Source organism: Rhizobacter sp. Root404 (assembly GCF_001425865.1).
Lineage (GTDB): Bacteria > Pseudomonadota > Gammaproteobacteria > Burkholderiales > Burkholderiaceae_C > LMDS01.
Window position 1 is genome coordinate 110,442 of the sequence record NZ_LMDS01000005.1, and the last position, 222,486, is coordinate 332,927.

General features: G+C 70.0%; 206 protein-coding genes, 1 tRNA gene, 1 other RNA gene and 2 pseudogenes (2 of these 210 running past the window's edge). 100 read left to right on the forward strand and 110 right to left on the reverse strand.

Going from position 1 to position 222,486, the window contains the following annotated elements; genetic code table 11:
- Nucleotides 1–503: the 5' end (the start) of a single-stranded-DNA-specific exonuclease RecJ gene (recJ, locus tag ASC76_RS14675; protein WP_235580474.1), read on the reverse strand. Its footprint begins 1,279 nt before the window's first position; only the first 503 of its 1,782 coding nucleotides appear in the window; it begins with the start codon at nt 501–503; its stop codon lies beyond the left edge, outside the window.
- A complete protein-coding gene (locus ASC76_RS14680) occupies nt 500–1,441 on the reverse strand; it encodes a hypothetical protein (RefSeq protein WP_200947167.1) in 942 nt (313 codons plus the stop codon). The genes recJ and ASC76_RS14680 overlap by 4 nt, the downstream gene beginning before the upstream one ends.
- Before the next feature lie 45 nt (nt 1,442–1,486).
- Between ASC76_RS14680 and ASC76_RS14685 the strand changes: the two genes are divergently transcribed.
- Entirely contained in the window at nt 1,487–2,758 is a 1,272-nt protein-coding gene (locus ASC76_RS14685; protein ID WP_056467742.1) for a lipoprotein-releasing ABC transporter permease subunit, read from the forward strand.
- On the forward strand, nt 2,751–3,449 hold the full coding sequence (locus tag ASC76_RS14690; protein WP_056467745.1) for an ABC transporter ATP-binding protein: 699 nt from the start codon (nt 2,751–2,753) through the stop codon (nt 3,447–3,449). Before ASC76_RS14685 ends, ASC76_RS14690 begins: the two co-directional genes overlap by 8 nt.
- Nucleotides 3,450–3,461: 12 nt before the next feature.
- Here ASC76_RS14690 and ASC76_RS14695 read toward each other — a convergent pair whose 3' ends face one another.
- The 4 genes from ASC76_RS14695 to ASC76_RS14710 all read right to left on the reverse strand — a co-directional run bounded on the left by ASC76_RS14695 (nt 3,462) and on the right by ASC76_RS14710 (nt 8,127).
- The gene (locus tag ASC76_RS14695) at nt 3,462–4,484 is read right to left on the reverse strand and encodes a GGDEF domain-containing protein (protein WP_056467748.1); all 1,023 of its coding nucleotides are present in this window, start codon (nt 4,482–4,484) and stop codon (nt 3,462–3,464) included.
- A 57-nt stretch (nt 4,485–4,541) separates the two neighbouring features.
- Nucleotides 4,542–7,208: a DUF924 family protein gene (locus ASC76_RS14700; protein ID WP_082549200.1), complete on the reverse strand. Its 2,667-nt coding sequence runs from the start codon at nt 7,206–7,208 to the stop codon at nt 4,542–4,544.
- Between the two features lies 1 nt (nt 7,209).
- Nucleotides 7,210–7,488: a GNAT family N-acetyltransferase gene (locus ASC76_RS14705; RefSeq protein ID WP_056467751.1), complete on the reverse strand. Its 279-nt coding sequence runs from the start codon at nt 7,486–7,488 to the stop codon at nt 7,210–7,212.
- Nucleotides 7,489–7,572: 84 nt separating this feature from the next.
- On the reverse strand, nt 7,573–8,127 hold the full coding sequence (locus tag ASC76_RS14710) for a YaeQ family protein (RefSeq protein ID WP_056467754.1): 555 nt from the start codon (nt 8,125–8,127) through the stop codon (nt 7,573–7,575).
- Nucleotides 8,128–8,232: 105 nt separating this feature from the next.
- Between ASC76_RS14710 and ASC76_RS14715 the strand changes: the two genes are divergently transcribed.
- The 4 genes from ASC76_RS14715 to ASC76_RS14730 are packed head-to-tail and all read left to right on the forward strand — an operon-like array spanning nt 8,233 to nt 12,557.
- Nucleotides 8,233–8,499, forward strand: coding sequence for a hypothetical protein (locus tag ASC76_RS14715; RefSeq protein ID WP_371262135.1), 267 nt, complete (start codon nt 8,233–8,235; stop codon nt 8,497–8,499).
- Between the two features lie 45 nt (nt 8,500–8,544).
- Nucleotides 8,545–9,903: a glutathione-disulfide reductase gene (gene gorA, locus ASC76_RS14720; RefSeq protein WP_056467760.1), complete on the forward strand. Its 1,359-nt coding sequence runs from the start codon at nt 8,545–8,547 to the stop codon at nt 9,901–9,903.
- The gene (locus ASC76_RS14725) at nt 9,900–10,421 is read left to right on the forward strand and encodes a hypothetical protein (RefSeq protein ID WP_056467764.1); all 522 of its coding nucleotides are present in this window, start codon (nt 9,900–9,902) and stop codon (nt 10,419–10,421) included. The genes gorA and ASC76_RS14725 overlap by 4 nt, the downstream gene beginning before the upstream one ends.
- A 42-nt stretch (nt 10,422–10,463) precedes the next feature.
- Nucleotides 10,464–12,557, forward strand: a complete 2,094-nt coding sequence (locus ASC76_RS14730; protein WP_056467767.1) for a M3 family metallopeptidase — start codon at nt 10,464–10,466, stop codon at nt 12,555–12,557.
- A 6-nt stretch (nt 12,558–12,563) separates the two neighbouring features.
- Here ASC76_RS14730 and ASC76_RS14735 read toward each other — a convergent pair whose 3' ends face one another.
- The 3 genes from ASC76_RS14735 to ASC76_RS14745 all read right to left on the reverse strand — a co-directional run bounded on the left by ASC76_RS14735 (nt 12,564) and on the right by ASC76_RS14745 (nt 17,161).
- Complete coding sequence (locus ASC76_RS14735) at nt 12,564–15,635, reverse strand: PAS domain-containing protein (RefSeq protein WP_056467769.1); 3,072 nt, start codon at nt 15,633–15,635, stop codon at nt 12,564–12,566.
- 143 nt (nt 15,636–15,778) lie between these two features.
- Complete coding sequence (locus tag ASC76_RS14740) at nt 15,779–16,810, reverse strand: NADP-dependent oxidoreductase (protein WP_056467772.1); 1,032 nt, start codon at nt 16,808–16,810, stop codon at nt 15,779–15,781.
- 141 nt (nt 16,811–16,951) lie between these two features.
- Nucleotides 16,952–17,161: a cold-shock protein gene (locus ASC76_RS14745; protein WP_056467777.1), complete on the reverse strand. Its 210-nt coding sequence runs from the start codon at nt 17,159–17,161 to the stop codon at nt 16,952–16,954.
- A gap of 271 nt (nt 17,162–17,432) precedes the next feature.
- Here ASC76_RS14745 and ASC76_RS14750 point away from each other — a divergent pair, with 271 nt between their 5' ends.
- Genes ASC76_RS14750 through ASC76_RS14760 form a run of 3 tightly spaced genes read left to right on the forward strand, consistent with a single transcriptional unit; the run spans nt 17,433 to nt 19,113 of the window.
- Nucleotides 17,433–17,888, forward strand: coding sequence for a cupin domain-containing protein (locus ASC76_RS14750; RefSeq protein WP_235580475.1), 456 nt, complete (start codon nt 17,433–17,435; stop codon nt 17,886–17,888).
- Nucleotides 17,889–17,893: 5 nt separating this feature from the next.
- Nucleotides 17,894–18,892 (forward strand): LLM class flavin-dependent oxidoreductase, encoded by a 999-nt coding sequence (locus tag ASC76_RS14755; RefSeq protein WP_056470853.1) that lies wholly within the window; start codon nt 17,894–17,896, stop codon nt 18,890–18,892.
- Nucleotides 18,889–19,113, forward strand: a complete 225-nt coding sequence (locus tag ASC76_RS14760) for an RNA-binding S4 domain-containing protein (protein ID WP_056467784.1) — start codon at nt 18,889–18,891, stop codon at nt 19,111–19,113. The genes ASC76_RS14755 and ASC76_RS14760 overlap by 4 nt, the downstream gene beginning before the upstream one ends.
- Nucleotides 19,114–19,125: 12 nt before the next feature.
- Here ASC76_RS14760 and ASC76_RS14765 read toward each other — a convergent pair whose 3' ends face one another.
- Entirely contained in the window at nt 19,126–21,951 is a 2,826-nt protein-coding gene (locus ASC76_RS14765; protein ID WP_056467787.1) for a DUF3857 domain-containing protein, read from the reverse strand.
- Nucleotides 21,952–22,078: 127 nt separating this feature from the next.
- Between ASC76_RS14765 and ASC76_RS14770 the strand changes: the two genes are divergently transcribed.
- Complete coding sequence (locus ASC76_RS14770; RefSeq protein WP_371262136.1) at nt 22,079–22,816, forward strand: 2OG-Fe dioxygenase family protein; 738 nt, start codon at nt 22,079–22,081, stop codon at nt 22,814–22,816.
- Here ASC76_RS14770 and ASC76_RS14775 read toward each other — a convergent pair.
- The 3 genes from ASC76_RS14775 to ASC76_RS14785 are packed head-to-tail and all read right to left on the reverse strand — an operon-like array spanning nt 22,809 to nt 26,495.
- Nucleotides 22,809–24,821, reverse strand: coding sequence for a prolyl oligopeptidase family serine peptidase (locus ASC76_RS14775; protein ID WP_082549201.1), 2,013 nt, complete (start codon nt 24,819–24,821; stop codon nt 22,809–22,811). The two genes, ASC76_RS14770 and ASC76_RS14775, sit on opposite strands and share 8 nt — an antisense overlap.
- Before the next feature lie 13 nt (nt 24,822–24,834).
- Nucleotides 24,835–25,596, reverse strand: a complete 762-nt coding sequence (locus ASC76_RS14780; RefSeq protein WP_082549202.1) for an SDR family NAD(P)-dependent oxidoreductase — start codon at nt 25,594–25,596, stop codon at nt 24,835–24,837.
- Complete coding sequence (locus ASC76_RS14785; protein ID WP_056467789.1) at nt 25,593–26,495, reverse strand: Tim44 domain-containing protein; 903 nt, start codon at nt 26,493–26,495, stop codon at nt 25,593–25,595. The genes ASC76_RS14780 and ASC76_RS14785 overlap by 4 nt, the downstream gene beginning before the upstream one ends.
- Before the next feature lie 479 nt (nt 26,496–26,974).
- Here ASC76_RS14785 and rsgA (ASC76_RS14790) point away from each other — a divergent pair, with 479 nt between their 5' ends.
- Nucleotides 26,975–28,099, forward strand: coding sequence for a ribosome small subunit-dependent GTPase A (gene rsgA / locus ASC76_RS14790; RefSeq protein WP_056467792.1), 1,125 nt, complete (start codon nt 26,975–26,977; stop codon nt 28,097–28,099).
- A 19-nt stretch (nt 28,100–28,118) separates the two neighbouring features.
- Here the strand turns inward: rsgA (ASC76_RS14790) and ASC76_RS14795 are convergent, their stop codons facing one another.
- From ASC76_RS14795 to ASC76_RS14815, 5 genes are all read right to left on the reverse strand, one after another.
- Nucleotides 28,119–28,751: an RluA family pseudouridine synthase gene (locus tag ASC76_RS14795; RefSeq protein ID WP_056467795.1), complete on the reverse strand. Its 633-nt coding sequence runs from the start codon at nt 28,749–28,751 to the stop codon at nt 28,119–28,121.
- Complete coding sequence (locus ASC76_RS14800) at nt 28,748–29,929, reverse strand: MFS transporter (RefSeq protein ID WP_056467798.1); 1,182 nt, start codon at nt 29,927–29,929, stop codon at nt 28,748–28,750. Before ASC76_RS14800 ends, ASC76_RS14795 begins: the two co-directional genes overlap by 4 nt.
- A 53-nt stretch (nt 29,930–29,982) precedes the next feature.
- Nucleotides 29,983–30,666 (reverse strand): NAD(P)H-binding protein, encoded by a 684-nt coding sequence (locus tag ASC76_RS14805; RefSeq protein WP_056470864.1) that lies wholly within the window; start codon nt 30,664–30,666, stop codon nt 29,983–29,985.
- A gap of 7 nt (nt 30,667–30,673) precedes the next feature.
- Nucleotides 30,674–32,086 carry a DEAD/DEAH box helicase gene (locus tag ASC76_RS14810; protein WP_056467801.1) on the reverse strand — a complete coding sequence of 471 codons (1,413 nt, stop codon included), beginning with the start codon at nt 32,084–32,086 and terminating at the stop codon, nt 30,674–30,676.
- A gap of 151 nt (nt 32,087–32,237) precedes the next feature.
- Nucleotides 32,238–34,838, reverse strand: a complete 2,601-nt coding sequence (locus tag ASC76_RS14815) for a serine/threonine-protein kinase (RefSeq protein WP_056467805.1) — start codon at nt 34,836–34,838, stop codon at nt 32,238–32,240.
- An 84-nt stretch (nt 34,839–34,922) separates the two neighbouring features.
- On the opposite strand from ASC76_RS14815, the gene ASC76_RS14820 reads away from it, so the two are divergent.
- From ASC76_RS14820 to ASC76_RS14845, 6 genes are all read left to right on the forward strand, one after another.
- Nucleotides 34,923–35,921, forward strand: a complete 999-nt coding sequence (locus ASC76_RS14820) for a bile acid:sodium symporter family protein (RefSeq protein ID WP_056467808.1) — start codon at nt 34,923–34,925, stop codon at nt 35,919–35,921.
- Nucleotides 35,921–36,385 carry a nuclear transport factor 2 family protein gene (locus ASC76_RS14825; protein WP_056470867.1) on the forward strand — a complete coding sequence of 155 codons (465 nt, stop codon included), beginning with the start codon at nt 35,921–35,923 and terminating at the stop codon, nt 36,383–36,385. The genes ASC76_RS14820 and ASC76_RS14825 overlap by 1 nt, the downstream gene beginning before the upstream one ends.
- 97 nt (nt 36,386–36,482) lie before the next feature.
- A complete protein-coding gene (gene ettA / locus ASC76_RS14830) occupies nt 36,483–38,147 on the forward strand; it encodes an energy-dependent translational throttle protein EttA (RefSeq protein WP_056467812.1) in 1,665 nt (554 codons plus the stop codon).
- A gap of 105 nt (nt 38,148–38,252) precedes the next feature.
- Nucleotides 38,253–40,979 carry a zinc-dependent metalloprotease gene (locus ASC76_RS14835; protein WP_157615728.1) on the forward strand — a complete coding sequence of 909 codons (2,727 nt, stop codon included), beginning with the start codon at nt 38,253–38,255 and terminating at the stop codon, nt 40,977–40,979.
- Nucleotides 40,980–41,097: 118 nt separating this feature from the next.
- On the forward strand, nt 41,098–42,171 hold the full coding sequence (locus tag ASC76_RS14840) for a sensor histidine kinase (protein WP_157615730.1): 1,074 nt from the start codon (nt 41,098–41,100) through the stop codon (nt 42,169–42,171).
- Complete coding sequence (locus ASC76_RS14845; protein ID WP_056467821.1) at nt 42,171–42,959, forward strand: LytTR family DNA-binding domain-containing protein; 789 nt, start codon at nt 42,171–42,173, stop codon at nt 42,957–42,959. The genes ASC76_RS14840 and ASC76_RS14845 overlap by 1 nt, the downstream gene beginning before the upstream one ends.
- Nucleotides 42,960–42,966: 7 nt before the next feature.
- On the opposite strand, the gene ASC76_RS14850 is transcribed toward ASC76_RS14845, so the two are convergent.
- From ASC76_RS14850 to ASC76_RS14865, 4 genes are all read right to left on the reverse strand, one after another.
- On the reverse strand, nt 42,967–43,197 hold the full coding sequence (locus ASC76_RS14850) for a hypothetical protein (protein ID WP_056467823.1): 231 nt from the start codon (nt 43,195–43,197) through the stop codon (nt 42,967–42,969).
- A 153-nt stretch (nt 43,198–43,350) separates the two neighbouring features.
- Nucleotides 43,351–44,286 carry an ROK family protein gene (locus tag ASC76_RS14855; protein WP_056467826.1) on the reverse strand — a complete coding sequence of 312 codons (936 nt, stop codon included), beginning with the start codon at nt 44,284–44,286 and terminating at the stop codon, nt 43,351–43,353.
- Between the two features lie 135 nt (nt 44,287–44,421).
- Nucleotides 44,422–44,604, reverse strand: a complete 183-nt coding sequence (locus ASC76_RS14860) for a hypothetical protein (RefSeq protein WP_056467830.1) — start codon at nt 44,602–44,604, stop codon at nt 44,422–44,424.
- Nucleotides 44,605–44,762: 158 nt separating this feature from the next.
- Nucleotides 44,763–46,568: an aminopeptidase P family protein gene (locus ASC76_RS14865; RefSeq protein ID WP_056467833.1), complete on the reverse strand. Its 1,806-nt coding sequence runs from the start codon at nt 46,566–46,568 to the stop codon at nt 44,763–44,765.
- Nucleotides 46,569–46,767: 199 nt separating this feature from the next.
- On the opposite strand from ASC76_RS14865, the gene ASC76_RS14870 reads away from it, so the two are divergent.
- A complete protein-coding gene (locus ASC76_RS14870) occupies nt 46,768–47,832 on the forward strand; it encodes a hypothetical protein (protein ID WP_056467837.1) in 1,065 nt (354 codons plus the stop codon).
- A gap of 12 nt (nt 47,833–47,844) precedes the next feature.
- On the opposite strand, the gene ASC76_RS14875 is transcribed toward ASC76_RS14870, so the two are convergent.
- Together ASC76_RS14875 and ASC76_RS14880 are read right to left on the reverse strand one after the other, a co-directional pair.
- The gene (locus ASC76_RS14875; protein ID WP_056467840.1) at nt 47,845–49,209 is read right to left on the reverse strand and encodes an NAD(P)/FAD-dependent oxidoreductase; all 1,365 of its coding nucleotides are present in this window, start codon (nt 49,207–49,209) and stop codon (nt 47,845–47,847) included.
- On the reverse strand, nt 49,206–50,588 hold the full coding sequence (locus tag ASC76_RS14880) for a TAXI family TRAP transporter solute-binding subunit (RefSeq protein WP_056467843.1): 1,383 nt from the start codon (nt 50,586–50,588) through the stop codon (nt 49,206–49,208). The genes ASC76_RS14875 and ASC76_RS14880 overlap by 4 nt, the downstream gene beginning before the upstream one ends.
- Nucleotides 50,589–50,615: 27 nt before the next feature.
- On the opposite strand from ASC76_RS14880, the gene ASC76_RS14885 reads away from it, so the two are divergent.
- The 3 genes from ASC76_RS14885 to ASC76_RS14895 are packed head-to-tail and all read left to right on the forward strand — an operon-like array spanning nt 50,616 to nt 53,133.
- Nucleotides 50,616–51,305 carry a response regulator transcription factor gene (locus tag ASC76_RS14885; protein ID WP_056467846.1) on the forward strand — a complete coding sequence of 230 codons (690 nt, stop codon included), beginning with the start codon at nt 50,616–50,618 and terminating at the stop codon, nt 51,303–51,305.
- On the forward strand, nt 51,302–52,705 hold the full coding sequence (locus ASC76_RS14890; protein ID WP_082549203.1) for an ATP-binding protein: 1,404 nt from the start codon (nt 51,302–51,304) through the stop codon (nt 52,703–52,705). The genes ASC76_RS14885 and ASC76_RS14890 overlap by 4 nt, the downstream gene beginning before the upstream one ends.
- Nucleotides 52,702–53,133, forward strand: coding sequence for a hypothetical protein (locus tag ASC76_RS14895; protein ID WP_056467848.1), 432 nt, complete (start codon nt 52,702–52,704; stop codon nt 53,131–53,133). The genes ASC76_RS14890 and ASC76_RS14895 overlap by 4 nt, the downstream gene beginning before the upstream one ends.
- Here ASC76_RS14895 and ASC76_RS14900 read toward each other — a convergent pair.
- Nucleotides 53,100–53,825 carry a Crp/Fnr family transcriptional regulator gene (locus tag ASC76_RS14900; RefSeq protein ID WP_157615732.1) on the reverse strand — a complete coding sequence of 242 codons (726 nt, stop codon included), beginning with the start codon at nt 53,823–53,825 and terminating at the stop codon, nt 53,100–53,102. The genes ASC76_RS14895 and ASC76_RS14900 overlap by 34 nt on opposite strands.
- 173 nt (nt 53,826–53,998) lie before the next feature.
- On the opposite strand from ASC76_RS14900, the gene ASC76_RS14905 reads away from it, so the two are divergent.
- Nucleotides 53,999–54,724 (forward strand): DUF3047 domain-containing protein, encoded by a 726-nt coding sequence (locus tag ASC76_RS14905; RefSeq protein WP_082549204.1) that lies wholly within the window; start codon nt 53,999–54,001, stop codon nt 54,722–54,724.
- Nucleotides 54,725–54,839: 115 nt separating this feature from the next.
- Complete coding sequence (locus tag ASC76_RS14910; protein WP_056467853.1) at nt 54,840–56,354, forward strand: Do family serine endopeptidase; 1,515 nt, start codon at nt 54,840–54,842, stop codon at nt 56,352–56,354.
- Between the two features lie 23 nt (nt 56,355–56,377).
- On the opposite strand, the gene kynA is transcribed toward ASC76_RS14910, so the two are convergent.
- The 5 genes from kynA to ASC76_RS14935 are packed head-to-tail and all read right to left on the reverse strand — an operon-like array spanning nt 56,378 to nt 61,315.
- Complete coding sequence (gene kynA / locus ASC76_RS14915; protein WP_056467856.1) at nt 56,378–57,220, reverse strand: tryptophan 2,3-dioxygenase; 843 nt, start codon at nt 57,218–57,220, stop codon at nt 56,378–56,380.
- On the reverse strand, nt 57,220–58,494 hold the full coding sequence (kynU, locus tag ASC76_RS14920; RefSeq protein WP_056467859.1) for a kynureninase: 1,275 nt from the start codon (nt 58,492–58,494) through the stop codon (nt 57,220–57,222). Before kynU ends, kynA begins: the two co-directional genes overlap by 1 nt.
- The gene (gene kynB / locus ASC76_RS14925; RefSeq protein WP_056467863.1) at nt 58,494–59,117 is read right to left on the reverse strand and encodes an arylformamidase; all 624 of its coding nucleotides are present in this window, start codon (nt 59,115–59,117) and stop codon (nt 58,494–58,496) included. Before kynB ends, kynU begins: the two co-directional genes overlap by 1 nt.
- A gap of 54 nt (nt 59,118–59,171) precedes the next feature.
- Nucleotides 59,172–60,104, reverse strand: a complete 933-nt coding sequence (gene argF / locus ASC76_RS14930) for an ornithine carbamoyltransferase (protein ID WP_056467867.1) — start codon at nt 60,102–60,104, stop codon at nt 59,172–59,174.
- Nucleotides 60,101–61,315 carry an aspartate aminotransferase family protein gene (locus ASC76_RS14935; protein ID WP_056467869.1) on the reverse strand — a complete coding sequence of 405 codons (1,215 nt, stop codon included), beginning with the start codon at nt 61,313–61,315 and terminating at the stop codon, nt 60,101–60,103. Before ASC76_RS14935 ends, argF begins: the two co-directional genes overlap by 4 nt.
- Before the next feature lie 140 nt (nt 61,316–61,455).
- On the opposite strand from ASC76_RS14935, the gene ASC76_RS14940 reads away from it, so the two are divergent.
- Complete coding sequence (locus ASC76_RS14940) at nt 61,456–61,785, forward strand: DUF3579 domain-containing protein (protein ID WP_056467872.1); 330 nt, start codon at nt 61,456–61,458, stop codon at nt 61,783–61,785.
- Nucleotides 61,786–61,851: 66 nt separating this feature from the next.
- Here the strand turns inward: ASC76_RS14940 and rpsT are convergent, their stop codons facing one another.
- Entirely contained in the window at nt 61,852–62,157 is a 306-nt protein-coding gene (rpsT, locus tag ASC76_RS14945) for a 30S ribosomal protein S20 (RefSeq protein WP_056467875.1), read from the reverse strand.
- 108 nt (nt 62,158–62,265) lie between these two features.
- On the opposite strand from rpsT, the gene murJ reads away from it, so the two are divergent.
- The 12 genes from murJ to ASC76_RS15005 all read left to right on the forward strand — a co-directional run bounded on the left by murJ (nt 62,266) and on the right by ASC76_RS15005 (nt 73,258).
- The gene (gene murJ, locus ASC76_RS14950; protein ID WP_056467878.1) at nt 62,266–63,822 is read left to right on the forward strand and encodes a murein biosynthesis integral membrane protein MurJ; all 1,557 of its coding nucleotides are present in this window, start codon (nt 62,266–62,268) and stop codon (nt 63,820–63,822) included.
- A 10-nt stretch (nt 63,823–63,832) separates the two neighbouring features.
- Nucleotides 63,833–64,717, forward strand: coding sequence for a SirB1 family protein (locus tag ASC76_RS14955; protein WP_056467881.1), 885 nt, complete (start codon nt 63,833–63,835; stop codon nt 64,715–64,717).
- Between the two features lie 89 nt (nt 64,718–64,806).
- Nucleotides 64,807–65,868 (forward strand): AI-2E family transporter, encoded by a 1,062-nt coding sequence (locus ASC76_RS14960; protein ID WP_056470874.1) that lies wholly within the window; start codon nt 64,807–64,809, stop codon nt 65,866–65,868.
- A complete protein-coding gene (gene hda, locus ASC76_RS14965; protein WP_056467884.1) occupies nt 65,865–66,536 on the forward strand; it encodes a DnaA regulatory inactivator Hda in 672 nt (223 codons plus the stop codon). Before ASC76_RS14960 ends, hda begins: the two co-directional genes overlap by 4 nt.
- Nucleotides 66,533–67,204 (forward strand): HAD family phosphatase, encoded by a 672-nt coding sequence (locus ASC76_RS14970; RefSeq protein ID WP_056467888.1) that lies wholly within the window; start codon nt 66,533–66,535, stop codon nt 67,202–67,204. The genes hda and ASC76_RS14970 overlap by 4 nt, the downstream gene beginning before the upstream one ends.
- 7 nt (nt 67,205–67,211) lie before the next feature.
- Nucleotides 67,212–68,828 carry a polynucleotide adenylyltransferase PcnB gene (gene pcnB, locus ASC76_RS14975; protein WP_056467890.1) on the forward strand — a complete coding sequence of 539 codons (1,617 nt, stop codon included), beginning with the start codon at nt 67,212–67,214 and terminating at the stop codon, nt 68,826–68,828.
- Between the two features lie 10 nt (nt 68,829–68,838).
- Nucleotides 68,839–69,984, forward strand: a complete 1,146-nt coding sequence (locus tag ASC76_RS14980) for a serine hydrolase (protein WP_082549205.1) — start codon at nt 68,839–68,841, stop codon at nt 69,982–69,984.
- Nucleotides 69,968–70,486: a 2-amino-4-hydroxy-6-hydroxymethyldihydropteridine diphosphokinase gene (gene folK / locus ASC76_RS14985; protein ID WP_056467893.1), complete on the forward strand. Its 519-nt coding sequence runs from the start codon at nt 69,968–69,970 to the stop codon at nt 70,484–70,486. Before ASC76_RS14980 ends, folK begins: the two co-directional genes overlap by 17 nt.
- Nucleotides 70,480–70,836, forward strand: a complete 357-nt coding sequence (locus tag ASC76_RS14990; RefSeq protein ID WP_056467895.1) for a DMT family protein — start codon at nt 70,480–70,482, stop codon at nt 70,834–70,836. Before folK ends, ASC76_RS14990 begins: the two co-directional genes overlap by 7 nt.
- Nucleotides 70,836–71,504 carry a deoxynucleoside kinase gene (locus tag ASC76_RS14995; RefSeq protein WP_056467898.1) on the forward strand — a complete coding sequence of 223 codons (669 nt, stop codon included), beginning with the start codon at nt 70,836–70,838 and terminating at the stop codon, nt 71,502–71,504. The genes ASC76_RS14990 and ASC76_RS14995 overlap by 1 nt, the downstream gene beginning before the upstream one ends.
- An 89-nt stretch (nt 71,505–71,593) precedes the next feature.
- A complete protein-coding gene (locus ASC76_RS15000) occupies nt 71,594–72,241 on the forward strand; it encodes a DUF47 domain-containing protein (protein ID WP_056467902.1) in 648 nt (215 codons plus the stop codon).
- Between the two features lie 3 nt (nt 72,242–72,244).
- Nucleotides 72,245–73,258, forward strand: coding sequence for an inorganic phosphate transporter (locus tag ASC76_RS15005; RefSeq protein WP_056467905.1), 1,014 nt, complete (start codon nt 72,245–72,247; stop codon nt 73,256–73,258).
- On the opposite strand, the gene ASC76_RS15010 is transcribed toward ASC76_RS15005, so the two are convergent.
- A complete protein-coding gene (locus ASC76_RS15010; RefSeq protein WP_056467907.1) occupies nt 73,228–73,695 on the reverse strand; it encodes a TM2 domain-containing protein in 468 nt (155 codons plus the stop codon). The genes ASC76_RS15005 and ASC76_RS15010 overlap by 31 nt on opposite strands.
- Nucleotides 73,692–74,234 (reverse strand): GNAT family N-acetyltransferase, encoded by a 543-nt coding sequence (locus tag ASC76_RS15015; RefSeq protein ID WP_056467910.1) that lies wholly within the window; start codon nt 74,232–74,234, stop codon nt 73,692–73,694. Before ASC76_RS15015 ends, ASC76_RS15010 begins: the two co-directional genes overlap by 4 nt.
- 202 nt (nt 74,235–74,436) lie before the next feature.
- Between ASC76_RS15015 and rpsP the strand changes: the two genes are divergently transcribed.
- The 6 genes from rpsP (at nt 74,437) to ASC76_RS15045 (ending at nt 78,317) form a co-directional block, all read left to right on the forward strand.
- The gene (gene rpsP, locus ASC76_RS15020; protein WP_056467912.1) at nt 74,437–74,685 is read left to right on the forward strand and encodes a 30S ribosomal protein S16; all 249 of its coding nucleotides are present in this window, start codon (nt 74,437–74,439) and stop codon (nt 74,683–74,685) included.
- Between the two features lie 23 nt (nt 74,686–74,708).
- Nucleotides 74,709–75,314 carry a ribosome maturation factor RimM gene (rimM, locus tag ASC76_RS15025; protein ID WP_056467915.1) on the forward strand — a complete coding sequence of 202 codons (606 nt, stop codon included), beginning with the start codon at nt 74,709–74,711 and terminating at the stop codon, nt 75,312–75,314.
- A 10-nt stretch (nt 75,315–75,324) separates the two neighbouring features.
- Nucleotides 75,325–76,083: a tRNA (guanosine(37)-N1)-methyltransferase TrmD gene (trmD, locus tag ASC76_RS15030; RefSeq protein ID WP_056467918.1), complete on the forward strand. Its 759-nt coding sequence runs from the start codon at nt 75,325–75,327 to the stop codon at nt 76,081–76,083.
- A 111-nt stretch (nt 76,084–76,194) separates the two neighbouring features.
- Nucleotides 76,195–76,548, forward strand: coding sequence for a 50S ribosomal protein L19 (gene rplS / locus ASC76_RS15035; protein ID WP_056467921.1), 354 nt, complete (start codon nt 76,195–76,197; stop codon nt 76,546–76,548).
- Between the two features lie 64 nt (nt 76,549–76,612).
- On the forward strand, nt 76,613–77,296 hold the full coding sequence (locus tag ASC76_RS15040; RefSeq protein ID WP_056467924.1) for a CoA pyrophosphatase: 684 nt from the start codon (nt 76,613–76,615) through the stop codon (nt 77,294–77,296).
- 31 nt (nt 77,297–77,327) lie between these two features.
- The gene (locus tag ASC76_RS15045; protein ID WP_056467926.1) at nt 77,328–78,317 is read left to right on the forward strand and encodes a CobD/CbiB family protein; all 990 of its coding nucleotides are present in this window, start codon (nt 77,328–77,330) and stop codon (nt 78,315–78,317) included.
- A 9-nt stretch (nt 78,318–78,326) separates the two neighbouring features.
- Here the strand turns inward: ASC76_RS15045 and rsgA (ASC76_RS15050) are convergent, their stop codons facing one another.
- Both rsgA (ASC76_RS15050) and ASC76_RS15055 read right to left on the reverse strand, forming a co-directional pair.
- Entirely contained in the window at nt 78,327–79,232 is a 906-nt protein-coding gene (gene rsgA, locus ASC76_RS15050) for a ribosome small subunit-dependent GTPase A (RefSeq protein WP_056467933.1), read from the reverse strand.
- Complete coding sequence (locus ASC76_RS15055; RefSeq protein WP_056467934.1) at nt 79,229–80,512, reverse strand: M48 family metallopeptidase; 1,284 nt, start codon at nt 80,510–80,512, stop codon at nt 79,229–79,231. Before ASC76_RS15055 ends, rsgA (ASC76_RS15050) begins: the two co-directional genes overlap by 4 nt.
- Nucleotides 80,513–80,556: 44 nt before the next feature.
- On the opposite strand from ASC76_RS15055, the gene orn reads away from it, so the two are divergent.
- Complete coding sequence (gene orn, locus ASC76_RS15060; protein ID WP_056467937.1) at nt 80,557–81,117, forward strand: oligoribonuclease; 561 nt, start codon at nt 80,557–80,559, stop codon at nt 81,115–81,117.
- Between the two features lie 364 nt (nt 81,118–81,481).
- On the forward strand, nt 81,482–83,017 hold the full coding sequence (locus ASC76_RS15065; protein WP_056467940.1) for a DEAD/DEAH box helicase: 1,536 nt from the start codon (nt 81,482–81,484) through the stop codon (nt 83,015–83,017).
- A 66-nt stretch (nt 83,018–83,083) separates the two neighbouring features.
- Here ASC76_RS15065 and ASC76_RS15070 read toward each other — a convergent pair whose 3' ends face one another.
- The 4 genes from ASC76_RS15070 to ASC76_RS15085 form a co-directional block, all read right to left on the reverse strand.
- Nucleotides 83,084–83,965, reverse strand: coding sequence for a transglutaminase family protein (locus ASC76_RS15070; RefSeq protein ID WP_056467941.1), 882 nt, complete (start codon nt 83,963–83,965; stop codon nt 83,084–83,086).
- Between the two features lie 23 nt (nt 83,966–83,988).
- A complete protein-coding gene (locus ASC76_RS15075) occupies nt 83,989–84,336 on the reverse strand; it encodes an FKBP-type peptidyl-prolyl cis-trans isomerase (protein WP_056467944.1) in 348 nt (115 codons plus the stop codon).
- 85 nt (nt 84,337–84,421) lie between these two features.
- Nucleotides 84,422–85,324, reverse strand: a complete 903-nt coding sequence (gene gluQRS / locus ASC76_RS15080) for a tRNA glutamyl-Q(34) synthetase GluQRS (protein ID WP_056470878.1) — start codon at nt 85,322–85,324, stop codon at nt 84,422–84,424.
- A 2-nt stretch (nt 85,325–85,326) separates the two neighbouring features.
- A complete protein-coding gene (locus ASC76_RS15085) occupies nt 85,327–86,382 on the reverse strand; it encodes a LysR substrate-binding domain-containing protein (RefSeq protein ID WP_056467947.1) in 1,056 nt (351 codons plus the stop codon).
- Nucleotides 86,383–86,497: 115 nt separating this feature from the next.
- Between ASC76_RS15085 and ASC76_RS15090 the strand changes: the two genes are divergently transcribed.
- The 3 genes from ASC76_RS15090 to ASC76_RS15100 are packed head-to-tail and all read left to right on the forward strand — an operon-like array spanning nt 86,498 to nt 88,455.
- Entirely contained in the window at nt 86,498–87,235 is a 738-nt protein-coding gene (locus tag ASC76_RS15090) for a pirin family protein (protein ID WP_056467949.1), read from the forward strand.
- A 49-nt stretch (nt 87,236–87,284) separates the two neighbouring features.
- Nucleotides 87,285–87,695, forward strand: a complete 411-nt coding sequence (locus ASC76_RS15095; protein ID WP_056467951.1) for a DoxX family protein — start codon at nt 87,285–87,287, stop codon at nt 87,693–87,695.
- Between the two features lie 55 nt (nt 87,696–87,750).
- On the forward strand, nt 87,751–88,455 hold the full coding sequence (locus tag ASC76_RS15100) for a DUF599 domain-containing protein (protein WP_056467952.1): 705 nt from the start codon (nt 87,751–87,753) through the stop codon (nt 88,453–88,455).
- 10 nt (nt 88,456–88,465) lie between these two features.
- Here the strand turns inward: ASC76_RS15100 and egtB are convergent, their stop codons facing one another.
- Both egtB and ASC76_RS15110 read right to left on the reverse strand, forming a co-directional pair.
- Nucleotides 88,466–89,761: an ergothioneine biosynthesis protein EgtB gene (gene egtB / locus ASC76_RS15105; RefSeq protein ID WP_056467955.1), complete on the reverse strand. Its 1,296-nt coding sequence runs from the start codon at nt 89,759–89,761 to the stop codon at nt 88,466–88,468.
- Between the two features lie 51 nt (nt 89,762–89,812).
- Nucleotides 89,813–90,553: a sulfurtransferase gene (locus ASC76_RS15110; protein WP_056467958.1), complete on the reverse strand. Its 741-nt coding sequence runs from the start codon at nt 90,551–90,553 to the stop codon at nt 89,813–89,815.
- Nucleotides 90,554–90,594: 41 nt separating this feature from the next.
- Here ASC76_RS15110 and dnaE point away from each other — a divergent pair, with 41 nt between their 5' ends.
- Both dnaE and ASC76_RS15120 read left to right on the forward strand, forming a co-directional pair.
- Nucleotides 90,595–94,101, forward strand: a complete 3,507-nt coding sequence (dnaE, locus tag ASC76_RS15115) for a DNA polymerase III subunit alpha (RefSeq protein ID WP_056467960.1) — start codon at nt 90,595–90,597, stop codon at nt 94,099–94,101.
- Nucleotides 94,098–95,291: a patatin-like phospholipase family protein gene (locus ASC76_RS15120; protein ID WP_056467963.1), complete on the forward strand. Its 1,194-nt coding sequence runs from the start codon at nt 94,098–94,100 to the stop codon at nt 95,289–95,291. Before dnaE ends, ASC76_RS15120 begins: the two co-directional genes overlap by 4 nt.
- A 3-nt stretch (nt 95,292–95,294) precedes the next feature.
- Here ASC76_RS15120 and ASC76_RS15125 read toward each other — a convergent pair whose 3' ends face one another.
- From ASC76_RS15125 to gyrA, 13 genes are all read right to left on the reverse strand, one after another.
- Entirely contained in the window at nt 95,295–95,606 is a 312-nt protein-coding gene (locus ASC76_RS15125; protein WP_056467965.1) for a helix-hairpin-helix domain-containing protein, read from the reverse strand.
- Nucleotides 95,607–95,798: 192 nt separating this feature from the next.
- Nucleotides 95,799–96,395: a helix-hairpin-helix domain-containing protein gene (locus tag ASC76_RS15130; RefSeq protein WP_056467968.1), complete on the reverse strand. Its 597-nt coding sequence runs from the start codon at nt 96,393–96,395 to the stop codon at nt 95,799–95,801.
- Nucleotides 96,396–96,498: 103 nt separating this feature from the next.
- A complete protein-coding gene (gene rfaD / locus ASC76_RS15135) occupies nt 96,499–97,494 on the reverse strand; it encodes an ADP-glyceromanno-heptose 6-epimerase (protein ID WP_056467971.1) in 996 nt (331 codons plus the stop codon).
- Nucleotides 97,491–98,426: a D-glycero-beta-D-manno-heptose-7-phosphate kinase gene (rfaE1, locus tag ASC76_RS15140; RefSeq protein ID WP_082549207.1), complete on the reverse strand. Its 936-nt coding sequence runs from the start codon at nt 98,424–98,426 to the stop codon at nt 97,491–97,493. The genes rfaD and rfaE1 overlap by 4 nt, the downstream gene beginning before the upstream one ends.
- The gene (gene lapB, locus ASC76_RS15145; protein WP_056467980.1) at nt 98,426–99,577 is read right to left on the reverse strand and encodes a lipopolysaccharide assembly protein LapB; all 1,152 of its coding nucleotides are present in this window, start codon (nt 99,575–99,577) and stop codon (nt 98,426–98,428) included. The genes rfaE1 and lapB overlap by 1 nt, the downstream gene beginning before the upstream one ends.
- Nucleotides 99,567–99,878, reverse strand: a complete 312-nt coding sequence (locus ASC76_RS15150) for a lipopolysaccharide assembly LapA domain-containing protein (RefSeq protein ID WP_056467981.1) — start codon at nt 99,876–99,878, stop codon at nt 99,567–99,569. Before ASC76_RS15150 ends, lapB begins: the two co-directional genes overlap by 11 nt.
- A 75-nt stretch (nt 99,879–99,953) precedes the next feature.
- Nucleotides 99,954–100,286, reverse strand: coding sequence for an integration host factor subunit beta (locus ASC76_RS15155; RefSeq protein WP_056470881.1), 333 nt, complete (start codon nt 100,284–100,286; stop codon nt 99,954–99,956).
- A 17-nt stretch (nt 100,287–100,303) separates the two neighbouring features.
- A complete protein-coding gene (gene rpsA / locus ASC76_RS15160) occupies nt 100,304–102,022 on the reverse strand; it encodes a 30S ribosomal protein S1 (protein ID WP_082549208.1) in 1,719 nt (572 codons plus the stop codon).
- 115 nt (nt 102,023–102,137) lie between these two features.
- A complete protein-coding gene (locus ASC76_RS15165; RefSeq protein WP_056467983.1) occupies nt 102,138–104,147 on the reverse strand; it encodes a bifunctional 3-phosphoshikimate 1-carboxyvinyltransferase/cytidylate kinase in 2,010 nt (669 codons plus the stop codon).
- A 31-nt stretch (nt 104,148–104,178) separates the two neighbouring features.
- A complete protein-coding gene (locus ASC76_RS15170; protein ID WP_056467986.1) occupies nt 104,179–105,063 on the reverse strand; it encodes a prephenate dehydrogenase/arogenate dehydrogenase family protein in 885 nt (294 codons plus the stop codon).
- A 13-nt stretch (nt 105,064–105,076) separates the two neighbouring features.
- A complete protein-coding gene (pheA, locus tag ASC76_RS15175; protein ID WP_056467987.1) occupies nt 105,077–106,189 on the reverse strand; it encodes a prephenate dehydratase in 1,113 nt (370 codons plus the stop codon).
- 85 nt (nt 106,190–106,274) lie between these two features.
- On the reverse strand, nt 106,275–106,886 hold the full coding sequence (locus ASC76_RS15180) for a hypothetical protein (protein WP_056467990.1): 612 nt from the start codon (nt 106,884–106,886) through the stop codon (nt 106,275–106,277).
- Entirely contained in the window at nt 106,886–109,552 is a 2,667-nt protein-coding gene (gyrA, locus tag ASC76_RS15185; protein WP_056467993.1) for a DNA gyrase subunit A, read from the reverse strand. The genes ASC76_RS15180 and gyrA overlap by 1 nt, the downstream gene beginning before the upstream one ends.
- A gap of 282 nt (nt 109,553–109,834) precedes the next feature.
- On the opposite strand from gyrA, the gene ompA reads away from it, so the two are divergent.
- From ompA to ASC76_RS15205, 5 genes are all read left to right on the forward strand, one after another.
- Nucleotides 109,835–110,494 (forward strand): outer membrane protein OmpA, encoded by a 660-nt coding sequence (gene ompA, locus ASC76_RS15190; protein ID WP_056467995.1) that lies wholly within the window; start codon nt 109,835–109,837, stop codon nt 110,492–110,494.
- A gap of 89 nt (nt 110,495–110,583) precedes the next feature.
- Complete coding sequence (ubiG, locus tag ASC76_RS15195) at nt 110,584–111,285, forward strand: bifunctional 2-polyprenyl-6-hydroxyphenol methylase/3-demethylubiquinol 3-O-methyltransferase UbiG (protein WP_056468000.1); 702 nt, start codon at nt 110,584–110,586, stop codon at nt 111,283–111,285.
- On the forward strand, nt 111,282–111,950 hold the full coding sequence (gph, locus tag ASC76_RS15200; RefSeq protein ID WP_056468003.1) for a phosphoglycolate phosphatase: 669 nt from the start codon (nt 111,282–111,284) through the stop codon (nt 111,948–111,950). Before ubiG ends, gph begins: the two co-directional genes overlap by 4 nt.
- A 12-nt stretch (nt 111,951–111,962) precedes the next feature.
- Nucleotides 111,963–112,333, forward strand: a transfer-messenger RNA (tmRNA) gene (gene ssrA / locus ASC76_RS24765).
- Nucleotides 112,334–112,439: 106 nt separating this feature from the next.
- Nucleotides 112,440–113,393, forward strand: a complete 954-nt coding sequence (locus ASC76_RS15205; RefSeq protein WP_157615734.1) for a hypothetical protein — start codon at nt 112,440–112,442, stop codon at nt 113,391–113,393.
- A gap of 16 nt (nt 113,394–113,409) precedes the next feature.
- Here ASC76_RS15205 and ASC76_RS15210 read toward each other — a convergent pair whose 3' ends face one another.
- From ASC76_RS15210 to ASC76_RS15225, 4 genes are all read right to left on the reverse strand, one after another.
- Nucleotides 113,410–113,658, reverse strand: coding sequence for a hypothetical protein (locus ASC76_RS15210; RefSeq protein WP_056468009.1), 249 nt, complete (start codon nt 113,656–113,658; stop codon nt 113,410–113,412).
- A 74-nt stretch (nt 113,659–113,732) separates the two neighbouring features.
- Nucleotides 113,733–114,551: a thymidylate synthase gene (locus ASC76_RS15215; RefSeq protein WP_056468011.1), complete on the reverse strand. Its 819-nt coding sequence runs from the start codon at nt 114,549–114,551 to the stop codon at nt 113,733–113,735.
- Between the two features lie 73 nt (nt 114,552–114,624).
- Nucleotides 114,625–115,302: an OmpA family protein gene (locus ASC76_RS15220; RefSeq protein ID WP_235580477.1), complete on the reverse strand. Its 678-nt coding sequence runs from the start codon at nt 115,300–115,302 to the stop codon at nt 114,625–114,627.
- Nucleotides 115,303–115,441: 139 nt separating this feature from the next.
- The gene (locus ASC76_RS15225; protein ID WP_056468014.1) at nt 115,442–117,253 is read right to left on the reverse strand and encodes an ABC transporter transmembrane domain-containing protein; all 1,812 of its coding nucleotides are present in this window, start codon (nt 117,251–117,253) and stop codon (nt 115,442–115,444) included.
- A 121-nt stretch (nt 117,254–117,374) separates the two neighbouring features.
- On the opposite strand from ASC76_RS15225, the gene ASC76_RS15230 reads away from it, so the two are divergent.
- The 4 genes from ASC76_RS15230 (at nt 117,375) to ASC76_RS15245 (ending at nt 122,467) form a co-directional block, all read left to right on the forward strand.
- Complete coding sequence (locus ASC76_RS15230) at nt 117,375–117,857, forward strand: MarR family winged helix-turn-helix transcriptional regulator (RefSeq protein WP_056468017.1); 483 nt, start codon at nt 117,375–117,377, stop codon at nt 117,855–117,857.
- Between the two features lie 137 nt (nt 117,858–117,994).
- Nucleotides 117,995–119,437: an efflux transporter outer membrane subunit gene (locus ASC76_RS15235; RefSeq protein ID WP_056470886.1), complete on the forward strand. Its 1,443-nt coding sequence runs from the start codon at nt 117,995–117,997 to the stop codon at nt 119,435–119,437.
- Between the two features lie 53 nt (nt 119,438–119,490).
- Entirely contained in the window at nt 119,491–120,840 is a 1,350-nt protein-coding gene (locus ASC76_RS15240) for an efflux RND transporter periplasmic adaptor subunit (protein ID WP_056468020.1), read from the forward strand.
- 19 nt (nt 120,841–120,859) lie between these two features.
- Complete coding sequence (locus ASC76_RS15245) at nt 120,860–122,467, forward strand: DHA2 family efflux MFS transporter permease subunit (protein ID WP_056468023.1); 1,608 nt, start codon at nt 120,860–120,862, stop codon at nt 122,465–122,467.
- A gap of 14 nt (nt 122,468–122,481) precedes the next feature.
- On the opposite strand, the gene ASC76_RS15250 is transcribed toward ASC76_RS15245, so the two are convergent.
- Nucleotides 122,482–123,552 (reverse strand): lipocalin-like domain-containing protein, encoded by a 1,071-nt coding sequence (locus ASC76_RS15250; RefSeq protein ID WP_056468027.1) that lies wholly within the window; start codon nt 123,550–123,552, stop codon nt 122,482–122,484.
- Nucleotides 123,553–123,591: 39 nt separating this feature from the next.
- On the opposite strand from ASC76_RS15250, the gene ASC76_RS15255 reads away from it, so the two are divergent.
- Together ASC76_RS15255 and ASC76_RS15260 are read left to right on the forward strand one after the other, a co-directional pair.
- Nucleotides 123,592–123,786, forward strand: coding sequence for a DUF2805 domain-containing protein (locus tag ASC76_RS15255; protein ID WP_162247128.1), 195 nt, complete (start codon nt 123,592–123,594; stop codon nt 123,784–123,786).
- 122 nt (nt 123,787–123,908) lie between these two features.
- The gene (locus ASC76_RS15260; RefSeq protein ID WP_056468029.1) at nt 123,909–124,586 is read left to right on the forward strand and encodes a hypothetical protein; all 678 of its coding nucleotides are present in this window, start codon (nt 123,909–123,911) and stop codon (nt 124,584–124,586) included.
- Here the strand turns inward: ASC76_RS15260 and ASC76_RS15265 are convergent.
- Nucleotides 124,565–125,563 carry a PHB depolymerase family esterase gene (locus tag ASC76_RS15265; RefSeq protein WP_235580478.1) on the reverse strand — a complete coding sequence of 333 codons (999 nt, stop codon included), beginning with the start codon at nt 125,561–125,563 and terminating at the stop codon, nt 124,565–124,567. The genes ASC76_RS15260 and ASC76_RS15265 overlap by 22 nt on opposite strands.
- Before the next feature lie 71 nt (nt 125,564–125,634).
- Nucleotides 125,635–125,988: a DUF1304 domain-containing protein gene (locus tag ASC76_RS15270; protein ID WP_056470889.1), complete on the reverse strand. Its 354-nt coding sequence runs from the start codon at nt 125,986–125,988 to the stop codon at nt 125,635–125,637.
- A gap of 63 nt (nt 125,989–126,051) precedes the next feature.
- Here ASC76_RS15270 and ASC76_RS15275 point away from each other — a divergent pair, with 63 nt between their 5' ends.
- On the forward strand, nt 126,052–126,627 hold the full coding sequence (locus ASC76_RS15275) for a M48 family metallopeptidase (RefSeq protein ID WP_056468035.1): 576 nt from the start codon (nt 126,052–126,054) through the stop codon (nt 126,625–126,627).
- On the opposite strand, the gene ASC76_RS15280 is transcribed toward ASC76_RS15275, so the two are convergent.
- From ASC76_RS15280 to miaA, 4 genes are read right to left on the reverse strand one after another with little or no spacing between them, the layout of a single operon-like run.
- Complete coding sequence (locus ASC76_RS15280; RefSeq protein WP_056468038.1) at nt 126,552–127,130, reverse strand: cysteine hydrolase family protein; 579 nt, start codon at nt 127,128–127,130, stop codon at nt 126,552–126,554. The genes ASC76_RS15275 and ASC76_RS15280 overlap by 76 nt on opposite strands.
- A gap of 55 nt (nt 127,131–127,185) precedes the next feature.
- Nucleotides 127,186–129,708 carry an FtsX-like permease family protein gene (locus ASC76_RS15285; protein WP_056468040.1) on the reverse strand — a complete coding sequence of 841 codons (2,523 nt, stop codon included), beginning with the start codon at nt 129,706–129,708 and terminating at the stop codon, nt 127,186–127,188.
- A gap of 11 nt (nt 129,709–129,719) precedes the next feature.
- Nucleotides 129,720–130,379, reverse strand: a complete 660-nt coding sequence (locus ASC76_RS15290; RefSeq protein ID WP_056468043.1) for an ABC transporter ATP-binding protein — start codon at nt 130,377–130,379, stop codon at nt 129,720–129,722.
- Entirely contained in the window at nt 130,376–131,323 is a 948-nt protein-coding gene (gene miaA / locus ASC76_RS15295; protein ID WP_056468045.1) for a tRNA (adenosine(37)-N6)-dimethylallyltransferase MiaA, read from the reverse strand. The genes ASC76_RS15290 and miaA overlap by 4 nt, the downstream gene beginning before the upstream one ends.
- A 94-nt stretch (nt 131,324–131,417) precedes the next feature.
- Here miaA and ASC76_RS15300 point away from each other — a divergent pair, with 94 nt between their 5' ends.
- Nucleotides 131,418–132,002 (forward strand): hypothetical protein, encoded by a 585-nt coding sequence (locus ASC76_RS15300; RefSeq protein WP_056468049.1) that lies wholly within the window; start codon nt 131,418–131,420, stop codon nt 132,000–132,002.
- A 12-nt stretch (nt 132,003–132,014) separates the two neighbouring features.
- On the opposite strand, the gene ASC76_RS15305 is transcribed toward ASC76_RS15300, so the two are convergent.
- The 5 genes from ASC76_RS15305 to ASC76_RS24770 all read right to left on the reverse strand — a co-directional run bounded on the left by ASC76_RS15305 (nt 132,015) and on the right by ASC76_RS24770 (nt 135,845).
- A complete protein-coding gene (locus ASC76_RS15305) occupies nt 132,015–132,608 on the reverse strand; it encodes a GNAT family N-acetyltransferase (protein WP_056468051.1) in 594 nt (197 codons plus the stop codon).
- Nucleotides 132,605–133,693 carry an alpha/beta hydrolase gene (locus ASC76_RS15310; protein ID WP_056468054.1) on the reverse strand — a complete coding sequence of 363 codons (1,089 nt, stop codon included), beginning with the start codon at nt 133,691–133,693 and terminating at the stop codon, nt 132,605–132,607. Before ASC76_RS15310 ends, ASC76_RS15305 begins: the two co-directional genes overlap by 4 nt.
- On the reverse strand, nt 133,690–134,052 hold the full coding sequence (locus tag ASC76_RS15315) for a hypothetical protein (RefSeq protein WP_056468056.1): 363 nt from the start codon (nt 134,050–134,052) through the stop codon (nt 133,690–133,692). Before ASC76_RS15315 ends, ASC76_RS15310 begins: the two co-directional genes overlap by 4 nt.
- A 63-nt stretch (nt 134,053–134,115) precedes the next feature.
- On the reverse strand, nt 134,116–134,607 hold the full coding sequence (locus tag ASC76_RS15320; RefSeq protein WP_056468059.1) for a TspO/MBR family protein: 492 nt from the start codon (nt 134,605–134,607) through the stop codon (nt 134,116–134,118).
- Nucleotides 134,604–135,845, reverse strand: a complete 1,242-nt coding sequence (locus tag ASC76_RS24770) for a pseudouridine synthase (protein WP_082549211.1) — start codon at nt 135,843–135,845, stop codon at nt 134,604–134,606. The genes ASC76_RS15320 and ASC76_RS24770 overlap by 4 nt, the downstream gene beginning before the upstream one ends.
- A 64-nt stretch (nt 135,846–135,909) precedes the next feature.
- Here ASC76_RS24770 and ASC76_RS15330 point away from each other — a divergent pair, with 64 nt between their 5' ends.
- From ASC76_RS15330 to ASC76_RS15365, 8 genes are all read left to right on the forward strand, one after another.
- Nucleotides 135,910–136,293: a GFA family protein gene (locus ASC76_RS15330; protein ID WP_056468062.1), complete on the forward strand. Its 384-nt coding sequence runs from the start codon at nt 135,910–135,912 to the stop codon at nt 136,291–136,293.
- A 3-nt stretch (nt 136,294–136,296) separates the two neighbouring features.
- Nucleotides 136,297–136,860, forward strand: coding sequence for a GNAT family N-acetyltransferase (locus tag ASC76_RS15335; protein ID WP_056468065.1), 564 nt, complete (start codon nt 136,297–136,299; stop codon nt 136,858–136,860).
- Between the two features lie 193 nt (nt 136,861–137,053).
- Nucleotides 137,054–137,629 carry a GspH/FimT family pseudopilin gene (locus ASC76_RS26225; RefSeq protein ID WP_082549212.1) on the forward strand — a complete coding sequence of 192 codons (576 nt, stop codon included), beginning with the start codon at nt 137,054–137,056 and terminating at the stop codon, nt 137,627–137,629.
- Nucleotides 137,620–138,177, forward strand: a complete 558-nt coding sequence (gene pilV, locus ASC76_RS15345) for a type IV pilus modification protein PilV (protein WP_371262137.1) — start codon at nt 137,620–137,622, stop codon at nt 138,175–138,177. The genes ASC76_RS26225 and pilV overlap by 10 nt, the downstream gene beginning before the upstream one ends.
- Entirely contained in the window at nt 138,174–138,908 is a 735-nt protein-coding gene (locus ASC76_RS15350; RefSeq protein ID WP_056468071.1) for a PilW family protein, read from the forward strand. The genes pilV and ASC76_RS15350 overlap by 4 nt, the downstream gene beginning before the upstream one ends.
- Nucleotides 138,905–139,489: a PilX N-terminal domain-containing pilus assembly protein gene (locus ASC76_RS15355; RefSeq protein WP_056468074.1), complete on the forward strand. Its 585-nt coding sequence runs from the start codon at nt 138,905–138,907 to the stop codon at nt 139,487–139,489. The genes ASC76_RS15350 and ASC76_RS15355 overlap by 4 nt, the downstream gene beginning before the upstream one ends.
- Before the next feature lie 29 nt (nt 139,490–139,518).
- Nucleotides 139,519–142,854 (forward strand): pilus assembly protein, encoded by a 3,336-nt coding sequence (locus tag ASC76_RS15360; RefSeq protein ID WP_056470895.1) that lies wholly within the window; start codon nt 139,519–139,521, stop codon nt 142,852–142,854.
- Between the two features lie 14 nt (nt 142,855–142,868).
- Nucleotides 142,869–143,309, forward strand: a complete 441-nt coding sequence (locus ASC76_RS15365) for a type IV pilin protein (RefSeq protein ID WP_056468076.1) — start codon at nt 142,869–142,871, stop codon at nt 143,307–143,309.
- 18 nt (nt 143,310–143,327) lie between these two features.
- Here the strand turns inward: ASC76_RS15365 and ASC76_RS15370 are convergent, their stop codons facing one another.
- Nucleotides 143,328–144,188 carry an alpha/beta hydrolase gene (locus ASC76_RS15370; RefSeq protein WP_056468079.1) on the reverse strand — a complete coding sequence of 287 codons (861 nt, stop codon included), beginning with the start codon at nt 144,186–144,188 and terminating at the stop codon, nt 143,328–143,330.
- A gap of 31 nt (nt 144,189–144,219) precedes the next feature.
- A complete protein-coding gene (mutL, locus tag ASC76_RS15375; RefSeq protein WP_056468080.1) occupies nt 144,220–146,052 on the reverse strand; it encodes a DNA mismatch repair endonuclease MutL in 1,833 nt (610 codons plus the stop codon).
- 226 nt (nt 146,053–146,278) lie between these two features.
- Between mutL and ASC76_RS15380 the strand changes: the two genes are divergently transcribed.
- A complete protein-coding gene (locus tag ASC76_RS15380; RefSeq protein ID WP_162247129.1) occupies nt 146,279–147,499 on the forward strand; it encodes an HD-GYP domain-containing protein in 1,221 nt (406 codons plus the stop codon).
- Between the two features lie 47 nt (nt 147,500–147,546).
- Nucleotides 147,547–148,200, forward strand: a complete 654-nt coding sequence (locus ASC76_RS15385; RefSeq protein ID WP_056468084.1) for a DedA family protein — start codon at nt 147,547–147,549, stop codon at nt 148,198–148,200.
- Here the strand turns inward: ASC76_RS15385 and ASC76_RS15390 are convergent.
- The 16 genes and pseudogenes from ASC76_RS15390 to ASC76_RS26630 all read right to left on the reverse strand — a co-directional run bounded on the left by ASC76_RS15390 (nt 148,190) and on the right by ASC76_RS26630 (nt 164,762).
- Entirely contained in the window at nt 148,190–149,131 is a 942-nt protein-coding gene (locus tag ASC76_RS15390; RefSeq protein ID WP_056468086.1) for an alpha/beta hydrolase, read from the reverse strand. The genes ASC76_RS15385 and ASC76_RS15390 overlap by 11 nt on opposite strands.
- Before the next feature lie 17 nt (nt 149,132–149,148).
- Nucleotides 149,149–149,514 (reverse strand): VOC family protein, encoded by a 366-nt coding sequence (locus ASC76_RS15395; protein WP_200947169.1) that lies wholly within the window; start codon nt 149,512–149,514, stop codon nt 149,149–149,151.
- Nucleotides 149,515–149,538: 24 nt separating this feature from the next.
- A complete protein-coding gene (locus tag ASC76_RS15400) occupies nt 149,539–151,002 on the reverse strand; it encodes an SRPBCC family protein (protein WP_056468093.1) in 1,464 nt (487 codons plus the stop codon).
- A complete protein-coding gene (locus ASC76_RS15405; protein WP_056468096.1) occupies nt 151,002–151,442 on the reverse strand; it encodes an SRPBCC family protein in 441 nt (146 codons plus the stop codon). Before ASC76_RS15405 ends, ASC76_RS15400 begins: the two co-directional genes overlap by 1 nt.
- Nucleotides 151,443–151,445: 3 nt before the next feature.
- On the reverse strand, nt 151,446–153,140 hold the full coding sequence (locus ASC76_RS15410) for a flotillin family protein (RefSeq protein ID WP_056468100.1): 1,695 nt from the start codon (nt 153,138–153,140) through the stop codon (nt 151,446–151,448).
- 12 nt (nt 153,141–153,152) lie between these two features.
- Nucleotides 153,153–153,983, reverse strand: a complete 831-nt coding sequence (locus ASC76_RS15415; protein ID WP_056468103.1) for a phosphoenolpyruvate hydrolase family protein — start codon at nt 153,981–153,983, stop codon at nt 153,153–153,155.
- A gap of 12 nt (nt 153,984–153,995) precedes the next feature.
- Nucleotides 153,996–155,210 carry a Tm-1-like ATP-binding domain-containing protein gene (locus tag ASC76_RS25895; RefSeq protein WP_235580529.1) on the reverse strand — a complete coding sequence of 405 codons (1,215 nt, stop codon included), beginning with the start codon at nt 155,208–155,210 and terminating at the stop codon, nt 153,996–153,998.
- A 516-nt stretch (nt 155,211–155,726) separates the two neighbouring features.
- A pseudogene (locus tag ASC76_RS26380) lies at nt 155,727–156,224 on the reverse strand (ABC transporter ATP-binding protein); the annotation flags it as partial.
- Between the two features lie 73 nt (nt 156,225–156,297).
- Entirely contained in the window at nt 156,298–157,125 is an 828-nt protein-coding gene (locus tag ASC76_RS15425) for an ABC transporter ATP-binding protein (protein ID WP_082549213.1), read from the reverse strand.
- 20 nt (nt 157,126–157,145) lie between these two features.
- Nucleotides 157,146–158,399 carry an ABC transporter substrate-binding protein gene (locus ASC76_RS15430; protein WP_056468106.1) on the reverse strand — a complete coding sequence of 418 codons (1,254 nt, stop codon included), beginning with the start codon at nt 158,397–158,399 and terminating at the stop codon, nt 157,146–157,148.
- Nucleotides 158,396–159,541 (reverse strand): branched-chain amino acid ABC transporter permease, encoded by a 1,146-nt coding sequence (locus tag ASC76_RS15435; protein WP_082549331.1) that lies wholly within the window; start codon nt 159,539–159,541, stop codon nt 158,396–158,398. Before ASC76_RS15435 ends, ASC76_RS15430 begins: the two co-directional genes overlap by 4 nt.
- Nucleotides 159,542–159,564: 23 nt before the next feature.
- Nucleotides 159,565–160,512, reverse strand: coding sequence for a branched-chain amino acid ABC transporter permease (locus tag ASC76_RS15440; RefSeq protein ID WP_056468113.1), 948 nt, complete (start codon nt 160,510–160,512; stop codon nt 159,565–159,567).
- Entirely contained in the window at nt 160,509–161,792 is a 1,284-nt protein-coding gene (locus tag ASC76_RS15445; protein WP_056468114.1) for an amidohydrolase family protein, read from the reverse strand. The genes ASC76_RS15440 and ASC76_RS15445 overlap by 4 nt, the downstream gene beginning before the upstream one ends.
- A gap of 11 nt (nt 161,793–161,803) precedes the next feature.
- Nucleotides 161,804–163,099, reverse strand: a complete 1,296-nt coding sequence (locus ASC76_RS15450; protein ID WP_056468116.1) for an amidohydrolase family protein — start codon at nt 163,097–163,099, stop codon at nt 161,804–161,806.
- A 2-nt stretch (nt 163,100–163,101) separates the two neighbouring features.
- Nucleotides 163,102–163,899: an alpha/beta fold hydrolase gene (locus tag ASC76_RS15455; protein ID WP_056468117.1), complete on the reverse strand. Its 798-nt coding sequence runs from the start codon at nt 163,897–163,899 to the stop codon at nt 163,102–163,104.
- A gap of 3 nt (nt 163,900–163,902) precedes the next feature.
- Nucleotides 163,903–164,762: pseudogene (locus ASC76_RS26630) on the reverse strand (fumarylacetoacetate hydrolase family protein).
- A gap of 163 nt (nt 164,763–164,925) precedes the next feature.
- On the opposite strand from ASC76_RS26630, the gene ASC76_RS15465 reads away from it, so the two are divergent.
- On the forward strand, nt 164,926–165,633 hold the full coding sequence (locus ASC76_RS15465) for a TetR/AcrR family transcriptional regulator (RefSeq protein ID WP_056468123.1): 708 nt from the start codon (nt 164,926–164,928) through the stop codon (nt 165,631–165,633).
- On the forward strand, nt 165,633–166,493 hold the full coding sequence (locus ASC76_RS15470; RefSeq protein ID WP_056468126.1) for an alpha/beta hydrolase: 861 nt from the start codon (nt 165,633–165,635) through the stop codon (nt 166,491–166,493). Before ASC76_RS15465 ends, ASC76_RS15470 begins: the two co-directional genes overlap by 1 nt.
- On the opposite strand, the gene ASC76_RS15475 is transcribed toward ASC76_RS15470, so the two are convergent.
- The gene (locus tag ASC76_RS15475; protein WP_056470904.1) at nt 166,490–167,836 is read right to left on the reverse strand and encodes an N-acetylmuramoyl-L-alanine amidase; all 1,347 of its coding nucleotides are present in this window, start codon (nt 167,834–167,836) and stop codon (nt 166,490–166,492) included. The two genes, ASC76_RS15470 and ASC76_RS15475, sit on opposite strands and share 4 nt — an antisense overlap.
- A 29-nt stretch (nt 167,837–167,865) precedes the next feature.
- Nucleotides 167,866–168,342 carry a tRNA (adenosine(37)-N6)-threonylcarbamoyltransferase complex ATPase subunit type 1 TsaE gene (gene tsaE, locus ASC76_RS15480; protein WP_235580481.1) on the reverse strand — a complete coding sequence of 159 codons (477 nt, stop codon included), beginning with the start codon at nt 168,340–168,342 and terminating at the stop codon, nt 167,866–167,868.
- On the opposite strand from tsaE, the gene queG reads away from it, so the two are divergent.
- The 3 genes from queG (at nt 168,343) to ASC76_RS15495 (ending at nt 172,692) form a co-directional block, all read left to right on the forward strand.
- On the forward strand, nt 168,343–169,461 hold the full coding sequence (gene queG / locus ASC76_RS15485; protein ID WP_056468129.1) for a tRNA epoxyqueuosine(34) reductase QueG: 1,119 nt from the start codon (nt 168,343–168,345) through the stop codon (nt 169,459–169,461).
- Nucleotides 169,458–170,336 carry a phytanoyl-CoA dioxygenase family protein gene (locus tag ASC76_RS15490; RefSeq protein WP_056468131.1) on the forward strand — a complete coding sequence of 293 codons (879 nt, stop codon included), beginning with the start codon at nt 169,458–169,460 and terminating at the stop codon, nt 170,334–170,336. The genes queG and ASC76_RS15490 overlap by 4 nt, the downstream gene beginning before the upstream one ends.
- Before the next feature lie 88 nt (nt 170,337–170,424).
- The gene (locus ASC76_RS15495) at nt 170,425–172,692 is read left to right on the forward strand and encodes a TonB-dependent receptor (protein WP_082549214.1); all 2,268 of its coding nucleotides are present in this window, start codon (nt 170,425–170,427) and stop codon (nt 172,690–172,692) included.
- Here the strand turns inward: ASC76_RS15495 and ASC76_RS15500 are convergent.
- Nucleotides 172,676–173,578, reverse strand: coding sequence for an AEC family transporter (locus ASC76_RS15500; protein WP_056468138.1), 903 nt, complete (start codon nt 173,576–173,578; stop codon nt 172,676–172,678). The two genes, ASC76_RS15495 and ASC76_RS15500, sit on opposite strands and share 17 nt — an antisense overlap.
- A 112-nt stretch (nt 173,579–173,690) precedes the next feature.
- Here ASC76_RS15500 and ASC76_RS15505 point away from each other — a divergent pair, with 112 nt between their 5' ends.
- The 7 genes from ASC76_RS15505 (at nt 173,691) to ASC76_RS15535 (ending at nt 180,441) form a co-directional block, all read left to right on the forward strand.
- A complete protein-coding gene (locus tag ASC76_RS15505; RefSeq protein WP_056468141.1) occupies nt 173,691–174,662 on the forward strand; it encodes a tripartite tricarboxylate transporter substrate binding protein BugE in 972 nt (323 codons plus the stop codon).
- Nucleotides 174,659–175,561 (forward strand): site-specific tyrosine recombinase XerD, encoded by a 903-nt coding sequence (gene xerD, locus ASC76_RS15510; protein WP_056468144.1) that lies wholly within the window; start codon nt 174,659–174,661, stop codon nt 175,559–175,561. Before ASC76_RS15505 ends, xerD begins: the two co-directional genes overlap by 4 nt.
- Before the next feature lie 86 nt (nt 175,562–175,647).
- Nucleotides 175,648–175,965 (forward strand): hypothetical protein, encoded by a 318-nt coding sequence (locus ASC76_RS15515; protein ID WP_056468147.1) that lies wholly within the window; start codon nt 175,648–175,650, stop codon nt 175,963–175,965.
- A gap of 155 nt (nt 175,966–176,120) precedes the next feature.
- Nucleotides 176,121–176,390 (forward strand): GlsB/YeaQ/YmgE family stress response membrane protein, encoded by a 270-nt coding sequence (locus ASC76_RS15520; RefSeq protein WP_056468150.1) that lies wholly within the window; start codon nt 176,121–176,123, stop codon nt 176,388–176,390.
- A gap of 243 nt (nt 176,391–176,633) precedes the next feature.
- Nucleotides 176,634–177,545, forward strand: coding sequence for an alpha/beta fold hydrolase (locus ASC76_RS15525; protein WP_056468153.1), 912 nt, complete (start codon nt 176,634–176,636; stop codon nt 177,543–177,545).
- Nucleotides 177,546–177,556: 11 nt separating this feature from the next.
- A complete protein-coding gene (locus ASC76_RS15530; RefSeq protein WP_082549215.1) occupies nt 177,557–179,167 on the forward strand; it encodes a wax ester/triacylglycerol synthase family O-acyltransferase in 1,611 nt (536 codons plus the stop codon).
- A gap of 23 nt (nt 179,168–179,190) precedes the next feature.
- Nucleotides 179,191–180,441, forward strand: coding sequence for a glutamate carboxypeptidase (locus ASC76_RS15535; protein ID WP_056468156.1), 1,251 nt, complete (start codon nt 179,191–179,193; stop codon nt 180,439–180,441).
- Between the two features lie 57 nt (nt 180,442–180,498).
- On the opposite strand, the gene ASC76_RS15540 is transcribed toward ASC76_RS15535, so the two are convergent.
- Together ASC76_RS15540 and ASC76_RS15545 are read right to left on the reverse strand one after the other, a co-directional pair.
- On the reverse strand, nt 180,499–181,005 hold the full coding sequence (locus ASC76_RS15540) for a GNAT family N-acetyltransferase (RefSeq protein ID WP_056468160.1): 507 nt from the start codon (nt 181,003–181,005) through the stop codon (nt 180,499–180,501).
- Nucleotides 181,006–181,021: 16 nt separating this feature from the next.
- Entirely contained in the window at nt 181,022–182,560 is a 1,539-nt protein-coding gene (locus ASC76_RS15545) for a fumarate hydratase (protein WP_056468163.1), read from the reverse strand.
- Nucleotides 182,561–182,614: 54 nt separating this feature from the next.
- On the opposite strand from ASC76_RS15545, the gene nhaA reads away from it, so the two are divergent.
- Nucleotides 182,615–183,784, forward strand: a complete 1,170-nt coding sequence (gene nhaA, locus ASC76_RS15550) for a Na+/H+ antiporter NhaA (protein WP_056468167.1) — start codon at nt 182,615–182,617, stop codon at nt 183,782–183,784.
- A 46-nt stretch (nt 183,785–183,830) separates the two neighbouring features.
- A complete protein-coding gene (locus ASC76_RS15555) occupies nt 183,831–186,830 on the forward strand; it encodes a PAS-domain containing protein (protein ID WP_162247130.1) in 3,000 nt (999 codons plus the stop codon).
- Here ASC76_RS15555 and ASC76_RS15560 read toward each other — a convergent pair.
- A complete protein-coding gene (locus tag ASC76_RS15560) occupies nt 186,802–187,419 on the reverse strand; it encodes a TIGR00645 family protein (RefSeq protein WP_056468173.1) in 618 nt (205 codons plus the stop codon). The genes ASC76_RS15555 and ASC76_RS15560 overlap by 29 nt on opposite strands.
- Nucleotides 187,420–187,569: 150 nt before the next feature.
- Between ASC76_RS15560 and acs the strand changes: the two genes are divergently transcribed.
- From acs to ASC76_RS15585, 5 genes are all read left to right on the forward strand, one after another.
- A complete protein-coding gene (gene acs, locus ASC76_RS15565; RefSeq protein WP_056468176.1) occupies nt 187,570–189,540 on the forward strand; it encodes an acetate--CoA ligase in 1,971 nt (656 codons plus the stop codon).
- 71 nt (nt 189,541–189,611) lie between these two features.
- The gene (locus ASC76_RS15570; protein ID WP_056468178.1) at nt 189,612–191,012 is read left to right on the forward strand and encodes a phosphomannomutase/phosphoglucomutase; all 1,401 of its coding nucleotides are present in this window, start codon (nt 189,612–189,614) and stop codon (nt 191,010–191,012) included.
- Nucleotides 191,013–191,118: 106 nt separating this feature from the next.
- Nucleotides 191,119–192,105 (forward strand): lipopolysaccharide heptosyltransferase I, encoded by a 987-nt coding sequence (waaC, locus tag ASC76_RS15575; protein WP_056468182.1) that lies wholly within the window; start codon nt 191,119–191,121, stop codon nt 192,103–192,105.
- A complete protein-coding gene (locus tag ASC76_RS15580; protein ID WP_082549216.1) occupies nt 192,102–193,406 on the forward strand; it encodes a 3-deoxy-D-manno-octulosonic acid transferase in 1,305 nt (434 codons plus the stop codon). Before waaC ends, ASC76_RS15580 begins: the two co-directional genes overlap by 4 nt.
- Nucleotides 193,407–193,458: 52 nt before the next feature.
- Nucleotides 193,459–193,905: an SRPBCC family protein gene (locus ASC76_RS15585; RefSeq protein WP_056468185.1), complete on the forward strand. Its 447-nt coding sequence runs from the start codon at nt 193,459–193,461 to the stop codon at nt 193,903–193,905.
- A gap of 20 nt (nt 193,906–193,925) precedes the next feature.
- Here ASC76_RS15585 and ASC76_RS15590 read toward each other — a convergent pair whose 3' ends face one another.
- The 8 genes from ASC76_RS15590 to ASC76_RS15625 form a co-directional block, all read right to left on the reverse strand.
- Nucleotides 193,926–195,125, reverse strand: a complete 1,200-nt coding sequence (locus ASC76_RS15590; RefSeq protein ID WP_056468188.1) for a DUF1501 domain-containing protein — start codon at nt 195,123–195,125, stop codon at nt 193,926–193,928.
- 21 nt (nt 195,126–195,146) lie between these two features.
- The gene (locus tag ASC76_RS15595) at nt 195,147–196,562 is read right to left on the reverse strand and encodes a DUF1800 family protein (RefSeq protein WP_056468191.1); all 1,416 of its coding nucleotides are present in this window, start codon (nt 196,560–196,562) and stop codon (nt 195,147–195,149) included.
- Nucleotides 196,563–196,685: 123 nt separating this feature from the next.
- Nucleotides 196,686–198,092 carry a TolC family outer membrane protein gene (locus tag ASC76_RS15600; protein WP_056468195.1) on the reverse strand — a complete coding sequence of 469 codons (1,407 nt, stop codon included), beginning with the start codon at nt 198,090–198,092 and terminating at the stop codon, nt 196,686–196,688.
- Between the two features lie 46 nt (nt 198,093–198,138).
- Complete coding sequence (locus tag ASC76_RS15605; protein WP_056468198.1) at nt 198,139–198,474, reverse strand: rhodanese-like domain-containing protein; 336 nt, start codon at nt 198,472–198,474, stop codon at nt 198,139–198,141.
- Nucleotides 198,474–199,127 (reverse strand): protein-L-isoaspartate O-methyltransferase, encoded by a 654-nt coding sequence (locus ASC76_RS15610; RefSeq protein WP_056468202.1) that lies wholly within the window; start codon nt 199,125–199,127, stop codon nt 198,474–198,476. Before ASC76_RS15610 ends, ASC76_RS15605 begins: the two co-directional genes overlap by 1 nt.
- Nucleotides 199,128–199,162: 35 nt before the next feature.
- A complete protein-coding gene (locus ASC76_RS15615; RefSeq protein WP_056468206.1) occupies nt 199,163–202,333 on the reverse strand; it encodes an efflux RND transporter permease subunit in 3,171 nt (1,056 codons plus the stop codon).
- A gap of 4 nt (nt 202,334–202,337) precedes the next feature.
- On the reverse strand, nt 202,338–203,516 hold the full coding sequence (locus ASC76_RS15620; protein ID WP_056468209.1) for an efflux RND transporter periplasmic adaptor subunit: 1,179 nt from the start codon (nt 203,514–203,516) through the stop codon (nt 202,338–202,340).
- On the reverse strand, nt 203,513–204,175 hold the full coding sequence (locus ASC76_RS15625) for a TetR/AcrR family transcriptional regulator (protein ID WP_235580482.1): 663 nt from the start codon (nt 204,173–204,175) through the stop codon (nt 203,513–203,515). The genes ASC76_RS15620 and ASC76_RS15625 overlap by 4 nt, the downstream gene beginning before the upstream one ends.
- Nucleotides 204,176–204,345: 170 nt before the next feature.
- On the opposite strand from ASC76_RS15625, the gene ASC76_RS15630 reads away from it, so the two are divergent.
- The gene (locus ASC76_RS15630; RefSeq protein ID WP_056468215.1) at nt 204,346–205,170 is read left to right on the forward strand and encodes an undecaprenyl-diphosphate phosphatase; all 825 of its coding nucleotides are present in this window, start codon (nt 204,346–204,348) and stop codon (nt 205,168–205,170) included.
- Here ASC76_RS15630 and trmB read toward each other — a convergent pair.
- Nucleotides 205,167–205,865 carry a tRNA (guanosine(46)-N7)-methyltransferase TrmB gene (gene trmB, locus ASC76_RS15635; protein WP_082549217.1) on the reverse strand — a complete coding sequence of 233 codons (699 nt, stop codon included), beginning with the start codon at nt 205,863–205,865 and terminating at the stop codon, nt 205,167–205,169. The genes ASC76_RS15630 and trmB overlap by 4 nt on opposite strands.
- Before the next feature lie 126 nt (nt 205,866–205,991).
- Between trmB and dacB the strand changes: the two genes are divergently transcribed.
- From dacB to ASC76_RS15660, 5 genes are all read left to right on the forward strand, one after another.
- Nucleotides 205,992–207,476, forward strand: a complete 1,485-nt coding sequence (gene dacB, locus ASC76_RS15640) for a D-alanyl-D-alanine carboxypeptidase/D-alanyl-D-alanine-endopeptidase (RefSeq protein WP_056468218.1) — start codon at nt 205,992–205,994, stop codon at nt 207,474–207,476.
- Nucleotides 207,477–207,542: 66 nt separating this feature from the next.
- Nucleotides 207,543–208,679, forward strand: a complete 1,137-nt coding sequence (locus tag ASC76_RS15645; protein ID WP_056468221.1) for a glycosyltransferase family 4 protein — start codon at nt 207,543–207,545, stop codon at nt 208,677–208,679.
- 31 nt (nt 208,680–208,710) lie between these two features.
- Nucleotides 208,711–208,784: transfer RNA gene (locus ASC76_RS15650), tRNA-Gly, on the forward strand.
- 264 nt (nt 208,785–209,048) lie between these two features.
- A complete protein-coding gene (locus ASC76_RS15655) occupies nt 209,049–210,461 on the forward strand; it encodes a DUF1996 domain-containing protein (protein ID WP_056468224.1) in 1,413 nt (470 codons plus the stop codon).
- 40 nt (nt 210,462–210,501) lie between these two features.
- Nucleotides 210,502–211,425 carry a GGDEF domain-containing protein gene (locus ASC76_RS15660; protein WP_056468227.1) on the forward strand — a complete coding sequence of 308 codons (924 nt, stop codon included), beginning with the start codon at nt 210,502–210,504 and terminating at the stop codon, nt 211,423–211,425.
- A 15-nt stretch (nt 211,426–211,440) separates the two neighbouring features.
- Here ASC76_RS15660 and speB read toward each other — a convergent pair whose 3' ends face one another.
- The 6 genes from speB to ASC76_RS25410 are packed head-to-tail and all read right to left on the reverse strand — an operon-like array spanning nt 211,441 to nt 216,921.
- Nucleotides 211,441–212,391, reverse strand: coding sequence for an agmatinase (gene speB / locus ASC76_RS15665; RefSeq protein WP_056470916.1), 951 nt, complete (start codon nt 212,389–212,391; stop codon nt 211,441–211,443).
- A gap of 11 nt (nt 212,392–212,402) precedes the next feature.
- Nucleotides 212,403–213,230 (reverse strand): ABC transporter permease, encoded by an 828-nt coding sequence (locus tag ASC76_RS15670; protein WP_056468230.1) that lies wholly within the window; start codon nt 213,228–213,230, stop codon nt 212,403–212,405.
- A gap of 3 nt (nt 213,231–213,233) precedes the next feature.
- Entirely contained in the window at nt 213,234–214,502 is a 1,269-nt protein-coding gene (locus tag ASC76_RS15675) for an ABC transporter permease (protein WP_056468233.1), read from the reverse strand.
- A gap of 24 nt (nt 214,503–214,526) precedes the next feature.
- Nucleotides 214,527–215,555 carry an ABC transporter substrate-binding protein gene (locus tag ASC76_RS15680; protein ID WP_056468236.1) on the reverse strand — a complete coding sequence of 343 codons (1,029 nt, stop codon included), beginning with the start codon at nt 215,553–215,555 and terminating at the stop codon, nt 214,527–214,529.
- A 56-nt stretch (nt 215,556–215,611) separates the two neighbouring features.
- Nucleotides 215,612–216,757, reverse strand: coding sequence for an ABC transporter ATP-binding protein (locus ASC76_RS15685; RefSeq protein WP_082549219.1), 1,146 nt, complete (start codon nt 216,755–216,757; stop codon nt 215,612–215,614).
- Between the two features lie 26 nt (nt 216,758–216,783).
- On the reverse strand, nt 216,784–216,921 hold the full coding sequence (locus ASC76_RS25410; RefSeq protein ID WP_157615740.1) for a hypothetical protein: 138 nt from the start codon (nt 216,919–216,921) through the stop codon (nt 216,784–216,786).
- Here ASC76_RS25410 and ASC76_RS15690 point away from each other — a divergent pair.
- The 3 genes from ASC76_RS15690 (at nt 216,920) to ASC76_RS15700 (ending at nt 221,565) form a co-directional block, all read left to right on the forward strand.
- Complete coding sequence (locus ASC76_RS15690) at nt 216,920–218,335, forward strand: PLP-dependent aminotransferase family protein (RefSeq protein WP_056468239.1); 1,416 nt, start codon at nt 216,920–216,922, stop codon at nt 218,333–218,335. The genes ASC76_RS25410 and ASC76_RS15690 overlap by 2 nt on opposite strands.
- A 61-nt stretch (nt 218,336–218,396) precedes the next feature.
- Nucleotides 218,397–221,036: an alanine--tRNA ligase gene (gene alaS, locus ASC76_RS15695; protein WP_056468243.1), complete on the forward strand. Its 2,640-nt coding sequence runs from the start codon at nt 218,397–218,399 to the stop codon at nt 221,034–221,036.
- Nucleotides 221,037–221,046: 10 nt separating this feature from the next.
- On the forward strand, nt 221,047–221,565 hold the full coding sequence (locus ASC76_RS15700) for a GNAT family N-acetyltransferase (protein WP_200947170.1): 519 nt from the start codon (nt 221,047–221,049) through the stop codon (nt 221,563–221,565).
- 4 nt (nt 221,566–221,569) lie between these two features.
- Here ASC76_RS15700 and egtD read toward each other — a convergent pair whose 3' ends face one another.
- Nucleotides 221,570–222,486: the 3' portion of an L-histidine N(alpha)-methyltransferase gene (gene egtD / locus ASC76_RS15705; protein ID WP_056468247.1), read on the reverse strand. The gene runs 46 nt beyond the window's last position; 917 of the gene's 963 nt are visible here — the last part of the coding sequence; its start codon lies off the right edge, out of view; it ends in the stop codon at nt 221,570–221,572.

Here is a 222,486-nt window from a genome sequence, read left to right on the forward strand (position 1 = left end):
TCGGTGACGAGCACGTCGATGCCGAGTGCACGCGCGTGGGCCACGCCCTGCAGGCTCGCGATGCCGTTGTCGACCGTCACCAGCAGGTCGGGCCGCTGCGCCTGCGCCAGATCGACGATCGCCGGCGTCAGCCCGTAGCCGTGCACCGCGCGGTCGGGGACGACGTAGTGCAGCGTGCCCTCGGCGGCGCCGAGCAGCCGCAGGCCGCGGATCGCCACCGCGCAGGCGGTCGCGCCGTCGCAGTCGTAGTCGGCGACCACGCAGATGCGGCGCTGCTGCGCGAGTGCATCGGCGAGCAGCGTCGCGGCGGCCTGCACGCCGCGCAGCGCCGCGGGCGGCAGCAGTCGCGCCAGGCCGTCGTCGAGTTCGTCGGCCGCGCGCACGCCGCGGCCCGCGTACAGGCGCGCGAGCAGCGGCGGCACGCCGGCCTGTTCGAGCGCCCAGACCGCGCGCGGCGGAGCGTCGCGCAGGCGGATCGTCGGCGACACCGGGGCGCTGCTCACAGCGCCTCCAGCACGGCGTGCGCTTCCACGCGGTCGAAGCGCGCGCGCAGCGCCTGCCAGGCCGAGCGCGGCGCGGCCGCGAAGCGATGCGCGTTGCGCTCGCCGCAGAGCGTCAGCGTGACCGGGAGCGCGTCGCGCGCAGTGACGAGCAGCTGGGCCAGCGGTCCCGCATCGAGTGCGCGCCAGGCCTCGGCCCACGCGACCCAGTCCTCGGCGAGCAGCGGCGCGCGCAGGCGATCGTCGACCGTGGGGGCGTCGGCCGCGTCGGCCTGAGGCCGGCCACAGCCGCTGAGCCAGAACGAGTTCAGCGTCGGCACGCCACGCTGTTCGCGCGCGTCGTTCAACGCATGCGGGTACAGCAGCAGCTGCAGCTCGCTCTGCAGTCGCCGCACCAGGTTCAACGGCGCAGCGCGGGCCGCGTCGCCGCGCAGCCAGAGCTCGACGTTGCGGCCGATCGCGCGGTCGAGCGAGGCGGTGTGCAGATCGGCGAAGCTGTCGTGCGCCGCGTACCAGCGCGTCGCGCCGCCCCACTCGACGCGGAAGCCTTCGCTCTCGAACAGGCCGCGGACCGCCTCGAACGCGGCGCGCGACTCGGCCTCGTCGAGCAACAGCGCCGCCGGGTCGAGCAGCGTGATGTGGTCGCGTCCGACCAGCCAGTGACACGGCGTGACGAATGCCCAGGCCGCGTCGCCGACCGCAAGCCCATCGCGTGCCGCGGCCTGTGCCGCGAACGGATACAGGCCGTCCTCCCCACGCCAGCCGTGCGCGGCGGCGAGCGCACGTTCGTGCGGCGGCGACATGGAATACGCGTCGCCATCGTCGCGCTGCGCGAGGGTCAGGCGGCCGAGCAGCTGCGTCAGGTTCGGCAGCGCAAGGTCGCGCAGCACGTGCGCGGCGGCTTCGGACTCGCCCGACGCGAAGGGGATCAACAGGTGCATCGCGTGATTATCCGGGCGCGGGGGCTCCTGTAGCATCGCCTCCCCATGAACTGGCCCTACGAACTGCAGATCGGCTGGCGCTATACCCGCGCCGGCCGCGCCGGGCGCCGCAACGCATTCATCTCCTTCATCTCGGGCGTGTCGATGCTCGGCATCGGGCTCGGCGTGGCCGCGCTGATCATCGTGCTGTCGGTGATGAACGGCTTCCGCCAGGAGGTGCAGGACCGCATGCTGGCGGTGATCCCGCACGTCGAGGTGCTGAGTGCCGACGGCAACGCGCTCGCCGACTGGCAGGCCACCGCGGCGCAGATTCGCGCGGTGCCCGAGGTCGGCGCCGAGGTCGTCGGCGCGGCACCCTACATCGCCGCGCAGACGCTGATGGTCAACGGCAGCGACAACATCCGCGGCGTGATCGTGCGCGGCATCTCGCCGGCCGACGAGGCGACCGTGACCGACATCGCCGCGCAGCTGAAGGACACGGTGCTCAAGCGCCTCGTGCCCGGCGAATGGGACGTCGTCCTCGGCATCGACCTGGCGCGTTCGCTCGGAGTGCGCGAGGGCGACAAGGTGACGGTGGTGCTGCCCGAGCCGCAGTTCACGCCGGCGGGCTCGATCCCGCGCACCAAGCGGCTGAACGTGGTCGGCGTGTTCAATGCCGGCCACTACGAGTACGACAGCACGCTCGCGATGGTGCAGCTGGACGACGCGGCCAAACTATTCCGCACCGGCGGGCCGACCGGTGTGCAGCTGCGGCTGAAGAACCAGAACGACGCGCGTCGCGTCGGTGCCGCGCTGCAGGCGGCGCTCGGGCCGCAATTCGCGGTGCGCGACTGGACCCGCACCAACAACAACTGGTTCCAGGCGGTCGAGCTCGAGAAGCGGCTGATGTTCATCATCCTGACCCTGATCGTGGCGGTGGCGGCGTTCAACCTGGTCTCGACGCTGGTGATGACGGTGACCGACAAGCAGTCCGACATCGCGATCCTGCGCACGCTGGGCGCGACGCCGCGCTCGGTGATGGGCATCTTCATGGTGCAGGGCGCGCTGTCGGGCGTGATCGGCACCTTCGCCGGCGTGCTGTTCGGGCTGCTGGTCGCGTTCAACGTCGGCTGGCTGGTCGCGGGGCTCGAGCGCCTGTTCCACGTCGCGTTCCTGCCGTCCAGCGTCTACCTGATCAGCCGCATGCCGAGCGACCCGCAGGCCGGCGACATCGTGCCGATCGTCGTGATCTCGCTGCTGCTGTCGTTCGTCGCGACGCTGTACCCGAGCTGGCGCGCCAGCCGCGTGCAACCTGCCGAAGCACTTCGCTATGAATAAGCCCGCGGATGCGGTGATCCAGGCCAGCGGCCTGCAGATGCGCTTCACCGAAGGCAGCGGCGACGCCGCGCTCGACGTGCATGTGCTGCAGGGCGTGGACCTGACGGTGCGGCGCGGCGAGACGGTCGCGATCGTCGGCGCATCCGGCTCGGGCAAGAGCACGCTGCTGCACCTGCTGGGCGGGCTGGAGGCGCCGAGCGCCGGCCGCATCGAGCTCGCAGGCCGCGACTGGACGACGATGGGCGCGGCCGAGCAGGGCGCCTGGCGCAACCGGCAGCTCGGCTTCATCTACCAGTTCCATCACCTGCTGCCCGAGTTCAGCGCGCTCGACAACGTCGCGATGCCGCTGCGCATCCGGCGCGAGCTGAAACCGCAGGCGCGCGAACGCGCCGCCGCGGTGCTGGCGCAGGTCGGCTTGGCGGAACGCCTGCGGCACCGGCCATCCCAGTTGTCGGGCGGCGAGCGCCAGCGCGTCGCGATCGCGCGCGCGCTGGCCGGCGGCCCGGCCTGCGTGCTGGCCGACGAGCCGACCGGCAACCTCGACCGCGAGACCGCCGACGGTGTGTTCGAGCTGATGCTGAGCCTGGCGCGTGGCCAGGGCATGGCGTTCGTCGTCGTCACCCACGACGAGACGCTCGCCGCGCGCTGCGGCCGCGTGCTGCGGCTGAAGCACGGGCGGCTGGCCGGCTGATCCGCGCGTCGGTCAGCCGCAGCTGACCCGATCGCGCCCGCCGTGCTTCGACTGGTACAGCGCGCCGTCCGCGCGAGCGATCAGCGCCTGCGCATCGTCGCCGGGCTGCAGCGCCGCGACGCCGCCGGAGATCGTCACGGTGAACAGCACTTCCTGGGTGCTGCGGTTGCGGATGCGCATCGCCTTGGCGCGCTCGCGCACCTGCTCGGCCAGGCGGGTCGCGTCGGCAAGGGTGCTGTGCGGCAGCACGATCGCGAATTCCTCGCCGCCGTAGCGGGCGGCCACCGCGTCGCCCGGGTCGGGCAGGCTGACGCGCAGGATCTCGCCGAGGCCGCGGATCACCCGGTCGCCCATCACGTGGCCGTGGGCGTCGTTGACCTTCTTGAAGTGGTCGATGTCGAACATCACCAGGCAGTGCGACTGCCCTTCGGCCGGCGACGCCGCGAGCAGGGCGGCCATCTTCTCGTCGAACCCCTTGCGGTTCAGGATGCCGGTCAGCGGGTCCAGCAGGGCCTCGCCGCGGGCACGGTCGAGGTCGGTGCGCAGCCGCGCGATCTCGCTCTGGCTCGCGCTGACCTGCTGCTGGAGCGCGTCGGCCGAACTCTTCATCTGGGCCGTGCCCTCGAGCGCCTGATCGACCTGGGGCGTCAGCGCCGCCACGTCGTTGGCGCGCAAGGCGGCCGACAGGCCGTCGAGCTGCGCCCCGAACAGGCCCGCGCGCGTGCCGGTCTGGGAGGCGCTGGTGACGATGCCGGTCATCACGCGCTGCAGGTCGACGCCGATGCGCTGCACGGCCGCGGCATCGGGCGGCGCGATGTGGTCCTGGAACAGGCGCGCCACGGTGTCGTCGCCGAGCGCTGCGCCGCTGTTCAGCAGTGCATCGACCGCCGCCTGCAGCGGCGGGTTGATGCCGGCGGCGTACTCGTACCACAGCGTGAAGGTGGTCGGATTGAAAGCTGCTTCATGCCGGCCCATGTGGCCGAGCGCAACGCGCAACAGCTCGGCGCTGCGGTCCTTGGGTTCGGTATAGCGCATAGGTACGGACGCCCCTGACAACTTCGCAACGGTGACGCGCCGCATGAGCGGCGCCGGTCAGAAACGCGAACCGGGTTCGCGGAGAAAGGCCACTTCCTCGGGAGTGGATTGTCGGCCCAATATCACGTTGCGGTGCGGGAACCGACCGAAGCGCTGCACGACAAGCCGATGCTTGTGGGCGTAGTCCAACATGTCGCTCACCTCGGGCGCGCCTTCGGCCAGCCGCGTGAACAGGCGGACGGCCTCGTCCTGCATCGCCACGCCCTCGGCGTGCTCGAAGGGCAGGTAGACGAAGCTGCGCCAGACCGGTGGCAGGGCTCCGTCCTGCCGCTGGCCGACCATCGCGTTGGCGGCGCGCAGCGCGCGCGCGTCGCCGGCGAACGCGCGCGGCGTGTCGCGGAAGACGTTGCGGGTGAACTGGTCGAGCAGCAGGATCTGCGCGAGCGCACTCTTCGGCCGGGCTGCCCAGTCGGCGAGTTCGCCGCGCAGCGCGCGCTCGATCAGCGGGCCGAAGCGCTCGGCGATGGTGCGGTCGGTCGCCGAGTCCTTGACGAACCAGAACCTGCGGACGGCGGTGGCGTCCGGATCGTCCGGCGGGCCGAACCAGAAGTCGAGCACGGCCTGGGCGTCGGCCGGCAGCTCGGCCTCGTCGCCAAGGCGCCGCCACAGGTAGCTCAGCTGCAGTGCCAGCACATGGGCGCGCTGGCCGTTGTCGGCCGCGCCGCCGTGGCCCCCTTCGATGTTCTCGTGGTACAGCACCGCATGGCCCTGGTCGATCAGCCGGGCGGCCATCTTGCGGGCGTGGCCGGGGTGGACGCGGTCGTCGCGGGTCGAGGTGGTGATCAGCAGCTCGGGGTAGGGCGCCTGCGGCCGCGCGTTCTGGTAAGGGCTGTAGCGCCCGATGAAGGCCCAGTCCTCCGGCACGTCGGGGTCGCCGTACTCGGCCATCCACGAGGCGCCGGCGAGCAGCCGGTGGTAGCGGCGCATGTCGAGCAAGGGCACCTTGCAGACGACCGCGTTGAAGAGCTCCGGTCGCTGCACGAGCACGGCGCCGACCAGCAGCCCGCCGTTGCTGCCGCCTTCGATCCCGAGCCGCGCCGGGCTGGTGATGCGGCGCGCGATCAGGTCTTCGGCGACGGCGATGAAGTCGTCGTAGCTGCGCTGCTTGTGCTCGCGCAGGGCGGCGCGGTGCCAGCCTGGCCCGTACTCGCCGCCGCCGCGGATGTTCGCGAACACCACTGCGCCGCCGCGGGCCAGCCAGGCCCGGCCGTACACCGGGCGGTAGCCGGGCTGGATCGAGACCTCGAAGCCGCCGTAGCCGTAGAGCAGCGTCGGCGTGCTGCCGTCGGCCGGCGTCGCCGCACTGACGCCGACCGGCCAGACCACGAAGTACGGCACGCGCGTGCCGTCGGCGCTGGTCGCGAACAACTGCTCGACGCGCATCCCTCGCGCATCGAAACAGGCGGGCAGCGTCTTCAGCGTCTCGCGCCGGTCGTCGCCGGTCTGTCCGAGCCAGAGCGTGTCGGGCGTCAGGAAATCGCTGTAGCTCAGCACGTAGCGCTCGGCGAGCAGGTCGTCGGCGAGCGCCGGGTCGTGCAGCGCGGCGACCGACAGGGTGCCGGGAAAGGGCGCCTCGATCTCGCGGCGGACGAACTCACCGGCTGTGCGCTGCCACTCGAACAGGCGCGTTGCGACGTTGTCGAGGACGGCAACGACGATGTGGCGGCGCGTCGTCGCGAAGCCGGCGAGAGCGCGGGTCGCGCTCGGTTCGAAAAGCAGATCGAAGCGGCGCGCGCCGGCCAGGTACGCATCGGTGGCGGCCGCCAGCAGCGCGCCGGCCGGGTAGCGTCGGCCGGCGACATCCCAGTCGCTGCGCAGTTCGATCAGCAACGTGTCGGCGTCCTCCCCGGCGCTGTTCCAGAAGTGGATCGACGCGTCCTCGGGGACGTCGAGCGCACGCAACGCCGCGCCGTCGAGCAGGAAGCGTTGCTGGTGATAGAAGTCGACCAGCCGCGCGAACACGGTGCGCTCGTGGCCCGGCGTGGGGTCGACCGACACGGTCGCGAGCATGTCGGTCTCGCCGACCTCGAACACGATCGGCGCCTCGGCCAGCGCGGTGCCGCGCGCCCAGCGCCGGATCGTGCGCGGGTAGCCCGAGCGTGTCATCGATCCGGGCCCGACGTCGGTCCCGACGTAGAGGTGGTCCGCATCGATCCACTCGACCTGCGACTTCGCCTCCGGCAGGGCGAAGCCGTCCGGCACGAACGCCTTGGAGACGGTGTCGAACTCGCGCACGACGGCCGCGTCCGCACCGCCGCGCGACAGGGAGATCAGTACGCGCTCGTGGCGCGGTGCCAGGCCGACGGCGCCGCCCCAGACCCAGTTCTCGCCCTCGGCGGCGCCGAGCGCGTCGAGGTCGAGCACGGTTTCCCAGGCGGGGGCCGGCTGCCGGTAATCGGCCAGCGTCGTGCGGCGCCACAGGCCGCGCGGATGCGCCGCGTCCTGCCACAGGTTGTACAGGTGGTCGCCGCGACGCGAGACCTGCGGGATGCGCGCCTGCGAGTCGAGCAGCTCGCGCACCGCGTCACGCGTCGGCGCATAGTCGGGCCGCGCCTGCAGGACCTGCTCGGTGACGGCGTTGCGCTCGCGCACCCAGGCGAGCGCGCGCTCGCCGAGCACGTCTTCGAGCCAGAGGTACGGGTCGACCGGGTCGGCGTCACCCATGTCAGGCGAGCAGCGCGGCCGACTCGGGATGGCGGCGCACGTAGGCCCGTGCGTAAGAGCAGAGCGGCCGCACCTTCAGGCCGTTGGCGCCCGCGTGGTCGAGCAGTGCCTGGACCAGCGCGCCGGCGATGCCGCGACCCTGAAGTGCGGGCGGCACCTCGGTGTGGGTGACGGCCATCACGCCGTCGGCGAGGCGGTAGTCGGCGACGCAGAGCTGGCCCTCGACGCGGGTCTGGAAGCGCCCGCGGTCGGGCAGGTGTTCGATCTGGAGCGGATTCATCGTGGCGCGTGTCGTGAGGACGCAGCCATTGTGCGGCGGCTCGCCCGGCTGCGTCCGCGCACGGTTATCGGGGTCTGGTCCGACTCAGATCGGATTCAGGCGCTGCGGCGTGAGCTCGACCGAGCGCTCGCCGTCGCCCACCCAGACCGTGCCGTCCTGCACGCTGAGCTGCAGCTGCATGCCGCGCTGCGCGAACGCCGCGAGCGCCTGGCTCTGGGCCGAGTCGACCTGCCACACGGCGATGTTCGACGCGCGGGTGATCTTGTTCGCCAGCCCGGCCCACCAGACCGGCGTGCTGTGGCTGAAGCTGTAGACGCTGACGCGGTCGGCGCGGCCGCTCGCCTTCATCAGGCGCTTGTCGTCGGGCTGGCCGACCTCGACCCAGTGCTTGATCTCGCCGGTCAGGTCCTTGTGCCAGAGCGCGGGCTCGTCGACGTCCCACAGGTCCTTGGCGAGTTCGAGCGTGCCGTGGTCGGCATCGGCCGGCAGGTTGAGCGCCAGCGCCAGCAGTCGGATCAGCATGCGCTCGTCCGTCTCCGACGGGTGGCGCGCGATCGTCACCGCGTGGTCGACGTAGACGTTGCGGTCCATGTCGGCGATCTGCAGCTGGGCCTTGTGGATGATCGCCTTGAGCGCCATGGAGTCGAATCGGGTGGGTAGCGAGCCGCCGATTAGACCAGAGCGCCCCGCGCGACAATCGACGCATCGCCGGACCGTCTCCGGCCAGAGAGTCCCCCCATGAGCATGAAGAAGACCGACCTCGTCAAGAACCTCGCCAAGAAGCTGGACGGCCGCATGAAGGCCGCAGGCGTGCCCGACCGCTTCGCCCAAGGCGCGGCCGAGGCGGTGGACAAGCGCGAACAGCGCCGCCGCGACGCCGCCGCCGGCCTGGTGCCGTTTGCCTGCAAATTGCCCGGCGACCTGCTGAAGCGCCTGCACGAGCGGGCGGCGGGGCATGCGGGCGGCATCAATGCGCTCGTCGCCGAGGCGCTCGAGCAGGCACTGCGTTAAGGCCTGTCCGCAGCGCCGTCGCTGCGGCCCGCGTACAGTTGGGCGATGACAAGCGAAGCCTTCGACCTGTTCGTGATCGGCGCCGGCAGCGGCGGGGTGCGCGCGGCGCGCATGGCCGCGCAGCGCGGCGCCCGCGTCGCGGTGGCGGACGACAAGCCGCTCGGCGGCACCTGCGTCAACCTCGGCTGCATCCCGAAGAAGCTCTACAGCTTCGCGGCCCACTACGCGGAGGCGTTCGAGGAGGCGCACGGCTACGGCTGGAGCGCCAGCACACCGGTGCTCGACTGGGCGCAGCTCAAGGCGAATCGCGCGCGCGAGATCTCGCGCCTCAACGGCATCTACGAATCGCTGCTGGACGGCGCCGGCGTGCAGGTGCTGCGCGGCCGCGCGCGCGTCGTCGGCCCCGGCGAAGTCGAGATCGCCGGGCAGCGGATCCGAGCGCGGCACATCCTCGTCGCCACCGGGGGCCACCCGGTCGTGCCGCCCGTGTCGGGCGCCGAGCTGGCCATCACCTCGAACGAGATCTTCGACCTGCCGACGTTCCCCCAGCATCTGCTCGTAGTCGGCGGCGGCTACATCGCGTGCGAGTTCGCGTCGATCTTCCGTGGTCTGGGCGCGCAGGTGACGCAGCTCTATCGGGGCACGCAGGTACTGCGCGGCTTCGACGCGGACATCAGCGCGTTCGTCGCCGACGAGATGCGCAAGAAGGGCATCGACCTGCGCACCGGCAGCGACGTCGAAGGCATCGCGCGCGATGCCGCCACCGGGCGACTGCGCGTGGCGCTGCGCGACGGCAGCGTGCAGCTGGCGGACCAGGTGCTGTACGCGACCGGCCGCGTGCCCAACACGCGCGGGCTGGGGCTGGCGGAGGCCGGCGTCGCGCTAGCGCCGAACGGTGCGGTGCTGGTCGACGACCAGTACGCGACCAACGTGGCGGGCCTGCACGCGGTTGGCGACGTGATCGACCGGATCCACCTGACGCCGGTTGCGTTGGCCGAGGCGATGGCGCTGGTCGATCACCTGTTCGGCGCGAAGCAGCGCGCGGTCGACTACGCGATGATCCCGACCGCGGTGTTCACGCATCCCAGCGTCGGCGCGGTCGGCTTGACCGAAGCGCAGGCGCGCGCGCAGGGCCGCGCGGTGCGCATCTTCCGCAGCGAGTTCAAGGCGCTCAAGCACACGCTGTCGGGGAACACCGAGCGCACGTTGATGAAGCTGGTGGTCGATGCCGACACCGACCGCGTGGTCGGCCTGCACATGGTGGGCGCCGATGCGGGCGAGACGATCCAGGGCTTCGCGGTCGCGCTCAAGGCCGGCGCGACCAAGGCCGTGTTCGACGCCACCATCGGCATCCACCCGACCGCCGCCGAGGAGTTCGTGACGATGCGCGAGCCGGTGGCATGATGACGCGCTTCGCCAATCCACGCACCGACTTCCCGACCGATGCCATGCGCCATTTCACCCGCACGTTGATGATCCTGCCGCTGCTCGCGGCGTCCCTCGCGATGGCCGCCGACAAGCCGGCGAAGAAGGAAGGCGGCTTCGGCGGCGCCAAGGGCGCGTACCTGACCAGGGATGAATTGCGGGTCTGCCTGAACCGTCAGAACAAGGTCAAGACCGAAGACGCCGAGATGCTGAAGGAGAAGGCCGAGATCACCGGTGTGAAGGACGAACTCGTTCGCAGCGGCGACGAGCTGAAGCAGCGTCTCGAGACGGTCGACCGGACCGTCCCCGAGGCCGTCAGCGCCTACAACGAAGCGCTGGCGGCCCGCGACGCGCGCGTCGACGCGTATCAGAAGCGGGTTGACGCCTTCAACGCACGCGTGCTTGCGAACCAGGCCGAGCGCGAAGCCTTCGGCACCGCTTGCAACAATCGCCGCTACTTCGACGAGGACGAGCAGGCGATTCGCAGGGGCAAGTGACCGGCACGTAAAATTGGCGCCTCTCCCACCCCGAGACGCGCCATGTCAATTGCTGCGAGCAATTCCCCCAGCAGCTTCACGAGCAATCCGCTGCTGCAACCCTGGACCACGCCCCACGGGTTGCCGCCATTCGAGGCGATCCGCGCCGAGCATTTCGAGCCGGCGTTCGAGCAGGCGGTGCGGGCGCACCGGGCCGAGGTCGACGCGATCGGCGCGAATCCGGCGCCGCCGACCTTCGAGAACACGATCGCGGCGATGGACCGCAGCGGCGCCGCGCTGCGCCGGATCGAGAACCTGTTCTACAACCTCGCCTCGAGCGAGACCTCGCCCGCATTGCAGGCCGCCGAGATGCGGCTGGCGCCGGTGCTCGCCGCGCACGACAGCGCGATCTCGATGCACCAGCCGCTGTTCGCACGCATCGACGCGCTGTACCGCGAGCGGGACAGCCTGGCGCTGACGCCGGAGCAGCGTCGCGTGCTGGAGCGCTTCCACCTCGGCTTCGTGCGGGCCGGTGCGACGCTCGGCGCCGCCGAGCAGCAACGCTACGCCCAGATCATGGGACGCTTGGCGGAGTTGACGACGCAGTTCGGCCAGAACGTGCTGGCCGACGAGGCGGGCTTCCGCCTCGAGTTGCATGGCGAGGCCGACGCGGCCGGCCTGCCCGAGTTCGTGCGCGCCGCGCTGCGCCAGGCGGCGCTGGACCGCGGCCTGCCGGACGCGCTGCTGGTCACGCTGTCGCGCTCGCACATCGTGCCGTTCCTGACCTTCTCCGAGCGTCGCGACCTGCGCGAACAGGCCTGGCGCGCCTGGACGACCCGCGGCGAACACCCGGGCGCGCACGACAACCGGCCGATCGCGCGCGAAATCCTGTCGCTGCGCAACGAGCAGGCCCGCCTGCACGGCTATGCGAGCTACGCCGACTACGCGCTCAGCGACACGATGGCGGGTCAGCGGGCGGCGGTCACCGGGCTGCTGACCCAGGTGTGGGAGCCGGCCAAGGCGCGCGCGGCGGCCGAACTCGAGGCGCTGCAGGCGCTGGCGCTGTCCCGCGGCGAGACGGTGCAGATCCAGCCGTGGGACTGGCGCTTCTACGCCGAGAAGGTGCGCCAGGTGCGCTACGACCTCGACGAGGCGACGGTCAAGCCGTACTTCCCGCTCGATCGCATGGTCGAGGCGCTGTTCGATTGCGCGCAACGTCTGTTCGGCATCCGCTTCGTCGCGCGGCCGGAACTGCGCGCGTACCACCCCGACGTGAAGGTCTACGAGGTGCGCGGCGCGGACGACGCCGCCATCGGCGTGTTCCTGCACGACAACTTCGCGCGCCCGACCAAGCGCAGCGGTGCGTGGATGAGCTCGTTCCGCAAGCAGTCGCGAAACGGCGCGGCCGGCGAGCGCACGCTGCCGATCGTGATCAACAACAACAATTTCGCGAAGGGCGCGCCCGGCGAGCCGACGCTGCTGAGCTTCGACGACGCCAGCACGCTGTTCCACGAGTTCGGCCACGGGCTGCACGGGCTGCTGTCGAACGTGACCTACGAGCGCGTCTCGGGCACCAGCGTGCTGCGCGACTTCGTCGAGCTGCCGTCGCAGATCTTCGAGCACTGGCTGACCGAGCCCGAGGTGCTCAAGCGCCACGCGCGCCACTACCGTACCGGCGAGCCGATTCCCGACGCGCTCATCGCCAAACTGCATGACGCGCGGTTCTTCAACCAGGGCTACGAGACGGTGCGTTACACCGCTTCCGCACTGGTCGACATGGCCGCGCATGCGCTGACCGATGCGCAGGCGCCGGACATCGTCGAGTTCGAGCGCGCCGAGCTCGCGCGCATCGGCGCGCCGGCGGTGGTCGGCCTGAACCACCGGCTCACGCATTTCCAGCACCTGTTCTCGGGTTCGGGCTACGCCGCCGGCTACTACGTCTACCTGTGGGCCGAGGTGCTCGACGCCGACGGCTACGACGCGTTCAAGGAAGCGGGCAACCCGTTCGACCCCGCGGTCGCGCAGCGCCTGCGCGAGTTCATCTACTCGACCGGCAACTCGATCGAACCGGCGGCGGCGTACCGGGCCTTTCGCGGTCGCGCGCCGACGGTCGAGCCGATGCTGAAACAGCGCGGCCTCGTGCCGCAGGCGCAGTAGCGTGGCTCAGCGGGTCGTCTCGGCGCCGGGCGGGAAGATCCGGTCGAGTGCGTCGAGGAACGGCTTGAACTTGATCGGCTTGGTCCAGTAGTCGTCGAAGCCGGCGGCCAGGCCGCGCTCGATGTCCTCGGGCATCGCGTTGGCCGAGAGGGCAATGCAGGAGATGCCGGCGGTCTCGGGGTACTGCCGCAACTGGCGCAGCACCTCGAAACCGTCGAAGTCGGGAAGCTGCATGTCGATCAGGATCAGATCCGGCCGCAGCGTGCGCGCGCGCGCGACGCCGTTCGCACCGGTGGCCTCGGCGGCCAGGCGCAGGCCGGACAGGCTGGTCACGAGTTCTTCGACGAGCAGCACGTTGACCGCGTTGTCCTCAATGTAGAGCAGCTGGCCCGAGCGCGCGCGCGGTGCGCTCGGCTCCGGCGCTTCCGGCGGCTTCGGCGCCGCGGCATCCTGGTCGGTCGTCACCAGCGGCAGCGTGACCTCGAACACCGAGCCGCGGCCCGGCACGCTGGAGACGGCGATCTGCCCGTGCATCCCTTCGACCAGTGCCTTCACGATCGTCAGGCCGATCCCGGACCCTTCGATGCCGTCGTTCTCGGCGCCGAGCCGGTTGAACGGCTCGAACAGGTGTTCGAGCTGGTCGGCTCGCATCCCGCGGCCGGTGTCGCGCACGTTCAGGCGCACGACGGCGCCGTCGACCTCGCCATCGACGATCACCTGCCCGCCCGGGCGGTTGTACTGGATCGCGTTCGACAGCAGGTTGACCAGGATCTGCTGCAGCCGTGCCGGATCGGCGCGGACCGTGGCGACCGGTGCGGCGCTGTGCAGCGCGACCTCGTGCCTGGCCGCGAGTTCGGTCATCAACGGCAGCGTCTGAGCGATCGCGCAGGCGATCGGCACCGACTGCAGGTCGAGCGTGAGGGTGCCGCTCTGCAGGCTCGACAGATCGAGGGCGTTGTCGATCAGGCGCAGCAGGTGTTCGCCGGCGGAACGGATGTGGTCCAGGCGCGCCGCCTGGCCGCCGTTGCGACTCTGCCGCGCCTCGAGCTGCAGCAGCTGCGTGAAACCCAGCACCGCGTTCAGCGGCGTGCGCAGCTCGTGGCTCATGCGCGAGAGGAACTGCGACTTGGCTTCGCTCTCGCGTTCGGCCAGCATCGCCTGCTGGCGGGCCAGTTCGGCGTTCTTCGCCTCGGTGATGTCCCAGTTGACGCCGACGCGGCGCAGCACCTGACCGTTCGCGTCGCGCAGCACCGCCGACCGCGAGGCCAGCCAGCGGCAACGGCCGTCGGGCAGCACGATCCGGAATTCGTAGGCGGTCGTCGCGTCGTCGAGGTTATCGCCGGCCGCGCCGTCGAGGTTGGCCTCCCGGTCGTCCGGATGCACCAGCGCCAGTCGCGTCTCGCGGTCGGGCGCCGTGGGTGCCGGCTCCAGTCCGCGCAGGCGGAACATCTGTTCGTCCCACAGACCCGGGCCGTTGGCACCTTCGATCTCCCAGGTACCGATGCCGGCGTGGCGGGCGATCAGCGCCGAGCGCTCGCTGACGGCGTGCAGCGCGGCCTGCGCCGCGTGTCGGTCGGTGACGTCCATCGCGATGCCGAACACGCGCAGCGCCTGCGGGTCGCTGCGGTCGATGTCGCCACGCAGCACGACCCAGCGGATCGACTCGTCGCGGCGCACGGCGCGGAACTCGATCTCGAGCACGCCACGCGCGTCCTTGAGGTAACCCTGCGCCGCTCTGCCGACGCGCGCCATGTCGTCCGGGTGCACGCATTGGCGCAGCCACTCGGCCAGCGTCGGCGGCGGGCGGCCGGGGTCGATGCGGTCGAACAGCTCGTACATCTGCTCGTTCCATTCGGTCTGGATGGTGCCGATGTGGGTGGTCCAGACGCCGACGTGTGCGGCGCGTGCGGCGGACTCGAGCCGGCGCGTCATCTGCTCGGCGTGGCGGGTGCGCTCGACCTGGTCCGTCACGTCGAGCGAGATCCCGACGAACGCCACCGGCTTGCCGCTCGCATCGCGCTCGACGACGCGCCGCACGAGCATGTGGCGCCACGTGCCGTCCGGCCAGCGGTGGCGGGTCTCGACGTCGACCGGTCCGTCGGTGTGCAGCGAGTGCACGGCCGAGCCGGCGAGCTTGTGCACATCGTCGGGGTGCGTGTACGAGCGCGCCTCGGCCAACGAGAGGCCGCCTTCGCGGTACGGGATGCGCAGCACCTTGAAGCCGTGGTCGTTGTAGTGGAGCCGGTCGGTCTGCAGGTCGTGGCGCCAGATCACGATGTCGGCCAGTTCGGCGGCGAGCCGCAGCTGCGATGAGGCGTGATCGAGGGAGCGGGCCAGCTCGTAGACGGCCGTGTCGTCCATCATGATGCCGAGGGTCCGATCGGGCTGGCCCTGCGGCGAATTCTTCACTTCCCATTGCGAGTGCAACCAGCGCAGCTTGCCGTCGGGCTGCACCACCCGGTAGCGCGCGTTGTAGCGCCCGGCGGTGCGCGTGGACTCCTCGTAGCGTCCGTCGAGCCGGTCATCGGGGTGGACACGCGCGGCCGCCAGCGCGAAGTCGGGCGTGCCGTCCGATGGCGTCATTCCCCAGAAGCCGAACACGTGGCGGTCCCAGCGACCCTTGCCCGACGGGATCTCGCGTTCCCAGACGCCCAGGCGACCGAACTCCTGCGCCATGTCGAGCAGCTCCGAGAGATGCTGCGCGCGGGCCGCGAGCTCGTGCTGCCGGGTGGTGTCGCACAAGGTCCAGAGACGCTCGCTGCCGAGCGCGGCCACGCGTGCGTCGACCCAGAGCGCTGCGCCGCCGACGGCGTGCAGCGCGAGCTCGAACGTGCCGTCGCGGCCGCGCTGCAGCGCGTCGTCCAGGGTCGAGCGGGTCGGCGCGTCGTCGGCCGCGAGGTCGAGGAGGCTGCCGCCGAATGCCAGGCCGGTCGCGGTGGCGAACGCCGGATTGCACCAGCGCAGTGCGCCGGCCGCATCGGTGAGCGCGAGCAGGTCGTGCGATTGACCGCACCACGCGGCGAGCAGCGCTGCGGACGGGGCCGTGTCGGCTTCGAGAGGGGCGCGGCGTTCGGTCATGGAGGGCAGCGGCAGCCGCTGCGTCGCCCGCTGCGACGCTGGTCTGCCGGGACGCCAGTCTAGTCCGGCCGCCGCCCGGCCAGGCGCCGATCAGCGCCGGGAAAACGCCACTGGCGCGCGATTTGCCGCCCGCGCGCGGGCGCTCAGGCGAACTGCAGCACCAGCTTGCCGAAGTTCTCGCCGTTGAACAGCTTCAGCAGCGTTTCGGGAAAGGTGTTCAGGCCGACGACCACGTCTTCCTTGCTCTTCATGCGGCCGTCCTTCAGATAGCCGGCGAGTTCGGCCACCGCGATCGGGAAGCGGTCGGTGTAGTCGAACACCACCATGCCCTCCATGCGCGCGCGGTTCACCAGCAGCGACAGGTAGTTGGCCGGACCCTTGACCGGCGTGGTGTTGTTGTACTGGCTGATCGCACCGCAGATCACGATGCGGGCCTTGCGCGCCAGGCGCGTCATCACGGTGTCGAGGATGTCGCCGCCGACGTTGTCGAAGTACACGTCCACGCCCTTCGGGCAGGCATCGCGCAGCGCGCTCTTGAGATCGCCGGCCTTGTAGTCGATGCAGGCGTCGAAGCCCAGCTCCTTGACGACCCACTCGCACTTCTTGGGTCCGCCGGCGATGCCGACGACGCGGCAGCCCTTGATCTTGGCGAGCTGGCCCACCGTCTGGCCGACCGCGCCGGCCGCGCCGGAGACGACGACCGTCTCGCCCGGCTGCGGCATGCCGACGTCGAGCAGGCCGAAGTACGCCGTCATGCCCGGCATGCCGAGCACGTTCAGCCACTGCGTCGGCGTGCCCAGGCGGGTGTCGATCTTGAACAGGCCATTGCGCTTGATCTGGTCGGCCGGGATCAGGATGTACTCCTGCACGCCCGGCGTGCAGCTGACCACGTCGCCCACCTTGAACGCGTCGTTCTTCGACGCGATCACCTCGCCGATGCCGCCGGCGCGCATCACCTCGCCGATCGCGACCGGCGGGATGTAGCTCTTGCCTTCGTTCATCCAGCCGCGCATCGCCGGGTCGAGCGAGATCGCCAGCGTCTTGACCAGCACGCCGCCCTCGGCGGGTTCGTTGACCGGTTCGGTCGTGAAGTCCCATCCGTCGCGGGTGGGCAGGCCGTTCGGGCGGGCCTTCAGGCGAATCTGGTGATTGGTCAGCGCGGCGAGGGTGCTCATGTCTTGTCTCCGTGGAATGGGCTGCGCATCTTAGATCGCCCGATGCATGCGCCAAGTCACCCACGCGACGGACGCGGCAGGCGTAAAAAAACCGCGGGAGACCGCGGTTTTCTTGGTGCGGGGCTCGCGCCCTGCGGGGGTTTACAGCACGCGAATGTTCGCGGCTTGCAGGCCCTTCTGGCCTTGCTTGACTTCGAATTCGACGCGCTGGTTTTCCAGCAGGGTCTTGAAGCCATTGCCCTGGATGTCACGGAAGTGGGCGAACAGGTCAGCGCCGCCCGCGTCTTGAGCGATGAAGCCGAAGCCCTTGCTCTCGTTGAACCACTTCACGGTACCGGTTTGGGTCGTCATGGAAAACTATCCTATCTATTTTCAAATAATGCGCGGCACATGCAGCGCATGCAGCAACACTCAAGAAACGATCAGGGGGGATTTCTAACGACGCCCACCGCGGAACCGCGACAGGTAGGGGGAAGAATCTCGTACAACCACTGTCTTGCGTATAACTGTGGGGCGAATGTACACGAAAAGAACGGCGGCCGCGCCATCCCCGTGGATGCCCATGCGCTGCAAGCGTGCGGTCTGTGGTCCAGAATCGACAACGATGCCACAGGAGAACCGCTTGACACACCACTGGAAGCACGATGGCGTGCGCGTGATCGGCGCCGATTCGCTCGACCCCAACACCGCGCAGACGCCCGGCATGGACCGCAAGGCGGCGATCAACTTCGCGCGCGTCGGTGCCAACAAGCTTTGGGCGGGCACCGTCCACATCCACCCCGATGCCAAGACCGGCGCGCACCACCACGGCCCGCTCGAGAGCGTGATCTACGTCGTGAAGGGCCGCGCGCGGATGCGCTGGGGCGACGCGCTCGAGTTCACCGCCGAAGCCGGGCCGGGCGACTTCATCTACGTGCCGCCGTTCGTGCCGCACCAGGAGATCAACGCCAGCGCGACCGAGGTGCTCGAATGCGTGCTGGTCCGCAGCGATGGCGAGGCCGTCGCGGTGAACCTGGACATCGCGCCGGTCGAGAAGCCCGAGTCCGTCAAGTGGATCGACCCGACGCATCCGGCATGAGGACACTGACACTGTCGGTGCTGGACCAGTCCGTCTCGGTCGCCGGCAGCACCGAGGACGCCGCGATCCGCGACACGCTGGACCTGGCGCAGCACTGCGAGCGTCTCGGCTATGCGCGCTTCTGGGTCAGCGAGCATCACGGCCTGCCGACCATCATCGGCAGCGCGCCCGAGATCCTGATGGCGGCGATCGCCGCACGCACGACCCGCATCCGGATCGGCAGTGCCGGCGTGATGCTGCCGCACTACAGCGCGCTGAAAGTGGCCGAGCAGTTCCGCGTGCTGGAGGCGCTCGCACCGGGACGGATCGACCTCGGCGTCGGCCGCGCGCCGGGCGGCGACATGCGCACCGCGCGCGCGCTGAACCCGAACGCGCACGCCGCGGCCGATCAGTTCCCCGAGCAGGTGCGCGACCTGCAGGCGTGGACGTCTCTGCCCGCGCACCAGGGCATCGCGGCGCACCCGCACGGGCCGCATGCGCCCGCGGTCTGGATCCTCGGCAGCTCGAACTACGGTGCCCAACTCGCCGCGCACTTCGGCCTGCCATATGCCTACGCGTATTTCTTCATCGACGGGCAGGGGGCGGACGAGGCACTCGCGCTGTACCGACGCCTGTACCGGCCGAGCGAACGCCACCCGGAGCCGCAGGCCACCGTGTGCGTCTGGGCGCTCGCCGCGGACACGCACGAGGCGGCCGCACACCACGCGCTCGGCCGCGAGCGCTGGCGCGTCGACCGCGCGCGCGGCGTGCTCGGCCCGCTGCAGGCGCCCGAGGCGATCGCGCGCCGCGGCTTCACGCCCGACGAGTGGCCGACGGTCGAGGCGATGCGCGCGAAGGCGTTCGTCGGCACCGGCGCCGAGGTCGGTGCGCAGCTGCGTGACCTGGCGGACGAACTGCAACTCGACGAGATCGTGATCAACACCTGGGCGCACGACCCGGCGGTTCGCCGCACGTCCTATGCGCTGCTCGCGCACGAGTTCGGGCTCGAAGGGTCGTCGCGATGAACCTGATCGACTTTCCCCTGCGCGGCGAGCACATCACGCTCGACGCGCTGCTCAAGGCCACCGGCCTCGCGCCCAGCGGCGGTATCGCGAAGATGATGGTGGCCGACGGCCTCGTGCAGGTCGACGGGCGCGACGAGCTGCGCAAGACCTGCAAGATCCGCGCGGGCCAGGTCGTCAGCCTGGCCGGCGCGCGGATCAAGGTGCTGTCGGCGCCAGGCTGAGCGGCCGGTGCGTCACGGCTTGGCGCCGAGGCGCTCGAGCTCGAAGCCGGCCGCGGCGTGCTCGACCGCGCGCGTGATGCCTTGCGCCCGCGCCTTGGCGAAGGACTCACGCGCCTTGTCGGGCTGGTTCGACCCGAGTTGCGCCTCGCCGATGTAGAACCAACCCTCGGCCAGCGCCAGTTCGCGGTCGTCGCCGTCCTTGCGTGCCATCACCTCGAGCAATTGCTCCGGCCCCAGCCGATCGGCGACCAGCGCGATCGCCGGCCGCGGCCAGGCGCCTGTCGGATCGGCCACGGCGGCAAGGGACGCGGGAAGCGCCTGGCCGGCGCGCTGCAGCGAGAGCGCTTGCCAGAGCCGCGCATAGGCCTGGTCGTTCGCGTCGGCGCGGTCGGTCGCGGCTTTGGCGAAATCCTGCGCCGCGGCATCGAAGCGGCCCTCGAAGAAGCGCGCGTGCCCGCGGCGGTAGTAGGCGTCGGCGGCACTGTGGCCGAGCGCGAGCGCCTTGCCGTAGTCGGTGGCGGCGGCGGCGAACTCGCCGCGGGCCCAGTTGGCGTTGCCCTGGCAGAACCACACGGCGCCGGCCGCGGGTGCCTGGCGCACCGCTTCCTGCGCGTCCTTGTAAGCCTCGGCCGGTTGGCCGAGTTCGGCCTGCGCGTCGGCACGCAGGCACAGCGCCTGGGCCAGGTCCTCGCCACCGAGCTGGCCGCCGGCGATCGCCTTGCTGCTGCGCTCGATGCTGGCCTGCGCTCGCGTGCGTAGGTTGTCCTGCAGCGTCTTGCGACCGATGCCAAGGAAGCCGCCGTCCTTGACCTGGTTGCGCGCGACGACCATCGCGCCGCCGATCGCGCTCTCCATCGCCCGCGCGTCCGTCATCATCGCCGGCACGTCCTTCGCCGGCACCGCCGGGCTCGAGGTCTCGAAACGCAGATGGGCGCGCGCGACATTGCCGCGGAAGCTGCGTGTCACGTCGGCGTTGAAGCCCGCATTGCTCAGCCGCAGCGTGGTCGGCTCGACGATCGCGCCGACGCTGGCCGGCCATTGCATCTCGGCGCTGTACAACACCGTCAACGGGAAGCCCGGCAGCGCCAGCGGGAAGTTGCGGGTGGTCGACGGGGGCGCCGCGATCGTGCCCTGCATGTTGGCCGGCAAGAAGCGCATCACCCAATTGCCGTCGGTCGCAGTCGCGAGCTTCGGTACCTTGAAGCGGGCGAGGATCGTCACGCGGTTCTGCTCGGGCTCGTCGCGCAATTCCGGCGTGCCGACGATCGTGATGCCGGGGTAGCGTCGCTCCAGGCCGGTCAACAGCACGCGCTGCATGCGCTGCGCATCCACGCGCGCGAGCCCGAGCCGCAGCGATTCGGCGGCCAGGCCGTTGAACTGCTGCTGCATCTCGAGTTCGCCGTCCTCGCCGAACGCGTCGAGCTTGAAGCGCTCGGTCAGCTCGCTTCTGAAGATGTCGCGCCGGTTCGGCGAGCGCACGGTCGACAACGCGGTGGTCTCGCGCGGATCGATCACCAGCACGCTCGCTTCCTCGAGGCCCTGGCCCATGCGGTCGAGCGCGCCGCGCTGGCCGAGCCGCGTCGGATCGAGGTAGTAGTCGCGCCCGTCCAGGCGCGCCTGCACGACCACGTGGTCGAACGCGGTCGCCGAGGCGAGCACCTTGCTCGGCCCTTGCGGCGCGCCCAGCGACGCCAGCACGGCCCGCGCCGGAATACCCAGCGACTGCAGGACGCGCATCAGCAGGAACGACTTGTCCTTGCAATCGCCGTAGCGGTTGCGCAGCACTTCCGCCGGGGTGTGTGGCCGGTGCGAACTCTCGCCGAGCGACACGGAGTAGTAGCGGATCTCCGATTGCACCCACTGCAGCGCCTGCGACGCCTGGTCGGCGCGCGAGGGCAGGCGCTGCAGGCGTTGCAGCAGCGGCGTCAACTCGGGCGGCAGCACGGCATCGGTGGCGAAGAGGCCGTCGGCCCAGCGCGCCACCTCGGCCCAGTCGGCAAATTCGCTGAATTGAAGCCAGCGCAGCGGCACCGTGCCGCGTGGCAACAGCGGCTCAAGCTCGACGCCGGCCATCTCGCGCTCCTCGAAGCGCAGTCGCCGCATGCCGCCACGCGTCGTGATCTCCGGGGCGATGGTCGAGACAGCGCCGTCGCCGATCCACTTCCATTGCACCGTGCGCGCTTCGGGCAGGTTGAGCGTGACGCGGCGCGTCTGCACCGGTACCGTGCGCTGCCACGGCACGCCTTGGGCATAGCGCCCGCCGAAGATCGGGTTGGCGCCCTCGATCGAGTACTGCAACAGCAGCGTGTCGCCGACGCGCACGTCGGGCAGCAGCAGGCTCGCTGTGATCACGCCGCTGTAGATGCCCTGCTCGAGCCCGGCCTCGCGCTGCAGGAAGCGCACCGGCGCCGTTGCGGTGTGGTCGATGAGTTGGTCGCCGCGCTGCAGCGCGACCTTGTGCAGCACCAGCCGCTGGTATTGCGGAATGAACTGGATCGAGGCCTGGCCGATCTGCCCGAGCACGCTGGCGTCGTTGGCCTGCTGGGCGATGTTGACCAGCGTGACGGGCGTCTCGGCGACCATCAGGTGCGTGTCGTCGAGGCGCAGCGTCAACGCGCGGCGCGGCCCGCTCGGCTGTGCGGGCAGCGGCAGCAGGTCGGCCCACGCCGGTACCGGCAGGCCGCGCGCGAACGACGCGGCGGTGACCGAGACCTCCTTCAGCGGCGTCTCGGCCGGAGCGGACGCGGGCGATGCCGGCGCCTGCGCGCCGGCATGCAGCGCCAGCAGCAAGGCGATCGCGCCGGCGGCGCAACGCAGAAACGGACGGATCGATGGCAAGGTGCGGGCCCCGGCAGCGGTGGTCGTCGATTGAAGCACAGGGCCCGCGCGGCCGGTCTCGGCGCGTGCCTGCCGGGCCCGACGCGACGGCCGCGCATGCCACCAAAGTCACGGCATCATTCGGGTCATGACGATGCTGCTGAGCCCTCCGCTGACCCCGCCCACCGAACTCGACAACGCGCTGCGCGACACGGGCCGGGCCGTGCTCGACGCGACCTCGCTGCGGGCGCTGCTGCCGGCGCGCGCGGATGAACTCGACGCGCTGCGTCCCTCGTGGGACGACCTGCCGCCCGACGGTCACCTGCGCGACGGTGGCCGCTACCGGCGGCGGCGGCACTCGTGCTTTGTCGTCGAGGGCATGGCCGTCACCCCCGTGCCGCATCGCGCGCACTGGCAGCCGGTCGAGTACAACGCGCTGCACGGCGGGCTCGAGCGCTGGTTCGAGCCGATGGCGCCCGAGGTCGTCGCGCAGCCGGTCTGGGGGCGCCTGCTGGTCGCGTTGAGCGCGCGCTGCAGCGCACTGAAAGGCAACCAGCCGTGGTACGTCGAGGCACACCAGTTCCGCATCGACACCACCGACGGCATCGGCCGCCCGACGCCGGAGGGCGCGCACCGCGACGGCGTCGACCTGGTCGCGGTGCTGCTGGTCGATCGCGAGGGCATCAAGGGCGGCGAGACGCGGGTGTTCGATTCCGACGGCCCGGCCGGCCTGCGCTTCACGATGAGCGAGCCGTGGACGACGCTGCTGCTCGACGACACGCGCGTCATCCACGAGAGCACGCCGATCCAGCCGCTCGCCACAGGCGGCCACCGCGACACCCTGGTGCTGACGTTCCGCGCCGGCGGCTTCCAGGGGCCTACTTGAGGCCCAGCGTCTCGCGCATGAACAGCACGGTCGCGTAGAACTGGAAGTCGGCGTTCTCCTTGCGCTGGAAGCCGTGGCCTTCGTTCTCGCCGCGCAGGTACCAGACCGGTGAACCGTTCGCGCGCACCTGCGCGACGATCTGCTCGGCCTCCGTGACCGGCACGCGCGGATCGTTCCTGCCCTGCACGACGAACAGCGGCTTGCGGATCTTCGCGGCGTTGGTCAGCGGCGAGATCTTCTCGAGGTGGGCACGCATCGGCGGATCGCGCTCGTCGCCGTATTCGACACGCCGCAGGTCGCGCCGATAGCTCTCGGTGTTCTTCAGGAAGCTCAGGAAGTTCGAGATGCCGACCACGTCGATCGAGCCGGCGATGCGGTCCGAATACGTGGTCGCGACGGCCAGGCTCATGTAGCCGCCGTAGCTGCCGCCGGTGACGATCACGCGCGAGGCGTCCAGCGTCGGCTGGGTCGCTATCCAGTCGAGCAGCGCACCGATGTCCTTCACGGAGTCCTCGCGCCTGAAGCCATCGTCGAGCGCGAGGAAGGTCTTGCCGTAGCCGCTCGAGCCGCGCACGTTCGGCTGGATCAGCGCGATGCCGAGTTCGTTGACGAGGTAGTTCGAGCGGGCGATGAAGCCGAGCTTGGCCTGGCCTTCGGGCCCGCCGTGGATCGCGATCAGCACCGGCCGTTTGCCGGTGAAGCGGGCCGGCGGCGAATTGAGGACACCCGAGATCGTGCGGCCGTCGAAGCTCGGCCAGCGCACGATGCGCTGCTCCGGGAGACTTCGCAGGTCGAGGCCGGCGGGCGACTCGGCGCGTGTCCACGGCTCGACCGCGCCGCTGGCCGGGTTCATCGACCACACCTGGCTGGGTGCCTGCGCACTGTTCAACGCGAACGCCAGATCGGGCCGTCGCGGATGGAAGCTGACGGCGACCACCCCGCCGGGCGGCAGGCGCGGCGGCGGCAGCTGTTGCAGCGTGCGCGCGTCGTACAGGCGCAATTCGTCGCGACCGTCGACGTTGGCGCGCGCGGCGATCAACGCACCGTTCTCGCTGGCGCTGGCGCCGCTGATGTCCCACGGGATGTCGCGCGTGACGGGCGTGACGCGACGCTGCACGAAATCGTAGACCGCCAGCTGGCGGAACTCGCTGCCCTGGTCGCTGAGCACGAACAGCCCCCGGCCATCGCGGCTGAACTCGCCGGCGAACCAGCTGCCCTTGCCGCCGCCGCTGGCGGGCAGCAGCTGCGTCAGTTGGCGGCTGGTGAGGTCGAGCAACCAGACTTGCGACTCGCCGGCCGAGAGGTAGCGCGTCAGTGCCACCTGCCGGTCGTCCCACGAGACACTGCCGACGCCCCAGCCGCCGCCCGGCAAGTCGACGAGCTTCTCGGCGGCACGCGGTTGCAGCGGGTCCATCAAGGACAGGGTCTGGGTGACCTGGGTGCGCGTGCCGCCGGCCGCGGTGCGGTCCAGCGGCGTGGCCAGCGTGAGCAGGCGGCCGCCGGCGTGCAGCCAGCCTTCCATGCTGTGGCGCTCGTCGGTGTCGGTCAGCAGCGTCACCTGCTTGCCCGGCAGGTCGAGGCGGTAGAGCTTGTCCTGCTCGTTGCCGCCGGTGCCGCGGGCGAACACGATGTAGCGCCCCTCGCGCGGCTCGTAGCGCGCACGGCGTACCGGATCGGTCGATTCGGTCAGCGGCTCGGGCGTGGCCAGCGGTGTGGCGATGCGGAACAGCTGCGGCACGCTCGCGCCCTGGGGGCGGTGCGATACGAGCAACTCGCGGCGCGTCGGGTGCCAGTCGACGAAGGCGTAGGCGCTGAACTCGGTGTAGCGCGCGACGTCGTCGGCGATGCTGGCCGGGATCGGCGGGATGCCTTGGGCCACGAGGTTGGCGTTCGGCGCGATCGTCGTCCCGGCCGCCGACGTGGCGGGCTGCAGGTTGCCGCAGCCGCCGAGTGCGGCGACAGCGAACGCCGCAAGGGCGGAGACGGCGACGCGCCGGATCGCCATTCGCACCGGCGCCTCAGGCGTCGCGCACGTCGGCCACCGGGTTGGCGCCGAAGTCGGGCCGGGCCAGGTAGGCCAGCAGCCGCGCGGCCGCGTCGGCCGGCGAGCTGAGCTGACCGCGCTCCTTCAGCCCGACGAAGTTGGCCTTCTCGGGGAAGCCGGCCGCTTCGCCGCTGCGCAGTTGCACCTGCATGTCGGTGTCGATCACGCCGGGCGCCAGCGAGACCAGCCTGGCACCGTTCGGGCGATTGGCCTCGTCCAGCGCCATCGCGCGGGTCAGGTGATCCATGCCGGCCTTGGCGGCGCAGTAGGAGGCCTGCCCGGCCATCGCGCGCCGACCCAGGCCGGAGGAAATGTTCAGGATGCGCTTGTCGCCGGTCCAGGAGCGCGTCGCGCGCAGGAAGGCGGCGCTCAGCAGCAGCGGCGCTTCGAGCCCGACGCGCATCGCCGCCGACAGATCGACGTCGCTGCATTCGTCGACCGGGCCGATGCGGGTCAAGGCGGCGGCGTTGTTGACCAGCGTCGCGGCGCCGAACGAGGCGCCGTCGAGCGCGCCGAGCCAGCCCTGCAGTCGCGCGGCTGCCCCGACCGGCTCCGCCAGATCGAGTGCCCACTGCTCGCAGCGGACGCCGGCGGCCTCGGCTTGCGCCGCCAGTCCGTCGTTGTGGCGCCGGGCGATGCACAGCAGCACGTGGTCGGGCGCGATCAGTTGCTCGGCCAGCGCGGCACCCATGCCGCGCGAGGCGCCGGTCAGGACGAAGAGCTTCCTGCCGCTCACGCGGCTTGCGCTTGCTGGATGCCCGCGATGGCCCACTCGCGGCTGCCGTCCGCCGGCTTCACCAGGTGCCAGACTTCATCGAACGGCGCAGCGACGCCGTCCTTCTCCTCGCGCAGCAGGCCGTGGAAGCGCACGCTGACGATCTGGCGGTCGGTTTCGGTCGCGACGTCCAGCACTTCGGCGTCGATGCGCACGACGTCGGTCGTCTGCGGCGCGTTGCCGCGCTCCTGCAGATCGAGCTTGACGGCAGCGAACATCTCGGGCGTCGTGAACGCGCGCAGGTCGTTCAGGTCACCGGTGTCGTTCGCGGCCTGCATGCGGATGAAGATCATCTTCGCGATGCGTTCGAAGCCGGCCGCATCGAAGCCCGCGGGCAGTCCGGATGCCGCTGCGAGCGGCGCGACCGACGCGGACCCCGATCCGGGTTGCGCCCAGGCAGGCGCGTTGCCGGCTGGCGGCGTCGCCGTGTCGAAGCGCATGCCGTTCGGCGTGGCCATCGCCGGCGCGTTGCCGCGCGCGAAGCGGTTCATCAGGAAGCGGATGGCAACGAACGCCAGGCCCGCCAGCAGCACCATCGTCAGGATGTTGCCGAACGCCTCGCCCATGCCGAGGTGGCTCATCAGCGCGGCGATGCCCAGGCCGGCCGCGAGACCCGCGATCGGGCCCATCCACGAGCGCTTCGGCGCAGCGGCAGCCGCGGTGGCGCCGGCCGTTGCCGGGGCGGTGGGCGCAGCTTGCGCCGGCTGGGCCGGCGCGGCGTTCGCAGGGGTGCGCGCAGGCATGCTGCGTTGCATGCCGGCCGACGAGCCGCCGCCCAGGCGTTTCGCTTCCACATCGAACGGGGCCGCGAGGCCCGCGGACATCACGGCAACGGACAGGGCGAGGATCAATGACTTCATCGGGGCGTTCCTTCGGTAAGTGCCGTCTGCACGGCGAGAGCGGCACGATCATACGAGGCGGGCATGACCCTTCTTGCAACCGGGGCCGACGCCGGCATCGATGCGTCCCACCTGCGGGCGCGTTGCGAAAACACAAGCCCGGGGCGCGGCGCGGATTGACGCATCGTCGGCTGCCGGGCAGACTCCGCCGTTCGCGACGCGCCCCGCTCGCGAACCGCCCGGACCCTCGGTCCGTCAACCGCGCAGGAGGTGCCCCATGGACAAGCCAACCGCCATTGCCCCCTCGTCGGCCGCCGCCTGACCTGCGCTTCGCCGTTTCCGGGACGCCGCTTCTCCGCCCCCTCCCGGGTCTGACCCACGCGCCTTTGGCGCGACCGACGTTTCCACTCCGCTGACTGGCATGCCTTCGGGCCCGCCGGCCGATCCGCGCATGGCCCTTCGTGCCGTGCGCTGCGAGAAACGAAAGTTCAGACCCCACCATGATCGACATCGATTTCGAGCGCCTGCGCACCCTGGGCCTGTCGCCCGCGCTGGCGCAACGCGCGGTGGCCGTCGCATTGAGCGACGTCGCCGCCGGCACCGACACACCGCCTCTCGAACTGCTGCGCCTGACCGAGGTGCACCGCGACGCCGTGCGCCTGCACGACGGCGCGGACGAACTGACCGCCCGGGTGCTGCCGCGCCTGAACCGCGCGCTGACCGACGACGCGACGGCGCTCGCCGTCGGCGACTGGGTGCTGGCCGCGACCGACCCCCACGGCCAGGTCTGGGTGCAGGCGCGCGTGCCGCCGCTCAGCCACATCAACCGGCGCGACGCCGACGGCCGCCGCCATCCGGTGGTCAGCAACGTCGACACCGCGTTGCTGGTGATGGGCCTGGACGACGACTTCAACCCGCGCCGGCTCGAGCGCTACCTCGCGCTGGTGCATGCCGGCGGCGGCAGCGAGCCGGGCGGCATCACGCCCGCGATCGTGTTGACCAAGGCCGACGTGATCGCGAACGTGCCCGGCCTGCTGGCGGAGCGCATCGAGGCGCTGCGCGGCCGCGTGCCGGCACGCATCGACCTGTTCGCGATCGACGGCACCGATCCGTACACCGTGCAGCAGCTGCAGGCGTATCTCGGCGCCGGGCAGACGCTGGTCGTGCTCGGCTCGTCGGGTGCCGGCAAGTCGACGCTGACCAACACGCTGCTGGGCCGCGCGGTGCAGGACACCGGCGCCGTGCGCGAGCACGACAGCCGCGGCAAGCACACGACCACGTCGCGCTCGCTGCACCGCCTGCCGGGCGGCGCCTGCGTGATTGACACGCCGGGGCTGCGGGCGCTGCGGCCGGATGTCGACGAGACCACGCTCGCCGCGGCGTTCGAGGACATCGAATCGCTGGCGCTGCAATGCCGCTTCCGCGATTGCAGGCATGTCGACGAGCCGGGCTGCGCGGTGCGCGAGGGCGTTCCGCCTGACCGCGTCAAGAACTACCACAAGCTGTTGCGCGAGGCGCGCCGCGACACGATGAGCGTGCTCGAACGGCAGCAGCAGCTGGCGATGTGGAAGGCGCGTGGCCGGGCCGGGCGCGATCGGCTGAAACAGAAGCGCGACGAGGCGTGACGGCGATGCGGCGGGCCGGTCAGAACGGCGGGGCGGACTCGATCGCGATCGGCTCGCCCGTCGCCGGATGCGCGAAGCGCAGCGCGCTCGCGTGCAGCAGCAAGCGGTCCGACTGCGCGCACACGTCGGCCGGCGCGTACAGCGCGTCGCCAAGGATCGGGTGCCCGATCGCGAGCAGGTGCACGCGCAGCTGGTGGGCGCGGCCGGTGACGGGTTCGAGCGCGACGCGGGTCGCGTTTCGCGCCATGTCGTTCGAGAGCACGCGCCAGCGCGTCAGCGACGGCTTGCCGGTCGCCTGATCGACCTTCTGCTTCGGCCGGTTCGGCCAGTCGGCGATCAGCGGCAGATCGATCTCGCCGTGCGATGCCACCACCTGGCCGTGCACGACTGCGACATAGCCCTTGTGCACCGCACGGGCCGCGAACGCGGCGCTGAGCGCGCGCTGCGCCGCTGCGCCGCGCGCGAACAGCGTCAGGCCCGAGGTCGCCATGTCGAGCCGGTGCACGACAAGCGCATCGCCGTAAGCGGCTTGCACGTGCGCGGCGAGGCAGTCCTGCCCGTTCGGCCCGAGGCCGGGCACCGACAGCAGGCCGCTCCGCTTCAGCGCGACGATGCACTGCGCATCGACATGCAGTATTTCGACCGGGCTCATGGGCGCCGAGCCACCAGGGCGTCGCGTTGCGCAAGGGGCGGAAAGAGCCGGAACCACAGCCCCGCAATCAGCAGCGTGCCGATGCCGCCGAGCACGACCGAGCCGACCGGCCCGAGCGCCGCCGCGGTGACGCCCGACTCGAATTCGCCGAGCTGGTTGGACGCGCCGATGAACACCGAGTTGACCGCGCTGACCCGGCCGCGCATCTCGTTCGGCGTGTCCAGCTGCACCAGCGACTGGCGGATCACGACGCTGACCATGTCGCCCGCGCCGGCCACCACCAGCGCGACCATCGAGACGACGAACGAACTCGACAGCCCGAACACGATCGTCGCCAGTCCATAGACGGCCACGGCGCCGAGCAGCACGCGCCCCGCATGCCGCGTGACGGGCCAGCGCGCCAGCAGCAGCGACAGCGCGAACGCGCCGATCGCCGGCGAGGCGCGCAGCAGTCCGAGACCCCATGGCCCGGTGTGCAGGATGTCCTTCGCGAAGATCGGCAGCAGCGCGGTGGCGCCGCCGAGCAGCACCGCGAACAGATCGAGCGAGATGGCGCCGAGCACGACCGGCCGCTGGCGCACGAAGCGCACGCCGGCGAGCAGGGTGTCGAAGCCCATGTTGCGCGCGACGACCTTGACGTGCCCGTAGTTCACACCGGCCACCAGCGCGCCCGAGCATGCGAACAGCAGCGCGCACGTGCCATACACCGCCTGCGCGCCGGCCACGTAGATGAAGCCGCCGAGCGCCGGCCCGGCGACGATCGCGCCCTGCGAGCCCATCGAACTGAAGGCCAGGGCGCGCGGCAGCACCTCGGCCGGCACGAGCAGCGGCGTCAGCGCCTGCTGCGCCGGCATCTGGAAGGCCTTGACGGTGCCGAGCAGCACCGAGGTCAGCAGCAGCAGATCGCGGCTGGCCCAGTGACGGTGCGCCGCGACGGCGAGCAGCAGCGCGATGCCGGTCTGCGCGACCATGCACAGCGCGACGATGCGCGCGCGGTTGAAGTGGTCGACGACGTGGCCGGCGACCAGCACCAGAAGGAGAGCCGGCAGGAACTGCAGCAGCCCGACCAGCCCCAGGTCCCACGCGCTGCCGGTCAGGTCGTACATCTGCCAGCCGATCGCGACCATCAGCATCTGGCTCGCACTGGTGCTCGCCAGGCGCGAGTACCACAGGCGCATGTAGGCGCGAAAGCTCGACAGCGACGCTGACGGCACGCTTGCCGCCGACCGGCTCATCCCTGCATCTGCCCCGAACTCAGCACGTGCACGCCGGGTGCGCCGGTGAGTGTGGCGGCGAGCATCGCGGCGGCCACCCTCTGCGCGGCGATCGGCCGCACGCCGCGTGGCACGAGTCCCATCGCCGGTGCGAGCAGGCGCGCGGCCCAGACCTCGCCACGGCGCACCGGCTGGCCGATCGCGGCGCGGTCGCCCAACAGCAGCGACGGCTGCGCGATGACGACCGACTCGAAGCCGAGCGCACCGATCGCGTCCTGCATCTCGCCCTTGACGCGGTTGTAGAAGACGGCGGAGCGCGGGTCCGCACCCAGCGCCGAGACGACCGCGAGGCGCGTCGCGCCGGCGGCCTTCGCCGCGCGTGCGGTGTTCACCACGCCGTCGAAATCGACCGCGCGGAACGCGGCCTGCGAACCGGCGACCTTGATCGTGGTGCCGAGCGCCACGTAGACATCGTCGACCGCCGGCAGTGCCGGCAGTTGCGCGAAATCGACGAGGTGGATGGTGGTGTGCTCATCCGGGGCCGCATCGGCCATCGGTCGGCGCACCAGCACGTGCGTGTGACGGTACGACGGACTGGCCTGCAGCAGCGGCAGCAGTGCGCGACCGATCAGGCCGGTCGCACCGGCCAGCAGCGCGGTGCGCACCGCGCCTGCGGAACGAGTACCGCCCTGGCGCGCCATCGATGCCTCAGCGCTTCGGCGGGCCCGAGCGTGCCGGCGGCCGACCGCCGCCACCGCCGCCGGCAGGGCGCGAACCCTGCGGGCGAGCCGCACCGCCGCCGCTGCGCGCACCGCCGCCGCTGCCGCCACGGCCACCGCCGCCGCCACCACCGTGACCGCCACGGCCACCGCTGCCACCGCCACCGCCGTTACCGGCGTGATGGCGATGACCGCCGCGGCCGGCGCCTTCGCCGATCACCATGCGGCCGAGCACGATCGGCTCGGCCTTCTCGCCGGCCGGCGGCTCGAAGCCGGGCACGATCTCCTTCGGGATCTCGCGCTTGATCAGGCGCTCGATGTCGCGCAGGAAGCCGTTCTCGTCGACGCAGACCAGCGACACGGCCTCGCCCTTCGCGCCCGCGCGGCCGGTGCGGCCGATGCGGTGCACGTAGTCTTCCGGCACGTTCGGCAGCTCGTAGTTGACGACGTGCGGCAGCATGTCGATGTCGATGCCGCGCGCGGCGATGTCGGTCGCGACCAGCACCGTCAGGTCACCGGTCTTGAACTCGGCCAGCGCCTTGGTGCGCGCGGTCTGGCTCTTGTTGCCGTGGATCGCCATCGCGCTGATGTCGGCCTTCAGCAGGTGCTCGACCAGGCGGTTCGCGCCGTGCTTCATGCGCGTGAACACCAGCACCTGGTCCCAGTCGTTGGCCTTGATGAGATGGATCAGCAGGTCCTTCTTCATCTCGCGGCCGACCGGGTGCACCTTCTGGGCGATCTGGTCGTTGGTCTGGTTCCGGCGCGCCACCTCGATCAGCACCGGCGCATTCAGCAGGCGGTCGGCCAGGGCCTTGATCTCGTCGCTGAAGGTCGCGCTGAACAGCAGGCTCTGCTTCTTCGGCGGCAGGACCGCGAGCACTTTCTTGATGTCGTGGATGAAGCCCATGTCGAGCATGCGGTCGGCTTCGTCGAGCACGAAGATCTGCACGTGCGACAGGTCGAGCGTGCGCTGCTGGTGGTGGTCGAGCAGGCGGCCCGGCGTGGCGACGAGGATGTCGACGCCACGCTTCAACTTGTCGATCTGCGGCTGCATGCCGACACCGCCGAACATGACCATGCTGGAAAGCTTGCTGTGCTTGCCGTAGGTGCGAACGCTTTCCTCGACCTGCGCCGCGAGTTCGCGGGTGGGGGTGAGGATCAGCGCGCGGATCGGCAGCTTGCCTTTGGCATCGCGCACGGCGGGCGTGGCCATCAGGCGGTGCAGCATCGGCAACACGAAGCCGGCGGTCTTGCCGGTGCCGGTCTGGGCGCCGCCCATCACGTCACCGCCGGAGAGCACGGCAGGAATGGCCTGCGCCTGGATCGGCGTGGGCGTGGTGTAGCCGTATTCGTGAACGGCGCGCAGGAGGGGCTCGGCGAGGCCGAGATCGTCAAAGGACATGGGTTTCCAAACGGACAGAGAGGTCGGCCTGTCGCTCGTACTTCGAAGCGCCAGTCGCAGGCAGAGGGGTGTGGCGAGCGGTGGCGTCGCGGACGACGTGGGCTCAGTCAGAAGTGACGTCGGCGCAGTGACTGGTGACTGCGACGGTGGGTCATTGTAACCGCTGCGCGTCGGCGCGTGCCTCGAGCGCGCGGGCCTGGGCTTGCACCTGACGCTCGCGAAGCGCGCCGGTTTTCACGAGTGCCTGCGCCTCGCGCGCCAGCCGCAGCGCGGTGGCGGGGTCGGTCGACAGTGCGAGACGACCCTGGCCGAGCAGGGCGCGGGCGCGCAGCCAGTCGCCCGTCGGCGACGCCGCGCTGCCGGCGGCGAGTGCGCTCGCGAACGCCAGGCGCGCGTCGTCGGCAGCGCGCGCGTCGCTCTCGAGCGCTTCGCCGAGTGCGACCTGCGCCTGGCGGGTCGCCAGTGCGTTGGGGCCGAGTTGCGTGTCGAGGATCGGCAGAGCCTGGCGCAGGACCTCCCGGGCCACGGCGACGTTGCCGTCACGCGTCTCGGCCTCGCCCTGAGCGACCAGGGTGGCCGCCCAGTGGGCGCCGCCCTGGGCTTCCCAGCGCTTCGCGGCCGCGGCCGTCCGGGTCAGCGCCTCGTCGGGGCGCTGCTCGTCGGCAGCGACTTGCGCCAGCGCGATGTTGACGCGGTCCATCGCGTTGCCGATCTGGCGCGAGGTGTCGCTGCCGGCGATGTCGAGTGCGGCCGCGAGCATCGCCCGCGACTCGGCGGCGCGACCGAGTTGATGCAGCACGACGCCGAGTTCGCAGCGCACCAGCGCGGTGGTGCGGTGGCGTGGCCCCATCGTGCGCTCGAAGATCGCCAGCGCCTGCGTCAGCTCGCTCTGCGCGTCGGCGAAGCGACCCGCGCGGGCGAACAACTGGCCGAGCGCGTAGTGGCCCGCGCCGGTGCCGAAGTCCCGCAGGTCGACCTGGTTGGCACTGAGCTCGATCGAGCGCCGCAGCTCGCGCTCGGCGGCGCCGAAGTCGTCGAGCTGGGCCAGGCCGTTGCCGAGCCAGCGGTGCGCGATCGAGCGCATCGCATGGCGCGGCTGGTACTTCTCGAACGCGGCGGTCGCGCGCGACAGGTCGGCGATGCCCTTGCGCAGCTCCCCGGCCTGTACCGCATTGGCGCCGACGCGGTAGAGCGCGATCGCGTAGCCCTCCAGCGACTGCTGGCCGGTGCGCTCGACGATCGCGATCGCCTCGCGCGCCAGCGCTTCCGATTCCTGTGCGCGCCCGAGCTGCGTCAGCGACAGCGCGCGGCCGACCAGCGCGTAGATGTACTGCTCGCTCTGCGGCCCGTGGACCGAGCGGGCCAGCGCGAGCGCCCGCTGCTCGAGCGGGTCGGCGCTGTCGAACATGCCCAGGTTGTTCTGCAGCTCGCCGACGACGGTGAGCAGCTCCAGGCGCACGCCGGGTTCGAGCTTGGCGTCGTCGAGCAGGCGCTTGCCGCCGGCCTGCAGCAGCTCGCGCGCGGTCGTGTCCTGCGTGGTCTTGCCGGCGCCGATCGTGCTGGTGCGGAACACGCCGAGCAGGAAGTCCTTGATCGCGGTGGCATTGCGGGCCTCCGCGGTGGCGCGCGCCGCCTGCTCGCGCGCGACGCTGGCCTGCCACAGCGTCGCGGCCACGCCGCCGGCGATCGCCAGGGCGACCAGACCTGCCGCCGCGACCCCGAGCGTGTGCCGCTCGATGAACTTGCGCGTCACGTAGAACCAGGTCGGCGCCTGGGCGCTGACCGACTCGTGCTTGAGGAAGTGCCGCAGGTCGTCGGCCAGCGCCTGCGCGGAGGCGTAGCGTTCGGCGGGTCGCTTGCGCAGCGCCTTCGCGACGATGTGTTCGAGATCGCCGCGCAGCGCCTGGCGCAGGCGCTGCGGCGTGGTCGAGCGCGCCGCGGCGATCTCGCTCGCGTCACCGCCGAACGTGCTCGTGAGCTCGGCGGCGCCGAGGCGGCGCGGTTCGGCCTCGGCGATCGCGCGCGCCAGTTGCGCCGCGTTGCCGCGCGGCGCGTCGTAGGGGCGCTGGCCGGACAGCAGCACGAACATCAGCGCGCCCAGCGCGTAGACGTCGGTCGCGACCGTCACCGCGCCGCCGGTGATCTGCTCGGGCGCGGCATATTCCGGCGTCAGCCCCGCGCTGCCCTGGCGCGTCAGGTCCAGTTCGTCGGGCGCATCGCCCAGCAGCTTGGCGACGCCGAAGTCCAGCAGCTTGACGTGGCCGCCGTCGGTCACCAGCACGTTGGCCGGCTTCAGGTCGCGGTGCACGACCAGGTTGGCATGCGCGAACGCGACCGCGTCGCACAGCTGCAGCAGCAGGTTCAGGCGGCTCGGGAGATCGAGCCGGCGCGCGTCGCACCAATGGTCGATCCGCTCGCCCTGCACGTATTCGAGCACCAGGTAGCGGGTGCCGTCCGGCGCGATGCCGGCGTCGAGCAGCTGGGCGATGTGCGGGTGGGTGAGGCGCGCCAGCAGTTCGCCTTCGCGGGCGAAGCGGGCACTGAGCAGGGCCGCGGCGGCCGGGTCGGGTGACGCCGCGCGCAGCAGCTTCACCGCGGCACGGCCGGCGTGCAGCCCGTCGCTGCGGGTCGCGGCCCAGACCTCGCCCATGCCGCCGCTGCCGAGCGGCTCGCGCAACTGCCATGCACCAAAGCGGGCGCCCGGGCGGGGTCCCGCGGTCGGCGGGTCGGTCGGGGCGAGGCTGTCGTTCATGGGTCGGCGCGGTGGATTCTATGCAGCGCGTGGCCGAGGCACCGCTTGCCGTAAGCTCGTGGCCCGGCTCCTGCAACGACCCCGATGACCCGCTCACGCTTCATTCCGGACAATTTCACGCTCACGCTGATCGCGGTGGTGATCGCGGCCAGCCTGCTGCCCTGCAGCGGCACCTGGGCGATCGCCTTCAATGCGATCACCAACGTCGCGATCGGCCTGTTGTTCTTCATGCACGGCGCCAAGCTGTCGCGCGAGGCGATCGTGGCCGGCATCACGCACTGGCGGCTGCACCTGCTGGTGTTCGCGTGCACCTTCGTGATGTTCCCGGTGCTCGGCGTCGCGCTGCGGCCGCTGCTGCAGCCGCTGGTCACGCCGGACCTGTACGTCGGCATCCTGTTCCTGTGCGCGCTGCCGGCCACGGTGCAATCGGCGATCGCGTTCACGTCGATGGCGCGCGGCAACGTGCCGGCGGCGGTGTGCAGCGCGTCGGCGTCGAGCCTGCTCGGCATCTTCCTGACGCCGGTGCTGGTCGGGCTGCTGCTGTCGCAGCATGGCGCGGCGGCCTCGCTCGACGCGGTCAAGGCCATCGTGCTGCAGCTGCTGCTGCCCTTCGTCGCCGGGCAGGTGGCGCGGCGCTGGATCGGCGCGTGGGTGCATCGCCACAAGGCGGTGCTCGGAAACATCGACCGCAGCTCGATCCTGCTGGTCGTCTACACCGCGTTCAGCGAGGCGGTGATCCAGGGGCTGTGGCAGCAGATGCCGCTGACGGCGCTGCTGGGGCTGACGCTGGTCTGCGCGATCCTGCTCGGCCTGGCGCTGACGATCACCACGTTCGCGGCCCGCCGGCTGGGCTTCGACAAGGCCGACGAGATCACGATCGTGTTCTGCGGCTCGAAGAAGAGCCTGGCGAGCGGCATCCCGATGGCGCGGGTGCTGTTCGCGGGCCACGCGGTCGGTGCCGTCGTGCTGCCGCTGATGCTGTTCCACCAGATGCAGTTGATGGTCTGCGCGGTCCTCGCACAGCGTTATGCGGCTCGTGCGTTACGGGGCGACACCGCCGAGCGGGCGGTGGGGGAGGCGTGATGAACAGGAGCACCATCGTGGGCGCCCTGGCGGCGTCCTTGCTCGCGAGCGGCGCGACAGCGGCGCCGCCCGACCTCGACGCGCTGGCCCGCCAGGTGGCGGACACCGAACGCGCGTTCGCGCGCAGCATGGCCGAACGCGACCACGCGGCCTTCGTGCGGCACCTGTCGGACCAGGCGGTGTTCTTCTCCGGTCCCGGCAAGGTGCTGCAGGGCAAGGCGGCCGTCGCGGCCGGCTGGAAGCGGTTCTACGAGGGCAAGGACGCGCCGTTCTCGTGGGCGCCCGACCACGTCGTCGTGCTCGGCGACGGCACGCTCGCGCATTCGACCGGCCCGGTGCTCGACCCGACCGGCAAGCCGATCGCCCGCTTCAATTCCGTCTGGCGGCTCGAGGCGCCGGACACCTGGCGCATCGTCTTCGACAAGGGCGAGGCGTGGCAGGAACCGGTGCCGGCCAAGCCCTGACGGCGCGCCGCGGCGCCGGAGCGGCGACAATACGCGGTTGAACTGCTGCCGCCCGGCAGCACGCTTTGCTTCCCAGGAACCGTTTCACAGGAACCCCATGGCCCAGTACGTCTACACCATGAACCGCGTCGGCAAGATCGTGCCGCCGAAGCGGCAGATCCTCAAGGACATCTCGCTCAGCTTCTTCCCTGGCGCCAAGATCGGCGTGCTCGGCACCAACGGCTCGGGCAAGTCGACGCTGCTGAAGATCATGGCCGGCCTCGACAAGGACATCGAGGGCGAAGCCACGCCGATGCCGAACCTGAAGATCGGCTACCTGCCGCAGGAGCCGGTGATGAACCCGGACCAGACCGTGCGCGAGGCGGTCGAGGAGGGCATCGGCGGCGCGCTGGCCGCCAAGAAGCGGCTCGACGAGGTCTATGCCGAATACGGCGAGCCGGACGCCGATTTCGACAAGCTTGCCGCCGAACAGGCCGAGCTCGAGGCGATCATCGCCGCCAGCGGCAGCGAGAACACCGACCTGCAGCTCGAGATTGCCGCCGACGCGCTGCGCCTGGCCCCGTGGGACGCGCAGATCGGCGTGCTCTCCGGCGGCGAGAAGCGCCGCGTCGCGCTCTGCCGGCTGCTGCTGTCCAAGCCCGACATGCTGCTGCTCGACGAGCCGACCAACCACCTGGACGCCGAATCGGTCGACTGGCTGGAGCAGTTCCTGCAGCGCTACCCGGGCACGGTCGTCGCGATCACCCACGATCGCTACTTCCTGGACAACGCGGCCGAGTGGATCCTCGAACTCGACCGCGGCCGCGGCATCCCTTACAAGGGCAACTATTCGACCTGGCTCGAGCAGAAGGAACAGCGCCTCGAGCAGGAACAGAAGACCGAGGACGCGCGCACCAAGGCGATGAAGCTCGAGCTCGAGTGGGTGCGCAAGAACGCCAAGGGCCGCCAGGCCAAGAGCAAGGCGCGGCTGGCGCGCTTCGAGGAGTTGTCGGACACCGACTACCAGAAGCGCAACGAGACGAATGAAATCTTCATCCCGGTCGGCGAGCGCCTCGGCCACGAAGTGCTGGAGTTCGAGAACGTCAGCAAGAGCTTCGGTGACCGGGTGCTGATCGACGACCTGTCGTTCAAGGTGCCGGCCGGCGCGATCGTCGGCATCATCGGGCCGAACGGCGCCGGCAAGTCGACGCTGTTCCGCATGATCGCCGGCAAGGAGCAGCCGACCAGCGGCACCGTCAAGATCGGCCCGACCGCGCGCATGGCGTTCGTCGAGCAGGGCCGCGAGACGCTGGAGGACGACAAGACGGTCTGGCAGGACGTCTCGGGTGGCCTCGACAACATCGTCGTCGGCAAGTTCGTGATGCCGAGCCGCGCCTACATCGGCCGCTTCAACTTCAAGGGCAACGACCAGCAGAAGCTGGTGGGCAGCCTGTCCGGCGGCGAACGCGGCCGGCTGCACCTGGCCAAGACGCTGGCGCAGGGCGGCAACGTGCTGATGCTCGACGAGCCGTCGAACGACCTCGACGTGGAAACGCTGCGTGCGCTCGAAGACGCGCTGCTCGAGTTCGCCGGCAGCGTGATGGTGATCAGCCACGACCGCTGGTTCCTGGACCGCATCGCCACCCACATCCTGGCCTGCGAGGGCGACTCGAAGTGGGTCTTCTTCGACGGCAACTACCAGGAATACGAGGCCGACAAGAAGCGCCGCCTCGGCGAGGAGGGCGCGCGCCCGCACCGCTTGCGCTTCAAGGCCCTGAAGTGAAGTGACCTTGGCGCCGGCGCCGCTTTACACGGCGCTGGCAGAATGTTTTTTTCTGTACCGGGTTGCACGATGAACCACCCCGCCGCGCGGTCTGTCCGCCCTCTCATGGCCGCCCTGACGATCGCCCTGCTGGGCGGCTGCGCGGCGCTGCGGTCGCCCGCCACCCCCACGGCAACGGGTGGCGTAGCCGCCGGCCCGACGACGCCGCCGCGCGTCGCGACCGGGCCTGGCCCGAGCGCCTCGGGCGTGCCGCCCGGCACGCCGCAGCCGGCCGCGCCGCCGCCGGGCAGTCCGCAACCCTTCGCGACGGTGATCCGCGACGCCAGGAAGAGCGACGGCCTGCTCACGACCTACCAGAAGGACGAAAAGGTCTGGATCGAACTGCGCCCGCAGGACTTCAACAAGCCGTTCTTCCTGTCCGCCAAGCTTGCGTCGGGCATCGGCGAGGGTGGGATCTTCGGCGGCCTGATGGACGACCAGCGCGTGGTCGAGTTCCGGCGCGTCTACAACCAGGTGCAGATGATCGCGCGCAACACCGAGTTCACCGCGCGCGCCGGCACGCCCGAGGGCCGCGCGGTGGCGGCGGCGTTCTCGCCGAGCCTGCTGGCCAGCACGCCGGTGGCGAGCCAGCCGCACCCGGAACGCAAGTCGGTGCTGGTCGACGGCAATGCGCTGTTCATCAACGACATGCTCGCGGTCGGCGGGCAGTTGCAGCGCACGTTCCGCCAGGGCTACGGCTTCGACGCGCGCAACTCGGCGATCACCGCGCTGCGCGTACGCCCGGAAGGCCTGTCGCTCGAGGTGATGCAGCACTTCGCGACCGGCTCGATCGCGGTGCGCCAGCCGAACACGCCGCCCGGCGCGCCGGTGCCGACGGTGCCGATCGCGGTCCCGGACCCGCGCAGCCTGTTCGTGACCGCGAACTACACCTTCACCGCGCTGCCTGATGCGCCGATGCGTCCGCGCGCCGCGGATTCGCGCATCGGTTACTTCACGCAGTCGCAGTGGGACTTCAGCGACGACCTCGCGCGCACGCCGGTCGTGCGCCACGTGGACCGCTGGCGGCTCGAGAAGAAGGACCCGGCGGCGGCGCTGTCCGAGCCGGTCAAGCCGATCGTGTTCTGGCTCGACCGCACGATCCCGGTCAAGTACCGCGCGACGATCACCGCCGGCATCCTGGAATGGAACAAGGCCTTCGAGCGCATCGGCTTCAAGGACGCGGTGCAGGCCAGGGTGCAGCCCGACGACGCCGATTTCGACACGCTCGACGGCGGCGCCTCGGTGCGCTGGATGACCAACGCCGCGCCGCGCTTCGGCGCGATCGGGCCGAGCCATGTCGACCCGCGCAGCGGCGAGATCCTGGCGGCCAACATCGGCATCGAGAGCCTGTCGTCGCGCAACGTGCGCGCCTCGCGCGCGCAGATCCTGAACGGCAGCAGCCCGGCCGAGCTGGCGCGGCTGATGCAGTTCGGCGGCGCCGCCGATGGCGAGGCCTTCGACGCGCGCGCCTGCCGCAACGCCGACCAGGCCGCCGATCAGCTCGGCTACGCGCTCGACGTGCTCGAAGCGCGTGGCGATCTCGATCCGGACAGCCCCGAGGCCGAGGCCTACGTGCTCGCCTACCTGAAGGACACGACGATGCACGAGGTCGGGCACACGCTCGGCCTGCGGCACAACTTCCGCGCGTCGCGTGCGTACACCGACGCGCAGCTGTCCGACCCCGAGTTCACGCGCACCCACGCGCTGACCGGCTCGGTGATGGAGTACGCGCCGGTCAACCTGCCGAGCCCCGGCGCACGGCCGGTCGCGCCGTACCAGACCACGCTCGGTCCGTACGACTACTGGGCGATCGAATACGCCTATCGACCGCTGGCCGAAGGCGACGAGAAGGCCGCGCTCGAACGCATCGCGGCGCGCAGCAACGAGCCCGAGCTGGCCTTCGGCACCGACGAGGACAACTACCTCGGCATCGACCCCGATGCACTGCAGTTCGACCTGGGCTCCGATTCCGTCGCATTCGCGAAGAAGCGCCTGGCGATCGCCCGCGACCTGTTCAAGCGCCAGGAGACCCGAGCGCTCGCGCCCGACCGCGACTATGCGGTGCTGCGCCGTTCGCTGAACTACGCGGTCAACGACGTCGCGCGCTCGGTGGGCCTGCTGGCGCGCCAGGTCGGCGGGGTCCGCACGCTGCGCGACTTCCCGGGCTCGGGCCGCGATCCGCTGGAGCCGGTGCCGGTCGCCGCACAGCGCGACGCGATCGACCAGATCTCGCGCAGCCTGTTCGCGGCCGACAGCCTGCCGGTCTCGCCGTCGCTGCAACGCCGCCTCGCGCCGGACTTCCAGGAGCGCACCGATGCGCTCGAGCGCGGTGCCGCGCCGGTCGCGACCGAATTCTCGGTGCCCGATCGCCTGCTGGCCGTCCAGCGCGCGCTGCTGAACCAGCTGATGGGCGACGATGTCGCGGCGCGCATCCTCGACAACCAGGGCAAGGCGACCGCGCGCGGCGGTGCGCTGCAGCTGTCGGAGCTGTACGGCCGGCTCGGCCGCGACATCTGGAGCGAGCTCGACACCGGAGCCGACATCCCCGCGCCGCGCCGCGCGTTGCAGCGCGAGCACCTGAACCGGATCAGCGCGAGCCTGCTGCGCCCGGGCAGCGCCGGCCGCGCCGATGCGCGCAGCCTGATGCGCGTGCAGGCGCAGGCGCTGCTCGCGCGGCTGAACAGCGCCGCGCAGCGTGGCAGCCTGAGCGCCGACGCGCGCGCGCACCTGCAGGACAGCGCGGACATGCTCTCGCAGTCGCTCGCCGCGCGCATCGCCCGCCCGGGCGCCTGACGCGGCGGCGGCCCGGCGTTCGCGCCGGGTCGCGGCTCGCGCCCCGAATCCGGTCGTTCATCGCCGGCGGGGCTTGCCGGATGCGCCGCCGGGCGGCCTGCGCGGTACGCTTGCGGCCATGTCCTCGATGCCCGCTCCGGCCGCCACGCTGCGCCAGTTCATCGCGGCGCTGACGCCGCGCCGGCTGCTGCTGATGGTGGCGCTGGTCGTCGTGATCTCGGCGCTGATCAGCCCGATCTTCTTGACTTCGTACGTCGGCCTGGTGTGGCGGCTACTGCTGATCGCGACGCTGGTGCTGATGGCGTTCACGGCGGCCGGGCTGTGGCCGGTGCCCGGCGTGCCGCGCTGGGTGAGCCAGATCGTCGCCGTGGTGCTCGCGGTACCGCTGGCCACGCTGCTGCTGTACATGGGCCTGGTGGGCGGCGAGTGGGCCCGATTCACGGGCAACCCGGGGCTGGTGCGCGGCTTCATCGTCATCACGATGCTGGTCCTCGCGATCGCGCCGCTGCTCGCGCTCGGCGTGCTCTACCGCGAGCGCGACGCGCAGGCCCGTCACCAGCAGCTCGAGTTCGCGCTCGAGAAGAGCCAGCTCGAGCGCCAGGCGCTCGATGCGCAGCTGAAGCTGCTGCACGCGCAGATCGAGCCGCACTTCCTGTTCAACACGCTCGCCAACGTGCAGGCGCTGGTCGAGTCCGGCTCGCCGCAGGCCGCGCCGGTGCTGCGCAGCCTGATCGCGTACCTGCGCGCCGCCATGCCGCGCCTCGACGATGCGCAAGCCACGCTCGGCCACGAAGCCGCGCTCGCGCGCGCCTACCTCGAGCTGATGCACATGCGCATGCCGGACCGCCTGCGCTTCACGATCGACATCGCGCCCGAGCTCGCGGCGCTGCGCTTCCCGGCGATGGCGCTGTTGACGCTGGTCGAGAACGCGGTCCGCCACGGCATCGACCCGGCCGAGCAGGGCGGGACGATCGAGGTGCGCGCGTGGCTGGCGCAGGGCCGCGCGAATGCCAGCGTCAGCGACACCGGCGCCGGGCTGCGCGAGACCGCCGAACCCGGTACGGGCCTGGCGAACCTGCGTGCCCGGCTGCAGGCGTTCTACGGGGCGGGTGCGCAACTCGAGCTCAGCGAGGTGCGTCCGCATGGCGTCTGCGCGACGATCCGCTTCGATCCGCCCGGGCCCGTCGCGTGATGAACCCGACCGCGTTGATCGCCGACGACGAGCCGCTGCTGCGCGAGCGCCTGCGGTTGCACCTGGCGCGGCTGTGGCCCGAGCTGGTGGTCGTCGCGGAAGCGCGCAACGGCCGCGAGGCGGTCGAGCTGTTCGAGGCGCACGCACCGCGCATCGTGTTCCTCGACGTGCACATGCCCGGGCTGAGCGGCATCGAGGCGGCGCGCGCGGTATCCCGTCGCGCGCACGTCGTGTTCGTGACGGCGCACGAGCGCTACGCGGTGCAGGCGTTCGCGCAGGGCGCGGTCGATTACCTGGTCAAGCCGTTCGACGAGATGCGCCTGGCCGACACGGTCGCGCGCTTGCGCGAGCGCCTGGCGCAGCCGGCGCCGTCAGCGGCCGATGCGGGCGCGCTCGATGCGGTGCTGGACCGCCTGGCCGCCGAACTGGCGCGGCGCGGGCCGACCGGCGCGCCGGCGCCACCGCACCTGCAATGGATACGGGCCTCGGTCGGTGCCAGCGTGCGGCTGATCCCGGTCGAGCAGGTCATCTACCTGCGCGCCGACGAGAAGTACACGCTGGTGGTGTGGGAGGGCGGCGAGGCGCTGATCCGCCGCACGATCCGCGAATTGGCGGAGGAACTCGATTCCGAGCGCTTCGCGCAGATCCATCGCTCGGTGATCGTCAACCTGCATCGCGTGGCGCAGGTCCAGCGGGGCCTGAACGAGACCGCCGAGGTGCACCTGAAAGGTCGTGCCGAGGTGCTGCCGGTGAGCCGCAGCTTCGTGCACGTGTTTCGTCAGATGTGAGCCGTGCTCACTGGACGCGCGGGGCGGTCTCGCTGTCCGACTGCGCGACTTCGGTCGTCGGCGAGAGCCGCTTGCCGACGATCACGACGCGCTCGAGCTGGACGACCTGTGCCGGCGCGGAGGCGGCTCTCGGGGCGGCAACCGGCTGGTCGGTGCCGAGCATCGCCGAGCCGATCGCGAGCGTGCCGCCGATCAGCAGGCAGAAGGTCAGCGTGGCGGTGAAGAGGCGGTCGATCATGGTGGAACTCCTGGTTCGATGACGCGGTGTGTTCGTGCCGCGTTGGAATGAACTTTAGGAGTCCGCCTCGCGCTCACCAAGGCACTTGCGACAGGCTGCAGATTGCCGCTGTCGAACGGCCATGCAGCGCGATGGACGCCGCCGGCGCCGCCTTCAGCGCTCGCGCCAGAGCCAGGCGGCGCCGCGCACGCCGGAGGAGTCACCATGGCGACTGCGCACCAGCCGCGTGCGCACGGCGTCCTGCAAGCCGCCGCTGAAGACGTGCTCGCCCCACAGCCGCGGCACGATGTCGGTCAGGCCGTCGAGCTGCGACACCCCGCCGGCCAGCACGATGACGTGCGGGTCGAGCAGGTCGATCACCAGCGCCAGGCTGCGCGCCAGGCGCGATTCGTGCCGTCGAAGCGTTTGCGCGCAGGCCGCATCGCCTCGTGCCGCGCGCTCGCCGATGTCGCGCGCGGTCAGCGAGGGACCGCCGTGCGCTGCGTGATCCCGCGCGATACCGGGGCCACTGAGCCAGGTCTCGATGCAGCCGCGCCGCCCGCAGAAGCACGCCGGTGCGGCGAGCTCGCCGGCGTCGGGCCAGGGCAGCGGCATGTGGCCCCACTCGCCGGCCAGGCCGTTCGGCCCGTCGAGCAGCCGCCCGTCGACGACGATGCCGCCGCCGACGCCGGTGCCCAGGATCACCGAGAACGACACCGGCGCACCCGCAGCGGCGCCGTCCGTGGCCTCCGACAGCGCCAGGCAGTTGGCGTCGTTGGCCAGGCGCACCGGGCGCTGCAGCGTGTCGGCCAGGTCGCGCTGCAGCGGCTGGCCGTTCAGGCAGGTGGAGTTGGCGTTCTTGATCAACCCGGCAGCCGTCGCGTTGCCGGGGGTGCCGACGCCGACGCTGCAGCCGTTCACGCCCAGATCACGTTCGGCGCGGGCGACGAGTGCCGCGACCGTCGCCAGGATCGCGCGGTAGTCGCCGGCCGGTGTCGGGACGCGCTCGCGCCACAGCGTGGCGCCTCGCGTGTCGAGCGCGATCGCCTCGATCTTGGTGCCGCCCAGGTCGACGCCGAGGGCCGGCGTCACGGTGGTGTTCGTCGTCATGCGGCGAGGGTAGCAGCGCCTCGCCGGCACGCTTTCCGGGCGCCATGAAAAAAGCGCCCGAGGCCCGGAGTCCGGAGGGCCTCAGGCGCATGACACCTGGAGAGCGGTGCGCGGCGCGTGCCGCGCCGGAGAGGGTCAGCGCACTTCGGGCGCGAGGCGCTTGGCGACGACGACGACGCGTTCGAGTTGCACCACGCGCACCTGCTTGGCGGCGGCGGGCGCATCGACGGGCGGGTGACGCACTGTTGCGGCGAAGGCCAGCGAGGTGGTGCCGATGATGGCGAAGATGACGGCGCTGAGGGTGAGGCGGCTGATCATGGTGGGGCTCCTGGTTCGGTTCGTTTGCGGGATGCGATGGAGTGAACTCTAGGAGCCGGACCGGCGCGCGCCAACCGGTGTGCGATGAACCGCGCCCGGTGCGGGATGGACTGCAGGCTGCCGCGACAGGCGTCGACCGCCTGTCGCCGGCCGCCCCGTCAGATCGGCTCGGTGCGCGTGGTCAGCCAGGCCAGCGCGGCCCCGTCCACCAGTGGCGCGAGGCGTTCGCGCACGGTCGCGTGGTACGCGTTGAGCCAGTCGATCTCGTCGGCACGCAGCAGCGTGCGATCGATGCAGCGGGTGTCGATCGGGCACAGCGTGAGCGTCTCGAATTCGAGGAACTCGCCGAACTCGGTCGTCACGGCCGGCACGTTCAGCACCAGGTTCTCGATCCGGATGCCCCAGCGGCCGGGCCGGTACAGGCCGGGCTCGATGCTGGTGATCATGCCGGGCTCCATCGCCATCGTCGCATCGGGGATCGCCTTCGAGATGCTTTGCGGGCCCTCGTGCACGTTGAGGAAGTAGCCGACGCCGTGGCCGGTGCCGTGGCCGTACTCGAGCCCCTCGGCCCACAGCGGCGCGCGTGCGATCGCGTCGAGCATCGGCGACAGCGTGCCGCGCGGGAAGCGGGTGCGGCTCAAGGCCAGCGTCCCCTTGAGCACCAGCGTGTAGTCGCGGCGGTGCTCGGCGGTGATCGTGCCGATCGGCCAGACCCGCGTGATGTCGGTCGTGCCGCCCAGGTACTGGCCGCCGGAGTCGATCAGCAGCAGGCCATGGCCTTCGATCGTGGCGTGCGATTCGGGCGTCGCATGGTAGTGCGGCATCGCGCCGTTGGGGTTGAACGCGGCGATCGTGTTGAAGCTCAGGCCGACGAACCCAGGGCGCCTGGCGCGCGCCGCGCTGAGCTGCTCGTCGATCGTCAGCTCGGTGATCGGCTCGCTGCGGGTGCCGTCGGCCAGCGCGGCCTCGAACCACGCATAGAACTCGCACATCGCGGCGCCGTCCTGCGCCATCGCGGCGCGGACGTGGGCGGCCTCGGCGTCGGTCTTGCGGCTTTTCGCCAGCGTGCTCGGGTTGATCGCCTCGACCACGCGCACCTTGACGGCGCTGCGCGCGCCGAAGGTCACGCGCTTCGGGTCGATCAGCAGCACCGCCTCGCCGGGCAGCGCCGCCAGGGCGGTTGTCGCGGCCGCGTAGGGCGCGACGCGCACGCCATCGCCGGCGAGGGCGGCCTGCAGCGCCGGTGCGACCTTGCCGTCGGCGACGAACAGGGTCACGCCGCGCGCATCCACAAGCGCGTGGGCCAGGAAGACCGGGTTGAAGCTGACGTCGGCGCCGCGCAGGTTGAACAACCACGCGATGTCGTCCACGGTGGAAATGAAGTGATGGGTCGCGCCGTGTTGCGCCATCGCCGCGCGCACCTGCGCGAGCTTGGCTGCGCGCGGCAGGGGTGCCTCGGGTGCCCGGTGTTCGTACACGGCGGCATCCGGCAGGCCGGGACGCTCGGGCCAGACCTCGGCCAGCGCATCGAAATCGGTCCGCAAGTTGACGCGTGCGGCGGTCAACGCGGTCTGCAGCTGCTGCGCGGCGGCCAGGCCGAGCACGCTGCCATCGACGCCGACCGTCGCGCCGGCCGGCACGTGCCGCGCGAGCCACTCGACGTGCGCCATCGAATTGCCGGTCGGGATCTTGACCAGCTCGGTGCCGGTCCCGGCGAGCTCGGCCTCGGCCTGCACCCAGTAGCGGCTGTCGGCGAACACCGCGGCGGTGTCGAGCGTGACGACAAGCGTCCCCATCGATCCGGTAAAGCCCGACAGCCACTGCCGGCCCTGCCAGCGCGCGGGCAGGTATTCGCTGAGGTGCGGGTCGCTCGACGGCACCAGCACGGCGGCCAGGCCGTGGCGGCGCAGCGCATCACGGACCTTTTCGATGCGCAGGCGATAGGGGGAGGTGCGGGTGTCCATGCGGTGTGTCCTGAGGGCGGCCGGGAAGGCGCGTGTCGGGATTCTAGAAGTCTGGTGGGCCGGCGTAGGAACGAGGCTACGGCGCCCCGGCGCCGTGTCCGGTGGCGCGGGCATCGTGCTTCGCCGACACTGGCGGCGGCCGCCCGCTTGTCCGGTGGACGTGCGCGTCGCCGATTTCGGCGCGTCAACAGGAGCCCCCATGAAGAACAACAACCGTTCCATTCACCTCGCTGCCCCGCTGGTGCTGGCGCTGCCGCTGCTGTTCGGCGCGCTGCCCGCAGCGCAGGCACAGGTCAGTGTCGGCGTGGGCATCTCGCTGCCCGGCGTGAACATCGGCATCAACCTGCCGTTGTATCCGCAGCTGGTGCGGGTGCCGGGCTACCCGGTCTACTACGCACCCAGCGCCAGCACCAACTATTTCTTCTACGACGGCCTGTATTGGGTCTACGCAGACGACAACTGGTATTCGAGCGATTGGTACAACGGCCCGTGGTACCTGGTCGAGCCGGCCTACGTGCCGGTATTCGTGCTGCGGGTGCCGGTGCGCTACTACCGCCGGCCGCCGGTCTACTTCCGCTCGTGGCGCGCGGACGCACCGCCGCGCTGGGGCGACCACTGGGGTCGCGACTGGGAGAACCGCCACCGCGGCTGGGACCGCTGGGATCGTCGCGCCGTGCCCGCGCCGGCACCGCTGCCGGTCTACCAGCGCAACTACACCGGCGACCGCTACCCGCGTGCGCCCGAGCAGCAGCGCGACCTGCGCGCGCAGAACTACCGCTACCAGCCGCGCGAGGCGGTGTCGAAGCAGCAGTTCCAGCGCCCGGTCGCACCGTCCAGCGCGGTGGCGCCACCGCCGCGCGACGCGCGGCCGGACCGCGCCGACCGGCGCCCGGATCGGCCGGTGCCGCCACCGCCGCGCGACGCGCAGCGCCCGCAGCCGACCGAGGGGTCGCAGGCGCGTCCGCAGGTGCAGCCGCCGCGTCCGCAAGTGCAGCCGCCGCGGCCGCAGGTGGAGCGCCCGAACGGGCCGCCGGAGCGTCCGCAGGGTCGGCCCGAACGGACGCGCGAGCAGCCCGCCCAGGCACAGCCGCGTCCGCAGGCCGAGCGCGTGCAGCCACCGCCGCAGCGTTCGCCCGAGCAGCGCGGTCCGCAGGGCGGTGGCCCGGGGCGCGAGGCCCAGCCGGGCCAGCGGGGCGGCGAGGCGCAGCAGGACCGCGGCCGCGGCGGCCCGCCGGAAGGCCGGGGGCGCGACAAGGACAAGTGACCTGCGCGCCGCTCAGGACCCCGGGTCACGCCGCGGCGAGGGCGGCTCCGCCACCACGCGAGCCGAGCGCTCGTAGGTCCAGTACGCCCAGCCCCAGTCCAGCATCACGATCAGCCGGTTGCGAAAGCCGATCAGGAACCAGATGTGGGCGAACAGCCAGAACAGCCACGCGAAGTAGCCCGAGAAACGCAGCGCGCCGAAGCGCGGCACGGTCAGGTCGACGACGGCCGCCTTGCGGCCGACGGTCGCGAGGTTGCCGTAGTCGATGTAGCGGAACGCCTGCGTCGCCTGGCCCTTCAGACGCCGCATCACGTTCAGGGCTGCGGCGCGCCCCATCTGCTTGGCGCCGGGGCTGACCCCGGGCACCGGCGTCGGCTTGCCCTTCGACGGATCGGCGGGCGTGCTGAGCGCGGACGCCAGATCGCCGATCACGAGGATCTCGGGGTGGTCGGGCAGGCTCAGGTCGGGCTTCACGATCACGCGGCCCGCGCGGTCGAGCACGGCGCCCGCGCTGGCGGCGAGTGCGCGGCCGAGCGGTGAGCCGGCGACCCCCGCGGCCCAGATCACCGTTCTGCTCGGCAGCCGCCACGTCTTGGCATGGTCGCCGTCCCGCGCCTCGTAGGTGACGCCTTCGGCATCGATGCCGATGACCTTGCACCCGGTGCGCACGTCGACGCCCAGCCGCTCGAGCTGCTCGCGGGCGCGCTGCGAAAGCTGCGGGACGAACGAGCCGAGCACGCGGTCCGAGCCTTCGAGCAGGACGACATGGGCGCGGGTCGAGTCGATGCGGCGGAACTCCTGCGGCAGCGTGTGGTGCGCGATCTCGGTCATCGTGCCGGCCATCTCGACGCCGGTCGGTCCGGCGCCGATCACGACGAAGGTCATCCACGCCTCGCGCTCGGCATCGCGTTCGGTGCCGGCGGCGCAGCGCTCCGCGCGCTCGAACGCACCGATCACGCGGGCGCGGATCTTGAACGCGTCGTCGAGCGTCTTCAGGCCCGGCGCGAACTCCGCCCAGTCGTCGTGGCCGAAGTAGCTGTGGGTGGCGCCCGCCGCGACGATCAGGTGGTCGTACGGCAGCGCGGCGCCGTCGTCGAGCAGCACGCGCCGGTTCGCGGCATCGATGTCGGTGACCTCGGCCTGCAGGATCGTCAGGTTGCCGCGCTTCATCTCGCGCCGCAGCGTGTGGCGGATCGGCGCGCTGATCGCCGGTGCGGAAAGCCCGGCCGTCGCGACCTGGTACAGCAGCGGCTGGAACAGGTGGTGGTTGGTGCGGTCGACCAGCGTGATCTCGACCGGCGCCTTCGACAGCGAGCGTACCGCCTCGATGCCGCCGAAGCCGCAGCCGACGATGACCACGCGGGCCTTGTCGTTCACGCGGCCTCTCCCACCGGGCTGTCGGCCATGCGCAGGCGGTTGCCGACCATCTGGATGTGGCTGCGCAGCGAGTACAGCTCGTCGGCGTAGCTGAGCGGCACGTGCACCTCCTCGACGCGCGACTCGATCTCGCCCAGTTCAGCGAGCAGTTGGTCGGCCGGCCGCTTGCCCACGGCCTCCTCGACCTCGCGCAGCTGCGCATACCAGCGGAAGATCCGCGAGCGGATGCGGAACTGGTAGAGCGGCGGCAGCATCCGCGAGAGCGGGATCAGGATCGCGATGATCGAGACCAGCACCGGCCACATCCGGTCGACCAGGTTCGCGAGCCAGAACGGCAGGTAGCGCTGCAGCACCGGAATGCCGTTGGCGTAGAAGCGCTGCGCTTCCTTGGCGAGCGGCTGCTCGGTGCCGCCCGCCTTCGGGAAGTCGCCCTTGTGCTGGAACCAGCCGGCGCCGCCGTGGATCTGCTGCGCCGCCTGCATGAACAGCTGCAGCAGGGCCGGATGGGTGGTGGCGCGGGCGAGCAGCGTGGCGGTCGGCGCGAGCAGGCGCACGTCGCGCGGCGGCAGGTCGCCGGCCAGGTCGACCACGCCACGCGGCAGCGTCACCGGCGTCAGGAACGGAAAGCGGCGCGAGTAGGCATCGGCCTGCGCGAAGTCGTACAGCCCGATGCCCGGCGTCTGCAGCAGCATCTGCACCATCAGCGACTCGGGCGCCGAGGCGAAGACCAGTGCGTCCACGTCGCCACCGATCAGGTCGACCGCGGCCGGCGTCTGCGACTTGCGCACCAGCGTCAGCGCCTTCGGGTCGATCCGGTTGGCCTCGAACAGCTTGTTCATCAGGTTCGGCGCGCCGCTGCCGTTGGCGCCGACATTCAGGCGCCAGCCCGGCAGCTGCGACAGGCTGGACAGCGCCGGCGCCTTCAGTAGGCGCGCGGCCGCGTCGGTGCGGTAGAACAGCCAGACCGGTTCGTAGAACAGGCTGCCGAGCGAGACCAGCGTCGGGTCGTCGTCGCCTTCGTCGGCCGGCGCGAGCGAATCGGCCTCCTTGCGCAGGTGCTCGCCGGCGCCCCCCTGCATGAACGCGATGTCGACGCCGCTGGCCGGGTCCTGCAGCAGGCGCAGGTTCTCGGCGGCGCCCTGGGTCGGCCGCAGCTCGACGGTGATGCCGTAGGTCTTGAGGATCTGCGCATAGCGCTTGCCGAACTCGGCATACGCGCCCTGCTCGGTGCCGGTGGCCAGGACCACCTTGCGCGGGGGCGTCGGGTCGAGGATCCAGTAGGCCAGCACCAGCAGCGCCGCCGCCAGCACGATGAACGGCCCGAACGTCGCGAGCAGGTCGCGGAACGAGAGCAGGGTGTGTCGCAAGGTCGCCGGCATGCCGGCACGATACCGTATGCTTTTCCAATGAGACTGCTGCTGGTGGAAGACGACCGGATGATCGGCGACAGCCTGCGCGGCGCGCTGCGCCTCGAGGGCTACGCGGTCGACTGGGTGCGCGACGCGGCGTCGGCGCATTCCACGCTGGCCAGCGAGCGCTTCGACCTGGTGCTGCTGGACCTCGGCCTGCCCGACAGCGCGGCGCGCGGCGCGAACGCGACGCCGGACGGCGGTCTCGCCGTGCTGCGCGCACTTCGGGCGCGCCAGGACGCCACGCCGGTGATCGTCCTGACCGCGCGCGACGGCCCCGGCGACAAGGTCGCCGGGCTCGATGCCGGTGCCGACGACTACCTCGTCAAGCCCTTCGATCTCGACGAACTCGCCGCGCGGATCCGCGCGGTGCTGCGTCGGCACAGCGGCCGGGCCCAGCCGGCGCTCGCATTCGGCGGCGTCACGCTCGACCCGGCCACGCGGCAGGTGACCCGCGACGGCGTGCCGGTGCTGCTGTCGGCCCGCGAATTCGCCGTGCTGGAGGCGCTGCTGCAGCGGCCCGGCGCGCTGCTGTCCCGCGCGCAACTCGAGGACCGGCTGTACGGCTGGGGCGAGGAGATCGAGAGCAACGCGGTCTCGGTCTACATCCACCAGCTGCGGCGCAAGCTCGGTGCGGACTTCATCCACAACATCCGCGGCGTCGGCTACTTCGTCGGCAAGCCATGAATTCGATCCGCGTCCGCGTGCTGCTTGCGCTGCTGGGCATGCTCGTCGTCACCGCCGCGCTGCTGGGGGTGCTGACCTACCGCAACGTGCTGGCCGAGACCGAGGCGCTGTTCGACTACCAGCTGCGGCAGATGGCGTTCTCGCTGCGCGACCAGGGCGAGATCGCGCCCGCGCAGGCGAGCACGCTGGCCGACGAGGAACTCGATTTCGTCGTGCAGATCTGGACCGCGGACGGCCGCGTGATCTACCCGCCGCGCCTGCGCGACGACCTGCCGACCCGCGCGCTGCTCGGCCTGGCCGACGTGACGGTGCGCGGCAGCACCTGGCGCACCTTCAGCGTCGCGTCGCGCGACCGGGTGATCCAGGTTGCGCAGCCGCTGCAGACGCGGCGCCGGCTCGCCGCGGGCGCGGCGCTGCGCAGCGTCGCGCCGCTGCTGGTGGTCGCGCCGGCGATGGCGCTGCTGGTGTGGTGGCTGGCGGCACGCACGCTCGCACCGCTGCGGCGCGTGGCCGAAGGCGTTCGCGCACGGGACGAGCAGTCGCTGCAACCGCTGCCGACCGCCGGGCTGCCGGACGAGGTCGCGCCGCTCGTCGCGGCGCTGAACGGGCTGCTGCAGCGGCTCGGCACGTCGCTCGGCGCGCAGCGGGCCTTCGTCGCCGACGCCGCGCACGAACTGCGCTCGCCGCTGACCGCGCTGAAGCTCCAGATGCAGCTGCTGCGGCGTGCGCCCGACGACGCCGCCCGGGCGGCCGCCGTCGACGCGCTGAACGACGGCATCGACCGCGCGGCGCGGCTGGTCGAGCAGTTGCTCACGCTGGCCCGTGCCGAGCCCGGCGCGCCACTGGCGGCCTTTGCGCCGGTCGATCTGGGCGAGGTCGCACGCACGGCGTTGGCCGAGACGGTACCTTTCGCGCAGACGCGCGGCACGGCGCTGGCGCTGCATGCCGAGGCACCGGTTCGCGTCCAGGGCGACGCGGCGGCGCTGACGATCATGGTCCGCAACCTCGTCGACAACGCCGTGCGCTATGCGCCCGCCGGCGCGCGCGTCGACGTGAACGTGGGCGAGGAGGGCGGTGCGGCCTGGCTGCGCGTCGACGACAGCGGCCCGGGCATCCCGGCCGACGAGCGGGCGCGGGTGTTCGACCGCTTCTACCGCCACGCGCCGGGCAACGAGGCGGGCACTGGCCTGGGCCTGGCGATCGTGCGCAGCATGGCCGACCGGCATCACGCGAGTGTCGCGCTCGCCGACTCGCCGCTCGGCGGCTTGCGGGTCGAGCTGCGGTTCCCGGCGGCCATCCCCGACATAATGCCGCCGGCGTCGCCGGCTCTGCCTACACTACCGGGCGCAGCGCCGGCGGGCGCCCTTCTTCTTTCCAAACCTTCGCAAGGCGAACCATGAAATCTGTCGTTTCGATCCTGGCCGTGACCTTGACCCTGGCGACCCAGGCCTTCGCCGCGCCGCCCAAGCCGATGAGCCTGGACGACTCGGCGAGCTTCCTGATCGACGCGCCGACGGCCGAGAAGATCTGGAAGGAGACGACGCCGGCCCGCGTCACCAAGCTGTACCCGATCCGCAAGTTCCGCTTCGTCAGCGAGATCACCGGCGGCTTCACCGAGAACAAGACCTGCGTGGTCACCGCGCGCGCGATGCTGCTGCCGGTCGTGCTGCTGCCGGTGCAGGGCACCAAGGTGGTCTATGCGCCGATCAAGTCGGCGACCGCGTTCGACGCGGTGCCGAGCCTGAGCCGTGAGCAGTGCCAGGGCGTCGCCCGCACCAAGCTGAAAGAGGCGATTCAGTCGCTCTCGGCGAGCTTGGCAGCGAGCTGATCGCGCTCCGCGCGAACCTTCGCCAGGTCGGCGTTGACGCGGTCGACGTCGGCCGCGAAGCGTGAGGCCACCAGCTCGATCATCTTGAAGCCGAACGCCGGGTTCTGGTAGTACAGCTGCTTGACGGTGCTCTCGTCGATCGACAGCACCGTGCAGGGTTCGGCGCAGCGGGCCGTCAGGCGGCGGCGCCGGTCGGGCGAGAAGAACGCGATCTCGCCGAAGATCTGCCCCGGCGCCAGGCTTCCGCCGGTCTCCACCAGCTCGATCCGGCCATCGGCCAGCATGTAGAGCCGGTCGCCGATGTCGCCCTGGTGGAACAGCACCGCGCCCTTGCGCATCTTGGCCGCCCGCATATAGGGCCGCAGCCACACCGACGAGAGCTCGCCCTCGGCGCGCACCGCCTCGACGCGGCGCGTGAGCCGCTTCATCTCGGCGAGCCGGAAGAAATTGAGCGGCAGCAGCGTCGCGTGCAGCAGCAGCATCGGGTAGGACGGGTGCAGCGCGCCGTAGGCAACGAAGCCGACATTGCTGCCGATGGCCAGCCAGCGCAGCGGGATCATCGTCTTGACGAAGCTGCTGACCAGCACGAAGGCGGCGGCGACCACGACCGACAGGATCGCGAACAGCTCCGACGGCGATTCGAGCGCCGCCTGCATATAGCGTTGAAGCTCGGCAAGCAGGTTCGCAAACAAGGCACGGCCTTTCGTTGAGGCGGCCGGCAGGGGCCGGACATGTCGGTATCCAGGTCGGGATTCTGGCCCATGAACAAGGGCTGCGTGAACGCGTCTTCTCTGGTACAACGCAGCCGCGCGCCGGTCCGGCGCGCGCCCGATCAGCCCTGTCGACTCACCCGGAGACTGACCCGATGCGATTCCTCCCTGTGCTCCTGCTCGGCCTGTGCATCGCGGCGCCCACCCGGGCGGCCGACGACGCGTCGATTGCGGCCTTCTCCTCCGCGGCCGCCGGCGACCCGCCCGCCGCCTGGAAATTCACCACGCTGCCGAACAAGACGCCGACCAAGTTCTCGGTCGTCGAACTGGGCGGCGCGAAGGTGCTGAAGGTCACCGCCGAAGATTCGTACGGCAACCTGGTCCACGCGATGAAGGTCAAGGTCTCCGATCAGGCCACGCTGTCGTGGCGCTGGCGGGTCGACAAGCTGATCGACGAGGCCGACCTGAAGGTGCGGTCGGGCGAGGACGCGGCCGCCAAGGTCTGCGTCTCGTTCGGCTTCGATGGCAGCAAGCTGCCGTTCGGCGAGCGCGCCAAGCTGTCGCTCGCCCGCTCCAGCACCGGCGAGGACGTGCCGACCGAGACGCTGTGCTACGTGTGGGACAACAAGCTGCCTGCGAACACCGACCTCGTCAGCGCCTTCACCAAGCGCATCCGCTTCATGGTGCTGCAAAGCGGCAGCGCGAAGCTCGGGCAATGGGTCAGCGAGAAGCGCAACCTCGCCGCTGACCACCAGCGCATGTTCAAGGACGAGTCCGAGGGCAACGTGCCGGACGTGGTGGCGGTGGCGGTCGGCGCCGACGCCGACAACACCCATGGCAAGGGGCTGGCCTACGTCGGCGACCTGGCGCTGAAGCCCTGAAGCGGGCGGTGACTTAACGCCCGCTTAACCGGGCGCTAACCGTGCCCTAACCGGGCGCTCCTATCTTTGGGCCATGCGGAATATCCCGCGATCGGCCACGAGCCAAGGAGCGAACATGTCACCACTCAAACCCCTCAGCGCGGCGCTCGTCGCCGCGGGCGTGCTGGCGGTGGGAACCGCGGGCGCGATCGATCTGCCCGGCTGGCTCAAGAGCAAGCCCGCAGTCACGCAGCCGGCTGCACCGTCGGCCTACCAGGCCGTCTCGGACATCACCGCGCCGGCCCCGGTGGCGATGCTGCCGGCACAGAACGCGCCGAACTACCGCGCGATCGTCAAGACCTTCGGCCCGGCCGTGGTCGGCGTCACCGTCGCCGGCATGCACAAGACCTCGGCCGAGGAGCAGGGCCTGCCCCCGGGAATGGAGAACGACCCGTTCTTCAAGTTCTTCCGCGGCATGCCGGGGTTCCAGCAGCGCGGCCCGCAGGGCGGCGGCAACGTGCCGTTCCGCGGCATGGGCTCGGGCTTCATCATCAGCGCGGACGGACTGATCCTGACCAACGCGCACGTCGTGCGCGAGGCGAAGGACGTGACCGTCAAGCTCAGCGACCGGCGCGAGTTCACCGCCAAGGTGCTGGGCTCCGACCCGACCACCGACATCGCGGTGCTGCGCATCGACGCCAAGGACCTGCCCACGGTGCGGATCGGCGATGCGCGCAACCTCGAGGTCGGCGACCCGGTGCTCGCGATCGGCGCGCCCTACGGCCTGGAGCAGACGGCAACGCAAGGCATCGTCAGCGCCAAGGGCCGCTCGCTGCCGGGCGACAACACGGTCGTGCCGTTCATCCAGACCGACGCCGCGGTGAACCCCGGCAACTCCGGCGGGCCGCTGTTCGACGGCACCGGCACGGTGGTCGGCATCAACGCGCAGATCTACTCGCAGAGCGGCGGCTTCCAGGGGCTGAGCTTCTCGATTCCGATCAACGTCGCGATGAAGGTCAAGGACCAGATCGTCGCGACCGGCAAGGCGAGCCATGCGCGCCTGGGCGTCACGATCCAGGACCTGAACCAGGCGCTGGCCGATTCGTTCGGGTTGAAGCGGCCGGACGGCGCGCTCGTCGCCAACGTCGCGCCGAACAGCGCGGCCGCGGCGGCAGGCCTGAAGTCGGGTGACGTGATCACCGAGGTCAACGGCCAGCCGGTGGTGCGCTCGGGCGAGCTGTCGAGCCTGATCGGGCTGTCGGCCCCGGGCGAAAAGGTCAAGCTGACGGTGTGGCGTGACCGTTCGCCGCGCGACATCGAGGCCAAGCTCGGCGGCGCCGATCCGGAGGCCACGCAGGTGGCCGACGCCAGCGGCGCGGTGCAGCGCGGCCAGCTCGGTCTGAGCATGCGCCCGCTGACGCGCGACGAGCGCCGCGAGTCGAAGATCGACGAGGGTCTGGTGATCGAGAACGTCGCCGGCCCGGCCGAGAAGGCCGGCATCCAGCCGGGCGACGTGCTGCTCGCGATCAACGGCCGACCGGTGCAGTCGGTCGACACCGTGAAGCAGGTGCTGAGCGCCAAGCCGAAGAGCGTCGCGCTGCTGGTGCAGCGCGACGGCGACAAGATCTTCGTGCCGGTGAACCTGGGCTGAGCCCGGGCGGGTCTGCGCGCGGATCAGAGGTCCGTGCGCAGCTTCCAGATCTCGGGGAACAGCACCACGTCGAGCATCTTGCGCAGGTAGCCCACGCCGGAGGTGCCGCCGGTGCCGCGCTTGAAGCCGATGATGCGTTCCACCGTCGTCACGTGACGGAAGCGCCAGAGTCGGAACGCGTCTTCGAGGTCGGTGAGTTCCTCGCCGAGCTGGTACAGGTCCCAGTGCGCCTTCGGGTCGCGGTACGCGACCAGCCAGGCCTGCTCGACGGCGTCGCTGGCCTGGTACGGCTGGGTCCAGTCGCGCTCGGTGTGCGAGGCCGGCACGGCCAGACCGCGCCGCGCCAGCAGGCGCAGCGACTCGTCGTACAGCGACGGCGCGCGCCACGCCGCCTCGACGCGCGCGAGCAGCTCGGGCCGGTGTGCGTGGGGCTTGAGCATCGCGGCGTTCTTGTTGCCGAGCATGAATTCGATGCAGCGGTACTGCGCGCTCTGGAAGCCGCTGCTGGCGCCGAGGTAGGGCCGCATCGCGGAGTACTCGGGCGGCGTCATCGTCGCGAGCACGTCCCAGGCGTGGACCAGCTGCTCCATGATCTTGCTGACCCGCGCGAGCATCTTGAACGCGCTGCCGAGCTCGTCGGCGGCGACGCACCTCACCGCCGCAGTCAGCTCGTGCAGCAGAAGCTTCATCCACAGCTCGCTGGTCTGGTGCTGCACGATGAACAGCATCTCGTCGTGCGACGGCGAGCGCGGGTGCTGGGCGCTCAGGATCGCGTCGAGGTGCAGGTAGTCGCCGTAGCTCATGTCCTTCGAGAAGTCGAGCTGGGCGCCTTCCTCGGCGACGATCTTGTCGGGTGTCGTTCCCATCACGTGACCGCGGCGCGTTGGTTGAAGCGGGCCTCGCGCCACTCGCCGCCGTCGAGCACGGCGTGCAGGTGCGCGACGGCGTCGAAGACGTCGACGAAGCGGGTGTAGAGCGGCGTGAAGCCGAAGCGCAGCAGGTCGGGCGCGCGGAAGTCGCCGATCACGCCGCGGGCGATCAGCGCCTGCATGATCGGATAGCCGCCCGTTTCGTGCGCGAAGCTGGCCTGGCTGCCGCGATGCGCATGCTCGCGCGGCGTCACCAGACGCAGGCCGAGGCCCTCGCATCGCGCCTCGACCGACGCGATGAACAGGTCGGTCAGCGCCAGCGACTTGCGGCGCAGCGCGGCCATGCCGCCGAAGTGTTCGGCGCGGGCGAACACGTCGAGCCCGCACTCGAGGGCGGACATCGACAGCAGCGCCGGCGTGCCGCAGACGAAGCGCTGAATGCCGAGCGCCGGGCGGTAGTCGGTCGTGAACTCGAACGGCGCGGCATGACCGAGCCAGCCCGACAGCGGCTGGCGCAGCTGATCACGGTCCATGCGCGCCGTGTGACGCGGATGGGCCCACACGAAGGCCTGAGCGCCGGGGCCGCCGTTCAGGTACTTGTAGCTGCAGCCGACCGCGAAGTCGGCGTCCGCGCCGGTCAGGTCGACCGGCACGGCGCCCGCCGAGTGCGCCAGGTCCCAGACCATCAGCGCGCCGGCGGCGTGGGCGTCACGCGTGACGCCGGCCATGTCGAACATCCGGCCGGTGCGGTAGTTGACGTGGGTGAGCATCAGCACCGCGAGCCGGTCGTTCAGGTGCACGGGCAGCTCGTCCGCGTCGATCAGCACCAGCGTCATGCCGTGGGCCCGCGCCAGGGTCTCGGCGATGTAGAGGTCGGTCGGGAAGTTGCTGCGTTCGGAGACGATGAGGTCGCGGCCCGGCGCATCGAGCTTCTGCAGGCTGATGGCCGTGCTCAGCACCTTGTAGAGGTTGGTCGAGGTCGAATCGGCGACGATCAACTCGTCCGCACCGGCACCCACCAGCCGGGCGATCTGGTTGCCCAGACGCTGCGCCAGGTCGATCCAGCCCGCGGTGTTCCAGCTGCGGATCAGGCCGTTGCCCCATTCGTCCTGCACGACCTGCTGGACGCGCGCGGCAGTCGCCTTCGGCAGCGCGCCGAGCGAGTTGCCGTCGAGGTAGATCACGCCGTCGGGCAACGCGAACGCTTCGCGCAACGGGGCCAGCGGATCGGCCGCGTCGAGGGCCAGGCAGTCGTTTCTCGTGGTCGTCATCACAGTTCTCTCAGGACCGCGCGCACGGGGGACGCATCGGCCAAGGTCAGTTTCAAGGGGAGGGCGATCAGCTCGTAGTCGCCGGCGGGAACGTCGTCGAGCACGAGGTTCTCCAGCACGCGCAGGTCGTGCTTCAGGAGCAGGTGATGGCTGTCGAGCGTCTTGCTGTCGGCCGGGTCGACCGACTGGCTGTCGATGCCGACCAGCCGCACGCCGCGCGCCGCGAGCCAGGCGATCGTCTCGGGCGCAAAGGCGGAGAACTCGGGCGACCACGCGGTCGGCGCGGTCGTGCAGGTGCGCACCAGCACGCGCGGCGGCAGGTGCTCGCTGGCGTGCGCGAGGTGCTCGGGCCGGACGAGCGGCCCGCAATCTATCGCGTGGATCACGCGGCACGGGCCGAGGTAGGGCGCGAGGTCGACCTGGCCGATCGTCGGCGCGCCCGGGCCGTAGTGCAGCGGCGCATCGGCGTGCGCGCCGATGTGCGGGGACAGCGTGATGGCGCTGAGGTTGACCGGGCAGCCGGGGCCGATCTGCGCCGTCCATTGCTGCGAGTAGCCGGTGTCACCGGGGAACAGCGGCGAGTCGGTCGCGATCGGCGGGGAAATGTCCCAGAGCTTTTTCATGGCGGTGCGAAGTTAGCACCGCCCGAACGACCGTGGTGTCGGTTTTTTCGGACGCTAGCCGATCCGCCCCAGCACCAGGTACTCCATCAGCGCTTTCTGCGCGTGCAGCCGGTTCTCTGCCTCGTCCCAGACGACCGATTGCGGTCCGTCGATCACCTCGGCCTCGACCTCCTCGCCGCGGTGCGCGGGCAGGCAGTGCATGAAGAGGGCATCGGGCTGCGCGGCGGCCATCATGTCGGCATCGACGCACCAGTCGACGAAGGCCTTCATGCGGGCCTCGTTCTCGGCCTCGTAGCCCATGCTGGTCCAGACGTCGGTCGTGACCAGATGCGCGCCGGCGCAGGCGTCCATCGGGTGGTTGAAGGTCTCCACGCAGGCGGCGTTCTTGACGCCGGCCATCTGCGGGTCGATCTCGTAGCCGCCCGGTGTGCTCACGTGGAGCGTGAAGCCGAGGACATCGGCCGCCTGCAACCAGGTGTTGGCCATGTTGTTGCCGTCACCGACCCACGCGACCACCTTGCCCTGGATCGAGCCGCGGTGCTCGATGAAGGTGAAGATGTCGGCCAGGATCTGGCACGGGTGGTACTCGTTCGTCAGGCCGTTGATCACCGGCACGCGCGAGTTCGCCGCGAAGGCCTCGATCTTGGTCTGCTCGAAGGTGCGGATCATCACGATGTCGACCATGCGGCTGATGACCTTGGCCGAGTCCTCGATCGGCTCGGCGCGGCCGAGCTGGCTGTCCCCGGTCGTCAGGTTCACGACCGAGCCGCCGAGCTGGTACATGCCGGCCTCGAAGCTCACGCGGGTGCGGGTGCTGGCCTTCTCGAAGATCATCGCCAGCGTGCGGTCGACCAGCGGCGTGTACTTCTCGTAGTTCTTGAAGCGCTTCTTGATCGTCGCGGCGCGCTCGAACAGGTAGGCGTATTCCTCGGCCCGGAAATCCTTGAACTGCAGGTAGTGCTTCATCAGGCTGTCGCCGGGTTTCATGGCGCCGGTTGCGAGAGGAATGTCTTGATGATCGGGCACAGGATCGCGACGATCTGGGCCGCCTCGTCGGCGCTCAGGATCAGCGGAGGGACCAGGCGGATCACCTTGTCGGCGGTCACGCTCAGCATCAGCCCGGCCTCCGCGGCGAGGCCGAGGATGTCGCCACACGGGCGGGCGAGTTCGATGCCCAGCATCAGCCCCTGGCCACGGATGTCGGCGACGCCCTGGACGCCGGCGAGCTCGCGCTCCAGCCCCGCCTTCAGCGCCGCGCCCACGGTGGCGGCGTTCTCGAGGATGCCGTCCTCTTCCATGATGCGGATCGTCTCGACGCCGGCGCGCATTGCCAGCGGGTTGCCGCCGAACGTGGTGCCGTGGTTGCCCGGGCCGAACACATTCGCCGCCTTCGGCCCGCAGACGATCGCGCCGACCGGCACGCCCGAGCCCAGGCCCTTGGCCAGCGGCATCACGTCCGGCTGGATGCCGGCCCACTGGTGCGCGAACCACTTGCCGGTGCGGCCCATGCCGCACTGCACCTCGTCGAGCATCAGCAACCAGCCGTTGGCATCGCAAATGCGGCGCACTTCGCGCAGGTACTCGATCGTGGTCGGGCGGATGCCACCTTCGCCCTGGATCACCTCGAGGAAGACCGCGACGACGTTCTTGTTCGTTGCCGCGACCTTCTCGATCGCTGCCGAATCGTTCAGCGGCACGCGCACGAAGCCCTCGACCAGCGGACCGAAGCCGGCCTGGACCTTGGGGTTCCCGGTGGCCGACAGCGTCGCGATCGAGCGGCCGTGGAAGGCCGCCTCGTAGACGACGATCTCGGGCCGATCGATGCCCTTGTCGTGACCGTACTTGCGGGCGATCTTCAGCGCGCCTTCGTTGGCTTCGAGGCCGGTGCTGCAGAAGAACACGTTCGTCAGGCCCGAGAGCTCGCACAGCTTCGCGGCGAGCTGCTCCTGCAGCGGCACGAGGTAGTAGTTGGAGCTGTGGATGATCTTGCCGATCTGGTCGGTCAGCGCCGGCACCAGCTTCGGGTGAGCGTGGCCCAGCGTGTTGACGGCGATGCCGCCCAGCCCGTCCAGGTATTTCTTCCCGTGGGTGTCCCAGAGCCAGCAACCTCGGCCATGCGAGAGCGCCAGCGGCAGGCGGCCGTAGGTCTTCATCACATGCGGTTCGGGGGAGGCGGGCAGCTTGTCCGGGGCATTCATCGTCGTGGCACTCCGTGGGAGAAATGAAGAAGCGGGTCCGCGCGCCCGGCTGGCAGACGCGGCGACCCGCTTCGGCCGAATTCTAAGCGTGCTGCACTGCAACACATTCACGGCACAATGTCGCGCTCGGGACAGCACGCATGACCACTTCTCCGCCACGCGAATTCTTCATCCAGGGCATCACGCTGGAGGGGCACACCTTTCGCCCCAGCGACTGGGCCGAGCGTCTCGCGGGCGCGATGTCCTGCTTCCGGCCGGACGGCGTGCGGGGCGGCATCGGGGCGTTCATCGGCTACTCGCCGCTGTGCGTGCCGCGCGTGATCAACGGCGTGAAGTGCGTGATCGTCAGCGAGGCGCTGCGCGGCGTCGAGCCGATGGCCTGGGACTTCGTGATGAACTTCGCCCGCGACAACCGGCTGCAACTCACCGAGGCCTGCCTGGTGCCCGAGCGGCCGCCGAAGGGCAGCTGAGAAATCCGGTCCACCAATGAAAAAGGGCCCGCGATGCGAGCCCTTTCTCTTCCACCCTCAACTCAATCAGGCAGCGGGAGCGGTCAGCGCCTTGACCTTGGCCGACAGGCGGCTCTTGTGGCGAGCGGCCTTGTTCTTGTGGAACAGGCCCTTGTCCGCGACCGAATCGATCACCGACTGGGCGGTCTTGAACAGGTCAGCAGCCTTGGCCTTGTCGCCGGCGACGACGGCCTTCTGCACGTTCTTGATGACGGTACGGAACTTCGAACGCAGCGCGGTGTTGGCGGCGTTGAGCTTCACGTCCTGACGCACGCGCTTCAGACCCGAAGCGATGCGGACGGTTTTCTTCTTGGCTTTGGACGAGGTGGCCATGTGGTGTAGCTTTGGATGAGGGTAGAGCCCGCGAGTATAGCATTTGCCGCGGCGGCGCTGCCAAGCGCGCCTGCCCGGTGAGCAGGCGCTACCTATAATCGGCCGCACATGAACCTGCTGCGAGCCGCATCCACCATCTCGCTGCTGACGCTGGTCTCGCGCATTTCCGGGCTGGCCCGTGACGTGGTCGTCGCCGGGGCGTTCGGCAACAGCGCCTGGATGGACGCCTACAACGTCGCCTTCCGCATTCCCAATTTCCTGCGCCGCCTGTTCGGCGAGGGCGCGTTCCAGCAGGCGTTCGTGCCAGTGCTGGGCGAGACGCGCGCCCGCGACGGCGACGAGGTGACGCGCCTGCTGATCGACGCCGTCGCGACCATCCTGTTCTGGACACTGGTCGTCACCTGCGTCGTCGGCGTGGTCGCCGCGCCGCTGATGGTCTGGCTGATGGCCGCCGGGCTGCAGCGCTTCGACGGCGCGGTGGTGATGACGCAGATCATGTTCCCGTACATCGGGCTGATCTCGATGGTCTCGCTGGCCGCCGGCGTCCTCAACACCTGGAAGCAGTTCGTCGTGCCGGCGGCGACGCCGGTGCTGCTCAACCTCGCGTCGATCGGCGCGGCGCTATGGCTCGGCCCGTGGTTCGCGGCGCGCGGCATCGAGCCGATCTACGCGCAGGCGGTCGGCGTGATGATCGGCGGCGTGCTGCAGCTGGCAATCCAGGTGCCGGCGCTGAAGCGGGTGGGGGCGATGCCGCACATCGGGCTGCTGCCCGGCAAGATCCGCGCGGCCTGGGGCCACCCGGGCGTTGGCCGGGTGATGCGGCAGATGGCACCGGCGCTGCTCGGGGTCTCGGTCGCGCAGATCTCGGTGGTGATCAACACGCAGATCGCGTCGCACCAGGGCGTGGGGGCGGTGTCGTCGCTGGACTGGGCGTCGCGGCTGATGGAGTTCCCGACCGCGCTGCTCGGCGTGGCGCTGGGCGTCGTGCTGATCCCCCAGCTCTCGGCCGCGAACGGTCGCAAGGACACGGCCGCCTACTCGGGGCTGCTCGACTGGGGCCTGCGCCTGGTGCTGATGCTGGCGCTGCCGTGCGCTGTCGCGCTGCTGGTGTTTCCGAACGCACTGCTCGCGGTGCTGTTCCAGCGCGGCGCGTTCGATGCCGCCGCGGTGCACCAGACGGCGCTCGCGCTGATGGGGTACGGCGTCGGTCTGATGGGGCTGGTGGGCGTCAAGATCCTCGCACCCGGGTATTACGCCCGGCAGGACACCCGCACGCCGGTGAAGATCGCGATCGCCGTGCTGGTGCTGACGCAGCTGATGAATGCGCTGTTCGTCCCGTTCATCGGCCACGCCGGGCTGGCGCTGTCGATCAGCCTGGGCGCGATGATCAATGCGTTCTGGCTGTTCACCGGGCTGAAGCGCTCGGGCGCGTACACCCCCGAACCAGGCTGGTGGCCGTTCACGCTGCGGGTCGTCGGCGCCAGTGCGCTGCTCGGCGCGTTGCTGTTCTGGGCCGAGCGGCGGATCGACTGGGTCGGTCTCGTGAACCACCAGGCCGAGCGCATCGGCTGGCTGGCGCTGTGCCTGGGCGGCGCGGCGGTGCTCTACTTCACGGCCCTGCTCGCGAGTGGCCTGAAACTTCAACAGTTCATGCGGCGCGGCTAAACTGGCACGCATGCCGGGCCCCTTGACATTCGAGACGCCGACGGCGCTCGAGTACTTCGCCTCTCTCGTCGCGGAAGACGCCAGCCTGTCGCTCGTCGAGGCCGCGGTGTCGCTCGCGCAGGACGACTTTCCGCAGCTCGACACGCAGGCGGTCCTGGCCGAGATCGACGCGCTCGCGGCGCGCCTGAAGCAGCGCTTCCCGGCCGATGCCGTGCCGGTCCAACGTCTGCGCTGGCTCAACCGCTTCTTCTTCCAGGAGCTGGGATTCGCGGGCAACGTCAACCACTACTACGACCCCGACAACAGCTACCTGCACCGCGTGCTCCACACGCGCCGCGGCATCCCGATCACGCTGGCGATCCTGTACATCGAGCTGGCCTCGCAGATCGGGCTGACGGCACGCGGCGTGTCGTTCCCGGGCCACTTCCTGATCAAGCTGCGCATGCAGACCGGGCAGCAGCAGGGCGAGGTCGTGATCGACCCGTTCACCGGCCACTCGCTCTCGCGCGACGAGCTCGACGAACTGCTCGCGCCGTACAAGCGCAACCGCGGGCTGCAAGGCGAGTTCGACGTGCCGCTCGGCTTGTTCCTGCAGGCGGCGACGGCGCGCGAGGTGGTCGCACGGATGTTGCGCAACCTGAAGGAGATCCACCGCGGGTCGCGTGACTGGCGGCGTCTGCTCCAGGTTCAGGAGCGCTTGGTCGTGCTGCTGCCGCAGGCCTGGGAAGAGCGCCGCGACCGTGGCCTGCTCTATGCCGACCTCGGCCTGGCGGCGCCGGCGGCGCGCGACTTGTCGGACTACCTCGCGCATGCGCTCGATGCGACCGATCGCGAGCAGATCGCGCAACGCCTGGCTGCCCTCGGCGGCGACGCCGGACCGCTGCGCCTGCACTGAACGAGGTCGACGCGGCGCGGGCTTTCCCGGGCGACCCGTAGAATTCCCGCACCTTCCACATGGTGGGCGTCACCGCGCCACCCATCACCATGACCTTGACCCCCGCGCAACGCCACACCGTCACCTGGATCGCCCTGAGCCTGATCGCCGGGCTCATCGTGTGGCTGCTCGGGCCGGTGCTGACGCCGTTCCTGGTCGCGGCGGTGCTGGCCTACGTGCTGCATCCGCTGGTCGAGCGTCTGGCGCGTCGGCGCGTGCCGCGGGTCCTGGCGGTGACCGTCGTCGAGGTCGTCGCGATCGTGCTGGTGCTGGCGGTGATGTTGCTGATCGTCCCGATCCTGTCCAAGCAGTTGCCGCTGCTGCGCGAGCAGATCCCGCTGCTGGCCGAGCGCATGAACACGCAGCTCGGGCCGTGGCTCGCCCGGTTCGGCATCGACGTGGCGCTCGACACGGCCAGCATCAAGGCCTTCGCGCTCAAGTACCTGGACGCCAATGTCGAGGACTGGCTCGCCACCGCGCTCAGCTCGGCGCGCATCGGCGGCAGCATCCTGATCGCGATCATCGGCAACGTGGTGCTGGTGCCGATGGTGCTGTTCTACCTGCTGCTGGACTGGAACAACCTGATGCAGCGTGCCGGCAACCTGATCCCGCCGCGCCTGCGCTCGCGCACGCACGCGTTCTTCGACGATTGCGACGCGACGCTCGGGCAGTACCTGCGCGGCCAGCTGCTGGTGATGCTGTCGCTGGCGGTGTTCTACAGCGTCGGCCTGTCGCTGTTCGGCTTCGATCTGGCGGTGCCGGTGGGCGTGTTCACGGGCCTGGCGGCCTTCATCCCGTACGTCGGGTTCGGGCTCGGGTTGACGCTGGCGTTGATCTCCGCCGTCCTGCAATTCACCGGCTGGTACGGCCTGATCGGCGTGGCCGTGGTGTTCGGCGCTGGCCAGCTGCTGGAGAACTTCGTGCTCGTGCCGCGGCTGGTCGGGGAACGCATCGGCATGAGCGCGTTGACCGTGATCTTCGCGCTGCTCGCGTTCGGTCATCTGTTCGGCTTCGTCGGCGTGCTGATCGCGCTGCCGGTCAGCTCGGTGCTGGTGGTCGCCGTGCGCCGGCTGCGCGCGGCGTATGTCGAAAGCGAGCTGTATCAGGGATGAGGCAGATTCCGCTGGCGATCGGGCTCGAGGCGCCGCGCAGTTTCGACAACTTCGTGCCCGGCGCCAACGCGGCGGCGGTGGAGCATCTGCGGACCTTGCCGACGCAGCCGACACCGGTCTATCTGTGGGGACCGAGCGGCGTCGGCAAGACGCACTTGCTGGAGGCCGCGGTGCAGCGCCTCGATGCGCAAGGCCTGCGCGCCGGCTGGTTCAGCCCGGCCGATCCCGCGCCCTGGCCGTACGAGGACGGGTGGTCGATGGTCGTGATCGACGACGCGGGCGGGCTGGACGCCGCCCAGCAGCACGCGGCTTTCGCGACCTTCGTCGAGACCACCGCGCGCGGCGTGCCGCTGGTCGCCGCGGGTCGCGTGCCGCCGGTCGACCTGCCGCTGCGCGAGGACCTGCGCACGCGTCTGGGCTGGGGCCATGTCTTCGCGATCCAGCCGCTCGGTGAGGCCGAAGTGCGCGCGACGCTGCGCCGCGTGGCCGACCAGCGCGGCATCTTTCTTTCCGACGACGTGATGGACTACCTGCTGACCCGCTTCGCGCGGGACCTGAAGCACCTGGTCGCGCAACTCGACCGGCTGGACGAGTTCTCGCTGGCAACCAAGCGCCAGATCACCGTGCCGCTGCTGAAGCAGATGCTCGCCGAGGGCGGTTCGGCATGAGCGATCTCTGCCTGTTCGACCTCGACGACACGCTCCTGCCGATCGACTCCGACCACGCCTGGGGCGAGTTCATCGTCCGCATTGGCTGGGTCGACGCGGTCGAGTTCGCGCGCCGCAACGACGCGTTCTACGCGCAGTACCAGGCCGGCCAGCTGGACATCCACGAGTACATCGCGTTCGCGACCGAGCCGCTGCGCGCGCGCACGCCAGCGCAGACCGAGGCGGCGCACCGGCAGTTCATGGCCGAGGTGATCGCCCCGCAGCTGCGTGCGCCGGCCCTGGACCTGGTGCGCGAGCACCAGGCGCGCGGCGACCTGATCGCGCTCGTCACCGCGACCAACGACTTCGTCACCGCGCCGATCGCCGGCGCGTTCGGTATCGCCGACCTGCTGGCCGTGCGACTGGAGCGCGACGCCGGGGGTACGATCACGGGCCGCATCGCGGGGACGCCGAGCTATCGGGACGGCAAGGTCACCCGCGTCCAGGAGTGGCTGGCCGAGCGCGGCCGCGAGTGGGCCGACTTCGACCGGATCAGCGTCTACAGCGACTCCGTGAACGACCTGCCGCTGCTGGAGCGCGCCACCGACCCGGTCGCGACGAACCCGACGCCGGCCCTGCGGGCCGTCGCCCAAACGCGCGGCTGGCGCATCCTGAAACTGTTCGACTGACACCTTCATGATCAAGAAATTCATCGACAAGCTGCTCGGCAAGGGCCCCAAGGCCGCCGCAGCCGACCCCGACAGCGGTGCCGCACCCGCGGGCAAGCGCGTCGAGGTGCCGAAGAGCGAGCACCACATCGATCCGTCGCTGGTCGACGAGCGCGCCGTCAAGGTCGTCAGCACGCTGGCGGACGCCGGCTACGAGGCCTACATCGTCGGCGGCGCGGTGCGCGACCTGCTGGTCGGCATGCGGCCGAAGGATTTCGACGTGGCGACCAACGCCACGCCGGAGCAGGTCAAGGCGCTGTTCCGGCGCGCCTTCATCATCGGCCGGCGCTTTCGGATCGTGCACGTCGTGTTCGGGCGCGGCCGGCAGGACCGCGGGTTGTCCGAAGTGATCGAGGTCTCGACTTTCCGCGCGATGGTCGATGCGGCGGCGGCGTCCCAGGTCAGCGGCAACGAGAAGACCTCGAAGAGCGAGCTGGCCGGCAAGAGTCACGTGGTCGACGCCGAAGGCCGGGTGCTGCGCGACAACGTCTGGGGCTCGCAACTCGACGACGCCGCGCGGCGCGACTTCACGATCAACGCGATGTATTACGACCCGGTGCGCGAGATCGTCGTCGACTACCACGGCGGCATCGGCGACGTGAAGAAGAAGCTGCTGCGCATGATCGGCGACCCGGCCACGCGCTACCGCGAAGACCCGGTGCGCATCATCCGCGTGGTGCGCTTCGCCGCGAAGCTCGGCTTCGAGATCGAGGCCAGGACCCGCGCACCGATCAAGGAGATGGCCGCGCTGCTCGACAACGTGCCGGCCTCGCGCACCTTCGACGAGATGATCAAGCTGCTGCAGACCGGCCACGCGCTGGCGAGCATCCAGGAATTGCGCAAGCAGGGCCTGCACCGCGGCGTGTTCCCGGTGCTGGACGTGGCGCTGGACGAGGCGCAGCGCCACGACGGCCGCGAGAAGTTCGTGCAACTCGCCCTGGCCGACACCGACCGCCGGGTCGGCGAGGGCAAGCCGGTCGCGCCGAGCTTCATGCTGGCCTGCATGCTCTGGCACGACGTGCTCGATGGCTGGCAGAAGCTCAAGGCCAAGGGCGAGGCGCCGTTCCCGGCGCTGCAGCAGGCGGTGGACACGGTCTTCGACGCCCGCATCGGCGACATCTCCGGCCGCGGCAAGCTGGCCGCCGACATGCGCGAGATCTGGCTGATGCAGACGCGGTTCGAGCGGCGCCAGGGCAACAGCGTGGCCACGCTGATCGAGCAGCCGCGCTTCCGCGCCGGCTTCGACTTCCTGCGGCTGCGCGGCGACGCCGGCGAGATCGATGCCGAGCTCGCGAACTGGTGGGAGGACTTCTCGCTGGCCGACGAGGAGGGCCGCCGCAAGCTGCTCGACGCCGTGCGCTCGCAGGGCGGGCCACGCCGCGTGCGCTCGAGCACGCCGCGCGTCGCCACGGTCCCGGCCACGCTGGAGACCGACACCGACGAAAGCGAGATCGCGCCGGCGACAGCCGCCGAAGGCGACGCACCGAAGAAGCGCCGCCGGCGCCGCCGCAAGCCGGCCGGTGCGGGCGGCGAGGGCGCGCCGGCGGTCGACGACACGCCGTCGAACCCATCCCACGACATCTGAGGGAACGCCGATGAAGCCCAACGAAGCCGCGGGCCTGAACGCTTCGGCGCTGCGGCGCCTGACCGCATCGATCGACGCGTGGGTGGAAGCCGGCCGGATCGCGGGCGCGGTGGTGCTGATCGAACGCCGCGGCGCGTGCGGGCTGTTCGAGGCGATCGGCCGGCAGGATCCGGCGCGCGACCTGCCGATGCGCACCGACACGATCTTCCGCATCTACTCGATGACCAAGCCGATCGTCTCGGTCGCGCTGATGCAGTTCGCCGAGCGCGGTGCGGTGCTGCTGCGCGACCCGGTTGCGAAGTACCTGCCGGAGTTCGCGAACCCGATCGTCGGTATCGGCGGCATGGCGCCGAAGCGCGCGTTGACGGTGCAGGACCTGCTGCGCCACACCGCGGGCCTGACCTATGAATTCCACGAGCCGTCGCCGGTGCGGCAGCTCTACGCGCAAGCCAAGCTTTACTCGCGCCAGCGCAGCAACGCCGACCATGTCGCGGAGCTCGCCCGCCTGCCGCTCGCCCACGAGCCTGGGTCGGTCTGGGACTACAGCCGCGCGACCGACGTGCTCGGCCGGCTGGTCGAGGTGCTCGGCGGCGAACCGCTGGGCGCCGTGTTGAAGGCGCAGGTCTTCGATCCGCTCGGCATGGTCGACACCGGCTTCGAGGTGGCGGCCGAGCAGCATCAGCGCCTGGCCGAGCCCCTCGCCGCGCCGCCCGAGGGCGTGCCGCTGGTGCCGGTGTTCGATCCGCGCGTGCCGGTGCCGGCGCAGAACGGCGGCGGCGGGCTGATGTCCACCGCGGCCGACTACGCGCGCTTCACGCGCATGCTGCTGAACGGCGGGCGCCTCGAAGGCGTTCGCCTGCTGGGACGCAAGACGGTCGAATTCATGACCGCCGATCACCTCGGCCCGATCCCGCGCGCCAACGACCTGCTGCCGCCGGGGCACGGCTTCGGCCTCGGCTTTGCGGTGAAGACGGCGCTCGGCGAGCACACCGAACCCGGCTCGGTCGGCAGCTACGGCTGGAGCGGCGCCGCGGGCACGGCGTTCTTCGTCGATCCGGCCGAGGCGATGTTCGCGATCGTCATGACCCAGTCGCCCGGCCTGCTCGACGACGTGCGCGAGCTGTTCCGCCAGGGCGTCTATGCCGCGCTCGACTGAGCGTCCGGCGCAGCGACAGAAGTCGACGGCGTATGTGGCACTTGGCGCGAACCTCGGCGATGCGCGGGCCACGCTCGACGCCGCTTTCGTCGCGCTGGCCAGCCTGCCCGGCACGGCGCTGCAAGCGGCTTCGTCGCTCTACCGCACGGCGCCGATCGATTCCAGCGGGCCGGACTACCTGAACGCGGTCGTGCGGCTCGACACCACGCTCGCGCCGCGCGCGCTGCTCGCCGCGCTGCACGCCATCGAAGACGCCCACGGCCGCGCGCGCCCCTACCGCAACGCGCCTCGCACGCTCGATCTCGATCTGTTGATGCACGACCAGCGGCGCCGCGACGGCCCGGCACTGACGCTGCCGCACCCGCGCCTGCACGAGCGCGCGTTCGTGCTGCGGCCGCTGGCCGAGATTGCACCCGATCTGGTGGTGCCGGGGCGCGGTCATGTAAAGGTCCTGCTGCCCGACGTTGCCGGGCAGCGCGTCGATAAACTGCCGCCATGCTGAACGCCATTCCCGTCTCGTTGCAGACCGTGCTGCTGCTGACCGCCTCGAACGTCTTCATGACCTTCGCGTGGTACGGCCACCTGAAGAACCTCGCCGACAAGCCCTGGTACTGGGCCGCGATCATCAGCTGGGGCATCGCGCTGTTCGAGTACCTGCTGCAGGTGCCCGGCAACCGGATCGGCTTCGCTGGCGGCATCTCGCTGGCGCAGCTGAAGATCACGCAGGAGGTCATCACGCTGGCGGTGTTCGTGCCGTTCGCGATGATCTACATGGACCAGCCGTTCAAGCTCGATTTCCTGTGGGCGGGCCTGTGCATGGTGGGCGCCGTGTACTTCATCTTCCGCGGTTGATGGTTCAGCCCACGGCACTGCAGCGCTTCCGCTACATCGCGATCGAAGGCCCGATCGGCGTCGGCAAGAGCACGCTGGCGCGCCGCCTGGGCACACTGCTGGGCGCCGATCTGCTGCTCGAGCAGCCGCAGGACAACCCGTTCCTGGACCGGTTCTACGAGGACATGCCGGGCTACGCGTTCCAGACCCAGCTGGCGTTCCTGTTCCAGCGCGCCAAGCAGATGCAGGCGGTCGCGCAGCCCGGCATGTTCGCGAACGCCGTGGTCAGTGACTTCCTGTTCGAGAAGGACGCGATCTTCGCGCGCCTGAACCTCAGCGACGAGGAACTGCGCCTGTACACGCAGATGTACGCCCAGGTCGCGCCGCAGGTGCGCGAGCCTGACCTGGTGATCTGGCTGCAGGCCGCGCCGCCGACGCTGCTGCGCCGCATCCGCCAGCGCGCGATCGCGATGGAGCAGGGCATCGCACCGGACTACCTGCAGCGGCTGTGCGATGCCTATGTCGAGTACTTCCACGGGTACCGCGGCGCGCCGGTGCTGGCGATCGGCACCGAACGCTTCAACCCGGTGGATCGGGACGGCGACTTCGCCGTGCTGCTGGAGCGACTGGCCGGGTTCAAGGGTCCGCGCGAGTTCTTCGAGACCCATGTCGAGATCCCGTTCGGCTGACGTCCGCACGCCGCAAGTACACTCGCGCCGAGTCGATTTGATGACGGTTCCGTGACAAGCGCGGCGCCACCCGGGAGAGGACGATCACCATGCTGTTCGGCAAGCTGCTGCCGCGTGAAGGCAATTTCTTCGAGCTGTTCGACCAGCATGGCGGATTCATCGTCGCCGGTGCGCGCTCGTTCATCCTGCTGATCCAGAACTACGGCGACCCGGCGCTGCGCGAGAAGTACGCGAACGATGTCGGCATCGCCGAGCGCCAGGCCGATCGCATCACCGCCGAAGTCAACCGGCTGCTCCACAAGACCTTCATCACGCCGATCGACCGCGAGCAGATCCACGGCCTGATCAATGCGATGGACGACATCCTGGACCTCCTGCAGGACGCGTCCGAGACCATGTCGCTGTACGACGTGCGGGCGATGACCGACGACATCCTGCGCCTGGGCGACATCAGCGCGAAGTGCTGCGAGCGGGTCCAGCATGCGGTCTCGCTGCTGCCCAAGATCAGCCAGGCCGAGGCCGCGGAGGCGGCGATCAAGACCTGCGAGGAAATCGACAAGCTCGAGTCCGACGCCGACCGGGTGATGCGCTCGGCGATGTCGAAGCTGTTCCGCGAGGAGACCGACGTTCGCGAGCTGATCAAGCTGAAGGCGATCTACGAACTGCTCGAGTCGATCTCGGACCGGTGCGAGGACGTGGCGAACCTGATCGAAGGCGTGGTTCTCGAGAATTCCTGACCCATGACCACCGCTCAAACGGCCTTCTGGGTCGTCGCGCTGCTGGTCGTCCTGGCCGTCGCGTTCGACTTCATGAACGGCTTCCACGACGCCGCCAACGCGATCGCCACCGTCGTCTCGACCGGCGTGCTCAAACCGCAGCAGGCGATCGTGTTCGCCGCGTTCTTCAACGTGCTGGCGATCGCGATCTTCCACCTGAACGTCGCCGCGACCGTCGGCAAGGGCATCGTGATGCCGGGTGTCGTCGACCACCACGTGGTGTTCGGCGCGCTGATCGGCGCGATCTTCTGGAACGTGGTCACCTGGTGGTACGGCATTCCGTCCAGTTCGTCGCATGCGCTGATCGGCGGCATCGTCGGCGCGGTGATCGCGAAGGCCGGTGCCAGCCAGCTGATCGCGGCCGGCATCTGGAAGACGGTGCTGTTCATCTTCCTGTCGCCGCTGCTGGGCTTCCTGCTCGGCTCGCTGCTGATGGTGCTGGTCGCCAACCTGTGCCGGCGCACCTCGCCGCTGCGGGTGGACAACCTGTTCCGGCGCCTGCAGCTGGTCTCGGCGGGCCTGTACAGCCTGGGCCACGGCGGCAACGACGCGCAGAAGACCATCGGCATCATCTGGATGCTGCTGATCGCCAGCGGCTACGCCAGTGGCACCGACAAGCTGCCGCCGAGCTGGGTGATCTGGGCCTGCTATCTCGCGATCGGCGCCGGCACGATGTTCGGCGGCTGGCGCATCGTCAAGACCATGGGCCAGAAGATCACCAAGCTCAAGCCCGTCGGCGGCTTCTGCGCCGAGGCGGGCGGGGCGATCACGCTGTTCCTCGCGACGGCGCTGGGCGTGCCGGTCTCGACCACGCACACGATCACCGGCGCGATCGTCGGCGTCGGCTCGGTGCAGCGCGCCTCCGCGGTGCGCTGGGGCGTGGCCGGCAACATCGTGTGGGCCTGGATCTTCACGATCCCGGCCTCCGCCTTCGTGGCGGGGGTGTTCTACTGGATCGGGCTGGCCGTCCTGCCTTGAGCCGTTTCGGCCTGGTACTCAAAATAGCGCTGCGCGCTGAAGGCGATCGTCGCCATCAGCACGCCGCCGCCGACGATCAGCGCCGCCGCCACGCCGATCACGGTGGCCCAGTTCATCCGGTGCGCGGGGCCGTTCGGATTGAAGCGGGCATTCCACTTGTCGTCGGGGGTGAGGCCGTAGACGATCGCGGTGAGCATCGCGATTGCCAGCATCGCGCCCAGCAGCGGGATCAGCGCCCAGGCCAGGTGGTCGTTGGCGCCGAGCGCCCGCATGCGCTGCACGCCGTACAGGCCCACCATCGTCGGCACGAAGAACAGCCAGCCCCAGCGATCGCGAAAGCCGTGCAGGTAGAAGCGGTGCAGCCCGACGCTGCCGAACAGCAGCGCGATCCAGGTCGCGAGCGTCTTCGACTTGTAGCCCGATGCGGACGCGCTCACGCCGGGTCCACCGCGGCGGTTGTGTCGCCGCTGCCCAGGGCCTTCTGCATCAGGACCACGTCGAGCCAGCGGTCGAACTTCCAGCCGGCCGACTTCATCACGCCGATCGGCTCGAAGCCGAGCGTGCGGTGCACGCCGACCGAGCCGAGGTTGGCCGAGTCGCCGATCACCGCGAGCATCTGGCGCGCGCCGAGTGCCTCGCAGCGGGCCATCAACTCGGCCAGCAGCAGGCGGCCCAGGCCCTGGCCCTTGGCATCGGCAGCGAGGTAGACCGAGTCCTCCAGGCAGAAGCGATAGGCCTTGCGAGGCCGGAAATGGTTCGCGTACGCATACCCGAGAACGCGGCCGCCGCGCTCGACCACGAGCCACGGCAGGCCCTTGGAGAGGACGTCGTCACGGCGGCGGGTCATCTCGTCCAGATCAGGCGCCTCGAGCTCGAAGGTGCCGGTGCCGTTGAGCACGTTCCAGCCGTAGATGTCGGTGATGGCGGGCAGGTCGGCCGGGGTGCTCGGGCGGATCAGCAGGTCGGGAGCGCTCATGTCGTGTCGGTGGGGGCGATGCTTGAGTTTATAATGCGCGGTTTCGCTGACGGTCGGCCGGGTGGTCGGCGTTTTTCAATCCAGCGAGCTTGTGGTCGATGGCGGTCGGACATTGGATCGGCAGCGGTCGGCGTGCAAGGGAGATCGGCTCGGGCGGGATCGAATCCGCACGGGTGGGTCATTTTAAATTTCAGGAACAGTCATGGTTGTGATCCGTCTTTCTCGTGGTGGTGCCAAGAAGCGCCCGTTCTTCAACATCGTCGTCGCCGATTCGCGCACCCGCCGCGACGGCCGCTTCATCGAGCGCGTGGGTTTCTACAACCCGGTGGCGTCGGGCGGCGAGCAGCCGCTGCGCATCGCGTTCGACCGCATCGAGCACTGGACGAGCAACGGCGCGCAGCTGTCGCCGACGGTGCAGCGCCTGGTCGCGCAAGCCAAGACCGCGGCCTGAAGCCGCAGCCCGGGGCGCAGGCCATGAGTGCTGCCCCCCGTCCGCGCGGCGCCGATGCCGCGTGGCCCGACGATGCGATCGAGGTCGGCCGCATCGTCGACGCCTGGGGGCTGAAGGGCTGGATCAAGGTCCAGCCGTTCGCCGACGACCCGCAGGCCCTCTTTTCGTCGCGTCGCTGGTTCCTGCTGCCGTCCGAGAAGGTCGGCCCGTTGCGGCCTGCCGGTGCGGACGCCATCCCCTCGCTGCTGAAGATCACCCAGGTCAAGGACCACGGCGACGTGGTCGTCGCGCTCGCGCAAGAGGTCCCCGACCGTACCGCCGCCGAGGCGCTGCGCGGCGCGCGGGTGTTCATCGGCCGCGCCAGCTTCCCGACGCCCGATCCGGACGAGTTCTATTGGGTCGACCTGATCGGCCTGAAGGTCGTGAACCGGGACGGCGCCGTGCTCGGCACCGTGGCGGGTCTGATCGACACCGGCCCGCACAGCGTGCTGCGCGTCGCGCCGGACGAACTGCCCGCCGGGGCCAACGCGCAGGAGGCCGAACGGTTGATCCCGTTCGTCGGCGCCTATGTCGACGAGGTGAGCCTCGAGAAGCGGGTGATCACGGTCGACTGGGGCCTGGACTACTAGAAGCGGGTCCATGCGCTTCGACGTCATCACGCTGTTCCCGGACCTGTTCGCGCCGCACCTGACGCAGGGCATCACCCGCCGCGCGTTCGAAACCGGCCGCGTCGACGTGACGCTGTGGCCGCTGCGCGATTACGCCGACAACGCCTACCGCCGCGTCGACGACCGCCCTTACGGCGGCGGGCCGGGCATGGTGATGCTGGTCGAGCCGCTCGAACGCGCGCTGGCGGCGGTGCGCGCGGCACGTGCCGAAGCCGTGGCGGCGCCGGTCGTGCACTTCACGCCGACCGGCCGCCGCATCGACCAGGCCGTAGTGCGCGAGTTCGCCGCATCGCCGGGCGCGGTGCTGCTGTGCGGGCGCTACGAAGGCATCGACCAGCGCTTCATCGACCGCCACGTCGACGTGGAACTGAGCCTGGGCGATTTCGTGCTGTCCGGCGGCGAACTGCCGGCGCTGGCGCTGCTGGACGCCGTCGCGCGGCTGCAGGACGGCGTGCTCGGCGATGCCCAGTCGCACCAACAGGACAGCTTCGAGGACGGCCTGCTCGATTGCCCGCACTACAGCCGCCCCGAGGTCCTGCCTGGTGGCGGCCCGGGCGACGCGGTGCCGACGGCGCTGCTGTCCGGCCACCACGCGGAGATCGCCCGCTGGCGCCGCGAGCAGTCGCTCGAGATCACCGCCCGCCGGCGCCCCGACCTGATCGCCGCGGCACGCGCCGCCGGGCGTCTGAGCCGGGCCGACGAGACCTTCCTGGCCGGTCTTGTGCCATAATCAAAGGCTTTTCGATCCTCTGCCGCGCAGAAGCGTGAACCGGCTCGCCCGATTTCAACTGCTTCATCCAATTCCATCAACGCGCGCGGGCACGATCACTTTGGAGAACCCATGGACCTGATCCAGACCCTCGAGCACGAGGAAATTGCTCGGCTCAACAAGACCATCCCCACGTTCGCCCCGGGCGACACCGTGATCGTCAGCGTCAACGTCGTCGAAGGCACGCGCAAGCGCGTCCAGGCGTTCGAAGGCGTCGTGATCGCCAAGCGCAACCGCAGCCTGAACAGCAGCTTCATCGTGCGCAAGATCTCCAGCGGCGAAGGCGTGGAGCGCACGTTCCAGCTGTACAGCCCGCTGATCGCGTCGATCGAGGTCAAGCGCCGCGGCGACGTTCGCCGCGCCAAGCTGTACTACCTGCGCAGCCGCTCGGGCAAGTCGGCTCGCATCAAGGAAAAGCTGGCCTGACGCCTCCCGCGCACGCCCGAAGGCCGCCTCAACCGGGCGGCCTTTTGCATTCCGACCCACGCTCATGGCACTCACCTTCGATCCGCAGCAGCTTCCCGTCGTCGGCATCGACGATCACCTCCCCCCGCTGACGGCGGAGGTGCTGCGCTCGGCGTCCGTGCGCCGGCGCTTCCTGATGCCGCCGCTGTGGACCCCCGAGATCAAGCAGGAGCCGCGTTTCAGCGAACGCTTGCCGACGCATGCGTCGGTGCTGGTCGCACTGGTCGAGCGCGAGGAACTCACGGTGCTGCTGACGCAGCGCACCGACCACCTGAACGATCACCCGGGACAGGTCAGCTTCGCAGGAGGACGCGTCGAACCGACCGACGCGGACGCCGCCGCCACCGCACTGCGCGAGGCCCAGGAAGAAATCGGCCTCGACGCGGCCTTCGTCGACGTGCTCGGCGCGATGCCGACCTACACCACCGGAACCGGCTTCATCGTCACGCCGGTCGTTGCGCTGGTGCGGCCCGGCTTCACGGTGGCGGCCGATCCGTTCGAGGTGGCCGAGGTGTTCGAGGTGCCGCTGAGCTTCCTGATGAACCCGGCGAACCACCGGCGCCACGCGATCGAACTGAACGGCGCGCAGCGCGAGTTCCTGTCGATGCCGTACGACAGCGCCGGGGCCGATGGCAAGACGCGCCGCTACTTCATCTGGGGCGCCACCGCGGCGATGCTGCGCAATCTGTATCGTTTCCTCGCGGCTTGAGCATCGATCTGCGTCGGTATCATCGGCGCGAATGAGTTTCTTCGCCGTCCTGTTCGCGCTGCTGATCGAGCAACTCAAGCCACTGCCGCGCGGCAACGTGGTGCACGACTCGTTGACGGGCTGGATGCGCTGGACCGGCCGCAATTTCGACGCCGGCCGCGACCACCACGCGTGGGTCGTCTGGGCCATCACCTGCGTGTTCCCGGCGCTGGTCGCCTGGGGCGTGCATTTCGGGCTGATCCGCGTCAACGTGCTGCTGGCCCTCGCGTGGGACGTGACGGTGCTGTACCTGACGCTGGGCTTTCGCCAGTTCAGCCACTACTTCACCGACATCCGCGATGCGCTCGATCGCGGTGACGAGGACGACGCCCGCCGGCTGCTCTCCGAATGGCGCCATCTCGATGCGAGCGAGCTGCCGCGCACCGAGCTGCTGCGCCACGTGATCGAGCACTCGCTGCTGGCCGCGCACCGGCATGTGTTCGGCGTGTTCTTCTGGTTCGTGCTGCTGTCCTCGTTCGGCCTGGGGCCGGCCGGCGCGGTGCTGTACCGGATGGCCGAGCTGGCCAGCCGCTACTGGGCCTTCAAGAGCCGCACCATCGACGCGCCGGTCAACGCACGGCTGCTCGGCCTGTCGCAGCGGCTGTTCAATGCGCTCGACTTCGTGCCCGCGCGCATGACGGCCTTCGGCTTCGCGGTGGTCGGCAACTTCGAGGAGGCGATCACGTGCTGGCGGCGCGATGCCGGGCTCTGGAAGCATCCGAACGAAGGCATCATCCTGGCCGCCGCCGCGGGCGCCGTCGGGGTGCAACTGGGCGGCACGGCCGCGCCCGGCGTCACGCCCGACCGCTCGCAGACCTTCGAGGCGGGTGTCTCCCCCGAGGCCGTGATCGCAGAGGGCTCGACGCCCGGGATGCCGCCGGTGCTGGGCCACCTGCGCAGCGTCGTCGGGCTGGTGTGGCGGTCGGTCGTGTTGTGGATGCTGCTGCTCGCGCTGCTGTCGCTCGCCAACCTCGTCGGTTGAGACGCTGACTCAGCGCCGGTCGACCAACTCGGCGAGGATCTCGGCGTAGATCCGGTAGCGGGATTCGCTGATGTCGCCACGTTCCACCGCGGCGCGGACCCCGCAGCCGGGCTCGTGAAGGTGGGTGCAGTTGTAGAAGCGACACTGCGACGAATGCGCGCGCAGGTCCGGCATCAGCGACGGGAGCTGGTTCGCGTCGATCTGGCGCAGGCCGAATTCCTGGAAGCCCGGCGAATCGATCAGCGCGCTGCGGCGGTCGCTGCCGTCGATCCAGTACCACTGCGTGAAGGTCGTGGTGTGGCGGCCGGAATTCAGCGCCTGGGAGATCTCGCCGACCTGCGCTTTCGCGTCCGGCGCAAGCAGGTTGATCAGCGTGCTCTTGCCCGTGCCGCTCGGGCCAAGCACCAGCGTGGCCCGACCGTCGAGCAGCGGGCCGAGCACCGCGCGCGCCTCGTCCTGGCGGGTCTTGAGCGCCAGCTCGACCACCTCGATGCCCATGGCAGCGTAGGGACGCAGGCGCTCGCGCGCCGCGTCGATCGTCGGCAGGTCGGTCTTGTTGAGGACGATGCGGGCCGGGATGTCGGCGCTCTCCGCCGCGATCAGTGCACGGGCGAGCTGGGATTCGCTGAACACCGGTTCGGCCGCGACCAGCACCATCAGCTGGTCGAGGTTGGCTGCGAAGGACTTGGTCTTCCATTCGTCCTGGCGGAAGAGCAGGTTGCGGCGCGGCTCGACGTGCTCGATCACGCCTTCGTCGCCCGACACCTGCCAGCGCACGCGGTCGCCGACCACGCAATCGCTCTTCTTGCCGCGCGGATGGCAGTGGACACGTTCGCCCTCGGGCGTCTCGACGACGTAGTGGCGGCCGTGCCCGGCGACCACGAGGCCGATGTCGAGCGCGGCGAACTTGCTCAAGCCGCGAGTGCCGGGGCCGAGCGCGCCAGCGCCGCGAGCCGCTCCGACGCCGGCGGGTGCGAATAGTAGAAGCGCACATAGACCGGGTCGGGCGTCAGCGTCGCCGCGTTGTCCTCGTGCAGCTTCAGCAGCGCGGCGGCCAGGTCGCTGCCGCTGGCTTGCTGGCAGGCGTAGGCATCGGCCTCGAACTCGTGGCGGCGCGACAGCAGCGCGAACAGCGGCGACACGAAGAACGTGAACACCGGGGTGACCAGCAGGAACAGCAGCAGCGCAATCGCGTCGTTGGGCGCGCTCATCGACGGCCGCACGCCGAGGCCGGCATAGAACCAGGCCTGGGTCGACAACCAGCCGAGCAGCGCCAGCGCGCCCAGGCTGATCGCGAACATCGCCAGGATCCGCTTGATCACGTGACGGTGCTTGAAGTGGCCGAGTTCATGAGCCAGGACCGCCTCCACCTCGCCCACCGTCAGCTTGCTCAGCAGCGTGTCGAAGAACACCACCCGCTTGGAGGCGCCGAAGCCGGTGAAGTATGCGTTCGCGTGGGCCGAGCGCTTGCTGCCGTCCATCACGAACAGGCCCTTGGCCGCGAAGCCGCAGCGCGCCATCAGCGCCTGCACGCGGGCGACGAGCGACTCGTCGGCCAGCGGCTGGAACTTGTTGAACAGCGGGGCGATGACGGTCGGGTAGAGCAGCAGCACGGCCACGTTGAAGGCCATCCAGGCGCCCCAGGCCCACAGCCACCACAGGCCGCCGGTCGCGCCCATGATCCACAGCATCAGCGCGGCGACCGGCAGGCCGATCACCGCGCCGACCAGCAGGCCCTTCAGCGTGTCGGCGAGGTACAGCTTCCAGGTCATGCGGTTGAAGCCGAAGCGCTGCTCCAGGCGGAAGGTGTTGTAGAGCTCGAAGGGCAGATCGAGCAGGCCGCCGATCAGCGCGAAGGCCGCCAGCAGTGCAAGCTGGTAGGCCATCGCACCGAAGCGCGGCTGGACGGCGTCGCGCACCGCGGCGTTGAGCGCGTCGATCCCGCCGAGCAGCGTCCAGCCCAGCAGCACGACGGCGCCGAACGCCATGCTCAGCAGCCCGAAGCGGCCCTTCGCCAGCGTGTAGTCCGCGGCGCGCTGGTGCGCGGCGAGCGTGATCGTGGAGGCGAAAGGCGCAGGCACGGCGCCGCGATGGGCCGCCACGTGCCGCATCTGCCGGGTGGCCAGCCAGAACTTCGTCAGCAGCGAGGCGAGCAGCGCGGCGGCGAACAGCAGCGAGAGAGTGGGAGCTTGCATGGCCGAAGTGTAGGGTCTGCGAAAATCCCTCGAAGGAGAACCGAATGACCGACAACCCCCTGGCCCGTGCCGACGACAACCTGATCTGGATCGACCTCGAGATGACCGGGCTCTACCCCGACACCGACCGCATCATCGAGGTCGCGGTCGTCGTCACCGACCCGCACCTGCAGCATCGCGTCGAAGGCCCCGTCTTCGCGATCCACCAGAGCGAGGCCACGCTCGATGCGATGGATGCCTGGAACAAGGGCACGCACGGCAAGAGCAGGTTGATCGACCGCGTCCGCGCTTCGACCGTGGACGAGGCCAGCGCCGAGGCGCAAGTGATCGAGTTCCTGAAGCAGTACGTGCCGAAGGGCAAGTCGCCGATGTGCGGCAACAGCATCTGCCAGGACCGCCGCTTCCTCGCGCGCACGATGCCGAAGCTGGAGGAGTTCTTCCACTACCGCAACCTCGACGTGAGCACATTGAAGGAACTCGCCAAGCGCTGGAAGCCCGAGATCCTGGTCGGTTTCAAGAAGGCGCAGGCGCACACCGCGCTGGCCGACATCACCGAGTCGATCGATGAACTCGTGTACTACCGCGAGCATCTGCTGGCGAAGTGAGGGCCATCGGTCTCGACCCCTTGCGGGAAAACCCCAGCCGACATAGAATGCGAGCTTCGCCGGAGCACGCTAAATCGCGCCGGCGGCTCGTTCATCCCCTCTGACCTCATCGAGTCTTCGCCCGCTGCACCTGTTGCGGGCTCTGTTCGAACCCAAGCGGCCTGCCAGCGCTTGCGGGAATGGTTGGCGGCGATGCCGTCGCTTTGACTGTTCCCGAGATCCGGCGCCGCCCTGGCGCTGATTCGGACCTTCTCCCCAGCGACTTGTTGGGTCACCACATGGCGTGGTGACCGGCGCGTTCTCGCACGTCTTGTGCCCACGAGGCGACGTGCGGGCGTGCGATGTTTGAAGACGAAAGAAGACCATGACATTCGAAACCCTGGGCCTGAACGAAGCCCTGACCAAGGCCGTGACCGCTTCCGGCTACGAGACCGCCACCGAAGTGCAGACGCAGGCGATCCCGCCCGCGCTCGCCGGCGCCGACCTGATGGTCTCCGCCAGCACCGGCAGCGGCAAGACCGCCGCCTTCATCCTGCCCGCGCTCGAGCGCGTGCTGGCCGCCCGCGCCGACACCACGCAAAAGCGTGAACGCGGCGTGATCTACGGCCCGCGCGTCCTCGTGCTGTGCCCGACGCGCGAACTCGCGATGCAGGTGGCCAAGGCCGCCGCGACCTACGGCCGCTTCGTGCCGGGCCTGCGCGTCGCCACCGTCGTCGGCGGCGTGCCGTACCCGGCGCAGATTGCCGCGCTGCGCGGCCAGCTCGACATCCTGATCTCGACCCCGGGCCGCCTGATCGACCACCTGAACACCGGCAAGGCCGTGCTCGAGAACGTCGAGATGCTGGTGCTCGACGAAGCCGACCGCATGCTCGACATGGGCTTCATCGACGACATCAACACGATCGCCGAAGCGATTCCCGCGACGCGCCAGACGGTGATGTTCAGCGCCACGTTCCTCGGGCACGTCGGCCGCCTCGCGCAAAACCTGCTGCGCGATCCGAAGCGCATCGACGTCGCGTCGCACACCGACACGCACGAGAACATCGAGCAGCGCCTGCACTGGGCCGACAACGTCAACCACAAGAACGCGCTGCTCGACCACATCCTGACTCGCAAGGAGATGGAACAGGCCGTCGTGTTCACCAGCACCCAGCGCGATGCCGACTGGCTCGCCGACCGTTTGGCCGACATGGGCCACCATGTGGCGTCGCTGCATGGCGGCCATCCGCAAGGACGCCGCAACCGCGTGCTGCAGGGCCTGCGCAACGGCCAGCTGAAGATCCTGATCGCGACCGACGTCGCCGCGCGCGGCATCGACGTGCCCACCATCAGCCACGTGATCAATTACGGCTTGCCGATGAAGGCCGAGGACTACGTGCACCGCATCGGCCGCACCGGCCGCGCCGGCCGCAATGGTCTGGCGATCACGCTGGGCGAGCGCATGGACGTCGGCATGATCCGCCGCATCCAGCAGTTCACGACCCAGAGCATCCCGGTGCAGACCGTCGAGGGCCTGGAGCCGAAGAGCCCCGAGCCGAAGATGTTCGCGGCGCGCCCGGAAGGCGCGGGCCGCTTCGGCAACAAGCCGTTCGGCAAGCCGAGCTACGGCAAGAAGCCGTTCGAGCACCGCGGCCAGGGCTTCGCACCGCGTGGCGGTGAGGGTTTCGCGCCGCGCGGCGGTGAGGGCTTCGCACCGCGCGATCGGGCCCCGTTCGATCGCAATGCCGCACCGCGCTTCGAGCCGCGTGCGCCGCACGGTGATGCCCCGCGCCACAGCCCGTTCGATCGCGGCGCCGCCACCGGCCGCGTCGACCACAAGCCGGCGTTCGCCCCGCGCAAGCCGGGCGCGCCGGCCGGCAAGGGCGGCTTCAAGGGTCGCCCGACCGGCTTCTCGCGCTGAGCGTTTCGGCGCCATGAAAAAAGGCCCGCTCGATGCGGGCCTTTTGCTTGGCGCCGTGACAGGAACTCAACGCCGCTTCACCGCCACGTTGACGGTCATGCCGAGGTAGTCGCCCGGTTCGCCGTACCAGCTGCCGGCGATCGGCGCGGCCTGCGAGGGGTCGCGCGCCACGCCGACGCGGATCAGCTGGTTCCCGCCGAGCAGGTTGTTGGTCGGGTCGAACGGCACCCACCCCGCGCCCGGCAGGTAGGCCTGCAGCCAGGCGTGCGTGGAGCCCGCACCGACAGTGCCGGCATCGTCGCCGCCGTCCAGCGCCGGGTCGTACAGGTAGCCCGAGACGAAGCGCGTGGCGATGCCCAGGCGGCGCGCGGCCTCCATCATCAGCAGTGCGAAATCGCGGCACGAGCCGCTGTTCAGCTTCAGGGTGGCCTGCGGCGTCTGCGTGCCTTCCTCGTCGCGCTCGGCATAGCGGAAGTTGACGCGGATGAACTCGTTCATCTTGACCAGCAGGTCACGCGTGCCGGTCAGCCCGTCGGTGCGAATGAACTGGCGCGCCCACGCGGTCAGGTGGCCGCCCGGATCGTCGTGGTTCGGGCGCAGGTAGTTCTCGAGGTCGAAGCGCTCGTCCAGGCTGTATGCGAACGGGAACACCTCGGCGCTGGGCGCCAGCGGCAGTTCGAGGTTGTTGGTGTGCGCGTGCTCGATCGCGAAGCTGCAGACGATCTTCAGCTCGTCGGCCGGCACCAGCGGTTGCACCAGCGCGACCGAGTTGGAGTGCGGATCCTGGATCATGCGCACCATGGCTTCGGGGCTGACCTGCAGGTCGGTCGCGAGCACCCGCAGGTCATGGCTGTCCCGCGGGCGGAACATGACCCGGTGCTCGCCGAAGGTCACCGGGTTCTGGTAGTGGTAGACCGTCGTGTGGACGATCTCGTATTGCACGGACATCGGAATCGATCGGGCGCCGACGATCAGGTGCCGAGCAGTTCGACCTCGAACATCAGCGTCGCGTTCGGCGGGATCACGCCGCCGGCGCCGCGGGCACCGTAGCCGAGCTGCGGGGGGATCACCAGCACGCGCGTACCGCCGACCTGCATGCCTTGCACGCCTTCGTCCCAGCCGCGGATCACCTGACCGCCGCCGAGGCCGAACGCGAACGGGTCGCCGCGGTCCTTGCTGGAATCGAATTTCGCGCCCTTGACGCCGTCCTTGTAGAGCCAACCGGTGTAGTGGACGGTGACGTGCTGGCCGGCCTGGGCAGTGGCGCCGGAGCCGACGGTGGTGTCTTCGTACTGGAGGCCGGAATCGGTGGTGACCATCGCGCGCTTTCGTGTGGGTTGAACAGGGTCCGACATCATGCCAGCGCACGGCGCGGCGAGCGTAGGCGGAAGTCTGCTAGGGCGGTCAGCGATCGGGCCAGCGGGCGCGCCACTGCGCGGTGGCGGACGCGAGCCATGCCGGCAGGTCGTCGCCCGCCGCATCGATCTCCAGCGCATGCCCGGCGGCGCGCAGCGCCGGCAGCGGCGGGTCGGTGACGACCGGGGTGGCACCGTTCTGCTTCGAGAGCTTCTCGCCGTCGTCGCCGAGCACGAGCGGGGTGTGCAGGTACGCCGGCGTCGGCACGCCGAGCACATGCTGAAGGTGGATCTGGCGCGGCGTGTTGTCGGCCAGGTCTTCGCCGCGCACGACGTGCGTGATGCCCTGCGCCGCGTCGTCGACGACGACCGCCAGCTGGTAGGCCCAGAGGGTGTCGGCGCGCCGCAGCACGACATCGCCGACCGCGGCGCTGACGTTCTGGCGCTGGGCACCGAGCCGACGGTCGTGCCACTCGATCTCGAGCGGCTCCGCCGGTGCGCCGAGCGATGGCGATGCACGCAGCCGGATCGCGCGCGCCGGCTTGCCGCGCAGGCCGTCGCGGCAGGTGCCGGGATACACCAGATCGGCGTGGCGCTCGCGTACCAGGCCGCGTGCGGCCAGGGCCTGCGCGACGTCCGCACGGGTGCAGCCGCACGGGTAGGCCCAGCCTTCGGCGACGAGCAGCGCGAGCGCCGCCTCGTAGTGGGCGTCGCGCGCCGATTGATGGACGGGCGGCGCGTCGGGGTGCAGACCGAGCGCGGCGAGCTGCGCGAGGATCGCCTCGGCCGCACCGGGCACGCAACGCGGCGTGTCGACGTCCTCGATGCGCACCAGCCAGCGTCCTCCGTGTGCCCGCGCATCGAGCCACGAGGCCAGCGCAGCCGCCAGCGAACCGGCGTGCAGCAGTCCGGTGGGCGACGGCGCGAAGCGACCGACGTAGCCCGCGCCCACGCTCACATCCCCGCCATCGGCGTCATGCTGTGGCGCTCGAGCAGCGCCTGGCGCGTGGTCGCGCTCTCGAGCTGTGCGAGCCACCATTTCAGTGCCAGGCCGAGCTGCGGCTTGCGGCCCGCGCCCGGCGCGCTGCCGTCCGGCACGCGCCACGCATAACCGAGCCGGCCGATGCTCGACGAGCGCTGCACCGGCTTGACGATAAGCCGCCCGGCGGCGATGTGCTCGCGCGCCATCGGCTCGGGCACGAAGCCGCAGCCCATGCAGCGCAGCAGCGCATCGATCTTGAGTTGCATGCTGCTGACGGTCAGCACGTCCTGCCCCGGCAGCAGGTTGACCGTCATCGGCGCCATGCGCTGCGCCGAATCGGCGACCGCGACCGCGCGGTGGCGCAGCAGCTCGGCATCGCTCAGCGGCTGGGTCGCACCGGCCAGCGGGTGGTGCGGTGCGATCGCGAACACGAAGGGCAGCTGACCGAGCTCCCTGATGTGCACGCCGGGGACCGTGGTGCGGTCCATGCCGACGCCGATCGTGAGGTCCACCTGTCCGGTCGTCAGCGCCTCCCAGGTGCCGGTCAGCACCTCGGTGCGCAGGCGCAGACGCGTGCCGGGACCGCTGTGGTTCGCGGGATCCGCCAGATCCACGGTCTTCGCCGCCGCCCGCGGCCGCGCGATTTGCGACGACGCGCACAGCGTGTAGAACGACTCGCACAGCTCGAACATCGTGAGCCGCGAGATCACGCCGTCGACAGCGATGCTCAGCTGCGTCTCCCAGCCGGTCGCGACGCGCTTGACGCGGTTCGCGACCGCATCCATCTGCTCCAGCAGGCGGCGGCCCTCCTCGAGGAGCTGCTGCCCGGCGGCGGTGAGCCGCGCCTGGCGCGAGCGGCGGTCGAACAGCAGCACGTCGAGTGCGTCCTCGAGCTGGCGCACGCTGTAGGTGAGCGAGGAGGGCACCTTGCCGAGCTCGCGCGCCGCGGCCGCGAAGCTGCCGGTGCGGGCGATGACGTCCATCATCGTCAGGGCATCTGGCGTCAAAACGTTCCGGCTGTCGGGCATGGGGCGATCGCGTGGGGAAAGTCGTTCATCTTATTTGAACGATCACTTCAACGTGCGGCGTTCGACGCCGCCGGGTGACCGCCCTAAAGTTCTTCCATCGAAAGGACGACGCACCATGATCACCATTCGCAAGGCTTCCGACCGCGGCCACGCCGACCACGGCTGGCTCAAGAGCCACCACAGTTTCTCGTTCGCCGACTACCACGACCCGCGCCACATGGGCTTCGGCAACCTGCGCGTCATCAACGAGGACCGCATCGCACCGGGCACCGGCTTCGGTACGCACGGCCACCGGGACATGGAAATCGTCAGCTACGTACTGTCGGGCGAGCTGGCGCACAAGGACTCGATAGGTAACGGACAACCAGGCCCGGGGGGCGCGGCCGGTGCCAAGGTCAGCGGCGTCATCAAGCCGGGCGACGTGCAGCGCATGAGCGCCGGCCGCGGCGTGATGCACAGCGAGTTCAACCATGCGCCGGACGCCACCACGCACTTCCTGCAGATCTGGATCGAGCCGGCCGAGCGCGGCATCGAGCCGGGCTACGAGCAGAAGCACTTCGACGCCGACTCCAAGCGCGGCACGCTGCGCCTGGTCGCGTCACCGGACGGCCGCGACGGTTCGGTGACGATCCACGCCGATGCCGCGCTTTACAGCGGCCTGTTCGACGGTGACCAAGCCCTCAAGCGGGCGCTCGACCTGGCCCGCAAGACGTACGTGCACCTGGTGCGCGGCAGCCTGACGGTCAACGGCCACGCGCTGCAGGCCGGCGATGCGCTGCGCCTCGAGCACGAGAGCGAGCTGTCGATCGAGCACGGCCGCGATGCCGAAGTGCTCGTGTTCGACCTGCATTGACCTACCCACTTTTCCCTTCCCAACCAGCAACCTCCACCAAGGAATTCACGTGTTCAACTCCCTGCAAAATCCCCTGGCCCTCGTCGGCCGCATCCTGCTCGCACTGATCTTCGTCACCTCGGGCTTCGGCAAGATCACCGGCTTCGAGGGCACGGTCGGCTACATCGCGTCGAAGGGGCTGCCGATGGCGTCGATTGCCGCGGTGATCGCGATCGTCATCGAACTCGGCGGCGGTCTGGCGGTGGTGTTCGGCTTCCTGACGCGCTGGACGGCCCTCGCGCTGGCGGTGTTCACCGTGATCGCCGCCTTCATCTTCCACGCCTACTGGGGCGTGCCGGCCGAGCAGGTCATGATGCAGCAGATCAACTTCTGGAAGAACATCTCGATCGCCGGCGGCTTCCTCGTGCTCGCGGCCTTCGGCCCCGGCGCGATCAGCATCGACGCCAAGCGCGGCAACTGATCGTCGGCGCGCCAGCCGCCTCGGCGACGGGGCGCGGCTTGCTACAGTTCCTGCCATGGAACTGATGTTCAAGGTGATGGCGCTGCTGCCCTGGCTCGACTGGGCGGCAGTCGCCGTCTTCTTCGTGGGCTGGGGCAGTTACGCCCACTTCTCGCGGCACGGCGCGGCGTCGAACCGCTCCGTGCTCGCGGCGACCAACGCGGTGCGCCGGCAGTGGATGCTGCAGACCACCTACCGTGAAGTGCGCGTGATCGATGGCGTCGTCATTCAGAACCTCTCGACCAGCCCGTCGTTCTTCGCGTCGACCACGATCCTGATCATCGGCGGCCTGCTCGCGGTGCTCGCCGGCGACAAGGCGAACGACCTGGTGCGCGAACTGCCGTTCGCACAACGCACCAGCACGCTGATCTTCGACCTGAAGCTGATGCTGCTGCTCGGCATCTTCGTCTACAGCTTCTTCCGCTTCACGTGGTCGATGCGGCAGTACACCTTCGGCGCGCTTCTCGTCGCCGCGGCGCCGGAGGCGGAGCGCTTCCTGACTGAGAAACTGTCGCGTGACGACTTCGCCGACAAGGCCGGCCGCATCGTCGGCCTCGCGGCAGAGACCTTCAACGACGGCCTGCGCGGCTACTACTTCGCGTTCGCCGCGATCGGCTGGTTCTTCTCGCCGCTGATCTTCATGGGCGCGACGCTGGGCGTGATCTACATCCTGTACCAGCGGGAATTCCACTCCGAGGTGCTGAGCGTGCTGACCTCGTGAGCAGGCGTGTTCAGAGGTCGCGCGCGAGCCGCACGCCGCTGAACTGCCACTGGGCATCGGTCGGGAAGAAGTTGCGGTAGCTGGCGCGCACATGGCCCGCGGGCGTGGCGCACGAGCCGCCGCGCAGGACGTACTGGTTGCTCATGAACTTGCCGTTGTATTCGCCGACTGCGCCGGGCAGCGCGCGGTAGCCGGGATACGCGGCGTAGCTCGACTGCGTCCACTCCCAGACGTCGCCGAACATCTGCATCGGCTCGTCGGCGGCGTCGTTCTCCGCGGGCAACGGATGGAAGGCGCCCCGATCGGCGAAGTTCGGCCGGCCGGGCGTGCGCAGGCGGCGCGCCGCCTGCTCCCACTCGACCTCGGTGGGCAGGCGCGCCCCGGCCCAGCGCGCGAACGCATCGGCTTCGAAGTAGCTGAGGTGGCACACGGGGGTGCGCGGATCGACCTCGACGGCACCCTGCAACGTGTGGTTGAGCCACGCGCCATCCCCCTGGCGCAGGTAGAGCGGCGCGCTGCGTTCGCCGCTGCGCACCCAATCCCAACCCATCGACAGCCACAACTCCGCGCGTCGGTAGCCGCCGTCCTCGATGAACGCGAGGTATTCGCCGTAGTTCACCGGCCGCGAGGCGATCTCGAACGGCGCGGTGTAGACGCCGTGGCGCGGCGTCTCGTTGTCGAAGCAGAACTCGCCGTCCAGTGCCGGGTCGTGGCCGTGCTCGATCAGTCCGCCCGGTTGGGCGAACCAGCGCAGCGGCTGCGCGCGCACGTTCGTCATCGGCCAGCGCCGCGCGTAGGCGGCATGCGTGGGGTTGAAGCTCAACGCGTGCTTGATGTCGGTCAGCAGCAGCTCCTGGTGCTGCTGCTCGTGATGCAGGCCGAGCGTGACCAGCGCGGCGAGCTCCGGTTCGCCGCCGCGCGCGGCCAGCAGGGCCTGCATGCGCTCGTCGACCGCCGCCCGGTAGGCCTTGACTTCGGCGAGCGTCGGGCGCGTGATCAACCCTCGCTGCGCGCGGGGATGCATCTCGCCGACGCCCTGGTAGTAGCTGTTGAACAGCACCCGGAAGCTGGCGTCGAACGGCTTGAAGCCCGGCTCGTGCGGCTCGAGCAGGAAAGTCTCGAAGAACCAGGTGATGTGCGCGAGGTGCCACTTGGTCGGGCTGGCATCCGGCATCGACTGGACCTGACAGTCTTCCGCCGTCAGCGGGGCCGCGAGTGCCAGCGTGCGCTCGCGCACCGCGGCATAGGCGCGGGCCAGCTCGACGGGCTGCGGGGCCGGGGCGGCGGGCCGTTGGGCGATCTTCATGGCGTCGGCTCCGTGGGTCACCACGAAGGATTCGTTGCAGACGAGCGGACCTTACGCGGTCGGCACCGGCACCAGTGTGTCACTCAACGTCCGCCGCGCGTCGAAGACGAAACAATCCCCTTCGAAATGCTTTCCGCCGGCTTCCTCGAAGTAGTGCAGGATGCCGCCCTCGAGCTGCAGCACGTTCTCGACGCCGGCCTGCGCCATCAGCAGCGCGGCCTTCTCGCAGCGGATCCCGCCGGTGCAATAGCTGACGACCGTCTTGCCCGCGAGCTCGGCGCGGTGCTGTTCCAGGGCCTGCGGGAAGTCGCTGAAGCGGTCGATGCGCCAGTCGTGCGCCCCTTTGAAGCGACCGTGGTCGACTTCGAACGCGTTGCGGGTGTCCAGCGTCACGACCTGGCGGCCCGCGTCGTCCACGCCCGCATCGAGCCAACGCGCGAGCGTCCTGGCGTCGACCGCCGGGGCACGCCCCGCCTGCGGCCGGATCGTCGGGTGGTTCATGCGGATGATCTCGGGCTTGACCTTGACCAGCAGTTTGCCGAACGGCACGTCGCTCGACCAGCTCTCCTTGAGCGGCAGCGCGGCGAACGACTCGTGCGCGGTCAGCCACTGCACGAAATCGCGCACGCCTGGTTCGGCGCCAGCGAGGACCAGGTTGATGCCCTCGTCGGCCAACAGCACCGTGCCCTTCAGGCCGGCGCGCCCGGCTTGTGAGCGGATGCTCTCGCGCCATTGCGCGGTGTCGTTGAGGGCGACGAAGCGGTATGCCGAGATGTTCAGAATTGATTCCACAACGCAAATTTTACGGGGCACGCGCTCCCTAAAATGCGGCGATGGCTTTCGTTCACCTGCGCACCCACACCGAATTTTCCGTCGCCGACGGCACCCTGCGAATCGACGACGCGATCAAGGCCGCCGCGGCCGACGGGCAGGCCGCGCTGGCGATCACCGACCTGTCGAACCTGTTCGGCGCGGTCAAGCTCTACAGCGGCGCGCGCAAGAAGGGCGTGAAGCCGATCATCGGCGCCGATGTCTGGCTCGAGCCCGCCGGAGGCGAGAAGTCGCCGAGCCGGCTGGTGCTGCTGGTCCAGAGCCGGCAGGGCTACCTGAACCTGTGCGAATTGCTGTCGCGCGCGTGGCTGCAGCACGAGCAGCGCTCGCAGGCGTGCGTGAAGTGGGGCTGGCTCGCCGAGTTGAACGCCGGCCTGATCGCGCTCTCGGGCGCCGAGATGGGCGCTGTCGGCCAGGCGCTGGTGGCAGGCGACACCGGGCGTGCCGAGGCGCTCGCGCGGCAGTTCGCGGAGCACTTCCCGGGGCGCTTTTACATCGAGTTGCAGCGTGCCGGCCTGCCCGGCAACGAGGCCCATGTGCGCGCCGCCGTGAAGCTGGCGGCTCGCCTGCAGCTGCCGGTCGTCGCGACGCACCCGGTGCAGTTCGAGACGCCCGACGACTTCGACGCGCACGAGGCCCGCGTCTGCGTCGCCGAAGGCGAGATGCTCACCAACCCGAAACGCATCAAGCGCTTCAGCCGCGAGCAGTACTTCAAGACCCAGGCGCAGATGGAGGTGCTGTTCGCCGACTTGCCGAGCGCCATCGCCAACACGGTCGAGATCGCCAAGCGCTGCAACCTGAGCCTGGTGCTGGGCAAGCCGCAGCTGCCGGACTTCCCGACGCCGATCGTCGACGGCCAGCCGCTCGCGATGGCGGACTATTTCAGCATCCTGTCGCACGAGGGCCTGGTCGAGCGGCTGAAGCAGCGCTACCCCGACGAAGCCGAGCGCGAGCGCCAGCGCCCGCGGTACGTGGAGCGGCTCGACTTCGAGATCCAGACGATCCTGAAGATGGGGTTCCCGGGCTACTTCCTGATCGTTGCCGACTTCATCAACTGGGCCCAGAACAACGGCTGCCCGGTCGGGCCGGGGCGGGGCTCGGGGGCGGGCTCGCTGGTCGCGTACTCGCTCAACATCACCGGCCTGGATCCGCTGCAATACAACCTGCTGTTCGAGCGCTTCCTGAATCCGGAGCGGGTGTCGATGCCCGACTTCGACATCGACTTCTGCCAGGGCAACCGCGACCGCGTAATCGACTACGTGAAGCAGAAGTACGGTCGCGATGCGGTGAGCCAGATCGCGACCTTCGGCACGATGGCCGCGAAGGCGGCGCTGCGCGACATCGGCCGCGTCCTCGGCATGGGCTACGGCCACGTCGATTCGATCGCCAAGCTGATCCCGGCGCCGCCGGGCAAGCAGGTCACGCTGGCCAAGGTGCCCGAGCAGCCGGACCCGGGGTTGATCTATGCCCGCAAGGAGGCGCCCGAACTCGAGCAGCGCGAGGCGGCGGAGGAGGAAGTCGCCGAACTGCTGGCGCTGGCGACCAGGGTCGAGGGCATCACCCGCAACGTCGGCATGCACGCCGGCGGCGTGCTGATCGCGCCGGGCAAGATCACCGACTTCTGTCCGCTCTACATGCAGCCGGGCAGCGACAGCGCGGTGAGCCAGTTCGACAAGGACGACGTCGAGGCGATCGGCCTGGTCAAGTTCGACTTCCTGGGCCTGGCGACGCTGACGATCCTCGAGCTCGCGAAGGACTTCATCAAGGCGCGCCGCCCGCAGTTCAAGGACTTCGACTACGACAAGCTGCCGCTCGACGACGCGCGGGTCTACAAGCTGTTCAGCGACGGGCGCACCGAGTCGGTGTTCCAGTTCGAAAGTGCCGGCATGCAGCGCATGCTGAAGGACGCGCGGCCGACCCGCATCGAAGACCTGTTCGCGCTGAACGCGATGTTCCGCCCCGGGCCGATGGAGAACATCCCGACCTTCTGCGCGCGCAAGCACGGCAAGGAGGAGGTGAGATATCCGCACCCGCTGCTCGAGACCGTGCTCGGCGAGACCTACGGCGTGATGGTCTACCAGGAGCAGGTGATGCAGGCCGCGCAGGTGCTGGGCGGCTACTCGCTCGGCGGCGCCGACCTGCTGCGCCGCGCGATGGGCAAGAAGAAGGCCGAGGAGATGGCGCAGCACCGCCAGATCTTCCGTGACGGTGCGGCGAAGAAGGACATCTCGAAGGACGCCGCCGACGAAGTCTTCGACCTGATGGAGAAGTTCGCCGGCTACGGCTTCAACAAGTCGCACGCCGCCGCGTACTCGCTGCTGGCCTATCACACGGCCTGGATCAAGGTGCACTGCACGGCCGAGTTCTTCGCCGCGAACATGACGGTCGAGATGGACGACAGCGACAAGCTGCGCGCACTGCTCGTCGACGCGAAGACCTTCGGCATCACGATCGAGCCGCCGGATGTCAACAAGGGCGTGCACCGCTTCGAACCGGTCTCGGACAAGGTCGTGCAGTACGGCCTGGGCGCCGTCAAGGGCACCGGCCAGGGCGCGATCGAGGCGATCGTGCGGGCGCGCAGGGAGGGTGGGCCGTTCACCAGCCTGTTCGACTTCTGCGCGCGTGTCGACCGCAAGCAGCTCAACAAGCGCGTCGTCGAGGCGCTGGTCAAGGCCGGTGCATTCGATGCATTGCACCCGGAGCGCTCGGCAATGCTCGCGAGTGTCGGCCTCGCGCTCGACTGGGCCGACACGCAGGCCGCGCATGCCGACCAGGGCGGGCTGTTCGACTTCGGCGGGGACGACGACCACGGCGCGAGCACGCAGGAGCCGCCGCTGATCGCCGCGGAGCCGTGGAGCATCAAGGAGCGCCTGACCCTCGAGAAGGGCGCGCTCGGCTTCTACCTTTCCGGCCATCTGTTCGACCAGAGCGCGACCGAGGTGCGCCGCTTCGCGAAGCGCCAGATCGCCGATCTGCTCGACAGCCGCGAGCCGCAGCTGCTGGCCGGCATCGTCACCGACTTGCGGGTGATCAACGGCCAGCGCGGGCGCGTGGCGATCTTCAAGCTCGACGACAAGAGCGAGGCGATCGAGGCGGTCGCGAACGAGGACCTGCTGAACGCGAACAAGGACCTGCTCAAGGACGACGAGCTGATCATCGTGCAGGGCAAGGTCCAGCCTGACCGGTTCTCCGGCGGCCTGCGGCTGACCGTGGCCAGCGTGTGGGACCTGGCCGGCGCGCGCTGCCGCTTCGGCAAGTACCTGCGCGTCGCGGTCAACGGCAGCGTGCCGCCGGTGGCGGAAGTGCTGCGCGACTTCCCGTCGCGGCGCGTCGCGACCGAACACGGCGACCTGCCGCAGGGGCTGACGGTGCGGCTCGAGCTGCACCGTGAGGCCGCGAGCGGCGAGCTCGATCTGGGCGAGGCCGCGCGCTTCTATCCGACCGACGCCGCGCTCGATCGCTGGCGCGCCGGCGCGCACCACGGGCAGGCCGTCGTCGTCTACGAATGACCATCCCGCCGACCACCGGGCTGGTGCTGACCGGCGGCGGTGCGCGCGCGGCGTATCAGGTCGGCGTGTTGAAGGCGATCGCCCAGATCCGGCGCGACTGCGGGCAGTTCGGCGCGGCCAACCCGTTTCCGGTCATCACCGGCACGTCGGCCGGCGCGATCAACGCGGCCGCGCTGGCCAGCCGGGCCGACGATTTCGACGCTGCGGTCGCCAGCCTCGGCGCGGTGTGGGAGGACTTCAGGGCCGAGCAGGTCTATCGGGCCGATTCGTTCGGCGTGATCCGCACCGGCGCGCGCTGGCTGACAATGATGTCGGTCGGCTGGGCGATCGCGCGCTGGCGCCGCGCGCGCCCGCGCTCGCTGCTGGACAACACGCCGCTGGAGTCGCTGCTGAAGCGCCTGGTCGACACCGAGCGCACGCGCCGGATGATGCGCGACGGTCACCTGAAAGCGCTCGCCGTCTCGGCGTCGAGCTATGGTTCGGGCCTGCACGTGACCTTCTACGACGCGCTCGGTGACATCGCACCATGGACGCGCTCGCAGCGCATCGCGGTGCGGGACGCGATCACCGTGCCGCACCTGCTCGCGTCGTCGGCGATCCCGTTCGTGTTCCCTGCGGTCGGCCTGCGGATCGGCGATCACGTCGAGTACTGCGGCGACGGCTCGATGCGCCAGGCGGCGCCGATCTCGCCGGCGGTTCACCTCGGCGGCGAGCGCATCCTGGTCGTCGGCGCCGGCCGCATGCACGAGCCGCCCGGCGAACGTGCCGGACAGAGCGAGTACCCGAATCTGGCGCAGATCGCCGGCCATGCGCTGTCGAACATCTTCCTCGATGCGCTCGCGGTCGACATCGAGCGCCTGCGTCGGATCAACAGCACGCTCGCGCTGTTGACGCCCGAGGCGCGCGCCGCCACCAGCCTGAAGCCGCTCGAGGTGCTGGTGATCGCGCCGAGCCAGCGCCTGGACGACATCGCCGCCAAGCACCTCGGCGAACTGCCGGCACCGGTGCGCGCGATGTTGCGCGGCATCGGCGTGCAGGGCCGCGGCGACGACGCCCGGGGCGCGGCGCTGGCCAGCTACCTGCTGTTCGAAGCGGGCTACACGCGCGAACTGATGGCGCTCGGCGTGGCGGACACGCGGCGCCGCCGCGATGACGTGGCCGCGTTCTTCGGCTGGACGCTGCCGGTCTGACGGCTACTTCTTCTTCGTCGCGGCGGTCGCAGCCACGGTCGTGGCCGTCAGCGCCGCGCCATTGACGGTCAGGCCTTCGGCCGAGAACTTGGCGGCGTTGCCCGCACCGACGCCTTTCACGCGCGTCTGCAGGTCGGTCCAGTCCTTGAACGCGCCGCTCTTGCGCGCCTCGACGATGCGGGCGGACATCGACGGACCGATGCCCTTGATGCTTTCGAGTTCGGCCTGGGTGGCCTTGTTGACGTCGGTCGCCGCGAAGGCGAGGGCGCTGAACAGGGCGATGGCGATGGCGAGGATGGTTTTGACGACGGTCATGACGGTCTCCGAGAGTTCGGGCGGTGCGGGATTGCAGCCCGGATCGAAGTGTCTCGACGCGATGTCGAACTGACCATCGCCATCACGGGGCGACCCGAAAGGCGGACCCTCGAAAGCGGGTCGGCCCGACCGCAAAAAGCCCCGCACGCGGCGGGGCTCGGAGCGGGCGGACGGGTCCGCCGTCGGGGACCCTTACTTCTTCGCGGCGCTCGCCGGTGCAGCAGCGGAAGCCGCAGCGGCCGGCTTCTTGGCGTCCTTGGCAGCCGCCTTGTCGGCCTTGGCCTTCTTGGCTTCTTCGGCCGCCGCCGCCTTGGCGGCCTTCTTCTCTTCCCGTTCCTTCTTGGCGGCCGCCTTCCTGTCGGCGGCGCTCATCTCGGCGGGCTTGGCAGCAGCGGCCGGGGCGGCGGCGCTGGCTGCCGCCGGAGCGGCCGGTTTCGCGGCCGGCGTGGCGGCCGGTGCCGCCGCCTTCTTCTCTTCCTTCTTCGCCGCAGCCGGTGCCGGCGTGGCGGGCTTGGCCGGGGCACCGGCGAACGCGGTGCCGTTGACGGTCAGGCCTTCGGTCGAGAACTTGGCGGCGTTGCCTTCGCCGACGCCCTTGACGCGCGTGACCATGTCCTGCCAGTCCTTGAACGCGCCCTTGTTGCGCTCCTCGATGATCTTGGCCGAGATCGCCGGGCCGATGCCCTTGACGCCTTCGAGTTCGGCCTGCGTGGCCTTGTTGGCGTCGACCGCGGCGAACGCGGCGGCGGCGAAAAGCGCCAGCACGGCGGCGAGAATCTTCTTGATCATGGAGCTACCTCGGGTTGTTGCGGAGTCGCCGGCCGGATCGACCGGCGGCAAAGCCCTCAACGGCAGCAGGTGATTGTGCGTTGACCGCCCATCGCAATATCGCTCAAACGGTGGCGCGTGCCAGCCAGTCGACGTACGACCTGACGCCGGTGGCGACGTCGGCGAAGGCGTGGGCGCAACCCGTCGCCCGCAACCGCGCCGGATCCGCCTGCGTGAAGGCCTGGTACTTGCCGACCAGCGCATCGGGGAACGGGATGTACTCGACCAGACCCTGTTGCACCATCGCGGCCAACGCGAGCGGCGTCTGGCCCCGCAGTGCGCGCGCGGCGTTGACGGCGGCGAGCGCCACATCGTTGAACGGCTGCGCGCGTCCGGTGCCGAGGTTGAAGATGCCGCTGCGGTCGGGATGCTGCAGGAACCACAGGTTCACCGCGACCACGTCATCCACGTAGATGAAGTCGCGGCTCTGCTCGCCCGGGCCGTAGCCGCCGTAATCGGCGAACAGCCGCACCTTGCCGGTCTCGCGGAACTGGTTGAAATGGTGGAACGCGACCGACGCCATCCGCCCCTTGTGCTGTTCGCGCGGGCCGTAGACGTTGAAATAGCGGAAGCCGACGACCTGCGCGATGGCGGTCGGCAGCATGCGGCGCACGACGTTGTCGAACAGCAGCTTCGAGTAGCCGTAGACGTTGAGCGGGCGCTCGAACTCCGGCTCCTCGCGGAACGACGCGCTGCCGCCGTAGGTGGCGGCCGAGCTGGCGTACAGCAAGCGCGTGCCCTGCGCCTGGCAGGCGTCGAGCAGGCCCTTCGAGCAGCGGTAGTTCGTGTCCATCATGAAGCGGCCATCGTGCTCCATGGTGTCGGAGCAGGCGCCTTCGTGGAACACCGCGTCGACGTGGCCGAACTCGCCCTTCGCAAATCGCGCGTAGAACTCGCTCTTGTCGAAGTAGTCGCTCAGGCGTGCGCCGAGCAGGTTGCGGTACTTCGGCCCGTCGGTCAGGTCGTCTACGGCGATCACGTCGTCGATGCCGATCGCGTTGAGTCCGTGGACCAGGTTCGAACCGATCATGCCGGCCGCGCCGGTGACGACGATCTTCATGCGAACAACTCCTCGTAGCTGACGGTCGCCGTGCCGAACTTGCCGACGACGATGCCGCCCGCGCGGTTGGCGATCGGCATCGCCTCACGCAGGCTGAGGCCGGCGCCGAGCATCGCGGCCAGCGTCGCGATCACGGTGTCGCCGGCACCGGTCACGTCGAACACCTCGCGCGCCTGCGCCGGCACCTGCAGATGTCCGGTGGCGTCGAAGAGCGACATGCCGTCTTCCGACCGCGTCAGCAGCAGCGCCTCCAGACGGTGGGCCTCGCGCAGCGCCTGGGCGCGCTCATGCAGCTGGGCCTCGCTGCTCCACGAGCCGATCACCTGCGCCAGCTCGGCCCGGTTCGGCGTGATCACGGTGGCACCGGCATAGCGGCTGTAGTCGCTGCCCTTGGGGTCGATCAGCACCGGCTTGTTCGCGCGGCGAGCGAGCTCGATCATCCGCGGGATGTGGGTCAGGCCGCCCTTGCCGTAGTCGGAGAACAGCACCGCGCCGTGCGCGGGCAGGACGCGCTCGTAGTCGGCCAGCATGCCCGACAGCACCTCGTGGTCGGGCTGGTTCTCGAAGTCGATTCGGATCAGCTGCTGCGAGCGGCCGATCACGCGCAGCTTGACGATCGTGTAGAGCTGCGGGTCGCTGCCGAGCAGCGCCGTGACGCCGTGCTGCTCGAGCAGCTGCCGCAGCTTGCGCGCCGGCTCGTCGTCGCCGACGACGGTCAGCAGCGTGGCCTGCGCACCCAGCGTCTTGACGTTGAGCGCGACGTTGGCGGCGCCGCCGAGCCGCTCCTCCTCGCGGTTGACCCGCACCACCGGCACGGGGGCCTCGGGCGAGATGCGATCGACCGCGCCGAACCAGTAGCGATCGAGCATCGCGTCGCCGACGACCAGCACGCGGGAGCGCTGGACTTCGGCGAGGGTGGGATGAGCAGCCATCAGAGGTCTTCCAGACGTTGCGGTGGGTAGCTGTCCCAGTTCAGGCAGCCCGGGCATTGCCAGAAATAATGCTGCGCCTCGAAGCCGCAGGCGGCACAGCGGTAGCGGTGCAGCGGCTTCGCGGCGCGACCGATCGCATCGCCGAGCGCCTTGGTTTCGGCAGTGTCGAACGCCGCGGCGTCGGTCTGCGTGATCAGCGCTTTCGCGACCGACAGCGTCGGGTGGCTGCGCAACTGTTCCAGCAAACGGGTGCGCTGGTGGGCGGGCGCCGGGTCGAGCAGCGCGAGGGCCTCCAGCAGGTCCATCGTCGGCGCGCGGTCGTACAACTCGCGCAGTCGATCGATCGCGGCGGCAATGCCGCCCGACGCGATCGCGCTTTGCGCGTAGTCCCGGGCCACGAGGTTGAACGCAGCCGGGTGCGCGACCATCAGCACGCCCCACAGCGCCAGCACCTGCGCATGGTCGCCGCGCCGCGCGGCGCGCTGGCCGGCGAGAACGAGCGTGCGCGCGGCCTGCGGGGCGGCCTCGCGTGCGTGCTCGAGGGCCGCGTCGGCTTCGTCCGGCTGATGCTTCGCATCGGCCTCCAGCGCGATTTCGCACCAGTAGTGCGAGATGCGCGGCGCGAACGAGCCGGTGCCGCGGTTCTCGAGCTTTTGCGCGACCTCGACCGCCGCACGCCAGTCTCGGGAGCGTTCGTGCAGCGTCAGCAAGGCCAGGCGCGCCTCGGTGTCGAAGGCCGTGCCTTCGAGCGCCTGGTAGGCGGCCTCGGCGCGGTCGAACAGGCCGGCCTTCATGAAGTCCTGCGCGAGCGCGTGCTGGGCGCGATCGCGTTCGGTGCGCGGCAGGTCGGCGCGGTTGAGCAGGTGCTCGTGCACGCGCACCGCGCGCTCGAATTCGCCGCGGCGGCGGAACAGGTTGCCGAGCGCGAAGTGCAGGTCGGAGGTGTCGGGGTCCTGCTGGACGGCCTCGATGAACGCGTCGATCGCCTTGTCGTGCTGGTCGTTCAGCAGCAGGTTCAGGCCCTTGTAGTAGGCCTTCGGCGAATCCTTCTGTTCGCGCTTCCATTGACGCAGGTCGAGCCGCGAGGCGAGCCAGCCGAACGCGAACGCCAGCGGCAGGCCGAGCAGCAACCACTGCAGGTCAAAGTCCATCGCGTGGCGGGTGCGGCAGCGTGACCTCGGCGGCCGGTGCGACGACCGGCACCTCGGCACGCGCCTCGATCACCGGTGCGTGCTTGCGCGCGACGCGGCGGTGCTTCCACCAGCTCGGCACCATCGCGAAAACGCCGAAGGCACAACCGAGCGCGAACGCGGCCAGCACGATGAACACCATCGGCGCACGCCATTCCTGGCCGAAGAACCAGCGGATGCCGGCCTCCTGCTGGTTGTTCAGCGCGAAGGCAAACAGGGTGAAGAAAACGGCGGCCCGGAAGAGCCAGACAAGAAGTCGCATCGGCAGTGCGGCGGGTGCCGCGTCGCATCGGAATCAGGCGGCCGATTCTACCGGCCGACCGATGCGCAACGAGCGTCAGGCGTCGTTGGCCGAAGCCCCGCGTGGCGCGGGCTCGGGGCCGACCGGCACATGCGTGTCGACCGCCTCGCGCAAGGCTTTGCCGGGCTTGAAATGGGGGACGAGCTTCTCGGGGATCACCACCTGCTCGCCGCTGCGCGGGTTGCGGCCCACGCGCGGCGGGCGGCGGTTGATCGAGAAGCTGCCGAAACCGCGGATCTCGATGCGGTGCCCTTTAGCAAGCGCCGCGGACATCGCATCGAGGATCGTCTTGACCGCGAACTCCGTGTCGCGGTGCGTCAACTGGCTGAATCGCTCAGCCAGCTGCGCCACGAGATCGGAGCGGGTCATCGACATCAGTCCAACAATCAGGAATTGTTGTTCTGGTTGTCCAGCTTGGCGCGCAGCAGGGCGCCCAGGCTGGTCGTGCCGGCGTTCTCACGCTCGCTCGTCTGGGCCAGGCGGGTCATCGCTTCCTGGTTGTCGGCGTTGTCCTTGGCCTTGATCGACAACTGGATCGAACGCGTCTTGCGGTCGACGTTGATGATCACGGCGGAGACTTCGTCGCCTTCCTTCAGCACGTTGCGCGCGTCTTCGACACGGTCACGGCTGATTTCCGAAGCGCGCAGGTAGCCCGTCACGTCGTCGTTCAGCTGGATCTCGGCGCCACGCGCGTCGACCGTCTTGACCTTGCCGGTCACCGACATGCCGCGGTCGTTGACCGAGGTGTAGCTGGTGAACGGGTCGGAGTCGAGCTGCTTGATGCCCAGCGAGATGCGCTCGCGGTCCACGTCGACGGCCAGCACGATCGCTTCGACTTCCTGGCCCTTCTTGTAGTTGCGCACCGCGGCTTCGCCCGGCTCGTGCCACGAGAGGTCCGAGAGGTGCACCAGGCCGTCGATGCCGGCGGCCAGACCCACGAACACGCCGAAGTCGGTGATCGACTTGACCGGGCCCTTGACGCGGTCGCCGCGCTGCACGGTGGTCGAGAACTCTTCCCACGGGTTGGCCTTGCACTGCTTCATGCCCAGGCTGATGCGGCGCTTGTCTTCGTCGATCTCGAGGACCATGACTTCGACTTCGTCGCCGAGCGAAACGATCTTGCTCGGGGCGACGTTCTTGTTGGTCCAGTCCATCTCGGAGACGTGCACCAGGCCTTCGATGCCCGGCTCGATCTCGACGAACGCGCCGTAATCGGCGATGTTCGTGATCTTGCCGAACAGGCGCGTGCCGTTCGGGTAGCGGCGCGACACGCCATGCCACGGGTCGTCGCCCAACTGCTTGATGCCCAGCGAGACGCGGTTCTTCTCGGCGTCGAACTTCAGGACCTTGGCCTGCAGCTCTTGACCGACTTGCACCACTTCGCTCGGGTGACGGACACGGCGCCAGGCCATGTCGGTGATGTGCAGCAGGCCGTCGATGCCGCCGAGGTCGACGAACGCGCCGTACTCGGTGATGTTCTTGACGACGCCGTTGACGATCGCGCCTTCATGCAGCGTGGACAGCAGCTTGCCGCGTTCTTCGCCCATCGAGGCTTCGACCACAGCACGGCGCGACAACACGACGTTGTTACGCTTGCGGTCGAGCTTGATGACCTTGAACTCCATGGTCTTGCCTTCGAACGGCGACATGTCCTTGACAGGGCGCGTGTCGAGCAGCGAGCCCGGCAGGAAGGCGCGGATGCCGTTGACGAGCACCGTGAGGCCACCCTTGACCTTGCCGTTGACCGTGCCGGTCACGAACTCGCCGGATTCGAGCGAGTTCTCGAGCGACAGCCACGAGGCCAGGCGCTTGGCCTTGTCGCGCGACAGGATGGTGTCGCCATAGCCGTTCTCGACCGCGTCGATCGCGACCGAGACGAAATCGCCAGGCTGAACTTCGAGTTCGCCCTGGTCGTTCTTGAATTCTTCGATGGGCACATACGCTTCGGACTTGAGGCCGGCATTGACGACCACGAAGCTGTGTTCCACGCGCACCACTTCAGCAGTGATGACTTCGCCGCTGCGCATTTCCGAGCGAGTCAGCGACTCCTCGAACATGGCGGCAAAGGATTCCATGCCGGTGTCGGCAGTCTGGGTTTGGGACATTGAGGTTTCCGGTGCGGCTCTTGCGAACCGCGGGGTTAGGTTGAACAACCGCCGCCCTGACGCACCGCCGGATGAGTGGTGCAGGAGGGAGAGCGACGGACTCTCTTTCGGCCCATCAACTTGCGTCAAAGGGCCTGCGCTGCTGCCAGGCATTCAGCACTGCATCCACCGAGGCTTCGACGGTCAATGCCGAGTTGTCCAGCAACATCGCATCTGCGGCCGGTCTGAGGGGCGAGACTGCGCGGGTTTGATCCCTGGCATCCCGGGCCTCCAGCTCGGCGCGAAGACTGTCGATATTAGCCGAAATTCCCTTTGAAATCAACTGCTTGTAGCGCCGCTCGGCGCGCGTGGCGGCGCTCGCGGTGAGGAAGATCTTCAGGTCTGCGCCGGGGAAGATCACGGTACCCATGTCGCGGCCGTCGGCCACCAGGCCCGGCAGACGATGAAACGACAGCTGCAACGTGCGCAGCGCGGCGCGCACGAGCGGGAAGGCCGAGATCTTGGAGGCGAGGGCACCGACCTCCTCGAGACGCAAGGTCTCGGTCACGTCCTGGTCGCCCATCAGGATCTGGCCGGGCGGAAAGTGCAGGTCGAGGTTGGTCGCGAGTTGGGCGAGGCGCTGCTCGTCGTCGGCGCGAGTGCCGGAGCGCATCGCCGCCAGTGCCGTCGCGCGGTAGACCGCCCCCGAATCGAGGAAGTGATAGCCGAGCCGCTGCGCCAGCGCGCTGGCCAGCGTGCCCTTCCCGGAGGCGGTCGGGCCGTCGACGGTGATGATGGGCACGCCCCGCTCGCGTGCCGTGACGACGCCGAACAGGGTCTCGAAGTAGTCGGGGAAGGTCTTGCCGACGCACTGCGGATCGAGGATGCGCACCGGCAGCCCGGCCGGATTGAAGGCGGCGAGCGAGAAGCACATGGCGATGCGGTGATCGTCGTAGGTGTGGATGGCCGCCGGCTGCCAGGTCGCGGGGGGTGTCACTTCGATGAAATCGGCGCCTTCGGCGACCGTGGCGCCGAGCTTTCGAAGCTCGGTGGCCATCGCCGCGATCCGGTCGGTCTCCTTGACGCGCCAGCTGGCGATGTTGGTCAGGCGTGTCGTGCCGTGGGCATACAGCGCCATCACGGCCAGCGTCATCGCGGCGTCGGGGATGTGGTTGCAGTCGAGCGTGATCGCCTTGAGCGGCCACGAGCCGCGCGAGACCTCGACCCAGTTGTCGCCGAGCAGCACGTTCGCGCCCATCGCCTGCGCGGCGCCGACGAAGGCCAGATCGCCCTGGATCGACGCGCTGCCCATGCCTTCGACCCGCACCGGGGCGGCCGGATCGGCGGCGATCGCCCCGAGCGCCACGAAATACGACGCCGACGAGGCGTCGCCCTCGACCGGGATCGCGCCCGGCGACGACAGCCGGCTGCTTTGCGGGATCGTGAAGCGCGCCCACTGCTCGTTGCGCACCTTGACGCCGAAGCGTGCGAGCAGGTTCAGCGTGATCGCGATGTAGGGCTTCGATATCAGTTCGCCGACGACCTCGATCACGATGTCGCGGTCGCCTGCCACGAGGCACATCGCCTGCAGCAGCCCGGTCAGGAACTGGCTGGACACGTCGCCGCGGACGCGGATCGGCGCGTCGAGGTTCAGCGCGTGCGTGGCGCCATCGCCCAGTTGCAGCGGCGGAAAGCCGTCGACGCCGGTGTAATCGATCACGCACCCGAGCGGGCGCAGCGCGTCGACCAGGTCGCCGATCGGGCGTTCGTGCATGCGCGGCACGCCATGCAGCGCGAACCGGCCACCCTGGGTCGTGGCGAGCACCGCCAGCGCCGCCGTGACCGAGCGCACCGACGTGCCGGAGTTGCCGAGGAAGATGTCGGCCTCGCGCGCCGCAAGAGCGCCGCCGATGCCGTTGATCCGGACGACCGCTTCATCCATCGCCACGCCGCAGCCCAGCGCGCGCAGCGCATCGAGCATCACGCGGGTGTCGTCGGAGTCGAGCAGGTCGTGGATCACCGTCGTGCCGGCGCACAGCCCGGCCAGCAGCAAAACACGGTTCGAGATGCTCTTCGACCCCGGCAGCCGCACCGTACCCGCGGCAGTCGCCAGCGGCGGAAGATCGAGAAAGCGGGTCTTGAACATGCGGCGGCCCAGCTGCTTGGCTGAGCGGGGGTTAGCGGTTGGAGTTCGGCTTGGCAGCGTTCATCTGCCAGCCGCTGCGCGCCTCGGACGCGCTGCGAATCATGTCCTCGAGCGCTTCGAGGTTGCCTGATTTCATCGCGTGCTCCATCGCGTCGAGCGCGTGGCGGAATCGCGCCGTCTGTTTCAGGACTTCTTCGCGATTCGACATCAGGATGTCGCGCCACACCGCGACATCGCTCGCTGCGATTCGCGTGAAATCTCGAAAGCCCGGGCCGGCGAGCGACAGGTAGTCGCGCCCCGCGGGTTGGCGCGCGACCGAGTTGAAGTACGCGTAGGCCAGCATGTGGGGCAGGTGGCTCACGGCGGCAAACGCCGCGTCGTGGTTCTCCGGCGTCATCCGCAGCACCTGCGAGCCGATCGCGGCCCAGCAGTCGGTGGCGCGCTGCAGCAGTTCGGGGGAGGTCTGCGGCAGCGGCGTCAGGATGACCTGGCGGCCGTTGTAGAGCGTGGCGTCCGCGTGGCCAATGCCGGCCGATTCCTTGCCGGCGATCGGGTGCGCGGGCACGAACGAGACGATGTGCTCCTTCAGCACACGGCGCGCCGCGTCGACCACGTCGCGCTTGGTCGAGCCGACGTCCATGATCAGCACGCCCGGCTCGATCAGGTGGCGGATCGCCTTGAAGGTCGATTCGGTTGCGGCCACCGGCACCGCGATCAGCACGATGTCGGATCCGGAGACCGCCAACAGCGCCGACTCGGCGATCGTGTCGATGATGCCGAGCCGCTTGGCCTTCTCGGTCGTCGACGGCGACTTGCTGTAGCCCACCACGCGCTTGACCAGCCCGGCGCGCTTCAGCGCGAGCGCGAACGAGCCGCCCATCAGGCCGCATCCGATCACACCGAGTTGATTGAACATGGCGGCCGCGGCGTCAGTGCACGTCGATCGGGTAGGTGCCGAGCTGCTTGAAGAATGCGCAGACGCCGCGCAGTTCGGCCAGCGCGGCGGCCACGTTCGGCTGGTCGGGGTGGCCCTGCAGGTCGATGTAGAAGTAGTACTCCCACTGACCGGAGCGGGCCGGGCGCGACTCGAAGCGCGTCATCGACACCCCGTGGTTCTTCAGCGGCACCAGCATGTCGTGCACCGCGCCGGGCCGGTTCGCGACCGAGACCACGATGCTCGTGCAGTCGTGACCCGACGCCTTGGGCTGCGGATGCTGATGGGGGTGCGCGACGATCGCAAAGCGGGTGCGGTTGTGCGCGTCGTCCTGGATTGCCGGGGCCACGACGTGCAGGCCGAACTCGGTCGCGGCATGGGTGCTGGCGATGCCGGCCAGCGAGCCGTCGAGGCTGGCCAGGCGCGCGCCTTCGGCGTTGCTCGCGACCGGCCGGCGCTCGGCGTGCGGCAGGTGGTGGCTGAGCCAGGCGTGGCACTGCGCGAGCGCCTGCGGATGCGCGCAGACCGCGGTCACGTTCTCGAGCGAGTTCTCGCACCGCAGCAGGTTGTGGCGCACGTACAGGCTGGTCTCGCCGATGATGAACAGCGGCGTGGTCAGGAACAGGTCGAGCGAGCGCGTGACCACGCCCTCGCTCGAGTTCTCGACCGGCACGACGCCGAAGTCGGCCGCGCCGGCGCTGGTGACGTGGAAGACCTCGTCGACGTTCGAGCACGGCACCTTGACGATCGTCGAGCCGAAGAATCCGAGGGCGGCGAGCTCGCTGAAGGTGCCGGCCGGGCCGAGATAGGCGACGCGCGTCGGCGTTTCGAGCGCGCGGCAGGCCGACATGATCTCGCGCCAGATCGGCGCGACGCTGTCGCTCTTCAGCGGCCCGGGGTTCGCGGTCTTCAGGCCGTCGATCACCTGCGCCTCGCGCTCGGGACGGAACGCCACCGAGCCCTCGCGCCGCTTGAGTTCGCCGACCTCGAGTGCGAGCGATGCGCGCTGGTTCAGCAGCCCGAGCAGGTCGCGGTCGAGCTTGTCGATCCGACCGCGCAGCGCGAGCAACTCGGGTTCGTTTGGCGAGGAGGGGGCGGGTTCAGCCATGGGACGCTTGAAATTCTCGCACGCAGCGGCGCTGCATACACGGGTCGTCAACGCGGCGCGGGCGACGCCGCACCGCGCCGAGCGATCACTTCGACGCAGGCTTCTTGGCTGGCGTGGCGGCCTTCGGTGCGGAGGCGCCCGACGCCGCGGCAGCCGGCGGCACGCCCAGCGATGCGCGGACCTTGGCCTCGAGCGCCTGCAGCTTCGGCTCGACCGACGGACGCGACTCGGCGACCAGCTTCTCGGTGAAGTTCTTCTGCACCTCGGGAACGATCTGCTCGTACTTCTTGCGCACCGGTGACTCGAGCCAGGCGATCAGCTGCTTCAACTCGTCCTCGGTCAGCTTGTCTTCGAGCGCCGCGCCGATCGTCGACGGGGCGAGCTTGATGGCACGCTCGCGCACCATCGGGTTGGTCTCCTCGACGTACTTCTTCACGTCGGCCTCGATCGACTTGCCGGTCGCTTCGCGCTTGTCGGCAGGCACCTGCTGCAGCGCGCGGCCGGCGGCCTGGATCATCGCCGCGGCGGGCTGCTCGACGAGCCCGCGGGCAACGTTCTCGATGCCGGGCTGCTGCAGCACCATCAGCTTCTGGATCAGTTCCTTCTTCGCCGGCGACGACGACGCGGGCGCGGCGGTGTTCTGTGCATGGGCGATCGCAGCGCTGGCGAGCAGCGCTGTCACGACAAACTTCTTCATCAGGAGTTCTCCTCGGCGGGCGGCTCGGCGCTGCCGTTAGGTTCAGGGGTGGGGGAGGCGGCGAGGTCGGTCGTGCCGTCGCCGTTGGCGTCATTCTCGACGATGCGCTGCAAGCCGATCAACTGAGCACCCTGATCGAGGGCGATCAGCGTCACGCCTTGCGTGGCGCGGCCCATTTCGCGGATCTCGGCGACGCGGGTGCGCACGAGCACGCCCTTGTCGGTGATCAGCATGATCTCGTCGTCCGCACGCACCAGCGTGGCCGCGACGACCTTGCCGTTGCGCTCGCTCTGCTGGATGGCGATCATGCCCTTGGTGCCGCGGCCGTGGCGCGTGTACTCGACGATCGAGGTGCGCTTGCCGTAGCCGTTCTCGGTGGCCGTCAGCACGCTCTGGGTTTCGTCCTCGGCGACCAGCATCGCGATCACGCTGACGCCGTCGTCGAGCGCCATGCCGCGCACGCCGCGCGCGCCGCGGCCCATCGGTCGCACGTCGTTTTCGTCGAAGCGCACGGCCTTGCCGCCGTCGCTGAACAGCATCACGTCGTGCTTGCCGTCGGTGAGCGCGGCGCCGATCAGGAAATCGCCCTCGTCGAGGTCGACCGCGATGATGCCGGCCTTGCGCGGATTGCTGAATTCATCCAGCGAGGTCTTCTTCACCACGCCCTGCGCGGTCGCCATGAACACGTAGTGATCGGCCGGGAAACTGCGGAAGCCGTCGGTCAGCGGCAGCACCACGTTGACCTTCTCGCCCGGCTGCAGCGGGAACATGTTGACGATCGGACGGCCGCGCGAGTTGCGCGAGCCTTGCGGCACTTCCCAGACCTTGATCCAGTAGACCCGGCCCTTGTTGGTGAAGCACAGGATGTAGTCGTGCGTGTTGGCGATGAAGAGCTGGTCGATCCAGTCGTCTTCCTTGGTCTGCGTCGCCTGCTTGCCGCGGCCGCCGCGCTTTTGCGCGCGATACTCGGACAGCGCCTGGCTCTTGATGTAGCCGGTGTGCGACAGCGTCACGACCATGTCGGTCGGCGTGATCAGGTCCTCGGTGCCGAGGTCCATCGCGTTGTGCTCGATCGTGCTGCGGCGCGCACCCACCTTGGTCTGGCCGAACTCCTGCTTGATGCTGGCAAGCTCGTCCGAAATGATCGCGGTGACGCGTGCCGGCGTGGCCAGGATGTCGAGCAGATCGGTGATCTGCGCCATCACGTCCTTGTACTCGCCGATGATCTTGTCCTGCTCGAGGCCGGTCAGGCGCTGCAGGCGCATCTGCAGGATCTCGCTGGCCTGGTCGTCGGAGAGGCGGTACAGGCCGTCCGGCTGGATGCCGTATTCCTTCGGCAACCCTTCCGGTCGATAGGCTTGCAGGCCGCCCGGGTTGTCGCCGGCGACGCGCGAGAGCATCTCGCGCACCATCGACGAATCCCAGCTCTTGCTCATCAGCGCGGCCTTGGCGACAGGCGGCGTCGGCGACTGCTTGATCGTCTCGATGAACTCGTCGATGTTGGCCAGCGCCACCGCCAGGCCTTCGAGCACGTGGCCACGCTCGCGCGCCTTGCGCAGCTCGAACACGGTGCGGCGGGTCACGACCTCGCGACGATGCTCGAGGAAGACCTCGATCAGGTCCTTCAGGTTGCACAGCTTCGGCTGGCCGTCGATCAGCGCGACCATGTTCATGCCGAACGTGTCCTGCAGCTGAGTCTGCTTGTACAGGTTGTTCAGCACGACCTCGGGCACTTCGCCGCGCTTGAGCTCGATCACGACGCGCATGCCCGACTTGTCGGACTCGTCCTGGATGTGGCTGATGCCTTCCAGCTTCTTCTCGTGCACCAGCTCGGCGATGCGCTCGAGCAGGTTCTTCTTGTTCACCTGATAAGGGATCTCGTCGACGATGATCGACTGCCGCTGGCCCTTGTCGATGTCCTCGAAGTGGCACTTCGCGCGCATGATCACGCGCCCACGCCCCGTGCGGTAGCCGTCGCGCACGCCCGACAGGCCGTAGATGATGCCGGCGGTCGGGAAATCGGGCGCCGGGATGATCTCCATCAGCTCGTCGATCGTCGCGCCGGGATTCTTCAGCAGGTGGTGGCAGGCGTCGACGACCTCGTTCAGGTTGTGCGGCGGGATGTTCGTCGCCATGCCCACCGCGATGCCGCCGGAGCCGTTGACCAGCAGGTTCGGCAGACGTGTGGGCATCACCAACGGTTCCTTTTCGGAACCGTCGTAGTTCGGGCCGAAGTCGACCGTCTCCTTGTCCAGGTCGGCCAGCAGCTCGTGCGCGATCTTGGCCAGCCGGATTTCGGTGTAGCGCATCGCCGCGGCGTTGTCGCCGTCGACCGAGCCGAAATTGCCCTGGCCGTCCACGAGCATGTGGCGCATCGAGAAGTCCTGCGCCATCCGCACGATCGTGTCGTAGACCGACTGGTCGCCGTGAGGGTGGTACTTACCGATCACGTCGCCGACGATGCGGGCGGACTTCTTGTAAGGCCGGTTCCAGTCGTTGTTCAGCTCGTGCATCGCAAACAGGGCACGTCGATGCACCGGTTTGAGGCCGTCGCGTGCATCCGGCAGCGCACGGCCGACGATCACGCTCATCGCGTAATCGAGGTACGACCGCCGCATTTCCTCTTCGAGGCTGATCGGCAGGGTTTCCTTGGCGAACTGGGTCATGCGTTGTTTTCTTGAATGCCGAGGGTGACACGCGCTTGAACAAGCGCGCAGTGCAGCCCATCATTGTAATTGCCGTTCCTTGTAGCGCTGATGCAACATCAACGGGCCAGAGCGCGTAGCGCGGGGCCAAAAACAGGTTGCGCGAAAGCCCTATGGCACAATAACTCGGTCGGTGGTCAGCGCCCGGGTACGTGTTCAACGCACGGGGGTTTACCAGTACTTTCCGATTCCGGTTCGGACGTTTTGCAGAACACTACTGCGCCTTCCCTCGAGAGGAGAATCATGAAGAAACTGAACAAGGTGGCGTCGCTCTTTGCAACCGCTGCCCTCGCAACTTCCATGTCTGGCGCATTTGCGCAGACGGTTGACAACTGGGTCAACGGCAGCGGCAACCTTCCCTGGAAGAACGGCACGAATGAGCTGTGCTGGCGTGATGGCTACTGGACTCCGGCCACGGCAATCGCCGAGTGCGACGGCGCGCTGAAGCCGCCGGCGCCGGCACCTGCCCCCGCCCCGGCCCCGGTCGCTGCTCCGGCACCGAAGCCCGCTCCGGCCCCGGCGCCTGTCGCCCCGGTCGCGACCTCGGAGAAGGTCACCTTCGCCGCTGATGCGTTCTTCGACTTCGACAAGTCGGTCCTGAAGCCGGAAGGCAAGGCCAAGCTGGACGATCTGGTCAGCAAGATGGGCGGCATCAACCTCGAAGTCATCATCGCGGTCGGCCACACCGACTCGGTCGGCTCCGATGCCTACAACCAGAAGCTGTCGGTCCGCCGTTCGGAAGCCGTCAAGTCGTACCTGGTGTCGAAGGGTGTCGAAAAGAACCGCGTCTACACCGAAGGCAAGGGCGAGAAGCAGCCGGTCGCCGACAACAAGACCGCCGAAGGCCGCGCGAAGAACCGTCGCGTGGAAATCGAAGTCGTGGGCACCCGCAGCACGAAGTAATCAGCCCGGGCCCACGCGGCCCGCTGATCAGGAACCCCGCCTCGGCGGGGTTTTTTATTGCCGCCGCGTCTTTCGCTAACATCCTCCGCATGACCAACGTCGATCCTCAAGAGCTCGCCAAATTCAGCGAGCTGGCCCACCGCTGGTGGGACACCGAAAGCGAGTTCCGCCCACTGCACCAGATCAACCCGTTGCGGCTCGACTGGATCGACCGCCACGCCCCATTGAAGGGCAGGCGCGTGCTCGACATCGGCTGCGGCGGCGGTATCCTGGCTGATTCGATGGCACGCCGCGGTGCCAACGTGCTTGGCATCGACCTCGCCACCAAGCCGCTGAAGGTCGCGCAGTTGCACGCGCTCGAGGCCGGCACCGACAACATCGAGTACCGTGAGATTGCCGCCGAGGCGCTGGCGGCCGACGTGCCGGCGAGTTTCGACACCGTCACGTGCATGGAGATGCTCGAGCACGTGCCCGATCCGTCGTCGATCGTTCAAGCCTGCAGCACGCTGGTCAAACCGGGCGGCTGGGTGTTCTTCTCGACCATCAACCGCAACGCCAAGGCCTTCCTGTTCGCGATCGTCGGCGCCGAGCATGTGCTGCAGTTGCTGCCCAAGGGCACGCACGAATACGCGCGCTTCATCCGCCCGAGCGAGCTGGCGCAGTGGTGCCGCAATGCCGGGCTGGAGATGGCCGACACGCGCGGCATGGAATACAACCCGCTGACCAAGCGCTATGGGTTGTCCGGCGACACTAGCGTCAACTACCTGATCGCGTGCCGGAAGCCCGCATGAGTGGCCCGAACTGCCGCGCGGTGCTGTTCGATCTGGACGGCACGCTGATCGACAGTGCGCCCGATCTGGCTGGTGCCGGCAACGACATGCGCGTCGCGCGCGGCCTCGCGCCGCGTCCGCTTGCGCACTTCCGCCCGATGGTCGGCTCGGGCGCGCGCGGCATGCTGGGCCGCGCCTTCGACATCGGCCCCGACCACGAAACCTTCGGTGCGCTGCGCGACGAGTTCCTGCAGCGCTACGAAGCCCGCATGACGCAGGAGACGCGCCTGTTCCCGGAGATGCAGCCGGTGCTGGACGCGCTGGCGCGGCACGTGCTGCCGTGGGCGATCGTCACCAACAAGGCCACGCGCTTCAGCGACCCGCTGGTGCGCGCGCTCGGCCTGCTGCCGCCCGCCGCGACGCTGGTGTGCGGCGACACCACGCCGCACGCCAAGCCCCACCCCGCACCGCTGCTCGAGGCTGCCCGTCGGCTCGACGTGCCTGCGGCGGAGTGCGTCTACGTCGGCGATGACCTGCGCGACGTGCAGGCCGGGCGCGCCGCCGGCATGCGGACGATCGCGGTCCACTGGGGCTACCTGGGTGAGGGCGAAGCCATCGAGGCCTGGGGTGCCGATCATTTGGCCCGCAGTGCCGACGAGCTCTTGTGTTTGCTCGGGATGACCTAAACTACCCGCTCTGGGGCTGACCTGGCTTCGACGAAGGTACGGAGTCGGAACAGTGCACGCCGAGCACCAGTTCGCTCGTAAATCCACTGGAAACAAAGTAACTGCGAACGACTCTTCGTACGCCCTCGCCGCTTAAAACCGGTGAGCTTCGCAACAGTTGGCCGATGGGCTGGGTCTGAGGGGTAACCTGAAGGCTGCGAAGTCATACACATTGGCTCGTCCTGAGTTGGGTCACTCTTCACAGGATCAAATCTAGTGAATCGAAAAGTGGGTAGCGTGCTGCTGCGCGACCCGCCGATTTAAAACCAAATCAGCCAGCTAAGCGTGTAGATCTGCCCGGCGATGGTTTTCGGACGGGGGTTCGATTCCCCCCAGCTCCACCAGTCTTCTGTTCACCGATATTCCGACACGAACGCCTCCAAGTCATTCACGACTCGGAGGCGTTTTCTCTCGATGACCACGAAATCTCAGTCGCTCGTCGATCGGATCGTGACCCACGCGGGTTTGTCGCGGTACACCTTTGCCGCGGTCATCGTCTTTCTGCTTGCGTTGCTGTTGTCGCTGGCGCTGCTGTCGCCCGGCGGGCAGGCGGCGGTCCGTCCGCGCGGGCTCTGGAAGCTCGGCCTGGAACCGACCCTGATCGTCTACATCCTGGGCATCTATCCGTGGCTGCAGAAGCGCTTTGCTCTGGCGACCGACGCGCTTCGACCGCTTTTCACCGAACCCGAGATCGTCGACAAGGTCCACGCCCGCAGCCGGCGCGGCGAAGTGATCGCCATGTCGATCGGCGCGGCCTTCTCGTTCTGGGTCACCAGTTCCTGGCGGATCGACGAAACGTGGCTGCGCCTGTACCTCGTCACGGCCAACGTCGTTCTGTTCAGCCTGATGGCGCTGGCGATCTTCGACGGGGTGGAGCGAACGCGGCGACTCGCGCGCGTGGTGGGTGCCGGCCTGGAGCTCGATTTGTTCGATCGTCAGCTGCTGGCGCCGATGGCCCGCTGGGGCCAGACCGTCGCGCTGACCTTCGTCGGCGGGATCTGCCTCAGTCTGCTCTTTCAGTCGTACGAGACCTTGCACAGCGTGCGCTCGCTCGTCATCTACTCGATCCTGATCGTGGTCGCGCTGACCTTGTTCTTCACGTCGGTGTGGAGCATCCACCGCGCCCTGGTCGCCGCGCAGCAGCGTGAGTTGACGGTCGTGCGTCAGCATTGGACGCTGGCCCGCAGCGCGTACAAGCGGGAACTGGCCGAAGGCGCAGACCACGACGCCGTCCGACTGTACGAGCCGATGGTCGTCCTCGGTGCCTACGAGGCCCGGATCCTCGCGGCCTCCACGTGGCCGTTCAATCCGAAGATCGTCAAGGAGGTCATGGCCTCGCTTGTCGCGCCATTCCTGATCTACGGGCTGAAGATTGCGATCGGACGGCTGGCCGGAAGCGCCTGACGAACCCCCACTTACGCTACTGGGTGATGCGACGGCCCTGTTCGCCGAAGAACCTGCGCAGGCTTTCGGTGGAGCGAATTTTTTCTTGCGCGTACCAGGTCTTGACGAACTTCTCGGCCGCCTCTTCCGGCTCGGCGTCGCCGCAGTACGGGAAGCCGCTGACCGCCCACTTCACCGCGATCGGTCCCGGCAGCGACGGCACCAGCTCCAGCGTGCGCGCGCAGTAGCGCGCGATCCACGGGAAGCAGGAGCGGGCTTTTTGCATCTCGCCATTTTTCGATCCGGCCGCGCCCGAACCTGTAGGACAACGCCGCAGCGCGCTGTCGGCCGGCTCGCGCTCTAGACGGCGACCGGCGCCTTGATCGCGGCGTGGTGCTCGTAGCCGACCACCTCGAAGTCGTCGTAGTCGTAGTCGAAGATCGACGCGGGGCGGCGCTTGATGTGGAGCGTCGGGTACGCGTGCGGCGCGCGTGTGAGTTGCAGCGCGACCTGCTCGGCGTGGTTGCTGTAGATGTGGCAGTCGCCGCCGGTCCAGATGAAGTCACCGACCTCCAGGTCGCACTGCTGCGCGAGCATGTGCGTGAGCAGGGCATAGCTGGCGATGTTGAACGGCACGCCGAGGAAGATGTCGGCGCTGCGCTGGTACAGCTGGCAGCTCAGGCGACCCTCGGCGACGTAGAACTGGAAGAACGCGTGGCACGGCATCAGCGCCATCTTCGACAGCTCCGCCACGTTCCAGGCGCTCACAATGATGCGACGCGAATCCGGGTTGGTCTTGAGCTGCTTGACGACCTCGGCGATCTGGTCGATGTGACCGCCGTCCGGCGTCGGCCACGAACGCCATTGAACGCCGTAAACCGGCCCGAGATCGCCGTTCGGCGCGGCCCACTCGTCCCAGATCGTCACGCCGCGCTCCTGCAGCCATGTGGCATTGCCATCGCCGCGCAGGAACCACAGCAGCTCGAGGATGATCGACTTGAGATGGACCTTCTTGGTCGTGACGAGCGGGAAGCCCTCGCGCAGGTCGTAGCGCATCTGGTGCCCGAACACGCTCGTGGTGCCGGTGCCGGTGCGGTCGGCCTTGAAGACGCCATGCGTGCGCACGTGGCGCATGAAATCTTCGTATTGCGAGCGGATCGGGCGGTCGGGAGAGGGCATCGCGGCGGCGTCCTTCGTGGGCGAGCCGCGATTATCCATGCCGGCCCGCGGGGTGCCGTTGTCGTCGCCGCGCTCAGCTCGGTGCCGGCTCGCGCAGGAAGATCTCGACGCGGCGGTTCTTCGCGCGGCCCGCGTCGCTGGCGTTGCTGGCGATCGGCTCGCGGTCGCCGCGGCCGGCGGTCTCCACCCGTGCGCCCGCGACCCCGCGCGTCACCAGGTAGTCGCGCACGCTCTGCGCGCGCTCGACCGACAACGGGTTGTTGATCGCCGCAGAGCCGGTGTTGTCGGTGTGGCCGACGATCAGCAGGCGCGCCGTCGGGTCGTCGCGCAGGCTGTTCGCGAACGGGTCGAGCACGGCGCGCAGCGGCGGCTTGATCGCGGCGCTGCCGGTGTCGAACGAGATGTCGTTCGGGATGTTGAGCTTGAGCTCGTTGTTCTCGGTGCGCGTGACCTCGACGTTGGTGCCGCGCGTGGCCTGTTCCATGGCGTTGCGGCGGTCCTCCATGCGCTTGGACCACAGGTTGCCGGCGACCGCGCCGAGCGCGCCGCCGATCACCGCGCCGGTGCCGGCCTTGCCGCCCGTGGCCGAACCGAGGACCGCGCCGACGCCGGCGCCGACGCCCGCGCCGACCGCCGTGCCCTTCTGGCGCTCGCTCATGTCGGCGCAGCCGGCAGCGAGCAGGGCGGCGAGGGCGAGTGCGCCGAGGCGCGCCGGCATCGTGACGGGGCGAATGATGATGTTGTCGTTCATGTGAAGGCTCCTTGTCCGAGCGCGTGCCGAGCGGCCGCGCATTGCGCGATTCTGGCGAGGCTTGGATGCCCGCGCTGGCGCGGGGCTGCAACCGGACGTGTCGACTTGCAACCCGCGCGCCGTCGCACCGCCGGCCGGCTTACCGGTCGAACTGCAGCGCCGCCAACCGTGCGTACAACCCGCCGGACGCGACCAGCTCCGAATGCGTGCCGGTCTCGACGATCTCGCCCGCTTCCATCACGACGATGCGGTCGGCGCGCTGCACCGTCGCCAGCCGGTGCGCGATCACCAGGGTCGTGCGGTCCTTCATCGCCGATTCGAGCGCGGCCTGCACCATGCGCTCGCTCTCGGCGTCGAGCGCGCTGGTGGCCTCGTCGAGCAGCAGCAAGGGCGGGTTCTTCAGCATCGCGCGCGCGATCGAGATGCGCTGGCGCTGGCCGCCCGACAGGCGCACGCCGCGCTCGCCGAGGAAGGTCTGGTAGCCGTCCGGCAGCGCGGTGATGAAGTCGTGCGCGAACGCGGCGCGCGCCGCGGCGATCACCTCCGCGTCGCTCGCTGTCGGCCGGCCGTAGCGGATGTTCTCCATCGCGTCGGTCGAGAAGATCACGCTGTCCTGCGGCACGATGCCGATGCGCTCGCGCAGCGCGTGCAGGTCGACCTCGCGCACCGGGACGCCGTCGACGGTCACCGAGCCGGCGCTGACGTCGTAGAAGCGCAGCAGCAACTGGAACACCGTGCTCTTGCCGGCACCGCTCGGGCCGACCAGCGCCACCGTCTCGCCCGGTGCGACGTCCAGGTTGAAGTGCGACAGGGTCGCGTGCTGCGGCCGCGATGGGTAGCGGAACGTCACATCGCGCAGCGCCACCGCCGAGCCACCCGTGGTCGCGGCGAGCGCCACCGGCTTGGCCGGCGAGGCGATCGGCGAGTTGACGTGCAGCAGTTCCATCAGCCGTTCGGTCGCCCCGGCGGCGCGCAGCAGGTCGCCGTAGACCTCGGACAGCACCGCCACGCTGCTGACCAGGATGATCACGTAGATCACCGTCTGCCCCAGGTGCCCGGCGCTGATCTGGCCGCGCTCGACTGCCTGCGTGCCCTGGTACAGGCCCCACAGCAGCGCACCGAACGTGGCGGTGATGATGAACGCGACCAGGATGGCCCGCATGCGGGTGCGGCGCACCGCGGTCGCGAACGCGTTCTCGGTCGAGACATCGAAGCGCTGCGCCTCGCGCGCCTCCTGGGTGTAGCTCTGCACCACCGGAATCGCGTTCAACACCTCGGCGGCGATCGCGCTCGAATCGGCCACCCGATCCTGGCTGGCGCGGCTGAGGTTGCGCACACGGCGGCCGAAATACAGGCTCGGCAGCACCACGATCACGAGGATGCCGAGCACCTGCGTCATCACGACCGGGTTGGTCGCGATCAGCATCGCCATCGCGCCGATCCCCATCACCGCGTTGCGCAGGCCCATCGACAGGCTCGAGCCGACGACCGTCTGCACCAGCGTCGTGTCGGTCGTCAGGCGCGACAGCACTTCGCCGGTCTGGTTGGTCTCGAAGAACTCGGGGCTTTGCGTGACGACGTGCGCGTACACCGCGTTGCGCAGGTCGGCGGTGATGCGCTCGCCCAGCCAGGTGACCATGTAGAAGCGCAGACCGGAGAACAGCCCGAGCGCCGCGCCGACCGCGAACAGCGCGACGAAATGCTGGCGCAGCGCCATCACCCGCTCGCCGGGCTCGGCCGCGACGAAGCCCTGGTCGATCAGCGATTTCATCGCCACCGGGAAGACCAGCGTGCTCAGGGCCGCCATCACGAGGAACAGGACCGCCAGCGCGATCTTGCCGCGGTACGGTCGGAGGAACGGACGCAGCCCGCCGAGCGAGCGGACATTGCGTCCGGGGGCGGGCGCAGTGCTGCGGGCAGGCGCCGACGCGGACGCCGGCAACGAGGGCATGGAACGGGACATGGCGGAAGTGTAGGGCGGCCAGTGCCGGAACGTGCGACGGCAGATACAGCCTTGACAATAATTGACTAGGCAGTTATATTTCGCTCAACCCTTTTGAACCGAGACCGCCGTGACCCGCACCGCTCCTCCTGCCGACTTCTATCGCGCCGCCGGCTATTGCGCGGAGGAAAGCGTCGGCTACCTGATGAAGCGCATCATGCTGTCGATCGTCTCGCAGGCCGACAAGCGGCTCGACGCCCACGGCCTGACCAGTGCGCAGTGGGGTCCGCTGATGCGCCTGCAGGCCACCGGCGGGGCCACCGTCGCCGAGCTCGCGCGCTGGCTCAACCAGGATCCCGGCGCGATGACCCGCCTGCTCGACCGGCTGGAAAAGAAGGGCCTGTGCAAGCGCGTTCGCTCGACCGAGGACCGTCGCGTCGTGCAGGTGGAACTGACTCCCGACGGCGAGGCCGCCATCGCCGAGGTCCCCGCGGTGCTGGCCGAGGTGCTCAATGCGCACCTCGCCGGCTTCTCGAAGACCGAATGGCACGCCTTGCGCAACTACCTCGAGCGCATGGTCGAGGCCGGCGACGCGATGCGCGAGGCCGGCTGACCGTCCGCGACGCACTCGCCCGAATTGAACCGATTTGATTGCCTGAGCAAATGAAGCCACAACAACTATTGAACGAAGCGACTCTCCAGCACGTGCTGGAATCGCTCCAGGACCACGTCCGCTGCGCCAGGTCCAGCCTGCCCGCGATCACCGCGATCGCGGTGGCGATCGCATCCAGCGTCGTGCTGACGCTCGGTGGTTGCGCAAGCAGCGCCGGCATCGCGCCGATTGCGCAGACGATCGCGCCGGCCAGCGTCGGCCTCGATGCGAACGCCGCTACCGGCGCGGTGCCGCTGGCGGCCGATTGGTGGCACGCGTTCGGCGATTCGACGCTCGACGGCCTGGTCGAGCGTGCGCTGGCCGGCAACCCCAGTCTCAAGGTCGCGCAGGCGCGCCTCGAGCGCGCGCAGGCCGCAATCGCCGGCGCGCAATCTGCCGATGGGCTCAAGGTCAACGGCGAGTTCGACGCCACCCGCCAGCGCTTCAGCAAGAACGGCATCTACCCGCCGCCGCTGGGCGGCGGCATCTTCACGATCGGCACCGCCCAGATCGGCGCGTCCTACGATTTCGACTTCTTCGGCCGCAACCGGGCCGCGATCGAGGCTGCCATCGGCGCGCAGCGCGCTGCGCAGGCTGACGTGCAGGCCGCGCGCATCGTGCTGGCCAGCAACGTCGCCCGCACCTACGTGCAGCTCGGCCGGCTGTTCGAGCAGCGCGAGGTCGCCGCGCGCGCGTTGAAACAGCGCGACGAGACGCTGTCGCTGATCCGCCAGCGCGTCTCGGGCGGGCTCGACACCAACGTCGAGCTGCGCCAGGGCGAAGGCCTGCTGCCCGAATCCCGCCAGCAGATCGAGCAGCTCGACGAGCAGATCGCTCTCGCGCGCCACACGCTGGCTGCGCTGACCGCGCAGGCGCCGAACGCGCTCGACGCCCTGGTGGTGCCGCTCCAGTCCGTGCAGGCGGTGGCCGTGCCCGACACGCTGCCGGCCGACCTGCTCGGCCGCCGCGCCGACATCGCCGCCGCGCGCTGGCGCATCGAGGCCGCCACCAGCGACGTGAAGAACGCGAAGGCGAGCTTCTACCCGAACATCAACCTGACGGCGTTCGTCGGTCTGAACGCGATCGGCCTCGACCGCCTCGTGCGCTCCGGCAGCGAGCAGTACGGCATCGGCCCGGCCCTGACGCTGCCGATCTTCGACGCCGGCCGGCTGCGCGCGAACCTGCGTGGCAAGACGGCTGACCTGGACGCCGCGATCGAGAGCTACAACGGCGCCGTGCTCGACGCCGTGCACGACGTCGCCGACCAGATCAGTTCGGTACGCTCGATCGCGCGCCAGCAGGCCGAGCAGGCCAAGGCGCAGGCCGCCGCCGAGTCGGCCTACGACCTGGCCACGCAGCGCTACAAGGCCGGCCTGGGCACCTACCTGACCGTCCTGAACGCCGAATCGACGGTGCTGAACCAGCGCCGCCTCGCGACCGATCTGAAGGCGCGCGCCCTCGACGTGCAGATCGCGCTGATCCGCGCCCTCGGCGGCGGCTACACCGAGCCGATCACGCAGACCGCTGCGGCCGGCCAGTAAAGCGCCACGCCCGATCCGAAGAACACGCCCACGAATTTCCCGGAGTACGAACCATGAGCGCCCCCGAAACCAATGTCCCCGCCGCCGCCCCGCAGACCGGAAACCCGGCGCGCAAGCGCGCGCTGACGGCCGTCGCGGCCGCCGTCGTCGTCGCGGGCATCGCCTATGGCGCCTACTGGGCGCTGGTGCTGAACCACTACGAGTCGACCGACAACGCCTACGTGCAGGGCAACGTCGTGCAGCTGACGCCGCAGATCGGCGGCACCGTCGTCGCGATCAACGCCGACGACACCGACCATGTCAAGGCCGGCCAATTGCTCGTCAAGCTCGACCCGGCCGACGCACAGGTCGCGCTCGACCAGGCCGAAGCGCAACTCGCGCAGACGGTGCGCGAAGTGCGCACGCTCTACGCCAACAACAGCACCCTGAAGGCGCAGATCGCGCTGCGCCAGGCCGACCTGGCCCGCGCGCAGAGTGACGTCGCGCGCGCCCAGGACGACGTGTCCCGCCGCGCCCCGCTGGTGGCCACCGGCGCCGTGGGCAAGGAGGAGTTCAACCACTCCACCTCGCAGCTCGCCGCCGCCAAGAGCGGCGTGGTCGCCGCGCAATCGGCAGTGCTCGCCGCGAAGGAGCAGCTCAGCTCGAACCAGACGCTGACCGATGGCATTGCCGTCGAGCAGCACCCCAACGTGCTGCGCGCCGCGGCGCGGGTGCGCGAGGCCTACCTGGCGCTCAAGCGCGCCGACCTGCTCGCGCCGGTCGACGGCTACATCGCCAAGCGCAGCGTGCAGCTCGGCCAGCGCGTGCAGGCCGGTGCGCCGCTGATGTCGGTGATCGCGCTGAATCAGGTCTGGGTCGAGGCCAATTTCAAGGAAAGCCAGCTCAAGAACCTGCGCATCGACCAGCCGGTGACGCTCGAGGCCGACGTGTACGGCAAGAAGGTCGAGTTCAACGGCCGCATCGAGGGCCTGGGCGCGGGCACCGGCGCGGCATTCGCGCTGCTGCCGGCACAGAACGCGACTGGCAACTGGATCAAGGTGGTGCAGCGCGTGCCGGTGCGCATCAAGCTCGATCCCAAGGACCTGGTCGAGCACCCGCTGCGCGTCGGCCTGTCGATGGACGCGAAGGTCGACATCAGCAAGACCGAGGGCCGCATGCTGGCCGACGCGTCGCGGCCGTCGACGGTCGCGCAGACCAGCGTCTTCGACCAGAACAACAGCGCTGCAGATGCCGAAGTGCGCCGCATCATCGCGGCCAATGGCGGCAAGGTGAGTGCGCCGGCCGTCGCCCGGGGCGCCAGCGCCAGGTCGGCCCCGCTGACGGCCTCCGCGGCCAGTCCGGTGTCGGCCGCCGCGGCGGTCGAGACGATCGCCGCCGCGCCGCCGGCCGTTCACCTGAAGTGATGCGCCGGAGCGCCTGACCATGTCGTCGACTTCCGCCGCCCTGCCGGCCCCGACGGGCGCGCCGCCGCCGCCGCCGGCCGCGCCGCGCCCGCAGACTGCGTTCCCGCCGCTGACCGGCAGCCAGCTCGTGCTGGGCACGGTCGCGCTGTCGCTCGCGACGTTCATGAACGTGCTCGACACGTCGATCGCGAACGTCTCGATCCCGGCGATCTCGGGCGACCTGGGCGTGAGCCCGTCGCAGGGCACCTGGGTGATCACTTCGTTCGCGGTCGCCAACGCGATCTCGGTGCCCCTGACCGGCTGGCTCACGCAGCGCTTCGGCCAGGTGAGGTTGTTCACCGCGAGCGTGATCCTGTTCGTGATCGCGTCGTGGTTGTGCGGTCTCGCGCCGAACATGCCGATGCTGATCGCGTTCCGCGTGATGCAGGGCTTCGTCGCCGGGCCGATGATCCCGCTGTCGCAGACGCTGCTGCTGGCGAGCTACCCCGCCGCGAAGGCCGGCACCGCGATGGCGATGTGGGCGATGACCGTGCTCGTCGCGCCGGTGGCCGGGCCGCTGCTCGGCGGCTGGATCACCGACAACATCTCGTGGCCGTGGATCTTCTACATCAACATTCCGGTCGGCATCATCGCGGCCGGGCTGACCTGGTCGATCTACCACAAGCGCGACCCGGGGCCGCGCAAGGTGCCGCTCGACTACGTCGGCCTGGGGCTGCTCGTGCTGTTCGTCGGCGCGATGCAGATCATGATCGACAAGGGCAAGGAGCTCGACTGGTTCAACTCCGGCCAGATCATCATCCTCGCGGTGACGGCGACGGTCGCGTTCCTGTTCTTCCTCGCCTGGGAGCTGACCGACAAGCACCCGGTCGTCGACCTGCGCCTGTTCGCGCGCCGCAACTTCACGATGGGCACGGCCTCGCTGTCGGTCGCATACGGCCTGTTCTTCGGCAACGTCGTGCTGCTGCCGCTGTGGCTGCAGCAGTACATGGGCTACACCGCGACCTGGGCCGGCCTCGCGACGGCGCCGGTGGGCATCCTGGCGATCATCCTGTCGCCTTGGGTCGGCAAGAACGTCAGCAAGATCGATCCGCGCAAGCTCGCGACGGTGGCCTTCGTCGGCTTCGGCGCGGTGCTGTGGATGCGCTCGAACTTCAACACGCAGGCCGACTTCTACACGATCCTGATCCCGACGATCCTGCAGGGTGCGGCGATGGCGTTCTTCTTCATCCCGCTGCAGGCGATCGTGTTCTCGGGGCTGACGCCGGACCGCATGCCCTCGGCCGCGGGCCTGTCCAACTTCGTGCGGATCACCGCCGGCGCGGTCGGTACCTCGCTGTTCACGACGCTGTGGGAAAACCGCGCGATCCTGCACCACGCGCAGCTCGCGGAGCAGATCAACGCGACCAACGTCAGTGCGACGCAGTTCGCCGCGCAGCTCGCCGCCAGCGGCTTGAGCACGGAGCAGGCTGCCGCGAGCATGAACCGCTTGATCGACCAGCAGGCCTACACGATGGCGGTGACCGACGTGTTCTACATGTCCTCGCTGCTGTTCTTCGCGCTGATCGCGGTGATCTGGTTCGCGAAGCCGAAGCCGGGCGGTGCCGCGGGCGGCGGCGGCGCCCACTGACCTGACGCGCGCGGCTACAGGCGCAGCGCCGCCGCGTAGCCGGTCATCTCGAGGTAGCCACGGCCGACGCGGCGGCCAGATTCGTCGCGCAGGTCGCTCAGGCCCTCCCAGTAGATCGCGCCGCTGCTGCCGCGGCTGTCGAGTTCCTGGTTGTCGAGCAGCGCGGCCACCGTGAAACGGCCCGCTGGCGTGGCGATCGTCCACTCGACCGGGTAGCGCGCGCGCGAACTCGCGCTTTCCCAGACGCGGCCGGGTGTGAAGCCGACCTCGCCGGGCGCGAAGTTGCGCACCGCCTCGCCCACGCGGCGGAGGCTGCCGCCGGCGTAGACGCTGCCGCCGTCGGCACGGCGCAGGCGGAACGCGGTGAGCGCGCTGCCGTCGTCCAGGTTCATGCCGATCCAGTCCCAGCCGACCGCGCCGGCAGGCACGAACGCGTCGCTCCACTCGTGGTCCAGCCAGGCGCGGCCCGTCACGGCCGTGGCGCGGCCGTCGAGCGTCAGCGTGCCGCGGGTCGTCAGCTGCGGTTCGCTGTAGTAGCGGCTGGTGTCGCCCGCCGCGGGGCCCTTGCGCGACAGGCCGGCGTCGCCCTGCAGCAGCACCGGCTGGGTCGAATCGAGCTGCAAGTCCAGCGTGAAGCCCGCGCTGTCGCTCGCGACGAAGGCCGCGTAGCGGCTGCGGTCGGCGGCGGCAGGCGAGGGCGTGCGCGCCAGGCGCCAGTCGCGCAGCACCACGTCGGTGTCGTCGGCGCGCGCCTGTGCGATGCCGAAGCCGGCGCGCGCGATGCGCTGGTCGTGCCGCAGGCGTCGACCTTCGAGGTCGGTCACCGCCGCGTGCGCGAACAGCAGCTGGGCCGGATTGAAGCGGCTCTGCGCGCCGGCGCCGATGCCGGTCGACGAGCGGAAGAACGTGATCTGGAATCCCCACAGTCTCGCGTCCGCCTGCAGGCTGCCGGTGACGTACCACCATTCGGTGCGCGCGGCCGGGTGCGCGCCGAAGTCGACCGGGAAGCGCATCGCGTCGGGCGCATCCGCTGCGGCGAACGCAGGGGTCGCGGCGAGCCACAGCAGCAGGGAGCGTCGGTCCATCGGGCGAGCATCGCACAGTATGGCGTCACAATGCGGCGCATGGCCAAACCCGTTCCGCGCCTGACCCCCGCCGAGATCCAGCGCGTGATCGCGACCGCCTGGGACGACCGTCCGCCGTTCAACGCGGTGCTGATGGCGCACGGCCTCAACGAAGGCCAGCTGGTCGCACTGCTGCGGCGCGTTCTCACGCCGAACGCCTTCCGCACCTGGAGCGTACGCGCGCGCGGGCGCTGAATTCCTTGTCCCTTCATCTTGCTCCGACGCTTGAGTCGCGTCGGTCTTTGCCCTAGTCTGCGGGCGCGCCGCGTTGCGGCAGACTTCACCGCTCGAATTCATCACCCCAGAGGAGAAACAAGATGCTGCAAACGAACAAGTCGAACCGCAAGTGGGCCGTCGCCGCCGGGGCCGTCGCGGTCGCCGTACTGGCCGCGTGCGGCAGCATGTCGACCGGCAAGACCGGCATGAGCTTCTTCGTCACCAGCGCCGGGCCCGGCAAGGGCGCGGACCTGGGCGGCCTCGCGGGTGCCGATGCGCAGTGCCAGAAGCTCGCCAGCGCCGCGGGCGCCGGCAACCGCACCTGGCGCGCCTACCTGAGCCAGCAGCCCACGGCCAACGTGCCCGGCGTCAACGCTCGCGACCGCATCGGCAAGGGCCCGTGGACCAACGCCAAGGGCGTGGTCGTCGCGACCGACGTGGCCAACCTCCATGGCACCAACAACCTCAACAAGCAGACCGCGCTGACCGAGTCGGGTGCCATCGTCAACGGCCGCGGCGACACGCCCAACATGCACGACGTGCTGACCGGCTCGCAGCCGGACGGCACCTTCATCGCCGGCAACGTCAACACCACCTGCGGCAACTGGACCCAGAGCGGCGAAGGCTCGGCGATGCTCGGCCACCATGACAAGACCGGGCTGGACGAGAGCGTGCCGGCGAAGTCGTGGAACTCCTCGCACATGTCGCGCGGCTGCAGCCCCGACGCGCTGAAGGCCACCGGCGGCGCCGGCCTGTTCTATTGCTTCGCGGCCGACTGAGCGAAGCAGCGATTGGCAAACGCCCACAGCATGCGGCCGGCATCCGGGCCGGTCGGGTCGCTGTAGGGCTGGCCCGCAGCACCGCCGCTCCAGGCGTGGCCGAGGCCGCGCACCTCGCACAGCGTCACCAGCGCGCGGCCCGCGTGTTTGAAATCGGTCACGTCCATCGCGCGGCGGGTGCCGCGCTGCACGGTGCGCGTCGCCGCCGCCCTCGCACCCAGGGCCTCGGCCCAGGCCTGCGCGGCGGCGCGGCCGTTCGGCGGCGCGACCATGGGGTCCGACAGGCCCTGGATCACCAGCAGCGGCGGCAGCGGTGGCGCGTCCGGCCACGGGCCGGGCCGCCGCCGGCCGCGCATCGCGCTCAAGGCCGTGGCGGTCGAATGTGCCGCCCCCGGCGCGATGCCCGAATGCATGACGACCGCCTGGAATCGCCCCGGATACTGCAGCGCGGCCAGTGAAGCCATGCCGGCGCCGGCGGACAGCCCGCCGATCGCGACCCGCGTCCGGTCGGCCCCATGCAGCGCGCAGGCCTGGTCGACCGCCGCGACGATGCTGGCCGCCTCGGCTTGGGCGCGACCATGGCGCGTGTCGAACCAGTTCCAGCAGCCGTGCGCGTTGGCCAGACGCTCCTGCTCGGGAAAGAGCAGCATGAACCCTTCGCGCGTCGCGAGCGTCTGCAACCGCGTGAGGCGTGCGAACGCGGTCGCGTCCTGGTCGCAGCCGTGGAGCATGACGAGCAGCGGCAACGGCGTCGTGCGGCCGGCGCCGGGTGGCCGCCACCAGCGGTAGCGGCGGGCGCCGGCCGGGCCGATGGCGACGCCGGTCGCCCAGGGGCCGGCGCTTGCCTTCGTCGCTCGCGCGGCGCTCGATCGGGCCGCCGGGCGCCCGGCCGGGACCGGCCTGGCGTTCCCTCGCACGCTTCTTGCGGTCGCCTGGACGACCGCGCGCCGGCTCGCGCGCAATGTCGCGCGCGTCATCGCCTTGAGCGTGCGCTGGAACGCGCCCGCCCACGGAGACTTCCGCGCGCGCCGGACCATCGGTCGGGCGGTCAGCGCGACAGCAGGATCGCGGCCACCGCGAGCGCCGCCGGCACCGTCTGCACGAACAGGATCTTGATCCCCACGGTCATCGCGCCGTAGAGCCCGGCAACGATCACGCAGCCGAGGAAGAACAGCTGCACCGGCTGGCCGGCCGCGCCCATGCTCAGGCCCCAGATCAACCCGGCGGCGAGGAAGCCGTTGTACAGGCCCTGGTTCGCGGCCAGGACCTTCGATGCGGTCGCGAACTCGGCGCTGTTGCCGAACACCTTGCGCCCGAACGGCTTGTCCCACAGCACCATCTCGAGCACGACGATGTAGAGGTGGATCAGCACCACCAGCCCCACCAGCACGTTCGCGATCATCGGCTTCACCTTTCCTTGTTGGGTGCCGTAGTGTCGACGATGCGCGGGTATGCTGGCGCCCCGATGACGACGCTGCCCACGCCCAATTACCTCGGCGGCTACCCGGCCGAGCTGCAGGCGCAGGCGCGCGACCTGATCGCGCAGGGCGTGCTGGCCGAGCGGCTGCAGCGCCGCTACGGCGCGCCGCACGGCGTGCGCACCGACGGCGCGCTGTACGACTACACGACGGCGCTGAAGAGCCGCTACCTGCGCAATGCGGCGCCGCTGGCCAAGGTGGTGTTCGACAACCGGCTGCACGTGATCGCCAACGCGCTCGGCACCCACACCGCGGTGGCGCGGGTCCAGGGCAACAAGCTCAAGGCGAAGCGCGAGATCCGCATCGCCGGGATCTTCCGCAGCGTGCCCGAGGCGTTCCTGAGGATGATCGTCGTGCACGAGCTCGCGCACCTGAAGGAGCGCGCTCACGACCGCGCGTTCTACGCGCTGTGCACGCACATGGAGCCCGACTACCACCAGTTCGAGCTCGACCTGCGGCTCGCGCTGATGCAGGCCGAGGCGAGCGGTCAGCCGCTGTGGCCGGCGGTCGCGGAGAAGTCGACCGCCTCGGCGGTCGCCGTGCCGTTGGTCCGACCCGGGTAGCTGAGCCACCGCATCGCGACGTTGAGCTCGCGCACCACGTCGGCGGCGTCGATCGTCGTGCCGTCGTCGAACGCCATCGTGCCGGTGGTGTGCGCGTCGCTGACCAGCGTCAGCTCGTAGCCGCGTTCGAGCGCAGCGTAGGCCGTCGCGCGGATGCACCAGTTGGTGGCCGCACCGGCCAGCACGATGCGGGCCGCGTCGAGCCGCTCGAGTTCATGGTCGAGCCCGGTCTGCTCGAAGGCCGAATTGAAATGCTTGTGAACGCGCAGCTCGCCCTCGGCCGGCACCAGCTCGGGCACCCACTGCCATTCCGGGCTGCCGTGGACGAGTTCCTCGTCGGCGTGCTGCACCCAGATCACCGGCACGTGCCGGGCGCGCGCCCGCTCGACGGCGCGCGCGACGTTCGCGACGACGCGCGGCGCCTGCCAGGCCTCGGCGACCACGCCGACCTGCACGTCGACCACCATCAGGACGCTCTTGCTGCCCGCGCGCACGCTCGCCATGGTGCTGCTCCTTCGAGGTTGAGAGCGAACAGTCTAAGCGGCCCGCGAGGGCCGGTCACCAGTCTTCCTTGACCGCCAGCGCCATGTCGCGCGTCGCCGCGCGCCGGGCCGCGAGCCACGCGGTCAGCGTGCCGGCGATCACCACCGCCGCGCACAAGGCGGCCAGCCGCGCCCACGGCAACAGCAGATCCATGGTCCAGTGGAAGCTCTGCGGGTTCACGACCTTGACCAGCACCACGCTGACGGCCAGCCCGAGCAGCAGCCCGAGCAGCGCGCCGGCGGCGGTCCAGACCGCGCCTTCGATCGCGACGACCGCGAGCACCTGGCGCCGTGTCAGTCCCAGGTGCGCAAGCAGGCCGAACTCCTTGCGCCGCGCCAGCACCTGCGCCGAGAAGCTGGCCGCGATGCCGAACAGGCCGATCGCGATCGCGACGGCCTGCAGCCAGTAGGTGACCGCGAAGCTGCGGTCGAAGATGCGCAGCGACGTGACGCGGATCTCGCCGACCGAGGCGAACTCGAGCAGCGCGCCGTCGAGCCCGAGCGTGCCGGCCAGCGCGCGCAGGTCGCGCTGCACCGCGGCGGCATCGGCACCGGGCTGCAACCACAGCGCGAGGTCGTTGACGCGCGTGTCGTCGCTCAGGCGGCGGTAGTCGGCCGCGTCGATCGCCAGCGCGCCGTGCTGGCGCGCGTAATCGCGCCACACGCCGCGCACGTAGACACTCGGGCGGCCCGCCAGCGGCAGTTGCAGCTGCGTGCCGGGGCGCGCGCCGTACAGGTCGACCATCGCCTCGCTGACGAACACCGCGGTCGCCTCGGGCGGCGCGTCGACCAGTTCGCCGACCAGCGGCAGGCGCCGCGCCGGATCGTCGAGCGGACGTGCGATCAGCACGACGGCCGGGCGCGCCGGATCGAACTGCAGTTGCAGCACGCGCTGCGCCTCGGCGCGATCGACGCCGCGGATCGCGGCGCTGCGGCGCGGCAGGTCGGCCGGCAGTGTCGCGACATCGCCGGCGCCGAGCGACGAGGCGGCGCGCACGTACAGATCGGCCGGCAGCACGGTGTCCAGCCACTGCGTGACCGACTCGCGGAAGCTCGCGACCATCACGGTCAGCGCCACCGCCAGGCTGAGGCTCGCGACGACGCCGGCGACCGCGATCGTCGCGGTCTGGCGCTGGTGGCGCGCGCGCTCCACGGCCAGCAGTGCGAGCGCGGTCGTCGGCGGTGCGATGCTGCGCAGCAGCGCCGCGACGCTGCCCGGCACGCACGCGATGCCGCCCAGCAGCAGGCAGGCCACGCCCAGGTAGGCGGCCAGCGGAATGCCGGCGATCGGCGGCAGCAGCGCGAGCGCGACACCGGTCAGCAGCAGCGTCGGCCCCAGCCACACCGCGCCGGCCGGAGGGCCGCCGGCGCCCAGCCCCTTCAGCGCCTGCGCCGGTGCCAGGCGCTGCGCGTCGCGCGCCGGCAGCCAGCCACCGATCAAGGCCGCGGCGATGCCGAGCGCCCCATAGACGAAGGCGGCGCCGGCGTCGAACTGCAGCTTCGGCGCCACGCCCGGAAAGTAGCCGCCGCCGAGGTCGCCCGCGAGCAGCCGCAGCGCCAGCGCCGCCAGGGCCGTGCCGAGCGCGATGCCGAGCGCGCTGCCGAGGGCGCCGAGCAGCGCCGACTCGGCCAGCACCAGCGTGAGCCGCTCGCGCCCGCTCAGCCCCAGCACACCGAGCAGCGCGAGTTGCGGCTGGCGCTTGGCGACCGACAGCGACAGGATCGAGAACACGAGGAACGCACCGGTGAACAGCGCCACCAGCGCCAGCACGGTGAGGTTGACGCGGTAGGCGCGCGAGACGTTCGAGACGCGCTGCGCGGCCTCGTCGGGCGCGGCGGCGCGCAGCTCCGGCGGCAGCGCCAGTTCGCGCAGCACTGCGGCGCGGTCGGCGCCGCTGCGCAGCCGCACGTCGATGCGACCGACGCGGCCGAGCCAGCCGAACGTGGCCTGCGCGCCGGCGATGTCCATCACCGCGACCGGTGCGCCTTCGGCGGCGATGTCGCCCGCGACCTGCAGCGTCGCGCTGCCGCCCGGCGTCTGCACGCGCAGCGACGTGCCGGCGAGCCGGCGCCGCGCCTGTGCGTTCAGGAACAGCGCGTCGGGGGCGAGCAGCGACAAGCGGTCCGCGCCGGCGACCGGCCGGGGCATCAGCGCGGGTGCCAGCGGCCCGGCGACGAGCGCGTCGAGCCCGATGATCTTGAGCGGCACGCGCTGGCCCTGCGCGTCGAACGCGTAGGTGTCGATCTCGATCACCGGGCTGGCGTTGGCGACCTGCGGATGGCGCGCGACGCGTTCGTAGAGCGCTTCGTCGAAGCCGCTGCCGACCTTGCCCACCGCGCCGCGCAGCTCGAAGTCGGGCACGCCATTGACGGCGCGCACCGCCGAGCTGAACTCGCTCAGGGCCGACTGGTTGATCAGCTGCACCGAGAACGCCAGCGCGACGCCGAGCATCACCGCGAGCAGCGCCGCGAGGTTGCGCCACGGGTGGTGGCGCAGCTCGGGCCAGGAGAGTTCGCGGAGCAACGGCCCCAGGAGCATGCGGCGGCCCCTCACCGCATGCCGTTCGCGGTCAGGGTCAGCACCCGGTCGGCGCGTGCCGCGGCGGCGCGCGAATGGGTCACGAGCACGCAGGCGGCGCCTTCGCGCCGCACTTCGGCACAGAAGAGATCCAGCACGCGCTCGGCAGTCGTCGGATCGAGGTTGCCGGTCGGCTCGTCGGCGAGGATCAGCGCCGGCCGGTGCACGAGCGCGCGCGCGATCGCGACGCGCTGCAGCTGGCCGCCGGACAGCGTCTGCGGCAGCCGCGCGCCGAGCCCGGCCAGGCCGACCGCGGCGAGCACCGCGTCGACGCGCGCCTCGTCCGGTCGACCCCGCAGCAGCAGCGGCAGGCCGACGTTGTGCGCGACGCTCAGGTGCGGGAGCACGTGGAAAGCCTGGAACACGAAGCCGAGCTGCACGCGCCGGAACAGCGCCTGCTCGGGCTCGGTCAACGCGGTGACCTCGGTGCCGGCGAGCCGCACACGGCCGTCGGCGATCGTGTCCAGCCCGGCGATGCAGTTCAGCAACGTCGACTTGCCGACGCCCGATTCGCCGATGACCGCGACGAACTCGCCGCGCGCGACCTGCAGATCGACGCCCTGGAAGATCGTGGTCTCACCGTAGCGCTTCGCGAGCGCCTCGACCTCGAGCAGCGGCGCGCCCTCGCTCATGCGCGAACGAGATCCGCGGCCAATCGGCTCGCCAGCATGACGACGCTGTCGGTGGCGTCGGCGGCGTCGCAGGCCACGCGGTGGCGTTGCGGCAGGCTGCGCAACCAGGTCAGCTGGCGCTTGGCCAGCTGGCGCGTCGCCGCGACGCCGCGCTCGGGCAGGTCCGACAGGTCGCCGGCAACCAGCGCCTCCCAGGTCTGGCGGTAGCCGACGCAGCGCATCGACGGCATGTCCGCATCGAGATCGCCGCGCTCGCCGAGCGTGCGCACCTCGTCGACCAGGCCGGCGTCGAGCATCTGGTGGAAGCGCTGCTCGATGCGCGCGTGCAGCCACGCGCGATCGTCCGGCTCGAGCGAGATCAACGGCGCGTGCGCGAGCGCCACCTTCTCGGTGTGGAACGACGACAGCGGCTGGCCGCTGACGCGGTAGACCTCGAGCGCGCGCTGGATGCGCTGCTGGTCGGCGGGCTTCAGGCGCGCGGCCGTGACCGCGTCGACCCGCTGCAGCTCGCGGTAGAGCGCCGACAGCCCGTCGCGTTCCAACTGTTCGGCCAGGGCGGTGCGCACGCCGCGATCTGCCGCGGGCATCGCATCGAGCCCGTCGAACAGCGCCTTGAAGTACAGCATCGTGCCGCCGACCAGCAGCGGCAGGTGGCCCCGCGCCGTGATCTCGGCAATCAGCCGTTGCGCATCGGTAACGAAGCGCGCCGCCGAATAGGCCTCGCTCGGCTCGATGAGGTCGATCAGGTGATGCGGCACCTGCGCACGTTCGGCGGCGCTGGGCTTGGCGGTGCCGATGTCCATGCCGCGGTAGACCAACGCCGAGTCGACGCTGACGATCTCGACCGGCCGCGTGTTCTGCCACGCGGTGGCGATCGCGAGCGCGGCGGCCGTCTTGCCCGACGCGGTGGGGCCGGCAAGGCACAGGTAGGAGAAGCGGCTCATCGGGCGCGCGGCAGTGATTCGAGATGCATCGGTTAAGGGTAGCAGGCCGGCATCGCTGGCATCATCGACGGGGCCAGGACAACCGGAGAACCCGATGCATGCCTCCCGCCGCCGCCTCGTTGTCGCCGTACTCGCGCTCGGCATCGCCTCGACCGCGCTCGCGCAGGGGCGGCCGGACTCGGCCGCGTTGATCGCGGCGCAGCGCGAGGCGATGAAGGCGCTGGCGTTCATGGACGGCGCCTGGCGCGGACCGGCCTGGACGCTGCTGCCGTCGGGCATCAAGCACCAGATCACGCAGACCGAGCGCATCGGTCCCATGCTCGACGGCTCGATCAAGGTCATCGAGGGCAAGGGTTACGAGCCCGACGGGCGGCCGAGCTTCAATGCGTTCGCGACGATCTCGTACGACGTCAACACCAAGGCCTATCGGTTCCACTCGCATGCGATGGGCATGGCCGGGGATTTCGTCATCACGCCGACGAGCGACGGCTACGTCTGGGAGATCCCGGCCGGGCCGCAGGCGACGATCCGCTACAGCGCGGTCGTGAAGGGCGACGACTTCGTCGAGGTCGGCGACCGGATCGTCGCCGGCCAGCCGCCGCTGCGGATCTTCGAGATGCGCCTGAAGCGCCTCGGCGACACCGCCTGGCCGGCGGGCGACGCGGTCAGCCCGAAGTAGCGCGCCGCTCGGTCACTCGACCGCCTGCGTCACCCCGTAGGCCGCCATCTGCGCCTGGAACTTCGCGACATCGTGGCTGAGGATCACCATGTCGTGGGTGCGGCCGTCGCGGTCCTTCACCTGGTCGTGCAGCAGCGCCTCGGCGCGAAAGCCCAGGCCTTCGAAGACGCCGATCGCGCCGCGCTGGTCCACGGTCATCTGCGCGGTCAGCTTCTCGAGGCCGAGTTCGACCGCGAGCGCCAGGATTTCCTGCGTCAGCTGGCCGCCGAGCCCGACACCGCGCGACGCGGGCTCGAGGATCACGCGCAGTTCGCCGACGTGCCGCGACCAGGACAGCTCGTCGCGGACCAGCGTCGCGCAGCCCAGCATGGCGTCGCCGCGCATCGCCAGCACGGTGACGATGCGCCCGTCGCGCGTCGCGTCCATCCACGCGCCGACGACCTTCGGCTGGCTGATGTCCCGTGGCAGGAACAGCAGGTCGTGCGCCGACAGGGTGCGCGCGAACGCGAGGACGGCGTCGCCGTCGTTCGCCGTCATCAGCCGGAACTCGACGGGGCCGCCGCCGCTGGCGACGCGGCGGGGATAGGAACGTGTGCTTGAAGTCATGTGGATCGCTTTCCCAACCAGGCGTCGAGGCGAGGCCACAGCCGCTTCACTGCATTGGCCCCGGCCACGACGCTGACATGGCCGCCCTTGAGCACGACCTCTTCCTTGTCCTTGGAGCCGACCATCGCGACCAGCGGCCGGGCCGCGTCGTACGGGACGATGTGGTCGTGCTCGGCGACCGCGTGGAACACCGGCACCTTGATCTTGCCGAGGTCGACCTTCTTGCCGCCGAGCACGAGCTGGTTCGTGGCCAGCTTGTTGGCCCACATCAACTCCTTCGTGGTCTGGCGGAAGAACTCGCCGGGCAGCGGCAGGATGTCGCTGGCCCAGCGGTCGAACATGCGGTAGCCCTTGACGAATTCGTCGTTCCACAGGTTGTCCAGCAGCTGCACCTTGCCGGCGATGGTGTCGGCCGGCCGCAGCATGTCGAACGAGCGGTAGATCATCTCGGGCGGCGCGTTGCCGAGCGTGTCGACCAGCTTGTCGACGTCGAAGTGGCGCTGGTCGCTCCAGCTCGAGAACAGCTTCATCGCACCGAAATCGATCGGGGTCGTGAACACCGCGAGGTTCTTGACCGGGCCTTTCGGGTTCAGCGCTGTGTGGAGCGTCGACAGCAGGCCGCCCATGCAGTAGCCGACCAGCGTGACGTCGTCGACGCCGCTGGCGCGCTGCACGCGGGCGATGCTGTCCGGGATGAAATCCTGCACGTAGTCCTCGAGCCGCAGGTGCTTCTCGTCCGGCCGCGGGGCGTTCCAGTCGATCACGAACACGTCGTACCCGGCCTTCAGCAGGTACTCGACGAGGCTCTGGCCGGGCGCCAGATCGAGGATGTAGCCGCGGTTGGTCACCGCCATCACCAGCAGCAGCGGCACGCGGTAGATCTCGTCCGTCATCGGCCGGTAGTGGTACAGCGCCAGCGTGCCGCGCTGCTGGAGCAGGTCGCGCGGCGTCACGCCGAGTGCCGGGCCGCCGGAGGACATGTACTCCAGGCCCTTGATGCCGCGCTGAAGTGCGCGGTCGACCTCGGTGCGGATGCGCGCGGCGATCGAAGCGGTGGCGGCAGACTTCGACGCAGCGCTGCTCATGGCCTCGACTTGCGGGTGCGCGTCGGCGCGGGCAGCGCCGGGCGGCGCGGCGCCTCGCGGCCGGCGATCTGGTCCAGCGTGTGCTGCATCTCGATCAGCCGGTCCTCGAGCGCCTGCACCCGGTCGCCGAGCGCGAGCACGTCGGTGCGACTGGGCACGTTGAGCACTTCGAAGTAGCGCTGCGTCAGGTCCCTCGCGAGCTTCTTCACGAGCAGCGCCGCACCCATCGCGCGGTTGGCGTTGCGGGCGAAGGCGTCGGTCTGCATCAGCGGGTGGGCCCGCGTGTTGATGCCCTTCTCGAGTCGGGAAACGAGGCCGCGCAGCAGGGCGAACGGGTCGAGTGAAACGGGTTCGGTCATGGCCCGAGTTTCGACAGAATCCGCCGCCCGCGCCGCTAGCGAATACCCGAGGCGCTCACCCGTTCACAGCATCGTCGGGTTCAGGCGCCAGACCGACACGGTCAGCGCGCTCGCGAACGCGACCCAGGCCAGGTAGGGCATGAGCAGCCAGCCCGCCAGCGGTCGGGCGCGCCAGAACGCGCGTGCCGTCAGCACGATCGCGAGCAGCAGCATCAACACCTCGGCACTGGCCAGTGCGCCCTGGTGCCAGCGGAAGAACAGCCAGGTCCAGAGCGCGTTGAGCACCAGCTGCACCGCATAGAGCGCCAGGGCAGGGCGCGCCGCCGGCAGACCGAGCCGGCGCACGACGAGGACGGCGGCCGCGGCCATCATCAGGTAGAGCGTGGTCCAGACCGGACCGAACAGCCAGGCGGGCGGCGCCCACGCCGGTTGCCGCAGGCTGGCGTAGTAGGCCTGTGCGTCGATGGATGCGGCGGCGCCGAGCGCGGCCGTCGCGGCCGTGGCCAAGACGATCAGCGCCGGAACTCCCCAGCGCGCGGCGGAGCCGTCGCTCATTCGAAACGCTCGTCCGCGCGCAGGTAACGCCATTGCCCGGTCGGCAGGTCGCCCAGCATCACGTTGCCGATCCGCACGCGCTTGAGGCCGAGCACCTGCAGGCCGACCGCCTCGCACATGCGCCGGATCTGCCGCTTCTTGCCCTGGGTAAGCACGAAGCGCAGCTGGTCGTCGTTGACCCATTCGACGTGCGCCGGCCGCAGCGCCTCGCCGTCGAGTTCCAGGCCGTGGCGCAGCAGCGCGAGACCCGCGTCGGACAGGCCGCGCGGATCGACCGACGCGACCCGCACCAGGTACTCCTTCTCGACCTCGCTGTCCTCGCCGATCAGCTGCTTCGCGATCCGGCCGTCCTGGGTCAGCACCAGCAGGCCGACCGAATCGATGTCGAGCCGGCCGGCCGGCACGAGGTGGTTCAGGTGCGAGCGCAGGAAGCGCGTGCCGGAATGGTCCTCGCGCCACAGGCGGTCGGGGGTGACGAGCACGACGGCGGGCTCGTAGCCGTCCTCGGCCTGGCCCGAGACATAGCCGACCGGCTTGTTGATCAGCACGGTGACGCGCTGCGCCTGCTGGAACTTTGCCTTGGCGTCGATCGTGATGCGCTGGTGCGGCAGCACGCGCGAGCCGAGCGTGCTGACGATCTGGTCGTCGACCCGCACGTAGCCCTTGGCGATCCACTCGTCCGCTTCGCGGCGCGACGCGATGCCCAGCTCGCTCATGCGCTTGGACAGCCGCATGCTGCCCGGGGCATGTTCGGTGTGCTCGAAGCGGTCGTCGTCATCGTCGTCGCGGTGGCCGCGGCGCGCGGCGCGCGGGTCGGGCCGGCCCGGCGCGCGCGAAGGCGGCCGCGGCTCCACGCGGGGCGCAGGCCGCTGCGCCGGCGATCGGCCGGACGCAGGCGCCGGCGGGCGCTCGGTGCCGCGGGGCTCGGGGCGGCTGCCGAATGCGGTATTCGCGCCGCGCTGCGGCGGCGCCGACCGAGGTGCCGCGCGCGGGGCAGGGCGCGGCGGTGTCGGCGCGCCCTCACCACGACGCGTGAACGACTCGGGCGGCCGCTCGCCGAAGCGCTGCTTGAGCTGCTCCTGATAACGCGCTTCGCGCTCCGCGCGCTGTGCCTGTGCCTGCGCGAGCGTCGGTCGCGCCCCCTTCGCGCCGGCGCCGATGCCGCGCACCGGCGGGCGGTCCGCGGCAGGCGCGGCGCCGCCGGTGCCGGCGGGCTTCTTCAGTTTGATCGTGGCCATGGCGCGATTGGAGCATGGTCGTCCGGTGCCTGCCGGCGCCGGCCGATGTGCGACGATTCGGGCCATGCTCTCCGCCACGTGCCACTGCGGCGCTGTCCGCATCGAGATTCCACGCCGCCCGCGCCGGCTCACCAACTGCAACTGCTCGATCTGCCGGCGGCTGGGCACGCTGTGGGCCTACTACCCGATCGAATCCGTCAAGGTGATCGGCCACCCGGCGCACACCGACGCCTATGTGCAGGGCGATCGCACGCTGCGCACCATCCGCTGTCGCACCTGCGGATGCACCACGCACTGGGAGCCGATCGACACGGTGCGCTACCGGCGCATGGGCGTGAACATCCGAAATTTCGACCCGGCCGTCATCGGCAATGTCCCGATCCGGCTGCTCGACGGTGCCGACACCTGGAAGTCGTTCACCTGGGACGACCGGCCCGGTCCACGCTGAGCCATGCCGTTTCCGGTCATCGCCCCGATCCGCACGGCGCGCCTGCTGATCCGGCCGATCGTGGCGTCGGACCTGGCGGACCTGATGGCGGTGAATGGCGACCCGCACACCACACGCTACCTGCCCTATGCGCACTGGCAGTCGCTGGACGACGCCGCGGCGTGGCTGAAGCGGATGGACGCGCTGGCCGCGGCCGGCACCGCGCAGCAGTACGTGCTCGAACGGGCGTCGGACACCAAGGTCGTCGGAACGATGCTGCTGTTCAAGTTCGACGAGGGCAGTGCGCGGGTCGAACTCGGCTACGTGCTCGGCCACAGCCACTGGCGCCAGGGGTTGATGCGCGAGGCCATCCAGGCCATGTGCGTTCACACGTTTGCGGCCGGCGTGCGACGCATCGAGGCCGAGGTCAACCCGCTCAACGAGGCGTCGTGCGCCTTGCTGAGCCAGATCGGCTTCGTGTACGAAGGTACTTTGCGCCGCCGCTGGGTGACCAAGGGCGTGGCGCACGATACGCGGGTCTTCGGACTGCTGGCCGACGACGACGTGACCCCGACATTGCCGGCTTGAGCATTGCAAGTTGTCATTTCAAAAATGACAACAAATGCAAACTAAGAAAACCCGCGCTGTTGCGCCGTAGGCAAGCGCCAAATTTGCACGTCGACGCCCGGCGCTCCGCCGGCGCGCGTGCAATACGCACGAGCGTGTATTGATACATCGTCGTTACGATTTGCACATTCCATGAAATGGCTCGTCGTTGTCGATGTCACGCAACCAAATTTCCAAGTCACCGAGTGCTTTTAGGCATCACCCGCCACGCGGTTTCAGCCTGGTCGAAGTACTGACTGTTGTCGCGCTGATCGCCGTCTGCCTGGCGCTGGCCGCGCCACCGTTGCGCGACATGATCCAAAGAAATCGGGTCGCCAGTCAGATCAGCACCTTCCGGATGGATCTGAAATTCGCTCGTTCGGAGGCGATGAAACGTGGACAGCCGGTCAGCATCTGCCCGAGCACCGACGGCACGACATGCCTGTCCGACAACAGCTGGCAGAACGGCTGGATCGTGTTCTACGACCAGAACGCCTCGGCCACAGTCGACGGCACCGACGTGATCCTGCGGCGCCGCCAGGGGTGGTCCGGCGGCGACACCTTCGCCGCGGCCCCGACACTGACCGCCGTCACGTTCGGCCGCATGGGGCTCGCGTCCAATCTGGGCGCCGGGCCGTTCAACTTCGTCGCCCGCGCATCGACCTCGAGCACGTCTTCCACGCAATGCGTGCTGCTGAACCAGGTCGGCCAGCAGACCGTGCAGTCGGGCGGGAGCGGATCGTGCACGTGACCCGCATGACGCGTCGCCGGCGGTCGGGCGCGCAGCCCGGCTTTTCGCTGATCGAAGTGATGGTGACGCTGGTGGTCGTCGCGATCGGCGTGCTCGGCGTTTCCAAATTGCAGGCGGCCTCGGTGTCGAACACGCAGGTCTCGCGGGTGCGGTCGCTCTTGTCGTTGCAGGCCGGCAGCCTGGCTGCGGCGATGCACGCCAACCCGATGTACTGGGCCAGCGGCAAGGCGCCGGCCAATTTCACGGTCGCCGGAACGACGGTCTCCGATCCCGGCGGGGTCTTGAGCGCCCCGCCCGGGAGCAGTTGTACCGGCACCGCGCCGGCGTGCACGCCGGAGCAGATCGCCGCGCTCGACGTCCAGACCTGGGCCGGCAACCTGAGCACGCAACTGCCCACCTACTCGGGCACCGTGACCTGTTCGACCACCGCACCGGTGACCTGCCAGATCAGCCTGAGCTGGAGCGAGAAGTACGTTGCGACCAATACCGCCAGCGCGCAGGCCACCCAGACGGGCACGCCGACGTTCACGCTGTTCGTCTCGCCATGAGGCCCGGCCGCGTTCGACACCAGGCCGGCGTGACGCTGGTCGAGATGATGGTCGCGCTGACGATCGGGCTGTTCGTCGCGCTGGCGCTCGGCTCGATCTTCGTCAATGCCAAGTCGGCGTTCCTGGCCCAGGATGCGCTGGCCAACCTGCATGACAACGAGCGCCTCGGGATCTCGATCCTGACGACCGAAGTGCAGCTGGCCGGCTACTACCCGGACCCGAGCATGCGCATGCCGACGGACGCGCTGCCGGTGGACGACAACCCGCAGTCGCCGGTCCAGTTCGCGGCCGGGCAGGGCATCTCCGGCGCCACCGGCGTCGACGGCGCCAGCGACGCCCTCGGCATCCGCTTCGTCAGCGCCAGCGGCGACGGCCTGATGAACTGCCAGGGCAGCGTCAACAGCGGTGGCGCCAACCTGCTCGTGACCAACGTCTTCACGATCAATGCGAGCAACCAGCTGCAATGCGCGGTCAACGGCAACGCGCCGGTGGCGCTGGTCAACAACGTCTCCGGGATGACGGTGCTCTATGGCACCGACAGCTCGGCCAGCGGCAACATCGACAAGTACCTGTCCGCCTCCGCGGTGACCGCCGCCGGTCTGTGGGGCCAGGTCAAGTCGGTCCAGGTGCGGCTCACCTTCGCGAGCCAGTTCAACGCCACCCAGGTCGGCGCGGCAGCGACCGGTTCGGCGACCTGGGTGCAGAACATCGGCGTGATGGGGGCGCTGTGAGACGCCATCCACTTCGCCTCTCCCGACGTGGCCCCCGCGCCGGCAGCCGCGGCGTCATCCTGATCGTCGGCCTGCTGTTCCTGCTGGCGATCATCCTGCTGTCGCTCGCGATGGTGCGCGGCGTCGGATTGCAGGAAAGGACGGCCGGCGGCTCCCGTGACAAGGAGCGTTCCTTCGAGGCGGCGCAGGGCGCGCTGGAGTATGGCGAATGGTGGCTCTCCACCGGCGGCGGCGGCGCGTTCTCGGTGGTCTGCTCGACCCAGAACAATCCGATCAACGCGCTGGCCGTCTGCTCCAACCCGCTGAGCACGCCGGCGACCACGCCGTGGGCCGCATGGACCACCTACCAGCCGTCGACCAGCATGAACATCGCCGCCGGCGGCGGCGTGGGCAGCAATGGCGACGTGAACTACCAGGCGGCACCCGGCCTGTACATCTCGTACATCGGGCTGACGCCGGACGGCACCGGCACGCTGTACCAGGTCAGCGCGTTCAGCGGCGGCGGCAGCGCCGACACCATGAGCGTGGTGCAAAGCACCTACAAGCTGCAGACGGCCGCCAGAGACCTCGGAGGTTTGTAGTGAACCGGTATGTCCCCCAGAAGAACATCATGAACTCCAGATTGCATGGGACCGGCGGCGTCATCGCGCTGCTGGGCCTCGCCCTGTGCGCAACCGCGCAGGCCCAACTCGTCATCAACGACACCTTAACCGGGGCCTCGTCCAGCTACAACTGGAAGGCACTGAACGGCGCCTGCCTCACCGCAGGCAACAACACCGGCACCATCCCCGCCTGCGTCGGTCTGCCCTATTACTCGGGCAAGACCCAGGTCGGTGGCGTCAGCGGTCGGCTGCCGGACGCGGTGGGCAGCGGTGCGTTGCGACTGACCAATGGCGACACGACCACGGGCACGAACGGCAATTCCCAGACCGGAGCGGTGGTGTCGAACTTCATGTTCCCGTCCAACCAGGGACTGCAGGTCACATTCACGACGGTCACCTACGGCGGCAACGGTTTCGTCGGCGACACCGGGCTGGCGTCGGGGGCGGACGGCATCGGCTTCTTTCTGGCCGATGCCGGCACGCCGGCCTCGCCCAAGCCGGTTTCGGTCGGTGCCCTCGGGGGCAGCCTGGGGTATTCGTGCTCGAACGGCAACGCGACATACGACGGCGTCGTCGGCGGCTACATCGGCGTCGGCATCGACGAGTTCGGCAGCTTCTCCAGTGCATACGACAACACCAACACTGGCGCCACGGACATCATCGCCGGCTTCACGGGCGCCGTGCGCCCGGGTCGGATCAGCCTGCGCGGCGCCGGGAACACCAACTGGGCGGCGCTGAACGCGGCCTACCCGACCTATTACCCGTCGAGTGCCTCGTCGTACTACAAGGCGGCCGCGTTGCACGACACCTGCCGGACGGGCTACGTGTGGGATTACAGCAGCAGCAGCAAGCCGAAGCAGACGACCACTGCGCTGGCCTATAACTACCCGTACCTGGCGAGCAGCCAGTTGCCATCGAATGTCAGTCTCTATAGCCAGGAGGCGACCAATATGCCCACCCGGGGCAACGCCATCCCGTTCACCTACACCCTGCAGATCACGCAGAACGGGATTCTGAACCTGGGCTACAGCGTCAACGGGGGGTCGACGATGCCGGTGCTCACCGACAAGCTGATCACCGCGTCGAACGGACCGTTGCCCGCGAACTTCCGCTTCGGCTTCTCGGCCGGCACCGGCTGGGGCAGCAACGTCCACGAGATCACCTGCTTCAAGGCCGCGCCGGTGACCGCTGCCAACGGCTCCGCGGGCGCCAACAGCCCGCCGAACGGGCGCACGCAGCAGGGCAACCAGGCCTACGCGGCGTACTACTCGGCCTTGAATGCCTCGGGTGGGCTGACCTCCACGACCATCAACGTCAACAGCACGACCGGTGCGATCTCGCTGGCGACCACGCCGAACTGGGATGCGAGTTGCGTGCTGACCGGCGGCGCCTGCAACGCCACCGGCGCGACCTCCGGCACGGCCCAGGCGTCGGGCGTCCGCGCGATGCTCACCTGGAACGGCGCGGCCGGTGCCGCGTTCGAGTGGGCGTCGCTGACGACCGCGCAGCAGGCGTCGCTGAGCGCCGGCGATGCGTCGTCCACCGACCTGCGGTTGCGTTACCTGCGCGGCGATCGCAGCAACGAGGTCGCGAACGCCGGAACGCTGCGCACGCGAGGCAGCGTGCTCGGCGACATCGTCAACTCGAGCCCGACCTGGGTCGGCCCGCCGAGTTCGCCGTATGCGATCACCTGGGCCGATGCGCTGTACCCGTCGGCGACCGCGGCGGAGACGAGCTATGCCGCGTGGGCGGGTGCGAGCGCGCGCGCCGGGCGCACCAACCTGGTCTACGTCGGCGCGAACGACGGCTTCCTGCATGGCTTCCGCGCTGGCCTCTACAGCGGCGGGTCGTTCAACTCCAGCGCGGCGACGAACGACGGGCGCGAGCTGCTGGCGTACATGCCGGCGGCAGTGCTCTCGACGATCCACTCGACGACGCCCGCGCTCGACTTCTCGAACACGCAGTACTCGCACAACTTCTTTGTCGACGCGACACCGGGCACCGGCGACCTGTTCTACGCGGGCGCCTGGCACACCTGGCTGGTCGGCGGGACCGGCTACGGCGGCAACGCGACCGGGCCGATCGGCAACAACACGTCGGTCGCCAACGGCATCCTGTTCGCGCTCGACATCACCGACCCGAGCCAGTTCAGCCAGACCAACGCGGCGTCGCTCGTGATGGGCGAGTGGACCAGCAGCACGCTCGCCTGCGTGACCGGCGCCTGCGGCAGCAGCCTGGGCAGCACCGTCGGTACCCCGCTGATCCGCCGCCTGCACAACGGCGACTGGGCGGTGCTGTTCGGCAACGGGTTGAACAGCAGCAACGGCGACGCGGGCCTGTACGTCATGCTGGTGAACCGCACGACTGGCGCCCGGACCTTCCGCTACCTGCCGACCGGCGCAGGCCCGGTCACCGCCGGCGGCGTCACGACCCGCAACGGCATTGCGCAGGTGACCTCGGCCGACCTCGACGGCGATCACATCACCGACTACGTCTACGCCGGCGACGCGTTCGGCAATCTCTGGCGCTTCGACCTGACGAGTTCCAACCCCGGCAACTGGGCGGTGACGCCGGGCCCGCTGTTCCAGACGGCGGCCGGCCAGCCGATCACGACCAAGGTCCAGGTGAGCTCGGTTCCGTCCAGCGGCGCGGGCTCCAAGCCGCGGCTCATCGTCAGCTTCGGCACCGGCCAGCAGCTGCCGCAAACCCTGACCAGCGCCGCCACGTACGCCAGCGGCAGCCAGGCGCTCTATGGCATCTGGGACTGGAACATGAGCGCCTGGAACGCGATCGCGCCGGCGACCGGGCAGTTCCTCGGGCTGACGGCACCGCAGTCCATCACCGCGAGTTCTCTGCAGACCCAGACCATCGCGGCGGCCAGCGTGGCGACCACGCCGCCGACCCGCACGGTGACCAGCACGCCGATCTGCTGGGCCGGAACGACCGCCTGCACCGGGACCGGCGCGAAGTACGGCTGGACCGTGGCGCTGCCGAGTGCCACCGAACAGGTGATCTACAACCCGGTGTTCGTGAACGGCGTGTTCGTGGTCAACACCACGATACCGGCCGTGTCGCAGGCCTTGTCGTGCAACGCGCGGCCGGCGTCCGGCTGGACGATGGCGGTGTCGGTGGCCACCGGCGGCGCCACGCCGAAGTCGTTCTTCCTGGACTCGCCGCTGGCCAGCGGCGTCTCGCTCGACGGTGTCGGCTCGCTGACGATGCTGTCGACCAAGACCGAATCGGTGGCGCTGTTCGTCGACAAGGACGGCAACAAGCAGAAGCTGCGCATCGACCCGGGTGCCACCGGCGTCGGCTCGCGCATCAACTGGGCGCAGCTGCGCTGAGGCAGGGATCGACCATGCGAATGCAACGATTCGGCGGCGCGGGCTTCACGCTGATCGAGCTGATGGTGACGGTCGCGATCGTCGCGATCCTGTCGGCGATCGCGTACCCCGCCTACAGCCAGTACATCCTGAAATCCCGCCGCACGGACGCCAAGAACGCGCTGCTCGACCTGGCGGCGCGGCAAGAGCGCTTCTACAGCCTGAACAACCGGTACTCGACCGTGCCCTCGGCGCTCGGCTATGCGGGCGCGGCGTTCCCGGTGAACGTGCAGACCGGCAATGCGGCCTATTACCAGCTGACGGTCAGCGCGCCGACGCCGGCCGCCGCGACCTTGCCGACCTTCGCGGCCAGCGCCGTCCCGCTCGGCAACCAGGCCAAGGACACGTGCGGCACCTACACGCTGACGCATCTCGGGGTGCAGGGCAACAGCACGTCGGAATCCGGCTGCTGGTGAGCGGGTCGCGCCGCCCGCTCAGGCTCCGAGGCCGTACAGCGCCCGCAGCGCCTCCCGGTACTGCGCCTGCCCGCGCCCGTTGGTGCTGTAGTGGGTGCCGCCCTCGACCAGCACGAACTGCTTGGGCGCCTTCGCGCGCTCGAACAATGCGCGCCCCAGCGACGGCGGAATCAGCGAATCCTCGGCGCCGTGCACGACCAGCACCGGCACCTTCACGCGACCGATCCGGGCGGCCGAATCGAAGCGCTGCGTGATCAGCGGCGTGATCGGCAGCCAGCCCCACTTCATGCTCTGGAACACCGCCGGGATCGAGGTGAATGTGCCCTCGACGATCAGCCCCTTCGCATCGACGACGTCGCTCGCCAGCCGCACCGCGATCGCGCCGCCGAGCGAGTGGCCGAAGATGTAGCGCTCGCGGCCGGGGTGGCGTGATGCGATCCAGTCCCAGCCGGCGCGGGCATCGGCATCGACGCTGGCCTCGGAGGGCAGCTCGTCGGTGCTGCGCCCGAAGCCGCGGTAGTCGATCGCGAGCACCGCGAAGCCCAGTTCGCGCATGCGGCGGATGCGGAACACGCTGCTCGCCACGTCGCGCCGGGCGCCGTGCAGGTACAGCAGCACCGGCGCCTCGGGCGTCGGGCCGTCGAGCCAGAGCGCGTGCAACTTCGGCGCCGCGGCGATGCCCGGTCGGCCCGGCAGGTTGATCCAGACATCGTCGAAGCCTTCGATGCGCGCACCGTCGTCGCTGGCGGCGATCGCGCTCGCCTGAAAGATCCACTTGCGCTGCTGGGTGTCCAGGCTGACGCAGCCCGCGGTGGCACTTGCGGCGATCAGCGCCAGGGCCGGCCAGCGCCAGCGGATGGTCGTCAGAACATTCGGCATCGCCAACGGAGTGCGGACGTCTGCGAAAAGTTCAACGGCCGCGCCAGAACAGGCCGTCAAGTTCCTTCAGCGTGATCTGGCGCCAGGTGGGACGGCCGTGGTTGCACTGGTCGATGCGCTCGGTGCGCTCCATGTCGCGCAGCAGCGCGTTCATCTCGTCGAGCGTGAGCTGGCGGTTCGCGCGCACCGCGCCATGGCAGGCCATCGTCGACAGGATCTCGTGTTGCGCGCGCTGGATCACCGTGCTGGCATCGAACTGCGCCAGCTCGGCGAGCACGCTGCGTGCGAGCTCGACCACGTCGCCGCCGGCCAGCGCCGCGGGCTGCGAGCGCACTGCGAGCACCGCGGCCGAGAGCGGCGCCACGTCGAGCCCGAGCGTGCGCAGGTTGTCGGCCTGCGCTTCGGCCGTCGCGATCTCGGCCGGCGTCGCGGCGAAGGTCGCCGGGATCAGCAACGGCTGCGATTCGATCGCGGCGCTGCCGAGGCTTGCCTTCAGGCGCTCGTAGACGATGCGCTCGTGAGCCGCATGCATGTCGACGATCACGAGACCGTGGGCGTTCTCGGCCAGCACGAAGATGCCCGCGACCTGGGCGATCGCCTTGCCGAGCGGCCAGCCCTCGGCGTCGGTCGCCGGCGTGACGGGCGCCGGCGCGTCGCCGGTGCCGAACACGGCCGGCGCGGGCGCGGCCTGGCCGTTCCAGCGGGCCGGCAACTCCTGCGCATACAGCGTCGAGAGCTGCTGCAGCCCGAGCGACGCCTGCCGGGCGCCGTCGTAGCGCCGCGGCGCGCCCGCGAAAAACGCCGGCGCGGTAGACGTTGCGGCGTCGAACGCGGCGCCGGTCGGCGGCACGGCCCCCGCACGCGGGATCGCGAGCGCCGTCTCGACCGCACGCCGCACCGCCTGGTGCACCTCGCGCGATTCGCGAAAACGCACCTCGACCTTGGTCGGGTGCACGTTGACGTCGACCCGGTCCGGCGCGATCTCGATGAACAGCACGTAGGCCGGCTGGCGCCCGCCATGCAGCACGTCCTCGTAGGCCGAGCGCACGCCGTGCGCGATCAGCTTGTCGCGCACGAAGCGGCCGTTGACATAGACGTACTGCTGGTCGGCGCGGGCGCGTGCGGCCTCGGGCGTGCCGCTGCGGCCGCCGATGCGCAGCACGCCCGATTCTATTGCCAGTGGGCGGCTCTGCGCGACGAAGTCCTCGCCCAGCACGTCGATCACGCGCTGCTCGGCGCTGGCGCGACGCCACTGCTGCGCGAGCTTGCCGTCGTGCCACACCGTGAAGGCGACCTCGGGCCGCGCCAGCGCGTGGCGGCGCACCGCCTCGACGCAGTGGGCGAACTCGGTCGCCTCGGTCTTCAGGAACTTGCGCCGGGCCGGCGTCGCGAAGAACAGTTCGCGCACCTCGACACTGGTGCCGGTGCCGCGCGCCGCCGGCACCAGCTCGCCGGAACGAGCGTCCAGGCGCTGCGCGTGTGCGGCGTCGGCGGTGCGGCTCGCGATCGAGACCTCGGCAATCGAGGCGATCGCAGCCAGCGCCTCGCCGCGGAAGCCCATCGTCGTGACGCCCTCGAGTTCGCTCAGCGAGCCGATCTTGCTCGTGGCGTGGCGGCGCAGCGCCAAGGGCAGTTCGTCGGCCGGGATGCCGGCGCCGTCGTCCTCGACCACGATGGACCGGATGCCACCGGCGACCAGCTTGACCGCGATCTCGGTCGCGCCCGCATCGAGCGCGTTGTCGACCAGCTCGCGCACCACCGAGGCCGGCCGCTCGACGACCTCGCCGGCGGCGATCTGGCTGACGAGTTCGTCGGGCAGCTCGCGGATCGGGCGGCGCGGCGGCGGCTGGAGCACGGCGTTCATCGGCGCATTGTAGGAAGCGCGACAGCGGTGTCGCCTCGAAGCCGCCAATTGGGCGGGCTTGGGGCGCCAAATCGACGGACCACGCCGGGCCACCTCTCGGCCACAATGCGCTTTCAGTCATCCGCAGTACCCCATGATTGATCCGTCCCCATCGACCGCCGTCGCCCCGCCCGTTGAAAGCCCCGCCTTTCTGCGCGCGGTGACGCAGCTGGGCCAGAAGCGGCCGGTGACCACCTCGCGCGCGATCTACAACCACCAGGGCATCAAGCTGCTCGAGGGCGGCGTGCAGATCGACGCGTCGCTGCACGACCGCCTGCTCGTGCACCGCCTGGCGGCGCCGCTGGACGAAAGCATCGAAGGCGGCCCGCTGGTCAGCGGCATGGCCTTGCGGGAGGCGGCCGAGGCGGCGATGGCGCGCTGGCCGTTCTTCGCGCTGATGGGGCCGCCCGGGCGGGTCCGCAGCATGCTGCTGCAGTCGATCGAGGCGATCCCGCTGCCGCGCCCGGTCGCGTTCCACCTGACGCTGGCGCGCGAGACCCGGCCGGCGATCTTCGAGCACAGCATTTTGATGGCGCTGCTCTGCGCGCACCTGGTGCGCGAGGGCGGGGCGCCGATCCACGACATGACCGTCGCCGCGAGCGCCGGCCTGCTGCACGACCTGGGCATGCTGCACATCGACGCCGAGCTGCTCGACGCCGGCAACACGCTGAGCGGCGACGAGCGGCGCCCGCTGTACGCGCACCCGGTCACCGGCTCGATGCTGATCGCGCGCTTCCACGAGTACCCGACGCAGGTGGCGCGCGCCGTGCTCGAGCACCACGAGGTGCTCGACGGCGCCGGCTACCCGCGCGGTCTCGCCGGCGAGTCGATCAGCCCGCTCGGGCGACTGCTGTCGCTGTGCGAGGTCGTCACCGCGATGTTCGACGGCGACCGCGAGCGGCCCGACCAGCGCGTCTCGCTGCTGCTGCGCGTCAACCCCAAGCGCTTCGATCCGAGCCTGGTGCCGTCCATCCACCGCCTGCTGCGCGCGCTGCCGCCGGCCGATGGCGAGGTCGACGCGACGATCCCGGAATCGGCCGCGCAGCTGCGCACGCTCGACGGCCTGCTGACCCAGTGGCACACCGCGGCGGCCGACTCGGCCCCGGCGCTCGACGCCCCTGGCCGCGCCGTGTTGAAGGTGATGGCGGAGCAGGCCGAGCGGCTGCACCGGATGCTGGTCGGCGCCGGTATCACGCCCGAGCAGCTCGACTTCCTGGGCCGGCTGACCGAACCCGACAGCCGGCTGCGCGCCGAACTGTGGGCGCTGCAGAACGAACTGCGCTGGAACCTGCGTGCCAGCGCGAACCAGCTCCGCCGCCGCTGGCGCTCCGGCGCCGGCGGGCAGGCGTTCCCGGCCGCGGTCGCCACCTGGCTCGACGACGTCGAAAGCCTGGACAGCGCCGCCTGACCGCTGCGCGCAGGGGGTGCGACGGCGCACCGCGATAATCGAGCCGCATGGAAATCCTTCACCAACTGCTCGACTTCATCCTGCACGTCGACGTGCACTTGCGCACCTTCGTCGAGGCCTACGGCGCCTGGGTCTACGCGCTGCTGTTCCTGATCATCTTCGTCGAGACCGGCGTGGTGGTGATGCCGTTCCTGCCCGGCGACTCGCTGCTGTTCGTCGTCGGCGCGCTGTGCGGCGTGGGCCTGATGAGCCTGCCGCTGGCGATGGCATTGCTGTGCGTCGCGGCGATCCTGGGCGACCAGCTGAACTACTCGATCGGCCGCCACTTCGGCCCGCGCGTGTTCCAGTGGGAGAACTCGCGCTTCTTCAACAAGAAGGCCTTCGACCAGGCGCACGCGTTCTACGAGAAGTACGGCGGCGCGACGATCGTGACGGCGCGCTTCCTGCCGTTCCTGCGCACCTTCGCACCGTTCGTCGCAGGCGTTGCGCAAATGACGCGCCGCAAGTTCACGCTGTTCAACGTCGCCGGCGGCATCCTGTGGGTAGCCGGCCTGACGCTGGCCGGCTACCTGTTCGGCAACATCCCGTGGGTGCAGGCCAATCTCGACAAGATCATCTGGGGCGCGATCTTCCTGCCCGGCCTGCTGGTGCTCGCAGGCGCCTGGCGGGCGCGCCGCAAGCAGTCCGCTCTCACGCCCTGAAGGCGCGCCGCAGCTCGGCCGCGCACAGCGCGACCGCGGTGTTCGCCTCGTCGAGCACGTTGCCCATGGTCACGAAACCGTGGATCTGGCGGTCGAAGCACACATAGCTGGCGCGGTTGCCCGCCGCGGTCAGGCGCTCGGCATACGCCTTGCCCTCGTCGCGCAGCGGGTCGAAGCCGGCGGTCAGCACCAGCGCGGGCGGCAGCCGCCCCAGCTCCTCGTGGAGCAGCGGCGAGGCGCGCCAGTCGGTGTACTGCGCCCGGTCCCTGATGTAGTGGCCGGTGAAGTAGTCCATCGTGTCGCGGGTCAGCAGATAGCCCTGCGCGTTCTCGGTGTGCGAGGCATGGCCGCGGCGCTGATCGGTCGCCGGGTAGATCAGCAGCTGGAACGCGATCGGCAGATCGCCGCTGTCGCGCGCGGTGAGCGAGACGACGGCGGCCAAGTTGCCGCCGGCGCTGTCGCCGCCGACCGCGAGGCGCGACGCGTCCACATGCAACTCGGCCGCGTGTGCGTGCACCCAGCGGGTCGCGGCGACGCAGTCGTCGACGGCGGCCGGGAACGGGTGCTCCGGCCCCATCCGGTAGTCGACCGCGACCACCGCGCAGCCCGCGCCGTTCGCAAGCTCGCGGCACAGCGTGTCGTGGGTGTCCAGGTCGCCGATCACCCAGCCGCCGCCGTGGTAGTAGACGAGCACCGGCAGCGCCGCGTCGTCGGCGGCGCCGAGCGGCCGGTACGCGCGCAGCGGGATCGACCCGTGCGGCCCGCTGGCCTGCAGGTCGCGCACCTGCGCCACGTCGGGCGGCGCGGGCTGGGTGACGCTGCGGCGCTCGCGATAGAACGCGCGCGCATCGGCGACGCTCAGCGTGTGGGTGGGCGGAATCTGGCGCTGTTCCATCAGGTCGAGCAGGGCGCGGGCTTGGGGGTGCAGCATGGTGGTGTGGGTGAGGGTCAGAGCGTCTCGGCGGCGTCGAAATCGAGTTCGACCTTCGCGCCGTTCGGGTCGTAGGTGAAGAGCTGCCAGGTGCCGGCGCCGACCTGGCGGCGCAGGTCGTACTTGGTACCCGACTCGTCGAAGCGTGCCTTCACGGTGCGCAGGTCGGTCGCGGTGAAGGCCATGTGGTCGATCACGCCGGCGCGCTGCGCCGGCACGGGCCGGTCGAAGTACATGTGCAGCACCGCCTGCGGCCCGCCGGCATACAGCCACGCGCCGGGAAACCCCAGGTCGGGCCGCGGGCCGACCGTCATGCCCAGCAGGCCGACGTAGAAATCGAGCGTCTTCGTTTCGTCTTCGGCGACGATGGTGAAGTGGTTCATGCCGACGATCATCCCGTCATCTCCTCAAGCCATCAGGACCAGCGCGCCGATCGAGCCGCGCGACTCGAGCCGCGCGTGCGCCTGGGCTGCGGCCTCCAGAGCATAGCGTTCGATGCGCGGCGGCGTCAGCGTGCCATCGGCCAGCGCGGTCCAGACCCGCTGCGCACGCTCGACGAGCTGGGCGTTCGTGGCGACGTAGTCGAACACGACCGGCCGCGAGAAGCTCAGCGACTTGGCGACCAGCGCGTCCGGCGGCAGCGGCGCCAGCGCGCCGGTCGCCTGGCCCAGGCTGATCCAGTGGCCGCGCCGCGCCAGCGCGGCCAGGTTCTCGTCGCGCGCCGCGTCGCCCAGACCGTCGATCACCACGTCGGCCCCGCCACAGGTGCGCTGCACCACGTCGGCGAAGCGGTAGTCGGCGGTGACGATGACGTGCTCGCAGCCGTGCTCGCGCGCGACGCGTGCCTTCTCCGGCGTCGACACCGTGCCGAGCACGACCGCGCCGAGCCGCCGCGCCCACTGGCACACCAGCAGGCCGACGCCGCCGGCGGCCGCGTGCACGAGCAGGCGCGTGCCGGGGCCGACGTGGCCGAGGTCGCGCAGCAGGTAGTCGGCGGTGATGCCCTTCAGCAGCAGCGCGGCGGCGACGTCGTCCTCGATCGCCGGCGGCAGGCGCACGACCCAGTCGGCCGGCACGCTGCGCACGCCGGTGTAGGCGCCCGGCACCGGCCCGAGGTAGGCGACGCGGTCCCCGGGCAGCAGCCCGCCGACGCCGGCGCCCGCATCGATCACGCTCCCGGCCGCCTCCATGCCCGGCACGCCGGGCAGGGGCAGCATGCCGGGGATCCAGCCCCGCCGCAGGTACACGTCGAGGTAGTTGATGCCGATCGCGCGCTGGCGGATCCGCACCTCGCCGGCTGCCGGCGCGGGGGCCTGCGCGTCCTCGGGCTGCAGCACGTCGGTGCCGCCGTAGCGGTGCACGGCCACCCGGCGCGTCGGCAGTGACAGCGCGGTGGGCAGCGGGGCACTGCCGCGCGGCTGCAGGTCGCCGCCGCGTTCCAGGTGGCGGCGCAGGTTCGCGAAGCCGGCTTCGTAGACGCCTTGCGCCACCATGTCGCGCAATTCGCGCTCGCGGCCGGGGGGCGTCGCGAAGGTCGATTCCCAGTGCCAGAAGGTGCGGTTGCCGTCGGTGATGGGCTTGAGCGTCAGCGTCGCGACATAGCGCTGCAGCGGCACCGTCGCCTCGACGATGCAGTAGGTGCTCTTGTGCTCGGTGTCCGAGAGCGTCAGCAACTGCTCGCGGATGCGGTTGCCGTCGCGCAGGCTGAAGCTGCGCACGCAGCCGACCTGGTCGCTGCGCTCGTCGCCCTCGATCCGGCTGGCCTCGACCACGTCGTGCCACCGGTCGTGGCTGTTGAAGTCGCGCAGCACCGCCCACACGCGCTCGATCGGCGCGTCGATCACCGTGGAGCGGACGACGCGCTGCAGCATCAACGTCCGCCGAAGTGCCGCTTCAGCGCATCGAAGCCGCCCTGGAACACGCCGCCGCCGATCGATTCGACCAGCTCGCGCTCGCGGCCCGCGTCGCACTCGAACTCGGCGCTCCATTCGGCGAAGCAGCGGCCGCCGTCGGTGACCGGCGTCAGCTTCAGCGTCGCGACGTAGTTCGTCACGCCCATCGGGCTCTCGAGGATCTCGTAGCTGCAGCTGTAGTCGTAGTCGGACAGCGCGAGCAGCTTCTCGCGGATCATCCCGCCGTCGCGCAGGTGGAAGTGGCGGATGCAGCCGACGCGGTCGGCCGGCTGGCCGTTCTCGATCCGGCTGTCGGCAATGGCGGGGTGCCACTGCGGCAACCCGTTGAAATCGCGGATGCGCGACCAGACGTTGTCGGCGCTCGCATCGATGACGCTGGAGGCGTAGACCTGCACCATCGATCAGTCCTTCTTCGGCGCCGGCGGCAGCGAGGCCTGCGCCCCGCTCGCGCTGCCGACGAGCCGCTGGATGTCGCCGCCCTCGATGCCGATCTCGCGCAGCAGCTGGTCGACCAGCGGCGCCTGGGCGCGGAAGCGCAGGGCCGAGTTGACGACGCTGTCCGAGAAGTTGCCGCCATGGCCGTTCTCGCCGCCGCCGGTGCCGCCGCCCGAGCCGCCGAGCCCGTCGACCTGCAGGATCTTGATGCCCTCGATGCGCTCCAGCGGCCGCACCGATTCGCGGATGATGCCCTCGGCCTTCTCGACCAGCCGCAGCCGCAGCGCCGACATGCGCGCCTCGGGGCTCAGCATGTTGTGGGCGGTGTTCATCAGCTGCAGGCCCTCGGCCTCGACTTCGGCGCGCAGGCGCATCGCCATCGAGCGGATCTTGTCGGCGTCGGCGTCGGCCTCGGCCTGGGCGCGCACCGCGTCGCCGCGGTCGGCGCTCGCGGCCTTCTCGGCCTGCGCCGCAGACGTCAGGCGCAGCGCGTCGCGCTCGGCGATCTGCGCGGCGCCGATCAGGTCGATGGCCTTCTTGCGCTCGGCCATCTCGACCTCGCGCGCGGTGAACACCTTCTCCTCGGCCGAGATCGCGAGCGCGCGGGCGATCTCGGCCTCGGCCTGCGCCTCGCTCTGCGCCTTGCTCTCGCGCGCGATCGCGATCGAGCGCTGCTGCTCGGCCAGTTCCATCGTCATGCGGCGCTCGATCTCGGCCGCCTGGATCGCGCGCTCCTTGCCGATGCGCTCCTGCTCGAGCGTCTGCTCGGAGCGGATGCGCGCGGTGTCGATCGTCTGCTTCGCGGCGATCTGTGCGCCTTCCGCGGCCTGTTCGCGCTGGACGCGCTCGGTCGTGACCTCGGCGCGCTGACGGGCGCGGGCGATCTCGACCTCGCGCTGCTGGCTCAGGCGCGCGTACTCGCCCTCGCGGTCGATCTCGAGCGAGAGCTTCTCGGCCTCGAGGTTCTTGTTGCGGATCGCGATCAACGTGTCCTGCTCGACGTCGTTGCGCTGCTTCTTGCGGTGCTCGATCTGCTCGGTCAGGCGCGTCAGGCCCTCGGCGTCGAACGCGTTGCTCGGGTTGAAGAACTCCATGCCGGTCTGGTCGAGCTGGGTCAGCGACGCGGCTTCGAGCTCCAGGCCGTTCTTGGTCAGGTCCTCGGCCACGGTCTCGCGCACCCGCTTCACGTAGGTGCCGCGCTTCTCGTGCAGTTCCTCCATCGTCATCTCGGCCGCCGCGGTGCGCAGCGCGTCGACGAACTTGCCCTCGACCAGCTCCTTCAGCTGGTCGGGTTCCATCGTGCGCAGGCCGAGCGTCTGCGCCGCGTTGGCGACTGCCTCGGGCCGCGCCGCGACCCGCACGTAGAACTCGGCGATCACGTCGACCCGCATCCGGTCCTTCGTGATCAGCGCCTTGTCGCGGCCGCGGCTGACCTCGAGCCGCAGCGTGTTCATGTTGACCGGGATCACGTCGTGCACGATCGGCAGCACGAACGCGCCGCCGTCGAGCACGACCTTCTGGCCGCCCAGGCCGGTGCGCACGAACGCACGCTCCTTCGAGCTGCGCAGGTAGAGCCAGTGCATGAGCCACACCACGATCGCGACGACGATCGCGACGACGATCAGGCCGAGGATGAAACTGCCGAACTGCGAACCGGACATGGTCGTCTCCTGTTATCTCTTGATCTGCACGAAGCGCCGGGTGGTCTCGGTGAGCGCCACCTCGGTGGGCAGCCGCTCCATCGAGCTGGCGCCGTAGAAGCCATGGCACGCGGGGCAGTGCGCGAGCACCGTCTGCGCGTCTTCGGGGGTCGCGATCGGGCCGCCGTGGCAGAGCACGATCACGTCGGGGTCGACGGCCTTCGCGGCGGCCGCCCACACGTTGATGCGTCCGATGCAGTCGTCCAGCGTCAGCGCGGTCTCGGCGCCGATCGCGCCGCCGGTGGTCAGGCCGAGGTGGCACACGATGATGTCGGCGCCGGCGCCGGCCATCGCGCGCGCATCGGCCTCGGAAAACACATACGGCGTGGTCAGCAGGTCGAGTGCGCGGGCCTGGCGGATCAGGTCGACCTCGAGGCCGTAGCCCATGCCGGTCTCTTCGAGGTTGGCGCGGAAGGTGCCGTCGATCAGGCCGACGGTCGGGAAGTTCTGCACGCCCGAGAAGCCCAGGTCGATCAGCCGACGAAGGAACTGCTCGGGCATCATGAACGGATCCGTGCCGTTCACGCCGGCGAGCACGGGCGTGTGCCGCACGACCGGGAGCACCTCGCGCGCCATGTCGCAGACGATCTCGTTCGCGTTGCCGTAGGCCAGCAGCCCGGCGAGCGAGCCGCGCCCGGCCATCCGGTAGCGGCCGGAGTTGTAGATCACGATCAGGTCGATGCCGCCGGCCTCCTCGCACTTGGCGGACAGGCCCGTGCCGGCGCCGCCGCCGATGATCGGCTGGCCGGCGGCGATCTTGGCGCGGAAGCGGTCGAGGAGCGTCTGTCGGTCGATGCGCGGCATGGTGTGGATGGGTCAGGCGCGGCGCGCGGCCGCGGGTTGGGCGATCTCGCGCCAGGCGGCGACGAGCGCGTCGGCGAAGGCCTCGTCGTTGATGTGCAGCGGCAGGCGGATCAGCTTCCGGTCGATGCCGCCGCGGAAATCCTGTTCGATCGCCGCGAACAGCGCGCGGTCGGCCTCCGGGTCGTGGAACGGCTGGCCGGGTCGGTCGATCGCCGAGACGCCGCCTTCGGGAATCAGGAAGCGCACCGGCCCGCGCATCGCGTTCAGCTTGGCGGCGATGAACGCGCCGATTGCGCGGTTCTCGTCGACCGTGGTGCGCATCAGCGTGACAGTGGTGTTGTGGCGGTAGAGCTTGCGGGCGCGGAAGCGCTCGGGCACGGTGTCCCAGGCGCCGAAGTTCACCATGTCGAGCGCACCGCACGAGCCGACGTAGGGCAGGGCGTGGCGCGCGAACACATCGAGCCGCGTCGGCCCGGCCGACAGCGCGCCGCCGGCGATCTCGTCGGCGATCTCGGTCGTGGAGACGTCGATCGCGCCGGCCAGCAGGCCCGAGTCGGCCAGCTTTTCCATCGACTGGCCGCCGACGCCGGTGGCGTGGAACACCAGGCAGTCGTATTCCGCTTCGAGCCGCTTCGTCACCGCCTGCACGCACGGGGTGGTGACGCCGAACATCGTCAGGCCGAGCGCCGGCTTGGCGATCTCCGAGGCCAGGGCGGGGTGCGCGATCATGCCGGCCAGTGCGTGGGCGGCGTTCGCGAGCACCTTCTCGCTGATCCGGTTGATGCCCTGCACGTCGGTGACCGAATACATCATGCAGATGTCGCTCGGGCCGACGTAGGGGCGCGTGTCGCCGCTGGCCATCGTCGAGACCATGACCTTCGGGCAGCCGATCGGCAACGCCCGCATGCCCTGGCTCGCCATCGAGGTGCCGCCCGAGCCGCCGGCCGAGATGATGCCGCCCAGGTCGCGCCGCGTGCGCACGAAGGCCTCGAACGCGAGCGCCATCGCCGCGGTCGACTCGCCGCGGTCGGTGCCGAACACCGCGGTCTCGCCGCGCGGGTGGTGGCGCGCGACCTCGCGCGGGTGCACGCTGGCGGTGGACGTCTTGCCGGAGGTCGACAGGTCGACCGTGACGACCCGCAGGCCGAGCCGGTCCAGGCACTGGCGCAGGAAGAACAGTTCGCGGCCCTTGGTGTCGAAGGTGCCGACGACATAGGCCGCGCGCACGCTGCTGGCGGCGACCGGGAAGTCGTAGACCTGCGGTGCGGGCGCGGCCGGTGGGCGCGCCGGCTCGGGTGGCGGCGCAGCGCGCGGGATGTCGGCGGCCGGCGCGGCCGTGCCGCCGGCGTTCCAGCGGGTGAAGCCGCGCACCGTGTTCGGCGCGACGCTGTCGAGCGATGGCGCGCCGTCGCCGTGCGCGCGCCGCACGGTGTAGACCTGCATCGGCGCGGCATCGTCGGAGGCAGGTGCCGCCTCGACACCGGACTCGGCGTCGTCGGGGCCGCCCGAGCGCACGCCGAGCAGGCGCTCCTGCAACTCGCGGTCGGCGGCGAGCTGCGCGGTCGGCAGCTCCTGCGCGATCCGGCCGTTCACCATCACGCCGATCCGGTCGGCCACCGACATCGCGACGCCCAGGTTCTGCTCGATCAGCAGCACCGCGATCTCGCCGTCGGCCGCCAGGTCGCGCAGCGCCTGGGCGACCTGCTCGACGATGACCGGCGCGAGGCCCTCGGTCGGCTCGTCCATCACCAGCAGCTTCGGCTCGAGCAGCAGCGCGCGGCCGATCGCCAGCATCTGCTGCTCGCCGCCCGAGAGCTGCGCGCCGCCGTTGCCCTTGCGCTCGGCCAGCCGCGGGAACATCGCGTAAACGCGGTCGACCTCGCGCCGGTGGCGGGCTACCAGGCGGAGCGTTTCGTCGACCGACAGCGACGGCCAGACGCGCCGGCCCTGCGGCACGTAGGCGATGCCGCGGCGCGTGATCTCGTTCGGCGGGCGGCCGAGGATCTCCTCGCCGAGCAGGCGCACGCTGCCCCGCGCCGGCACCAGGCCGGTGATCGCGTTGCACAGCGTGGTCTTGCCCATGCCATTGCGGCCGACGATGCCGAGCACGCCGTGGTCGATCGACAGGTTCACCGACTGCAGCGCGTGGGCGCGGCCGTAGTAGACGTCGAGCCCTTCGACGACCAGCACCGGGCCTCGACTCTTCGGGCCGTTGCGGTCCTTCGAGAACCAGGCCATCATCGCCGCCCGGCCGCCCGAAGGCGATGAGGCGCCCCCGCGGGGGGCCGCGAACGCAGTGAGCTTGGGGGCGCCATCAGTGCTTGCTCCCCATGTAGATCGCCTGCACCTGCGCGTCGCCTTCGATCTCGGCGGGCGAGCCGGTGCGCAGCACGCGGCCGTTGTGCATCACGGTGACGCGGTCGACGACCCGCAGCGCGATGTCCAGGTCGTGCTCGATCAGCACGAAGCTCATGTGCGCCGGCAGCGAGGTCAGCAGCGCGACCAGCTCGCGGCGTTCGGCCGGCGACAGCCCCGCGGCCGGCTCGTCGAACAGGATCAGCCGCGGCGCGCCGGCCAGCGCCATGCCGATCTCGAGCTGGCGCTGCTGGCCGTGCGCCAGGTTCGCGACCAGCTCGTCGGCGATGTGCGACAGGCGCGCGCGCTCGAGCAGGTCGTCGGTCGCCACGGTCGACGCCTGGTGGGCACGCGGCCGCATGAAGCTGAACCGGCCACTGGCGACGCCGCGCACCGCGAGGAACAGGTTGTCGCGCACCGTCAGGTCGCGGAACAGCAGCGAGGATTGGTAGGTGCGCCGCAGCCCCTTGCGGATGCGCTCGTGCGGCGGCAGGTCGGTGATGTCCTCGCCGAAGAAATGGATCCGGCCCGCGGTCGGCGGGAAGTCGCCGGTGATCGCGTTGAACAGCGTGGTCTTGCCCGCGCCGTTCGAGCCGAGGATCGCGTACTTCTGGCCGGCGGCGACGTTCAGCGACACGTCGTCGACGGCCCGCAGCGCGCCGAAGGCCCGCGTCACGCCGCTCAGGGTCAGCGCGTCGCCGGAGAGCAGCTGCCCGCCGGGGTTCGTCGCCGATGCGGCCGCCGCGCCGCGCGGCGCCGCTGTCCTGAGCGAGGTGATCGAGGCCATCGTCGCGTTGCCTTCCCGACTTACTTCCTGCAGTCCGGCACGTCGCGGGTGCCCAGGCCCATCTTCTTGAAGTCCGCTTCCGGCAGGCCGAGCGTCTGCGAGATGTTCGGCACCGACTTGACCACCTTGTTGTAGAACGAGCCGTCGGCCGCCTTGGCCACTTCGGTGATGTAGGTCGTGCCGACGCCGTTGCGGTTGGCGTCGATCTTCACGTCGCCGGCCGGGCCCTTGAAGTTGGTCTTCTGCAGCGCGTCGCGGTACGCCTTCTGGCCGCCGGACAGGTCACCCTTGACCGCGTCGAGCGCATCGAGCGCCGCCTTGGTATTGATGTAGTACAGGTACGCGAACAGCGACGGGCTCGGGAAGCCGTCCTTGAAGTTGGCCTTGTAATCGGCGACGAACTTCTTCCACTCCGGCGTGTCGATCGAATCGGCCATCGGCCCGGCCGAGGCGGTGCCGAGCAGCGATTCGCGGCGCTTGCCCTTGAAGTTCAGCACCGTCTGGTCGACCGTGATCGAGCCGCCGACCATCGGCTTGTCGCCGCCGGCCTGCTCGTACTGGGTCAGGAAGTTGACGGCGTCGGAGCCGCCGAGCACGACCACCAGCGCGTCGATGTCCTTCGGGATCTTCGCGATCACCGACGAGTAGTCCTTGGTGCCCAGCGGCACCCACGCCTTGTCGAGCACCTTGCCGCCCTTGGCGCAGTAGCTGGCCATGAAGCCCTGCACCTGCGAGTACGGGAAGCCGTAGTCCTCGGCGATCAGGTAGACCTTCTTGTAGCCCTTGCCGAGCGCGTGCTCGCCCAGGCCCACCATCCACTGCGCGCCCTCGGTGTTGAAGCGGTAGAAGTTCGGCGCCGGGTCGGTCAGCGTGGCCGCCTGCGCGCCGGACGAGCCGTTGATGAAAGTCACGTTCGGCTGCGTCTTCGCGTAGTTCTTGACCGCGATGCCTTCGTCGCCCGACAGCGGGCCGATCATGATCTGGACCTTGTCCTGCTCGACCGCCTTGCGGGTCGAGTTGACCGCCTTGTCCGGCGTCGCGTCGGACGAGACCTTGACGAACTCGATCTTCTTGCCGCCGGCCATGCCGTTCTTCTGCTTCAGCGCCAGGTCGGCGCCGCGCATGCCGTCCTGCCCCGGCGCCGCGAACGGGCCTTCCAGCGAGGCCAGCAGCCCGACCTTCAGCGTCTCCTGGGCCTGCGCGAAGCCGACCACCGCGAACGTCGCCGCGGCGCCGATCAGGCTCCGCGCGAATACCTTGCCGTACTTGCTCATGTCTCGCTCCTGCTCTTCGTTGATGAATGCGGTCTGTGCCGCGGGTGAGTGACACGGTTCGACGACAGGCGAGTGCGCAGCTTCTGCCACAGCCCCAGCAGCCCGTCGGGAGAGAAGAGAACGATCGCGAGGAACACGCCGCCGATCACGAGGTTGAAGCGTTCGCGGTCGACCAGGTCGATCGCGAAGTTCTGCAGCAGCACGAACACGATCGCGCCGATGAACGCGCCGATCGGGTGCCGCATGCCGCCGAGCACGGCGACGATCAGGATGTTGATCATCGCGCCGGTGCCCACCGTCCCGGGGGAGATCCGGCCGTTGTACCAGACCATCAGCACGCCGCCGACCGCGGCGAGGAAGCCGGTGACCGCATACGCGCCGACCCGGTGCGCGGTGACGTTGAAGCCCAGCGAGGCCATGCGCCGCGGGTTGTCGCGGATGCCCTGCAGCGCGATGCCGAACGGCGCGCGGATCAGGTGCTTGACGAAGAAGTACCCCGCCGCTGCGCACGCCAGAACCAGGAAATAGAACGCCAGCGGCTGCGCGAAGTCGATGCCGAAGACGGTCGGCGCGGCCAGCTTGCTGAAGCCCTGGAAGCCGTTGAACAGCGTGTAGTTCTGCTGCGCGAGGTAGAAGAATGCGACGCCGATCGCCAGCGTGATCATGATCGTGTAGATGCCTTCGGTGCGTACCGAGAGCCAGCCGATCGCCGCGGCGAACACGGTGGCCAGCGTGAGCGCGAACGCCAGCGCCAGCCACCACGGCCAGCCCAGGCTGATCGCGGCGTTGCTGCTGCTGCCGAAGATCGCCAGCAGGTACGCCGCGAAGCCGGCGACCGTCATCTGCGCCAGCGACACCATTCCGCCGTAGCCGCCGAGGAAGGTCAGCGACAGCGCGATGAGGCCGAGCGCGAGCGACTGCGCGCCGATCTGGAAGGTGAAGAACGGCGTCGCGAAGAACGGGTAGGCGAGCACGAACGCGGCGACGATCGCGTGGCGCCAGCGCACCGTGCGCAGCCGGCTCGCGAGCCAGGTATATGGGTCGGCAGAGGGCCGCGGTAATGTGTCCGTGGGCCGCAGCGGCTGCACGACACCACCGTGCGACGCGCGCGCGGCGGTGGCCGCCGCCGCCGACGAATTCATCGCCCTGCGCCACTGCGCTGCGCTCACGTGTTCTTCCCCATCAGCCCGCGCGGCTTGAACGCCAGCGCGACGACCATGATCACGAAGGTGAACACGACGCTGTAGGTCGGTGCGTAGGCGAGGCCGAACTGCTCGGCCAAGCCGATCAGCAGCGCGCCGATCGCGGCACCGACGACGCTGCCCATGCCGCCGACGATCACGACGACCAGCGACGCCAGCAGGTAGCGTGTGTCCTCGCCGGGCGAGATCGACAGCGCGGTGCCGCCGACGACGCCGGCCAGCCCGGCCAGCCCGGCGCCGATCGCGAAGGTCAGCGCGAACACCAGCTGCACGTTGACGCCCGAGGCTGCGAGCATGCCGCGGTCGTCGACGCCGGCGCGGATCATCATGCCGATGCGGGTGCGGGCCAGCAGAAGCCACAGGCCGACACCGATCGCGATCGAGGCGAGCAGCACCGCGAGGCGGTAGGTCGGGAACTTGTTGATCAGCGGCAGCGTCGTCGAGCCGTAGATCCACGAGGGCGGGTCGAAGGTGTAGATCTCCGCGCCCCAGATCCACAGCATCAGGTCGGCCAGCACGATCGACAGGCCGATCGTCACCAGCGTCTGGCGCAGGTCCTGGCCCTGCATGTGGCGGAACACGAGCAGCTGCATCGCCAGGCCGAGGATCGCCGAGGCGAGGAAGCCCGCGATCACCGCCAACACCCACGAGCCGGTGCGCTCGCCGACGAACCAGCCGACATAGGCACCGAACAGGTACAGCGAGCCGTGCGCGAGGTTGACGTTGCGCATCAGCCCGAACACCAGCGTGAAGCCGCTGGCGACCAGGAAGTACAGCGACGCGAGCGTCAACCCGTTCAGCAGCGTCTTGAAGAACAGCGACGGGTTGTCGGGGATCGCCCAGGCCGCGAACACGACGACCGGGCCGCCGAACAGCAGCCACAGCGCCCACTGCTTGCGCGTCAGCGTCATGCGGCCCGACCCCACGCGCGCTGCGAGGCGATCGCCGGCGCCTTCGCGAACACGCCGTCCTTCATCACCGCGAGGATGCGCTTCGGATCGCGCAGGATCGCCAGATTGGCGAGCGGATCGCCATCGACCAGCAGCAGGTCGGCGAGGTAGCCGTCCTTGACGACGCCGAGCTCGTCGGGCTTCATCATGATCTGGCCGCCGTACAGCGTGGCCGAGCGGATCGCCTCCATCGGCGTGAAGCCGAGGTACTTGACGAAGAATTCCAGGTCGCGCGCGTTCTGGCAGTGCGGCGTGAACGCGAAGCCGTAGTCGCCGCCGGGCAGCACGCGGATGCCGCGCTTGTGCATCTTGGCGAGCGATTCCTGGGCGGCGTCCCATTCGATCTGGTAGCCCATCTGCGTGGCCATCGCGTTGGTGATGCCGAAGGCCTCGGCCTCGTACAGCATCGCGTAGAGGATCGCGATGCCGGGCGCGACGAACACGCGGTCCTTCGCGGCCTCAAGCATGTCCAGCGCCTCGTTGTCGACGAAGCTCGCGTGGTAGATCAGGTCGATGCCGTGGCGCAGGGCCTGCTTGACGCTTTCGGACGAGCGGGCGTGGGCGATGCCGCGCTTGCCGCGGATCTTGACCTCGCGCATCGCGGCGGCCACTTCCTCGTCCAGCATCCAGGTCGTCTCGGACGGCGACTGCGGCGTGAAGTTGTCGCCCGACAGGTTCAGCTTGATCGAGTCGACGCCGTACTTCAGGAACAGCCGCACCGCCTTGCGCATCTCGTCGGCGCCGCTGATGTTGACGCCGAAGCTGAACTCGGGAAAGGGCAGGTGCGGCAGCGTCTCGTCGCCCAGGCCGCCGAGCACGGTGATCTCCTGGCTCGCCGCGAGGTAACGCGGGCCGGGAATCTGGCCGGCGTTGATCGCGTTGCGGATCACCACGTCGAGCCGCGGCTTGGCGCAGGCGGCGCCGACGCAGGAGGTGAAGCCGGCCTCGAGGTAGCGCTTCGCGACCTTGGCGCACCACAGCACATGCTCCTCGAGCGGCATGGTCTGGATGGCCGCGAGCGTGGCCGCGTCGTTCCACGAGAAATGGGTGTGGGCCTCGCACATCCCCGGCATCAGGGTGGCGCCGGCACCGTCGATCACGACGGCGTTGCCGCTGGCGATGGCCGCGGTGCTGCGGCCGACCTGGCGGATGCGGTTGCCCTGGACCAGCACGCTGCCGGTGAACGGGTTCTGGCCGGTGCCGTCGAGGATGCGGACGTTGGTGAAGAGGGTGTCTGCCATCGCGGTGCTCCTCACGCGGCCCAGCGCGTCGTCGACCGAACGGCGCCGCGCACGTCGGGCGCGCGGTGGAACTCGCCGTCCTTCATCACCGCCAGGATGCGGGCCTTGTCCTGCAGCACGGTGATGTCGGCGAGCGGGTCGCCGTCGATCAGCAGGATGTCCGCCAGGTACCCCTCGCGGATGTAGCCGAGCACCTTGCCCATCCGCATCATCGGACCGCCCCAGGCGGTGGCCGACAGCAGCGCCTCCATCGTGCTCATGCCGACGTACTTGACGAAGTACTCGAGGTCCTTCGCGTTGGTGCCGTGCGGCGTCCACGCGAAACCATAGTCGCCGCCCGGCAGGATGCGGATTCCGCGCTTGCGCATCGCGCGCATGCTCTCGATGGCCGCTTCCAGCTCGCGGTGGTAGCCCATCTTCTTCGTGACCTCGGGCGTCAGGCCCCACTCGCTGGCGTGGTGGCAGGTGTTGATCAGCCAGGCCAGCCCGGGGGCGATGAAGTGCTCGGTCTTGTGGGCCTCGAGCAGGTCGAGCGCCTCCTCATCGGTGAAGCTCGCGTGGTAGATCACCTCGATGCCCTGCCGCACGCATTGCTTGACGGCCCAGCTGGAACGCGCGTGCGCCGCGACGCGCTTGCCCCAGGCCTTGGCCTCCTCGACGCAGACGCGAATCTCCTCCGCGGTGAACTGGCTCATCTCGCTCGGCATGCCGGTGATCGACTCGCCCGAGAGATTGATCTTCACGGAGTCGACGCCGTACTTCGCGAACATCCGCACGCAGCGGCGCATCTCCTCCGCGCCGCTGACGATCGCGCCGAACGCGAACTCCGGTTGCGGCAGGTGCGGCTGTGTCGTGTCGCCCAGGCCGCCCGGCACGGTGATCTCCTGGCTGGCGGCGAGGTAACGCGGGCCGACGATCGTGCCGTCGTTGATCGCGTTGCGGGTGACCACGTCCAGCCGGGGCTTCGCGGCGGCGGCGCCGACGCAGCTGGTCCAGCCCATGTCGAGGTAGCGCTTCGCGACCTCGGCGCACCACAGGATGTGCTCCTCGGGCGGCATGCGCTGAATCGCGTCGAGGCTCGGCTGGTCGTTCCACGAGAAATGGGTGTGCGCCTCGACCATGCCCGGCATCAGGAAGGCGCCGGCCCCGTCGATCACCTGCGCGCCGGCGACCGGCATCGAGCGGGCGCCGAAACCGGTGCGCGTGACGCGCGAGATGCGGTTGCCCTGCACCAGCACGTCGCCGGTGAACGGCGCCTCGCCGCCGCCATCGAAGACGCGCACGTTGGTGAACATCACGTCGGCCATGCTCAACTCCTTGCGTGGGCGGCCAGGAACTCGCGCAACTCGCGCTGGCAGTCCTCGGGCCGCTCGATCGGCGTCCAGTGGCCGCAACGCGGCAGCACCACCACCCGGGTGTTCTTCGCGGCGTGCAGCCGGTCCGCCATCGCGCGCACCGATTGCGGCGGGGCGACGCCGTCCTCGTCGCCGGTCACGAGCAGCACCGGCGCGGTGATGGTCTCGACCGCGGCCGGCTGCGCGCCGGCCAGCGCCTCGCAACTGCGCGCATAGGCGTCGCCGTCCTGCCGCAGCAGGCTCTCGCGCACAAAGGCCACGGCCACCGGCTGGCGCTGGCGCGTGTCGGCGGAGATCGCCGCGTTCAGCAGCGCCTGCGTGATCTCGTGCATCGCGGCCAGGCCTTCGCGCGCCTTGGCGGCGCGCGCGGTGATCGCCGTGCGGGCCGCCTCGGGCGGCGCGATCAGCGGGCCGAACAGCGCGACCGAAGCGACGAGCTTGGGATGCGCCGCGGCGATGTGCTGCACAACGATCGTGCCCATCGAGTGGCCGAGCCAGTGCGCGCGCTCGATGCCGAGCCGCTCGCACACGCCGAGCACCGCGGCGACGTAGCCGTCGATCGACAAGGCGCCCTCGACCCGCTGCGACCGGCCGCTGCCCGGCAGGTCGATGCGAATGACCCGGTGGCGCGCCAGCGCCGGCATCAGCGGCGTCCAGGTGCTGGAGCTGCCGCCCAGGCCGTGCACGCAGACGACGACCGGGCCTTCGCCGTCGTCGTCCACCGCGATGCGGTGGATCAGGTGGAATGCCATGGCCTACTCGAACCGGTTCTCGATCGCGCCGATGCCGTCGATCTCGATGCGCACGACGTCGCCGCGCTTCAGCCACTGCGGCGGCTTCAGCCCCATGCCGACGCCGGCCGGCGTGCCGGTGGCGATCACGTCGCCGGGGTGGAGCGTGATGCCGCGCGAGCAGGTCTCGATCAGGCTCGGGATGTCGTGGATCAGGTCCTTCGTCGAACCGTCCTGGCGCAGCGCGCCGTTGACCCAGCCCCGCACGCGGGTCTCACGGCCATCGAGCTCGTCCGCATCCACGGGCCCATCGGGCAGAAGGTGTCGAAGCTCTTGCCGAGGTCCCACTGCTGGTGGCGCATCTGCACGTCGCGCGCGGTCACGTCGTTGACGATGGTGTAGCCGAACACGTGGCCCATCGCGTGCGAGCGCGGGATGTCACGCCCGCCGCGCCCGATCACCACGGCCAGTTCCGACTCGTAGTCGATCTGCGCCGAGACCTGCGCGCCCGGCAGGCGCACCGTATCGAACGGGCCGACCACGCACTGCGGCAGCTTGGTGAAGACGATCGGCCACGGGTCCTCGAGCGGCATGGACTCGCGGAACACCGTGCCGGCCAGTTCCTTCGCGTGGGCGTGGTAGTTGCGGCCGACGCAGAACAGGCTGCGCAGCGGCTGCGGCAGCGGCGCGCGCAGCGTCAGCACCTCGACCGGCAGCCGGGCGCTGGAGGGCGAGGGCAGCGGCTCGCCGCGGGCCAGCGCTTCGATCAACGCCAGCACGCCGCGCGCCGGATCGGCGACCGCAAGCGGCGTGGCCTCGCGACCGTCCGGCGAGATCGTGCCGACGTGATCGCGTCCGCCCCATTGCCAGCTGGCCATGCGCATCGAGTCTTGTCTCCGTGGTGCCCCGCGGTTCTTGCCGGAAGTCCGGCCGACGCGGGATCGGTGAATATGAGACTTGCGTCTCAAATCGGGATCGGTGCATCATACGTGCCGACCCCCGACCTCTACAAGCGATGCCATCCCTTCCCGACCCCGGACAAACCCCATGGCACGCCTGAAGCACCAGCCGAGCGAGGCCCCGCTGCCGCCCGAGCGCGGCGTCAAGGCCGCGACCTTCCGGTTGCTGCTCGACACCGCGATGAACATCATCCGGCAGAGCGGGCACATCCCGTCGGTGGCCGAGGTCGCGGTGCGCTCGAACGTGTCGCGGGCCACCGCCTACCGTTACTTCCCCAGCCGCAGCGCGCTCGTCACCGCGGTGATCGACAGCTCGCTCGGCCCGGTGCGGATCCTGGCGTCCGACAACCCGAGCGGGCGCGAACGGGTGCACGAGCTGTTCGCGCAGACCTTCCCGCGCTTCAAGGAGTTCGAGGCGCAACTGCGCGCGGCCGCGCAGCTGTCGCTCGAGCAGTGGGCGCTGGAGCGCGCCGGCCTGCTCGAGGAGGAGCCTTACCGGCGCGGCCACCGCGTGCGCATCCTGCAGCACGCGATCGAGCCGCTCGCGCCGCTGATGACCGCGGCGACGCGCGACCGGCTGCACCGGGCGCTGTCGGTCGTCTACGGCATCGAGCCGTACGTGATCCTGAAGGACATCTGGGGCCTGCCCGATCGCGAGGTCGAGCGCGTCGCGCTGTGGATGGCCGACGCGTTGATCGACGCGGCGCTGCGCGAATCGGGCCACGTGCCGGCCCGGCACCGGGCCAAGTCGAACGGTGTCAGGACGAACGGCGCCAAGCGGCCGGCGGTCGCATGATGGACACGCCCCTGGATCGACCTTCGCCCGCGTGGTTCGACGCGCAGTACAACAACCGGGCGCGCATTCCGGAGCATCCCTCCATCCTCGCGCATTGGTATGACGAATCCGTTCGTGCCCGCGCGGCGAGCCCGCGCATGGTGGAGGCGGCGTACGGCGACGAGCCGACCGAACGGCTCGACGTGTTCCCTGCAACGGCGCCCGGATCGCCGGTGCTGGTCTACATCCACGGCGGCTACTGGCGCGCGCTGGGCAAGCGGGATCAGAGCTTCATCGCGCCGCCGTTTGTCGCGGCCGGGGCGATGGTGGTGTTGCCGGGCTATGCACTCTGCCCGGCGGTCAGCGTCGAGCAGATCGTGATGCAGATGGTGCGGGCGCTGGCCTGGGTGCACCGGCATGCGGCCGAATACGGCGGCGATCCGCGGCGCATCGTCGTCGCGGGCCACTCGGCCGGCGGTCATCTCGCGGCGATGATGCTGGCGTGCGACTGGCGCGCGGCGGCGCCGGATCTGCCGGCCGATCTGGTGAAGGCGGCGCTGCCGATCTCCGGCCTGTTCGAGCTGGAGCCGCTGCGTCGCGCACCGTTCCTCGCACCGGACCTGAACCTGACGGCCGCCTCGGCGCGGCGCCTGAGTCCGGCGTTCATGCCGCAGCCACATGGCCGGATGGTCACGGTGGTCGGCGGCGACGAGAGCGAGGAGTTCCTGCGCCAGTCCGCGCTGATCGCGCAGAAGTGGCCGCGCTCGGTGATCGGCGCGGAGATCGTGCCGCGGCGCAATCACATGAGCGTCTTGCAGGAGCTGGCCGATCCGTCGTCGCGGACGCACCGACGCGCGCTGAAGCTGCTCCGTCTGGCTTAGAGCTGGCGCGATCTGGCCAGCGGCGGGTTTTTCGCGAAGTAGCGCTGGATCCCGACGCCGAGCGCGTGCACCAGCTGCGCCTGATACGCGGGGTCGCGCAGCTTGGCTTCCTCTTCCGGATTGGAGATGAACGCGGACTCGACCAGGATCGACGGGATGTCGGGCGCCTTCAGCACCGCGAAGCCGGCCTGCTCGACGCTGCCCTTGTGCAGCTTGCCGACCCGGCCGATCTGGCCCAGCACCTCGCCGCCGAGCTTCAGGCTGTCGCGGATCTGCGCGGTGGTGCTCATGTCGAGCAGCGCGCGCAGCACGGCGGCGTCCTTGGCCTTGATGTTGACGCCGCCGATCGCGTCGGCGGCGTTCTCGCGGTTGGCCATCCAGCGCGCGGCGGCGCTGCTGGCGCCGCCCTGGCTCAACGCGAACACCGACGCACCGCGCGCCTGCGGCGTGATGAAGGCGTCGGCGTGGATCGACACGAACAGGTCGGCCTGCACCCGCTGCGCCTTGCGCACCCGCTCGTGCAGCGGCACGAAGAAGTCGGAGTCGCGGGTCAGCATCGCGCGCATGTTGGGCATCGCGTTGATGCGGTCGCGCAGCTGCAGCGCGATCTGCAGCACCACGTCCTTCTCGTGCAGGCCGCTCGGGCCGCTCGCGCCGGGGTCCTCGCCGCCGTGGCCGGGGTCGATCGCGACGACGATCAGCCGGTCGATCTTGCCCTGCACCGAGGGCGGCAGCGGCGCCGGCGTCTGCACCTGCGGCGGCGGGATCGGCGTGGCGGCGATGGGCGGCAGCGCCGCGCCCGGCGCGGGCGGAAGTTGCGCGACCGGCGGGTTGGCGCTGCCGGGCGGCTGCTCCATCTTGCCGATGAACTCGCCGAGCGCGTCCTGCACTGCCTTGGCAGCCTGCTTCTCCGAGACCTCGCGCTCGCGGATCAGCGCGAGCAGCGGGTCGCGCTCCTGCGTCGGATACAGGTCGAACACGAGCCGGTGCCGGTAGGCCGCGACCGGCGCGAGCGTGAACAGCTGCGGCGCGGTCGGCTGCTTCAGGTCGATCACCATGCGCACGACGCGCGGCTGGTTCTGGCCGGCGCGCACGCCGGCGATGAACGGGTCGTCGGCGCGGACCTTGCCGACCAGGTCGCGCAATGCCGGACTGAGCTCGAGGCCGTCGATGTCGATCACGAGCCGGCTCGGGTTCTCGGCCATGAAATGCTTCTGCGCGAGCGGCTGGTCGGACTCGATCGTCACGCGGGTGTAGTCGGCCGCCGGCCAGACCCGCACCGCGACGATGCTGGCGCCGAAGGCGATCTCGCCCGCACCGATCGACAGCGCGAGCACGCCCATCGAGCGCAGGGCCTGGCGCCGTGTCGTGCTCACGGCAGAAGGCTCACGCCGAGCGGCGTGCGGGCATCGAAGCGGGCGCGGCGCTCGTCGCCCGACAGCGGGTCGATGTGGATCTGCAGGTCGGCCTCGGGCAACAGGCCCTCGGCCTTCTCGGGCCATTCGGCGAGCTTCAGTCCGGGGGCGGCGAACACGTCGCGGAAACCGGCGTCCTCCCACTCCTGCGGGTCGTCGAAGCGGTAGAAGTCGAAGTGCGAGGCCGCCACCGACGCGCCGTCGCGCATCACCTCGTACGGCTCGAGCACGGTGTAGGTCGGGCTCTTGACGCGGCCCTCGACGCCGAGCGCATGCAGCAGGTGGCGCACGAAGGTCGTCTTGCCGGCGCCGAGCGGGCCGTGCAGTTCGACGAAGGCATCGGCGAGCCCGGCGTGGCGCGCCAAGGCCTCGGCCGAGGCAGCGCAGGCGGCCTCGTCGGGCCAGTGTTGCGTGCGGGTTTCTAGAATCGGCAAATGTCGGGCACTCGTCGGTGGGATTCGGAAGCGCTTCACGCACTGCTCGCGCAGCTGCGCGAGCACGCTGCATCGCTCGGATTTTCACAGATCGGCGTCGCCGATGTGGACTTGTCCGACGCGGAGCCGGGTCTGTTGCGGTGGCTCGACAACGGCTTCCACGGTTCAATGAGTTACATGGCGGTCCACGGCCTGAAGCGCGCCCGCCCGGTCGAGTTGGTGCCGGGCACCGTGCGCGTGATCACCGCGCGCATGGACTACCTGCCGCGCGAGCTGGCCGACGGCTGGCAGGCCGTCGAATGGCGGCGCCTGGCCGATCCCGAACAGGCTGCGCTGTCGATCTACGCCCGTGGCCGGGACTACCACAAGGTGCTGCGCGCGCGGCTGCAGCAACTGGCTGATCACGCGGCCGCGCTGGTCGGCCCGTTCGGTCACCGCGTGTTCACCGATTCGGCGCCGGTGCTCGAGGTGGAGCTCGCGGCCCGCAGCGGCATCGGCTGGCGCGGCAAGCACACGCTGGTGCTGGACCGCGAGGCGGGCTCGATGTTCTTCCTCGGCGAGATCTACGTCGACCTGCCGCTGCCGCTGACCGCGCCGGCCGAGCCGCACTGCGGCACCTGCACCGCCTGCCTCGACGCCTGCCCGACCGCGGCGATCGTCGCGCCGTACCGGCTCGATGCGCGGCGCTGCATCTCGTACCTGACGATCGAGGAACCAGGGCCGATTCCGGTCGAGTTCCGGGCCGCGATCGGCAACCGCATCTACGGCTGCGACGACTGCCAGCTCGCCTGCCCGTGGAACAAGTTCGCGCAGCGCAGCGCGCTGCCGGATTTCGACGTGCGCGAGGCAGTCGGCCACGGCACCTTGCTGCAGCTCTGGGCCTGGGACGAGGCCGAGTTCCTGCGCCGCACCGAGGGCAGCGCGATCCGCCGCATCGGCTTCGAGCGCTGGCAGCGCAACCTGGCCGTGGCGCTCGGCAACGCGTTGGGTGCGCGTGGCGACCCGGCAGTGCGCCAGGCGCTCGAGGGCCGGCGCGACACTTGCAGTACGCTGGTGCGCGAGCACATCGCCTGGGCGCTCGCCCAGGCGCCGGCACCCCAGGAACGGCCTTCACCATGATCCACCGCTGCACCTTCGACGACGCCACCGGCCTGAGCGACGAGGCGCGTGCCGCCTATGCGCGCGACGGCGTGCTGGTGATCGAGGGCTTCATGCCCACCGAGCGCTGCGAGGCGCTGCGCGCGCGGGCCCGTCAGCTGGTCGCCGAACACGCGCCGCACGCGCCCGGCACGGTGTTCTCGACTCGCGACCAGCGCCATGCGAAGGACGCGTACTTCGAGGCCTCGGCCAGCCGCATCGGCGTGTTCTACGAAGAGGGCGCGTTCGACGCGGACGGCCGGCTGCAGGTGCCGCTCGACCACGCGGTCAACAAGCTCGGCCACGCGATGCACGACCTGGATCCGGTGTTCGACGCCTTCTCGCGCGGCCCGCGCCTGCAGGCCGTGGCCGAGGCGATCGGCCTGGCGGACCCGAAACTGGTGCAGTCGATGTACATCTTCAAGCCGCCCGGCATCGGCGGCGAGGTGAATTGCCACCAGGACGCGACCTACCTGCACACCGAGCCCGAGACCGTGGTCGGCTTCTGGTTCGCGATCGACGACGCGCACCGCGGCAACGGCTGCCTGGGCGGCCTGGCCGGCCAGCACCGGCGCGGGCTGAAGGAACTGTTCCGGCGCGACGCCGACGGCCGGCTCGCGCTCGAGGCGCTGCAGCCGGCGCCGCGGTGGGACATGGGGGCGCTCGAATGGATCGAGGTGCCGCGCGGGTCGCTGGTGATCTTCGACGGCGCGTTCCCGCACCTGTCGGAGGCGAACCGCTCGGCCCAGTCGCGCCACGCGTACACCTTGCATGCGGTCGGCGGCGGCGCCCGCTATCCCGCCAGCAACTGGATTCAGCGGCAACGCGACGATCCGCCGTTTCGCGGGTTTTCCTGAAGCGTCGGCGCCGACTGGAATCTTCACACTCGTTCACGCGTGGCACATCGCTTGCTACGTTTCTTGAACAACTTTCAGTGGAGATCCCATGGTCCACCGCGCCCGTCGCCGCCCCTCACGTCGCCAGCTTTGCCACGCCGGCCTGACCGCTTCATCGCTGATGCTGGCCGTGCCCGCCGCGCTGGCCCAGGCCGTCAGCCCGCCCGCGTCGCCCGCGAGCGCGGCCGGCGTGCTGCAGACCGTGACGGTGACGGCCGAGCGCCGCACCGAGAACATCAAGGACGTGCCGAGCTCGGTCTCCACGCTGTCCGGCGAGAAGCTCGACGTGCTGACCTCCGGCGGCCAGGACATCCGGCTGCTGTCGGGTCGGGTGCCGAGCCTGAACATCGAATCCTCGTTCGGCCGGGCCTTCCCGCGCTTCTACATCCGCGGCTACGGCAACCCCGACTTCCGCGCGAACGCCTCGCAGCCGGTCTCGCTGGTCTATGACGACGTCGTTCTCGAAAGCCCGCTGCTGAAGGGCTTCCCGATCTTCGACCTGTCGCGCGTCGAGGTGCTGGCCGGCCCGCAGGGCAGCCTGTTCGGCCGCAACACCCCGGGCGGCGTGGTCAAGCTCGATTCGGTCGCGCCCGAGATCGGCGCGGTCGACGGCTACGGCAGCCTGTCGTACGGCACCTTCGGCACCGCCAACGTCGAGGCGGCCAAGAGCTTCGCGTTCGGCTCGGCCTGGGCGGCGCGCGTCTCGATGCTCTACCAGCACCGCGACGACTGGGTCAACAACACCCATGCGCCGGGCCCGACCCGCCGGACCGAGGGCTACGACGATCGCGCCGCGCGCATCCAGCTGCTCTACAAGCCGGGCAGCGACTTCAGCGCGCTGTTCAACGCCCACGGCCGCAGCCTGGACGGCAGCGCGCGGGTGTTCCGCGCCAACATCATCAAGAAGGGCACGAATGACCTGGTCGACGGCTTCGAGCCGAACGAGTTCTCGACCGACGGCCGCAACGAGCAGCGCATCACCAGCTACGGCGGCAGCGCCCGGCTGCGCTGGATCTTCGGCGACTACGCGCTGAACTCGATCACCGGGATCGAGAGCGTGCACACCTACAGCCGCGGCGACATCGATGGCGGCTACGGCGCCTCGTTCGCCCCGCCGTCGGGGCCGGGGTTCATCCCGTTCCCGAGCGAGACGGCGGGCGCGTTGCACGGGCACCGCCAGGTGACGCAGGAGTTCCGCGTCGAGTCGCGCTATGCCGCGCCGCTCAACTGGCAGGCGGGCGTTTATTACTTCAACGAGAAGTTCATCTCCGACAGCTACGGCTACAACAGCCTCGGCGGCGGCGCGCAGACCAGCCTGCTGACCGACACGCAGAAGAGCACCTCGTGGGCCGCCTTCGGCTCGCTCAAGTACGACCTGACCCCGGCGCTGAGCATGCGCGCCGGCCTGCGCTACACGAAGGACAAGAAGGAACTGGTGAGCAACGCCGCGGCCATTCCGCTCGGCAGCCAGGTCAACGGCACCAGCGCCGAGCTGAGCGACTCCAAGCCGAGCGGCGACATCAGCGTGCTGTACAAGCTCAGCCCGGCGACCAACGTCTACGCCCGCATCGCCACTGGCTACCGCGGCTCCAGCGTGCAGCCGGCCGGGTTGTTCGGCCCGCAGTCGATCGCCGGCCAGGAGGACACGGTCTCGTACGAGGCCGGCATCAAGTCCGACCTGTTCGACAAGCGTGCCCGGGTCTCGTTCAACGTCTTCCACTACGACGTCAAGAACCTGCAGCTGACCGAGGTCGGCGGCGGCGGCAACAGCAACACGCTGAAGGTCGCGAAGAAGGCGACCGGCCAGGGCTTCGAACTGAACCTCGATGCCTACGCGACGCCGAACCTGCTGCTCACGGCCAGCGCCAGCTACAACGCCACCAAGATCAAGGACCCAAACCTGGTCGTGGCCGGCTGCGGTGGCGGCTGCACGGTGACGAACCCGTCGAACGGTGCCGGCAGCTTCTTCATCGACGGCAACGCGCTGCCGAACGCGCCGAAGTGGATCGCCACGGTCACCGGCCGCTACGCGATCCCGACGGCCAGCGGCGGCGAGTGGTTCGTCTACACCGACTGGAGCTACCGCAGCAAGGTCAACTTCTTCCTGTACGAGTCGGTCGAGTTCACCGGCAAGGCCTACACCGAGGGCGGCCTGCGCATCGGCTACCTGTGGAACGACGGCAAGTACGAGGTCGCCGCGTTCGCCCGCAACATCACCAACAAGGTGGTCGCGACTGGCGGCATCGACTTCAACAACCTGACCGGCTTCATCAACGACCCGCGCACCCTGGGCCTCCAGTTCAAGACGCAGTTCTGATCAAGGCGAGCCAGAACGGCACGCTGACCATGCCCAGCAGCGTGGACAGCGTGACCAGCCCGGCCACATAGCCGCCGTCGCCGCCCATGCGTGACGCCAGCACGTAGCTGGTCGACGACGTCGGCAGCGCCGCGAACAGCACGACGATCAGCCGCTGCGGACCGCTCAGCGCCAGCGCGGCGGTCAGACCGATCGCCAGTGCCGGCAGCACCGCGTGCCGCACCGTCATCAGCGCGGCGGCCAGCCCGGGCGCGCTCTTCAGGCCGCCGACCCGCAGCCCGGCGCCGGTGGCCATCAGGCCGAGCGGCAGGGCGGCCGAGCCGATGCGCTGCAAGGTGGTCGAGACCGCGTCGGGCAGGCTCAGGCCGGCGAGGTTTGCCGCCAGCCCGGCGAGCGTGCTGAGGATCAGCGGGTTGCGCAGCAGCTCGCGCCCGTACGCGTGCCCGCCATGGCGCGCGAGCGGCCAGACCGCCGCGACGTTGGCCAGCGGCACGCACAGCGCGATGCACAGAGCCATCGCGGCCAGGCCGGGCGGGCCGCCCAGGCGCTCGGCCAGCGCGAGCGCGATGAACGAGTTGAAGCGGTACGCGGTCTGCGCGCCCGAGGCATGACGCCGCGGATCGACCCCGGGCCAGCGGCCGATCGACAGCGCCAGCGCGATGCCGACGAGCGTGACGCTGACGCAGGCGGTGACCAGCCCGATCGTCTGCCCCGGCTGCAACGGGCTTTTCAGGATCGACCCGAACAGCAGCACCGGGAAGAGCAGGTAGTAGACGAGGCGTTCGGCTGCGTCCCAGACGCTGCGGTCCAGCGCGGTCCGGCGGCACAGCACGGCACCCAGCGCGATCAAGAGGAAGTCGGGAAGCAGCAGCCACGCGTGGGTCATGCGCCGAGTGTGCCGCACCCCCGACGCGGGGCAGGGTGATCGCTCTGCCGGGTGGCGCGCGCTGGCCCTAAACTCGCCGCCATTCATCAGTTCATCACCGGAGATCCACCCGATGCAACGCAGATTCCTCATCGCCGCCGGCGCCGCCGCCTGGCTCGTCGCCAGCACCGGCGCGTGGGCGCAGGCCTATCCGAACAAGCCGGTCAAGCTGGTCGTGCCGTTCGCGCCGGGCGGCACCACCGACATCGTCGCCCGGGTGCTCTCCGAGAAGATCAGCGGCCCGCTCGGGCAGACCTTGATCGTCGAGAACAAGGCCGGCGGCGGCGGCTCGGTCGGCGCCACCGAGACCGCCAAATCGCCACCCGATGGCTACTCGCTCGGCATGGCCACGGTCTCGACCACGGCCGCGAACCCGGCCATCAACCCGAAGATCCCGTACAACCCGCTGACCGACTTCACGCCGATCATCAACGTCGCCGCCACGCCGAACGTGATCGCCGTGCACCCGAGCTTCCCGGCGCGCGACTACAAGGGCTTCCTCGCGGAGCTGAAGAAGAACCCGGGCAAGTACAGCTTCGCCAGTTCGGGCACCGGCGGCATCGGCCACCTGCAGATGGAGCTGTTCAAGAACCTCTCGGGCACCTTCGTCACGCACATCCCGTACCGCGGCGCGGGCCCGGCGTTGAACGACACCGTCGCCGGTCAGGTGCCGATGATCTTCGACAACCTGCCGTCGGCGCTGCCCTTCATCAAGGACGGCCGCCTGATCGCGATCGTCGTCGCCGCGCCGCAGCGCCTGGCCGTGCTGCCGAACGTGCCGACCTTCAAGGAGGTCGGGCTGGAGCCGGTCAACCGCATGGCCTTCTACGGCATCTACGGGCCCAAGGGCCTGTCCAAGGAGGTCGTCGACAAGGTCAGCGGCGCGGTCAAGAAGACACTGGAAGATCCGGCCGTGAAAAAGCGGATCGAGGAGACCGGCTCGCTGGTCGTCGCGAATTCGCCGAGCGAGTTCGCGGCCCAGATCGCGGCCGAGTACGAGGTCTACAAGAAGGTCGTCGCGCTGCAGAAGCTGACGCTGGATTGAGCCCGAAGGAAGAGAGCCGGGCCTCGATCGAGCGCTTCGTCGATGCGCTCTGGATCGAGGACGGTCTCTCGCAGAACACCGTCGCCGCGTACCGCCGCGACCTGACCCTCTACGCCGACTGGCTCGCCGCCGAGCACGATTGCGCGATCGATGCGACCGGCGAAGCCGAGCTGCTCGGCTACGCGGTCGCGCGCCACGCCACCAGCCGCGCCTCGACCGGCAACCGGCGGCTGACGGTCTTCAAGCGCTACTTTCGCTGGGCCTTGCGCGAGCACCGCCTGACCGCCGACCCGACGCTGCGGCTGGCCAGCGCCAAGCAGCCGCTGCGCGTGCCCAAGACGCTCAGCGAGGCCCAGGTCGAATCACTTCTGCGCGCGCCCGACGTCGACACGCCACTCGGCCTGCGCGACCGCACGATGCTCGAGCTGATGTACGCGAGCGGGCTGCGCGTCAGCGAGATCGTGACGCTCAAGAGCGTGCACCTGAGCCTGTCCGATGGCGCGCTGCGCGTCACCGGCAAGGGCACCAAGGAGCGGCTGGTGCCGTTCGGCGAGGAGGCGCATTCCTGGCTGACACGCTACCTGGCCGAAGGCCGCGCCGCGATCCTGAAGGGGCAGGCCAGCGACGCGCTGTTCGTCACCGGCCGCGGCGGCCCGATGACGCGGCAGATGTTTTGGAAGCTCGTCAAGGCGCACGCGCGCCAGGCCGGCGTTCAGGTGCCGCTGTCGCCGCACACGCTGCGCCATGCCTTCGCGACCCACCTGCTGAACCACGGCGCCGACCTTCGGGCGGTGCAGCTGCTGCTCGGCCATGCCGACATCTCGACCACGACCATCTACACCCATGTCGCACGCGAGCGCCTGAAGGCGCTGCACGCCCAGCATCACCCACGGGGCTGAACGATCCCGGAGCGACCGGAAAAGCGCGCGGATCGCGCCGCTGTTCGCGCCATCGGGACGCCCACGCGGCGCCCAGAATCGTCGTCATGAAGACCAGCACCGACACCGCGGCCCACCTGACTCTGTTCGGCATCGAGCTGCGCAGGCCGACCTGGAACGAATTCACCGCCGTCAGCGTGCTGGCGGTCGGCCTGTGGGTGCTGGCCGTGGGGCTCGCGTTCCGCTTCGGCGCAGGGCTGCAGGCCTTCGACGCGGGCGCGCTGCTGCTGGTCATCGAATGGGGTTGCGTCGCGGCCCGCGCCGGCGTCCGGCCGGATCGCGGCGCCCGGCATGTGTTCGCGAACGTGGCCGTCAGCGCGCTGCTGGTCGGCGTCTACAGCCTGTCCTGGCACATGCTCGCCTGATCCGCGACGGTTCGCCGGGCCGCTCGGCGCGACCGTCGTCCGGGTAGGACTGCGCCGACCCGCGTTCGGCCGAATGGCCGGCTTCGCGCCCCGGGTGCGCTGCGTACTCTTTGCTTCGACCGGCAATCGGGCGGTCGTTCAAAAACGGAGCAACCATGAACATCATCATTTGGCTGGTAGTAGGGGGTTTGATCGGCTGGGTCGCGAGCATGCTGATGCGCACCGATGCGCAGCAAGGGGTCATCCTGAACGTCGTCGTCGGCGTGATCGGGGCCTTGCTCGGCGGGTTCCTTCTGGCGCCGATGTTCGGCACCGGGACGATCAATCAGAACGACTTCAGTCTCGCCAGTCTCGGCGTCTCGCTGCTCGGCGCGGTGATCCTGCTGGCGATCGTGAACCTCGTGCGACGCGGCACGGCCCGCTGACCCGACGGGTTCCCTGTTTCGGCGACCGCAGCTTCGGCTGCGGTTCGTCGTTTCGCGACTTCAAACAGGCGGGTGTGCTGGCCTCGGTCGCGAAGGAAGCGCGGCGCGGCGCGTTCTTGAGGCATGAAATCGGCAGGTAGGGGGCATGCGGGTTCTACCACGGTGCATCTGCGTGTTTCCACTACGCCCGGCGACGCGGGCGAGCGCGTAGCCTGACGGGTCGCCCCGTTCCCGTTCCGCGCCATGCCTTCAGCCGCCCGCTCCATCCGTGCCAACGGCATCGATCTGACGTTCGACACCTTCGGCGATCGCGCGCATCCGCCGGTGCTGCTGATCATGGGGTTGGGGGTGCAGATGATCGGCTGGGACGACGCGTTCTGTGCCGAGCTGGCCGGCCGCGGGCGCTGGGTCGTGCGCTTCGACAACCGCGACGTCGGCCTGTCCACGAAGTTCAACGAGGCCGGCGTGCCGGACATCGGGCAGCTGCTCCACGCGGCGCTGCTCGGCCAGCCCGTCACGGTGCCGTATCGGCTGACCGACATGGCGGCCGATGCCATCGGGCTGCTCGACGCGCTGGCGATCGACGCTGCGCATGTCGTCGGCGTCTCGATGGGCGGTGCGATCGCGCAGACGATGGCGATCGAGCACCCGCAGCGGCTGCGCACGCTGACCTCGATCATGGCGACCAGCGGACACCCCGCGCTGCCGCCGCCGACGCCCGAGGCGATGCAGGCGCTGCTGACGCCGACGCCTCTCGACTACCCGGGCTACCTCGCGCGCTACCTCAAGACCTGGAACCTGCTGCGCGCCGGCAGCTTCCCGCTCGACGAGGCGCGTGACGAAGAGCGCGCGAAGGCCGCGTTCGACCGCGGCCTGAATCCGCCCGGCGTCGCGCGCCAGCTGGCCGCGATCATCGCGTCGGGCAGCCGGCGCGCGGCGCTCGCCGGCGTGCGCACCCCCACGCTCGTGATCCACGGCGACGCCGACCCGCTGGTGCCGCTGGCGCACGGGCAGGACGTGGCCGCCGCAGTGCCGGGCGCGCGGATCGACATCGTGCCCGGGATGGGCCACGCGCTGCCGATCTCGCTGTGGCCGCGCCTCATCGACGCGATCGCCGCACACACCGCGCATACCGCGAAGCCGCAGATTTCTTGACAGGACGAACCATGGACCACCTCAGCAGCGTCGACGCTTCCTTCCTCCACCTCGAGACGCCCGAGACGCCGATGCACGTCGGCAGCCTGATGCTGTTCGAGCTGCCGGCCGGCTACGAGGGCGACTACTTTGAGGACGTGAAGGCGATGATCGCCGCGCGCTTCCACCTGTGCAGCATCTTCCACCGCAAGCTCGCGCAGATGCCGTTCGAGCTGACCGATCCGGTCTGGATCGAGGACGACGACGTCGACCTCGACTACCACGTGCGCAGCGTCACCCTGCGCAAGCCCGGCTCGATGGCGCAGCTCGAACAGCTCATCGCCCGATTGCACGCCACGCTGCTCGACCGCAGCCGCCCGCTGTGGGAGGTCTATGTGATCGAGGGGCTGGGCAATGGCCAGATCGCCTACTACACCAAGGCCCACCACAGCGGTATCGACGGCAAGGCCGGCGTCGAACTGGCGAAGGTGTTCTACGACATGTCGCCGGCGGTGCGCGAGGTCAAGCCACCGCGCCACACCCGCGCCACGGCGAACTACCAGCTCGGCGTGGCTGAACTGCTGCAGGCCGCCGTTTCCAACACCGCCAAACAGTACTTGAAGGCCGCGAAGATGCTGCCGAAGGCCGCGCGGGCGATCGGTGCCGGCGCGAAGATCGTCGCGTCACGCAAGACCGCGCCCGGCGCCCGCAGCCTGCGCCTCGGCATGGCGCCGAAGACGATCTTCAACGCGTCGATCACCAACCAGCGTTCGTACGCGACGATGTCGCTGCCGCTGGGCGAGATGAAGGCCCTGGGCAAGCGCGTCGGCGGCACCGTCAACACGGTGGTGATGGCGATGTGCGCGAGCGCGCTGCGGCAGTTCCTGCTCGAGCGCGACCTGCTGCCGGCCAAGTCGCTGATCGCCTCGGTGCCCGTCAGCCTGCGCAGCGCCGACGACAGCTCGATGAACAACCAGGTCTCGATGATCCGCGTCGACCTGGCGACCGACCTGGCCGATCCGGCGGCGCGCTTCAAGGCGATCCACGCGTCGTCGGAAGACGCGAAGGCCGTGGTCAGCACGTTGAAACCGGTGCTCGGGACCGACGTGCCGATCACCGGCTCGCCGTGGCTGATGACCGGGCTGGCCTCGCTGTTCGGCCGCTCGGGCCTGGCGAACCGGCTGCCGGCGATGGGCAACGTCACGATCTCCAACGTGCCGGGCCTGCCGATGGAGCTCTACATGGCCGGCGCGAAGATGCTGCACTTCTACCCGGTCTCGATCCCGTACCACGCGGCGGCACTGAACATCACGGTGCAGAGCTACGCCGGCACGATGGAGTTCGGCATCACCGCCTGCCGCCGCGTGCTGTCGCAGGCCGAGGCGCACGAGCTGATCGAGCTGTTGAAGGTCGGGCTGCGGGAGATCGAGGCGCTGGAGCCGGTTGCCGCTGTCGCCGAGGTGGCAGAAGTCGCCACGGCGCCAGCCGCAGAATCGGAGCCGGCCAAGCGGGCGCGGGCGCCGGCGCGCAAGACGCGCGCGACGGCCAAGCCGGCCGCCAAGGCAGCGCCGAAGACCGCGGCCAAGCCTGCCGTCAAACCTGCCGCCAAGCCGCGTGCGCGACAGCGCGCCGCGAGTGCCTGACCTGACGTTTCGTGGAGTTCCCGATGATCAAACGCTCGCTACTCGCCATGGCCGCGGCGCTCGCCCTGGGGCACGCCCCGGTCCGCGCTGCACCGGACGCGAAAGTCATGGCTGCCGCCACCGCCGCCCAGCCGGCCGTCGTCGACACCCTGAAGAGCCTGGTGATGATCGAGAGCGGCAGCAGCGACGTCGACGGCCTCGCGAAGATCGCCACGCTGCTCGACGACCGCCTGAAGGCGCTCGGCTTCAAGACCGAACGTCGCAAGGCCACGCCCGGCGTCGGCGCCGACATCGTGGTGGGCACGCTCACCGGCAGCGGCAAGCGCAGGATCGTGCTGCAGGCCCACATGGACACCGTGTACGAGAAGGGCATCCTGCAGAGCCAGCCGTACAAGCAGGACGGCAACAAGCTCTACGGCCCCGGCATCGCCGACGACAAGGGCGGCATCGCGGTCATCCTGCATGCGCTGCAGATCCTGAAGGACGCGGGCTGGAAGGACTACGCCACGCTGACCGTGCTGTTCAACCCCGACGAGGAGATCGGCTCGCGCGGATCGGGCGAGTTCATCTCGGCCACCGCGGACCAGGCCGACGTGGTGCTGTCGTTCGAGCCGACCGCGGCGAAGGCGGTCGCGAAGGGCGAGTCGCTGCTGCTGGGTGCGGCCGGCATCGCCGCGGTCACGCTGGAGGTCAAGGGCCGGGCCGCGCATGCGGGTGCCGCCCCCGACATGGGCCGCAACGCGATCATCGAGATCTCGCACCAGATGCTGCAGACCCGCGACATCGCGAAGGACATCCCGGGCGCGACGCTGAACTGGACCAACGTGGTCTCGAACAAGGCGACCAACCAGATTCCCGAACTCGCGGTCGCGAAGGGCGACGTGCGGATCACCGTGCCGGGCGCCGAGGAGAAGCTCAACGCGGCGCTGCAGGCCAAGCTCGCGAGCAGCAAGCTGGTGCCCGACACCGTGACGACCGCGAAGCTCGAAGTGGGGCGCCCGGCGTTCGTCGCCGGCGCACCGGGCCGCGCGCTGGCCGAGCGCGCGCAGGCCATCTACAGGGAAATGGACCGCGAGCTCGGCCTCGTGCCGATGACGGGCGGCGGGACCGACGCCGCGTTCGCGCGACGCTCCGGCAAGGCCACCGTCGTCGAGAGCTTCGGCCTCGCCGGCTTCGGCTACCACGCCCGTGACGAATACATCGAACTCGACTCGATCGTGCCGCGGCTCTATCTGGTGACGCGGCTGCTGACGGAGATCGGCAAGCAGCCTTGAGATCGTTGGGGGTCGCGGAGCGAGCCGAGCGCCCCAGGCGGCATCGTGTGCCGACCGTCAAATGACGGTCGCGTAACGCAGTTCCTCGATCTCGCGTCCGCCGAGAGTGAAGCGCTGCGAAGACGCGGGCTCGACAGCGAACCCCGCCCGTTCGTAGAAGCGCATCGCCCGCGCGTTGCCGGCGAGCACCCACAGGATCACCGACTTGAACCCCCGCTCGGCGAGACGCGTGCGCGCAGCCAGCCACAACGCCCGGCCTGCGCCGGTCGAGACGTGGGGCGGGTCGAGGTAGATCGCCCACAGCTCGCCGATGTCAGCCGCTGCGCCCTTGTCGCGTGCCGCACCGAACGAGACCCAGCCGATCACGCGAGCCTCGCGGCGCGCGACCAGCAGTTCCGGCTGCCCCGCCGCGATCGCCTCGCGCCACATCGCCTCGCGCTCGTCGACCGAGAGCGACGCGAGATGGTCGTCGGGCATGATGCCGACATACGCCGCGCGCCACGCGTCGACGTGGATCTGCGCGATCGCGCGGGCGTCGTCCGCCGCGGCCGGCTCGATCAGCATGGCCGTGTTCGAGCGCTCAGGCCACCGCGACCGGGATCTTGCCGATGCTCGAGCGGATCCTGGCTTCCCATTCCTTCGGCCCGGTCTCGTGCACCGAGACGCCGTTGGAATCGACCGCGACGGTGACCGGCATGTCCGTGACGTCGAACTCGTAGATCGCTTCCATGCCCAGGTCGGCGAAGCCGACGACCTCGGCATGCTGGATGGCCTTCGAGACGAGATAGGCCGCGCCGCCCACCGCCATCAGGTACGCGCTCTGGTGCTTCTTGATCGCCTCGATGCCGGCCGGCCCGCGCTCGGCCTTGCCGATCATCCCGATCAGTCCGGTCTGCGCCAGCATCATCTCGGTGAACTTGTCCATCCGCGTCGCCGTGGTCGGGCCGGCCGGGCCGACGACCTCGTCGCGCACCGGATCGACCGGGCCGACGTAATAGATCACCCGGTTCGTGAAGTCCACCGGCAGCTTCTCGCCCTTGGCGAGCATGTCCTGGATGCGCTTGTGCGCGGCGTCGCGGCCGGTCAGCATCTTGCCGCTGAGCAGCAGCGTGTCGCCCGGCTTCCACGCGGCGACCTGCTCTTTCGTCAGCGTGTTCAGGTCGACCTTCTTGGACCGGTTGTAGTCGGGTGCCCACTTCACGTCGGGCCACAGGTCCAGGCTCGGCGGCGTCAGGTAGGCCGCACCCGAGCCGTCCAGCACGAAATGGGCGTGGCGCGTGGCGGCGCAGTTCGGGATCATCGCGACCGGCTTGCTCGCGGCGTGGGTCGGGTAGGTCGCGATCTTCACGTCGAGCACCGTCGTCAGCCCGCCCAGGCCCTGCGCGCCGATGCCCAGCGCGTTGATCTTGTCGCACAGCTCGATGCGCAGTTCCTCGAGCTTGTTCTGCGGGCCGCGAGCCTTCAGCTCGTACATGTCGATGTCTTCCATCAGGCTCTGCTTGGCCATCAGCATCGCGCGCTCGGCGGTGCCGCCGATGCCGATGCCCAGCATGCCCGGCGGGCACCAGCCGGCACCCATCGTCGGCACCGTCTTCATGACCCAGTCGACCAGCGAGTCGCTCGGGTTCATCATCACGAACTTGCTCTTGTTCTCGCTGCCGCCGCCCTTGGCGGCGACCTGCACGTCCACCGTGTTGCCCGGCACCAGCGTCATGTGGATCACCGCGGGCGTGTTGTCCTTGGTGTTCTTGCGCTCGAAGTGCGGGTCGGCCACGATGCTCGCGCGCAGCACGTTGTCGGGGTTCAGGTAGCCCTGGCGCACGCCGTCGTTCACGGCCTCCTCGATGCCGGCCGGGAAACCCTCGAAGCGCACGTCCATGCCGATCTTCAGGAACACGTTGACGATGCCGGTGTCCTGGCAGATCGGGCGGCGGCCCTCGGCGCACATCTTCGAGTTCGTCAGGATCTGCGCGATCGCGTCCTTCGCCGCCGGGCTCTGCTCGGCCTCGTAGGCGCGCGCGAGGTGGGCGATGTAGTCGGCCGGGTGGTAGTAGCTGATGTACTGCAGCGCGCCGGCGACGCTCTCGACGAGGTCGGCATAGCGGATCGTGGTGGTCATGGGGGTGGGCTCGTTGACAATGCCCCTCAAGTTTACTGAACCGAGGACGCTCACGTGATCAGCAGCATCCGGCGCTTCATCGCCTCCGAGTCGGCCGGCGGCATCGTCCTCGCGCTCGCCGCGGTGGTCGCCCTGATCGTCAGCAATTCGCCGCTCGGCCCGCTTTACCGCGAGTTCATCGGCCTGCGCGGCGAGGTCCGCATCGCCAACGACTGGCTGGTGCTGGCCAAGCCGCTGCTGCTGTGGGTGAACGACTTGTGGATGGCGGTGTTCTTCTTCGTCGTCGGCCTGGAGATCAAGCGCGAGGTGCTCGCCGGCGAGCTGGCGTCGGTCAAGCAGGCCTCGCTGCCGGCTGTCGCGGCGCTTGGCGGGATGATCGTGCCGGCGCTGATCTACGTCGCGCTGAACCACGCCGACCCGGTCGCGCTGCGCGGCTGGGCGATCCCGACCGCCACCGACATCGCGTTCGCCCTCGGCATCCTGATGCTGCTCGGCTCGCGTGTGCCGGCCTCGCTGAAGGTCTTCCTGACGGCGGTCGCGATCATCGACGACCTCGGCGCGATCGTTGTGATCGCCGCGTTCTACACCGCGCAGCTCTCGCTGCCGATGCTGGCGGCGGCCGGCGGCGGCATCGTGCTGCTGGTGCTGCTGAACCGCGCGAGGGTGATGCACATCGGCCCCTATGTCGTGATCGGGCTGGTGATCTGGGTCTGCGTGCTCAAGTCCGGCATCCACGCGACGCTGGCCGGCGTCGTCACCGCGATGGCGATCCCGCTGCGCGATCCGCAGGGCGGCTCGCCGCTCGAGACCGCCGAGCACGCGCTGCACCCGTGGGTCGCCTTCGTCGTGCTGCCGATGTTCGCGTTCGCGAACGCCGGCGTGAACCTGCAGGGCGTCTCGCTGGCCACCCTGGCGCAGGGCATCCCGCTCGGCATCGCGCTCGGCCTGGTGCTGGGCAAGGCGGTCGGCGTGTTCGGCGCTTCATGGCTGTTGATGCGGCTCACCGGCGCGGCGCTGCCGGCCGAGTCGACGACACGGCAGTTCTTCGGTGTCTGCGTGCTGTGCGGCATCGGCTTCACGATGAGCCTGTTCATCGGCGGACTCGCGTTCGTCGGTCAGGACGCCGCCTACGAGACCCAGGTCAAGCTGGGCGTGCTCGGCGGCTCACTGATCGCCGGCGTGCTCGGGGTGTTGCTGCTGCTGCGCGGAGGCGCCCGCCACTGACGCGCCCCGCTCAAGAACCGGCCCGCCCTGTCGATACCGAATGGTCATGAACTTCCCGGCCGATCCCGTCGTTCCCTCCGTCGACGGCGCCGTGCTGGAACGCGCGTTGCTGATGCGCAAGGTGGTGATGCACCGCGCCAACCTGGCGCGGGCGCATGTCGGGTCGTTCGGTGCCGCACTGCTGCTGGCCGCGATGCTGCACGGCGCCGCGCCCAGCCGGCTGCTGTTCGGCTGGCTGGCGTTGCTGCTGGCGGTGTTCATCGGCCGCTACGCGATGGTCCGCAGCCTGCCCCCGGCCGGCGACGATCCGGTGCGCAACCGTGCGTCGCTGAACCTGATGCGCGCCGGCTTCCTCGCCCACGGCCTGGCCTGGGGACTGTGCGGCCTGATGCCGCTGGCGCCCTCCGATGTGCTGCACCTCGCGATCATCATGATGGTGGCGACCGGGGTCATGCTCAGCAGCTTCGCCGTGACCTCGTTCGACCTGTCGGCCGCCTTGCTGTTCGCGGTGCCGATCAGCGCGCCGATGTGCCTGCGGCTGTTCCTGCGAGACGACCCGACCTACTGGCTGCTGGCCGTCACGATGCTCGGCGCGGTGGTGTTCCTCAGCCTGACCTCGGGGCGCGCGTACCGCGTCGTCCGCAATTTCGAGGCCCTGCGCCTGGCTGCCGAGGGGCAGGCCGAAGCGCTGCGGTTCAGCGAGCAGTTGCTGGAGCGCACCGGCGCCTCCGCCGGCATCGGCGGCTGGGAGCTCGAACTGCCGGCGCAGACGCTGCGCCTGACGGCGCAGTTCGACCGCATCCACGGCCTCGAGCCGGCACTGCCGGCCTCGCTGGAACGCTGCCTCGCGCTCTACGAGCCGCAGCCGCAGGCCCGGATCCGCGCGGCGTTGGCGGCGGTCGCGGCGACGGGCGAGCCGTTCGACCAGGAGCACCCGCTGACGGCCGCCGATGGCCAGTCCCACTGGGTGCGGCTCACCGGCCACGCGCAGCGGGACGCCGGCGGCGTGATCGTCGGCGTCGGCGGCGTCGTCCAGGACATCACGGCGCGCAAGCTGGCCCAGCGGTCCCTGCAGACGGCGCGCGACACGCTTCAGAACACGCTGGACAGCATGGCCCAGGGCATCGTCAGCCTCGACCCGGAGGGGCGCTTGCGGGTGCACAACCGGCGCGCGCTCGAGCTGCTGGACCTGCCGGCCGAGATCATGGTGGCCGGCACGCCGTACGACGAGGTGGTGCGTCACCAGATCGCGCGCGGCGACCTCGCCGCTGACGCGAGCTACATCGACGCCGAGGGCGAGCGCCGCTACATCCCGGGCGGCCGCAAGCACGCGCCCGAGACCTACGTGCGGCGCACCCGGCGCGGCCTGCTGATCGAGGTCCGCACCCGCCACCTGGCCGACGGCGGCATGGTGCGCACCTATGCCGACGTGACCGCCCATGTCGAAGCGCAGCGCGCACTGCGCAACAACGAAGCCGAACTGCGGGAACTGCTCGGTGCGTTCCCGGGCTCGATCGCGGTGATGAACGCCGAGTTCGTCTGCACCTACGCGAACGAACGGATGGCGGCCCTGGTCGACCGTCCGCGCGACCAGGTCGTCGGCCACGCGGTGCGGGAGATTCTCGGCGATGAAGGTTTCGAGCGCCTGCATGCGCGCATCGCGCCCGCGGCGCCGGGCACCTTGCTGACCACCGAATCCGAGTACCCGGCCACCGCCGTCCGCCCCCATAGCTGGCTGCAGATCACCTACGCGATCGGGATGCAGGATCCCGCAGGCGGCCGCAACACGTATGTCTTCGGTGTCGACATCAGCGCCCGCAAGCGGGCCGAGCAGGCGCTGACCGCCGCCAAGGAGGAGGCCGAGCGCGCCAACCATGCCAAGTCGCAGTTCCTGTCGAGCATGTCGCACGAGTTGCGCACACCGATGAACGCGATCCTCGGTTTCGGCCAGCTGCTGCTCGCCGACGACCAGCAGCCGCTCGGCACCACCCATCGCGAGTACGCGCGCCAGATCCTGCGCGGTGGTCGCCACCTGCTGGACTTGATCAACGAGGTGCTCGACCTGGCGCAGATCGAGACCGGCAAGCTGCGCATCTCGCTCGAGCCGGTCCAGCTCGGCGAGGTGCTGCAGGAGTGCCTGACGCTGCTGCGCCCGCTGGCCCAGCAGGCCGGCATCGCGCTGCAGGCGCCGCAGGGCTCGGCATGCGAGGCCTGGGTCCAGGCGGACCGCACGCGCCTGAAGCAGGTGCTGCTGAACCTGTTGTCGAACGCGATCAAGTACAACCGGCAGGGCGGCACGGTCGGTCTGCGCTGCGACGACGAAGACGAGGGCGAGGGCGAGGACGGGAGGGTCCGCATCGAGGTCCGTGACGACGGCCCCGGGCTCGACCCGATGCAGCAGGCACGCCTGTTCCAGGCCTTCGAGCGCCTCGAGGCGGGCAGCACCAGCGTGGAGGGCGCCGGGCTCGGGCTGGTGCTGAGCCGCCACTTCATGAAGTCGATGCACGGCGAGATCGGGCTGCGCAGCGATCCCGGGCAGGGCAGCCAGTTCTGGATCCGGCTGCCGCGCGCCGCGGCCGCGCGGGTGGCGGCGGTGCGCGCCGCCGAGGCGCCGCGCCCGCCGGTGCTTGCCGACGCGGCGGGCCTCGCACGCAAGGCGCTCTACATCGAGGACAACCCGGTCAACGTGCTGCTGATGGAAGCCATGCTCGCGCGCATCCCCGGCCTGCAGCTGATCACGGCGGCATTGCCGTCGATCGGGCTGCGGCTCGCCGCCGAGGAGAACCTCGACCTCGTGTTGCTGGACATCCAGCTGCCCGAGATGGACGGGTTCGAGGTGCTGCGGCGCCTGCGCCTGCAAGACGCCACGCGGGCGATCCCGGTCGTCGCGGTCAGCGCCAACGCGATGCCGGCGGACATCGAGAAGGGCCTGTCGGCGGGCTTCGAGCGCTACCTGCCGAAACCGCTCGACATCGACGAGCTGACCCGGGCGGTCGAGGCCGCGCTCGCCTCGGCCGTCAGTGCGCGGCCGGCGCCGACGCGTTGAGCAGCTTGTCGGTGTAGGCGATCGCGATCGCCGACAGCAGGAACGCGAGGTGGATGATGGTCTGCCACATCAGCACCTCGGGCTTCATGCTGGCGGCGCTGATGAAGCTCTTCAACAGGTGGATCGAGCTGATGCCGATGATCGCGGTGCCGAGCTTGACCTTCAGCACCGAGGCATTGACGTGGCTCAACCACTCGGGTTCGTCGGGGTGGCCTTCGAGTTCCATGCGGCTGACGAAGGTCTCGTAGCCGCCGACGATCACCATGATCAGCAGGTTCGAGATCATCACGACGTCGACCAGCGCGAGGACGGCCAGCATGATCACGGTCTCGGTCAGCTTCGCGGACTGACCGTCCGGAAACACGTAGCCCATGCCCTCGACCAGCGCCGTCAGCGCGGCCTGGCTGCCGAATGCCGCTTCCACGAGGTGCGTCAGCTCGACGAGGAAATGGAACACGTAGACGCACTGCGCCAGGATCAGCCCCAGGTACAGCGGCAGCTGCAGCCAGCGGCTCATGAAGATGAACGCCGGCAGCGGGCGCAGCTTCACGGCATGGTTGGGGCGGAGGGGATCGGGGGCTTGGGCCATGCGGGTTCGTCGGGAAGACGGCTGAGAGATACTGCGCGAAATTGTAGATGTGGCCCCGCGGCGCTCGGAGTAAGCCCTTCGTAAGAGCAACGCCCTACGCTGCGCGGCAAAGCAGTCTGGGGAACACCCCTACACCTTGGAGACAGAACGATGAGCGCATCCGAGACCCCCGTCTACACCCCCTCCGCCGCGGCGATGAAGGACGCCTACGTGTCCGGCATGGACGCCTACCGGGCGCTGGTCGCCGAGGCCGACGCCGACCACGAGGCCTTCTGGGCCCGCCAGGCCCGCGAACTGCTGAGCTGGAAGACGCCGTTCACGAAGGTGTTGAACGATGCCGACGCCCCATTCTTCAAGTGGTTCGAGGACGGCACGCTGAATGCCTCCTACAACTGCCTGGACCGCCAGGTCGAGGCCGGGCTGGGCGAGAAGGTCGCGCTGATCTTCGAGGCGGACGACGGCAAGGTGACGCGGGTCACCTACCGCGAGCTGCTCGAACGCACCTGCCGCCTCGCCAACGCGCTGAAGCAGCGCGGCGTCAAGAAGGGCGACCGGGTCGCGATCTACCTGGGCATGTCGGTCGAGGGCGTGGTCGCGATGCAGGCCTGCGCCCGCATCGGCGCGACGCACACGGTGATCTTCGGCGGCTTCTCGGCGCAGAGCCTGCGCGACCGCATCGCCGACACCGGCGCCGTGATGGTGATCACCGCCGACGAGCAGCTGCGCGGCGGCAAGCAGCTGCCGCTCAAGGCGATCGTCGACGAGGCGCTCGCGATGCCCGGCTGCGAGACGGTCAAGGACGTGATCGTCTACCAGCGCACCGGCGGCAAGATCGCCTGGAACGATGCCCGCGACCACTGGCTGCACGACGAAGTCAAGAACCAGGCGGCCACCTGCGAGCCGGAGTGGGTCGGCGCCGAGCACCCGCTGTTCCTGCTCTACACCTCGGGGTCGACCGGCAAGCCCAAGGGCGTGCAGCACTCGACCGGCGGCTACCTGCTGCACGCGGCGCTGACGACCAAGTGGACCTTCGACCTGAAGCCGAACGACGTGTTCTGGTGCACCGCCGACATCGGCTGGGTCACCGGCCACACTTACATCACCTATGGCCCGCTGGCGCTCGGCGGCACCGAGATCGTGTTCGAGAGCGTGCCGACGTATCCTGACGCCGGCCGCTTCTGGAAGATGATCCAGGACCACAAGGTCACGATCTTCTATACCGCACCGACGGCGATCCGCTCGCTGATCAAGGCGGCCGAAGGCAACGCCGCGGTGCACCCGGACCGCTACGACCTGAAGAGCCTGCGCATCCTCGGCTCGGTCGGCGAGCCGATCAACCCGGCCGCGTGGGAGTGGTATCACAAGCATGTCGGCGGCGGCCGCTGCCCGATCGTCGACACCTTCTGGCAGACCGAGACGGGCGGCCACATGATCACGCCGCTGCCGGGCGCGACGCCTCTGGTGCCGGGCTCGTGCACGCTGCCGTTCCCGGGCATCGCCGCGGCGATCGTCGACGAGACCGGCCACGACGTGCCGAACGGTACCGCCGGCATTCTGGTCGTCAAGAAGCCGTGGCCGAGCATGATCCGCACGATCTGGGGCGACCCGGAGCGCTTCAAGAAGAGCTACTACCCGGAAGATTTCAAGGGCAAGTACTACCTCGCCGGCGACGGCGCGATACGCGACGCCGAGACCGGCTACTTCACGATCACCGGCCGCATCGACGACGTGCTGAACGTCTCCGGGCACCGCATGGGCACGATGGAGATCGAATCGGCGCTGGTCTCGTGCACCGACCTGGTCGCCGAGGCGGCCGTGGTCGGCCGCCCGGACGACACCACCGGCGAGGCGATCTGCGCCTTCGTCGTGCTCAAGCGCTCGCGCCCGACCGGCGACGAGGCCAAGGCGATCGCGAAGCAGTTGCGCGACTGGGTCGGCAAGGAGATCGGCCCGATCGCCAAGCCCAAGGACATCCGCTTCGGCGACAACCTGCCGAAGACCCGCAGCGGCAAGATCATGCGGCGCCTGCTGCGCTCGGTCGCGAAGGGCGAGGCGATCACGCAGGACACGTCGACCCTGGAGAATCCGGCGATCCTCGATCAGCTGGCCGAGAGCAACTGACCGGCAGGGCGGGGCGCGGCAAAGGTGAGGCGGTCCCTACAATCGCCGCACCTTCCACGTCTCCCTGTCCCATGCAAGTCAGCGCCTCCAGTTTCAAAGCCTATGACATCCGCGGCGTCGTCGGCGCCGGTATCGACAACGCCTTCGCCGAGCACCTCGGCCGGGCGTTCGGCAGCGCGGCCGTCAAGGCCGGCGAGCGCGCGGTGGCAGTCGGGCGCGACGGTCGGCTCTCCGGGCCCGGCCTGGTCGCTGCGCTGATCAAGGGGCTGCAGTCGACCGGGCTCGACGTCGTCGACCTGGGCGCGGTGACGACGCCGATGCTGTACTACGTGGCCGCGACCCGCGGCCGGCGTGGCTGCAAGAGCGGCATCATGGTCACCGGCAGCCACAACCCGAAGGACTACAACGGCTTCAAGATGGTGCTCGCCGGCAAGGCGATCTACGGCGCCGAGATCCAGGACCTGCGCCGCCGCATCGAGGCCGAGGACTACGTGCGCGGTGCCGGCCGCGCCGCGACGATGGACATCGGCGCCGAGTACCTCGCGCGCATCGTCGGCGACTGCCGGCTGGCGCGGCCGATGAAGATCGTCGTCGACTCGGGCAACGGCATCCCCGGCGCATCCGCGCCCGGCATCCTGCGCGCGCTCGGCTGCGAGGTCACCGAGCTGTACTCCGAGGTCGACGGCGATTTCCCGAACCACCACCCGGACCCGAGCAAGCCCGAGAACCTGGCCGACCTGATCCGCACCGTGCGCGAGACCGACGCCGAACTGGGCCTCGCGTTCGACGGCGACGGCGACCGCCTCGGCGTGGTCACGAAGGACGGCCAGATCATCTACCCCGATCGCCAGCTGATGCTGTTCGCGACCGACATCCTGAAGCGCGTGCCCGGCGGCACCATCATCTTCGACGTCAAGTGCACGCAGCGGCTCGCGCCGTTGATCCGCAAGGCCGGCGGCAAGCCGCTGATGTGGAAGACCGGCCACTCGCTCGTCAAGGCCAAGCTGCGCGAGACCAAGGCGCCGATCGCCGGCGAGATGAGCGGCCACATCTTCTTCGCCGAACGCTGGTACGGCTTCGACGACGCGACCTACACGGCGGCTCGGCTGCTGGAGATCCTCTCGCGCAGCAAGAACCCGAGCAAGGTGCTGAACGCGCTGCCGACCAGCTTCAGCACGCCCGAGCTGAACGTGCCGTGCGCCGAGGGCGAGCCGCGGCAAGTCGTCGAGAAGCTGCTCGACAAGGCCTTCCTCGCCGCGCATTTCGCGAAGGGCGAGGTCGGCACGATCGACGGCCTGCGGGTCGACTACAAGGACGGCTTCGGCCTGATCCGCTCCAGCAACACCACGCCGGTGCTGGTGATGCGCTTCGAGGGCCACACCGCCGCGGCGCTGAAGCGGATCGAAGCCGACTTCATGGCCGCGCTGCGCGTCGTGAAGCCCGACGCCCAGGTCGCCGCCGCGGCGCACTGACCCTGTGACGCGGCCGAGCCCCAGCGGGCCGAGCGCCGGGCCGCTCCCAAGCCGGCCCGCATCCCCGCGGGGGATCGACCGATGTACTCATCGGGCGAGGGGCTCCATGCGTGTTCTCATCGTCAAGCTGTCGTCGCTCGGCGATGTGGTGCATGCAATGCCGGTGGTGCATGACATCCGCGCAGCGTTTCCCGAGGCCCTGATCGACTGGGTCGTCGAGCCCGGTTTCGCACCGCTGGTGCGGCGCGTCGACGGCGTGCACGCGGTGGTGGAATGCGCGTTGCGGCGCTGGAGCAGGGCCTGGTGGACCGGCGCGGTGCGGACCGAGTGGCGCGCGTTCAAGGCGCAGTTGCAGGCGACCCGCTACGACGCGGTGCTCGACCTGCAGGGCCTGACCAAGTCGGCGCTGATCGCGCGACTCGCGAAGCTCACGCCGACCGGCACCAGCTACGGCCTGGCCAACCGCACCGACGGCGCGAGTCACGAGCCGCCGGCGCGCTGGCTGGTCGATCGCGCGATCCGCATCAAGCCGCACATTCACGCGCTCGACCGTTCGCGCGTGCTGACGGCGCAGGCGCTCGGCTACGCGCTGGCCGGGCCGCCGGTGTTCGGCCTGCGCGCGGCACCGGCGCCGCATGACGACGGCGCGCCGACGCTGGTGTTCGTGCACGGCACCTCGCGCGACGACAAGCTCTGGCCCGAAGCGCACTGGATCGAACTCGGCCAGCGCGTCGCGGCCGAGGGCTGGCGCATCGCGCTGCCGCACGCCGGCCCGATCGAACTCGCGCGTGCACAACGCATCGCCACCGCGATCGGTGCGTCGGCTGCGGTGTGGCCGGCGATGAACCTGGATGCGCTGACCGATCGGCTCGGTGCGACGCAGGGCGTGATCGGCGTCGACAGCGGCCTGAGCCACATCGCGGTCGCGCTCGATCTGCCGCACGTCCAGATCTACAACTTCCCCACCTCGTGGCGCACCGGGCCGCAACCGGCGCATGGCCATCGGCACCAGGTGTCGGTCGAGGCGCAGCCGACGCCGACGCTGGACGCGGTCGCCGCGGCCTGGGCCGGCGTGCGCGAGGCGGTGCATTGAGCACCTGGCCGGAAACGCGCGCCCGCGCACTGTATTCGGCGCTGCTGTGGCTGCTGCAGCCCGCCTACGCGCTGCGGCTGTGGTGGCGCGGCCGCGCCGAGCCGTTGTACCGCGCGTGCCTCGGCGAGCGCTTCGGCCGTTATGCCGAGCCACCCAGCGCGGGCTGGATCTGGCTGCACGCGGTGTCGCTCGGCGAGACCCGCGCCGCCGCCGCGCTGGTCGACGCGCTGCGGGCCGAGCATCCGGCGATGCGCCTGCTGCTGACCCACGGCACCGCGACCGGCCGCGAAGCCGGCCAGGCGCTGCTGCGCGACGGCGATCGCCAGACCTGGCTGCCGTACGACACGCCCGGCGCCACGCGCCGCTTCATCGCGCAGTTCCGCCCCGCGCTCGGCGTGCTGATGGAGACGGAGATCTGGCCGAACCTGTTGCTCGCGGCACAGGCCGGTGGCGTGCCGATGGTGCTGGCCAACGCGCGCCTGAGCGAGAAGAGCTTGCGCCGCGGTCAACGCTTCAATGCGGTGCTGCGCCCCGCCATCGACAGCGTCGCGCTGGTGCTGGCGCAGACCGACGACGACGCGCAGCGCATCCGCGCCGCCGGGGCGCACGCGGTCGAGGTCTGCGGCAACCTGAAATACGACCTGACCCCGGACCTGGCGCAGCTCACCCGCGGCGCGGCCTGGCGCGCGCGCCTGAACCGCGACGTCGTGCTCGCGGCGATCACCCGCGAAGGCGAGGAGGCGCCGCTGCTCGCCGCCTGGCAGCGCGCGCCGCACGGCGACACGCTGCTGATGATCGTCCCGCGCCACCCGCAGCGTTTCGACGAGGTCGCGGCCCTCGTGCGAGGGGCCGGGCTGACGCTGGCACGGCGCAGCACGTGGACCGACGCGCCGCCCGACGACGCGCTGCACGCCCAGGTCTGGCTCGGCGATTCGATGCGCGAGATGGCGCTGTACTACGCGGCCGCCGACGTGGCGCTGCTCGGCGGCAGCTTCGCGCCGCTGGGGGGCCACAACCTGATCGAGGCGGCGGCCTGCGGCTGCCCGCTTGTGATGGGGCCGAGCACCTTCAACTTCAGCGAGGCAGCCGAGTTGTCGCTCGCCGCCGGCGCCTCGCTGCGGGTCGCCGACATGGATGAAGGCGTGGCGCTCGCCGCGGCCTTGCTCGAAGAGCCGGTGCAGCTGGAAGCGCTGTCGGCCCACGCGCTGGAATTCGCGTCGCGCCATCGCGGCGCCGCGGCGCGGATGGCGCGCCGCATGCTGCCTCTGGTCACCGGGGCGGGCCTGTCTTTGCGCGCGTGATTGGCGTAAGGTCGCGCCTCACGCCACTCCAGCGCCGTCGCGCGCGCCCGCCATGTCCACCGGTACCGTCCGCCTTCACCGTGTCCTGCGTGCCCCCGCGGAGCGCATCTACCACGCCTTCCTCGAGCCGGACGCCGTCGCCAAATGGCTGCCGCCGTTCGGCTTCACCTGCACCGTCCATCACCTCGAGGCGACAGTCGGCGGCACGCACAAGATGTCGTTCCGAAACTTCGGCAGCGGCCACGCGCACTCGTTCGGTGGTGAGTACCTCGAGCTGGTGCCGGCAGAGAGGATCCGCTACACCGACCGCTTCGACGACCCGAACCTGGCGGGCGGCATGACGACCACCATCACGTTCAAGGCCGTCTCCTGCGGGACCGACCTCGGCATCGTCCAGGAGGGCATCCCGTCGATGATCCCGGTCGAGATGTGCTACCTGGGCTGGCAGGAATCGCTGACGCAGCTCGCGATGCTGGTCGAGCCGCAGATCCCCGGCTGACCCGCACCGGCGCCGGCGCCTCAGGCCTTCAACAGGGCGACGTGCTTGAGCGCGCCGCTGCCGGGGAACACGTCGTTGTCCAGCGCGCGTGACGCGAGCTGCAGGTGATCGGCCAGCACGCTCCTCAGGACCGCGCGCAGGTCGGTGGTGATCTTCAGGTCGCGCCCGTCATTGCGGTCGCGCTTCGCCAGGCCCGGCCACTCCGCATGCACGCGGCCGCCGTTCACGGCGCCGCCCAGCACGAAGGCGGCGGCGCCGGTGCCGTGGTCGGTGCCCAGCGTCCCGTTCACGGCGACCTCCCGCCCGAACTCGGTCGCCACGACGATGACGGTGCGCTTCCATGCGCCGGTCGACACCAGGCCATCGCGCAGCGCGGCCAGGCCGGCGTCCAGCTGCCGCAGGTTGCCCGTCAGCGCTCCGGTCGGGTTGGCCTGGTTCGCGTGCGTGTCCCAGCCGCCCAGTTCAAGCACCGCGGCCTGCGGGCCGTCCGGCGCGCCGAGGAAGGCGGCGGCACGCGTGGCCAGCACCGTGAAGTTGCCGCCGCGCGGGCCGCTCGGCGCCATCGCGTCGCCGGCCATCGCGTTCTCGGCATGCAGGCTCCGCGCGCGTTCCAGCGCGGTCGCGAGCGGCGGATCGTTCGCGTACATGCGCCCGAGGCGCGCGACCAGGTCGGCGCCCGGGTCTGGCAGCGCCGACGGCGCCCAGGTGTCGACGATGCCGGGGCCGCGCAGCACCAGTGGCACGGCGGTGTTCAGCGCGAGCGCCTTCGCATTCGACGGCGCGAGCGCGCGGCCGAGCCAGCCGGTCGACAGTTCGTAGGGCCGGGTGCCGCCGCTCTCCAGCACCTGCTGTGCGTCGAAGTGCGATCGGTCGCGGTAGGGCAGGCCGACCGCGTGCAGCACGGTCAGCTCGCCGCGTCCGTACATCGCGTGCAGTTGCGCGAGCTGCGGATGCAACGCGAACGGCGTGTCCGGCAGCGCCAGCGGCGCGGCGCCGAACTGCGCGAGCGGGCCGCGCGCGGCGGCGAAGTCCGGGTCGCCGATCGCCGGCACGGCCGAGAGCCCGTCCAGGCCGCCGCGCAGGATGACGAGCACGAAGCGCCGTTCGTCCTTCGCACCGCTTCCGGCGAAGCTGAGCGTCGCGGCGGGCGCCAGCGCGGCGGCTGCCAGTGCCCCGGCGAGCAGCCGACGGCGCAGGGCGTTCGGGTCGACGGGGTTCATCGCGTTGCTCCTCTTCACGACTCAGCGGCGTTGGAACTCGGGGGCCATCAGCAGCAGCGCGAGTGCCTGGGGCGCGTCGGCAGCGCGCTCGAGCTGCGTGCGCGTCTCGGTGCCGAGCAGCGGGCCGAGGCTCTGCGCGGCGAGCGTGCGCGCGTCGACGCTGCTGCCCAGGCGGTTGGCGGTGCGCGTCGACCACTCGACGCGCTTCCAGACCGCGTCGGGGCCGAGCCAGTCCTCGGCGCGGTCGCTCCAGCCGGCGGGTGACGGCGCGGCCTGGATGCGCTGGCCGAGCGCCATCACGCCGCTCTGGCCGGGCGCATCGCCGCGGTCGAACAGGCGCGGGTTCAGCCGCAGCACGCGCACCGACGAGATCACGAACTCCTCCGGGGTCTTCAGCTTCGCGGCCGGCACCACCCAGGCCTCGGGGCTGGCGATCAGCGCGCGGTAGACCGGCGCCAATTCGCCGCCGTGGCGCTCGTAAGTGGCGGCCAGGCGATCGACCAACGCCGGCGGCGGGACGTCCGCGACGAAGTGACGCGCCAGCTTGGACGCGATGAAGCGCGCGGTGGCCGGATGCGCGGCCAGGTCGTGCAGCACCATGCGCAGCGCGTCCGGGCCTTCGGGGTAGCTGCGGCCGAGCAGCGTCTTGCGCCCGGGATCGTGCCAGGCCGGTTCGAAGTTGCGCGTCGGACCGGTGTCCTGGACGCCGACGCGCCAGCCGGTCAGCACGCGTGCGAACTGGGTCACGTCGGCCTGGGTGTAAACGCCGGCGCGGGCGCTCTCGGCGCCGAGCGTGTGCAGCTCCAGCACCTCGCGCGCCAGGTTCTCGTTGAGGCCGGTGACGCGCGGGCTTTCGTCCATGCGCTGTGCCCGGCGGGCGGCGCGCGCGACGATCGGCGAGCCCGGCCCGGCCGACTGGACGTTGTCGAGGTAGCGCAGCATTGCCGGGTGCGTCGTCGAAGCGAACAGCAGCTGCTCGAACGAGCCGGCGATGTGCGGGCGGATCGCGTCGCGCTCGAAGGCGCCGACCAGCCCGCGCGTGCTGCCCTTGGCGAGCGAGACGGTGAAGTGGTTGGCCCAGAACCAGTGCAGGCGCTCGGCGAACGGCCGCGCGGTCGTGGCCGCGGTGAGCAGGCGCGAGCGTGCGTCGGCGACGATCACGTCGCGATAGCGACCGGCGACTGCCTGCGCGGCGGCCTGCCCGGTCGCACTGGCGGCGGTCGCACTGCGGGCGGCTCGGCGCTCCTCGCGCTCGGCCGCGACGAAGGCCAGCGCCTGTGCGGTGCCCATCAGCCCATCGCCGCGCGGCGCATCGGCGGGGCCGATCTGCGCGGTCAACCAGCGTGCGGGGTCGGCGGCCATCGCGTCGAGCGCGGGCTCGCCGAGGCCGAAGCGGTGGGCGGCGATGGCCGCATGGATGGGGCTCGTGCTGGGCATGGCGCGTCGTCTTCGGGATGTGGGCAGTGTGCCCGCGCCGCATGCACGCGGCGTGTCTGCACCGTCAAGAAACGTGGCGCGCTGCGCTGCCGCGCATCGGGTTGGCCCGCTTAGGCGCCGTCCTCAGCGGATCAGCAGCGCGTCGACCGAGGCCACGTCCTGCGGGGCGAGCTGACCCGACGCCTGGCGCAGCCGCAGGCCGGCCATGATCAGGTCGTAGCGCGCCTTCGCGAGCTGGGCCTGGGTGTTGAACAGCTGGGCCTGCGCGTTCAGCACGTCGATGTTGACGCGCACGCCGACCTTGAAGCCGAGCTGCGTGGCCTCGAGCGCCAGCTTGCTGGACGACTCGGCGGCCTCGAGTGCGGCGACCTGCGCGCCCGCCGAGCCGACCTGGTAGTAGAGCTGCCGCGTCAGCTGGGTGACGCTGCGGCGGGCGTTCTCGAGGTCGCTCTGCGACTTGTCCTCGAGCACCAGCGTTTCCTTGATTCGGTTCTGGATCTGGAAGCCGGAGAACAGCGGCACGTTCAGCGTCACGCCGATCTGGCTGGAGGTCGTCGGCGTGCCGTACGAGAAAGGGCTCGAGCCCGGGACCAGCGGGTTCGACGAGGTCAGCTGCCCGGCGACGTCGGTGCGCCCGCGGCCGTAGCTGGCATTCAGCGTGACGACGGGCAGCCGGCCGGCCTTGGCCTTGTCGGTGTCGAGCCGGGCGATCTCGAGGGCCGTGCGCGCCTTGCGGATCAGCGGGTGCTCGGCATCGGCGCGTGCGACCCAGTCGTCGATGTTCGCCGGCGCCAGCGGCGGCAGTGCGATCGGCACCGCGAGCTGCTTGGGCACGACACCGCTGCGGCCGACGGTCTGGTCGAGCTGGATGCGCTTGGTGGTCAGGTCGTTCTCGGCCTGGATCTGCGTGAAGCGCGCCAGGTCGTAGCGAGCCTGGGCTTCGCGGGTGTCGGTGATGGTGGCGGTGCCGACCTCGAAGTTGCGCTTGGCCGACGCCACCTGCTCGGAGATCGCGGCCAGGCTGGCGCGCGCGGTGGCGAGGTTGTCCTGCGCCGCGAGGACGTCGAAGTAGGCCTGCGAGACGCGCAGGATCAGGTCCTGCTCGGCGGCCTCCAGGTCGGCGCGGTAGGCGTCGACCGCCTTGGCCGATTGCGCGATCGTCGCGTCGTTGGCGCGGTTGAACAGCGTCTGCGAGCCGTTCACGCTGGCGCCGTAGTTGTTGCTGTTGGCCTGCTGGGTCGAGGGCGCGTCCGGCGTGTTGCTGAGCTGCCGGCCGCCAGTGACGGCCAGGCCGACCTGCGGCAGCCGCAGCCCGCGCGCCTGGTCGTAGCGGTACTGTGCGGCGTCCAGGCTTGCGCGGGCCGAGAGGTAGCTGGCGTCGTAGCCGTGCGCCGTCTGGTAGAGCTCCTGCAGGCTTTGCGCGCGTGCGCCGAGCGTGGCAAGGGCGAGCGGCAGCGCGGCGGCGAGGGCCACCACGAGCGCACGCGGACGACCGGTGCGCAGGGAAGGGAAGCGGTGGCTCAGCGGCATGGGGGGAACCTCTCCAACTCGGTTTGGGTTGTCTTGTCTTCTTGTGTCAGTAACGCGGGACGCCTGCATCGACCTGCGCCGACCAGGCATCGATGCCGCCCGCGAGGTTATAGACCGCTTCGAAGCCCTGGCGCTCTAGAAATGCGACGACCTGCGCACTTCGGGCGCCGTGATGACAGATGCAGACGACGGGCTGCACCGGATCGAGCTCGGCGAACCGGGCGGGCACGCTGTTCATCGGCATCAGCCGGGTCTCCAGCCCGTCGATCCGGATCGCCGCGAGCTCGAACTCCCAGGGCTCGCGCACGTCGAGCAGCACCGGCATCGGCGCCCCGGCTGCCGTGCTCATGCCGACCAGGTCGCGACCGGAGAGCTGCTTCATCAGAAGTGGAACCGGGTCGGCTCGGGGAAGCCGCGCAGGCGCTGCGCGACGGTGTCGAACAGCACGCGGCGCTCCAGGCCCTGGTCGCCGGTGCGGGTGATCAGCACCGCGCGCATCACCGGCTCGCTGCCGACGATGGCGGCCAGGCGCCCGCCGACCTTGAGCTGCGACAGCAGCGCCTGCGGCACCTCGGCGACCGAGCCGGAGAGCAGGATCACGTCGAACGGGCCGTCGCCGGCCAGGCCGCCGCTGCCGTCGGCGGTCACGACCGTGACGTTCGCCGCGCCGGCGCGGCGCAAATTGGCGGTCGCGAAGGCGGCCAGCTCGGGGTCGATCTCGAGCGTCGTGACCTGCTGCGCCTTGTGCGCGAGCAGCGCGGCCATGTAGCCGGAGCCGGCGCCGATCTCGAGGACGCGCTCGTGCTTGTGCACGGCGAGTTCCTGCAGCAGCCGGGCCTCGATCTTCGGCGCCAGCATGCACTGGCCGTTCGGCAGCGGCACCTCGGTGTCGACGAAGGCCAGCGCCCGGTGCTCGGGCGGCACGAAATCCTCGCGCTTGACGACGGCGAGCAGCTCCAGCACGCCGAGATTGAGCACATCCCAGGGGCGGATCTGCTGTTCGATCATGTTGAAGCGGGCTTGTTCGATGTTCATGGTGGTCGCAGGGAAGAGGGTGGCGCGCCGGGATTCTATTTCGTGGGCTCGGCGGCGAGACCTGCCGGCGTGCCGCGCCAGCGCCGCTTTGCCCAGGTGGCGAGGTCGTCGAGGTAGCAATAGATCACCGGCACGACGACCAGCGTCAGCAGCGACGAAGTGATCACCCCGCCGATCACCGCCTGGCCCATCGGTGCGCGCTGCTCCGAGCCTTCGGACAGCGCGAACGCCAGCGGCACCATGCCGAAGACCATCGCCAGCGTCGTCATCAGGATCGGCCGCAGCCGCACCTGCGCGGCGTGGAGCAGGGCGTCCTCGCGGCTGCGCGGCGGCTCCCCGTGGTCGCCGGCGCGCGAACGGATCGCGAAGTCGACCAGCAGGATCGCGTTCTTCGTCACGAGCCCCATCAGCATCACGATGCCGATGATGCTGAACATGTTCAGCGTCGAGCCGAACACCAGCAGGGTGAGCACCACGCCGATCAACGTCAGCGGCAGCGCGCTCATCAGCGCGATCGGCTGCAGGAAGCTCTTGAACTGGCTCGCCAGGATCATGTAGATGAACACGATCGCCAGCGCCAGCGCGCCGATCGCGTACTGGAACGACTCGGTCATGTTCTTGGTCGAGCCGCCGAAACTGTAGCGGTAGCCGGGCGGCCACGCGACGTTGTCGAGCACGGCCTTGATCTCGGCCGAGACCTCGCCCGAGCTGCGCCCGAACGCACTGGCGTCGAAGTTGATCTCGCGGTTCAGGTCGCGGCGGTTGATCTGATTCGGCCCGGTGGAGGCGCGGATGTCGGCCACCTGCGACAGCCGCACCGAGCGCGGCGAGCCGTCGGCCGCGGCGGGGACGTTGATCGGCGTGCGCTGCAGGTCGGCGATCGAGACGCGCGCGTCGGGGCTCAGGCGCACGTTGACGTCGTAGTTCTCGCCGTCCGGGGCGCGCCAGTTGCCCACCGTGGTGCCGGCGATCATCGTGCGCAGGCTGGTCGCGAGCATGTTGACGTTCAGGCCGACATCGGAGGCGGCGTCGCGCTTCACGTCGATCGAGACGGTCGGCTTGTCGGGCTTGAGCGTGCTGTCGAGGTCGACCAGGCCGCGGATCGCCTGCAGCTTCGGCGTGATCGTGCGCGACAGCCGCTCGAGCTCCGCCAGGTCAGGCCCCTGCACGGAGAACTGCAGGCTCTTGCCGCCGCCCAGGTCGGTGGTGCCGATGTTGGTGATCGTGATGCCGGGGATGCGCGCGAGCTTGGCGCGCAGCGGCACCGCCATCTGGTCGATGCTGCGCACGCGGTCCTTGCGGTCGACCATGCGCACGTAGACCGCGCCGTAGATCTTGCCGGCGGCCTGGCCGCTGTTGATCGTCGTGACCGTGTACTTCACCTCGGGCAATTCGCGCAGCGCCGCGTCGATCTGCTTGGCGCGCGCCTCGGTCTGCTCGAGCGACGAACCGACCGGGGTGTAGAAATTGACCTGGGTCTCGGAGAAGTCCGCCTTCGGCACGAACTCGGCACCGAGCAGCGGGATCACGAAGAAGCTCGCGACGAAGGTCGCCAGCGCGATCGCCAACGTCGCCAGCTTGTGCTTCAGCGACCAGCCGAGGATGCGCTGGTAGGTGCGCGACAGCGCGTTGGTCAGGCGGTCGAACAGGTGCGTGACGCGGCCGATCGTCCTGTCGTAGCGGGTGACGCGGGGCGCATCCGGGTCGTGCTCGGCCGAGTGCGGGTCGTGCCAGACGCTCGAGAGCATCGGGTCGAGCGTGAAGCTGACGAACATCGAGATCAGCACCGCGGCGACGATCGTCAGGCCGAACTCGTGGAAGAACTTGCCGACGATGCCGCCCATGAAGCCGATCGGCAGGAACACCGCGACGATCGACAGCGTGGTCGCGAGCACCGCCAGGCCGATCTCGTTGGTGCCGTCCAGTGCCGCCTGGTGCGCGCTCTTGCCCATCTGCACGTGCCGCACGATGTTCTCGCGCACGACGATCGCGTCGTCGATCAGCAAACCGACGCACAGGCTCAGCGCCATCATCGTGATGCTGTTGATCGTGAAGCCGAACAGGTACATGAACAGGAACGTGCCGATCAGCGCGATCGGCAGCGTCAGGCCCGTGATGACCGTCGAGCGCCACGAGTTCAGGAACAGGAACACGATCAGGATCGTCAGCGCCGCGCCTTCGAACAGCGTGCGCTTGACGTTCGCGACCGAGACGCGGATCGAGCGCGAGTTGTCGCGGTTCACCTCGACCGTGACGCCGGGCGGGAACAGCGGCTTGGCTTCCTTGAGCGCCTGCTGCAGCCCGTCGACCACCGCGATGGTGTTCTCCCCCTGCGATTTCTGCACGCTCAGCAGCACGGTGCGCTGGCCGTTGTAGAGCGCGACGCTGTCGATCTCCTGCGGGCCGTCAGCGACGTCGGCCACCTGCCACAGCTTGACCGGGCTGCCGTTGGCGCCGCGCCGTGCGACCACGATCTCGCGGAAGTCCTCGGGCCGCTGAAGGCGGGCGTTGATCTGCACCACGCGCTCCTGCTCGGGCGAGCGCAGCGAGCCCATCGGCAGCTCCTGGTTCTCGCTGCGCACCGCGGCGACGACCTGGTCGATGCTGACGCCGAGCGCGTCGAGCGCGGCCGGCTTGACGTACAGGTTGATCTCGCGCTCGGTGCCCCCGATCAAGCTGACCGAGCCGACGCCGCGCACGTTCTCGAGCTTCTTCTGCAGCACCTGGGTGGCCCAGGTGGTCAGCTCCTGCGGCGTCTTCTTGCCGTCGGTGGACAGCAGCGCGACGTTGAAGATCGGCACGCTCTGCGGGTCGAAGCGCGAGATGCGCGGCTCCTTGACCTCGTCACGCAGCAGCGGCCGGATCAGGCCGACCTTCTCGCGCACGTCGTCGGCCGCCTTGCGGCCGTCGACATCGAGGTTGAACTCGACGATCACGACCGAGGTGCCCTCGTACGAGCGGGAGTAGAGCGAGCTGATGCCGGCGACGGTGTTGACCGCCTCCTCGACCTTCTTGGTGACCTCGCTCTCGACGATCTCCGGCGACGCGCCGGGGTAGTCCATCACGACCACGACGGTCGGGAAGTCGATGTTCGGGAACTGGTCGACCGCGAGCCGCTGGTAGCTGAACAGGCCGAGCACGACGAACGCCAGCATGACCATCACGGCCATCACCGGGTTGCCGATCGAGACGCGGGTGAACCACATGGGCTCAGCCGGGCGCGGACGCGGTCGGTGCGGGCGTGGCTGCCGGTGCCGCCGCGGGCGCGGACAGCTTGACGGCCGTGCCGTCGCGCAGCGCGCCGGCGCTGGCACGCAGCAGCACGTCGCCGGCGGTGGCACCGCTGAGCAGTTCGACGGCGGGCTCGCTGCGGCCGTCGATCAGCGCGGTGCCGCGCGCACCGAGCTCGACGGTGCGCTGCCGCACCTGCCCGCCTTGCACCGCGAGCACGTACGGCCGGGCCTGGTCGACGCGCACGCTGGCGACCGGCGCGACCAGCGCGTCGCGCCGCTGCAGTTCGATCTGGCCGCGCGCGAACAGGCCCTGGCGCAGCCCCGGCTGCGGCTGCAGCGCCAGGTAGACCAGCACCGCGCGCGTGCCCGCCTGCGTGCTGGGGTTGATGCGCGCCACGGTCGCGGTGGCCGGCTCGGCGAGGCCGTCGACATTCAGGCGGGCGGTCTGCCCGATCTGGACCGCGCCGACGTCCTCCGGCGCGACCGCCGCCTCGAGTTCGATGCGCGAGAGGTCGACGATCTCGATCACCTTCGCCTCGACCCCGACCCGCTCGCCCGGTTGCACGAAGCGTTGCGACACGATCCCGCCGATCGGCGCGATCAGCTGCGAGTCGGCGCGCGACTTGCGCGCCAGCTCCGCCGCAGCGAGTGCGGCCTGGTAGCTGGCCGCGGCGCCGGCTTCGGTCGAGACCGAGGTCTCGAGGCCGGTGGCCGAGATGAAGCCTTGTTCGACCAGCGCGCGGTTGTTCGCGAGCGCTCGCTTGGCGATGTCGAGCTGGGTGCGCGCGGCGAGCGCCGTCTGCTCGGCCTGCTTGACCCGCCATTCGAACTCGACGGTGTCGAGCTGGCCCACCACCTGGCCCGCCTTGACGGCGTCGCCTTCACGCACCGTCAGGGTCTTGACCTCGGAGGCGATCCGCGCCTTGACGACCGCGCTGGTGACCGCCTTCAGTCCGCCCGAGACCGCCAGGGTGCGCGCCAGCGGCGCGACGCGCGCCGTGCCGACATCGGCCGGCCCCAGTTCCAGCGACTGCGGCGCGGCGACGGGTGCGTTGGCGGCCGCCTGCAGGCGTCGGCCCTTGACGATGCGCGCGCCGAGCGCGACGACCAACGCCACCGCGACCAGCGCGAGCGTCCATTTCATCCAGCGTTTCATGAGCGGGGCGGAGCCTTCTTTCGCGTGCCGGCGGAGGGCGCTGCGGGCGGGCGCCGCAGGCCGTTGACGACGGTGTCGATGTGGGTGTCGATGAAGCGGTGCGGATCGAGCTCGCGGCTGGGCAGGTGGCACGGGCCGATCGAATGCCGGTGCAGGCACAGCATCAGGGTCGGGAAGATCAGCAGGTGCACGGTCTCGAACAGATGGACCGGGCGCAACTCGCCGGCATCGATGCCGCGCTGGAGTACGCGGGTGAACAGGGCGCGTCCGGGTTCGATCACCTCGTCCATGTAGAAGCGCGCGAAGTCCGGGAAGTTGCCCATCTCGGTCAGGATGATCTTGAAGATGCCCGAGGCCGGCGTCTCGCCGATGCGCTCCCACCAGGTGTGCATCAGCAGCGAGAGCAGCGCCTGGGTGTCGCCGTCGAAGCCCTCCGCGATGTCGGTGCCCTCGCGGATCAGCGCGCCGAGGTTTTCGCGCACGACGGCTTTCAGCAGTTCTTCCTTGCTCGGGTAGTAGAGGTAGAGCGTGCCCTTGGAGACGCCGGCGCGCGCGGCCACGTCCTCCGAGCGGGTGGCCGCGAACCCGCGTTCGACGAACAGCTCCAGCGCCGCGGCCAGCAGTTCCTGCGGTCGGGCCTCCTTGCGGCGCTGCCGCACGGAGGCGGGGCCGGTCGCAGACGTGCGGACGGAGGCAGGTGACTTCATACTGACTGAGCAGTCAGTAATGTATCCGCACGTGTCGGCAGGGTCAAGGCGGGCGGCCGGGACACCGGGCCGCCCATCGGGGCATCGGTAAGATCGCGCGTCCTCAATCGCCGGAGTCACCGTTGGATCTGATCCTGTTGTTCAAAGCCGCCGTGATGGGCGTGGTCGAGGGCCTGACCGAGTTCCTGCCGATCTCGAGCACCGGCCACCTGATCCTCGCCGGTTCGCTGCTCGGCTTCAACGACGACAAGATGAAGGTGTTCGACATCGCGATCCAGACCGGTGCGATCGTCGCGGTGATCATCGTCTACTGGCAGCGGCTGCGCGAGACGATGGCCGGGCTGGGCAGCGACGCGAAGGCGCAGCGTTTCGCGATCAACGTGGCGATCGGTTTCGTGCCGGCCGTGGTGCTCGGGCTGCTGTTCGGCAAGGCGATCAAGGCGCACCTGTTCACGCCGATCGTGGTCGCGAGCACCTTCATCATCGGCGGCTTCATCATCCTGTGGGCGGAGCGCCGCACCGCGGTGGCCACGCGCGTCGAGACGGTCGACGACATGACGCGGCTCGACGCGCTGAAGGTCGGCCTGGTGCAGTGCCTGGCGATGATCCCGGGCACCAGCCGCTCCGGCGCGACCATCATCGGCGGCATGCTGCTCGGCCTGAGCCGGAAATGCGCGACCGACTACAGCTTCTTCCTCGCGATCCCGACGCTGGTCGGTGCCGGCCTCTACAGCCTCTACAAGGAGCGCGCGCTGCTGTCGGCCGCGGACATCCCGCTGTTCGGTGTCGGGTTGCTGTTCTCGTTCCTGTCGGCCTGGGTCTGCGTGCGCTGGCTGCTGCGCTACATCTCGACCCACACCTTCGTCGTGTTCGCCTGGTACCGGATCGCGTTCGGCATCGTCGTGCTGATCACGGCGTACAGCGGCCTCGTGACCTGGGCGGACTAGGGTTTGACGAACACCAGGTCCCAGACGCCGTGGCCGAGCCGCAGGCCGCGGTTCTCGAACTTGGTCAGCGGCCGGTAGTCGGGCTTGGGTGCGTAGCCGTCGGCGCTGTTGCGCAGCGCCGGCTCGGCCGACAGAACCTCCAGCATCTGCTCCGCGTACGGTTGCCAGTCGGTCGCGCAATGCAGGTAGCCGCCGGGCACCAGCCGGCTCGCCAGCAGCGTGACGAAGTCGGGCTGGATCAGTCGCCGCTTGTTGTGCTTCTTCTTGTGCCACGGGTCGGGGAAGAACACGTGCACGCCGGCCAGGGAGCCCGGCGCGATCATCTGCTGCAGCACGTCGACCGCGTCGTGCTGGAGCAGGCGCAGGTTCGTCAGGCCGCGTTCGCCGATCTGCTTGAGCAGCGCGCCGACACCGGGCGTGTGCACCTCGACGCCGATGAAGTCGGTGCCCGGCAGCGCCTGCGCGATGGCGGCGGTCGCGTCGCCCATGCCGAAGCCGATCTCGAGCACGCGCGGCGCGTCGCGACCGAAGGCCGCGGCGAAGTCGAACGGCGCAGCGGCGTACGGCAGCACGAAACGCGGGCCGAGTTCGGCCAGCGCGCGGGTCTGTCCCGGCCCCATCCGGCCGGCGCGCACCACGAAGCTGCGGATGCTGCGGCGTTCCGGTGACGCGGCGGGGTCGTTCGAGTCGGTCATCTGTGGCGTGAGCGCAAAAATTCGGCAGGCTGCATTGTGACGGCGGCCACGCAATGGCCCCGCACGCGCACAGGCCACACCGGAGCGGGGGACGGGACCGGCGCCGCGGCTGCTAGCCTCGCGCCCATGTCCAAGCTGTCATGTCTCTGCGCACTCGGCGTCGCGCTGCTGGTCGCCCTGGGCGCCACGGCGGAGGCCGCGCCCAGGCGGGCGGCGCCCGCGCGCGAAGCGGCGGTCGGCCTGCCGGCGGCGGTGGCCGGCGCGATCAAGGCGTCCGGCCTGCCCGCGCAGAGCTTCGGCCTGTACGCGCAGGAGGTGATCGGCGAACGCACCGTGTTCGCGCTGAATGCCGAGCAGCCGTACACGATGGCGTCGACGACGAAGATCGTGACCTCGCTCGCCGCACTCGACCTGCTCGGGCCGTACTACCGTTGGCGCACCTCCGCGTTCGCGCTCGGCACCCTGGCCCAGGGCAAGCTCGTCGGCGATCTGCTGATCGTCGGCGGCGGCAACGCGCAACTGACGTCGCAGGGCCTGGCCGCGTGGTTCAAGCGCATGCACGACCAGGGCCTGCGCGAGATCGAGGGCGACATCGTGCTCGACCGCTACGCGTTCCAGCTCACGCCAGCCGACCACAAGGGCACGCCGCTGCAATCGGCCGGCGAGCCGCGCCATGTGTGGCCCGATGCGATGACCCTCGACGAGGGCCAGCTCGACGTGGTCGTGCAGCCGTCGCGCGGCGGCCGGGCGGCGTTGAGCTTGCGGCCGGCGCTCAGCGACGTGCGGATCGACAACCGCGTGTCGATGGGGGGCGGCTGCAATGTCGTGCCGATCTGGCAGGGCGGTCGGGATGGCCGCGCCACCGTGCTGGTCCAGGGCAGTTGGGGTTCGGCGTGCGGCACGCGCACCGTGAGCTTCGTGCCTCCGCCGGACAGCGGCATCGCGGCGCGCGCGTTGCCGGCCATGTGGGCGGCCGCGGGCGGCGTTCTGCGCGGCCGGGTCGTCTCCGCCGCGGTGGTGCCGGGCGTCAGCCCGATCCCGCTCGGGCCGGACGGCGAGCCGGTGCAGCCGCTGTCGTTCGACCGCTCCAAACCGCTGACGGAACTGGTGCGCGACATCAACAAGGTCAGCGACAACGTCGGTGCGCGCAACCTGATGCTTTCTCTCTCGCCCGGCTTTCCCGCGCGGCCGGCCACCTTGACCGGTGCGAAGCGGACCATGACCTTGTGGCTGCGCGAGCAGGGTCTGGCCGATGGCGACATCGAGGTCGAGAACGGGTCCGGCCTGTCGCACAGCGAGCGGGCCAAGCCGCGGGCGCTGGTGCAGTTGCTGCGCAAGGCCTGGCGCGCGGCGCAGGCGCAGGCATTCTTCGAGTCGCTGCCGATCGCCGGCGTCGACGGCACGATGAAGGGAAGGCTGGTGGGCAGCCGCGCCGCAGGCCAGGCGTACCTCAAGACCGGCACCCTGAACGACACCCGGGCGCTTGCCGGGTACGTCCACGGGGCGAGCGGCAAGATGTATGCGGTGGCCCTGATGGTCAACAGTGCCGACCCCGCCGCCGGCCGGCCCGCGCTGGACGCGATGGTGGCCTGGCTCGCCAGGAACGGCTGAACCGCGCGCCGCGACGCCACGACTGGCGCGCCGGAACAGCGCCTGCGCATGGGATGATTGTCGCAAATGCGCATGCTGTACCTCACGCTGGCCGACATCGACGACCGCTCCTATGGCGGTGCGATCCGCAGTCACCAGATCCGCGAGGCGCTGCTGCAGGTGGGCGAGGTGGACACGCTGGTGATCCACGGCGCCCCGTCGACCCGGCTCGACACCGAGTGGCAGCCGGGGCGCGTCAAGCGCGCCCTCTATGCGCGCGGCAGTGGCAGGCTGCATCAACTGGGACAGCGGCTGGCGATCCGCCGCCACGTCGCCGCCGTGGTGCGCGCCGGCGGCTACGACGTCATCGTGGCGCGCTACATCGGCCTGGCGCTGTTTGTGCCGCTCCGCGCCTGGACGCGTCTGGTGGTCGATGCGGACGACATGTTCAAGTCGATCTCTCCCAACCTGCCGGTGTCGCTGCGGGTGCGCGCCGCGCTGGGGCTGCGCAATTTCGCGGCCCGCCTGGCGCTGACCCGCGCGGCGCATGTCTGGTACGTCAACCCCGCCGACGGGGCGCGACTGAAAGCGCGCGCGCTGTCCTGGGTTCCGAACACCGTGCTTGCGCCGGATGCCGGACGCGCGCGCCCGGCGCCGGTGCCCGGCCGGATCCTGATGGTCGGCTACTTCGACCATCCGCCGAACGCGCGGGGGTTGCTCTGGTTCGCGACCGAGGTCCTGCCGTCGCTGGTGGCAGAGTTCCCGCAGGTCGAGTTGCATGTCGTCGGCAGGTACCCCTCGATCCTGGCGGCGACGCTGCACCGCGATGCGATCCATTTCCACGGTTTCGTCGATGCGCTGGCGGCCGAATACGACCGTGCGGCGCTGGTGGTCGCGCCGATCCAGTCGGGCGGCGGCACCCAGATCAAGGTGATCGACGCGCTGGTTCACGGCCGACCGCTGGTGGCCTCGCGCTTCGCGCATGCCGGCTTCGACAGGGAACTGACCAACGGCCTGCACTTGCGCGTGGCCGATGCCGCCGCGGCCTGGGTGCGGCAATGCGCCGAGCTGCTGCGCGATCCAAAAGCGGCCGAGGCGATGGCCGAGCGCGGGCGTTGTGCGGTGGCGGCGGGCGGCCTGCAGCGCGTCAACGACACGGTTCGCGACACCGTGATCGCCATCGCCGGCCGCGGTGCCGACCGGCAGCGCACGGCGAGCGCCTGAGCGCGTCCGCGCGCTAGAATCGCGCCCAGCCGCGGGTGTAGTTCAATGGTAGAACGGCAGCTTCCCAAGCTTCATACAGGGGTTCGATTCCCCTCACCCGCTCCAGCCTGAAGGCTCCGCCTCGGCTGCACGCACCGGTCCGGCGAGCGTTACATCGACTTTCGTCGGTTGCGTGGGACTGACCCGATCCGCAGATAGAGTTCGTCCGGCCCAGCGCCTGGCAGTGACGTGAGAACGACGTCCGCTCACCGGAACCGCGCCGGGCGACTTCGTCATTCCGTCGGACGTTCGCGTTCCTCAGTTCTCTTCCTCTTCTCGACACACCACATGCGGCGAATCACTCTCGCAGCAGCGGCTTCCTTTTGCCTGTTGCTCCCCCCCCTGATTGCACACGCCGGAACCGGCGGTAAGACGTTCACCTTCTCGACGACGCCGGTCGACTGCAGCAAATCGACCACCACCACCAGCCCGTTCGGGCGCTGTGCCGCCGGAACGCGTGCGCCCGCGGTCGTCGTGAAAGCCACCGCGCCCAAGCCCGCCGCCAGCGCCGCCGCGGTGTCGGCCAAGCCGGCAACGCCGGTCACGACGGCCCCGGCCCCGACCGCCGGCTACGTCAAGTGCGCCGAGTTCGGTCAGCTCTGCAAGGTCACCGAGCCGAGCGTCGTGATCTGGGGGAACGGCACCAAGTTCACCAGCGGCAAGGTCGTCGACAAGAGCGTCTGGTGCAACGGATCGCTCGGCGCGGACTGGCCAGACAACCGCGCCACCTCCTGCTGGACCAAGCCTGCCGGGGTCGCGAAGGACACGTCCGGTTCCACGATGCTGGCTTCCGCCCTGTCCATCGTCTATTCGGCCCTGCCGACCGGCAGCCCGGGCAGCGGGTTGTTCCAGGTGATGCCCACCACGGAGCGCCCCGCGGACAGCGACCTGGGTGCATTCCGGACGTCATGCAACTTCGCGAAGATGGCGCGCATCGATCCGATCGTGTTCCCGGGCACGGTGGGCCAGTCGCACCTGCACACCTTCTTCGGCAACACCGCCGTTAGCGAGAACTCGACGACCGATTCGCTGCTGGCCTTCGGCAACAGCACCTGCCGCGGCGGCATCGCCAACCGCTCGGCGTACTGGGTGCCGACGATGATCGACACCGCCACCGGCAAGCCGGTCGCGCCTGACGAGATCAACGTCTACTACAAGGCCGGCGTGTTCACCGGCGACAAGCTCAGCCGCGGCATCCCGCAGGGCCTGCGGATGGTGGCCGGTAACCCCGCTGCGACGGCGCCGCGCACGGACACCGACGTGTTCGCCTACCGCTTCAAGTGCATCGGCGGTCCGCTCGGCGAGAACGACAAGTACGGCAGCGCGATCCCGAACTGCGACCTGGGCGCGTCCGTGTGGCAGGAGATCTTTTTCCCGCAGTGCTGGGACGGCGTCAACCTCGACAGCCCGGACCACAAGAGCCACATGAGCTATCCGGTGGCCGTGCCCGATCCCTCCAGCACCCGGGGCTGGCAGATGCTGGCCTGTCCGGCCTCGCACCCGGTGATCCTGCCGGAGATCTCGTTCAACGTCGTCTACACCGCGAAGACCAGGGATGCGGCGCTCAAGTGGCGGCTGGCCAGCGACAACTACGACCCGGCCAAGCCGGGTGGCTACTCGTCGCATGGCGACTGGTTCAACGGCTGGCGTCACGATGTCAGCGAAGCGTGGTTCCAGAACTGCCTGGTGGCCAAGAAGGACTGCCACTCGCACCTGCTGGGCGATGGTCGGATGATCTACTGATCGTCACGCCGCCGGCTGCGCGCCGCGGTATTCTGTCGCGATGACTGAAACCGAACCCGGCGGCGGCCGCGACCTGACGATCGCCACCCAGCTGGATCTGCCGGCGCAGGCGCTTCAGGCCTCGGGCTTCGGCCCGTTCGCGGTGCTGCGTTGCGATGGCCATGACGCCGTGCTCGCACGGCTCGCGGAGGCGACCTGCGACGCGCTGGTGCTGACCGACGACGCGGAGGCGGTCGAGATCGCCGCCGAGGTGGGTCGCGAGATCGCGATCGTCGTGGTCGTGCCCGACCTGGCGCCCGCCCGCGTGCTCGCCTGGTGGGAGCGCGGCGCGCAGGACGTGCTCACGGCGGCCGAACTCGCCATGCCGTCGCTGCCGCAACGCCTGCGGGCCGCGATCGAGCGCAAGCGCCTCGAGCGCGACGCGCGCACCGCCTACGCCACCGACCTCGACACCGGCCTGCCGCACCAGCAGCAGCTGATCGAGCACATGAGCCAGCTGCTCGCGCTGCGCGAGCGCGAGCCCGCACCGATGGCCGTGCTCGCGCTGCGGATCGAAGGCCTCGCGACGGCCGAAGCACGCCACGGTCGCGAGGCGGCGAACGTGCTGCGCCGCAAGGTCGGCGTGCGTCTGCGTGCCGGTGTGCGCGCGAGCGATGTTGTGGCCTCGCTGGGCGACGACAGCTTCGCGGTGTTGCTCGGGTCGATCCTGTCGCCGGCCGATGCGGAACGGGTCGGCGCCAAGCTGATGCAGTCGCTGCTGCAGCCGCTGCGCGTGGCCGGCGAGGACCTGAGCGTCGCGACCGCGCTCGGCATCGGGCAGTACCCGCAGGACGGCGCGCAGCCGGACGCGTTGCTGCGCCGCGCCGTCGGTCTCGCGGCAGCGGCGCAAGCCCAGGGCCGCGCAGGTTTCTCGAATTTTGGTGCGCCCGGCGCGGCGCCGGTCAGCGCGGCCAACGACGAGTAGGCTGCCGCAGTCGGCTCAGCGGCGGCCGACGCCCGGCAGCACGCACAGCATCTCGTAGAGCAGGTTGGCGCCGAGCAGCGCCGTGTTGCCCGAGGGGTCGTAGGGCGGTGCGACCTCGACCAGGTCGCCGCCGACGATGTTCAATCCGCTGCAGCCGCGGATGATCTCCAGGCCCTGCGGAACCGTGAGCCCGCCGATCTCCGGCGTGCCGGTGCCGGCGGCGAACGACGGGTCGAGCCCGTCGATGTCGAAGGTGATGTAGGTCGGGTGCGTCGGTCCGATGCGCTCGCGTACCTGCGCCATCAACGGCGCCAGCGACTGGTACCAGACCTCGTGCGCCTGCACGATCGTGAAGCCCTGGCGGCGTGGCCAGTCGAAGTCGTCGGCTGCGTAGCCGGTGCCGCGCAGGCCGATCTGCCAGACCTTGTCGCAGGCCAGCAGCCCTTCGTCGACCGCGCGGCGAAACGGCGTACCGTGCGCGATCGGTTCACCGAACATCTCGTCGTTGATGTCGGCGTGCGCATCGACATGCACCAGCGCGACCGGGCCGTGTCGGGTCGCGAGCGCGCGCAGGATCGGCAGCGCGATCGTGTGGTCGCCGCCCATCGTCAGCGGCTTGCAGCCGGCCGCCAGCACGCGCTCGTAGAACGCGGTGATGATCGGCATCGACTTCTCGAGCGAGAAGGTGTTGATCGCCACGTCGCCCAGATCGGCCACCTGCAGCGTGTCGAACGGCGCGGCGCCGGTCGCCATGTTGTAGGGGCGGATCAGCGCCGACTCGGCGCGGATCTGGCGCGGCCCGAAGCGCGCACCGGCGCGGTTCGAGGTGCCGATGTCGAGCGGCACGCCGATGAAGGCCGCGTCGAGCCCGGCCGGCGAGTCGACGAAGGGAAGGCGCATCATCGTCGCGATGCCGCCGAAGCGAGGCATCGCGTTGCCGGACAGCGGCTGGTTGCGAGTCGTCATCGCGGCGGTTTTCAGCGGCGCCGGCCGCGCAGCCATTCGAGCGCGAGCAGCAGGCTGGTGGTGAAGATGATCAGCAGCGTGGCCACTGCCGCGATCGTCGGCGAGATGTTCTCGCGGATGCCGTTGAACATCTGGCGCGGCAACGTCAGCTGCTCGGGGCCGGCCAGGAACAGCACGACGACGACCTCGTCGAACGAGGTCGCGAAGGCGAACAACGCGCCCGAAACGACGCCCGGCGCGATCACCGGCAGCGTGATGCGGAAGAAGGTGCGCAGCGGGCTCTCGCCCAGGCTGAGGCTCGCGCGCACCAGGTTCTGGTTGAAGCCCTGCAGCGTCGCCAGCACGGTGGTCAGCACGAACGGCGCGCCCAGCGCCGCGTGCACGATGATCAGCGAGACGTAGCTGTCGGCCATGCCCAGCGGGGCGAAGAACAGGTAGGTACTGACGCCGACGACGACGATCGGCACCACCATCGGCGCGATCAGCAGGCTCATCAGCAGGCCCTTGAACGGGAAGTCGGTGCGCGCCAGGCCGACGGCGGCGAGCGTGCCCAGCGCCGTCGCGAGCACGGTGGCGGCCGGCGCGATGATGAAGCTGTTCTTCGCCGCACGCGCCCACTCGGCCGACCCGAACAGGTTGTGATACCACTTCAGCGACCACCCCGGAATCGGGTAGACGAGGAACGAACTGTCGCTGAACGACAGCGGGATGATCACCAGGATCGGCAGCAACAGGAACACCAATACGCCCACGCACAGTGCGCGCAGCGCCCACCAGCCGAGCTTGTCCAGCGGCGTCGAATAGGCAGGGAACTGCGGCAGCAACTTGAACGCGCTCATGGGTCAGCCCAGACTCAGTTCGGCCTTGGTCACGCGCCGATAGATGGCGTACAGCACCAGCGTGGCGGCCAGCAGCAATGCGCCGAGCGCACAGGCCATGCCCCAGTTGACGGTCACGTTGGTGTACTGCGCGATGTAATAGCTCAGCATCTGGTCGGTCGGCCCGCCGAGCAGGGCGGGCGTCACGTAGTAGCCGATGCTCAGGATGAACACCAGCAGCGCGCCGGCGCCGATGCCCGGGTAGGTCTGCGGCACGTAGACCCGGAAGAACGCGGCCAGCGGCGGGCTGCCGAGCGAGACGGCGGCGCGCAGGAAGGTTGGCGGGACGCTCGTCATCACGCTGTACAGCGGCAGGATCATGAACGGCAGCAGGATGTGCACCATCGAGATGATCACGCCGGTGCGGTTGAACAGCAGCGCGAGCGGCTTGTCGATCAGGTGCAGGTCGATCAGCGCGTGGTTCACCAGGCCCTCGGACTGCAGCAGCACGATCCAGGCCGCCACGCGCACCAGGATCGAGGTCCAGAACGGCACCAGCACCAGGATCATCAGCACGTTCGCCTGGCGCACCGGCAGCGTGCTCAGCCAGTAGGCGAGCGGGTAGCCCAGCAGCAGGCACCACAGCGTGACGACCGCGCTGATCTCGAAGGTGCGCAGCAGGATGCCGCCGAACACGCGTTGTTCGGGGTCGACGCGCTCGACCGCGCCTTGCGCGTCGCGCCGCAAGTCGACCGAAGTCAGCAGGTAATCGGGCGTCCAGCGCGAGCCGTTCTTCGCGATCGCCTGCCAATACTTCGTCTCGCCCCAGCGGGCGTCGAGCGCGAGCAAGGCGGCCTTGATGTCGGCGGGTGTCGAGGCGGCCGTCGTGCCTTCGAGCGGCAAGGCCTTGAACGTCGTCATGACCAGCGAGCGTGCGCCGGGCGCCTCGCTGTTGAGCCGGCGCGCGAGCGCGCCGGCGTCGGCGCTGTCGGCGAGCCCGCCGAGATCCTTGGCGATGGCGGCGAACGCTTCGGGCGCAGGCACGTCGGCGGGCTTCCAGCCCTGCAGTGCCACGACCGTGCGCGGCAGGGCATTGGCGACCTCGGGGTTCTCGATCGCGCGCTTCAGCAGCGCGCCGATCGGGACGAGGAAGGTCAGCAGCAGGAACAGCAGCAGCGGCAGCGTCAGCGAGAACGCGCGCCACTTGCGGCGCCGTTCGGCACGCGCCAACTGGCCGCGCAGACCGAGCGGGTCCGCGGGGCCGGGCAGGGGAGCGGTGAGGCTGGCGTCCATGCTGCGCGGTTCCCGATCAGCCGATCAGTTCGTCGCCCAGCAGGCGAAGCGCTTCTCCAGGTCCTCGCCCTGGTCGGCCCAGAACTTCAGGTTGAACTGCAGCGCGTCCTTCGCGTTGGCCGGCGAGGTCGGCAGGTTGCCCAGGACCTTGGCGTCGAGCTTGGCGAGCGTCTTGTTGTTGGTCGGGCCATAAGCGATGTTCTTCGCATACTCGGCCTGCGCGTCGGGCGTGCTGGCGAAGGCGATGAACTTCAGCGAGGCATCCTTGTTCGGCGCGCCCTTCGGGATGACCCAGTAGTCCAGGTCGTAGATGCCGCCGGTCCAGCCGATCTTCAGGTTCTTGCCTTCGCGGTTGGCGGCGTCGATGCGGCCGTTGTAGACGGTGGTCATGGCCACGTCGCCGGCGACCAGGAACTGCGGCGGCTGCGCGCCGGCTTCCCACCACTGGATGCTCGACTTCAGCTCGCCCAGCTTCTTGAACGCGCGCTCGGCGCCTTCCTTGGTGGCCAAGGTCTTGTAGACGTCGGCCGGCTTGACGCCGTCGGCCATCAGCGCGAACTCGAGGTTGTAGCGCGCGCCCTTGCGCATGCCGCGTTTGCCGGGGAATTTTTTGGTGTCCCAGAAATCGGCCCAGGTCTTGGGGCCGTCCTTCAGCTTGTCGCCGTTGTAGGCCATCACGGTCGACCAGACGAAGATGCCGACGCCGCATTCGGTCACGGCAGCGGGCAGGAAGTCGGCCTTGGGCGCGATCTTGCTGTAGTCGAGCTTCTCGAACAGGCCTTCGTCGCAGCCGCGCGCCACGTCGGGCGACTCGACCTCGACCACGTCCCAGGTGACCTTTTTGGTCTCGACCATCACCTTGATCTTGGCCTGCTCGCCGTTGTATTCGACCGGGACGACCTTGATGCCGGTCTTCTCGAACGGCTCGTAGTAGGCCTTCTTCTGCGCGTTGGCATTCGCGCCGCCGAAGTTGACGACGGTGATCTGCTGTTGTGCCAGCGCCGGCAGCGTGAACGCAGCGGCAAGGGTCAGGGCCAGGGTGCGGATTCTCATGGTGGCGGTGTCTCCAGGGGAGTGAGGGAACGGTTGCGACAAGGAAGGCGGGAGTGTCAGAGATACACCCGGGTCAGCTCATGAGGCAGCTCAAGCCACAGCGCCTCTCCGGGCTTCGGCACCGCCGCGGACGACAGCGGCAGCTTGACGGTGGCGTCGTCGTGGCCGTCACCGACGTGGCACAGCAGCCGAAGGTGATCGCCGAAATAGACGATCTGACGGACCTGCGCCTGCAGCACGTTGGCGCGGGCGGACGGCGCCTCGGCATGCGCGACGATGCGCTCCGGCCGGATGCCGGCGACGACCTCGGCACCGATCGTGGCCCCATTGACGTTCACGCCGCTGACCACCCGACCATCGGCGAGCGCCATCTCGCAGGCGCCGCCGGCGTGCACCGCGCGCAGCGTGCCCCGCAGCATCGTGCCGTCGCCGATGAACCCGGCCACGAAACGGTTGGCGGGCGCCTCGTACATGCGGTCGGCCGCGTCGATCTGCTGGATCACGCCGCTGTTGAACACCGCGACCCGGTCGCTCATCGTCAGCGCCTCGCCCTGGTCGTGGGTCACGAAGACGAAGGTGACGCCTAGCTGGCGGTGCAGCTCCTTCAGCTCGATCTGCATGTGTTCGCGCAATTGCTTGTCGAGCGCGCCTAGCGGCTCGTCCATCAGCACCAGTTGCGGCTCGAAGACCAGCGCCCGCGCCAGCGCCACGCGCTGCTGCTGGCCGCCCGAAAGCTGCGCCGGAAAGCGCTCACCCATGCCCTGCAGGCGCACCATCGCCAGCGCCTTCGCCACCTTCACGTCCTGCTCGGCCTTCGAGACCTTGCGCACCGTGAGCGGATACGCCACGTTCTGTGCCACCGTAAGGTGCGGAAACAGTGCGTAGTTCTGGAACACCATGCCGAAATTGCGCTTGTGCGGCGGGGTGCGGGTGATCGGCTTGCCATCGAGGAAGATGTCGCCGGCGGTCGGCGATTCGAAGCCCGCCAGCAGCATCAGCGCGGTGGTCTTGCCGGAACCGGAGGGCCCGAGCATCGTCAGGAACTCGCCGCGCCGGATGTCCAGATCGAGCTGGCGAATCACGAGCTGCACGCCGTCGTAGGTCTTCTGCACGCCGGCAAACCGGACCAGCGGCTCGGCGCCGGTGGCGCGCAGGGTGGCGGCGGCCGCGTGCGGGGCGTCGAGGACTTGGGCGGTGGACATGGCGGGTGGCTTTTCCGTTCGGCGAATCACGCACTGTAGGCAGTGCGGCCGCCGACGACCATGTACATCGCGAAATAATGATCGGTGTACTGTGCCGGGCCGGCGACCTGTACATGAAAGCCCTGATACGGTGCGTCGAGCGGCCACGCCCAGAACAACGCCATGATCACACTCCACCCAGAATCCCAGGTGCCTTTGGTTGTCCAGATCGTCGACGGCTTTCGCCGCCTGATCGCCGACCAGTCCTTGCGCCCGGGCGTCAAGCTGCCGTCGATCCGGGCGCTCGCGGCCTCGCACTCGGTCAGCGTCTTCACGGTCGTGGAGGCCTACGATCGGCTGGTGGCCCAGGGCTGGGTGATCTCGCGCGCGAACGCCGGCTTCTTCGTCAAGCGCCGCGCCGAGCCGGCCGCCGCCACCGGCGAGGTGCCCCGCAGCGACCTGCGCTTCGACGCCCGCTGGTACCTGCAGCAGATCTTCGAGAACCGCAACCTGATGCTCAAGCCGGGTTGCGGCTGGATGCCGAACGACTGGCTGTTCGAGGAGGGCGTGCGCCGCAGCCTGCGGCAGCTCGCCAGCGACGGCGCCGAGCTCGGGGGCTACGGCGCGCCGCACGGCCACATGGCGCTGCGCCTGCTGATCGCCGAATCGCTGGCCGAAGGCGGCATCGCCGTCGGGGCCGAGCACGTTCTGCTGACCCAGGGCTCGAGCCAGGCGCTCGACCTGGTTGCGCGCCGGCTCGTGAAGCCCGGCGACACGGTGCTCGTCGACGAGCCCGGCTATCCGAACCTGATGTTCATGCTGCGCTTCCTCGGCGCGCGGCTGGTCGGCGTGCCGCGCGCGCCCGGAGGTTACGACCTGGCGGTGCTGGAGGCGCTGCTCGTCGAGCACCGGCCGAGCGTGTTCTTCACCCAGCCGCGCCTGCAGAGCCCGACCAATTCCGTGACACCGCTGCCGCAGCTCTACCGTGTGCTCCAACTCGCCGAGAAGCACGAGGTCACGCTGGTCGAGAACGACATCTACGCCGATCTCGATCCCGAGCCGCGTCCGTCGCTCGCCAGTCTCGACCAGCTGCGCCGGGTCGTCCACATCGGCAGCTTCTCGAAGACGATCTCGCCCAACATCCGGGTCGGCCACGTCGTGGCGCGCGCGGACCTGCTCGACGAGCTCGCGCAGCTGAAGATGGTGTCGGGGTTGACCTCTTCGGACATCACCGAGCGGCTGGCCTTCGGCGCGCTCACGGAAGGGCGGTGGCGCAAGCACCTGCGTTCGCTGCGCGACCGGTTGGCGCAGGCCCACGGTGCGGTGGGCGCGCGCCTGACCGACCTGGGCTTCGAGCTTTTCAGCGAGCCCAAGGCGGGCATGTACCTCTGGGCACGCCATCCCGACCTGACAGACAGTGCCGGCCTGGCGCAGCAGGCGGTCGCCTCCAGCATCCTGCTCGGCCCGGGCCACCTGTTCCTGACGGAGCCACGCACGACCGGCTGGCTGCGCTTCAACGTCGCCTTCAGCGACGACGCGAGGCTGTACCGGTTCCTCGCCGAACAGATCGCCTCGCACGAGCGGAGCGCCTTTCTATAATCGAAGGTTTGCCGGCCCGCCTGGCGCGCTGTACCCAACGAGATAGCAACGAAAGAGCCGGATGAAAGCTTCCGAAATCCGCCAGACCTTCCTGAAGTTCTTCGAGGCGAAGGGGCACACGATCGTCGCATCGAGCCCGGTCGTGCCCGGCGACGACCCGACGCTGCTGTTCACGAACGCCGGGATGAACCAGTTCAAGGACGTGTTCCTCGGCACCGACCGCCGCCCGTACTCGCGCGCGACCACCGCGCAGAAGTGCATCCGCGCCGGCGGCAAGCACAACGACCTCGAGAACGTCGGCTACACCGCGCGCCACCACACCTTCTTCGAGATGCTGGGCAATTTCAGCTTCGGCGACTATTTCAAGAAGGACGCGATTGCCTACGCCTGGGAACTGCTGACCGAGGTCTACAAGCTGCCGAAGGAAAAGCTCTGGGTCACCGTCTACGCCGAGGACGACGAGGCCTACGAGATCTGGAACAAGGACGTCGGCGTGCCGGCCGACCGCATCGTGCGGATCGGCGACAACAAGGGCGCTCGCTACGCGTCCGACAACTTCTGGATGATGGGCGACACCGGTCCGTGCGGGCCCTGCACCGAGATCTTCTACGACCACGGCCCGGAGATCGCCGGCGGCCCGCCGGGTTCGCCCGACGAAGACGGCGACCGCTACATCGAGATCTGGAACAACGTGTTCATGCAGTTCAACCGCGACGACGCGGGCGTGATGCACAAGCTGCCCAAGCCGAGCGTGGACACCGGCATGGGCCTGGAGCGCCTGACCGCGGTGCTGCAGCACGTGCACAGCAACTACGAGATCGACACGTTCGTGAACCTGCTGGCCGCGTCGAAGAAGGCGGTGGACGCGGCTGGCGCAGGAGATTGCGACGCGGAGTCGCCGTCGTTGAAGGTGATCGCCGACCACATCCGCGCCTGCACCTTCACGGTCGTCGACGGCGTGATCCCGAGCAACGCGGGCCGCGGCTACGTGCTGCGCCGGATCGCGCGCCGCGCGATCCGCCACGGCTACAAGCTCGGCGCGCGCAAGCCGTTCTTCCATACGCTGGTCGGCGCGCTCGCCAACGAGATGGGCGACGCGTACCCCGAGCTGCGCCGCGAGGAGAAGCGCGCGTTCGAGGTGCTGAAGCAGGAAGAGGAAGGCTTCTTCCGCACCATCGCGAACGGGATGGAGATTCTCGAGAAGGCGCTCGCGTCATTGGACAAGGCGGGCACCAAGCAACTCGACGGCGACACTGCGTTCAAGCTGCACGACACCTTCGGCTTCCCGGTCGACCTGACGGCCGACGTGTGCCGCGAGCGCGGCGTCACGGTCGACGAGGCGCGCTTCAACGAGCTGCTCGACGAGCAGAAGAAGCGCGCCCGCGAGGCCGGCAAGTTCAAGATGGCGCAGGGGCTGGAATACAGTGGCGCGGTCACGCAATTCCACGGCTACGACGAGCTGGCGCGCGACGGCGTGAAGGTGACCGCGGTCTACGTCGACGGCAGTGCCGTCGCGAGCGCGGCGTCGGGCGACGACGCCGTGATCGTGCTCGACCACACGCCGTTCTACGCCGAGTCCGGCGGCCAGGTCGGCGACACCGGCGAGCTGCGCAACGCCACGTCGCGTTTCCTGGTCGAAGACACGATCAAGGTCCAGGCGGCGGTGTTCGGCCACCACGGCCGCGTGGTCGAAGGCGAAATCAAGGTCGGTGACGTGTTCACCGCCAAGGTCGATGCCGAGCAGCGCGCGAAGACCGTGCGCAACCATTCGTCGACCCACCTGATGCACAAGGCGCTGCGCGAGGTGCTCGGCGAGCACGTGCAGCAGAAGGGCTCGCTGGTCAACGCCGATCGCACGCGTTTCGACTTCGTGCACAACGGGCCGCTGACGGAGGCGCAGATCGCGCAGGTCGAGGCGATCGTCAATGCCGAGATCCTGGCGAACGCCGCGACGAATGCGCGCGTCATGCCGATCGAGGAGGCGCAGAAATCCGGCGCAGTGATGCTGTTCGGCGAGAAGTACGGCGACGAGGTGCGGGTGCTCGACATCGGCAGCAGCCGCGAGTTCTGCGGCGGCACGCACGTGCAGCGCACCGGCGACATCGGCCTGTTCAAGATCGTCGGCGAGAGTGGCGTCGCGGCGGGCGTGCGGCGGGTCGAGGCGATCACCGGCGACAACGCGCTGGCCTACCTGCAGTCGCTCGAAGCCACGGTGCAGCAGCTGGCCGGCGCGCTGAAGGCGTCGCCCGCCGAAGTGCCGGCGCGCCTGACGCAGGTGCTGGACCACGTGCGCGCGCTCGAGAAGGAACTCGCGGCGCTGAAGGGCAAGCTCGCGTCGTCGCAGGGCGACGAGCTGATGGCCGGCGCCGTCGACGTGAACGGCATCAAGGTGCTGGCCGCGATGCTGGCCGGCGCCGACGCGAAGACCTTGCGCGACACGATGGACAAGCTGAAGGACAAGCTCAAGACCGCCGCGATCGTGCTGGCCACCGTCGAGGGCGGCAAGGTGCAGATCGCCGCGGGCGTGACCAACGACAGCATCGCCAAGCTCAAGGCCGGCGAGCTCGTCAACTTCGTCGCGCAGCAGGTCGGCGGCAAGGGGGGCGGCAAGCCCGACATGGCGATGGCCGGTGGCACCGATCCGAGCAAGCTCGACGCCGCGCTCGCGTCGGTGCGTGGCTGGGTCGCCGAACGGGTGTGATGTGAGCGTGGTGGTCCGCCGGGCTCGGGCGTCCGACGCGGCCGCGCTGGCGCGACAGCTGAGCGATCCGGCGGTGTTCGGGGGGCTGTTGCAGCTGCCGTACCCGAGCGAGGAGGCCTGGGCGAAGCGTCTGACCGATGGGGTCGGCGCGACGGGACCCGATGTGTTGCTCGTCGCCGAACGCGACGACGAGCTTGTCGGCGCCGCCGGCCTGAACAGCGTCAGCGGTCACGTGCGCCGTCGCCACGCGATGGGGCTGGGCATCCATGTCGCGCCGCATGCCCAACGGCAGGGCGTCGGCCAGGCGCTGATGGCCGCGCTGTGCGACTATGCCGACCGCTGGGTGGGTCTGATGCGGCTGGAACTCACGGTCTACACGGACAACGACGCGGCGATCCGCCTGTATCGCCGGTTCGGCTTCGAAACCGAAGGGAAGATGCGCGCCTACGCCCTGCGCGACGGCGTGTATGCGGACGTGTTCGCGATGGCCAGGCTGCACCCGAGCCCGCCGACACTGCCGCCGCGCTGAACGTTCAGCCGGCGGGCGCCCAGAACACGCCGAACCAGCCGCGCTCGTCGGTCCAGTGCTCGGGCGCCTCGAAGCCCGCGTCCTGCAGCATCGTCGCGAAATTCTCGACCGTGTACTTGCACGAGTTTTCGGTGTGGATGCGCTCGCCGGCGCGGAACTCGCGCTGCGAGCCGGACCAGCGCACGGTCAGGTCGCGGCGCGCTTCGAGGTGCATCTCGACCCGCGAGGCCGACTCGTTCCACAGCCCGACGTGCTGCCAGTCGGCCGGCGCGAAATCGCTGCCGATCAGCCGGTTCAGCTGCCGCAGCAGGTTCAGGTTGAACGCCGCGGTGACGCCGAGCGCGTCGTCGTAGGCGGCCTGGAGGATCGCACCCGGCTTGACCAGGTCGACACCGATCAGCAGGCCGCCTCCCTGTGCCTGCGATCGCACGCGCTTCAGGAACGCCAGCGCGTCGCCGGGCGTGAAGTTGCCGATGCTGGAGCCGGGGTAGAAGAACACGCCGCGCGTGCCGATCAGGTCATCGTCCAGGTCGAGCGTCGCGGAGAAGTCCTGGCCGAGCCCGACGACGTCGAGCGCCGGGTGCTCGCGCTGAACGCGCTTGAGCGCGTCGTGCAGGAAGTCGACCGAGATGTCGACGGCCACATAGCGGCTCGGCTCCAGCAGCGGAAACAGCCGGATCGCCTTGGCGCAGTTGCCGGCGCCCAGGTCGATCAGCGTCGCGCCGGACCCGATGCGGCGCGCCATCGCCGCGCCGTGGGAGGCGAAGATCGCCGCCTCGGTGCGGGTCGGGTAGTACTCGGGCAGCTCGGTGATCGCCTCGAACAGGTGCGAGCCCAGGCGGTCGTAGAAGTATTTGGGCGCGGCGTGCGCCGGTTGCTGCATCAGCCCGGATTCGATCTCGCGGCGGTCGGCCGCCGTGT

What these genes read in the sequence shown, in the direction of transcription:
- ASC76_RS15500 (WP_056468138.1), bottom strand. Translation starts at nt 173,578, where the DNA reads ATGACCCACGCGTGGCTGCTGCTTCCCGACTTCCTCTTGATCGCGCTG.
- ASC76_RS15415 (WP_056468103.1), bottom strand. Translation starts at nt 153,983, where the DNA reads ATGCCGCGCATCGACCGACAGACGCTCCTCGACCGCTTCCGCGCCAAG.
- ASC76_RS15390 (WP_056468086.1), bottom strand. Translation starts at nt 149,131, where the DNA reads ATGCTGCACCCCCAAGCCCGCGCCCTGCTCGACCTGATGGAACAGCGC.
- folK (WP_056467893.1), top strand. Translation starts at nt 69,968, where the DNA reads ATGCCGCGCTCGACTGAGCGTCCGGCGCAGCGACAGAAGTCGACGGCG.
- ASC76_RS15350 (WP_056468071.1), top strand. Translation starts at nt 138,174, where the DNA reads ATGAGGCCCGGCCGCGTTCGACACCAGGCCGGCGTGACGCTGGTCGAG.
- ASC76_RS15525 (WP_056468153.1), top strand. Translation starts at nt 176,634, where the DNA reads ATGCCTTCAGCCGCCCGCTCCATCCGTGCCAACGGCATCGATCTGACG.
- ASC76_RS14715 (WP_371262135.1), top strand. Translation starts at nt 8,233, where the DNA reads ATGAAGAAGACCGACCTCGTCAAGAACCTCGCCAAGAAGCTGGACGGC.
- ASC76_RS15210 (WP_056468009.1), bottom strand. Translation starts at nt 113,658, where the DNA reads ATGCAAAAAGCCCGCTCCTGCTTCCCGTGGATCGCGCGCTACTGCGCG.
- ASC76_RS14910 (WP_056467853.1), top strand. Translation starts at nt 54,840, where the DNA reads ATGTCACCACTCAAACCCCTCAGCGCGGCGCTCGTCGCCGCGGGCGTG.
- dacB (WP_056468218.1), top strand. Translation starts at nt 205,992, where the DNA reads ATGTCCAAGCTGTCATGTCTCTGCGCACTCGGCGTCGCGCTGCTGGTC.
- ASC76_RS15470 (WP_056468126.1), top strand. Translation starts at nt 165,633, where the DNA reads ATGGACACGCCCCTGGATCGACCTTCGCCCGCGTGGTTCGACGCGCAG.
- ASC76_RS15270 (WP_056470889.1), bottom strand. Translation starts at nt 125,988, where the DNA reads ATGATCGCGAACGTGCTGGTGGGGCTGGTGGTGCTGATCCACCTCTAC.
- ASC76_RS15275 (WP_056468035.1), top strand. Translation starts at nt 126,052, where the DNA reads ATGACGACGCTGCCCACGCCCAATTACCTCGGCGGCTACCCGGCCGAG.
- ASC76_RS24770 (WP_082549211.1), bottom strand. Translation starts at nt 135,845, where the DNA reads ATGGCCACGATCAAACTGAAGAAGCCCGCCGGCACCGGCGGCGCCGCG.
- ASC76_RS14795 (WP_056467795.1), bottom strand. Translation starts at nt 28,751, where the DNA reads ATGAGCCCGGTCGAAATACTGCATGTCGATGCGCAGTGCATCGTCGCG.
- rplS (WP_056467921.1), top strand. Translation starts at nt 76,195, where the DNA reads ATGGACCTGATCCAGACCCTCGAGCACGAGGAAATTGCTCGGCTCAAC.
- ASC76_RS14745 (WP_056467777.1), bottom strand. Translation starts at nt 17,161, where the DNA reads ATGACGACCCAAACCGGTACCGTGAAGTGGTTCAACGAGAGCAAGGGC.
- ASC76_RS15015 (WP_056467910.1), bottom strand. Translation starts at nt 74,234, where the DNA reads ATGAGCGCTCCCGACCTGCTGATCCGCCCGAGCACCCCGGCCGACCTG.
- ASC76_RS14970 (WP_056467888.1), top strand. Translation starts at nt 66,533, where the DNA reads ATGAGCGATCTCTGCCTGTTCGACCTCGACGACACGCTCCTGCCGATC.
- ASC76_RS14855 (WP_056467826.1), bottom strand. Translation starts at nt 44,286, where the DNA reads ATGACGACGAACACCACCGTGACGCCGGCCCTCGGCGTCGACCTGGGC.
- ASC76_RS14730 (WP_056467767.1), top strand. Translation starts at nt 10,464, where the DNA reads ATGTCAATTGCTGCGAGCAATTCCCCCAGCAGCTTCACGAGCAATCCG.
- ASC76_RS14805 (WP_056470864.1), bottom strand. Translation starts at nt 30,666, where the DNA reads ATGGCGCGCCAGGGCGGTACTCGTTCCGCAGGCGCGGTGCGCACCGCG.
- ASC76_RS15330 (WP_056468062.1), top strand. Translation starts at nt 135,910, where the DNA reads ATGCTCTCCGCCACGTGCCACTGCGGCGCTGTCCGCATCGAGATTCCA.
- waaC (WP_056468182.1), top strand. Translation starts at nt 191,119, where the DNA reads ATGCGTGTTCTCATCGTCAAGCTGTCGTCGCTCGGCGATGTGGTGCAT.
- ASC76_RS15555 (WP_162247130.1), top strand. Translation starts at nt 183,831, where the DNA reads ATGAACTTCCCGGCCGATCCCGTCGTTCCCTCCGTCGACGGCGCCGTG.
- rsgA (WP_056467792.1), top strand. Translation starts at nt 26,975, where the DNA reads ATGATCGACATCGATTTCGAGCGCCTGCGCACCCTGGGCCTGTCGCCC.
- miaA (WP_056468045.1), bottom strand. Translation starts at nt 131,323, where the DNA reads ATGAGCCGCTTCTCCTACCTGTGCCTTGCCGGCCCCACCGCGTCGGGC.
- ASC76_RS15255 (WP_162247128.1), top strand. Translation starts at nt 123,592, where the DNA reads ATGGCCAAACCCGTTCCGCGCCTGACCCCCGCCGAGATCCAGCGCGTG.
- ASC76_RS15610 (WP_056468202.1), bottom strand. Translation starts at nt 199,127, where the DNA reads ATGAACATCGAACAAGCCCGCTTCAACATGATCGAACAGCAGATCCGC.
- ASC76_RS15090 (WP_056467949.1), top strand. Translation starts at nt 86,498, where the DNA reads ATGATCACCATTCGCAAGGCTTCCGACCGCGGCCACGCCGACCACGGC.
- ASC76_RS15285 (WP_056468040.1), bottom strand. Translation starts at nt 129,708, where the DNA reads ATGCTCCTGGGGCCGTTGCTCCGCGAACTCTCCTGGCCCGAGCTGCGC.
- ASC76_RS14775 (WP_082549201.1), bottom strand. Translation starts at nt 24,821, where the DNA reads ATGGCGATCCGGCGCGTCGCCGTCTCCGCCCTTGCGGCGTTCGCTGTC.
- pcnB (WP_056467890.1), top strand. Translation starts at nt 67,212, where the DNA reads ATGATCAAGAAATTCATCGACAAGCTGCTCGGCAAGGGCCCCAAGGCC.
- ASC76_RS15085 (WP_056467947.1), bottom strand. Translation starts at nt 86,382, where the DNA reads ATGCCCGACAGCCGGAACGTTTTGACGCCAGATGCCCTGACGATGATG.
- ASC76_RS15260 (WP_056468029.1), top strand. Translation starts at nt 123,909, where the DNA reads ATGCTGCAAACGAACAAGTCGAACCGCAAGTGGGCCGTCGCCGCCGGG.
- ASC76_RS15395 (WP_200947169.1), bottom strand. Translation starts at nt 149,514, where the DNA reads ATGAACCACTTCACCATCGTCGCCGAAGACGAAACGAAGACGCTCGAT.
- ASC76_RS15670 (WP_056468230.1), bottom strand. Translation starts at nt 213,230, where the DNA reads ATGAGCGCGTTCAAGTTGCTGCCGCAGTTCCCTGCCTATTCGACGCCG.
- ASC76_RS14845 (WP_056467821.1), top strand. Translation starts at nt 42,171, where the DNA reads ATGAACCCGACCGCGTTGATCGCCGACGACGAGCCGCTGCTGCGCGAG.
- ASC76_RS15430 (WP_056468106.1), bottom strand. Translation starts at nt 158,399, where the DNA reads ATGAGCAAGTACGGCAAGGTATTCGCGCGGAGCCTGATCGGCGCCGCG.
- ASC76_RS15405 (WP_056468096.1), bottom strand. Translation starts at nt 151,442, where the DNA reads ATGGTGCAGGTCTACGCCTCCAGCGTCATCGATGCGAGCGCCGACAAC.
- ASC76_RS15560 (WP_056468173.1), bottom strand. Translation starts at nt 187,419, where the DNA reads ATGGCCCAAGCCCCCGATCCCCTCCGCCCCAACCATGCCGTGAAGCTG.
- ASC76_RS14980 (WP_082549205.1), top strand. Translation starts at nt 68,839, where the DNA reads ATGAAGCCCAACGAAGCCGCGGGCCTGAACGCTTCGGCGCTGCGGCGC.
- ASC76_RS15315 (WP_056468056.1), bottom strand. Translation starts at nt 134,052, where the DNA reads ATGACCGAACCCGTTTCACTCGACCCGTTCGCCCTGCTGCGCGGCCTC.
- ASC76_RS15225 (WP_056468014.1), bottom strand. Translation starts at nt 117,253, where the DNA reads ATGCCCTCGTTGCCGGCGTCCGCGTCGGCGCCTGCCCGCAGCACTGCG.
- ASC76_RS15660 (WP_056468227.1), top strand. Translation starts at nt 210,502, where the DNA reads ATGACTGAAACCGAACCCGGCGGCGGCCGCGACCTGACGATCGCCACC.
- ASC76_RS15040 (WP_056467924.1), top strand. Translation starts at nt 76,613, where the DNA reads ATGGCACTCACCTTCGATCCGCAGCAGCTTCCCGTCGTCGGCATCGAC.
- kynU (WP_056467859.1), bottom strand. Translation starts at nt 58,494, where the DNA reads ATGACGACCACGAGAAACGACTGCCTGGCCCTCGACGCGGCCGATCCG.
- ASC76_RS15595 (WP_056468191.1), bottom strand. Translation starts at nt 196,562, where the DNA reads ATGCCCAGCACGAGCCCCATCCATGCGGCCATCGCCGCCCACCGCTTC.
- ubiG (WP_056468000.1), top strand. Translation starts at nt 110,584, where the DNA reads ATGACCAACGTCGATCCTCAAGAGCTCGCCAAATTCAGCGAGCTGGCC.
- ASC76_RS25410 (WP_157615740.1), bottom strand. Translation starts at nt 216,921, where the DNA reads ATGGCGTTGTTCTGGGCGTGGCCGCTCGACGCACCGTATCAGGGCTTT.
- ASC76_RS15265 (WP_235580478.1), bottom strand. Translation starts at nt 125,563, where the DNA reads ATGACGCGCGCGACATTGCGCGCGAGCCGGCGCGCGGTCGTCCAGGCG.
- gyrA (WP_056467993.1), bottom strand. Translation starts at nt 109,552, where the DNA reads ATGACCCAGTTCGCCAAGGAAACCCTGCCGATCAGCCTCGAAGAGGAA.
- ASC76_RS15360 (WP_056470895.1), top strand. Translation starts at nt 139,519, where the DNA reads ATGAACTCCAGATTGCATGGGACCGGCGGCGTCATCGCGCTGCTGGGC.
- ASC76_RS14815 (WP_056467805.1), bottom strand. Translation starts at nt 34,838, where the DNA reads ATGAACGACAGCCTCGCCCCGACCGACCCGCCGACCGCGGGACCCCGC.
- argF (WP_056467867.1), bottom strand. Translation starts at nt 60,104, where the DNA reads ATGAAACCCGGCGACAGCCTGATGAAGCACTACCTGCAGTTCAAGGAT.
- ASC76_RS14890 (WP_082549203.1), top strand. Translation starts at nt 51,302, where the DNA reads ATGAATTCGATCCGCGTCCGCGTGCTGCTTGCGCTGCTGGGCATGCTC.
- trmD (WP_056467918.1), top strand. Translation starts at nt 75,325, where the DNA reads ATGCGCTTCGACGTCATCACGCTGTTCCCGGACCTGTTCGCGCCGCAC.
- ASC76_RS15605 (WP_056468198.1), bottom strand. Translation starts at nt 198,474, where the DNA reads ATGAAGCAGCTCTCCGGTCGCGACCTGGTCGGCATGAGCACGGCAGCC.
- ASC76_RS15005 (WP_056467905.1), top strand. Translation starts at nt 72,245, where the DNA reads ATGACCACCGCTCAAACGGCCTTCTGGGTCGTCGCGCTGCTGGTCGTC.
- ASC76_RS15515 (WP_056468147.1), top strand. Translation starts at nt 175,648, where the DNA reads ATGAAGACCAGCACCGACACCGCGGCCCACCTGACTCTGTTCGGCATC.
- ASC76_RS15680 (WP_056468236.1), bottom strand. Translation starts at nt 215,555, where the DNA reads ATGAGAATCCGCACCCTGGCCCTGACCCTTGCCGCTGCGTTCACGCTG.
- ASC76_RS15385 (WP_056468084.1), top strand. Translation starts at nt 147,547, where the DNA reads ATGGAAATCCTTCACCAACTGCTCGACTTCATCCTGCACGTCGACGTG.
- ASC76_RS15535 (WP_056468156.1), top strand. Translation starts at nt 179,191, where the DNA reads ATGATCAAACGCTCGCTACTCGCCATGGCCGCGGCGCTCGCCCTGGGG.
- speB (WP_056470916.1), bottom strand. Translation starts at nt 212,391, where the DNA reads ATGACGACTCGCAACCAGCCGCTGTCCGGCAACGCGATGCCTCGCTTC.
- ASC76_RS15490 (WP_056468131.1), top strand. Translation starts at nt 169,458, where the DNA reads ATGATCCACCGCTGCACCTTCGACGACGCCACCGGCCTGAGCGACGAG.
- acs (WP_056468176.1), top strand. Translation starts at nt 187,570, where the DNA reads ATGAGCGCATCCGAGACCCCCGTCTACACCCCCTCCGCCGCGGCGATG.
- ASC76_RS15305 (WP_056468051.1), bottom strand. Translation starts at nt 132,608, where the DNA reads ATGACTTCAAGCACACGTTCCTATCCCCGCCGCGTCGCCAGCGGCGGC.
- ASC76_RS15100 (WP_056467952.1), top strand. Translation starts at nt 87,751, where the DNA reads ATGGAACTGATGTTCAAGGTGATGGCGCTGCTGCCCTGGCTCGACTGG.
- ASC76_RS26225 (WP_082549212.1), top strand. Translation starts at nt 137,054, where the DNA reads ATGTCACGCAACCAAATTTCCAAGTCACCGAGTGCTTTTAGGCATCAC.
- ASC76_RS14960 (WP_056470874.1), top strand. Translation starts at nt 64,807, where the DNA reads ATGACCTTGACCCCCGCGCAACGCCACACCGTCACCTGGATCGCCCTG.
- ASC76_RS15245 (WP_056468023.1), top strand. Translation starts at nt 120,860, where the DNA reads ATGTCGTCGACTTCCGCCGCCCTGCCGGCCCCGACGGGCGCGCCGCCG.
- ASC76_RS15530 (WP_082549215.1), top strand. Translation starts at nt 177,557, where the DNA reads ATGGACCACCTCAGCAGCGTCGACGCTTCCTTCCTCCACCTCGAGACG.
- queG (WP_056468129.1), top strand. Translation starts at nt 168,343, where the DNA reads ATGTCGGGCACTCGTCGGTGGGATTCGGAAGCGCTTCACGCACTGCTC.
- ASC76_RS15000 (WP_056467902.1), top strand. Translation starts at nt 71,594, where the DNA reads ATGCTGTTCGGCAAGCTGCTGCCGCGTGAAGGCAATTTCTTCGAGCTG.
- ASC76_RS15520 (WP_056468150.1), top strand. Translation starts at nt 176,121, where the DNA reads ATGAACATCATCATTTGGCTGGTAGTAGGGGGTTTGATCGGCTGGGTC.
- ASC76_RS15435 (WP_082549331.1), bottom strand. Translation starts at nt 159,541, where the DNA reads ATGAATTCGTCGGCGGCGGCGGCCACCGCCGCGCGCGCGTCGCACGGT.
- ASC76_RS14725 (WP_056467764.1), top strand. Translation starts at nt 9,900, where the DNA reads ATGATGACGCGCTTCGCCAATCCACGCACCGACTTCCCGACCGATGCC.
- ASC76_RS14785 (WP_056467789.1), bottom strand. Translation starts at nt 26,495, where the DNA reads ATGAAGTCATTGATCCTCGCCCTGTCCGTTGCCGTGATGTCCGCGGGC.
- ASC76_RS14850 (WP_056467823.1), bottom strand. Translation starts at nt 43,197, where the DNA reads ATGATCGACCGCCTCTTCACCGCCACGCTGACCTTCTGCCTGCTGATC.
- ASC76_RS15370 (WP_056468079.1), bottom strand. Translation starts at nt 144,188, where the DNA reads ATGCCGAATGTTCTGACGACCATCCGCTGGCGCTGGCCGGCCCTGGCG.
- ASC76_RS14835 (WP_157615728.1), top strand. Translation starts at nt 38,253, where the DNA reads ATGGCCGCCCTGACGATCGCCCTGCTGGGCGGCTGCGCGGCGCTGCGG.
- ASC76_RS15450 (WP_056468116.1), bottom strand. Translation starts at nt 163,099, where the DNA reads ATGGCCGACGTGATGTTCACCAACGTGCGCGTCTTCGATGGCGGCGGC.
- egtB (WP_056467955.1), bottom strand. Translation starts at nt 89,761, where the DNA reads ATGAAGATCGCCCAACGGCCCGCCGCCCCGGCCCCGCAGCCCGTCGAG.
- rpsP (WP_056467912.1), top strand. Translation starts at nt 74,437, where the DNA reads ATGGTTGTGATCCGTCTTTCTCGTGGTGGTGCCAAGAAGCGCCCGTTC.
- ASC76_RS14940 (WP_056467872.1), top strand. Translation starts at nt 61,456, where the DNA reads ATGACCACTTCTCCGCCACGCGAATTCTTCATCCAGGGCATCACGCTG.
- ASC76_RS14690 (WP_056467745.1), top strand. Translation starts at nt 2,751, where the DNA reads ATGAATAAGCCCGCGGATGCGGTGATCCAGGCCAGCGGCCTGCAGATG.
- rpsA (WP_082549208.1), bottom strand. Translation starts at nt 102,022, where the DNA reads ATGTCCCAAACCCAGACTGCCGACACCGGCATGGAATCCTTTGCCGCC.
- ASC76_RS15585 (WP_056468185.1), top strand. Translation starts at nt 193,459, where the DNA reads ATGTCCACCGGTACCGTCCGCCTTCACCGTGTCCTGCGTGCCCCCGCG.
- ASC76_RS15410 (WP_056468100.1), bottom strand. Translation starts at nt 153,140, where the DNA reads ATGTCCGGTTCGCAGTTCGGCAGTTTCATCCTCGGCCTGATCGTCGTC.
- ASC76_RS15475 (WP_056470904.1), bottom strand. Translation starts at nt 167,836, where the DNA reads ATGGGCGTGCTCGCGCTGTCGATCGGTGCGGGCGAGATCGCCTTCGGC.
- ASC76_RS14770 (WP_371262136.1), top strand. Translation starts at nt 22,079, where the DNA reads ATGACGATGCTGCTGAGCCCTCCGCTGACCCCGCCCACCGAACTCGAC.
- ASC76_RS15505 (WP_056468141.1), top strand. Translation starts at nt 173,691, where the DNA reads ATGCAACGCAGATTCCTCATCGCCGCCGGCGCCGCCGCCTGGCTCGTC.
- alaS (WP_056468243.1), top strand. Translation starts at nt 218,397, where the DNA reads ATGAAAGCTTCCGAAATCCGCCAGACCTTCCTGAAGTTCTTCGAGGCG.
- ASC76_RS15615 (WP_056468206.1), bottom strand. Translation starts at nt 202,333, where the DNA reads ATGTGGTTCACCCGCGTCTCGATCGGCAACCCGGTGATGGCCGTGATG.
- gph (WP_056468003.1), top strand. Translation starts at nt 111,282, where the DNA reads ATGAGTGGCCCGAACTGCCGCGCGGTGCTGTTCGATCTGGACGGCACG.
- ASC76_RS15155 (WP_056470881.1), bottom strand. Translation starts at nt 100,286, where the DNA reads ATGACCCGCTCCGATCTCGTGGCGCAGCTGGCTGAGCGATTCAGCCAG.
- ASC76_RS14740 (WP_056467772.1), bottom strand. Translation starts at nt 16,810, where the DNA reads ATGAGCACCCTCGCCGCGCTGACCAATCACCAGATTCGCCTGAAGGCC.
- ASC76_RS15545 (WP_056468163.1), bottom strand. Translation starts at nt 182,560, where the DNA reads ATGACCACCACGATCCGCTATGCCGACCTCGTCGAGAGCGTCGCCGGC.
- ASC76_RS14935 (WP_056467869.1), bottom strand. Translation starts at nt 61,315, where the DNA reads ATGAATGCCCCGGACAAGCTGCCCGCCTCCCCCGAACCGCATGTGATG.
- ASC76_RS15290 (WP_056468043.1), bottom strand. Translation starts at nt 130,379, where the DNA reads ATGAGCGAGGGCGCGCCGCTGCTCGAGGTCGAGGCGCTCGCGAAGCGC.
- ASC76_RS15170 (WP_056467986.1), bottom strand. Translation starts at nt 105,063, where the DNA reads ATGTTCAATCAACTCGGTGTGATCGGATGCGGCCTGATGGGCGGCTCG.
- rfaD (WP_056467971.1), bottom strand. Translation starts at nt 97,494, where the DNA reads ATGAAGATCGTCGTCACCGGCGCGGCCGGCATGATCGGTTCGAACCTG.
- rimM (WP_056467915.1), top strand. Translation starts at nt 74,709, where the DNA reads ATGAGTGCTGCCCCCCGTCCGCGCGGCGCCGATGCCGCGTGGCCCGAC.
- ASC76_RS15425 (WP_082549213.1), bottom strand. Translation starts at nt 157,125, where the DNA reads ATGGCCTCGATCACCTCGCTCAGGACAGCGGCGCCGCGCGGCGCGGCG.
- ASC76_RS14685 (WP_056467742.1), top strand. Translation starts at nt 1,487, where the DNA reads ATGAACTGGCCCTACGAACTGCAGATCGGCTGGCGCTATACCCGCGCC.
- kynA (WP_056467856.1), bottom strand. Translation starts at nt 57,220, where the DNA reads ATGGGAACGACACCCGACAAGATCGTCGCCGAGGAAGGCGCCCAGCTC.
- ASC76_RS14800 (WP_056467798.1), bottom strand. Translation starts at nt 29,929, where the DNA reads ATGCGCCTGTGGTACTCGCGCCTGGCGAGCACCAGTGCGAGCCAGATG.
- orn (WP_056467937.1), top strand. Translation starts at nt 80,557, where the DNA reads ATGACCGACAACCCCCTGGCCCGTGCCGACGACAACCTGATCTGGATC.
- ASC76_RS15300 (WP_056468049.1), top strand. Translation starts at nt 131,418, where the DNA reads ATGCATGCCTCCCGCCGCCGCCTCGTTGTCGCCGTACTCGCGCTCGGC.
- ASC76_RS15150 (WP_056467981.1), bottom strand. Translation starts at nt 99,878, where the DNA reads ATGCGACTTCTTGTCTGGCTCTTCCGGGCCGCCGTTTTCTTCACCCTG.
- lapB (WP_056467980.1), bottom strand. Translation starts at nt 99,577, where the DNA reads ATGGACTTTGACCTGCAGTGGTTGCTGCTCGGCCTGCCGCTGGCGTTC.
- ASC76_RS15600 (WP_056468195.1), bottom strand. Translation starts at nt 198,092, where the DNA reads ATGCCGCTGAGCCACCGCTTCCCTTCCCTGCGCACCGGTCGTCCGCGT.
- gorA (WP_056467760.1), top strand. Translation starts at nt 8,545, where the DNA reads ATGACAAGCGAAGCCTTCGACCTGTTCGTGATCGGCGCCGGCAGCGGC.
- ASC76_RS15215 (WP_056468011.1), bottom strand. Translation starts at nt 114,551, where the DNA reads ATGCCCTCTCCCGACCGCCCGATCCGCTCGCAATACGAAGATTTCATG.
- ASC76_RS15440 (WP_056468113.1), bottom strand. Translation starts at nt 160,512, where the DNA reads ATGACGCTGACGCGCAAGCAGTGGGCGCTGTGGCTGCTGTTCGGCGGC.
- ASC76_RS14905 (WP_082549204.1), top strand. Translation starts at nt 53,999, where the DNA reads ATGCGATTCCTCCCTGTGCTCCTGCTCGGCCTGTGCATCGCGGCGCCC.
- mutL (WP_056468080.1), bottom strand. Translation starts at nt 146,052, where the DNA reads ATGAACGCCGTGCTCCAGCCGCCGCCGCGCCGCCCGATCCGCGAGCTG.
- ASC76_RS14895 (WP_056467848.1), top strand. Translation starts at nt 52,702, where the DNA reads ATGAAATCTGTCGTTTCGATCCTGGCCGTGACCTTGACCCTGGCGACC.
- ASC76_RS15130 (WP_056467968.1), bottom strand. Translation starts at nt 96,395, where the DNA reads ATGATCAAGAAGATTCTCGCCGCCGTGCTGGCGCTTTTCGCCGCCGCC.
- ASC76_RS15365 (WP_056468076.1), top strand. Translation starts at nt 142,869, where the DNA reads ATGCGAATGCAACGATTCGGCGGCGCGGGCTTCACGCTGATCGAGCTG.
- ASC76_RS14880 (WP_056467843.1), bottom strand. Translation starts at nt 50,588, where the DNA reads ATGCCGGCGACCTTGCGACACACCCTGCTCTCGTTCCGCGACCTGCTC.
- ompA (WP_056467995.1), top strand. Translation starts at nt 109,835, where the DNA reads ATGAAGAAACTGAACAAGGTGGCGTCGCTCTTTGCAACCGCTGCCCTC.
- murJ (WP_056467878.1), top strand. Translation starts at nt 62,266, where the DNA reads ATGAACCTGCTGCGAGCCGCATCCACCATCTCGCTGCTGACGCTGGTC.
- ASC76_RS15220 (WP_235580477.1), bottom strand. Translation starts at nt 115,302, where the DNA reads ATGAACGACAACATCATCATTCGCCCCGTCACGATGCCGGCGCGCCTC.
- ASC76_RS14990 (WP_056467895.1), top strand. Translation starts at nt 70,480, where the DNA reads ATGCTGAACGCCATTCCCGTCTCGTTGCAGACCGTGCTGCTGCTGACC.
- pheA (WP_056467987.1), bottom strand. Translation starts at nt 106,189, where the DNA reads ATGGCTGAACCCGCCCCCTCCTCGCCAAACGAACCCGAGTTGCTCGCG.
- ASC76_RS15310 (WP_056468054.1), bottom strand. Translation starts at nt 133,693, where the DNA reads ATGAGCAGCGCTGCGTCGAAGTCTGCCGCCACCGCTTCGATCGCCGCG.
- ASC76_RS15455 (WP_056468117.1), bottom strand. Translation starts at nt 163,899, where the DNA reads ATGGCATTCCACCTGATCCACCGCATCGCGGTGGACGACGACGGCGAA.
- ASC76_RS15570 (WP_056468178.1), top strand. Translation starts at nt 189,612, where the DNA reads ATGCAAGTCAGCGCCTCCAGTTTCAAAGCCTATGACATCCGCGGCGTC.
- ASC76_RS15250 (WP_056468027.1), bottom strand. Translation starts at nt 123,552, where the DNA reads ATGGACCGACGCTCCCTGCTGCTGTGGCTCGCCGCGACCCCTGCGTTC.
- hda (WP_056467884.1), top strand. Translation starts at nt 65,865, where the DNA reads ATGAGGCAGATTCCGCTGGCGATCGGGCTCGAGGCGCCGCGCAGTTTC.
- ASC76_RS14840 (WP_157615730.1), top strand. Translation starts at nt 41,098, where the DNA reads ATGTCCTCGATGCCCGCTCCGGCCGCCACGCTGCGCCAGTTCATCGCG.
- ASC76_RS14885 (WP_056467846.1), top strand. Translation starts at nt 50,616, where the DNA reads ATGAGACTGCTGCTGGTGGAAGACGACCGGATGATCGGCGACAGCCTG.
- ASC76_RS15400 (WP_056468093.1), bottom strand. Translation starts at nt 151,002, where the DNA reads ATGCTGCAGCGCGTCGTCCGCTCCACGGTGATCGACGCGCCGATCGAG.
- ASC76_RS15075 (WP_056467944.1), bottom strand. Translation starts at nt 84,336, where the DNA reads ATGGTCACCACCGATTCCGGCCTCCAGTACGAAGACACCACCGTCGGC.
- dnaE (WP_056467960.1), top strand. Translation starts at nt 90,595, where the DNA reads ATGGCTTTCGTTCACCTGCGCACCCACACCGAATTTTCCGTCGCCGAC.
- ASC76_RS14825 (WP_056470867.1), top strand. Translation starts at nt 35,921, where the DNA reads ATGAACAGGAGCACCATCGTGGGCGCCCTGGCGGCGTCCTTGCTCGCG.
- rpsT (WP_056467875.1), bottom strand. Translation starts at nt 62,157, where the DNA reads ATGGCCACCTCGTCCAAAGCCAAGAAGAAAACCGTCCGCATCGCTTCG.
- ASC76_RS15045 (WP_056467926.1), top strand. Translation starts at nt 77,328, where the DNA reads ATGAGTTTCTTCGCCGTCCTGTTCGCGCTGCTGATCGAGCAACTCAAG.
- ASC76_RS15065 (WP_056467940.1), top strand. Translation starts at nt 81,482, where the DNA reads ATGACATTCGAAACCCTGGGCCTGAACGAAGCCCTGACCAAGGCCGTG.
- ASC76_RS15690 (WP_056468239.1), top strand. Translation starts at nt 216,920, where the DNA reads ATGATCACACTCCACCCAGAATCCCAGGTGCCTTTGGTTGTCCAGATC.
- ASC76_RS14955 (WP_056467881.1), top strand. Translation starts at nt 63,833, where the DNA reads ATGCCGGGCCCCTTGACATTCGAGACGCCGACGGCGCTCGAGTACTTC.
- ASC76_RS14760 (WP_056467784.1), top strand. Translation starts at nt 18,889, where the DNA reads ATGAACCTGATCGACTTTCCCCTGCGCGGCGAGCACATCACGCTCGAC.
- ASC76_RS15120 (WP_056467963.1), top strand. Translation starts at nt 94,098, where the DNA reads ATGACCATCCCGCCGACCACCGGGCTGGTGCTGACCGGCGGCGGTGCG.
- ettA (WP_056467812.1), top strand. Translation starts at nt 36,483, where the DNA reads ATGGCCCAGTACGTCTACACCATGAACCGCGTCGGCAAGATCGTGCCG.
- rfaE1 (WP_082549207.1), bottom strand. Translation starts at nt 98,426, where the DNA reads ATGGCTGCTCATCCCACCCTCGCCGAAGTCCAGCGCTCCCGCGTGCTG.
- kynB (WP_056467863.1), bottom strand. Translation starts at nt 59,117, where the DNA reads ATGAAAAAGCTCTGGGACATTTCCCCGCCGATCGCGACCGACTCGCCG.
- ASC76_RS14710 (WP_056467754.1), bottom strand. Translation starts at nt 8,127, where the DNA reads ATGGCGCTCAAGGCGATCATCCACAAGGCCCAGCTGCAGATCGCCGAC.
- ASC76_RS15070 (WP_056467941.1), bottom strand. Translation starts at nt 83,965, where the DNA reads ATGTCCGTGCAATACGAGATCGTCCACACGACGGTCTACCACTACCAG.
- ASC76_RS15675 (WP_056468233.1), bottom strand. Translation starts at nt 214,502, where the DNA reads ATGGACGCCAGCCTCACCGCTCCCCTGCCCGGCCCCGCGGACCCGCTC.
- ASC76_RS15240 (WP_056468020.1), top strand. Translation starts at nt 119,491, where the DNA reads ATGAGCGCCCCCGAAACCAATGTCCCCGCCGCCGCCCCGCAGACCGGA.
- ASC76_RS15495 (WP_082549214.1), top strand. Translation starts at nt 170,425, where the DNA reads ATGGTCCACCGCGCCCGTCGCCGCCCCTCACGTCGCCAGCTTTGCCAC.
- ASC76_RS15645 (WP_056468221.1), top strand. Translation starts at nt 207,543, where the DNA reads ATGCGCATGCTGTACCTCACGCTGGCCGACATCGACGACCGCTCCTAT.
- ASC76_RS15685 (WP_082549219.1), bottom strand. Translation starts at nt 216,757, where the DNA reads ATGTCCACCGCCCAAGTCCTCGACGCCCCGCACGCGGCCGCCGCCACC.
- ASC76_RS15590 (WP_056468188.1), bottom strand. Translation starts at nt 195,125, where the DNA reads ATGAACCCCGTCGACCCGAACGCCCTGCGCCGTCGGCTGCTCGCCGGG.
- ASC76_RS15465 (WP_056468123.1), top strand. Translation starts at nt 164,926, where the DNA reads ATGGCACGCCTGAAGCACCAGCCGAGCGAGGCCCCGCTGCCGCCCGAG.
- ASC76_RS15445 (WP_056468114.1), bottom strand. Translation starts at nt 161,792, where the DNA reads ATGGCAGACACCCTCTTCACCAACGTCCGCATCCTCGACGGCACCGGC.
- ASC76_RS14865 (WP_056467833.1), bottom strand. Translation starts at nt 46,568, where the DNA reads ATGGACACCCGCACCTCCCCCTATCGCCTGCGCATCGAAAAGGTCCGT.
- ASC76_RS14695 (WP_056467748.1), bottom strand. Translation starts at nt 4,484, where the DNA reads ATGCGCTATACCGAACCCAAGGACCGCAGCGCCGAGCTGTTGCGCGTT.
- ASC76_RS15335 (WP_056468065.1), top strand. Translation starts at nt 136,297, where the DNA reads ATGCCGTTTCCGGTCATCGCCCCGATCCGCACGGCGCGCCTGCTGATC.
- ASC76_RS15620 (WP_056468209.1), bottom strand. Translation starts at nt 203,516, where the DNA reads ATGAAACGCTGGATGAAATGGACGCTCGCGCTGGTCGCGGTGGCGTTG.
- ASC76_RS14860 (WP_056467830.1), bottom strand. Translation starts at nt 44,604, where the DNA reads ATGATCAGCCGCCTCACCCTCAGCGCCGTCATCTTCGCCATCATCGGC.
- ASC76_RS14995 (WP_056467898.1), top strand. Translation starts at nt 70,836, where the DNA reads ATGGTTCAGCCCACGGCACTGCAGCGCTTCCGCTACATCGCGATCGAA.
- ASC76_RS15280 (WP_056468038.1), bottom strand. Translation starts at nt 127,130, where the DNA reads ATGGCGAGCGTGCGCGCGGGCAGCAAGAGCGTCCTGATGGTGGTCGAC.
- ASC76_RS14705 (WP_056467751.1), bottom strand. Translation starts at nt 7,488, where the DNA reads ATGAATCCGCTCCAGATCGAACACCTGCCCGACCGCGGGCGCTTCCAG.
- ASC76_RS15125 (WP_056467965.1), bottom strand. Translation starts at nt 95,606, where the DNA reads ATGACCGTCGTCAAAACCATCCTCGCCATCGCCATCGCCCTGTTCAGC.
- ASC76_RS15055 (WP_056467934.1), bottom strand. Translation starts at nt 80,512, where the DNA reads ATGCAAGCTCCCACTCTCTCGCTGCTGTTCGCCGCCGCGCTGCTCGCC.
- ASC76_RS14700 (WP_082549200.1), bottom strand. Translation starts at nt 7,208, where the DNA reads ATGGGTGACGCCGACCCGGTCGACCCGTACCTCTGGCTCGAAGACGTG.
- ASC76_RS15320 (WP_056468059.1), bottom strand. Translation starts at nt 134,607, where the DNA reads ATGAGCGACGGCTCCGCCGCGCGCTGGGGAGTTCCGGCGCTGATCGTC.
- ASC76_RS14870 (WP_056467837.1), top strand. Translation starts at nt 46,768, where the DNA reads ATGAAGAACAACAACCGTTCCATTCACCTCGCTGCCCCGCTGGTGCTG.
- ASC76_RS14810 (WP_056467801.1), bottom strand. Translation starts at nt 32,086, where the DNA reads ATGTCCTTTGACGATCTCGGCCTCGCCGAGCCCCTCCTGCGCGCCGTT.
- ASC76_RS15180 (WP_056467990.1), bottom strand. Translation starts at nt 106,886, where the DNA reads ATGAAGAAGTTTGTCGTGACAGCGCTGCTCGCCAGCGCTGCGATCGCC.
- ASC76_RS14680 (WP_200947167.1), bottom strand. Translation starts at nt 1,441, where the DNA reads ATGCACCTGTTGATCCCCTTCGCGTCGGGCGAGTCCGAAGCCGCCGCG.
- ASC76_RS14735 (WP_056467769.1), bottom strand. Translation starts at nt 15,635, where the DNA reads ATGACCGAACGCCGCGCCCCTCTCGAAGCCGACACGGCCCCGTCCGCA.
- ASC76_RS15165 (WP_056467983.1), bottom strand. Translation starts at nt 104,147, where the DNA reads ATGTTCAAGACCCGCTTTCTCGATCTTCCGCCGCTGGCGACTGCCGCG.
- trmB (WP_082549217.1), bottom strand. Translation starts at nt 205,865, where the DNA reads ATGACCGACTCGAACGACCCCGCCGCGTCACCGGAACGCCGCAGCATC.
- ASC76_RS15540 (WP_056468160.1), bottom strand. Translation starts at nt 181,005, where the DNA reads ATGCTGATCGAGCCGGCCGCGGCGGACGACGCCCGCGCGATCGCGCAG.
- ASC76_RS14820 (WP_056467808.1), top strand. Translation starts at nt 34,923, where the DNA reads ATGACCCGCTCACGCTTCATTCCGGACAATTTCACGCTCACGCTGATC.